Origin of the sequence: Pseudomonas bharatica CSV86 (assembly GCF_000319305.2) — a bacterium.
GTDB lineage: Bacteria > Pseudomonadota > Gammaproteobacteria > Pseudomonadales > Pseudomonadaceae > Aquipseudomonas > Aquipseudomonas bharatica.
Genome location: NZ_AMWJ02000002.1, coordinates 743,328 through 970,939 on the forward strand (window position 1 = coordinate 743,328; position 227,612 = coordinate 970,939).

The window sequence follows — 227,612 nt, forward strand, 5'->3', positions numbered from 1 at the left end:
CTTGCTGGTCTGCATCAGCATCTGCCGCGCCTTGTTCAGGCGCAGCTCCAGGTAGTACTGGCTCGGCACCCGGTTCAGGTACTGCTTGAAGATCCGCTCCAGCTGCCGGCGCGAGACGCAGACGTGCTGGGCGATCTCGTCGGTGGTCAGTGGCTCTTCGATATTGGCTTCCATCAACAGCACAGCCTGGGTCAGCTTCGGATGGCTGGAGCCCAGGCGGTTCTGCAGCGGAATGCGCTGGCGCTCGCCGCCTTCGCGGATGCGTTCGACCACCAGCTCCTCGGATACCGCCCCCGCCAGCTCGGCCCCGTGATCCCGGGCCAGCACCGCCAACAGCAGGTCCACCACCGACATGCCGCCGCAAGCGGTCAGGCGATCGCGATCCCAGTCGAACAAATGGCTGGTGGCAATCACCTTGGGGAAGCGCTCGGCGAAATCGTCCTGCCAGCGCCAGTGCACCGCGGCACGGTAGCCATCCAGCAAGCCCAGTTGCGCCAGAGGATAAACCCCGGCCGACAGGCCACCGACCACGCAACCGGAGCGCACCAGTTGCTTGAGCGCCGCCCCCAGTGCCGCGCCCACCGCCAGCGGCGGCTCGTCAGCGAGCAGGAACAGCTTCTGGCAGTTGTCCAGGCGCCCGTTCCACGGCTCGCCCGGCAAACGCCAATCGCCTTCGTTCGGTGCCTCGGCCTGAAGGAAAGCCAGATCGTAGACCACCTCCGGGTGGACCTTCTGCGCCACCCGCAACACCTCTTCAGCCAGCGCAAGGGTCAGGGCCTTGGTGCTGGGCCAGATGAGAAAACCGATTCGCTGGGTGGTCATGAGGTGAGGTCCGGAACTGGTGTCCGCAATGATAGGCGGACTTAAGCAAACGTGGCGCACGCTGCGCAAACAGCGCAGCATGACCTATTTTGGTGCAAAGAGGCAGCCTTAAGCCAACACCAGTTATTTCAGGCTGCCGGACAGGAACTGCTGCAGCCGCTCGGACTGCGGATTGACCAGCACCTCGCGCGGGTTGCCGCTCTCCTCCACCAGGCCTTTGTGCAGGAACACCAACTGGTTGGACACCTCGCGGGCAAAGCCCATTTCGTGGGTCACCACCACCATGGTCCGGCCTTCCTGCGCCAGGGCCTGCATGACTTTCAGCACGTCGCCCACCAGTTCCGGGTCCAGCGCCGAGGTCGGCTCGTCGAACAGCATGACTTCAGGCTCCATGGCCAGGGCCCGGGCGATCGCCACACGCTGCTGCTCGCCGCCGGACATATGGCCGGGATAGGCGTCCTTGCGGTGCGCCACGCCGACCTTGGCCAGGTAATGCTCGGCCTTTTCCAGCGCTTCCTTCTTGTTCACGCCGAGCACATGCACCGGCGCCTCGATGATGTTTTCCAGGGCAGTCATGTGCGACCACAGGTTGAAGTGCTGGAACACCATCGACAGCCGCGAGCGCATACGCTGCAGTTGCTTCGGGTCGGCAGCCTTGAGCGCGCCATCCTTGTTCGCCACCAGCTTCAGCTCTTCGTTGTTGAGCAGGATCTTGCCGGCATGGGGCTGTTCCAGCAGGTTGATGCAACGCAGGAACGTGCTCTTGCCCGAGCCGCTGGAGCCGATGATGCTGATCACGTCGCCGGCCTTGGCGGCCAGGGACACACCCTTGAGCACTTCATGGCTGCCGTAGCGCTTGTGCAGGTCCTGGATTTCGAGTTTGTACATTGCTGTCGGTCTCATAAGGCCCGGGGCGCGCCAGCACGCCCGGAGCGAATCAGTTAGCCGCGGGGCTCAACCCTTGCGCGGCGCCAGGTAGCCGAGCCAGCGGCGCTCGGCGAGCTTGAACAGGCGGACCAGGATGAAGGTCAGGCACAGGTAGAACGCGCCGGCGGTGATATAGGCCTCGAACGGCAGGTAGTACTGGGCGTTGACGGTCCGTGCGGCACCGGTGATGTCGATCAGGGTGACAATGGACGCGAGACTGGTGGTCTGCAGCATCATGATCACTTCGTTGCTGTACTGCGGCAGTGCCCGGCGCAAGGCCGAAGGCAGGAGGATGCGGCGGTACATCTTGTAGCGCGACATGCCCACGGCCTTGGCCGCCTCGATCTCGCCATGGGGCGTGGCCTTGAGGCTGCCGGCGATGATTTCCGCGGTGTAGGCGCTGGTGTTGATGGCAAAGGCCAGGCAGGCGCAGAAGGTCGCGCTGGACAGCCAGGGCCAGAGGAAACTCTCGCGCACCACGGCGAACTGGGCCAGGCCGTAGTAAATCAGGAACAACTGAACCAGCATCGGCGTGCCACGGATCACGTAGGTGTAGAGCCAGGCGGCGAAATTCACCAAGGGCTGTTTCGACACCCGCATCAGCCCCAGCGGAATCGCCGCGAGCAGGCCGAAGAACAGGGAAATCGCCAGCAGCTTGAGGGTGGTCAGCAGGCCGCCCCAATACAGCGGCAACGCTTCCCAGATGACGTTGTAGTCGAAAATCATAGTTCAGCCGCCTTTACGCCAACCGAGTAGCGCTTTTCCAGGTAACGCAGGGCCAGCAGCGAGACACTGGTGATCACCAGGTACATCGCGGCCACCGCCAGGAAGAAGGTGAAAGGCTCGCGGGTGGCATCGGCCGCCTGCTTGGCCTTGAACATCATGTCCTGCAGGCCCACCACCGAAATCAGCGCAGTAGCCTTGGTCAGCACCAGCCAGTTGTTGGTGAAGCCGGGAATCGCCAGGCGGATCATCTGCGGCACCAGCACGCGGAAGAACACCTGCACGTTGCTCATGCCGTAGGCCATGCCGGCCTCGGCCTGGCCTTTCGGGATTGCCATGAAGGCGCCACGGAAGGTTTCCGACAGATAGGCACCGAAAATGAAGCCCAGGGTGCCGATGCCGGCAATCAGGGGATTGAGGTCGATGTAATCGTCATAACCCACCAGCGGGGCGACGCGATTGAGGATGTCCTGGCCACCGTAGAAGATCAGCAGGATCAGGACCAGATCGGGAATGCCGCGAATGACCGTGGCATACAGATCGCCGAGCCAGGCCAGCCAGCGTACCGGCGACAGCCGCAACGCCACGCCGATCAGGCCAAGCACGATGGCCAGGGCCATGGACGACAAGGCGAGCTGTAGCGTCAGCCACGCTCCATCGAGGATGACTGCCCCGTAGCCTTTCAACATGATGAGGTCCTCGACCTTAGGGATGAAAAAATGGTGCAAGCCTCAGCGCTTCTGCTGCTTGCACCATTGCACAGGTGATACGGACAGCGGTTACTTGGGTTCCGGACCGTAGATATCGAAGTTGAAGTACTTGTCCTGGATTTCCTTGTACTTGCCGCTGGCGCGGATGCCGTCGATGGCAGCATTGATGCGTTCCAGGTTTTCCTTGTCGCCCTTGCGCACGGCGATGCCGATACCGTCGCCGAAATACTTGGCGTCGGTGAAGGCCGGGCCGGTGAAGGCGTAGCCCTTGCCAGCGTCGGTCTTCAGGAAGCCGTCTTCCAGCAGCGTAGCATCGGCCACGGTGCCATCCAGGCGGCCGGCGGTGATGTCCAGGTAGATTTCATTCTGGGTGCCATAAGGAACGATGGTGGCGCCCTTCGGAGCCAGCACTTCCTTGGCGAAGCGGTCATGGATCGAACCACGCTGCACGCCAATCTTCTTGCCTTGCAGCTCGCTCAGGCTGTCGCTGATGGTGGTGCCGTCCTTCATGACCAGGCGGGCCGGGGTGAGGTAGTAACGCTTGGTGAAATCGACCGATTTCTTGCGATCCTCGGTAATCGACATGGACGACAGGATGGCGTCGATCTTGCGCACCTTCAGCGCCGGGATCAGGCCGTCGAACTCCTGCTCGACCCAGGTGCACTTGACCTTCATCTGCTCGCAAAGGGCGTTGCCGATGTCGTAGTCGAAGCCGACGATGCTGCCATCCGGAGCTTTCGAGGCGAAGGGTGGGTAGGCGGCTTCGATGCCAATGCGCAGCGGTTTTTCGTCAGCCACGGACACCAGGGAAAACACGGACAGCGCCAGTGCGCCAAGCAATGCGAGTTTCTTCATCTGGGAACTCCAATCGGTAAAGGGCAATGCCAGGCAGTACAACTGCCCACTATGCGAATGAGTACAACGCAGAGCTGCGCGGGACCGGACCACGGGTCAGGCGTCACGAGCGAGTGATCGGCATTTTAACGACAGCTCGGAAGCCGATATTTCTTCAAAGCGACAAGTAGTTACAGAAGCCTTTGAAGAGCGGTCGGGAGATATTGACAGTTTCGGAGGAATATGCAAAAGCGAAAAACAAATAACCCATGACTGAAGCAATAACCGGGCCCATTATTGGCAAAGCCTTGTACCACGGCAAGTCCAGCCGTTTGGGTGTCGGAAATTTCATCTTTCCATGCACCATGACCGAGCAAAGCCGTTTCCTTCCGCCCCGTTTTTGTACGAAAGCCGTGTGGGAAAGGTTACCGATGAAAGTCGAAGTAACAAAAAAGCCCAAGGCCCGGAGGCTGGTTGCCTACGGGGCCTTGGGCTTTTTTCTCTCAATTTTTGTGTTGGGGCTGATGACCCTATCGCTGCGGTGCGGCGATCCGACAAGCCAGCTCCCACAGTGACCGCGCCGGCCACAGGTCTTGTGATCAACACAAACCCTGTGGGAGCTGGCTTGCCAGCGATGAGGCCATCAGCACCGGCTCAAAGCATCAAGCCACATTCATGGTCTTGTGCGTCTCCACCAGGTGCGCCACCACACCCGGGTCGGCCAGGGTCGAGATATCGCCCAGGGAGTCGTACTCGGCCGTGGCGATCTTGCGCAGGATGCGGCGCATGATCTTGCCCGAGCGGGTCTTCGGCAGCCCCGGCGCCCACTGGATGACGTCCGGCGAAGCGATCGGCCCGATCTCCTTGCGCACCCAGTTCTTCAGTTCGAGACGCAGCGCCTCGCTCGGCTCCTCGCCACCATTGAGGGTGACGTAGACATAGATGCCCTGCCCCTTGATGTCGTGCGGCACGCCGACCACCGCCGCCTCGGCGACCTTCGGGTGGGCGACCATGGCGCTTTCGATCTCGGCCGTACCCATGCGGTGCCCGGACACGTTGAGCACGTCGTCCACGCGCCCGGTGATCCAGTAGTAGCCATCCTCGTCGCGACGGGCACCGTCACCGGTGAAGTACATGCCACGGAAGGTCTTGAAGTAGGTGTCGACGAAGCGGTCGTGGTCGCCATACAGCGAACGCGCCTGACCCGGCCAGGAATCGAGGATCACCAGGTTGCCCTCGGCAGCGCCTTCGATCAGGTTGCCCAGGTTGTCCACCAGCGCCGGTACCACGCCGAAGAACGGACGGGTCGCGGAGCCCGGCTTCAGGGCAGTAGCGCCGGGCAGCGGGCTGATGAGGATGCCGCCGGTCTCGGTCTGCCACCAGGTATCGACGATAGGGCAACGCTCCTTGCCGACGGTCTGGTGGTACCAGTTCCAGGCTTCGGGGTTGATCGGCTCGCCCACCGAGCCCAGCAGGCGCAGGCTCGAACCGTCGGCGCCGGCAACGGCGGCCTGACCTTCGGCCATCATGGCGCGGATCGCGGTCGGCGCGGTGTAGAGGACGTTGACCTTGTGCTTGTCGATGATCTTCGACACACGGGTGATGTCCGGATAGTTCGGCACGCCTTCGAACAGCAGCGTGGTGGCGCCGTTGGCCAGCGGCCCGTAGACGATATAGCTGTGGCCGGTGACCCAGCCCACGTCGGCGGTGCACCAGTAGATCTCGCCCGGACGGTAGTCGAATACGCGCTCGTGGGTCATCGAGGCGTATACCAGGTAGCCGCCGGTGGTATGCAGCACGCCCTTGGGCTTGCCGGTGGACCCGGAGGTGTAAAGGATGAACAGTGCTTCCTCGGCACCCATCTCCTTCGGCGCGCAGACGCTGCCGGCCACTTTCATCAGGTCTTCGTACCAGATGTCGCGGTGCTGGTTCCACTTGATATCGGCCCCGGTGCGCTTGCACACGATGACCTTCTGGATGCTGCTGGTCTCGGGGTTGGTCAGGGCGTCATCGACGTTGGCCTTGAGCGCCGTGCGACGACCGCCGCGCAGGCCTTCGTCGGCGGTGATGACGACCTTGGACTTGCAGTCGATGATGCGACCGGCGAGGGCCTCCGGGGAGAAGCCACCGAAGACCACCGAGTGGATTGCGCCGATGCGGGCACAGGCCAGCATGGCGACCACGGCCTCGGGGATCATCGGCATGTAGATGGTGACCACGTCGCCACGGTGCACGTCCTGGCCACGCAAGGCGTTGGCGAACTTGCACACCTGCTCGTGCAGCTCGCGATAGGTGATGTTGCGGTGTTCGGAAGGGTCATCGCCTTCCCAGATGATTGCGACCTGGTCGCCACGTTCTTCCAGGTGCCGGTCGAGGCAGTTGTAGGATACGTTCAGGGTGCCGTCGGCGAACCACTTGATATCGACATGGTGGTCGTCGAAGGAGGTCTGCTTGACCTTGGTGAAGGGCTTGATCCAGTCGAGGCGCTGGGCCTGCTCACGCCAGAAGCCGTCCGGGTTGACCACTGACTTCTGGTACATGGCCTTGTAGGTAGCCTCGTCGGTCAGGGTATTCGCCGCAACCTCGGGACGAACGGGGTACAGGGAAGCCGCACTCATCTTTGTTACCTCGGTGTAATAGTTGTTTTTGTATGACCTCGTTTTAACTGTACCAGAGCCATCCAGACCATTCGACGTTGGTAGTAACGGCATGGTCTTTTCGCCACTTCTGACCGAAAAGCCGCTCTGGCACGGGCGTTCCGCTTTATCGACGAGACATTGCCAGGCTTTTCCCGGCGATTGTTACGGATTCTGCCAACAGTGTTTATCAAAACGCTGGCTGTTTCAGTTTGATGTCAGCCCCTAGAATTCACCTCGCCAGCAACGGCAACGAGATTAACGTTTGGTAACAGCCCCCACGAAGGCAGTTAATCCCGGAATAACATTCCGTTTTTACTTTGCAACAACGTAGCGCCACAAGCGCTACGCCCCCTTATTCGACCTTGAACAGGTAAATTTAAGATGAAAGCTTTACTGGTTTTGGTACTCGGCAGTGTTTGCGGCGCGGCCATGGCCGCCGAACAGGCAAATAACGGCGCCGAGCAGATTCCGGTTGAACAGTACAGTTACTCGCAACACCTGGATATCGCCAAAGTCCTGTCCATGAGCGAAATCCCGAACGTCTGCGAAGTCGTTCCGGCGCGTATGACCTATGAAGATTCCCAAGGCCGGAAACACATCCTCGAATACCGCGTCATGGGTAATGGCTGCTCCAACGGCTAACACTTGGTTCAGCGCTGGCGCGCCTCTTTTTCGATAAAGAGGCGCCATGCCAGAACTAATGAAACTTTAATAAACTCCGACTATTCAATCACTCGGCAGACTTGCCGACCGCATAATCACGCAACTTGTTGGCAATGGTCGTATGCGACACACCAAGACGTTTGCCCAATGCCCGGCTGGTTGGATATTCATGCTGCAAGGTTTCGAGCACCGCCTTTTCGAACCGCCCGACAATCTGCCCCAGGTCGCCCTCCAGGGAGAACTCGCCCAAGGGGTGCCTCGCACCATAGTCCGGCAGGCGGATATGCTCGGCCTTGACCACTCCCCCATCGCACAGCGATACCGCCTGGAACAGGACGTTTTCCAGTTGGCGCACATTGCCCGGCCAGTGATATTGGCCAAGGCGCTCCAGCGCCGCCGGGGCCAGGCGCGGTAGCGGGCAGCCGATCTGGCGACTGGCCTGGTCGAGGAAATGCTCCACTAGCGGCGAGAGGCCATCGAGGCATTCACGCAACGGCGGAATATGCAGAGACAGCACGTTGAGGCGGTGATACAGGTCCTGCCGGAACTCGCCACGGGCACACAATTCGGACAGATCCACTTGGGTCGCGCAGATAACCCTGACATCCAGATACACCTCCTCGTCGCTGCCGACACGCCGGAAGCAGCCGTCCTGCAGGAATCGCAGCAGCTTTACCTGCAAGCGTGGACTCATCTCGTCGACGCCATCGAGGAAGAGCGTGCCCCCGGCGGTCAGTTCAAGCAGGCCGAGCTTGCCCTCGGCGCGGGCGCCTTCGAAGGCGCCTGGGCCATAGCCGAACAGTTCGGTCTCGGCCATGGATTCAGGCAGCCCGGCGCAGTTCAGCGCCATCAGCGGCGCCTGTCCGCGCGGGCTGGCCAGGTGACAGGCACGGGCCAGCAACTCCTTGCCGGTCCCGGTTTCGCCTTCGATCAGCAACGGCGCATCCAGCGGCGCCATGCGCCGCGCCTCGCGCACCACTGCCGCCATTACCCGCGAACTCTGGAAGATGCTGTCGAAGCCACGCAGTTCCTGCTTGCGCACGTTGTAGATACGCTCGCCAATGCGGTCGGCGCGGTGCAGGGTGAGCACCGCACCGGCCAGGGCCTCGCTGTCGTCGTGTTCGGATTGCAGCGGGGCGATATCGGCGAGGAATACATCGTTCTTGATCTTCACCCGCAAGCCGTTGATCCGGGCCTTGTTGGCCCGCACCAGTTCCGGCAGATCGAAGTCCTCGGCGTAGCGTGACAGCGGGATGCCTGGCACCTCATCGACCCGGACGCCAAGCAACTGCGCAGCCGCACGGTTGGCCGCGACGATGGACCCGCCCATATCGATGGACAGCACCGGAAAGTCGAGGGCACCGAGCAGCGCGTTCAACTCCATGTGCCGCCGCTCGCTGGGCATCAGGCCGACGCGCTTGACCCCGAACACCCCGGTGATCGCCTCGAACTTGGGCCGCAGCGCCTGGAACTGCAGGTTGATCAGGTTCGGGCAGTGCAGATAGATGGCATTGCCATGTTCACCACCGACCTCGCCGCGAGCGACGTTTATGCCGTATTCCACCAGCAGGTTGAGGATGTCCCGCAAGATGCCGATGCGGTTCTGGCAGTGCACTTTGATACGCATGAAAAGTCCTGCAAGGGAGGTGGACGCGGCGATTTTTCTGCTGGACCGCCGGAAAATTTGTAAATAATACGTTACAAAACCCGGGATTCCCAGCGCTTAGCGAGCACGTGTTTCCGCGCCAGCGCGCTTTCCGTAAAGCCTGCGTTACAAAATTCGTTCGTTCACCCTGTCTGTACCCCTTCCCCACCGCTGCAATTCACGGAGCCAGGCGCTATCTCTAAAGGCATGGCGCAAGCCGCACACAACAATAAAGCCCTCAGCAGGAGAGCAGCATGAAACAGACGCAATACGTGGCCCGCGAGCCCGATGCGAACGGTTTTATCGATTACCCGCCGCACGAACATGCGGTGTGGAACACCCTGATCACCCGCCAGTTGAAAGTGATCGAGGGCCGCGCGTGTCAGGAATACCTGGACGGCATCGAACAGCTCGACCTGCCCCACGATCGCATTCCGCAGCTTTCGGAAATCAATGCGGTGCTCGGCGCCACCACCGGCTGGCAAGTCGCCCGGGTGCCGGCGCTGATCCCCTTCCAGACCTTTTTCGAACTGCTGGCCAGCAAGCGCTTTCCGGTCGCTACCTTCATTCGCACGGAAGAAGAGCTGGATTACCTGCAGGAACCGGACATCTTCCATGAAATCTTCGGCCACTGCCCGCTGCTGACCAACCCCTGGTTCGCCGAATTCACCCATACCTATGGCAAGCTCGGCCTGGCCGCAACCAAGGAGCAGCGCGTGTACCTGGCGCGCCTGTACTGGATGACCATCGAGTTCGGCCTGATCGATACCCCGCAAGGCCGGCGCATCTATGGTGGCGGCATCCTGTCTTCGCCAAAGGAGACGGTCTACAGTCTTTCCAGCGAGCCGGAACACCAGCCGTTCGATCCACTGGAAGCCATGCGCACCCCGTATCGCATCGATATCCTGCAGCCAGTGTATTTCACCCTGCCGAACCTCAAGCGCCTGTTCGACCTGGCCCACGAGGACATCATGGGCATGGTCGAGCACGCCATGCAGCTTGGCCTGCACGCACCCAGGTTTCCACCCAAGGCGGCCTGAGCCGCCCTGCACACCTATAACAATCCACGGAAAAGAGATCCTTATGAACGCCTTGTCCCAAGCCCACTGCGAAGCCTGCCGCGCCGATGCGCCGAAAGTCAGCGATGAAGAACTGCCGGAACTGATCCGCATGATTCCGGACTGGAACATCGAAGTCCGCGACTCGATCATGCAGCTGGAGAAAGTCTTCCTGTTCAAGAACTTCAAGCACGCCCTGGCCTTTACCAATGCGGTAGGCGAGATCTCCGAGGCCGAGGGCCATCACCCGGGCCTGCTGACCGAATGGGGCAAGGTCACCGTGACCTGGTGGAGCCACTCGATCAAGGGCCTGCATCGCAACGACTTCATCATGGCTGCGCGCACCGACGAGGTCGCCAAGACCGCCGAAGGGCGCAAGTGATGCATTTCCAGGCCATCACCCGGATTCCGGGTGATCCCATCCTCGGTTTGATGGAGGCCTACGCCAAGGATCCGAACCCGGCGAAATTCGACCTGGGCGTGGGCGTCTTCAAGGATGCCCAGGGCCTGACACCGGTGCCCCGGGCAGTGAAGATCGCGGAACAGCGCCTGGTGGATCGCCAGTCGAGCAAGAGTTACGTCGGCGGCCATGGCGATGCCGCCTTTGGACGCCTGCTCTGCCAACTGGTGCTGGGCAAGGACTCTGCGCTGGCCGGTGCCACCCAGACACCCGGCGGCACCGGCGCCCTGCGCCTGGCGGCAGAGTTCATCCAGCGCTGCCTGCCGGGGCGCGGGATCTGGCTGAGCGATCCGACCTGGCCGATCCACGAGACCATCTTCGCCGGAGCCGGGCTGAAGGTCGGGCATTATCCCTATGTCGGCGCGGACAATCGCCTCGATGTGTCGGGCATGCTCGCTGCGCTGGAAGCGGCGCCCGAGGGTGATATCGTCCTGCTCCATGCCTGCTGCCACAACCCGACCGGCTTCGACCTGTCGCGGGATGACTGGGGCCGGGTGCTGGAAGTAGTGAAGCGGCGTTCGTTGCTGCCGCTGATCGACTTTGCCTACCAAGGCTTTGGCGACGGGCTGGACGAGGATGCCTGGGCAGTGCGCTTGTTCGCCGCCGAGCTGCCCGAATTGCTGGTCACCAGTTCCTGCTCGAAGAACTTCGGCCTGTATCGCGAGCGTACCGGCGCCCTGCTGGCTTGCTGTGCCGATACTGAGAAGCTGCTGGATGTACGCAGCCAGCTGGCGTTCATAGCGCGCAACCTGTGGTCAACACCGCCGGATCATGGCGCGGCGGTGGTGGCGGAGATTCTTGCTGATCCCGAGCTGAAAAGCCTGTGGACCAGCGAGGTCGAGGCCATGCGCCAGCGCATCGCACGCTTGCGCAACGGGCTGGTCGAAGCCCTGGTGCCACACGGATTGAGCGAGCGCTTTGCGCATATTGCCGAACAGCGCGGGATGTTTTCCTACACCGGGCTGTCGCCAGACCAGGTCGCGGCGCTGCGCGAGCGGCACAGCGTGTATATGGTCGGGACCGGGCGGGCCAATGTGGCGGGTGCGGATGAAGCGCGGCTGGATGTGCTGGCTGCGGCTATTGCCGACGTCTGCAAATAAGCACGACGCGGATCACTGTGGGAGCGGGTTCACCCGCGATTACGTATATGAATTCACCATCGCAATCGCGGGTGAACCCGCTCCCACAGTGATCGTGCCCTGCCTCTAATGTTGTAAATTTCCTACCAATCAACAGGAAAACCTCAATCTGTCATCCAGACTGCGGTATCCTGCCCCCGGCTTCACCGGAGCCGACGCGCTTTTTTGGCGTGAACTTCCCACCTACGACCACCTTGCGAGGAACGACGAGATGCATGAAATCCCGAATCTTCCCTTCCCAAGCCTGAACCAAGTCGAGCAGAAGCCGGCCCCCATCAACGCTGAACCCGCGCAGTCGGCGGATCAGCAAGGCGACGAATCGCCGAGCGCCGACCAGGAATAACCGCGCACCACAGGACGTGTGGAAACCTCGGTCGATCGACCGGTTTTCACACGCTCAAGAACACCTCCCTCCTCTTCGCTGCATTCCCCTCAGTAATCGACCTTACCGCGCCCGGCCTTGATCGCGCCGCGTTTGCTCTTGCCGTCCAGACGACGGGTTTTCGAGCCGAGGGTGGGTTTGGTCGGGCGGCGTTTCTTTTCCACTTTCACCGCCGCCAGGATCAGTTCACGCAGACGCTCGAGGGCGTCGGCGCGGTTCTGTTCCTGGGTGCGGTATTGCTGGGCCTTGATGATGATCACGCCGTCGCGGGTGATGCGGCTGTCGCTGAGCTGGAGCAAGCGCTCCTTGTAGAACGGCGGCAGGGAGGAGGCCTGGCTGTCGAAGCGCAGGTGCACGGCGCTGGAAACCTTGTTGACGTTCTGCCCGCCGGCGCCCTGGGCGCGGATGGCGTTCAACTCGATTTCTTCGTCGGGGATGTGGACGCTGTTGGAGAGTTGGAGCATTCGGAGGGGACCGGGTGGGAGATGCAAGCAGGATACCCGGTGTTGTCTGGACAATCATCGCTGCGTTGCCGCGGTCCGACAAGCCAGCTCCCACAGGTTACTCGATCGCTGTGGGAGCTGGCTTGCCAGCGATTGCGGCCTACTTGGTAGCGGGAGCTGCAACAGCTTCAGCCGTCATCCGCTTGCTCTTGAGCATGTAGCAGACCCACATCACCCCGAGCCAGATCGGCATGGCATACACCGACACCTGGATCCCCGGAATCATCAGCATGATGCCAAGAATGAACACCACCCAGGCCAGGCAGAAGTAGTTGCCGAACGGATACCACAGTGCCTTGAACAGCGGTTTCTGGCCGGTACGGTCCAGGTGCTGGCGGAATTTCAGGTGCGAATAGCTGATCATCGCCCAGTTGATCACCAGGGTCGCGACCACCAGCGACATCAGCAGTTCCAGCGCATGCTGCGGGATGAAGTAGTTGAGCAGAACGGCCACCAGGGTCACCGCAGCCGACGCCAGGATCGAACGCACCGGCACGCCGCGCTTGTCGATCTTCGCCAGGCTGGCCGGTGCGTCGCCCTGCTCGGCCATGCCGTAGAGCATACGGGCGTTGCAGTAGGTGCCGCTGTTGTACACCGACAGCGCTGCGGTCAGTACCACGAAGTTGAGGATATGCGCCGCGACATTGCTGCCCAGCATCGAGAAGACCTGGACAAACGGGCTGCCGCTGTACGAACCGCCGGCCGCGTCGATATTGGCCACCAGGCTGTTCCACGGGGTCAGCGACAGCAGTACCACCAGCGCACCGATGTAGAAGATCAGGATGCGGTAGATGACCTGGTTGATGGCTTTCGGGATCACGGTCTTCGGCTTGTCCGCTTCGGCCGCAGTGAAACCGAGCATTTCCAGGCCGCCAAAGGAGAACATGATGATCGCCAGGGCCATCACCAGCCCGCTGACACCATTAGGGAAGAAGCCACCGTGTTCCCACAGGTTGCTGACCGAGGCGTCCGGACCGCCGCTGCCGCTTACCAGCAGGTAGCTGCCCAGGCCGATCATGCCGACGATGGCCAGTACCTTGATGATGGCGAACCAGAACTCGGCCTCGCCGAACACCTTGACGTTGGCCAGGTTGATCGCGTTGATCAGGATGAAGAACGCCGCCGCCGACGCCCAGGTCGGAATCTCGGGCCACCAGTAGTGGATGTACTTGCCGACCGCGGTCAGTTCCGACATCCCCACCAGGATGTACAGCATCCAGCAGTTCCAGCCCGACAGGAAACCGGCGAAACCGCCCCAGTACTTGTGGGCGAAATGGCTGAAGGAGCCGGCCACAGGCTCTTCGACGATCATCTCGCCGAGCTGGCGCATGATCATGAAGGCAATGAAGCCGCAAATGGCATAGCCGAGGATCATCGACGGCCCCGCCGACTTCATCACCCCGGCCGAACCGAGGAACAGGCCGGTACCGATGGCGCCACCGAGGGCTATCAGCTGGATATGGCGATTCTTCAGGCCGCGCTTGAGCTCACCTGAATGCGGAGTTGTTCCACTCATGAACGAAGTCACCTGTTGTTTTTATCTGTGACGGGATCGGACCCGCCTCGCTCGTGGCGCGGCGGAATTGGCAAGGTGGTTACCTTGGGCCGGACGCGGCGGTTTCCGCGGACGAGCCCGGAAGATCAGCCTGGCGTCAGCCAGAATGCGCGGTACGCAGAAGGGTCACAGGTAAAACGCGGCGCCCTGTATACCCTTGCATTGACGCAGGGGTCAACACGCCGCGTAACGTTTTGATAACGACACGTAGCGTTCCCGCGGGAGAGATGGAGCCTCGGGGAGTGAATGGCGTACATCGCGCCCTCCGTTTTTGTTCTGTTTCTGTCCCGCTCTGCGGCGGGTCAGGCACTTGGCTGTCGGCCACATCAAGCCCGGTTTTCGGGGGCTTGAGCAAGAGATTGACGTAAGCGTAAAGGGGATCGAGAGAGGCTTCCGGCAAGGAATGTTTACAGGCTTCGACGGAGGCGGGATTGGGTAAAGAAAGAGCCGATTGGCGTAAGGATTTTTTTACAAGGTGGTTCAAAATATTTCCAGGCACTGCCTGATGCAGTGCCTGCAAGGGCCCCATCGCTCGCAAGCCAGCTCCCACAACGATCCCTGTGGGAGCTGGCTTGCCAGCGATGGGGCCCTTATAGACACCACAAGACCTTTTGGCACAAAAAAGCCAACCCGAAGGTTGGCTCTTTGTACACCTGGGCCCCTTACTCGGACCGCGGCTTGCCGCGACCGGCCCCCGGCCCGGAACGCTTCGGCGCCCCCGCCGGCTTGCGCCGTACATCGCTCGGACGCTCGGCCACGGTGGTACGGCCCTTGCGCCCGCCCTCTTCACGCGGCTGTCGCGCCGGACGCTCACCCGCAGGCGCTCCATCCTTGGCCGGACGCAGGGTGCGCACGCGCTCGCCACGGCCCACCGGCTTGCTGGATTTACGCTGCATGCGCTCCAGCTTGTCCTTGGTCTTGGCATTCATCGCCGGCATCGCTACCGGGGTCAGGCCCACTTCCGCCGCCAGGATGTCGATCTCGCCCTGGCTCATTTCGCGCCAGCGGCCCATCGGCAGGTCGGAGTTGAGGAACACCGGGCCGAAACGCACGCGTTTCAGGCGGCTGACCACCAGGCCCTGGGATTCCCACAGGCGACGCACCTCACGGTTGCGGCCTTCCATTACCACGCAGTGATACCAGTGGTTGAAACCCTCACCGCCGGGCGCCACCTGGATGTCGGTGAAACGCGCCGGACCGTCCTCCAGCACCACGCCTTCTTTCAGGCGGGCGATCATGTCGTCGTCGACCTCACCCCGCACACGCACGGCGTATTCGCGGTCCATCTCGAAGGACGGGTGCATCAGGCGGTTGGCCAGCTCACCGTCGGTGGTGAACAGCAGCAGGCCGGTGGTGTTGATGTCGAGGCGGCCGACGTTGATCCAGCGGCCCTCTTTAGGGCGCGGCAGGCGGTCGAACACGGTAGGGCGGCCTTCCGGGTCGTCGCGGGTGCAGATCTCGCCGTCGGGCTTGTTGTACATAATCACGCGACGCACGGACTCCGCGCTTTCTTCGCGCTTGATCAGGCGGCCGTCAACGGAAATCGCGTCGTGCAGGTCGACACGCTGGCCGAGGGTCGCGACCACGCCGTTGACCTTGATCCGGCCCTCGCCGATCCAGGCCTCGACATCGCGGCGCGAGCCGACGCCAATGCGTGCGAGTACTTTTTGCAGTTTTTCCCCGGCCGGACGTGGCGGGCTGTCTTGCAGGTCTTGTTCACTCATCTGGGCACCTCCCGGTGTAAAAAGTCGAATCTGGGTTCCTGATGCTGCGAGCACCAAAAAGGCCGCGAATCATACGCTGATCGTGGCGCAAACGCATCAGAGAGTAGACCGATATCGCGTTGCACGCTGGGCTTTGCGCCCGGCGGCGGTTCAGTTCCTCGGTTCTTCAGGCTCGGCCTCGGCCGGCTGCTCTTCGTCGCCGGCTTGCGGGAGATCGCGCAGCAGGTCGTCGAAGTCGGTTTTCAACCCCTCTTCCATGGCGTCCAGCTCCACCAGCAGCGAGCGGAAACTGGTTTCCTCCGCCGGCGGCTGCTCGTCCGGGTCGGCGCTGGCGTCAGCGAGCGCCTGCAGATGGGCCGGAACCGGCAAATCGTCGAGGTCGACCGGCGGCATGGGCGACGGCTCCATCTCGCGCAGCTCGGCCAGCGGTGGCAGTTCGTCGAGGCTTTTCAGGTTGAAGTGGTCGAGGAAGGCCTTGGTGGTGGCGAACATCGCCGGGCGCCCGGGCACCTCGCGGTAGCCGACGATACGCACCCACTCGCGTTCGAGCAGGGTCTTGATGATATTGCTGTTGACCGCCACGCCGCGCACATCCTCGATCTCGCCACGGGTGATGGGCTGGCGGTAGGCGATCAGTGCCAGGGTTTCCAGCAAGGCGCGGGAATAGCGCTGCGGACGTTCTTCCCACAGGCGGCCGACCCAGGGCGCGTAGTCTTCGCGGATCTGCAGGCGATAACCGGAGGCCACTTCCTTGAGTTCGAAGGCCCGGCCTTCGCAGGACTCGCGCAGCAGCTCCAGGGCTTCCTTGAACACTTCGGGCTCGGGACGCTCGGCTTCTTCGAACAGCTCGAACAGGCGATCCAGGGATTGCGCCTTGCCGGAAGCCAGCAGGAAGGCTTCCAGCAACGGCGCCAGGTCGTGGGGGTCAGTCAGGTTCATTGGGATGCTCGTGGATTACTCTGCCCGGGCCCGGACATGGATCGGCGCAAAGGGCTCATTCTGCACCAGTTCGACCAATTGTTCCTTGACCAGCTCGAGAATCGCCATGAAGGTCACCACTACGCCAAGCTTGCCCTCCTCGGCCTTGAACAGCTCGCCGAAGGCAACGAAGCCGGCGCCGCGCAAGCGCTCCAGCACTTCGCTCATGCGCTCGCGGGTGGACAGCGCTTCGCGGCTGACCTGATGGCTTTCGAACAGGTCGCTGCGCCGCAGCACCTCGGCCATGGACATCAGCACTTCTTCGATGATCACATCCGGCAACAACTTGCGCGCCTTGGCCTGCGGAGCCTCCAGTTGCGGCACCAGCACATCGCGACCAACCCGCGCAAGCTGGTCGATATCCTCGGCAGCGGCCTTGAAACGCTCGTACTCCTGAAGGCGGCGGATCAGCTCGGCGCGAGGATCGTCCTCTTCCTCCTCGGCGGTCTCGGCCCGTGGCAGCAACATGCGGGACTTGATCTCGGCGAGCATGGCCGCCATCACCAGGTATTCGGCGGCCAGCTCAAGGCGCACGATCTTCATCAGCTCGACGTAGCCCATGTACTGGCGGGTGATTTCCGCCACCGGGATATCGAGGATATCCACGTTCTGCTTGCGTATCAGGTAGAGCAGCAGGTCCAGCGGGCCCTCGAAGGCTTCGAGGAAGACCTCCAGGGCATCCGGCGGGATGTACAGGTCCACCGGCATTTCGGTCAGGGCCTGGCCATAGACCATCACCAGCGGCAGTTCCTGCTGGGCACCGGCCTGGGGATCGAGCGGCGCCTCGACGGTTTCGACCGCGCTCACGCTTCGACCATGAACGGGGTCGGGTCGCCGCAGCCGACCCGCACCACTTCAGGCTCGCCGTCGGCCAGGTTGATCACCGTGGAAGCCTTGAGGTCGCCGTAGCCGCCGTCGATGATGAGGTCGACGTGATGTTCGAGGCGCTGACGCATCTCGTAGGGGTCGGTCATCACTTCCTCATCACCGGGCAGGATCAGGCTCACGCTCATCAGCGGCTCGCCCAGTTCCTCCAGCAACGCGAGGGTGATTGGATGCCTGGGTACGCGCAGACCGATGGTCCGGCGCTTCTCGTGCAGGAGCAGGCGCGGCACTTCGCGGGTGCCGTTGAGGATGAAGGTGTACGGGCCCGGCACATGGGCCTTGAGCAGGCGAAACAGCCCGGTATCGATTTTGGCGAACAGCCCCATTTGCGACAGGTCGCAGCAGATCAGGGTGAAGTTGTGGTTTTTGTCCAGCTGGCGCAGGCGGCGCACCCGGTCGATGGCGCCCTTGTCGCCGATCTGGCAACCCATGGCATAGGACGAGTCGGTGGGAAATACCACCACCCCGCCCTTGCGGATGATCTCCACCGCCTGCTTGATCAGGCGCGGCTGTGGATTCTCCGGGTGTATCTGGAAAAATTGACTCACGTTGTCTTCCTGTTCAGGCGTCCGCGGATGGCTGCTCATGTTTGAATCGACGCCACAGAGGTGGCAGATCCTCCGGCAAGGGCCGGTAGACACCGATTTCCGACCAGGTGCCCGGGCCATGGAAGTCGCTGCCGGCACTGGCCAGCAGACCGAACTCGCGGGTCAGGATGGACAAGGTGCCGACCTGTTCCGCCGGCTGCATACCGTTGACCACCTCCAGAGCCTGGCCCCCGCTTGAATATAGTCGGCAATCAGGCGGCGGCGCTTGCTGCGGGTAAGATCGTAATGCATCGGATGGGCCAGGCTGACCCAGGCTCCGGACTGGCGCAGGGTCTCGACGGTGTCGTCGAGGGTCGGCCAGTGCAGCTTGACGTCCCCCAGCTTGCCGGCACCGAGCCATTTGCGGAAGGCCTCGGCGCGGTCCTTGACATGCCCGGCGCTGACCAGGAAATCGGCGAAATGCGGACGGGCCGGCGCGTTGCCGCTGTCGCCCAACGCCTGCTGGAGCGCCCGCGCGCCTTCCAGCGCACCGGGCATGCCCTTGGCCGCCAGGCGCCGGGAGATCTCTTCGGCACGCAGCCAGCGACCGCGGTGCAACGACTCCACCGCCTCGAGCAAGGGCGGCGCGTCCAGCGGGAAGCCGTAGCCCAGCACATGGATGGTGATGCCCGACCAGGTGCACGACAACTCGACCCCGCTGACCCACTGCATGCCGCGCTCGTGCATGGCCTGGCGGGCTTCGGGCTGGCCTTCGAGGGTGTCATGGTCGGTGAGCGCCATCACCCGCACACCCTGCTCGTAAGCGCGTGCGACCAGTTCGGTGGGGGTCAGCGAGCCGTCCGACGCGGTGCTGTGGCAGTGCAGATCAACATTCATGGGGTGACGCTTTTCCTCTCATTGAGGTTTGTTATTATGCCGGGACATCCCGCTCCTGGCTGCCACTGTGAAACAATTCATCGATTTCATCCCGCTGTTGCTGTTTTTCATCGTCTACAAGACCGAACCGCGACTGGTCGAGTTCGCCGGCCAGCACTTCGAGCTGGGGGGTATCTACAGCGCCACGGCCGTGCTGATCATCAGCTCGCTGGTGGTCTACGGCGCCCTGTTCATTCGCCAGCGCCGCCTGGAAAAAGGCCAGTTGCTGACCCTGGTGGCCTGCCTGGTGTTCGGCGGCCTGACCCTGGCCTTCCATAGCGAGACCTTCCTCAAGTGGAAGGCGCCAGTGGTCAACTGGCTGTTCGCCCTGGCCTTCCTCGGCAGTCACTTCATCGGTGACAAGGTGCTGATCAAGCGCATCATGGGCCACGCCCTGACCCTGCCGGACGCCGTGTGGAACCGTCTCAACCTGGCCTGGATCGCCTTCTTCCTGTTCTGTGGCGCGGCCAACCTGTTCGTCGCCTTCACCTTCCAGGACTACTGGGTCGACTTCAAGGTCTTCGGCAGCCTGGGCATGACCGTGCTGTTCCTGGTCGCCCAGGGTATCTACCTGTCCCGACACCTGCACGACAGCGATCCCACCACTCCCAAACCCGAGGAATGACATGCTCTACGCCATCATCGCCACCGACGTCGCCAACTCCCTGGACGCCCGCCTGGCCGCGCGCCCGGCGCACCTTGAGCGCCTGCAGCAACTGAAGGCCGAGGGGCGTATCGTCCTCGCCGGCCCGCACCCGGCCATCGACAGCAACGACCCGGGCGCCGCCGGTTTCAGCGGCAGCCTGATCGTCGCCGAATTCACTTCCCTGGAAGCCGCCAAGGCCTGGGCCGAGGCCGATCCGTTCGTGGCCGCCGGCGTCTACGCCAACGTCATCGTCAAGCCGTTCAAGCAAGTCCTGCCGTGACGGGTGCGACGCGCCGCCCGGCGGCGGTGCGTCGTCGACGCTTTAAATCTTCCCTGTTGCTCATTATTCTCATCGCCCTGCCGACAACGTCCTGAACATTCGTCTTGAATTACAGGAGTCATGATGCGTCAAGGTCCGTTGTCCCTGCTGCTGTGCCTGTCATTGCTGAGCCCGCTCGCCCAGGCCGAAGAGTCCACGCCGTTGTCACTGAGTGCCGGCAGCCAGATCACCGAATTGCAGCAGCGCCTGCAGGACAGCGAACGCCAGCGCGAGGCCCTGGCCCAGCAACTGCACAGCGCCGACAACGAACGCGAAAGCGCCCAGCTGGCGCGCCTGCGCCAGGAAAACCAGCGCCTGAAGCTGGCGCTCAAGGAAGCCCAGGCCAGCATCGCCCCGCGCCTGCTGACCGAACAGCAGCAATGGTTCGTGACCGGCGGCGCAGTGGCCCTGATCGCCGTGCTTTGCGGTATCTTTGCCAGCGGCAGCCACAGACGGCGCAAGCAATGGTTGAACTGAGTAAGACATGAGCGAACTGCTACTGATTGACGATGACCAGGAACTCTGCGAACTGCTCGTCCACTGGCTGGGCCAGGAGGGCTTCCAGGTCCGCGCCTGCCACGACGGCCTGAGCGCACGCAAGGCCCTGGCCGAACAGGCCCCCGCTGCCGTCGTGCTGGACGTCATGCTGCCCGACGGCAGCGGCCTCGAATTGCTCAAGCAGTTGCGCAGCGAGCACGCCGAGCTGCCAGTCCTGATGCTGTCTGCCCGCGGCGAGCCGCTGGACCGCATCCTCGGCCTCGAACTCGGCGCCGATGACTACCTGGCCAAGCCCTGCGACCCACGGGAACTCACCGCCCGCCTGCGCGCCGTGCTGCGCCGCAGCCATGCCCCGGCGACGCCGACCCAGGTGGAACTCGGCGACCTGAGCTTCAGCCCCGCCCGTGGCGTGGTCGAGATCGACCAACGCGAGCAGACCCTGACCCTTTCCGAAAGCCGCATCCTCGAAGCCCTGCTGCGCCAGCCCGGCGAGCCGCTGGACAAGCAGGAACTGGCCCAGATCGCCCTGGGGCGCAAGCTGACCCTGTACGACCGCAGCCTGGACATGCATGTCAGCAACCTGCGCAAGAAGATCGGCCCGCATGCCGACGGACGCCCGCGCATCGTCGCCCTGCGCAGCCGGGGCTACTACTACAGCTTGTGATGGCTATGTCAGCAGCAAGGCTCGTCCTCTTTACCCAGGCTTTACCGTCACCTGACCGCCGCTGACCTTGATCTCCATAAACTGGCCACATCCGGTAACGACCGGCCTTCAGAAAGGAGATACACCATGCGCAAGACCCTTATCGCCCTGATGTTCGCTGCCGCCCTGCCGACCGTCGCCATGGCCATGCCGGACGCCGGCCCGGGTCCGGGCCCTGACCACGGCCCACGCTTCAGCGAACATCACCGCGGTGGCGACCCGCTTGCCAGGCTGGACCTGACCCACGAACAGCGCCAGCAGATCGGCAAGCTGATGGGCCAGGAAATGAAAGACCGCCGCGACGTCACCCGGAAATACCTGGACAAGCTGCCCGCTGCTGAGCAGAAAGCCATGAAAGACGAGCTCAAGGCCAAGCAGGACAAGACCCAGGCCGATATCCGCGCCCTGCTCAAGCCTGAACAGCAAAAGCAGTTCGACGAGATGAAGAAAAAACGTGAGGAACGCCGTGCCGAATGGCAGGAGTTCCAGGCCTGGAAAGCCGAACATGGCAAAAAGGCCCAATAATCCATGAACCCCGCCCGGCCTGCGCAAGCAGGCCGGGCTTTTCCTGTTCGAGGGACTGCCCTTGCGTTCATTGTTCTGGCGTATCCTGGCCAGCTTCTGGCTGGCCATCGCCCTGGTTGCCGGCCTGTCGATCCTGCTCGGGCACATCCTCAACCAGGACGCCTGGATCCTCAGCCGCCACCCCGGCCTCAATACCCTGGCGCAGAACTGGACCCAGCGCTACGAAACCCAGGGCCCGGAAGCGGCCCAGCAGTACCTGGAGCAACGCAAGCGGCGCTACCACATCGACACCCAGGTGCTCAACGAAGCCGGTGACTCGGTGGTGCCCGGCACCTTCCCGCGGCGGGCTGCGGTGTTCGAAGCGCGCCAGGGCAACGATCATCGTCCCCTGCCCTGGCGCCGCCTGACCGAGGAGTACACCAGCGCCAGCAGCGGCGAAACCTACCTGCTGATCTACCGCATACCGCATCCGGAGCTTGACGCCTGGCACCGCGACAGCCTGATCTGGCCGTTCAGCGCCCTTGGCATCGCACTGGTGGTCCTGACCCTGTTCAGCCTGCTGGTGACCCTGTCCATCACCCGCCCGCTCAGCCGCCTGCGCAGCGCGGTGCATGACCTGGGCCAGACCACCTACCAGCAGAACAGCCTGGCCCGCCTGGCCGCGCGCCGGGACGAATTCGGCGTGCTGGCCAACGACTTCAACCGCATGGGCTCGCGCTTGCAGAGCCTGATCGGTAGCCAGCGCCAGTTGTTGCGCGACGTTTCCCATGAACTGCGCTCGCCCCTGGCCCGCCTGCGTATCGCCCTGGCGCTGGCCGAACGTGCCGAGCCGCAGCAGCGTGATACCTACTGGCCGCGCCTGACCCGCGAATGCGACCGCCTGGAGGCCCTGATCAGCGAGATCCTTGTGCTGGCCCGGGTCGATGCCGAGCAGGCACACGCCGAACCGGTGGACATCAATGCGGTGGTCAATGGCGTATGCAAGGATGCGCAACTGAGTGCGCCGGAGCAGCTGATCGAACTGCGGGAGACCCCGGGCTTGAGCCTGCACGGCTGGCCGACCCTGGTGGAGCGGGCGCTGGACAACCTGCTGCGCAATGCACTGCGCTTCAATCCTGAAGGCCAACCGATCGAAGTGACGGCCGGGCGCGACGGTGACAGGATCATGCTCAGCGTGCGTGATCACGGGCCCGGGGTGGCGGCGGAGCACCTGGAGCAGTTGGGCGAGCCATTCTTCCGCGCGCCGGGGCAGACGGCGGCGGGGCATGGGCTAGGGCTGGCGATCGCGCGCAAGGCGGCGGAGCGGCATGGCGGGGTGTTGCAACTGGGCAATCATCCGCAGGGTGGGTTTGTGGCTACCCTGGTGCTCCCGGTCCACGGGAGTGTCAGTGCTTGATGGGTTGAGGCTGATGGCGCTATCGCTGGCAAGCCAGCTCCCACAGGGTTCTGAGCCAAACCTGTGGGAGCTGGCTTGCCAGCGATGAGGCCACCAGCCCCACTGGAGATCTCAGCCCCAGGCGCTGACGAAATCCTCGGTCTTGAGCACCGGCGCCGTGCGCGGCTCACCGATCGGCGTGCCCAGGTACAGGAAGCCGATCAGTTCCTCTCCCGCTTCCAGCCCCAGCCCCTTGGCGACATGCGCCGAATAGGCCAGCTCGCCGGTGCGCCATACTGCGCCGATACCCTGGGCATGGGCTGCCAGCAGGATCCCATGGGCCGCGCAGCCCGCCGCCAGTACCTGCTCCGACACCGGCACCTTGGGGTGTTCGCGGGTCCGGGCAATCACCAGCACCAGCAAGGGGGCGCGCAGCGGCATGGCCCGGGCCTTGTCCAGCGCGGCCTGTTCGGCATCGCCCTTCTGCGCTACCGCTTCGGCGAACAGCTCGCCCAGACGGTTGCGCCCTTCCCCTTCGACGGTGATGAAGCGCCATGGCCGCAATTGCCCGTGGTCCGGCGCACGCAAGGCCGCCTGGAACAGCCCCTCGCGCTGCGCCGCATTGGGCGCGGGTTCGGTCAGGCGCGGAACGGAAACACGGTTGAGCAAAGCGTCGAGAGCCTCCATCGGCTACCCTCCAGTGGAAAAATGAGCGGCCATTCTAGGGTGCTCTTAGGCAAAGCGCACAGCGCCGTTTACTTAAAAGGGGCCGCAGGTAGAATGGCGCCCTTCCGTTTCGAGTCAGGGCTGAGTACATGGTGGCGTTGCCGACCTTAAGGATCATCGGTTTCATTATCGGCATCTTCCTGATCACCCTGGCGATCAGCATGACGGTCCCCATGGCCACGCTGATCATCTTCGAGCGCACCGGCGACATGCCGTCGTTCCTGTGGTCGAGCCTGATCACCTTCGTCGCCGGCCTGGCCCTGGTCCTGCCGGGGCGCCCGGAGCACGTGCACCTGCGCCCGCGGGACATGTACCTGCTGACCGTCAGCAGCTGGCTGGTGGTGTGCATCTTCGCCGCCCTGCCGTTCCTGCTGACCCAGCACATCAGCTACACCGACGCCTTCTTCGAGAGCATGTCGGGGATCACCGCCACCGGCTCCACGGTGCTCAGCGGCCTGGACAATATGTCGCCCGGCATCCTCATGTGGCGCTCGCTACTGCACTGGCTCGGCGGCATCGGCTTCATCGGCATGGCGGTAGCGATCCTGCCGCTGCTGCGCATCGGTGGCATGCGCCTGTTCCAGACCGAATCCTCGGACCGCTCGGAAAAGGTCATGCCGCGCTCGCACATGGTGGCCAAGTACATCGTGCTGGTGTACGTCGGCATTACCATCTTCGGCAGCCTGGCCTTCTGGTGGGCGGGAATGAGCCCGTTCGATGCGATCAACCATGCCATGTCGGCGATCTCGACCGGCGGTTTCTCCACCTCGGACATGTCCCTGGCGAAATGGGACCAGCCGGCGGTGCACTGGGTCGCGGTGGTGGTGATGATCTCCGGCAGCGTGCCCTTCACCCTGTACGTCGCCACCCTGCGCGGCAACCGCAGGGCGCTGATCCGCGACCAGCAGGTCCAGGGCCTGCTGCTCCTGCTGGTAGTGACCTGGATCGTGCTCGGCACCTGGTACTGGGCGACCACCAAGCTGCACTGGCTGGATGCCTTCCGCCATGTCGCCCTGAACGTCACCTCGGTCGTCACCACCACCGGTTTCGCCTTGGGCGACTACAGCCTGTGGGGCAACTTCTCGCTGATGCTGTTCTTCTACCTGGGCTTCATCGGCGGCTGCTCGGGATCCACTGCCGGGGGCATCAAGATCTTCCGCTTCCAGGTCGCGTATATCCTGCTCAAGGCTTCGCTCAACCAGCTGATCCACCCGCGCGCGGTGATCAAGCAGAAATACAACGGTCACCGCCTCGATGAAGAAATCGTGCGCTCGATCCTGACCTTCTCGTTCTTCTTCGCCATCACCATCTGCGTGATCGCCCTGCTCCTGTCGCTGCTCGGCGTCGACTGGATGACTGCCTTGACCGGCGCGGCGAGCACCGTATCCGGCGTTGGCCCGGGGCTGGGCGAGACCATCGGCCCGGCGGGCAACTTCGCCACCTTGCCGGACGCGGCCAAGTGGATCCTGGCGGGCGGCATGCTGCTTGGCCGCCTGGAGATCATTACCGTATTTGTTCTCTGTATGCCGGCGTTCTGGCGGCACTGACAGCGTCCGCTTCCGCGTCGTCGTGGCTCAGGCCATGGCGACGGGCGCGATACTCGCCGGGAGTGAGGCCGAACCAGCGACGAAATGCGCGGAAGAAGTTGCTCGGGTCGGCGAAGCCCAGCAGATAGGCGGTTTCCAGCAAGGTCATGCCCGGCTGGGAGAGGTACTGCTCGGCCAGTTCGCGGCGGGTGTCGTCGAGCAGCGCCTGGAAGCTGGTGCCCTCTTCCTGCAAGCGTCGCTGCAAGGTGCGCTGGGACAGGTGCAGCGCCTGGGCCACCAGCTCGCGCTTGGGCTCGCCCTGGGGCAATACGCGACACAGCACCTGCCGCGCCTGGTGGGTCACCCGGCTTTCCGAGAAACGCGCCAGATACTCCCCGGCAAACCGGTCGTGCAACACCGCCATTGCCTCGTTGGCGGTAGGCAACGGGGATTGCAGGTCGGACGGCTCGAAGATCAGCGCATCGTAGGGTGCGTTGAACACCAGCGGCGAGTGGAAAGCGATACGATAGGGCTCGATATCCTCGGGCTGCGGGCCCTGGATCAGCACCCGGCGCGGCTGGATGGTACGCCCGCTGAGCCAGCTGCACAGGGCCAGCGCGCAGGCAAGGGATGCTTCGGAACTGTGCCGGGTCGGTGGCAGGTGATCACCATGCACGGTGAGAATCAGGGCATGCCCCTCCGGGCCGAGCTGCAGGCTCAGGTCGGAGCTCTCGGCGATGATCCGCTGGTAGCGCACCAGGCGCTCGAAGCCTTCGGCCAGGGTGCGGCTGGACATCAGCGCATAACCCACCACATGGAAGGATGCCGGACGCACCACCCTGGCCATGTTCAGGCCGATGGCGCGGTTGCCGGAAAGCTCCTCGGCGAGCAGCCAGAGGCGGGTCATGGAGTCCTGGGTGAAGCGCGCATCCGGGTCGCTCAGCGCGGCAAAGTCCAGGCCAAGCTTGTGGAACAGGGCCGGGCAGTCCAGCCCTTCGAGCTCGAGAGCCTTGACAATACCCGAGGCCCAGCTTGCTGAGGTGGTTCGCTCGTTCATTGGCTGGCTCTGGTTTGGGATAAGACGCAAGGATACTAAAGTGGCGCTTATTGTCACTTGCCGATACAGCAATTGACTCTAGACTGGGTTCAGGCTCCACGCCGTACCCGTTGAAAATCTACAAGAACAAGGAGGCATCAGCCCCGTGGAAAGCCCCCGCCGATTCGACAATTTCGCGCAGTTCTACCCTACTACCTGAACGAACACGCCAACCCCGCCTGCCGTCGCCTGCACTTCATCGGTACCACACTGGTCATCGCCCTGCTTGCCTACACGATCGGCAGCGGCACCTGGTTACTGCTGCTGGCAGTGCCGTTCGCCGGGTACGGCTTCGCCTGGATCGGGCACTTCTTCTTCGAAAAGAACCGGCCGGCGACCTTTCAGCATCCGTTCTATAGCCTGCTGGGGGATTTCGTGATGTATCGGGACATGTTGCGCGGGAAAGTGAGTTTTTGAGGCTGGTTCAGGAATTTGCTTTGCTCTTCAGGGCCTCATCGCTGGCAAGCCAGCTCCCACAGGGATCGCGTAACCTGTGGGAGCTGGCTTGCCAGCGATGAGGCCCTTCAGCCTTGCACGGATTCGGCCACCCTGGCGGCTTCTTCCTCTGCCATCCGTGCCTGATCCTCGGCCAGCCGATACAACTCGATGGTCCCGTCCCAGTGCTCGATCAGCGCCGTGCACGATTCCACCCAGTCCCCGCAATTGAGGTAGTCCACCTCCCCCACCTTACGGATCTCGGCATGGTGGATATGCCCGCAGACCACGCCGTGGAAGCCCTGCTTCACGCATTCATGGGCGATGGCTTCTTCGAAATCGCTGATGAAGTTCACCGCCGTCTTGACCTTGTGCTTCAGGTACGCCGACAGCGACCAATAGCCATAGCCGTAGCGCGCCCGCCAATGATTGAGCCAACGATTCAGGGTCAGGGTGAATTCGTAGGCCGAATCACCGAGGAACGCCAGCCAGCGGTGGTAGCGGGTGATCACGTCGAACTGGTCGCCATGGATCACCAACAGGCGGCGCCCATCGGCTGTCAGATGCTCGGCCTGGTCCACCAGGTGGATATTGCCGAGGATCAGCCTGGAGTAGCGACGCAGGAACTCGTCATGGTTGCCGGTGACATAGATCACCTCGGTGCCGCGCTTGCTCATGGTCAGCAACCGGCGGATCACATTGGTATGTGCCTGCGGCCAGTACATACCGCCGCGCAGTTTCCAGCCATCGATGATATCGCCGACCAGGTAGATGCGGTCGGCGTGGTAGCGCTTGAGAAACTGCGACAGGTGCTCGGCCTGGCAATCCCGCGTGCCCAGGTGCACGTCGGAAATCCACAGGGTGCGGACACGCCGCTTGCGCGTGGGCTTGAGAAACGCGGCACTGTTCATGGGCGAGGCTCCGGCTGACTTTGGTCGACCTTGCCAGCCAGCGGTTAATCCGACATGACAGCCATGCGGCAGTCCCATGACAGCTGCCGGGGCGTACAATGGCAGCTTTCGCCCAGCCGGACACCACGCCAGATGAGCAACGGCCCGATTCTTTCCCTGCGCCATTACCGCGACGACCTGATCGCCCACGCCCACGACCACCCGCAACTGGTGTTCGGCCTCGGCGGTCGCCTGGATTTCGAAGTGGACGGCCGTGGCGGACGGGTCGAGCGCCAGGACCTGATGGTGATTCCCGCAGGTGCCCACCACACCTGCGGCAGCCCTGTCGGCAGCCATTGCCTGGTGCTGGATGTACCGGCGGAAAACTGGCTGGCGCAGAGCCTCGGCGAGCGCAGCAGCGACTGCCTGCGCCTGCTGGACCGTCCTGGCCCGCTGCTGCTGGACAACCGCCAGCAACAGTTGGTGGACTGGCTGGCCCACGGTCCGATGGACGATCCACTGATCGCTCGCCAGGGCGCGGTACTGCTGCTGGCCAGCCTGAATCCGGGCAACAGCCCGCTGCCGCCGTCGCGGGAGCTGCCCTACGCGTCCTTCGACGCGCATATCGAGCAATACGCCGCCTATCCCCTGCAAGTCGCCGACCTGGCCCGTCTCGCCGGCCTGTCCAGCGCCCGCCTGCATGCGCGGCTCATGGCCGAACGCGGGATCACGCCGATGGAGTACATCCGCCAGCGCCGTTTGCTGCGCGGCCGCCAGTTGCTGCAAGGCAGCAGCCTGCCCATCGGCGAGATCGCCAGCCGGGTCGGCTACAGTTCCCAAAGCGCCTTCGCCGCCGCCATGCTCAAGGCCTTCGGTCGCAGCCCCGGCGCATTGCGCCGCGAGTCCGGCGACAACTGACGCGAGTCCGGCGACAGACAGCCCCGCTGTCGGCGCCGTAGACTGGCTGTGTCGATACCGGACCCCGCAAGGACTTCCATGAACCACCGCACTGCCCTCGGCGCCCTGCATATCGGCGCGCTGTTCTTTGGCCTGACCGGCGTTTTCGGCAAGCTGGCCAGCGCCTCGCCGTCGATCATCGTCTTCGGTCGCGCCGCCTTTGCGGTACTCGCCCTGGGCCTGTTCGCCCGCCTCGCCGGGCCGGGCTGGAAAGCGCTGCAAGCACAAGACTGGCGTCGCCTCGGGCTGGGCGGCGTGTTGCTGGCCGGACATTGGGTGAGCTTCTTCATTTCGGTGAAAGTCGGCGGCGTGGCCATCGCCACCCTCGGCTTCGCCAGCTTCCCGGCCTTTACCGTGATCCTCGAAGGGCTGCTGTTCCGCGAGCGGATCCGCGGCAACGAGTTGCTGCTAGTGGCGCTGGTGACCGTCGGCCTGATCCTGGTAACACCGGAGTTCAACCTGGCCAGCAAGGCCACCGGCGGCCTGCTCTGGTCGCTGCTGTCCGGCCTGCTGTTCTCACTGCTGTCGCTGACCAACCGTGCCGGCTCCGGGCGGATTCCTGCAGTGCAGGCGGCGATGTGCCAGAACCTGGTGGTTGCCCTGTGCCTGCTGCCTTTCGCCGCGCCGGGCCTGGGCGCGGTGCCGGCGCTGGACTGGCTGTGGATCGGCCTGCTCGGGGTGTTCTGCACCGGCGTCGCCCATAGCCTGTTCGTCGCTGCCCTCGGCGTGATCAAGGCGCGCACCGCCGCCGTGGTGTTCGCCATGGAGCCGATCTACGGCATCGCCGTGGCCTGGATGCTGTTCGCCGAAACGCCCACGCCGCGCATGCTGCTGGGCGGCGTGCTGATCATCTTCGCCATCGTCGTTTCCAGCCGACTGGCGGCCAGTGGCGGATCAACAAAGGTGGCTGCGGAGCATTAGCGATCGTTGTGGCCCAGGTCGCGTTGCGGGTCGATCCGGTCACGCACACGCTGCTTCAGCACCTTGGCCTCGGGGAAGCCGCCATCGGCCTTGCGCTCCCAGATCTGCACACCGTCGCAGGTAATGCGGAAAGTGCCGCCGGTGGCCGGCTCCAGGGCCACACGGGCCAGGTCGTCGCTGAAAGTGCTGAGCAGTTCCTGGGCCAACCAGGCGGAGCGCAGCAGCCATTGGCACTGGGTGCAGTAGGTGATGACGATCTCGGGCTTGGAGGTGCTCACGGTGGCGGTCTCAAAGGAAAGTAAGTGGCGCTTATACTAGCGGTTTGCCCTTGGCTTCGAGAATCGCGATGCGCTGCCTGCTGCTGTTTTTGCTTTTCCTGCTCCCGTCCCTGCATCTGGTCGCCGCCGAAACTGCCCGGCCCAAGGTCGGCCTGGTGCTGTCCGGTGGCGCAGCCCGCGGGCTGGCGCATATCGGCGTGCTCAAGGCCCTGGAGGAACAGGGGGTGAAGATCGATGCCATCGCCGGCACCAGCATGGGCGCGGTGATCGGCGGGTTGTATGCCTCCGGCTACAAGGTCGAGGAGCTGGAAAAGCTGGCGCGCAGCATCGACTGGCAGCAGGCACTGTCCGACGCCCCGCCGCGCAAGGACGTTCCGTTCCGGCGCAAGCAGGACGACCGCGACTTTCTGGTGAAACAGAAACTCAGCTTTCGCGACGACGGCAGCCTCGGCCTGCCGCTGGGCGTGATCCAGGGCCAGAACCTCGCCTTGCTGCTGGAAAGCCTGCTGGCCCATACCAGCGATACCCGTGACTTCGACAAGCTGCCGATTCCCTTCCGCGCCGTAGCCACCGATATCGCCAGCGGCGAAAAGGTAGTGTTCAGCCGCGGCCACCTGCCCCAGGTGATTCGCGCCAGCATGTCGATTCCGGCGGTGTTCGCCCCGGTGGAGCTGGATGGCCGGCTGCTGGTGGATGGCGGCATGGTCGACAACATCCCCCTGGATATCGTGCGGCAGATGGGGGTGGACGTGGCGATCGTCGTCGATATCGGCACCCCGCTGCGCAACCGCAAGCAATTGGGCACAGTGGTGGACGTGCTCAACCAGTCCATCACCCTGATGACCCGGCGCAACTCCGAGGAACAACTGGCGGCCCTGCACCGCGATGACATCCTGATCCAGCCGTCGCTGGCCAGCATCAGCGCCACCGACTTCGGCCGCGCCGAGGAAATGATGGACGCCGGCTACCGGGCCACACGGATCCTCGACAATCGCTTTGCCGCCCTGCGTCCACCCGAAGGCAGCGGTATCGAGCTGGCAGTAGCGCGCTCGCCGGACCAGCGCACGCCGATCATCACCGCGATCAAGGTGGAAAACGACTCCAAGGTCAGCGATGACGTGGTTCGCTACTACATCCGCCAGACCATCGGCCAGCCGCTGGACCTGGGGCGCCTGCAGACCGACATGGGCACCCTCTACGGCCTGGATTACTTCGACCGGGTGCAGTACCGGGTGGTGCACAAGGGCAAGGACAACACCCTGGTGATCACCGCCCGCGGACGGCGCGGCGGTACCGATTACCTGCGCCTGGGACTCAACCTGTCCGACGACATGCGCGGTGACAGTGCCTTCAACCTCGGCGCCAGCTATCGGGTCAACGGCATCAACCAGCTCGGCGCCGAATGGCTGACCCGGGCGCAGATAGGTGATGTGCAGGAGCTGTACAGCGAGTTCTACCAGCCGATGGACGTAGGTTCGCGGTACTTCGTCGCGCCGTTCCTGGAGCTGGGCTCGCAGAATATCGAGGCGACGCTGGACAACGATCCGATCGCCGAATACCGCCTGGAACGCTACGGATTCGGTCTCAATGTCGGTCGGCAGATCGGCACCAGCGGCGAGGTCCGCCTGGGGGTAGGCCAGGCCTGGGGCCAGGCGAAAGTGCGGGTCGGCGACCAGGACCTGCCGGAGATCAACTTCAACGAGGGCTACTACGACCTCAAGTACTCGTTCGACACCCTGGACAATGTCTACTTTCCCCACAGCGGGGAAGACATCCGCCTGACCCTGCGCCAGTTCGAGCCCGCACTGGGGTCGGACCAGCGCTATCGGCAGTGGGATCTGAAGCTGGACAAGGCCTTGAGCAGCGGACCGGATACCTGGGTACTGGGCGGTCGCTATGGCCGTACCCTGGATGATGCCGACGTAGTGGTGTCGAGCATGGTCATGGGCGGGGCGCGGCAGCTCTCGGGCTTCCGGCAGAATTCGCTGTCGGGGCAGAACCTCAGCCTGATGCGCATGGTGTACTACCGCCGGCTGACCCCGCGGGCCTATCTGCCGCTGGATTTCCCGTTGTACCTGGGCGGATCGCTCGAGCGCGGGCGGGTGTGGAACAACGACAACGAATTCGACAGCGGCTATATCAACGCGGCGAGCATCTTCCTCGGCTTCGACACACCGCTGGGGCCGCTGAGCTTCAGCTATGGGTTCAATACCGAGGATGAGAAGGCGGTGTACCTGAATCTTGGGCAGACGTTCTAGGGCCTCATCGCTGGCAAGCCAGCTCCCACAGGGTTCGGCGGTGCACGCGATTCCTGTGGGAGCTGGCTTGCCAGCGATGAGGCCAGTAATTTCGAAATCAAACCTTGGACTTGTCCAGGTTCGCCAGGATCCGCGTATGCACCCGCATGCACACCGCCAGGTCCTCTTCATCGACACCGGTGAACAATTCCACGCGCAGGGCATTGGCGATGGTTTCGATCTGGTCGATCAACGGCTTGGCCGGAGGACACAGGACGATCTTCTTGGCCCGCCGGTCTTCCAGCACCGCATGGCGTTTCACCAGCCCCTGTGCTTCCAGGCTGTCGAGCAATCGGGCCAAGGTCGGGCCTTCGACGCCCACGCTTTGGGCCAGTTCACGCTGGGTCGGGGCTTCGTCGAAACGGGCAAGGTGCAGCAGCACCAGCCAACGCGCCTGGGACAGGTTCAGGCCGGCCAGGCGGCGGTCCAGCTCGGCGCGCCAGCCTCGGGACATGTGGGCAAGCTGCATCCCGAAGCGGTGTTGATCGGTCAGTGGCATGGAAAACTCATGGTCAGAACTAATTATTAGTCAGCTAACCATGGCCTTTGCGCTTAGGCAAGGTTCATCTTGACGACGATCTTGACCAAACGTAAGAAATAGTGACAACCCTCGCTACATCTCGAATTCGGCCGCCAGGGCAGCACGCACGCAGTAGAGCACCCCGTCCGGCAACCGGGAACCGAACAGCGGCTGGATTTCGGACACCGGCGGCAGTTCGCCTTCACCATCGAGGAAGGCGTCCTGCACTTCCATCATCAGGTCTTCAGGCAGGTCAAGGGCCTGCTCCAGCGACAGCTCCTGACGGCCGATCGCCTCGGCCAGCAAGCTGTAGACGTTCTTCTCGCTGCATTTCAGTTGCCCGGCAATCTGCGCAGGCGTCATGCCAGCGCGGGCCAGGCTGACCAGCTCGTGGCGCAGGTCGGTGACCACAGGTGGCGTTTCGGCCTCGCCAGCAAGTACCTCGAGGAAGGCCTCGCCGTAGCGTTCCAGCTTGCGTGCCCCGACGCCACTGACCCGCGCCATCTCGGCCAGGGTGGTGGGCTGGCTGCGCAGCATCTCCAGCAGGGTCGAGTCGGGGAAGATGACGTAGGGCGGCACGCCGTGTTCCTCGGCCAGCTTGCGCCGTAGGGTACGCAGCGCTTCCCATTGCTCGCGCTCGTCACCGCGCACCAGTTGGCTGGCCGGACTGCCACCACTGCTGCTGCCCTTGCTGGTGGTCTGCGGCTTGAGGTCACGGCGCAGTTCCAGGGTCACTTCACCGCGCAACAGCGGACGGCAGGTATCGGACAGGCGCAGGCCGCCATAACCGTCCAGGTCTACATCCACCAGGCCGCGGGCCACCATCTGGCGGAACAGCGAGCGCCATTCGCCTTCGGCGCGGCCTTTGCCGACGCCATACACGGAGAGTTTTTCGTGACCGAAGTTGCGGACCTTCTCGTTGTCCTTGCCCAGCAGCACATCCACCAGATGACCAACGCCATAGCGCTGGCCGGTACGGTAGATCGCCGAGAGGGCCTGGCGTGCCGGCTCGGTGGCATCCCAGGTCTGCACGCCATCGACACAGTTGTCGCAGTGACCGCAGGGGTTGGGCAGTTCTTCATCGAAGTAGCGCAACAACGCCTGACGACGGCAACGGGTTTCCTCGCACAGCGCGAGCATGGCATCGAGCTTGTGCTGCTCCACGCGCTTGTGCCGCTCGTCGCCTTCGGAGTTCTGCAACATTTGCTTGAGCATGACCATGTCCTGCAGGCCGTAGGCCATCCAGGCGTCGGCAGGCAGGCCGTCGCGCCCGGCGCGCCCGGTTTCCTGGTAATAGGCTTCCAGCGACTTGGGCAGGTCGAGGTGGGCGACGAAGCGCACGTTGGGCTTGTCGATACCCATGCCGAAGGCGATGGTCGCGACCATGATCAGCCCTTCCTCGTTGAGGAAGCGACGCTGGTTGGCGGCACGGGTCTCGGCAGGCAGGCCGGCATGATAGGGCAGCGCCGGGAAGCCTTCGCCGCACAGGAACGCGGCGACTTCGTCGACCTTCTTGCGCGACAGGCAATAGACGATGCCGGCATTGCCGCGACGCTCGCCGAGGAACGCCAGCAACTGCTTGCGCGGCTGCTCCTTGGGCACGATGCGATAAAAGATGTTGGGTCGGTCGAAACTGGAAAGGAACCGCTCGGCATTCTGCAGATGCAGGCGGTTGACGATCTCTTCGCGGGTGCGCATGTCCGCGGTAGCCGTCAGGGCGATGCGCGGCACATGCGGGAAGAGCTCGGCCAGCTGGCCAAGTTGCAGGTACTCGGGACGGAAATCGTGACCCCATTGCGAAACGCAGTGGGCCTCGTCGATGGCGAACAGGGCGATGTCCAGGTCACGGAGGAAATCCAGCATGCGTGGCTGGACCAGGCGCTCCGGTGCGAGATACAGCATCTTCAGCTCGCCGCGACGAATGCGTCCGGCCAGCTCGCGCTGCTGTTCCGGGCTCATGGTCGAGTTCAGGGACGCGGCAGCGACCCCTAGCTCGTCGAGGGTCGCGACCTGGTCTTCCATCAGCGCGATCAGCGGCGACACCACCACCGCAAGGCCGTTGCGCAGCAGCGCCGGAACCTGGAAGCACAGGGACTTGCCGCCACCGGTAGGCATCAGCACCAGCGCATCGCCACCCTTGGCCACGCACTCGATGATCGCCCCCTGGCGACCGCGGAAGCTGTCGTAGCCGAAGATATCGCGCAGAACGCGCTGAGCCTGTTCGAGCATAACCACTCCAAAATCGTGAACCCATCCTGGCCATACAGGCTGGATCAAAACCCTTCGCCTCTCACGGAAAAAAACGCAAGCAGCTTTTACCGGGCAAATTCCGCACCAAGCGGAAAAAAGCCGAGAGTATACCCGAGCCCCTGCCTGCGCAGGGCGACCGCGCGATAGAGCGTCATCCTTTGCCTTGCGAGGCCCGCACAATGCTAGAATTCAACATTGTTCCATTTTCAAGGTAGCCCCTAATGTCCTTCGCTGAGCAATTGACCCGCCTGCAAGTCTTCCTCGACGCCGACGAGCTGCATGAAGAGGCGTTGGACTACGTTGCCGCCCACGGCTACCTGACCGCGCTATCGATCTGCGCCGAAGAAGTGCCCGAGCGGGAATGGATCGACGCCCTGTTCTCCGAGGAGCCCCACTACGCCAGCGACGCCCAGCGCGCCGAGATCGAAGCCACCCTGGTCCAGCTCAAGGGCCATATCGCCCGCCAATTGGCCAGCGACGAGGAATTCGAACTGCCATGCGACCTCGACCTTGGCGACGAGCCGGACGATTCCGACCTGCGCGGTTGGTGCATCGGTTTCATGGAAGGCGTGTTCCTGCGCGAGGAAGCCTGGTTCGAAAGCGCCGAAGAGGAAGTCAGCGAGATGCTCCTGCCAATCATGGTCGGTTCCGGCCTGTTCGACGAGCAGCCCGAGTTCGCCGACATTGCCAGTGATGCGAACCTGATGGACGACATGATCGTGCAGATCCCCGAAGCACTGACCGCCCTGTACCTGCTGTGCCACGCGCCAGACGAAAAACCGGCCCTGCTCAAACCGCGCCACCACTGATTCCGTGGTGGTGCGCTACCTGCTGCTGGCCACTGGCTGGCTCAGCGTCGCGTTGGGGGTGATTGGCATTTTCCTTCCGGTATTGCCAACCACCCCTTTTCTATTGCTCGCGGCAGCCTGTTTTGCCCGCAGTTCCCCGCGCTTTCATGACTGGCTGGTGTATCACCCGCGGCTCGGGCCGTGGATTCGTGATTATCTAAGTGGCGAGGGCATTCCGCTCAAGGGCAAGGTCTACGCCATCGGCCTGATGTGGGCGAGTATCGGCCTCTCCTGCTACCTGGTGCCATCACCCTGGGCCCGGGGCTTCATGCTGACCAGTGCGGTGCTGGTTTCGATCTATATCCTCAGGCAGAAGACCCTGCGTCGGCGGGACTAGGTTGTTGTCTTGAGGGCCTCATCGCTGGCAAGCCAGCTCCCACAGGGATCCAACCTGTGGGAGCTGGCTTGCCAGCGATGAGGCCCTGAAGCCTTACACGGTATCCACCTTCAACGACTGGTCATTCAGCATCCCGTTGATGACGGTCGCCGTATCCGCCCCCGCCGCGATCATCCCGCCCGAGCCTGCCGTCACCCCGTAATGCTGGGCCAGGTCCACTCCTGCCAGGTCTATGGTCTGGGTAGCCGCCGCCCCGGCTACCGAACTGACCTCGATGGTCGACACCACACTGGCACCACTGCCGGTCACCTTGAAGTGCAGGTAATCGTCCAGTGAAGCACTGGTGGCGTTCTCCCCCTGCAGCAGTTGGGAGAGATCCAGATGATCGGTGCCAGGGGTAAAGTCGCTCACAACATCATGCCCGTTGTCGCCCAGTTGCCACTGGAAGGTATCGGCCCCCGGGCCGCCGGTCAGGGTGTCATCCCCGCGCCCGCCGATCAGCAGGTCGTCGCCACCACCGCCACTGAGCACATCGTTGCCAAGGCCGCCGCGTGACACGTTGGCGTTGCCGTCACCGGTCAGGGTGTCGTTGTAGTCCGAACCCACCAGGTTCTCGATCGATACCAGGGTATCCAGCCCGGCACCGACGGTATTCTGCTGAGCGGCGATGGACAGGTTGACCGTGACCCCGGCGGTGGCGCTGGCATAGCTGGCCGTGTCGATACCGGCGCCGCCGTCCAGCAGGTCGTTGCCGGGACCGCCGATCAGCAGGTCATTGCCATTGCCGCCATAGAGTGCATCGTTGCCGTCACCGCCGATCAACACATCGTTGCCATCGTCACCATTGAGCGTGTCATTACCGCTGCCGCCAAGCAGGGTGTCGGCATTGACGGTACCGGTGAGGATCGAGCTGTCCTGGTAGTTGATATCCACAGCCCCGGTCGCCGTGCCACCATGACCGTCGCTGACGGTATAGGTGCCGTTGTACTGCGGCGTGTTGTTGGCGGCGCCGGAATAATCGATGGTCATGGTCAACTGATAGTTTTCCGCGTTGTTGGCATTGCCTCCGCCACCGCTGTTGGTGAGATTGACCACATGGATGCTATAGACCCCGTCGTGGCTGGCGATGAAGGTTCCGCCATCGGCAATGGTCTGGTAGCTGCCGGTGGCGTCCTTCCATTCCATCAGCACATTGCCAGCCGGCCGATCATGGTCAAGATTGAGAGATTCGCCCTGCTTGAGGGTAACGGTGATGGTGTCTTCGTCGTTGGCATTGGCCGTAGTCACCGCGCCCAGGTAGCCGCTGACAATGACCGCGGCGGTCATGGAAGAGGCTGTTCCGGTGAAGGTGCTGCGGGCGATGTCCTTCAACTGGTTCGCCGCACTGTTGTTGGTCCCGTTGAATACGACCGTAGGCGTTGTATTACCTACGGTGAAGTCCGCGCCGCGCGCCGTCCAGCCGGTATTGAAGGAAATCGGGGAAGCACTCAGTCGGTCGTTGTTGGCATCGGTGTCGTTGGCCACCAGCGCCTCGGACGGCACAGTGATAGTGGCCGACAGGATATTGGTGATGACATGGTCGGCCCCGGCCACCGGCGCGGCATTGGTGTAGACATTGACCAGCAGGGTGGCATTGCTCAGGTCACCATCGTTGTCGCTGACCACAAAGCCGATGTTTTCCACCTGGCTGCTGCCATTGTCTTTCGGCGGCGTGTAGGTGAATTCGCCGGTGTCCATGTTCACCACGATCGAACCGCCGAGTACCGTCTTCACCGTGATGCTGTTGCTCGCGGTATCGAACATGCCGCGATCGGTTCCCCCGCTGGCAGCATAGGATCCCTGGTTGGAATTACCCTTCGGATCGTAGGTATAGGTGGTGCCGTCGATCACCAGCGACTTGATGAAACCGCCGTCGGCCCCGAAGTAGCCGCCAGTCATAAGGCTGCCAGTGACCGGCGCGCCCTGCACCGTGCCGGAAAGTACCGAGTTGAGCTGGTTGAGATCGGTGACAACGGTGGAGTTGGTGTCGGTGTGGGTGCTGCCGTCATAGGCCAGTGGGTTGAGATTGCTGGTATTGACCCCACTGCCCAGGCCGATGGCGTAGGACTTGATCCCGTTGGCATCCAGGAAGTTGGTCCAGGTGGTTTCGCGGGTACCGGAGATGGCATGACCAGACGTAGGCTCGCCGTCGGAGAAGAAGTAGGTAATATTCTGCGCGCCTACGATTTTTCCTGCGGTGGCAAACGCCGCCTGGGCCGTGGTGGTGGCGGAGTCATAGTAGGTGTTGCCGCCAGCGCTCAGGCCATTGACGATGGTCTTGGCATCCGCCACCGAAACCCAGACGGAAGACGGCTGGGAGGCACCACTCGAGAAGGTGACGATCTGCACCTTCACATCACCCAGGTCGTCATATTTGTCCAGCAACTGCGCGATGGCCTGCTTGGCCAGCTGGATACGGGTCAGTCCCGGTACGCCGGAGGCATCGTTCATGCTGCCGGACACGTCGATCACCAGCAGCAGGTTGGAATCCACCTGCCCCGGAGTGACAGAACGGGTCGCGCCCACGGCCTTGGGTACGTCGTCGACGATGTTGATCTGGATGGTGCCGGTGGTGAAGTTGCCGAGCGCATCCGTCGCCTTGTAGGTGAAGGTCTCGCTCATCACATTGGCCCCATCGTTGGCACCACCCGGGGTCTTCGGCGCGGAGGTCAGGGTGTAGGTGTAGGAGCCGTTCGCCAGCAATTGGATCTGGCCGTAGGCACCCGTCGGACTGCCCAGCAGGCTGTAGGTAATGGCGCCGGAACCACCCGACACCGACCCCACCAGGGTCCCGCTTCCGGTTTCCGCGGTATTGCCGGGATCGCTGCCGATCACAGTCCCCGCCGCCAGGTCCTGGCCATCTTTCGCCAGGTCCAGTGCTTTTTCATACACCGTAATGTCCTGATCCTGGCCGGCGACCAAACCGCAGTCCTGCACATTGATGGTCAGCGTCGTGGTGCTTTCATCGCCATCGGAGTCGCGAATGGTGTAGGTGAATACATCCTGCGCCCCGGCCGGCGCCACGGAGTTCGGGTTGGCGTGATAAACCGCATTGCCTGCGGCATCCAGGGTCAAGGTCCCGTAGATGCCCGCAACGTTGGTGTTCAGCGAACCGATGGCGGCAGTCGCAGTGTTGGCGCCGGCGCGCACGCCCACCACCACATTGCTACCCGGATCGTCGGCGCCCCTGGTGTCATTCACCAGCACATTGCCATTGACCGTGCCACCCTCGATCACCGAGGCCGAGTCCGCTCGCGCCGTCGGAACGTCGTCGACGATGTTCACGTCCAGACTGCCACTGCTGGTACTGCCATCCGTATCGGTGGCAGTGACGGTGAAGCTTTCGGTCAGGTTGTTGATGCCTCCGCCCGTTGGATGGGCTTCGTTATCCAGCAAGGTGTAGCTGTAGGACACGACACCCGTACTGGCGTTGTACCCGGTGATCGTCAAGGTGTTGCCCAACAACGTCGTGGTGCTTTGCGGGAAGGTTGCTGCCACGCCACCGCTGATTACATTGATACCGCCCACACTCAGGGTTTGCAGGCCGTCCGGCGCGGTTACCGTGAAGGTGCCGGATTGCGTCAGCGCTGCTGCGTTGGGGCTGCTGCCGTCGCTCAGGTTTTTCTCGTAGACAGTTAGCTCACCACCAGACACGTCAAGACCGTTGAGGGTCACCGGATCGTTGAGGTTCTTGATGTTCAGCACCAGGTTGGCAGTGCTGGTGTCGCCATCGGCATCGCTCAGCGTGTAGGTAAAGGTCTCGGTACCCGTACCGCCGCCATGCAGGTTGTAGAAATCCGGATCCGAAGGATTCAACGTGTAGGTGTAGGAGCCATCTGCGGCCAGGACAAGAGTGCCGTAGGTTCCGGTGAAGGTACCTGCGGTGATCGGCCCGCTGACAGGGTCGGCGCCCTGGACATCGTTGGTCAGCACATTACCCGTCAGTACGGTTGCTGCCTCAGTAGCCACCGATGCATTGGTGTCAGCTACTGCCGTCGGCACATCATCGATGATGTTCACGTCCAGGCTGCCGCTGCTGGTGCTGCCGTCGGTGTCGGTAGCGGTGACCGTGAAGCTTTCTGTCAGGTTGTTGATGCCACCGCCAATTGGATGGGTTTCGTTGTCCAACAAGGTGTAGCTGTAGGAAACCACTCCGGTCGCCGGGTTGTAGCCCGTCACTGTCAGGGTATTGCCCAAAGGAGTCGTGGCTGTTTGCGGGAAAGTGGCCGCCACGCCGCCGCTGATCACGTTGATACCGCTTACGCTCAGGGTTTGTAGACCATCCGGCGCGGTTACCGTGAAGGTACTGGACTGGGTCAGGGCAGCAGCATTCGGGCTACTGCCATCACTGAGGTTCTTCTCGTAGACCGATAGCTCACCACCAGAAACGTCCAGCCCGTTGAGGGTGACTGGGTCGTTGAGGTTCTTGATGTCCAGCACCAGGTTGGCAGTGCTGGTGTCGCCATCGGCATCGCTCAGCGTGTAGGTAAAGGTCTCGGTACCCGTACCACCGCCATGCAGGTTGTAGAAATCCGGATCCGAAGGATTCAACGTGTAGGTGTAGGAGCCATCTGCGGCCAGGACAAGAGTGCCGTAGGTTCCGGTGAAGGTACCTGCGGTGATCGGCCCGCTGACACGGTCGGCGCCCTGGACATCGTTGGTCAGCACATTACCCGTCAGTACGGTTGCTGCCTCAGTAGCCACCGATGCATTGGTGTCAGCTACTGCCGTCGGCACATCATCGATGATGTTCACGTCCAGGCTGCCGCTGCTGGTGCTGCCGTCGGTGTCGGTAGCGGTGACCGTGAAGCTTTCTGTCAGGTTGTTGATGCCACCGCCAATTGGATGGGTTTCGTTGTCCAACAAGGTGTAGCTGTAGGAAACCACCCCGGTCGCCGGGTTGTAGCCCGTCACTGTCAGGGTATTGCCCAAAGGAGTCGTGGCTGTTTGCGGGAAAGTGGCCGCCACGCCGCCGCTGATCACGTTGATACCGCTTACGCTCAGGGTTTGTAGACCATCCGGCGCGGTTACCGTGAAGGTACCGGACTGGGTCAGGGCAGCAGCATTCGGGCTACTGCCGTCGCTGAGGTTTTTCTCGTAGACCGATAGCTCACCACCAGAAACGTCCAGCCCGTTGAGGGTGACTGGGTCGTTGAGGTTCTTGATGTCCAGCACCAGGTTGGCAGTGCTGGTGTCGCCATCGGCATCGCTCAGGGTGTAGGTAAAGGTCTCGGTACCCGTACCACCGCCATGCAGGTTGTAGAAATCCGGATCCGAAGGATTCAGCGTGTAGGTGTAGGAACCGTCCGCCGCCAGTACCAAGGTGCCGTAGGTTCCGGTGAAGGTACCCGCGGTGATCGGTCCGGTGACACGGTCGGCGCCTTGGACATCGTTGGTCAGCACGTTACCGGTCAACACGGTTGCCGCTTCCGTTGCCACGCTGGCGTTGGTATCCGCGACGGCTGTCGGCACGTCATCCACGACATTCACGTCCAGGCTGCCGCTACTGGTGCTGCCATCCGTATCGATGGCAGTGACGGTGAAGCTCTCGGTCAGGTTGTTGATGCCACCGCCCGCTGGATGGGCTTCGTTATCCAGCAAGGTGTAGCTGTAGGAGACAACGCCGGTACTGGCGTTGTACCCGGTGATCGTCAGAGTATTACCCAACAACGTCGTGGTGCTTTGCGGGAAGGTTGCCGCCACACCACCGCTGATTACATTGATACCGCCCACACTCAGGGTTTGCAGGCCGTCCGGCGCGGTTACTGTGAAGGTGCCGGATTGGGTCAGGGCCGCAGCATTCGGACTGCTGCCGTCGCTGAGGTTTTTCTCGTAGACCGACAGCTCACCACCAGAAACGTCCAGCCCGTTGAGGGTGACTGGGTCGTTGAGGTTCTTGATGTTCAGCACAAGGTTGGCAGTGCTGGTGTCGCCATCGGCATCGCTCAGCGTGTAGGTAAAGGTCTCGGTACCCGTCCCGCCACCGTGCAGGTTGTAGAAGTCGGGATCCGAAGGATTCAGTGTGTAGGTGTAGGAACCGTCCGCAGCCAGTACCAGGGTGCCGTAGGTTCCGGTGAAGGTACCTGCGGTGATCGGTCCGGTGACACGGTCGGCGCCCTGGACATCGTTGGTCAGCACATTACCCGTCAGTACAGTTGCTGCCTCGGTCGCCACCGATGCATTGGTGTCAGCTACTGCCGTCGGCACATCATCAATGATGTTCACATCCAGGCTGCCGCTGCTGGTGCTGCCGTCGGTGTCGGTAGCGGTGACCGTGAAGCTTTCGGTCAGGTTGTTGATGCCACCGCCCGTTGGATGGGCTTCGTTATCCACTAGGCTATAGCTGTAGGAAACCACCCCGGTCGACGGGTTGTAGCCCGTCACCGTCAGCGTATTGCCCAAAGGAGTCGTGGCTGTTTGCGGGAAAGTGGCCGCCACGCCGCCGCTGATTACGTTGATACCGCCCACGCTCAGGGTTTGTAGACCATCCGGTGCGGTTACCGTGAAGGTGCCGGATTGGGTCAGGGCAGCAGCATTCGGGCTACTGCCATCACTGAGGTTCTTCTCGTAGACCGATAGCTCGCCGCCCTCCGCATCAAGACCGTTGAGGGTCACCGGATCGTTGAGGTTCTTGATATCCAGCACCAGGTTGGCAGTGCTGGTATCCCGTCGGCATCGCTCAGCGTGTAGGTAAAGGTCTCGGTACCCGTACCACCGCCATGCAGGTTGTAGAAATCCAGATCTGAAGGATTCAGCGTGTAGGTGTAGGAGCCATCTGCGGCCAAGACAAGGGTGCCGTAGGTTCCGGTGAAGGTTCCTGCCGTGATCGGTCCGGTGACACGGTCAGCACCTTGGACATCATTGGTCAGCACATTACCGGTCAGCACCGTCGCAGCTTCCGTCGTCACCGATGCATTAGTGTCAGCCACCGCCGTCGGCACATCATCGACGATGTTCACGTCCAGGCTGCCACTGCTGGTGCTGCCATCCGTATCGGTGGCAGTGACGGTGAAGCTCTCGGCCAGGTTGTTGATGCCACCGCCCGTTGGATGGGCTTCGTTATCCAGCAAGGTGTAGCTGTAGGACACGACACCCGTACTTGCGTTGTACCCGGTGACCGTCAGGGTATTGCCTAAAGGAGTCGTGGCTGTTTGCGGGAAAGTGGCCGCCACGCCACCGCTGATCACGTTGATGCCGCCCACGCTCAGGGTTTGCAGGCCGTCCGGTGCCGTAACCGTGAAGGTGCCGGACTGGGTCAGGGCCGCAGCGTTCGGGCTGCTGCCATCACTCAGGTTCTTCTCGTAGACCGATAGCTCGCCGCCCTCCGCATCAAGACCGTCGAGGGTCACCGGATCGTTCAGGTTCTTGATATCCAGCACCAGGTTGGCAGTGCTGGTATCCCCATCGGCATCACTCAGCGTGTAGGTAAAGGTCTCGATACCCGTCCCGCCACCATGCAGGTTGTAGAAGTCCGGATCCGAAGGATTCAACGTGTAGGTGTAGGAGCCATCTGCGGCCAGGACAAGAGTGCCGTAGGTTCCGGTGAAGGTTCCTGCGGTGATCAGCCCGCTGACACGGTCGGCGCCCTGTACATCGTTGGTCAGCACATTACCGGTCAGTACGGTTGCTGCCTCAGTAGCCACGCCGGCATTGCTGTCAGCCACCGCTGTGGGCACATCATCGACGATCACCACGTTCAGGTCGACGCTGCCGGTGCTGCCATCGGTATCGGTAGCGACCACGGTGAAAGTCTCACCCAGGCTATTGGCACCGCCACCTGCCGGGTGGGCTTCATTGCCATTCAAGGTGTAGCTGTAGGTCACCAACCCGGTCGCCGGGTCATAACCGATCACAGTGAAGGTATTGCCCAGCGGCGTGACCACCGACTGTGTCCCGGTGTTCGCCACCCCACCGTTGACCACACTGATTCCACCCACGCTCAGGGTCTGCAGCCCGTCCGCCGCACTGACGGTGAAACTGCCACTCTGGGTCAGTGCCGTCATATCCGGGTTGCTGCCGGTGCCAAGGTTATTCTCGAAGACCGTGGTAATCCCGCCGTTGGCCCCGAGTCCGCCGATCGTCACCGGGTCGTCGAGGTTGGTGATGTTCAGCACCAGGTTGGCGGTGCTGGTGTCTCCGTCTGCGTCGGTGAGGGTGTAGGTGAAGGTCTCGGTGCCCTTGCCGCCGCCATGCAGATTGACGAAGTCGGGGTCCGACGGATTCAGGGTATAGGTGTAGGAGCCATCCGAAGCCAGGACCAAGGTGCCGTAGGTTCCGACGTAGGTCCCGGGAATGACCGGATTGGCCACCCGGTCGGCGCCCTGGATATCGTTGGGCAACACATTGCCTGTCAGCACGGTGGCGGCTTCGCTAGCGACTGACGGGTTACCGTCGTTCACCGCCTGCGGTACATCGTCGATAACGGTGACATCCAGGCTGCCGCTGGTAACGTCACCATTGCTGTCGCTGGCCGACACCGGGATGCTTTCGCCCTGGGCGCTGCCGGCAGTAGCGAGGGTGTAGCTGTAGCTGACCACACCGGTGGCCGCGTCGTAACCAGTAATGGTCAGGACATTCCCCAGGCTGGTGGTGAAGGACTGTCCCACACCCGTGACGGCACCATTGGTCAACACATTGATGCCGCCGACATTCAGGTTGAGCACCCCGTCGAGGGCCACCACACTGAAGGTGCCGGTCTGGGTGAGCGCGCCCGGATTGCTGGCAGAGCCCAGCGGCAGGTTGGCTTCATTGACCGAAATCTCACCGCCCTCGACCGCCAGACCTACAAGGGAGATGGGATTGTCGACGGCCGGGACCGACTCGTTGTGGTCGATGAAGCCGGTGTCCAGGTCAGCCATTTCAGCGGCGAACTGCAGGCCGACCGTAGGAAAGCCGATCACCGGATCGACATGTCCACCGACCTCGGTCAGCAGCACGAAGCTGTGCCCACCGCCCAATGCACCCGGAGCACCGTTCGTAGGGCCGGCCGCCGTGGCCTCGGCATCCTGGGTCGGGTCACCGCCGGCGGCAATGGCTTGCTGGAGTTTCTCGACTTCGGCGAGCTGCGCTTCGCTCGGTGGGACCGCTTCCGGCGCCAGCACGTGAGGTGCCTGGTGAGCCAACAGACCATTGGAAAGGCTCAGGCTGCTGTCACGCCCCAGGGTCAGCTCCCCGCCATTGGCCAGATGGACCGCCACTGCGCCTGTAGCACCGGTTTCCAGTCGCTCGCCGACGAACAGCCGATCGCCCTCGATCAACAACCGCCGGGTACCGTCGGCCTCGACCGCGAACACCTGACCGATCACCTTGCTGACCACACCAATTGACTTGGCCATCTAGCCACTCCTCCACTGTCGACGTTCTTTGCAGAAAAGCCTGTGGTGTCTCGTGGTTGAACACCCGGAAGGTGCCCGACTCGAAGTAGCTGCGACCGTCAAGACGGCGGGTTTTCAGCCAGACCCGGATGCCTTGCATGGATCGCTGCGATGGAGTGACAACCGATAGTGGCGATTGGCTTCATGCCAAATTTCTGTCGCAATTTCCAAGGTTGCCTGACTCCGCTCCACGCCTTTCTTGCCCATGGTCGAATGACGACCGAAGTTTTTCTGACGCCAGTAAAAAAGCGCTTTAGCGCGCTATTTACGTGGCCTGCGGGTTAAACAATGTGCCGCTTTCCTTAGACCGCATAAGTTTTTTTTCGCATAACACTCATGAAAATTTCTTCTTAGCTTTTCGCCCAGATGTTCTTAGCTCTGTTGTTACAAGCTTGAAACGGTTAAACCTCAATTTTTCGCCATTTTTTTGGCGATTACAGATCCAAAAAATGGACTCAGGGAGAAGTACCCCATGCGCGTTTTGAACCCCATCACCAGTGCAGTTCTACTGGCCATCGCCTGTGCCAATGCCCAGGCCATGTCAGTGCAGGAAGCCGTGCAAAGCGCTGTGGATTACCACCCGGAAATCAAGTCGGCAGCCAACAGCCGGCTGTCTGCCGATGAAGATGTGAAGCAGGCCCGCGGTGGCTACTTCCCCACTGTCGATCTGGTTGCCGGCTATGGTCGGGAACGTTCGGACAACCTCAACACCCGGGGCCTCAACCCTGACGGCACGCGTAATCACAACAAGGAAACGCTCAACTACACCCAGTCGGAACTGAGACTGCGGCAGATGCTCTTCGATGGCTTCAATACCTCCAACGAGGTGGCCCGCACCCAGGCCTACGCCACGTCCCGGGCCTATTACACCCAGGCCACCGCGCAAACCGTGGCGCTGCGGGCAGTGGAGGTCTATCTGGAAGTGCTCAAGCGTCGTGAGTTGCTGACCCTGGCCAAGAACAACCTGCAGGCGCACCTACGGGTCAACGACCAGATCGGCCTGCGCAGCGAGCGCGGCGTGGGCAGCACTGCCGACCTCGATCAGTCCGTGGCCCGCCGCGCCCTCGCCGAGAACAACCTGAATACCGCGGAGGTGGACCTGCAGGATGCCGAAGCCAACTTCTACAGCGTGGTAGGCCGTTTCCCCGATGAACTGGAAACGCCCGCCTCGATCAAGGGCCTGCTCCCTGCCAACCTTCAGGAAGCACGCACTGCCATGCTGCAGGACAACCCCTATCTGAAATCGGCCCAGGCCGATATCCAGGCCGCCGAACAGCAATACGAACAAGCCAAGTCGGTGTTTTATCCACGTCTTGACGCCATAGCGTCCACGGGAGCCAACAACAACATCGGTGGCGAGCCAGGCCATAGCAATACCGACTGGAGGGCCGGCGTGGAGATGACCTGGAACCTTTACCGCGGCGGCAGCGACAAGGCCCGCCTGCAATCGGATGCGCACAAGATCAACCAGGCCATGGACATTCGCAATAACGCCCTGCGCCAGCTCACCGAAGACCTGTCGCTGGCCTGGAACGCCTTCAACAACGCCCAGAAGCAGACCCCGGCGGCCAGGCAATACGCCGAGACCACCACCCGGGTACGTGCCGCCTACCAGGACCAGTTCGGCCTCGGCCAGCGCACCCTGCTCGACCTGCTCGACAGCGAGAACGAGCTGTACAACGCCAATCGGCGCTATGTCGAAGTCCGCTATATCGAGGAGTTCTCCGCTTACCGGCTGCTGGCCAACATGGGTGACCTGCTGACGAAGCAGAAAATCTCCCTGCCGCCGGAAGCCATCGCCCAGAGCGAAGTTCGCAACAACGTGCAGTTACCTGACATGCGTTGACCCTGTTCCGCCGCAGCGGCGGGAGGTAGGCCATTGTGACCAGCATGCAACCGGCAAGCTCGGCGGACCCGCGCCAGAGTTTCGATGATCCGTTGCTCGATGGGCTGTTGATTCTCTGCAAGCTCCACGGTTGCACGGCCAGCCGCGCCAGCCTGAGCAGCGGCCTGCCCTGCCGCAGCAGCGTCTCGATCTCGAACTGCTACCTCGCGCTGCGGCCCGTGGCGGCTTGCAGGCGAGGGTGCTGCGCCGCGAACTGGAGGCGATTTCCGCGCTCAACCTGCCAGTGCTGCTGTTGTTCAAGGACGGCCGCTGCGCCGTGCTGCGGCGCTGGAAGGACCCCGACCAGGCGCTGATCCTGCCCTGTGAAGCCGACGGCGGCGAGCAGTGGGTCAGCCGCCAGGAACTCGCCGACGCCTATGCCGGCCACGCCCTGTTCGCCCGCCCCCGCCATGAACTGGAACAGCAGCGCGACCCGCTGGTACCCAGGGTGCACGCCTGGTTCCGCGACACGCTGCGTCAATCCCGCTGGCTATACAGCGACGCCCTGCTGGCCAGCCTGCTGATCAACCTGCTGGGCCTGATGGTGCCGCTGTTCGTCATGCAGACCTACGATCGTGTGGTCCCCAACCAGGCCACCTCGACCCTGTGGGTACTGGTGATCGGCCTGCTGATCGGCACGCTGTTCGAACTGGTGTTGCGGGTGGTCCGCGCGCACCTGCTGGACCAGGCCGGTAAGAAAACCGACATGATCCTCTCGGCAACCCTGTTCGAACGCATCACCGGCATGTCGATGAAGGCCCGCCCGGCCACCATCGGCGGCTTCGCCCAGAGCATCCACGACTTCCAGGGCCTGCGCGAATTCCTCACTGCGGTGACCCTGACCAGCGTCATCGACCTGCCCTTCGTCGTGCTGATGCTGGCAGTCATCGGCCTGCTCGGCGGCTGGCTGGTGCTGATCCCGCTGATCGCCTTTCCCCTGACCGTGATCTTTGCCCTGCTGATCCAGATACGCCTGCGCGATACCGTGCAAAAAAGCCTGGCGCTCGGCTCGGTACGCCAGGCGCTGTTGATCGAAACCCTCGGCGGCCTGGAAACCCTCAAGGCCTGCGGCGCCGAAAGTGAACGCCAGTATCAGTGGGAAAGCACCCACGGCGCGCTGACCCAACTGGATGCCCATGCCCGCCAGCTCTCGGCGCTGGCCAGCAACGGCACCCTGTTCATCCAGCAGTTCTGCGGCATGGCCACCATCGTGGCCGGGGTCTATAGCATCATCGCCGGCAACCTCAGCGTCGGCGCGCTGGTCGCCTGCTACATGCTCGGCAGCCGGACCCTCGCCCCGCTGGGGCAGATCGCCGGGCTGATCACCCGCTACCAGCAGGCACAACTGACCATGCGCAGCACCGACGCGCTGATGGCCCTGCCCCAGGAGCGCCGCACCGACCAGCAACCGCTGGAGCACACCCGCCTGCACGGTGCGCTGGAGTTCAACCGGGTGACCTTCCGCTACCGCGGCCAGGCCAGCCCCGCACTGAACGGCGTCAGCTTCAGCGTCAAGCCGGGCGAGCGCATCGGCATCATCGGTCGCAGCGGTTCGGGCAAGAGCACCCTGGCGCGCCTGGTGATGAGTTTCTACGAGCCGGACGACGGCCAGGTACTGCTCGACAACCTGGACCTGCGCCAATTGGATATCGCCGACCTGCGTCAGCAACTGGGCTACGTCGCCCATGACCTGCCGCTGCTGGCCGGCAGCCTGCGCGACAACCTGACCCTCGGCGCACGCTATGTCAGCGATGCGCGGATGCTCGAAGTCGCTGAACTAACCGGTGTCAGTGAACTGGCCAGGCAGCACCCGCGCGGCTTCGACCGGCCCGTGGGCGAACGTGGGCAACTGCTTTCCGGCGGCCAGCGCCAAGCCGTGCTGCTGGCTCGGGCAATGTTGCTGGAACCGCCGCTGGTGGTCCTCGACGAGCCCACCAGCCACATGGATAACAGCAGCGAAGAGCAACTGCGCCAGCGCTTGCACGGCTGGGTCGAGGGCAGGACCCTGCTGCTGGTGACCCACCGAACCTCCATGCTCAGCCTGGTGGATCGCCTGCTGGTGCTGGACAACGGCAAGATCGTGGCGGACGGCGCCAAGGATGCGGTCATCGATGCGCTGCGCAAGGGACGGGTCGGACAGGCCCTGTAAAAACCAAGGCACACCGCAGACCCTGTGGGAGCTGGCTTGCCAGCGATTGCAATAGTGAATTCACCATGGCCGTCGCTGGCAAGCCAGCTCCCACAGGGTCCGCGCTGACCGTTGTTACGATGAGAGGCACGCACCATGTCCTCGCTGCGCAGCTACTTCCACAGCTTCAACAAGACCGCCGAACACGATTACCTGCCGGACCTGGCCCGGGCCACCCTGCAGGACTCGCCACGCCGCTCCCGGCTTACCGTGTGGCTGGCGGCGGCGCTGCTGCTGATAGCGCTGGTCTGGGCCAGGTTCGCGGTGCTCGACGAAGTGACCACCGGCGAGGGCAAGGCCATCCCGTCGAGCAAGGTCCAGGTGATCCAGAACCTCGAAGGCGGCATCGTCACCGAGATCCTTGTGCGCGAAGGGCAGATGGTGAACAAGGGCGATACCCTGCTGCGCCTGGACGACACGCGCTTTCGCTCGAACAAGGGCGAGAGCGAGGCCGACCGTTACGCCCTTACCGCCCAGGTCGATCGCCTGGCGGCGGAGGCCGAGGGCAAGCCCTTCCAGGCCTCCGAGGAAGTACGCAGCAAGGCGCCGCAGGTGGCCGAGGACGAGATGGCCCTGTACCAGTCACGCCAGCGCCGGCTGAGCAGCGAGAAGCAGACCCTCAACGAACAGCTGCGACAGAAGACCCAGGAGCTCGCCGAGTTCCGTTCCAAGGTCGAGCAGTATCGATCCGGGCTGGCCCTGCTGCAGCAGGAACTGGACATGTCCACTCCGCTGGTGAAGACCGGCGCCATCTCGCCCGTGGAGATCCTGCGCCTCAGGCGCAACGCGGTGGAGGCCCGTGGCTCGCTGAATGCCACCAGCCTGGCGATTCCCCGGGCCGAGGCAGCGGTAGCGGAGATCAAGAGCAAGATCGAGGAAACCGAAGCCAGCTTCCGCTCGGAGGCGGCCAAGGAGCTCAACGACAAACGCACCGACCTGTCGAAGATCACCGCCACCAGCGTCGCCATCGACGACCGGGTCAACCGCACAACTGTGGTCTCGCCGGTCCACGGCATCATCAAGATGCTCAAGGTCAACACCATAGGCGGCGTCGTGCAGCCGGGCAGCGACATGGTGGAAATCGTGCCGGTGGAAGACAACCTGCTGATCGAAGCCCGGGTGCGCCCCCAGGACGTGGCGTTCCTGCATCCGGGGCAGAGCGCGATGGTCAAGTTCAGTGCCTACGACTACTCCATCTATGGCGGGCTCACGGCGAAGCTGGAACTGATAGGCGCCGACACCATCACCGATGACAAGGGCAATGCCTTCTACATGATCCAGGTACGCACCGACCGGAACCACCTGGGCGGCGACAACAAGCCGCTGCTGATCATCCCGGGAATGGTGGCGACGGTGGATATCATCACCGGGGAAAAGAGTGTGCTGGATTACCTGCTCAAGCCGGTGCTTAAGGCACGGACCGAAGCCTTGAGGGAAAGGTAATGCCTGGGAATCTTCTGTGTTGCTGATGGCCTCATCGCTGGCAAGCCAGCTCCCACCCCCTGTGGGAGCTGGCTTGCCAGCGATGAGGCCATCAGAATCAGCGCAGATGATTGCGCTCGAACGTCTCCCTGCCCATCGCCGCAATCTGCCCCTCGATCAACACCTCGAACGGCCGCAGCAACTCATCGAAGCGCCCCGCGCCCTCCAGCACATTCAGCGCCTGGGCCACCGCCTCCACCGTCGACAACGCCCCTTGCTCCGGCGCCTTGCGCAAGCGGTAGCGGGACGGCTGCACCTCGGCCAGGGTGACCCGCGGCAACCCTTGCAGCAACGGATTGAGGTACAGCAGCTTGCGTGCCTTGCGCCAGGTTCCGTCCGGTACGATCAACAGCCACGGCCGTTCATCCGCCGCACCGGAATAAGCGGCCAACGCCTCGGCGCCATCTCCCGGAAACAGCAATCCGGGGCGGTACCCCGGCGTGGCGATCAGCTCTGCCAGATCTTCGAACACCTCCCCACCCGCAGCTGCGCATTGCGCAACCCCAGCGCCGCCAGACGCGCGGTATTGAGTGCGTGACGCACTTCATCGGGATGCTGCAACAGCACCACCCGGGTACGGCTGTCGAGGGACGGGATCGAAGGGCAGAGGCAATGGCTTCGTGGACGCAGGCAGCGTTCGCACTGGATTCTGGACATCGGGTTCTCCTGGGGCGGTGAATTTTGCCACAGCAGTCCCGGAAAGCACCCACATCCGTGTGGGCCGGTCGAAGGTCTAGCGGTTGAAACGTTCAGCAAGGTCGTGCAGATACCCCGCCATGCGCTCCAATTCGACACTTATTTCAGCGCCCTGGCGGGCCTGGCCGGCACTGCGGTCGCACAGCTGGGCGATGCGCACGATCTGCTGGTTGATATCTTCCACTACATGGCTCTGCTGCTCGGACGCCGTGGCAATCTGCTGGCTCATGCCGGTGATCCGGCTAACCGCCTCGCGGATTCCGCCCAGTGCCTGTTGCACCGCTTCAACGCTCTGCACGCTGTCGCGGGAGATCTGCTCGCCCTTGCTGGCACTGCTCACCGCCCGGTCGGCTCCCGCCCGCAGCGAAGCGATGATCTGGTGGATTTCCTCGGTCGAGGCACGGGTGCGCTGGGCCAGGGAGCGCACTTCGTCGGCCACCACGGCAAAGCCGCGGCCCTGCTCACCGGCCCGCGCCGCCTCGATGGCCGCGTTAAGCGCCAGCAGGTTGGTCTGCTCGGCAATCGACGTGATCACATCCACCACACTGCCGATGGATTGGGTCTGCTCGGCCAGGGCGTTGACCGCCGCACCAATCTCGTGAACCGCCTCGGTCATGCTGCCCATGGCCTTTAGACTCTGCTGGGCAAGGTCGCTGCCCTGGCGGGTCAGCTCATCGGCGTCGGAGGCTGCATGCGCGGTGCTCTGCACGTTATGCGTCACTTCCTGGATGGTCGCTGCCATCTGCGCCACGGCGGTGGCCGACTGGTCGGTTTCGCTGCGCTGGCGGTCGAGCATCTGCGCCTGGGAGTCGGAAAGTTCCGACGACTGCGAAGCCCGGCTCTTCACACTGACGCCGGCATCCACCAAACGTGTCAGCGCCGTCTGAAGACGCGCCTCCTCGCTGATCATCGCCAGGTCGAGTTGCCCCTGCGGGCCAAGGTTACGGCTGTAGGTCAGCGCCACCAGCGGGCTGGTGAACGCCTTCGGATGCTCGGCCAGGGTGCGGCGGATGACGCGGTTCTGGCGGTTTTCCAGAAGGAACCAGGCCCCCAGCAGGCTCGCCATCAGCAACCCAAGGGCCGCGTACTGCGGCAAGGCCAGATAGCCGACCACCGAGACCAGCCCGGCCAGCAGCAAGGGCCAGCCATGCTCCAGCACATCGCCGACCCGAGCCGCCAAAGGCGTGGGCGAACGCCCGGCTCGCAAGCGCGCATACAGCGCCGAGGCCCGTCCGACCTGATCACGGGTCGGCAACGAGCGCACCGACTCATAACCGCTGATCCGGCCGTTTTCGTAGATCGCCGTGACATAGGCGCTGACCCAGTAGTAATCACCGTTCTTCGCCCGGTTCTTGACCACGCCCATCCATGGCCTGCCCTCCTTGATCGTCTCCCACATATGGCCGAACACTGCTGGCGGCATATCCGGGTGGCGCACGATGTTATGGGGCTGGCCGATCAATTCTTCGCGGGTGAAGCCGCTGATGGCGACGAAGGCGTCGTTGCAGTAGGTGATCCGGCTGTTCAGGTCGGTGGTGGAGATGAGCCGCTGTTCCTGCGGAAAGGTTCTTTCATGCTCAGTGACGGGCAAGTTATTGCGCATCTTGGGCGATCCCTGCTGATGAGATGGATGGGAAATTCATCACAGCAAGAAAAGGAATAGCAGAGCATTCAACTGGATGTGGGCAATGGGCCAGTATTTTTTACCCTAGACACAAAGTATTAATGATCCCATGCCCGCATCACGCGGGCGTCAACTGTGCGCGGAGCAGGTCGCGGAAGGTCTGGATCAAGGGTTCTCGGCTGCGTCCTCGACGAATGATCATGGAAAAAGGCGCCTGATAGCCGAAGGTCGCCGGAGAAAGCACCCGCAGGTCGCCCTTGTCCACCCAGGCCTGGGCATAGTGTTCGGGTAGATAGCCAATGTAAGCGCCGGAAAGAACCAGAATCAGTTGCGCTTCCATGCTTTCTACGGTTGCCGCACTGTGCTTGAAGCCGTGCCGGGCCAGTTCCGCCTGGCTCCAGTAGCCACGTCCGACCATGCGCTGTTGGGTGATGACCTGCTCGGGAATGCGTCGCTCGTGATACAGCGGATGACGGTTGCTGCAATACAGCCAGTGCTGCTCGCGATACAGCGGCTGGTAGACCAGGCCACTCATTCGCGTGGAAAACGCACCGATGGCCAGGTCCAGGCGGTTATCCTGCACGCCCAGTTGCAACTCGTAGGGGCTGGACACCGAGAGGTGCAGATGCACCGCCGGGTGTTCCTGGCTATAGGCGCCGATGGCCTCGGCCAGGGGCAAGGCGCGGTCGCCGACGGTCGAATCGATCACTCCGAGATTGAGCGTGCCACGCAGTTCGCCCTTGAGCGCCGCCGCGTATTGCTCGAAGCCGTCCAGCTCGGCGAGCAGGCGCAGGGTCTCCTGATGGAACAGCTCGCCCTTGCTGGTCAGACTGAAGCCGCCACGACCGCGATGGCAAAGCACTATGCCCAACGCCCCTTCCAGTTGGCTCATGTAGGTGCTGATCGCCGAGGTGGACAGGTTGAGGTCGCGCTGGGCGTTGGCGAAGCCCTGGTGGCGCACCACGCTGGCAAAGATGCGCAGCAGCTTCAGGTCGGGCAGGTTCGAGGCCATGGCGAGGTATCCGCACGTCGGAAATCGCCACAGTCTAACCGCGCCCAGGCGAATAGTTCAGCGATAGTTCAGAAAAACCTGAACTAAGTATTTGCCGGTAGCGATTCTTCTGCCGCACTACCTTTTGCAGACTGCGCCGCACAGCAACTGTTCCAGGACTATTCCGGCTGGCTGACCGGTGTCGAGAACAGATATCAACAACTAGAACAATCGAATCGATGAGGCCCGAACCGTGGACAAGATTCTTCACCAACCACTGGGCGGCAACGAAATGCCGCGCTTCGGCGGCATCGCTACCATGCTCCGCCTTCCGCACCTGCAAAGCCCTGCCGGCCTGGACGCCGCCTTCATCGGCGTGCCGCTGGACATCGGCACCTCCCTGCGCTCCGGCACCCGCTTCGGCCCGCGGCAGATCCGCGCCGAATCGGTGATGATCCGTCCGTACAACATGGCCACCGGTGCGGCGCCCTTCGACTCGCTGTCGGTCGCCGACATCGGTGACGTGGCGATCAACACCTTCAACCTGCTCGACGCCGTGCGCATCATCGAAGAAGCCTACGACCAGATCGTCGAGCACAACGTGATCCCCCTGACCCTGGGCGGCGACCACACCATCACCCTGCCGATCCTGCGTGCCCTGCACAAGAAGCACGGCAAGATCGGCCTGGTGCATATCGATGCCCACGCCGACGTCAACGACCACATGTTCGGCGAGAAGATCGCCCACGGCACCACCTTCCGCCGCGCCGTGGAAGAAGGCCTGCTCGATTGCCAGCGCGTGGTGCAGATCGGCCTGCGCGCCCAGGGCTACACCGCCGAGGATTTCAACTGGAGCCGCAAGCAGGGCTTCCGCGTGGTCCAGGCCGAAGAGTGCTGGCACAAGTCGCTGGAGCCGCTGATGGCGGAAGTCCGCGAAAAGGTCGGCGGCGGTCCGGTGTACCTGTCCTTCGATATCGACGGTATCGACCCGGCCTGGGCGCCGGGCACCGGCACCCCGGAAATCGGCGGCCTGACCACCATCCAGGCCATGGAAATCATCCGTGGCTGCCAGGGCCTGGACCTGATCGGCTGCGACCTGGTGGAGGTTTCTCCACCCTACGACACGACCGGCAACACCTCGTTGCTGGGTGCCAACCTGCTCTACGAAATGCTCTGCGTGCTGCCCGGCGTAGCCCGTCGCTAACGGAGCTTCACCCGGCAGGAGCCATGACGGCGGCCCCTTGAGCAGGGGCCCCGCTGCTACGAAGAAGTGACTACGAAGAAAAGACCCGCCGCGCCTTGTCGCAGGCGGGATCGATCTCACATAAAAAAGATAACTGGAGACACCCCATGGCCCTGGACATATTCGTTGTACTGATATACGCCGCCGGCATGCTGTTGCTGGGCTGGTACGGCATGCGCCGCGCCAGGACCCACGAGGAATACCTGGTGGCCGGACGCAACCTCGGCCCCAGCCTGTACATGGGCACCATGGCCGCCACCGTGCTGGGCGGCGCTTCCACCGTCGGCACCGTGAAACTCGGCTACGTCCATGGCATTTCCGGCTTCTGGCTGTGCGCCGCGCTGGGCCTGGGCATCATCGCCCTCAACCTGTTCCTCGCCAAACCCCTGCTGCGCCTGCGCATCTTTACCGTGACCCAGGTCCTGGAGCGCCGCTACAACCCGATGGCGCGCCAGGCCAGTGCGGTGATCATGCTCGCCTATGCGCTGATGATCGGCGTGACCTCTACCCTGGCCATCGGCACCGTACTGCAAGTGTTGTTCGAACTGCCGTTCTGGGCAGCGATCCTGCTCGGTGGTGGCGTGGTGGTGGTGTACTCGACCATCGGTGGCATGTGGTCGCTGACCCTGACCGATATCGTCCAGTTCGTGATCAAGACCGTCGGCCTGATGTTCGTCCTGCTGCCGATCTGCCTGTACCGCGTCGGCGGTTGGGACCAACTGGTAGCCAAGCTGCCGGAAGCCAGCTTCAGCCTGACCACCATCGGCTGGGACACCATCATCACCTACTTCCTGATCTACTTCTTCGGCATCCTGATCGGCCAGGACATCTGGCAGCGGGTGTTCACCGCCCGTGACGAGAACGTCGCCAAGTACGCCGGCACCACCGCAGGCGTGTACTGCGTGATCTACGGTCTGGTCTGCGCGGTGATCGGCATGGCAGCCCATGTGCTGTTGCCGGACCTGGGCAACGCCAACAACGCCTTTGCCGCTATCGTCAAAACCGCGCTGCCGGATGGTATCCGTGGCCTGGTGATCGCTGCTGCCCTGGCGGCGATGATGTCCACCGCCAGCGCCGGCTTGCTGGCCGCCTCCACCGTACTGACCGAAGACCTGCTGCCGAAGCTGCGTGGCGGCAAGCAATCGAGCCTGGCGGTGAACCGCCTGTTCACCCTGCTGACCGGTATCGCCGTACTGGGTATCGCCCTGGTGGTGGAAGACGTGATCAGCGCCCTGACCCTGGCCTACAACCTGCTGGTGGGTGGCATGCTGGTGCCGCTGATCGGTGCCATCTACTGGAAGCGCGCGACCACTCGCGGCGCCATCGTCAGCATGAGCCTGGGCTTCGTCACCGCCCTGGCGTTCATGATCAAGGACGGCATGGATGCGAACTCGCCGATCTACTACAGCCTGGCGATCGGGCTGGTGAGCTTCGTGGTGGTGAGCCTGATGTCGCGGCCGGCGGTGAATGCGGCCAAACTGGCTTGAACTGAAACAGCTTGAAATGAAAAGGGCCTGCTTCAAGCAGGCCCTTTTTCTTTGTACTTGAGTGCCCTATCGCTGGCAAGCCAGCTCCCACAGGTTCCGCACTGATCTTGAGTCTTGTGCAGTACCCTGTGGGAGCTGGCTTATCGGACCGCCGCACCGCAGCGATAGGGCCCGAGGGCTCAACACACAATCAGCAGGTTCCCTCAGCGCCGCGGCTGCCGCCTGCGCTTTTCTTCATCGGCAGGAATCGGTACCGGCTGCATCGGCGGGATCAAACCCAGGGCCACAGCAAGGTCGTGGAGCCAGTTCATCATCAGGTTTTTCATGGAATCCCCCTTGAGGGTCATCGTGGCAATCCAATGGCTACGATGTTTCAAACACATCATAGGCCCAAATCCTACAAGCCGCTCGAAGAAATCAACAGTTTCCTGATCCGGATCAAGCGCTGAGCGCCTGGCCGACAGGCGGTCCCTGGCGGCTCTCTTCCTGAAGGTTCACCCAGGCATCCAGGTTCGCTCCGCGCATGCCGCGACGCCAGACCAGCCAGGTAGTCGCCTGGTCGAAAGGCGTCTGCAACCGATGCACCGCAACATTCTCCCGGCCCGGCAGGCTGTCGAGCATCGATTGCGACATCAAGGCCACCCCGGATCCGGCAACCACGCATGCCAGCATGCTCGGGTAGGACTCGATTTCCATGGCCCGGCCCATGGCAGCATGATCGTGGGCATACCAGGCCTCCAGGCGCATGCGATAGGAGCAACCCTTGCGGAAGGTGAACACTGCCCGCCCGGCCACGTCGCGGGCGCTGCGCACCGGCGGATGATCGGGTTCGGTGAGCAGGACCAGGGTTTCCTCGCATAGCGGCACGCCATCCAGGCCCGACAGCGACAGCGGCCCGTCCAGCAACGCGGCGTCGAGGCGGCCGGCCAGCAGGCCTTCCAGCAGCTCGCCGCTGGGCGCGGTCTGCACCTGCAGGTTCACTGCCGGATAGGCCTTGTGATAACGCGCGAGCAAGTCCGGCAGATGGATCGCCGCCGTGCTGTACATGCAGCCCAGCACGAACTCCCCCGCCGGCTGGCCACCCTGCACCGCAGCCAAGGCCTCGTCATGCAGGGTCAGCATGCGTCCGGCGTAATCCAGCAGCACCTTGCCGGCCGGCGATAGCTGCAAGCGCTGGCGCTCCCGGTGAAACAGCTCGACGCCAAGCTGCTCTTCAAGCTGGCGCAGGCGCGTCGAGAGGTTCGACGGCACCCGGTGCAACTGTTCGGCGGCGCGGGTCACCGAGCCGGTCTCGGCGACAGCCTGGAAAATGCGCAACTGGCTCAGCTCCACACCGATTCTCCAAAATTGAACAAGTAGCTCAGTATTATTCAATTTTTCAGAATGACAACCACCAGTAGTCTGACGGCATCGAACGATTCCTCTGACAGGAGCACCGGACATGTCGCCAACCCTGCGTTTGATCGCCAGCTTCGTGGCCTTGATGATGGCCATGGGCATTGGCCGTTTCGCACTTACTCCGCAACTGCCGCACCTGGTGAGCGAAGGCCAGTTGAGCCTGACCACCGCCGGGCTGGTGGCCGCCGCCAATTACCTCGGTTATCTGCTGGGTGCGCTGGACGCGATGTTCGCCCGGCGTCCAGACCAGGTACGCCTGCGCCTTAACCTTGGCCTGTGGTTATGCGTGATGCTGACCCTGGTGTCGTTCGAGGCCGATGGTTTCATCGTCCATGCCCTGCTGCGCTTTGGCACCGGCGTGGCCAGTGCCTGGGTGCTGGTGATGATCACCAGCCTCAGCCAGCCCCTTGCGGCACGCAGCAATCTGCCGCGACTCGGCGCGCTGGTATTCGCCGGGCCAGGCCTGGGGATCATGCTCACCGGCCTGCTGGCGCTGGTGTCCAACCTGTTTGGTTTGGGCTCGGCACCGCTTTGGCTGATCTACGCCGGCGCTGCACTGGTCATGCTGCTGGCGGTGCGGCCGATGCTGCCGCAACCCGAGGACACCCCGTTGCAACCTGCCAGCGGCCTGACCGTCCATCCCACCCGGGGCATCGCCCGCCTGGGCCTGATCTACGGTCTGTACGGCATCGGCTACATTATCCCGGCCACCTTCATGTCGCAGATGGCCAACGCGCGGTTTCATGGGCAGTGGATGGCCGACCTGTTCTGGCCCGGCTTCGGTCTCGCAGCAGCCGTTGGCGTGATGCTGCTGAGCCTGCGTCGCCCGACGACCAACGGCACACCGCGCTGGCTGATGCTGACCCTGTGGCTGCAGGCCGCCGGCGTATTCGCCTGCCTGATGGGTGATGGCCTGGGCCTGGCCCTGGGTGTGATCCTCTGCGGCACGCCATTCCTGGCCTGCATGCAATTGGTGATGCAACGTTCGCGGGAACTGGCACCGCACGCCACCCAGCGCAATGCCGGCTTGCTGACCGCCTGCTTCGCCCTCGGCCAGTTGGGCGGGCCGTTGCTGGCGGCGCTGAGCAACCAGCTTGCCGGCAGCCTGCAACCGGCACTGCTGGCGGCCGGCAGCGGCTTACTCGTGGCCGGCCTGCTGACCTTGCGCCCTACCGTTGTCCCAGCAGCGTGCGCAACCGCCTGCGCACCCACTGCTCGGCGCTGACCAGGACAATGCCCAGCAGCACGCACATAGCGCCGAGAACGAAGTTGGCGCTCAAGGGTTCGTCGAGCAGCAGCACACCGAACGTCACGCCGAAGATAGGCGTGACGAAGGAAAACACCGCCAGGTTCGAGGCCAGGTATTTGCGCAACAGCCAGAACCAGGTCAAGTAGCTGAAGAACGACACCACCAGGGCCTGGAACAGGACGCTGCCGATGGCGATGGGGGTCAGGGCCACATGGGTAATCTTGCCGCTGAACGCCGCAATCAACAGCAGGCCGACGAAGCCCACTGCCAACTGGTAGAACAGGGTCAGGGTCGCCGGCGCTTCCGACAGCCGCGAGCAACGCACCACCACGGTGGTAGCGCCCCAGGCTGCGCCGGCCAGCACGCCAAAGGCATCGCCCAGCAGCATCGGACCATTGAGGTCCTGCAACGACAGGCCACCGGCGAACGCCACGGCGATCCCGCAGAACGACAGCAGGATGCCCAGCCACTGCAAGGGCCGCAGGCGTTCGCTGGGCAGGCTGAAATGCAGGCCGAGGGCGGTGAATACCGGGGCGGTATAAAGGAATACCGACATATGCGCCGCCGAGGTCAGCAGCAAGCCTTCGGCGATGAACAGGAACTCCAGGCCGAACAACGCGCCGGCCAGCAATCCGGCCTTCCAGGTCGTACCGAGCTGCTCCCAGCCGCCGCGCCAGCACATCAGTAGGCCGACCAGCAATGCAGAAATACCGGAACGGGTTGCCGCCTGCATCACCGGTGCGATGTCGGCGGCAGCCATTTTCACTACGACCTGCTGGATACCCCAGATCAGGCACAAGCCCAGCATGACCTGGAAGGCGAAGGCATCGGGGTTGCGGCGGGCATCGCTCATCGCTCACCCCCGGACTCTGGCAACGGCATGACCACCTCTTGGCAGCGAAGAATTGGCGCCAATTATCAGTGAGGCTCGCCAGCCATTACCAGATATGTCTGCACCATTTTCAGGCGATCTGCGCTTTCGACGCGACCTCTTCGAACGTGGCCTCATCCAGGGCGTCCGCCTGTTCGTTAAGCACCTGGCGCGGATGGTCGTTACCGGGATGCTGCTGTCGATCAGGCTCAGCAGGCGCGAGCCGCGCTCGGTCAGCACGTAGTTCTCGCCGTTGCCGCCCTCGCTTTCCGGGCGATCGGCGATATAGCCACGTTCCAGCAGCAGGCGTTCGTAGTCGCAGGCGCGGGTTTTCAGGTGATCGACGTCCGGCACCGGCTCGCCGGCCGCCGCCAGTTGCGCGGCGTGCTGTTCGGCGTAAGGGCGCGGGGTGAAATGCTGGTCGGCGCTGTTCTGCACTTCGTGGAGCAGGCGTTCGATCAGGTCCCAGTCATACACAGTGCTCATGGCAAAAGGCCTCGCATGGTGACAGTCAAGGTTGTGACCGACCCGGTTCGCCGCGGTTCGACTGAACTTTCCAGACGGCACCGGCCTCAACCGGGAACCTGAACAAGGAGGCTCGACCATGAAAACCCTGATGACACTCACCGCCACCGCCAGCCTGCTATTCGCCCTGCCAGGCTGGGCCTGCACGCTGGAGGAGGCAACGGAGAAACGTGAGGAACTGGCCAAGGAAGTGACCCGGCTGACCGAGCAGAATCCGCAGAAGGCCAAGGAGATCAATGAGGAATTGCGGGGGATGAAGCTGGGAACCGAGTCGAAGGATCTGCCGGACAAGTGCCAGTTGATCGACAAGCGGTTGCAGGAGTTGCGCGAGGCCGAGAAAAAGACCTGATCTTGCAGTGGATTTGAGGGCCCTATCGCTGGCAAGCCAGCTCCCACAGTGTGGGAGCTGGCTTGCCAGCGATAGGGCCCTCAAGGGCAACAGATTACTCGGCTGCCGGAGCGCGCTTCTTCAGCGGCGCCAAGCCATCGGAACTGGCTAGCGGCGCATTCGGACGCGGCTTGGCGGTAGGCTTGCGCTTGGCCACGGCCTTCTTGTCACCCTTCTTGTCGGTCTTTTTCTTTTTCGCCCCTGCCGCCTTGCCCGAGGCCTTGACCTTCTTCGGCCCGCTGTAGGTGCCCTTGACTTCCTTGATCACCCGGCGCTCGAAGCTCTGCTTCAGGTAGCGCTCGATGCTCGACATCAGGTTCCAGTCGCCATGGCAGATCAGCGAAACCGCCAGGCCATCGGCGCCCGCGCGGCCAGTACGGCCGATACGGTGCACGTACTCGTCGCCACTGCGCGGCATGTCGAAGTTGATCACCAGGTCCAGGCCGTCGACATCCAGGCCACGGGCCGCCACGTCGGTGGCCACCAGCACTTTCGCATTGCCGGTCTTGAAGCGTTCGATGGCCAGCTTGCGGTCTTTCTGGTCCTTGTCGCCGTGCAGGACGAAAGCCTTCACGTCCTTGGCCACCAAGTGGCCGTAGATGCGGTCGGCCATGACCCGGGTGTTGGTGAAGATGATCGCCTTTTCATAGGTTTCGTTGGCCAGCAGCCACTGGGCGATCTGCTCCTTGTGCTGGTTGTGGTCGGCCGTGATGATCTGCTGGCGGGTGGTTTCGTTGAGCTGGCTGACGGCGTTGAGCATCAGGTGCTCGGGGTCCTTGAGCACCTTGCCGATCATGTCGCGCAGGCCGGCGCCGCCCGTGGTGGCGGAGAACAGCAGGGTCTGGGCACGGTTCGGGCACAGGCCGCAGAGACGTTCGACGTCCTCGGCGAAGCCCATGTCGAGCATGCGGTCGGCTTCGTCGAGAACCACCACCTGCACATGCTCCAGGTCGAGGTTGCCGGCGTTCAGGTGCTCCAGCATGCGCCCCGGAGTGCCGACCAGGATATCCGGGACCTTGCGCAGCATCGCCGCCTGTTCCTTGAAGTCCTCGCCGCCGGTGATGATCCCCGACTTGATGAAGGTGAACTGGGCGAAACGCTCGATCTCCTTGAGGGTCTGCTGCGCCAGCTCGCGGGTCGGCAGCAGGATCAGGGCGCGGATTTCGACACGCTTCTGGTTCAGGTCGACCAGGCGGTTGAGCACCGGCAGGACGAAGGCCGCGGTCTTGCCGCTCCCGGTTTTCGCCGTCACCCGCAGGTCACGTCCTTGCAGGGCCAGGGGAATGGCCGCGGCCTGCACCGGCGTCGGCTCGACAAAGTTGAGTGCGGCGACGGCTTTGAGCAGGCGTTCGTGCAGGGCGAAATCGGAGAACACGGATGTAACCTCGGGCATGTGCAGAAATTCAGCCACATAGGGTAACGTTTTCCACCGCCGGAGCCGAATTTCTTTTTGCCCCGAGGGTGCCTGCGCGGCTCTAATGGACGGCCTGTTTTTCCCGTTCGCGAGATTTTCCGTCCTCCATGGCTATCCAACAATTCTGGCAAGACGCCCTCGACCTCTGGGGCACCCTCGACCAGCACCCCTTGCTGCACGCCGGTCTCGGCCTGACGACGCTGCTCATCGTCGCCCTGCTGCTGGGCCGTTTGGCACGCTTCGTCATCCTCCATGCGGTCAAGCTGCTCAGCCGACAACCGGCACTGCACTGGCTCAAGGACCTGCTGCACAACAAGGTGTTCCACCGCCTGGCGCAGATCACCCCGTCGCTGGTGGTGCAGTTCGGCCTCAAGCTGGTGCCCGGGCTGAGCGCCACCAGCCAGCACTTCCTCGGCAACGTCGCGCTGGCCTTCACCATCCTGTTCCTGCTGTTCGCCGTCGCCGCCCTGCTCGACGCGCTGCTGGACATCTATGCCCGCACCGAACACGCGCGCACCCGCTCGATCAAGGGCTATGTGCAACTGGCGAAGATGGTCCTGTACGTGTTCGGCGCGATCGTCATCGTCGCCACCCTGATCGACCGCTCGCCACTGTTGCTGCTGTCCGGTCTCGGTGCGATGTCGGCGGTGATCCTGCTGGTGTACAAGGACACCCTGCTGTCCTTCGTCGCCAGCGTGCAACTGACCAGCAACGACATGCTGCGGGTCGGCGACTGGATCGAGATGCCCCAGGTCGGCGCCGACGGCGATGTGGTGGATATCACCCTGCATACGGTGAAGGTGCAGAACTTCGACAAGACCATCGTCTCCATCCCCACTTGGCGCCTGATGAGCGAGTCCTTCCGCAACTGGCGCGGCATGCAGCAATCCGGCGGGCGCCGGATCAAGCGCAGCCTGTTCATCGATGCCGGCGGGGTGCGCTTCCTGACTGCCGAGGAACAGCATCGCCTGGGCGACGTGCGCCTGCTCAAGGACTACCTGGCGCAAAAGCGCAACGAGCTGCACCGCTGGAACGAATCCCAGGGCCAGGTCGCGGAACTCGCAGCCAACCGCCGCCAGCTCACCAACATCGGCACCTTCCGCGCCTTTGCCCTCGCCTACCTGAAGAACCATCCCGACGTGCAGCAAGGCATGACCTGCATGGTCCGGCAGATGCAGACCACCGCCGAGGGCGTGCCGCTGGAAATCTACTGCTTTACCCGCACCACGGTGTGGGCCGAGTACGAGCGGATTCAGGGGATATCTTCGATTATCTGCTGGCGGTGTTGCCGGAATTCGGCCTGGCCTTGTACCAGCAGCCTAGTGGGAGTGACCTGCGGGCAGGGTTGCTGACAATTACTGAACAACGTCAGGCAGCTACCGACTCCGTTGCCTCCGAGTAAATCGTTGAAAACAGTCCGGATCAGGACTTTCCAGGGCAGATATATGTTAGAAAAACTGCTGGATTCGTTGAAAAAGGCTTTTGACCCTACAGAGACAGCGACATTGCCCGACCCCTTCGATACCTACTATGACGAGAAGGCGAAGCTTTTCTGCATTGGCGAGTTACCCCTGAACATCAAGAAAGAAGCGGCGCGAATGATCGAGACGAAACTGGACAGTAACGAAAGTTTTGATCGTGCCAGTCTCGACAGCCTTCAGTTGTCGGCCAAGGGCCGGGAAGTGTTCGACACGGCCCTGGCTCAATTGTGTTTCTGGATCGGGAAACTGGTGGGCACGAAAAAACGCCGGAAGGGAGACTCTCTATACCCTTGGAAATGTGCTGTGTGCCTAGTCCCGACCACGAGATTCAATGCTTGGGTAAGGCTCTCCTTTGATGAAAAAGAGAACACGGCCCTGATTTTCCTGAACATCGGCGTGCTGCTGGAGAACCTTGATCGACTCCATCGTATCCATGCAACCCCGGGCTATCTGGACTCAATCATCAACGGCAGCAAAGGCAAATTGGCACCGGAAGTGCCTACGGATCAATGTGATGGCTATCTCGCCAACTTTTCCGCCAACCCGCGTCTTCATGCCATCGCCACGGAGGTCGCTATCAAGGCCAGCATGCTCGTGGTGTTCCACGAGTATGCCCATTTCATCTGCGGTCATGTTTCATACCTCAAGGCGGAACTCGACCATTCGGAAGGAATTCATGAAGCCCCCGAGGAGCTTGATAAGGTGCTGGCCGAAGAGCTCAGACGCCACATGGAATTCGATGCCGACGAAACGGCAGGCACTATGGCCTCGATTTTCTGGAGAGAGTTCGACCACCCAGCTGTCGCCCCGGAAGACATGAAAAACGAGGCGTTTTCGATTGAGGTCATCCTCGCCGTGCTCTCGAACAACTTGATTCTCGGCCAGTATCTGCTCGACCAGCGCTACTACAGCCCGTTGTGGAGAGCTCAGCACCTCCTAGAACGTTTTTACGCGGACTTCTTTTACATCGACAAATCACTTCCCCGGCATGAGCAAGAAAATGCTAGGGAGTCCAACAGCAACGAAATGTTCCGTTTACAGATGAAGCTCGTTTCTGAACTCGAACGGGCCTACAAAATGTTGGGGCTGGGCGAAGGGCTTTCGTTCGAATACCTCACGAGGGAAATCAATACTCTGCTCAGTCACGACCAGCACGAGCTGGAGCGGTTCAGAACGGAGTTCCGCAAATACTCACCCGCGACGCACTTCATCCAGCGCGGTCAGGGCCAGACTCAGTACTAACACCTAGCCACGCCCTGAACAGCATGGACCGGGCCACTACCCAACCGACTCGCCTACAATGAGGCCAGGACGATGCTGTCGCCCAGGGCCAGGAGCCCCAACAACTCGTGCTGACTTCAGATCAGCAAGTTGGCCAATGGCCCACTGGAACATGCAGGTGGTTCATCAACGCGAGGGGACGCCGGAAACCAGGCAGGCGCCCTTATTCCACCAGTACAACCCAAGCGCGGTCGGCGCCAGGCCGAGGAGCAGCAGCACGCCCTACTGCGCGTCGCTGCTTGGCAGGCGGCATAGGTGAAGTTGGCCAGTTGCAGGAGCAGGAAGCCGATGTCGAAGTCCGGATCGATGGTTTCGAAGCGGATAACCGCCGTCCCGCCAGCGAGGTAGCTATCGACATGACCACCCAGGGAACACCCGTATTCAGCGTTGACACTTTGTACCGCCCCCTTAAGCAAGCACCGCCAGGTCAAGCTTGAAGTCCCTCTGGAACCTGAGTGCAGGGCAATAGAAAAGACAGGAGGACCTTTCTCCGAACAGGAAAAACGAGGCTGATATAGATCGAGAGATCTCCGCACTCAAATCAAGACTCGATGAATTGAAGTCAACCAAGGATATTAAGAGCGAGACCATCAACAGCTTTGATCATCTTATCGCCGACATGAGACGCCAACACCGGGACATGACTACCCAACAACTATCGCTCGAAGCAAAAATCAAAAGTTCTGCACAGATTAGACAGGAAATTGAAAGCGAAATTGAAACACTAGACTTGAATGAAGAGGCTCGGCGCGCGTTCATGTCATTCAGCGAAATTTGCACTACTCCATCGTGCGGAATGTTTTTGGTGAGTGCAGACTCATATGGGAAGAGCCTACTTTACCTACGCGACCAAATTAAGGATCTTGACACAGTCAGCACTGCAAACATACAGCAGGCTGAGAGTATTGCCACACAAAAATCCTGGATTGAGCGACAAATCTCTGACCTCTCGGAAAAGCGAGGCTTAGCGGAGCGGGAAGCTGGCATCGAAATGTTTATCGAAGCGATCAGCAAAATTGCGTCCGAGATCTTCGAGCTTGAACTGGAAAAGACCAAAATCAAGAAATACCAAGCACAAGAACAGTCACATCTTGAACTACAAAATCGTCGCAACAAGACGTTGACCGAACAGGAAGCACTAGGCCCAGAGCGAGAGCAATCCTTTGAGGTAGTTAAGTTCAAGCGAAACCTGGCCGAAAAAATGGCCGACTGGCTTGACACGCTAAATTCAAAGAATATCTCTAGAGATATACGTATCGACTCAGACCTCAAGCCAGTTCTCGGAACAGAAAAAATCGGGATAATAAAAGGTAGTTCGAAAGCCCGTACAGTTCTGGCTTTCCATGCTGCCCTTTGAAATCTGCACTTCCGATCCAAGCTCGCCGTTCCGTACACTGATCTTTGATACCCCACGCCAACAAGAAATCCACTCAGAAGACCTTGACGCTTACTTTAAACGCCTAAAATTAATCGCCACGCAAAATGACGCGCAGATTGTATTCTCAACAACCAGTTATCGATTTGACATTGATCCCGAACTGGATTCAGAGTGGCTTCCACGGTTCGGCGGATTCGAGCAACCAATGTATCTGGGAGACTTCCAGAACCTGATGGATTAAATGAGGTTGAGGACATACATGGCGGATGGAGTTGGCGGCCCATGGTGCTTCGGTGTTTCCTACGCAACTCCGAAACTACCCTGTCCTGCCGCCTCCTTACTTATGGCAAAGATCCCTTGGTCAAAGTTTCGGTTCGGGTGCCGACTCGCTAATTCAGCCTGGCCTTGTACCAGCAACCCAGCGGCAGTGACCTGCTCGCCGGGCTGGATGCCCTATCGGCCGGTCTCGCCGGCGAGCGCCGGGCGTTGCGTGCCGAGGCGACTGAGCCACAGTGAGGCAAGAATGATGCTCCCGCCGATGAACAACCGTCCCAGTGGCTCGTCCTGATTCCAGATCAGCAAATTGAGCAGCAGGCCCACCGGGACATGCAGGTTGTTCATCACCGCCAGGGTGCCGCCCGAGACCAGGCAGGCGCCCTTGTTCCACCAGTACAGGCCCAGCGCCGTCGGACACAGCCCGAGGAACAGCAACACGCCCCATTGCACGTCGGTGGTGGGCAGGTGCTGGGCGTTGCCGAAGGCGAGGAAAGCCGGCAGCACGACGATCAGCGCACCCAGGTAGAAGTAGCCGAAACGCCGGTAATGCGGGAGATCGCTGGGGTGGCGGGCAACCAAATGCTTGTACAGGACCTGGCCGGCAGCATAGGTAAAGTTGGCCAGTTGCAGGAGCAGGAAGCCGATGAAGAAGTCCGGGTTGATGCTGTCGAAGCGGATCACCGCCGCACCCGCCACCGCCACCAGCGCGGCGAGCAGGGCCCAGGGGTTGAAGCGGCGGTTGAGCGCGTCTTCGATCAGGGTCACGTGCAGCGGGGTGAGAATGGTGAAGAGCAGGACTTCCGGCACGGTGAGCACGCGGAAGCTGAGGTAGAGGCAGACGTAGGTGATGCCGAACTGCAAGGCACCGATTACCAGCATGGCGCGCATGAAGCGCGGCTCGACCTGGCGCCAGCGGGTCAGCGGCAGGAAGATCAGCAGGGCCAGGACGACCCTGGCCAGCACGGCGAAGTAGCTGTCGACATGGCCGGCGAGGTATTCGCCGATCAGGTTGAAGGAATACGCCTGGATCAGCGCGACGATCAGTAGGTAGCCCATGGTTGCCTCTCGGGGATCAAGGCGGCGACCTTAGCGGGTTGGGGTATCCCAGTGCAATTGTCGGGATTCTTTATTGCTCTTGAGGGCCTCATCGCTGGCAAGCCAGCTCCCACAGGGGGCCTGCAGCGACTCGGACTCTGTGGGAGCTGGCTTGCCAGCGATGAGGACCTTGGAGGCAATAAAAAAGCCCGGCCGAGCGCAAGGCTTCGACCGGGCAGCACACCCAAAGGAGCAAAAAGGGGTGTCAGTCAGGGAATGTTCTTTGGCCTCAGGCGACCGCGGCCAGTTTGGCCTTGGCCTGGTTCAGGCCCTTCTCGTGGAAGTCGCCGCCCATGTTCAGGCCTTCGGCATGGATGAAGGTCACGTCGTGGATGCCGATGAAGGCCAGCACCTGGCGCAGGTAGGGTTCCTGGTGATCGCTGGACGCACCGGCATGGATGCCGCCGCGAGCGGTCAGCACATAGGCGCGCTTGCCGGTCAGCAGGCCTTGCGGGCCGGTTTCGGTGTACTTGAAGGTCACGCCGGCACGCAGCACGTGGTCCAGCCAGGCCTTCAGGGTGCTCGGGATGGCGAAGTTGTACATCGGGGCGGCCAGCACCAGCACATCGGCGGCCAGCACCTCATCGGTGAGTTCGTTGGAACGGGCCAGGGCCTGGAGTTCCTCGGCGCTGCGCTGTTCCTGCGGTTTCATCCAGCCACCGAGCAGGTTGGCGTCCAGGTGTGGCACCGGATTTTGCGCCAGGTCGCGCAGGGTGATGCTGTCGGCGGGGTTGGCGGCCTGCCACTGGGCAACGAAATCACGGGTCAGTTGACGGGAGATCGAATCCTGCTGGCGGGCGCTGCTTTCGATGATCAGTACGCGGGACATTGAATTTTGCCTCCATCGGCAAGGTCGCTAAGTCGATGGAGGCAAGATTAATGGTTGACCTATCGATAAAAAAGCGTAAAAAATCGGTTAAATCTATCAGTTAATTTGTTTGTTGCGCTTTGCAGTCAACGAAGATGCGCATCTTGATGATCTGCTTGTTGAAGTTGGCCGTGACATCGACACTCTTTTTCGCCGGCACATCGACCCTGCGGTTACGCGGGGTTTCCGGGCCGTTATAGAACCTCACCCGGCACGAAGCGGCGGTGTCACCATAGTTGTTGAGCGTGATGGTGGCCATGTCGTGGGCGGTATCGTAGGCGGTGGTATCGAGCTTGATGCCCTCGGCCAGCTCCTTCTTCACCTCGATGGGGTAGGCGACCGCAGTCAGCGGCAGCATCGCCAGCAACGCAACAAAGTGTTTCTTCATTCGACGCTCTCCTTGAGAAGAGCGCCAGCTTAGGACAACAGGAGCCGAAGATGAAAGCGCCGCGCGTTACCCTGGATCAGTGGCGAACCCTGCAGGCAGTGGTCGATCATGGCGGCTTCGCCCAGGCCGCCGAAGCCCTGCACCGTTCGCAATCCTCGGTGAGCTACACCGTGGCGCGGATGCAGGATCAACTGGGCGTGCCGCTGCTGCGCATCGACGGGCGCAAGGCGGTGCTGACCGATGCCGGCAACGTCCTGCTGCGTCGCTCGCGGCAACTGGTCAAGCAGGCCAGCCAGCTGGAAGACCTCGCCCACCATATGGAACAGGGTTGGGAAGCCGAGGTGCGCCTGGTGGTGGACGCCGCCTACCCCAACGCGCGCCTGGTCCGCGCCCTGAGCGCCTTCATGCCGCAAAGCCGCGGCTGCCGGGTGCGCTTGCGCGAGGAAGTGCTGTCCGGGGTCGAGGAGGTGCTGCACGAAGGTATCGCCGACCTGGCCATCAGCAGCTTCAGCATCGCCGGCTACCTGGGCGCCGAATTGAGTGCGGTGGAGTTCGTCGCCGTGGCCCATCCGGAACATCCGCTGCATAGACTCGGCCGGGTGCTCAACTTCCAGGATCTGGAAAGCCAGTTGCAGGTGGTGATCCGCGACTCCGGTCGCTCCCAGCCGCGCGATGTCGGCTGGCTCGGCGCCGAACAGCGCTGGACCGTGGGCAGCCTGGCCACGGCCGCGACCTTCGTCAGCAGCGGCCTGGGCTTCGCCTGGCTGCCGCGCCATCTGATCGAACGCGAGCTGCGCGAAGGCGTGCTCAAGCCGCTGCCGCTGGACCAGGGTGGCAGTCGTCACCCGCTGTTCTACCTTTACTCGAACAAGGACAAACCCCTGGGCCCGGCCACGCAGATCCTCATCGAGTTGCTGCGCAACTTCGATACCGCGCCGCTGGACGTTCCCTTCGCCGCCCCGGCCCAAGCCTGACAGGTACCGCCCATGGCCCGCTTCGAACATGAAGGTTGCTCCCTGCACTACGAAGAATATGGCCAGGGCCAACCCCTGGTACTGCTGCACGGCCTGGGCTCCAGTTGCCAGGACTGGGAGCTGCAGATTCCCGAACTGGCCGCCCGTTATCGCCTGATCCTTCTCGACCTGCGCGGCCATGGCCGCTCCGACAAGCCCCGCGAGCGCTACAGCATCGCCGGCTTCAGTGCCGACCTGACCGCCCTGCTGGACCATCTCGACACAGGCCCGGTGCACTTCGTCGGCCTGTCCATGGGCGGCATGGTCGGCTTCCAGCTCGCCGTCGATCATCCTGAACGGCTGCGCAGCCTGACCATCGTCAACAGCGCCCCGGCGGTAAAGGTCCGGACCCGCGACGATTACTGGCAGTGGGCCAAGCGCTGGACCCTGGCCCGGGTCCTGCCCTTGCGGACCATCGGCAAGGGCCTGGCGGCTCGGCTGTTCCCCAAGCCTGAGCAGGCCGGGCTACGACAGAAGATGGCCGAACGCTGGGCTCGCAACGACAAGCGCGCCTACCTCGCCAGCTTCGACGCCATCGTCAACTGGGGCGTGGAGGAGCGCATCGGGCGGATTACCTGCCCGACCCTGATCATCAGCGCCGACCACGACTACACCCCGGTGGCGCTCAAGGAGCGATACACCGCACTGATTCCCGGCGCACGACTGGCGGTGATCGCCGATTCCCGGCACGCTACGCCGCTGGACCAGCCTCATGTCTTCAACCAGACCCTGCTGCAGTTCCTCGCTGCGGCTCCAACCACCTCTCAAGGATCATTGAGTACATGCTGAAGAAAATCCTCATGGCCGCCTGCTCGGTCGCCTTCGCTACCGGCGTCATGGCGTCGGACAAGACCCCGCACGTCGAACTGGTCACCAGCTTCGGCAAGATCGAGATCGAACTCAACGCCGAAAAGGCACCGCTGAGCACCAAGAACTTCCTGCAGTACGTGGACAGCGGCTTCTACAACAACACCATCTTCCATCGCGTGATCCCGGGCTTCATGGTCCAAGGCGGCGGCTTCACCGACCAGATGGTGCAGAAGGACACCAAGGACCCGATCCGCAACGAGGCCGGCAACGGCCTGATGAATACACGCGGCACCTTGTCCATGGCCCGCACCTCGAACCCGAACTCGGCCACCAGCCAGTTCTTCATCAACGTGGCCGACAATGATTTCCTCAACCCGGGCCGCGACGCCGGCTACGCGGTATTCGGCAAGGTGACCAAGGGCATGGAAGTGGTCGACCAGATCGTCAACTCACCAACCACCGTGAAGAAAGGCATGCGCGACGTGCCCGCCGATCCGGTCTATATCAAGTCGGCCAAGCGCATCGACTGACCGTGGTGTCACAGGGACGTGACCCCGCGGGCAAGGCGCCCGCCCCGACTACAGGAGTGCTGCATGCTGTTCCGTCGTTTCGAGCAGTTGATCGACATCTTCCGCGAGGCGCCCACCGCGGCGCCTCCTTCACGGGTCCTGCCCTTCTATCTCTACTACCTGCGCCAGGTCTGGCCGGCCTTCGTCGCCCTGATGGTGCTGGGCCTGATCGTCGCGCTGATCGAGGTGGCACTGTTCAGCTACCTGAGCCGGATCATCGACCTGGCCCAGGGCACTCCCAACGTCAACCTGTTCAGCGAGCACGCCGGCGAACTCATCTGGATGCTGGTGGTGGCGCTGATCCTCAGGCCGCTCTTCGTCGGCCTGCATGACCTGATGGTGCACCAGGCCATCAGCCCGGGCATGACCAGCATGATCCGCTGGCAGAACCACGCCTATGTGCTCAAGCAAAGCCTGAACTTCTTCCAGAGCGACTTCGCCGGGCGCATTGCCCAGCGCATCATGCAGACCGGCAATTCGCTGCGCGATTCGCTGGTGCAGGCCATGGACGCGCTGTGGCACGTGAGCATCTACGCCATCAGTTCCCTGGTGTTGTTCGCCGAAGCCGACTGGCGCCTGATGATCCCCCTGCTGACCTGGATCGCCTGCTACATCCTGGCGCTGCGCTACTTCGTGCCGCGGGTGAAGGAGCGCTCGGTGGTGTCGTCCGAGGCCCGCTCCAAGCTGATGGGACGCATCGTCGATGGCTACACCAATATCGCCACCCTCAAGCTGTTCGCCCACACCGATTTCGAACAGCAGTACGCGCGCGAGGCGATCCGCGAGCAGACCGAGAAGACCCAGCTCGCCAGCCGGGTCATCACCAGCATGGACGTGGTCATCACCAGCCTGAATGGCCTGCTGATCGTCACCACCACCGGCCTTGCCCTATGGCTGTGGACCCAGTCGCTGATCAGTACCGGCGCCATCGCCCTGGCCACCGGCCTGGTGATCCGTATCGTCAACATGAGCGGCTGGATCATGTGGGTGGTCAACGGCATCTTCGAGAATATCGGCACCGTGCAGGACGGCCTGGAAAGCATCGCCCAGCCGGTCAGCGTCAGCGACAGGCCGAACGCCCCGGCGCTGAAGGTCGAGCGCGGCGCGGTACGTTTCGAGAATGTCGACTTCCACTACGGCAAGAGCGGCAGCCGGATCATCAGCAACCTCGACCTGGATATCCGCCCGGGCGAAAAGATCGGCCTGATCGGCCCGTCCGGCGCGGGCAAATCGACCCTGGTCAACCTGCTGCTGCGCCTCTATGACCTGGAAGGCGGACGGATCCTCATCGACGGCCAGGACATCGCCGGGGTGACCCAGCAGAGCCTGCGCGGGCAGATCGGCATGATTACCCAGGACACCTCGCTGCTGCACCGGTCGATCCGCGATAACCTGCGCTACGGCAAGCCCGACGCCAGCGACGAGGAGTTATGGAACGCGGTGCGTGGTGCACGGGCCGACGAGTTCATCCCGCTGCTCAGCGACGCCCAGGGCCGCACCGGCTTCGACGCCCATGTCGGCGAGCGCGGGGTCAAGCTGTCCGGCGGCCAGCGCCAGCGCATCGCGATCGCCCGGGTACTGCTGAAGAACGCACCGATCCTGATCATGGACGAAGCCACCTCGGCACTGGACTCCGAGGTCGAGGCGGCGATCCAGGAAAGCCTGGAAACCCTGATGCAGGGCAAGACCGTGATTGCCATCGCCCACCGCCTTTCGACCATCGCCCGGATGGATCGCCTGGTAGTCCTGGAAAAAGGCCGGATCGCCGAGATGGGCAGCCATGCCGAACTGCTGGCCCAGCGCGGACTCTATGCCCGCCTGTGGCACCACCAGACCGGCGGTTTCGTCGGCGTCGATTGAACGGATCGTTCAGCCCTGTCGAAACGGCAGGGCCGAACGCGCCTCCTCTGCATAAGCCAGTACGCCGACACGCTCCTGACCCAGGAAATCCTCCACCGCCGTGCGCAGGCCCGGGTGCAGTAGGTAGTGCCAGGAGCGGGTGATCACCGGTTCGAAACCGCGGATCAGCTTGTGCTCGCCCTGGGCACCGGCATCGAAGCGCTGCAGACCTTCGGCGATGGCGTAGTCCATGCCCTGGTAGAAGCAGGTTTCGAAATGCAGGCGGTCGAACTCGGCCAGGCAGCCCCAATAGCGCCCGTAGAAGCTGTCACCAGCGACCAGGCTGAATGCCATCGCCACCTCGCGTCCGCCCTGCACGGCCATTACCACGCGGATCGCTTCGGGCATGCGCTCGGCCAGCAGGCTGAAGAAGTCACGGGTCAGATAGGGGGCGCGGCGACGTACCGCGTAGGTGTTGGCATAGCAGGCGTAGACGAAGTCCCACTGCGCCTCGCTCAGTTCGGCGCCGTGATACCAACGGAAGTCGAACCCCTGCCCCGCCACCTGCTCGCGTTCCTTGCGCATCTGCTTGCGCTTGCGCGACGCCAGGGCGTCGAGAAAATCCTGGAAATCCCGGTAGCCCTGGTTGCGCCAGTGGAACTGGCAGCCCAGGCGCTCCAGCCAGCCGTCGCGTCCCTGCAGGGTGGCGTCGGCGGCGGGGTCGGTGAAATTCACGTGCAGGCCGGACTGGCCCTGTTCCAGCAGTGATTCCTCGACCTTGTCCAGCAGCAGCGCCAGCGCCTGGGGCTCGCCGAGCAGGCGCGGCCCGCCGACCGGCGAGAACGGCACGGCGCACAGCAGTTTCGGGTAGTAGCCGATCCCGGCTCTGGCGCAGGCATCGGCCCAGCCATGGTCGAACACGTACTCGCCGAAGGAGTGGGTCTTGGCGTAGGCCGGCATGGCGGCCAGGACGTTGCCGCTGTCGTCGGCAAGCAGGCGGTGGGACGGGGTCCAGCCGGTGCGCGGGGTGACGCTGCCGCTGTCTTCCAGGCTGCGCAGAAACGCGTGGCGCAGGAACGGCTGGTCCGCCGGGACCAGGGCGTCCCAGGTAGCGGCATCGAGTTCGGCGAGGTGGTTCAGGATGAGCGTCGGCATTGCAGGAGTTTGCCGGGTTGTGTGCAGGAAAAGAAGATTTGTGTTGTAGCTGGTGGCCTCATCGCTGGCAAGCCAGCTCCCACAGGGTTCGCGTACCTGTGGGAGCTGGCTTGCCAGCGATGAGGCCCGGGAGAGCAACACAAGCCAAAAAAAAAACAGCCCCACCGAAGTGGGGCTGAACATTTAACGGATGAAGGAGCGTCGTTGCTTAGAACACGTACTGTGCGCGCAGTACGAAACCGTCGCCATCGTCGTCGCCATTGGCGTTCTGGGCGTTGTCGACCTTGGCCTTGATGTAGGTACCGCTCAGCTTGATCGACTCGTTGGCGTACCAGTTCAGGCCCAGGTTATGCACCTTGCCTTCGATGTCGCCAACACGGGCATAGGCGCCGTTGTCGTCCTCGGCTTCGATATGGTCGTAGCGGTAGAACACTTCCCAGGCACCGATCTGCTTGTTCTGCGGCTTGATCGCGTCGAACTTGCCGAGCTTGTAGCCACGGGCCTCGCCGGTAAGGGTGTAGGCCACCTGCGCGGTGTAACCGGTGGCCTTGATGTCCTGGTAGGCCGCGGCGTCAGCCTCGACCTTGCGCTTGAGGTATTCGCCCTGCACCGAGAACGGGCCGGTGGCGAAGGCAGCTTCCAGGCCCCAGGCGCGGTCGGTGTCGTAGGCGCCAGCCGGCGTGTTGTTGGCGCCAGCCAGGGTCAGGCGGTTGCCGTTGGTACCGGCATCCTGGCCGCCATCGGTGCTCACGCCACGCATGCCCAGGCGGCTGCGGATACGGCCGTCGAACGCGGTGTCGGACAGGTCGCGTTGCGCCACGTTCAGACCGAAGTGCAGGACGTTGCCGTCGCTGTGCAGTGGCGCAAAGACGCCACGGAAGTTGAACTGCTTGGTGCTGTCGCCATCCTTGTCGGCGTTGGTGGCGTCCTTGGCGAACACACCACCGGACAGGTAGACGGACTCACCGATGTTGCTCGAAGCCTGGATACCCAGGCCGCCGTTGTGGCTGTTGACCCAGTCGGCCAGGTCATAGGCTGCGGTGCGCTCCGGAGCGGTGACCCACTTGGAACTGGTGGCTTTTTCCAGGCCGAACTCGGGGTCGAAGCGACCGACCTTGATCGACACTGGCTTGAAGCCGTTGTAGGCCAGCGAGGCTTCGTCGAAGTAGCCGTCTTCGGAACGGTTGTCACCACCGGCGTTGTGGGAGAAGTCGTAGTTGACCTGGTAAGCCCAGTCGGTAGCCAGGACACCGCCGATCTCGAGGAAGGCGCGACGGAAGTAGCCAGCATCGGCGGTGTTGCCGTTGTTGGTGTAGAAGCCGTCGAAGCGGCTGTAGTCGGCCTGGAGACGACCACCGATCTTGAAGCTGTATTGCTTGTCAGTAGTAGCGACCTCGAGGCCACCTTTGGTCTTGACTACGATATCGGCGCCGTCGGTGGTCACGGTACCCGCGAAAGCCTGGGCGGTAACGGCCATGGCCAAGGCGCTGGCTACGAAACCTGCGAAGTGCTTACGGATCATCGATGAAGCTCCCCTAACGTTTTATGGTCTTGATTACGTTGAAAAAACACGCGGCCAGGGCCGCTTGTGCTGGGGAGGAATCTTGGCGGGGGTTATTTCAGATCAGTGGCTTTTATATAAATGTTTTGTGACAAGGGAACCTTTTTACTCCGAACAGGAATATGGCAAAACGCCTTGACGGGACGCCCGCCACCGTCCTGATCCCGCCCCGCCAACTGTCATGGTCCGGCGACCAGACAGTTCGGCGCGCAGCGCTCCGGCTGTACCGGTACATCCCTCCGCGCTCTTTCTAATCTGCACCCGTTCATCAGGCACGGACGCTTACAGGTAGCAACACCACCCCACCTAAAAGTGCAAGTTAGAAGGAGCACCAATTGAAAACTGATGAAACGGTCGTCGTCACCGGAGTGACGTCTGGCATCGGGCTGGCTTGCGCCAGAACGTTGCTAAGGCAGGGAAGCAAGGTTATCGGAATCGGCCGTCGTGAAGACCGCCTGAATGCATTGGCGGATGAATTCCACGGAAGTTTCCACCCTCTGCAGTGTGATGTTCGCGACAAACAGTCGTTGAATGAACGGATCAATGAATTACCCGAAGCATTTGCAACGATCAGCAAACTTGTAAATGCCGCCGGCCTGCTGCAAGGCCACGGCAAGTTACTGGATATCACGGACGAGCAGATTGCAACCATGCTCGATACCAATGTCCACGGCTTGATCAACGTGACCCGTGCGCTATTGCCGAGGCTGATCGCCAGCGGCCAGGGCCACGTGGTCAACCTGAGTTCGATCGGGGCCCATGTGCATTACCAGGGCGGCCATGTGTACGCCGCCTCCAAGGCCTTCGTCGACCATTTCGGCCGCTGCCTGCGCACCGAACTGGTGGGCAGCCGGGTACGCCTGACCACCATTGCGCCGGGCAAGACCCGCTCGGAGTTCGCCCTGGTGCAGAACGAAGGCGACCAGGCCCGCGCCGACCAGGTGTACAGCAGCCTGACCCCGCTGCAACCGGAAGATGTCGCCAACGCGGTGGTCTGGGCCCTGCGCCAGCCACCCCACGTGAATATCAACCTTATCGAACTAACGCCTGCTGACCAGGAACTTTCGTATCGGTGATGCCATGAGCCAATCTCTCGCGAAGTATTACGTCAGAAACAAACTTACCCATAAGTTGATCAGCAAGCGCGTGTTGTCGCCGATCTCGCTATCGCAACAACCACCGGCCGATCTGGTCAAGGCATTGTGCATTGAAGAAGAAGTGTCCCGGCTGTCCGCCGTCTATGCCAACTTCCAACGCGAAGATGATGAACAGACCGGACTTCCACGCTATATGCCGTTCTACCGTTTCATTCAGTCGAAGTTCCCGGGCTTTCAATGGCAAGTTCGCAATGACGAAGGCCGCAAGACCCTGATTCTGGATAAACCCTATATCAACCAAAGCCGTCCGTCGTTGCTCAACCTGCTGCTCTGCGCCGTCAACGACAACACGGTAACCACCCCGGCGCTGAAGGTTCGCTACCCGGCCATGACAGTGCTGCCGGACGCCCTGGTGATCGACCTGGAGAAAGCCTTCGAGCGCCTCTCCTTCACCACCTCGGCGCCGCACTTCATGGCCCGCTTCGCCGAAACGCTGGCCAAGGGCCTTGCCGGTGAACCCATCACCTTGGTCTCGCCGGTCTGCCCGGACTACGGCTACGAAAGCAAGAACGGTCGCCTGCGCTACACCTTCGAGCACCTGGGCGAGGGCATTGGCCTGGTCGCCGGGCGGGTGGTCAAGACCTTGCCGGTGCTGCAAGCGGTCCTGAAGAAGCACGGTATCGATGCGCGCATCGCGGTCGGCGCCGGCGACTTCGAAGGCTTCGACGCCTCGACCCTGAACCGCCTCAAGGAAACCCGCGAGGGCTTCGCCCGCAAGCTGCGCATCAGCCAGCAGAAGATCCTCGACATCCTCGGCCCGGACACCGAGTCGATCATGATCGCCGAGGCCGCCGGTGGCGAAGCGCAGTGGCGCGCCATGACCGCCGATGCCGAGCAGCGCCTGGCCAGGCGCGACAACGGCTGCATCGTCGACAGCGACCTGGACTACGGGGCGATCTTCAATGCCCGCCTGCCGCTGTACCAGGCCTGGCACCAGCAGCGCAGCAACGAGGAACTGATGCAGATCCTCTACGCCCAGGGCGCCGAATACGCGGCCATCGGCAAGGTGTTCGCCGCGCAATGGCAGAACCCGATCGTGATCGGTGCCGACCATAACCGCATGCAGCCGTTCTACTGGTTGTACAGCGACATCCCGGTCCTTTACCTGACGCGGGTGTACTGATGAACCAGCACGACAACGCCACCCATTACTGCCAGTACGGGCCGCAGGGCAACCTGCGCGCGGCCTACGCCCGGCTGCCGTTCCAGCCGCTGTGGACCTGGCTGACCGGCAAGGGCCAGGCGCAACCGGCCGACGTGCTGAAGCAACGGATGGAGCAGACCGGCGAGCGCTTCCTGCTGGCCCACCTGCTGTTCACCTGGGCCGTGATGATCGGCCTGGTGCTGCTCGGCAAGGCGGTGCTGGAAGGCGCTTTCCACCCGCTGCTCTCGGTGCTGCTGGTGCTTGCGGCCTGGGTGCTGATGGTCAACCGCCTGCGCAGCATGCAGGCGACCTTCCATTACCTGACCCACGGCGCGGTGCTCAAGGACAAGGCGCGGGCCCAGCGTTACGCGCGGCTGTTCCTGAGCACGCCGCTGCTGTACCAGGACTGGGACACCTACAACCAGAGCCATGTCCGTGAACACCACAATATCCATGTGCTGTGCACCGACATCGACCCGGACCAGCGTTTCATCCAGGCCCAGGGCTTCTACCCGGGCATGCCGGAGCTGGCCTACTGGTGGCGGGTGATCTGCACGCCGTTCCGTCCGGCCTACCTGCTGCGCCAATGGCGCGCGACGCTGCATGACTGCTTCGTGCGCCCGCCACGGGACGAAGTGCGCTTTCGCCTGGCGTTCTGGGCGGTGCTGCTGGTGCTGCTTTGGGCCACCGATAGCCTGATGGCCTTCGCCCTGATCTACGGGATCCCGCGGGCAGTGCTGTTCGAGCATTCGATGTGGTTGCAGCTGTTCACCGAACACCTGTGGTTCTACCAGCGCGAGGATGGCCGGGCCGACAAGCCGCATTACGGCCGCCTGACCTGGGGCCGCTTCCAGGGCCGCACGCCGCCGAGCGGTGGCGTCGTCGCCTGGAGCACGTGGCTGCTCAAGGCACTGCTGCTGGATGTACCGGTGCGCCTGTACGTGTATCCGCAGGACCTGCCCAACCACGACGCCCACCACCGTCGCCCGAACGTGCATTACCGGCATATCGCCAACTACCGCGCCAGCATCGAAGGCCAGCCTTCGAGCTACGGCCCCTTCCTCGAAGTCTGGGGCTTCATGGCCGGCCTGTACCTGATTCGCGACCACATGTGCCGCGGCGTGCGCGAGCCTTTCGGCCCGCTGCACACCGAGGCTACCCAACCCCAAGACACGCTGTACCCCACGCCCAGTTCTCAAGGAGCCTGATCATGCAAGAGACGATTCAAGCGGCAAGCCAGCAACTGAACAGCACCGCCTACGCAGCCCTCAACGCTGCCCAGCTGTTCTCCCGGGAAGACCTGGCCTACATGGAAGAAGCCTGCCAGGTGATCCCCAAGACCATCATCGAGATCGGTGACGTGGGCGAGCAGAACTTCCTCTCGGTCGGCCGTTTCATGGAAGACCAGAAAGGCCAGTTGCCGGTGTACCGCAACGATCCGTGGGGCAAGCGCGTGGTGGAGATCCTCTCCTCCGGCAAAAGCCGCGAGTTCTTCAACGGCATCATGGGCGAAGAGTGCTTCATCCGCCGTTGCCAGGCCAACCAGCTGGAAGCCGGCAACTTCATCGGCAAGCACATCGACACCTACAGCAACCTGGAGTACCGCTACTCGGTGGTGATCCAGTTCGGCAAGGACTACGGCGGTGGCGAGTTCTTCGTTGACTACGAAGGCAAGGAGCACCAGCTCAAGACCGGCTATGCCGATGTGCTGATCAACCGCTGCGAGATTCCCCACGGCGTGCGCAAGGTGGAAAGCGGGACGCGCACCTCCCTGGTGTTCTTCCTCAGCACCAGCCCGCTGGACAAACCGAACCTGAACAACAAACAGATCTGACCGGCGTGCGCATCCGCCCATGACGGGCGGATGCCTTACCGGTAAAGCCACAAGGAACCGCTGCAATGACGCAAAGTACAGTCGCCAGTTTTCAAGACACCAAGAACCAGGACCTGCAGGCCTACTTCCTCGGCCTGATTTCCGTCGCCGCCTTCGCCATGACCCTGCCGGCGGCGAAGATGCTCGCCGGCGACCTGAGCGCCCTGCAGGTCGGCTTTTTCCGCTCGGTACTGGCTGCGCTCGCGGCGATTCCGTTCCTGATCATCGGCCGGGCGAAACTGCCCAACGGCTCGCAGATCAAGCGCATGCTGCTGACCTCCACCGGCATCGTCTACGGTTTCCCGATCCTCACCGCACTGGGCATGCAGTACGTGCCGGTGAGCCACGGCGGCGTGGTGCTGGCAGCCTTGCCGCTGTCCACCGCGATCTTCGGCACCCTGATCACCGGCACCCGGCCATCGAAAATGTTCTGGCTGGTGTCGAGCCTGGGCTTCCTCACCGTGTTCGCCTACACCGTGATCAAGTCCGATGTGAAGGACATCTACATCGGCGACCTAGCCCTGCTCGGCGCCGTGGTCCTGGCCGGCTTCGGCTACGCCCAGGGCGGTGCGCTGTCCAAGGAACTGCCAGGCTGGCAGGTCATGTGCTGGACCCTGGTGGTCAGCCTGCCGGTGCTGCTGCCGGTCAGCCTGTACCTGTATGACGGCGAGACCATCGCCAACCTGCCCGGCCAAGGCATCGCCGCATTGCTGTTCCTGGCCCTGATCAATTCGCTGCTGGGCTTCTTCTCGTGGAACCGCGCCATGGCCCTGGGCGGCATCCAGCGCATCAGCCAACTGCAGCTGCTGCAACCCTTCTTCACCTTCGCCTTCTCCATCTGGCTGATGGGCGAAGCCTGGAACTGGCTGACCCCGGCGGTGTGCGCCATCGTCATCGTCCTGGTCTGGCTGTCCAAGCGACTCTGAACATTTGCGCGTGTCGGGCGACCGGCACGCGCCTTTTTATCCCGCAACAGACGGAAACATCGAGATGAGTGCTCCGAGTTTTTTCCGCCCCGGCAGCGAGCCGCCGGACACCCCCACGCACTGCATTGCCCGCTACGTCGATGGCGTACTGGGCCTGTTGGCACTCAAGGCCGACGAACAAGTGCTGGATATCGGCTGCGGCGACGGCTGCCTGAGTGCGCAACTGGCCAGCCAGGGCGCCGGGGTGGTGGGTTTCGACATCAGTCCGGAGCGGGTGGTGGCAGCTCGCGCCCGCGGTCTCGATGTGAAGCGTGGCAATGCCGAGGAGCTGTATTTCCATCAGGAGTTCGATGTGGTGTTCAGCCATGACGCCCTGCACGAGATGCACCAGGCCAATGAAGTGGCCATCGGCGCCTTCATGGCGCTCAAGCCGGGCGGACGCTTCGTCGGCGAGTTCCCGGGCAGCGGCCATGCCGCGCTGATCCGTCGCGCCCTGCACGGCGCACTGGAACGCCGCTCGATCGACGGCAGCGAACTGGAGCGCTGGTACCTGCCCGGCGCCCATGAGTACCAGCAGGTGCTGGAGCAGGCCGGATTCCATGTCAGCCATATCAGCTGGTTCGAGCAACCGCTGGTGCTGGATGTGCCGATCGCGCAGTGGATCAATGAATGCTGTGGTCACTTCCTGCAGGTGGTACCAGCGCCGATGCGCACGGCTTTCCTTGACGAGGTAACGGAAGACCTGGTCCGCGACCTGCAGGACAGCAGCGGACGCTGGACCGTGGATGCGACGCGCCTGCGGTTCAAGGCACACAGGAAGGCCTGAGCCATGGCCAACACTTCAATCAGTCGAAGCGGGATCAACGTTATGCCCATGCAAACCAATGGATTGGCGCTCAAGTCATTTTATGCCGACAGCCGGATCTGGTCGGGCAAGGATGGCAAGCCGCTGTACTGGATCGACGATCTGAGCCTGACCGTGAACGGCATGGAGATCCTCGAGGATTCCTTTATCCCGACCCTGGGCGACAACGACGTGGTGCAGATCCTCAACGGGGTGATCTATTCCTATGAGGACCTGGGACAGGTGAGTACCTTCGCCGATTACTTCAAGCGCTGGCAGTTTCGCTGCATAGATGGTCAGCGACAAATTGTCTGAAACGAATGTCGTTGCAATGACTGACATTCAAGCGGATGTACTGGTCGTACCCGCGGGTGTTGCTGAACAGTGAACCCGGGGCCAAGAAGATCCGCGCATCGTGCGCCTCTTCGATCAGGCGGCGAAGATCCACGTGCGCAGGGAAGCGCGCCCAGATAAACAAGCCCTCCACCACGCCCTCGTCGATTTCCACCCCCACTTTGGTCAGCCAGTCGCGCGCGCGGATGCGTTCGTGCATCACCCGCTGGCGCAAGGCATCCAGATGATGCTGGTAGCGCCCGGACTCCAGGGTATAGGCCACGATGGTCTCGTCCAGCGACGAGCCGCACAGCACGTTGTACATCTTCTGCTCCACCAGGCGCTCGACGAAGACCGGCGGGGCCACAACGTAGCCCAGGCGCAGCGCCGGGCTGAGCACCTTGCTGAAACCGCTCAGGTAGAAGGTCCGGTTCCATTCGTCGAGGCTGCTCAGGCGCAGCGTCTGCTTGGTGCACAGGGCGCCGAAGATATCGTCCTCGACGATATGGAAATCGTATTTCTGCGCCAGCGACAGGATGCGGAAGCCCTTGGCCGGCGAGGTGTTGCCGCCGGTCGGGTTATGGATCAGGGTCTGTGTCAGGAACAGCTTGGGCCGGTATCTGGCGACCATTTCCTCCATCACTTCCAGGTCCGGGCCATCGTGGGTGCGTGGCACGGTGATGATGTTGAAGTCGCGGTCCTTGATCAGCTTGAGCTGCAGCAGCAGGTAGCTGGGGTCCTCGACCAGCAGGTAATCCCCGGGCTCGAGCATCATGTTGCGGATCAGCGAGAACGCGTGGGTAGCGCCGATGGTCACCACGATCTGGGTGCTGGAGGCATTGATCTGCAGCTCGCGCAGCTTCTTGGCGATCACCGAGCGCAGCTCCTGACTGCCGGCGGCCGGGGCCGGGACGCTGCAGGACAGGGTATTGCGGATCAGCCGTCCTGTGACCGACGCCGGCACCGCATCGGCCAGCCACGAGGGCGGCAGGTAACCGGAGCTGACCGGGAAATCGTATTGCGAAGGGTCCAGCGCACGGTACAGGAACCCGGCATGCAGGCTGGAGGGCGGGATCATCCGCTCGGCGTCCTTGCCGGTGTCGGCGGGGCCGGAAGCGAGGATGTAGTAGCCGGCACCCGGGCGCGACTCGATGATCTGCCGGGCCACCAGGTCTTCATAGGCGCTGCTGACCGTGAAGATACTCACGCCCAGCTGTTTGGACAGAGCCCGGACCGATGGCAGGCGGCTGCCGCGGACCCACTGGAAGGCCTCGATGCGGCTGATGATTGCGTTGCGAATCTGGTCCACCAACAGCACTTTGCTGTTGCGATCTATCTCGAACATTTTGCTTAACCCTGCTGAAACCGATACCGCTTCGAAAGCTTATGGCTTTTTGCCGGCAGATTACACCAGTCCTCCTGGATTCCGGATCAATGACGCTTCATGCGTTGTCCACACGGCCCTCATCGCTGGCAAGCCAGCTCCCACAGGGATTGCATGCACCACAAACCCTGTGGGAGCTGGCTTGCCAGCGATGAGGCCGCCAGCAACAACATAGATGCCTGGGGAGATCAGCGCTTGCGCAGGATCACGCTGCCGATGGAATAACCGGCACCGAACGAACTGAGCACGCCCAGCGCGCCCCTGGGCAGGTCATCCTGGTGGCTGTGCAGGGAAATCACCGAACCCGCCGAGCTGGTGTTGGCATAACGGTCGAGAATCACCGGGGCTTCTTCCTCCAGCGCGTCACGGCCCAGCAGCTTCTTGACGATCAGCTGGTTCATGCTCAGGTTGGCCTGGTGCAGCCAGAACCGCTTCACGTCGCTGACGTTGAGGTTGTTTTCCGCCAGGTGCGTGCCGATCAGTTCGGCCACCATGGGGCAGACCTCACGGAACACCTTGCGGCCTTCCTGGACGAACAGCTTGTCCGGCGCGCCGATGCCCTCTTCCGCTGCACGGTTGAGGAAGCCGAAGTTGTTGCGGATATTGTTGGAGAACTGGGTCAGCAGCTTGGTGCTGACGATCTCGAACTGATGCGCCGAGGTGGCCAGGTCGGCGCGCTCGACCAGCACGGCGGTGGCGGCGTCACCGAAGATGAAGTGGCTGTCGCGGTCGCGGAAGTTGAGGTGGCCGGTACAGATTTCCGGGCTGACCACCAGCACCGAGCGGGCCTGGCCCAGTTGCACGCTGTTGCAGGCGACCTGGATGCCGAAGGTCGCCGAGGAACAGGCGACGTTCATGTCGAAGCCGAAGCCGTTGATGCCCAAGGCCTGTTGCACCTCGATGGCGATGGCCGGGTACGGACGCTGCAGGTTGGAGCAGGCGACGATGACCGCATCGACGTCGGCGGCAGTGCGCCCGGCGCGTTGCAGCGCCTGCTCGGCGGCGGCCACGGCCATCTGGCAGAGGATCGACGGCTCGTCGTTGCTGCGCTCGGGCAGGCGCGGCTTCATGCGCTGCGGGTCGAGGATGCCGTCCTTGTCCATGACGAAACGGCTCTTGATCCCCGAGGCCTTTTCGATGAAGGCCGCGCTGGACTCGGCCAGGGCCTGGACCTCACCGCGCGCGATAGCCTCGGCGTTGTCGGCGTTGAATCGGGCGACGAAGGTGTTGAAGGATTCCACCAGCTCTTCGTTGGAAATGCTGTTGGCCGGGGTGTACAGGCCAGTGCCGCTGATGACGACGTTATGCACGATCGATCCTCTGTTGGGTTCTTCGAGTTGGCACCAAGGTACCAGCTTGCAAATGCAACGACCCCTTGGGGCAGAGCCATTGCCGGCTGTTCGGGTGTCGGTTGCCGCGACCGGAACGGGCGTCCGGTCGCGGTAAATGCTGCCAAGTGTGCCACAACTGCGCCGGTCAGGCTTCCACCTGGCTCCATTGCTTGCCCAGGCGCTTGTCGGAAATCGGCACCTTGGTCCCCAGTTGCTGGGCGAACAGCGAGACCCGGTATTCCTCCAGCCACCAGCGGTACACCTGCAACTGCTCGTCGCGCTTGCCTTCCTGGGCATGCTTGTCGGCGCGGGCCTTGTATTGCGCCCAGAGGTTACCCAGCTCGCCACTCCAGACCCGGTCCTTCTGCACCTGCGCGCCAAGTTTTTCCAGGCGCAGTTCGATCGCCTTCAGGTAGCGCGGCAGTTCCTTGAGCCACAGGCCCGGCGTCTCGCGGACGAAGCCCGGATAGACCAGGTTGCCAAGCTGCTGCTTGATATCGTTGAGCGCTACCGCCTGGGCCAGGTCGATCTTGCCCTTGAAACGTTTCTGCAGGCCGTGCCACAGCTTGAGAATTTCCAGCACCAGCCGGGCCAGGCGCTCGGCATGCCCGGTCCAGTCGCCGCGCTTGCGTTCGGCCAGCGAGGCCAGCGCCGCACCGTCACGTGGCAAGGTGCTTTCGCCCTCCAGCACGCAACTGTCGAGGCTGGCCAGGAGGATGTCCTCGACCAGCGATTCGACGCGCCCCAGCTCGCGATAGAGAAGGCCCAGCTCGGTCAGGCCCGGCAGCTTGCCGCGCAGGAACTTCGCCGGTTCGGCCAGTTGTTGCAGCAGCAGGCGCTGCAAGGCGCGGCGATGCTGGAAGGTGGCCTCGGCCTGGGTCGAGAAGCGCCCTTCCTTGACCGTACCGCCCTCTTCCACCAGCGCCGGGTAGACCGTCATCGACAGCCCGGCGATCTTCTGCTGGGCGGTCTGCTCGACCTTGCCGAAGCCCTTGGCCTCCACTGGTTTCTGGGTTTTTTCCGACTGCGGCACGGCCAATGCGGCCTGGCTGGCCGCGGCAAAGCGGGCGGTCAGTTCGGCCAGGTCGCGGCCTTCGCCGAGGAACTTGCCCTGCCCGTCGACCACCTCGATGTTCATCTTCAGGTGGTTTTCCACCTGCTCTGCCGCCTCGGCCCAGGCTTCGTCGCTGACCCGCGCGCCGGTCATGCGCAGCAGCTCGCGACCGAGGGCCTGGGGCAGCGAGCCCTCGGCGAAGGTCATGCGCGCCAGCGCCGCCTTGACGAAGTCCGGCACCGGCACGAAGTTCTTGCGCAGGGCCTTGGGCAGGTTGCGCACCAGGGCAATGCACTTGGCTTCCAGCAAGCCCGGTACCAGCCATTCTAGGCGCTCGCCCGGCAGGCTTGGCAGCAAGGGCGCCGGCACCCTGACGGTCACGCCATCACGGGCATGGTTGGGCTCGAAGTGATAGCTCAGCGACAGCTTCAGGTCACCCAGGCGCAAGGTGTCGGGGTACTGCGCGGCGGTGACTTCGCTGGCCTCGCGGGCCAGCACGTCCTCGGCGCGCATGATCAGCAGCTGCGGGTCTTTCTGGCTGTTGACCCGGTACCAGCTGTCGAAGGTGGCGGTCTGGTGGATCTCCGCCGGCAGGCGCGCCTCGTAGAAGCCGTAGAGGGTTTCTTCGTCGGCGAGGATGTCGCGGCGCCGGGCCTTGGCTTCCAGTTCGTCGAGTTCCTCCAGCAGCTTTCTGTTGGCCGCCAGGCACTTGGCGCGGGAGTTGATTTCGCCGCCCACCAGGCCCTCGCGGATAAACAGCTCGCGGGAGGCATGCGGATCGATCGGCCCGTAATGCACCGGACGCCGGCCGACCACGATCAGGCCGTACAGGGTGACCTGCTCGAAGGCCACCACCTGGCCGCGCTTCTTCTCCCAGTGCGGCTCGAAGTGGTTTTTCTTCAGCAGATGGCCGGCCAGCGGCTCGATCCAGTCGGAATCGATCTTCGCCACCATGCGCGCGTAGAGCTTGGTGGTTTCTACCAGTTCGGCGGCCATGATCCATTGCGGGCGTTTCTTGCCGATGCCCGAAGACGGATGCACCCAGAAGCGCCGCTGGCGGGCGCCGAGGTAATCGCCTTCCTCGGTCTTCTGGCCAATCTGGCTGAGCAGGCCGGAGAGGATCGCCTTGTGCAGCCGCGGGAAGTCCGCCGGTTCCTTGTTGATGCCCAGTTGCAGGTCACGGCAGATCAGCCCGAGCTGGCGATGGGCATCGCGCCACTCGCGCAGGCGCAGGTAGTTGAGGAAATTCTTGCGGCACCAATTGCGCAGCGGGCTGGAGGTCAGTTCCTGGCGCTGCTCCTCGAAGCCGCGCCACAGGTTGACCAGCGCGGCGAAGTCGGAATCGGCGTCCTTCCACTGCGCGTGGGCCTGGTCGGCAGCCTGCTGGCGCTCCGGCGGACGCTCGCGCGGGTCCTGCACCGACAGGGCGCTGGCGACGATCAGCACTTCCTGCAGGCTGCCCTGTTTCGCGCCTTCGAGCAGCATGCGGCCCAGCCGCGGGTCTACCGGCAGGCGCGCCAGTTGGCGGCCCAGCGGGGTCAGCTGGTTCTCACGGTTGACCGCGGAGAGTTCCTGCAACAGGTTGAAGCCATCGCTGATGGCCTTGCCATCCGGCGGCTCGATGAAGGGGAAGGCGTCGATCTCGCCGAGGCGCAGATGGAGCATCTGCAGGATCACCGCGGCCAGGTTGGTGCGCAGGATTTCCGGGTCGGTGAAGGCCGGCCGCGCGTTGAAATCCTCTTCGCTGTACAGGCGCACGCAGATGCCGGGTTCGACCCGGCCGCAACGGCCCTTGCGCTGGTTGGCGCTGGCCTGGGACACCGCCTCGACCGGCAGGCGCTGGACCTTGGCGCGATAGCTGTAGCGGCTGATGCGCGCGGTACCGCTGTCGATCACGTAGCGGATCCCGGGCACGGTCAGCGAGGTTTCCGCGACGTTGGTCGCCAGTACCACCCTGCGCCCCGGATGGGACTGGAAGATGCGCTGCTGCTCGGCCGGCGACAGGCGCGCGTACAGCGGCAGGATCTCGGTATGGCGCAACTGCGCCTTGCGCAGCACCTCGGCGGCATCGCGGATCTCGCGTTCGCCGGGGAGGAACACCAGCACATCGCCCGGGCCCTTGCCGACGCTGCGCTCGTGGGCGGCGATCTCGTCGAGGGTGGCAAGGATCGCCTGGTCCACGGTGAGGTCGTCCTCGACCCGGTTGCCCTCCTCGTCCTGCTCGCTGGTCAGCGGGCGGTACCAGGTTTCCACCGGGAAGGTGCGGCCGGACACCTCGATGATCGGCGCATCGTCGAAGTGCTTGGAAAAGCGCTCCAGGTCGATGGTCGCCGAGGTGATGATCACCTTCAGGTCCGGGCGGCGGGGCAGCAGGGTCTTCAGATAGCCGAGGAGGAAATCGATGTTGAGGCTGCGCTCGTGGGCCTCGTCGACGATGATCGTGTCGTAGCGTTCGAGGAAACGGTCGTGCTGGGTTTCGGCCAGGAGGATACCGTCGGTCATCAGCTTGACCAGGGTATTGGCGTCGCTCTGGTCCTCGAAGCGCACCTGGTAGCCGACCAGCGCGCCCAGCGGCGTCCCCAGTTCTTCGGCAACCCGGCTGGCGACGCTGCGCGCAGCGATCCGCCGTGGCTGGGTATGGGCGATCAGGCCGAACTGGCCGCACCCCAGCTCCAGGCAGATCTTCGGCAACTGGGTGGTTTTCCCCGAGCCGGTCTCGCCGGCAATGATCACCACCTGGTTTTCCGCTACCAGCTTCTTGATCTCGTCGCGCTTGGCGGCGATGGGCAGGCTGTCGTCGTAGCGCACCGTGGGCACGCTGGCCTTGCGCGCCACGGCCTGGTCGCAGGACGCCTGGACCCGCTGCGCCCACTGGGCCAGCTTCGCATCGTCGGGACGCTTGCGCAGTTCGTGGAGTTGCCGGCGCAGGCGATGGCGCTCGGCGATCATGGCGTGATCGAGGTTTTTCAGCAGTTGCCCAATGGCGGCGTTCTGGTCAGTCATGAGGCCTTTGGCGGCGCAGGCGTGTCCTGCGGGAGATGATCGGCTTGGAATAGCGGGGGATTGTCGCAGATTTGCCGATTGTAGGCATCGCCGATAACCCTGTGGGAGCTGGCTTGCCAGCGATGAGGCCTGCCTAGGCAAAGATGTTGCCTGGTCAGGCCCTATCGCTGGCAAGCCAGCTCCCACAGGGGTTCTGTGTTGAGCACACTAAGTTTAGTGAGAGCTTGACTGAAGTTACACAAACACCAATTTAATGAACCATCGCCAGCATGGGAGTATCAAGGCATGACTTTGTCCACCAGCATGCCCCGCCCCCACCAGGCCCCTTCGTTCCCGAAGGTGCGGGCCCGTCGCGGGGAAAACCCGCTGGTGCATGTCATCCTCGCTTTCTGGGCCCTGTGGCATTGCCGTCACGCCCGCCCGCCAGATACCGCTCTCGCCTGACCGATAACCCTGGCCGTGCTCTTGCATCGGCCTCCTTGTCGATTCCCAGCGCGCCCTCATGGCGCAAGCGAGAACACCCATGCACTTTGCCCCCATCGAGCAGGCCCGCGCGTTCCTGGACGCCAATCCCGATATCGAAATGATCGAGCTGTTTATCCTCGACGCCAACGGCGTGCCACGCGGCAAGCTGTTGCACCGCGAGGAACTGCTGGCGGTCTACGAAAGCGGTCGCCCCCTGCCAAGCACCATCCTTGGCCTGACCCTGCACGGCGCAGACGTGGAAAACTCCGGGCTGGTGTGGGATGTCGGTGATATCGACTGCCGTGCCTACCCGCTGGAGGGCAGCCTGGTGCGCCTGCCGTGGCGACAGATCCCCACTGCCGCGCTGCAGGTCAGCATGCACCCGGAACAGGGCTTGCCCGCTGCCAATGCCGATCCACGCCATGTGCTGCTGCGGGTGATCGATGCGCTGAAGGCCGACGGCTATCACCCGGTGATGGCCTGCGAGCTGGAATTCTATCTGCTTGACCAGAAACGCGACGGCAATGGCCGCCCGCAACCCGCTCTCGACGCCGATGGCGGGCGCCCGCGCAGTACGCAGGTCTATGGCCTGCGCGAGCTGGAGCAGATCGAACCCTTCCTTGCCGACCTGTATGCCGCCTGCCAAAGCCAGGGCATTCCGGCGCGCACGGCGATTTCCGAGTATGCCCCCGGCCAGGTGGAAATCACCCTGGAGCACGGCGATGCCCTGCTGGCCATGGACCAGGCCGTGCGCTACAAGCGCATCGTCAAGGGCGTGGCGCACAAGCACGGCATGCAGGCCTGCTTCATGGCCAAGCCCTTCGCCGAGCTGGCCGGCACCGGCATGCACCTGCATGTGAGCCTGGCCGATGCCGAGGGCAACAACCTGTTCGCCAGCGAAGACCCGGCCGGCACGCCGCTGCTGCGCCAGGCAGTGGGAGGCATGCTCGCCGCGCTGCTCGATTCGTTGCTGCTGTTCTGCCCCAACGCCAACTCCTACCGGCGCTTCCAGGCCAACAGCTACGCGCCGCTGGCTCCAACCTGGGGCATCGACAACCGCACCGTAAGCCTGCGCGTGCCCGGGGGCCCGGCGCCGACCCGGCATATCGAACACCGCATCTGTGGCGCCGACGCCAACCCCTATCTCGCCGCCGCTGCGCTGCTCGGCGCGGTGCACCACGGCCTGCGCCAACAACTGGATCCGGGTGCGCCGGTGGAAGGCAACGGCTATGCCCAGGCCACCACCTTGCTGCCCACCGACTGGCTCAGCGCCCTCACCGCCCTGGAGCGCTCGAGCTGGGCCCGGGACACCCTGGGCCAGGAATTCCTCGGTGTGTACCTCGCGGTCAAGCGTGCCGAATACCGCCAGTTCATGGCCGAAGTCGGCGAACAGGACTGGCGCTGGTACCTGACCCAGGCCTGAACCCTTTCTCTTTTTTCGAAGGACCCGAAACATGAATGCAGCCCTGAACCACGGCAGCGCCCAGCGCGCCGCGTCCTATTACAGCGCCACCCTCAACGATGCCTCCCAGTACCCGACCCTGGAAGGCACGGTAGAGGTCGATGTGGCGATCATCGGTGGCGGCTTCACCGGTGTCGCCAGCGCCGTCGAGCTGGCCGAGCGCGGCCTGAAGGTCGCCATCGTCGAGACCAACCGCATTGGCTGGGGCGCCAGCGGACGCAATGGCGGGCAGGTCACCGGCAGCCTGTCGGGCGACGAAGCGATGCGCAAGCAGATGCGCGCCCGGCTGGGCGACGACGTCGACGATTTCATCTGGCACCTGCGCTTTCGCGGGCACCAGATCATCGAGCAGCGGGTCGAGCGCTATGGCATCGATTGCGACCTCAAGCGCGGTCACCTGCATGCGGCGATGAAGCCATCGCACATGAATGAACTCCAGGCCTTCGCCAGCGAAGCCCAGCTTCGGGGCATGGGCGACCAGGTGCAGTTGCTCGACCGTGAAGGCGTGCGCCGCCACCTGGATTCACCGCTCTACCTCGGCGCGCTGAAAAACCTGCGCAACCTGCACCTGCACCCGCTCAATCTATGCCTGGGCGAGGCCCGTGCGGCCCACAGCCTGGGCGCGCTGATCTTCGAGAACTCGCAAGTGCTGGAGATCGTCCATGGCCCGCGCCCGGCGGTGGTTACCGCCAAGGGCCGGATCGAAGCGAAACAGGTGATGCTCGCGGGCGATGTCTATCACAAGCTGGAAAAGCGCCAGCTCAAGGGCAAGATCTTCCCGGCCATGGGCGGCATCGTCACCACCGCGCCGCTGGGAGACCTGGCGCGCCAGCTCAACCCGCACGACCTGGCGGTGTACGACTGCCGCTTCGTGCTCGACTACTACCGCATGACTGCCGATGGCCGCCTGCTGTTCGGCGGTGGCGCCAACTATTCGGGACGGGATTCGCGGGATATCGCCGGGGAACTGCGGCCCTGCATCGAGCGCACCTTCCCGGTGCTGAAGGACGTGCCGATCGAGTTCCAGTGGAGCTGTGCGATGGGCATCGTGGTCAACCGCATCCCGCAACTGGGCAAGCTCTCGGAGAATGTCTGGTATTGCCAGGGCTACTCGGGGCACGGCATTGCCACCAGCCATATCATGGGCGAGATCATGGCCGAAGCGATCACCGGGACGCTGGAGAAGTTCGACACCTTCGCCGGCTGCAGCCACGTGCGGGTACCGATGGGGGATCTGCTGGGGAATCCGCTGTTGGCGGCGGGATGTGGTACTACCAGATGCTCGAGAAATTGCGTTGATCTTTCGGGCTTCATCGCTGGCAAGCCAGCTCCCACAGGGTCAGCACAGGCCCTCAGGACTTGTGCTGACCCTGTGGGAGCTGGCTTGCCAGCGATGAAGCCCGAGAGGACTCAGGCGATCTTCTTGAGACCCAGCTTCTTCAACTCTTCATCGCGCAACTCACGTCGCAGGATCTTGCCGACGTTGGTGGTCGGCAGGGCATCACGGAACTCGACGAAACGCGGCACCTTGTAGCCGGTGACATTGGCGCGCATATGCTCCATCACCTGCTCGCGGGTCAGGGTCACCCCCGGCTTGGCCACGATGAACACCTTGATCACCTCGCCCGACTTCTCGTCCGGCACGCCGATCGCGGCGCATTGCAGCACGCCCGGCAGGGTCGCCAGCACATCCTCGAGTTCGTTCGGGTACACGTTGAAACCGGACACCAGGATCATGTCCTTCTTGCGGTCGACGATGCGCATGTAGCCATCGGCCTGGATCACCGCGATGTCGCCGGTCTTCAGCCAGCCCTCGGCGTCGAGGATCTCGTCGGTGGCTTCCTGGCGCTGCCAGTAGCCTTTCATGACCTGCGGGCCCTTGATGCACAGCTCTCCGATCTCGCCGAACGGCAACTCGTTGCCGGCATCGTCGATCACCCTGCACAGGGTCGAAGGTACCGGGATGCCGATGGTGCCAACCTGGATGTTCTGCGCCGGATTCACCGAGGCCACCGGGCTGGTTTCGGTCATGCCGTAGCCTTCGCAGATGGCGCAGCCGGTCACTTCGCGCCAGCGCTCGGCAACCGAGAGTTGCAGGGCCATGCCACCGGACAGGGTGACCTTGAGCGCGGAGAAGTCCAGGCGACGGAAGTCCTCGTTGTTGCACAGGGCGACGAACAGGGTGTTGAGCCCGACGAAACCGCTGAACTTCCACTTCGACAGTTCCTTGACCATCGCCGGCAGGTCGCGCGGATTGCTGATCAGGATGTTGTGGTTGCCGATCAGCATCATCGCCATGCAATGGAAGGTGAAGGCATAGATGTGATAGAGCGGCAGCGGGGTGATCAGGATCTCGCAGCCCTCATTGAGGTTGGAGCCCATCAGCGCCTTGCACTGCAGCATGTTGGCGATCAGGTTGCGGTGGGTCAGCATGGCGCCCTTGGCCACGCCGGTGGTGCCGCCGGTGTATTGCAGCACCGCGACATCGTCGTGGGCCGGCGAGGCTTCCCTGACCGCCTTGCCCTGCCCTTTCGCCAGTGCGTCGTTGAACTTCACGGCGTTCGGCAGGCTGTAGGCCGGGACCATCTTCTTCACGTACTTGATGACGCTGTTGATCAGCAGGCGCTTGAGCGGCGGCAGCAGATCGGCGACTTCAGTGACGATGACGTGCTTGACCGACGTCTTGGGTACGACCTTTTCCGCCAGGTGCGCCATGTTGGCCAGGCACACCAGGGCCTTGGCGCCGGAGTCGTTGAACTGGTGTTCCATTTCCCGCGCCGTGTAGAGCGGGTTGGTGTTGACCACGATCAGCCCGGCGCGCATGGCACCGAAGACGGCGACGGGATATTGCAGAACGTTCGGCAGTTGAACGGCGATGCGGTCTCCGGGTTGCAGGTCGGTATGCTGCTGCAGGTAGGCAGCGAAGGCACCGGACAACTCGTACAGCTCGCCATAGGTCAGGGTCTTGCCCAGGTTGCTGAATGCCGGTTTATCGGCGAAACGCTGGCAGGACTGCTTCAATACCGCCTGGATATTCGGGTACTCGTCCGGGTTGATTTGCGAGGCGACCCCGGCCGGGTACTTATCCTTCCAAAAGTTTTCGATCATGGAAGCCCACTCCTCCAGCAACAGCGAATTCTTCACCGCGTCGATGCGATTATTATTGATATTTGATGTCGATTTATTGCAAACCGACCGATCCGAAGCGCGCCGAGAGTAACAGCTTTACCAGGGGTCGCCTAGAGCTAAAGCGGCCCGGCGAGTCACTAAAATGACTCTTGATAATTTATTGGTCACTTTTAGAGTAAATGGTCTAAACCGAACTGCTAGCTTTAAGTCAAAAGCTGCAAGAGAGCGTGCGCGACCGCTCTATCTTGCAGCTTTCGGCTTATAGCTTGTAGCTGCTCAAGCCGGTTCGCGCAACTCGCGACGCAGGATCTTTCCTACCGGCGTCATCGGCAACGAATCCCGCAGGACGATGTGCTTGGGCACTTTGTAGCCGGTGAAGTTGGCCTTGCAGTAAGCCTTGAGCTCTTCCAGGGTCACGCCGCCCTCCCTCGCCACCACGAACAGCTTGACCGCCTCGCCGGAACGTTCGTCCGGCACGCCGATGGCGGCACAGGCGGCGACTTTCGGGTGGGCCATGACCACATCCTCGATTTCGTTCGGGTACACGTTGAAGCCCGAGACGATGATCATGTCCTTCTTGCGGTCGACGATGCGGGTGAAGCCGTCCGGATCGATCACCGCGATATCGCCGGTCCGGAACCAGCCCTCGGCATCGAAAGCCTCGGCGGTGGCGTCCGGACGCTGCCAGTAGCCCTTCATCACCTGGGGGCCCTTGATGCAAAGCTCGCCGCGCTCGCCCAGGGGCATTTCGTTGCCCTGGTCATCGGTGACCTTGAACGCCGTGCCCGGTACCGGAATGCCCACGGTGCCCAGGCGCGCCAGCTGGCCATAGGGATTGGTGCTGGCCACCGGCGAGGTTTCGGTCAGGCCGTAGCCCTCGACGATGCGGCAACCGGTGAGACCTTCCCAGCGCTCGGCGGTGGCCTTGACCAGCGCGGTGCCGCCGGAGTTGGTGACCTTCAGCGCGGAGAAATCCAGGTCCTTGAAGGCAGGGTTGTCCATCAGCGCGACGAACAGCGTGTTGAGCCCGAGCAGCGCGGAGAAGCGCCACTTTTTCAGCTCCTTGACGAAGCCCGCAATGTCCCGCGGATTGGTGATCAGCACGTTGTGGTTGCCGGTCACCATCATGCACATGCAATTCGCGGTGAAGGCATAGATGTGGTACAGCGGCAGCGGCGCGATCATCACTTCCTGGCCGTCCTTGAGCAGTTTCTGCCCGTCAGGCCCCAGTTGCGAGAAACAGGCCAGCACCTGGAGCATGTTGGCGACCAGGTTGCCGTGGGTGAGCATCGCCCCCTTCGCTACCCCGGTGGTGCCGCCGGTGTATTGCAGCACGGCGATGTCGTCGTGGCCGGCCTGCACCGGCTTCAGGGCATGCCCCTTGCCCTGGCGCAGCACCTGCTTGAACGACAGCGCCTGGGGCAGGTGGTAGTCGGGAACCATCTTCTTGACCTTGGCGACGATGGTATTGACCAGCCAGCCCTTGGCGGTCGGCAGCATGTCGCCCATCTTCGCTTCGATCAGGTAGTCCAGGCCGGTATCGGGCAGCACTTCCTGCACCAGCTTGCCGAACATGTTCAGGTACACCAGGGCGCGGGCGCCGGAATCCTTGAACTGGTGGCGCATCTCCCGGGCGGTGTACAGCGGGTTGGTGTTGACCACGATCAGCCCGGCGCGCAAGGCACCGAACACGGCGATGGGGTATTGCAGGACGTTGGGCATCTGCACCGCGATGCGCTCGCCCGGCTTGAGGTCGGTGCATTGCTGCAGGTACGCGGCGAAGGCGGCGGAATAACGGTCCAGTTCGGCGTAGGTCAGGGTCACGCCCAGGTTGCTGAAGGCCGGTCGGTCGGCGAATGTCTTGCAGGAGCGTTCGAATACTTCGACTACCGACTTATAGGTGCTCATGTCGATCTGCGAAGGTACTCCCGGCGGGCGCTTGTCGTTCCAGAAATCGGCGTGCATTTATTATTGTCCTCGGTCCTGAGCCTGTGCGGTCCGGATTGCTGCTTGCAAAACGGCGTTCTGCCGACGTTAGCAGCTCTGCCACAGGTGGCAAATATGCCAAGGCTCGTCATAGATCCTGTGAATCTCCATCTACCGGGCTAGCCGATTTGGCAAGCGGCTATACACTCAGGGGCATCCATTGCCCTGGAAAACCACGATGCTCCATGACGCCTTCTGGCTGCCGGCCAGCAACCATTGCAGCCTGTACGTCCGCCACTGGCTACCCGCCACGCCGGTGCGCGCGGTGGTGCTGCTGGCCCACGGCATGGCCGAGCATGCCGGGCGCTACCAACGACTCGGCGAGGCCCTTAGCAGTGCCGGTTTCGCCCTGTATGCCCACGACCAGCGCGGCCACGGCCGTACCGCCGAGCAGGGCACGCTTGGCCTGTTCGCCACCGAGAACGGCTGGAATACCGTAGTCAACGACCTCGGCCTGCTCAACCAGCACATCGGCCAGCAGCATCCGGGCCTGCCGGTGTTTCTCTTCGGCCACAGCATGGGCAGCTACATTGCCCAGGCCTACCTGCTGCACCATAGCGGCAGCCTGCACGGGGCGATCCTCAGTGGCTCCAATTTCCAGGCGCCGGCGCTGTATCGCGCGGCGCGCCAGATCGCCCGCCTGGAAAGCTGGCGACAGGGCCCGCTGGGCCGCAGCGCGCTGATCGAATTCCTCTCCTTCGGCTCGTTCAACAAGGCCTTCAAGCCCAATCGCACGGCCTTCGACTGGCTCAGCCGCGATCCGGCGGAGGTCGACAAGTATGTCAACGACCCGCTGTGCGGCTTCCGCTGCTGCAATCGCCTGTGGATCGACCTGCTCGGCGGGCTGGAGCAGATCAGCCGCCCGCGCAACCTGGCGCAGATCGACCCGAACCTGCCGATCCTGGTGATCGGTGGCGAATGTGATCCGGTCAGTGCCGGCAAGCGTCTGAAAGATCTGACCGGCGCCCTGCGCCTGTCCGGGAACCAGCACGTGCACCTGCGGCTCTATCCGCAGGCTCGCCACGAGCTGCTCAACGAAACCAACCGTGACGAGGTCACCGCGCAGCTGATCGACTGGCTCGAAAGCACCCTGGCCCTTGGCCGGCCGGTGCGCAGCGAGTGATACTGCCGCCCCGTCGCGTATCGAAGGAATCCCCTGAATGACCCAGGTCACCAACACGCCTTACGAATCCCTCGAAGTCGGTCAGAAGGCCAGCTTCAGCAAGACCGTCGAAGAACGTGACATCCAGCTGTTCGCCGCGATGTCCGGTGACCACAACCCGGTCCACCTGGATGCCGAATTCGCCGCCAAGAGCATGTTCAAGGAGCGCATCGCCCACGGCATGTTCAGCGGTGCACTGATCAGCGCCGCCGTGGCCTGCGAGTTGCCCGGCCCGGGCACCATCTACCTCGGCCAGCAGATGAGCTTCCAGAAGCCGGTGAAGATCGGCGACACCCTGACCGTGCGCCTGGAAATCCTTGAAAAGCTGCCGAAGTTCCGCGTGCGCATCGCTACCCGCGTGTTCAACCAGAACGAAGAACTGGTGGTTGACGGCGAAGCCGAGATCCTCGCGCCACGCAAGCAGCAGACCGTCGAACTGGTCAGCCCGCCGCCGATCACCTTCGGCTGATCGCCTGCAGAACCTGAAGACGGCGCTCGATAAAGCGCCGCTCGGGCGCTTGCCGGGTCAGGCCGAGTGCGGTGCGATACGCTTCGCGGGCCTGATCCTGGCGTCCAAGCTGCCGGCACAGCTCGGCCCGCGCGCAATGCGCCGGCTGGTAGTCGCGAAGGTCTCCCCGCTGCAGAATCCCCTCGATCAACGCCAGCCCCGCCAGCGGGCCGTCCCTTTGCGCCACGGCGGCCGCGTGATTGAGCTCGATCACCGGCGAAGGCCAGCCACGCAGCAGCACCTCGTAGAGCCCGACGATCTGCGCCCAGTCGGTATCCTGCGCCGTGGCGGCTTCGGCATGCACTGCAGCGATCGCCGCCTGCAAGGTGTACGGGCCGAACCTTTGGGTGCACAGTGCCTGTTGCACCAGGGCACACCCTTCGGCAATCAGCACCTGGTCCCACAGGCTGCGATCCTGGGCGTCGAGCAGGACCAGCTCGCCTTCCCCCGCATTGCGCGCCCGGGTCCGGGAGGCCTGCAACAGCATCAGCGCGAGCAGGCCGAGCACCTCGGGGTCGGGCAGCAACTCACGTAGCAGCCGCCCAAGACGAATCGCCTCGGCACAGAGCTCATCGCGCACCACCGTCTCACCGGACGACGCCGAATAGCCTTCGTTGAACACCAGGTAGATCACCCGCAGGACACTGTCGAGGCGCTCCGGCAGTTCATCGCGCGCCGGCACCTGGTAGGGAATGCCGGCCTCACGGATCTTGGCCTTGGCGCGGACAATGCGCTGGGCGATGGTGGCCGGCGCCAGCAGGAAGGCCCGTCCGATTTCCTCGGTGGTCAGGTCGCAAACCTCGCGCAGGGTCAGGGGCACCTGGGCGTCGGCGGCCAGGGCCGGGTGACAGCAGGTGAAGATCAGGCGCAGGCGGTCGTCTTCCAGTTCCTCGACATTCATGTCATCCGCCTCCAGCCGCTCAAGGGCCTGGCGCAAGGCCTCGGGCGAGCGCTCGAAACGGGCACGCCGACGCAGGCCATCGATGGCCTTGAAGCGTCCGGTGGAGACCAGCCAGGCCCTGGGGCTGGCGGGAATGCCATCGCGCTGCCAGCGCTCGACGGCAGTGAAGAAGGCTTCATGCAACGCCTCCTCGGCCAGGTCGAAATCCCCCAGCAGACGAATCAAGGTGGCAAGGATCCGTCGCGATTCGTCCCGGTACACCTGATCGATGGCGGCACGCACCGCCTCGCTGCCGGGCATCATGCCTCCAGCGGACCGGTCACCAGTTCCACCAGGCGGTCGAGGCTCTCGCCCCAACCGCGGTGGAAACCCATTTCCTCGTGGGCCTGGCGGTCTTCGGCGCTCCAATGCCAGGCACGGGCGGTGTAGAGGGTCTTGCCGTGGATATCGTCGAGGGTGATCACCGCGGTCATGAACGCCCGCGCCGAGGGTACCCAGCCGGGACCGAAGGCGTCGGTGAAAACGATCCGCTCCGGCGCGACGATCTCCAGGAACACGCCCTGGTTCGGGTACTCGCTGCCGTCCGGGGCACGCAGTACGGTACGAAACAGACCGCCGACCCACAGCTGCATCTCGCACACCGGGGTGGTCATGCCGTGGGGCCCCACCAGCACCGAAGCAGTTGCGGATCGGTCCAGGCGCGGAACACCCGGGTGCGAGGTGCGTCGATCAGGCGGCTCAGGGACAGTTCATGCCGCGCTTCTCCCGCACCGGATTGCTGAGGATTCATGGGTGTTGTTCTCCTCGTTCAGGGTTGCAGCTCGCGCACCGGCCGGACCTCGACGCTGCCCACCCGCGCGGCCGGAATGCCGCGGGCGATGTTCAGCGCTTCGTTGAGGTCGCGGGCTTCCACCAAGTAGAAGCCGGCCAGTTGCTCCTTGGTTTCGGCGAAAGGGCCGTCGGTCAGGCTGGTCTGCCCGCCACGTACCCGCACCGTGGTAGCGGTCTGCACCGGCTTGAGTGCCTCGGCGGCGAGCATCCGGCCGCTGTCGTGGATGGCATTGGCGTAGGCCATGCACTCGGCATCCGCCGGGCTCTCGGGCAGACCGTGCAACAGGGTTTCATCACAGTAGACCAGGCACAGGTATTTCATGGCGTTCTCCGACGTGGGGTCAGGGCTTGAGATCGAACAGGGCCTTCTGGGTCTGCATGTCGAAGGGCGCGGACCAGTGTTCGTGGATCACCTGCCACTGCCCGCCGGTGCGCCGGTAGCCCACCGAAGCGCGCATGAAACCGCACTGGCTTTCGTCGTCTGCGGGCCCGCAGCGGTTGAGCCAGTGGGCCAGGGCCAGGTCACCACTGGCGTGCACGGTCAGTTGTGCCACCTCGAAGACCATCGGCCCGCTGCACATGCCCATGCACATCTCCCAATGCGCCTTGTAGTCGGCCTTGCCCTTGAATTGCAGGGCCTGGATAGCGTCGAAGGCGACGATATCGTCAGCGTAGACCGCGACGATGGCGGGCAGGTCGCGCTCGCGCACGGCCTGGATCCAGCGGTCGATGAGTTGACGGATTTCCTGTTCGGCTGCGCTGTTCATTGGTATGTCCTCATGGCAGTGATTGGCGACGGGAAAATCCGGCGCCTGCAGCATTGGTCGAACGGGAGCCCGAGGAATCGACAGCCCAAGGAAAAAAGCGAAAAAAATCTGTACGCACCGGCCGTAATCGTCGCTTGCGGTACTTGCCGCTTCCCGGCTAGTGTCGCCGCGTTGCGTGCTTCGGAGACCTCGGCAGATGGCATTGATCAGCCAACCTTTGCGGGCCTGTGGCCTGGTCGAATCGTCCTGGGTCCGGGCCACGGGCGCCGCCTGTTTCGAGCGCCATACCCACGACGAGTATGTGCTGGGCGCGAACCTGTGGGGACATGAGCGGATCTGGCTGGAGGGACGCACCCTGGAGGTGCCGGTTGGCGCTATCACGCTGTACAACCCGCTGGCGGTGCAGGCGTCGGAGTTCGCGGCCCCAGGGGTGGAATACATCAGCCTGCACCTGGCGCCGCAGGCACTGGAGCAGGTAGCGCGGGAGAACAACCTGAAGCCCTTTTGCGCAATGCCACGCTTCGAACAGGGCGTGTTCCAGGATGCCGGGCTGTACCGCGCCATCGTCGATTTCGCCCGGATCGACAATCAACAACCGGCTCATCGCGAAGAGGCTTTGCTGGCACTGCTCGGACAATTGCTCCAACGCCCCACCGGCCCCGCCGGAGAACAAAGCCACGCCCTGCGCCTGGCCATGCAGTGCATGCGCGACACCCCGCACGCGCGCCTGGCCCTTGAAGACCTGGCGGCGGTGGCAGGGCTGAGCAAATACCACTTCGTGCGCTGCTTCAAGAATGCGACCGGGCTGGCCCCGTTGCAGTACCACATGCAATTGCGCCTGAGCGAAGCGCGCCGGCGCTTGCGGGCCGGCGAGCATCCCGCCGAGGTGGCACTGGGCCTGGGCTTCTATGACCAGAGCCACTTCATCAATGCGTTCCGCCGGGTCATGGGCATGACCCCCAATCATTATTGGCAGGCGTTCAAAGCGCCGGCGCAAGGATGAATTCGCGGTAGCCGGACACGATCACATAGACCGCGAAGTAGCAGAAGATCCCTGCCGACGCCAGGTACGACCAGGTCAGCAGGCGGTCGCCGAGGAGCTTGCCGCCGTGGCTGGCGGCGCCGCACAGGGTCACGCACCAGAGCACCCCGGCGCAGAAGAACCCACCGAGGAACAGGCCCGCTTGCAGCGCCCCGCCGGCGCCCGAACGGGAGATCAGCACCCCGCCCACCGCCGCGAACCAGAGAATCGCGCTGGGCGAGGACATGGCCAGGAAGATGCCGCGCAGGAACTCGCGCCAGGGCGATTCGCGCACCACTTCCCGGGTGGTGTCCAGGTGGGCATTGCCGCGCAGTGCCGCCCACAGCATCTTCACCGCGAACCACACCAGCAGCAGCGAACCGCCGATCCACAGGACCCAGCGCACGCTCTCGAATTGCAGGAGCACGGTCATCCCGGCCAACGCGGCCAGGGCATAGAGCAAATCACCCACGCAGGTTCCCAATCCCAGCCACATGCCCTGCCAGAAGCCGCGCTGCATGGCCAGGGTGATCATGGCGATGTTGGCGATGCCGATGTCGAGACAAAGGGAAAGGGAGAGGAGAAAACCGTTGGAAAAGGGCATGAAGGAAGGGTCCGCTACCGGCTGATGATCGAGGCAGCCGGTATTTAAGCGGATTGGGGTGGGGGTGTATTGGAAGAAATTGCGGGGCGCGAACCAGAAGACCAAAAGGTGTGCCACTTGATCCCGATTCACTCCCCAGCCAGGTAGTCCTCAAGCGCCACTATAAATGCCTCGTGCAGAGCGCTGACCGAATCAGCATGAAAACTGATGATCGTCTGTACGCCCAAAATCCGCCCAACAAAAAGCTTGTCACGGGCATCGTATTGAACCCGGGCGGTATATCCCATGTAACTGATGCAACTCATGCTTTGAACTCTCCCTCAGGGAACGGGCAAAGAGCCTAGCAAAGCACGACAGCACTTCTTGCCGAAGTTTCATTCAAGACTTTTCAGCCCTCCCCAATACCCGCGCAAACCTCTCCCTGTCGATATTCGCCCCGCTCAACACCACCGCCACCTTGCGCCCCTGCTGTCGCCCGCGTTCCTGATACAGCGCGGCCAACCCCGCCGCGCCGGCACCTTCGGCGGTGTTGTGGGTGTCTTCGTGGTAGATGCGGATCGCCTGCCCGATCTCCTCGTCAGTGACCCGGACAATCCGCGCCGCGCCCTGGCGGATGATTTCGAACGCTTCCGGCTGCGGAATCCGGCAGGCCATGCCGTCGGCGAAGGTATCGGCGGTTTCGGTGGTGACGATCCGCCCCGCCTCGACACTGCGGGCAAAAGCATCGGCCGCACTGGAGACCACGCCGATGATCTGCGTATCCAGCCCGAGCAGGTCACGGGTGCGGATCAAGCCGCAGATCCCCGAGCCCATGCCGATCGGCACATACACCGCATCCAGCCCGGCCACCGCTTCGAACAATTCCAGGGCATAGGTGGCGACCCCGCGGATCAGGTCCGGATGAAACGGCGGCACGCTTTCGAAGCCCCGCTTCTGCGCCACCCGCGCCGCCTCGGCCCGGGCCTGGTCGAAGTCGGCGCCATGCTCGATCAATTCGGCGCCCAGGGCGCGCATCGCTGCGTTCTTTTCCGGGGAATTGCCTTGAGGGACGACAATCACGATAGGCACTCCGGCATTACGCGCCGCCAGGGCCATGCTCTGGCCGTGGTTGCCCCGCGTCGCCGTGACCAGGCCGCGGGTCTGCGGCGCCCGCGCCAGCAACGACTGCACGTAGAGCAAGCCGCCGCGTACCTTGAAGGCGCCGGTCGGTGCATGGTTTTCATGCTTGACCCAGACCTCGCAACCCAACCGTTCGGCCAGGCGTGGCCAGGCATATTGCGGAGTGGCGGGCACCTGGGCACGAACCAGACGGGACGCTTCGCGCAGGGCAGGCAGGTCGAACATGGAACACCTCGGATCGGGTTGACGTTGACCCGATCCTGGGTGCCGCGCATTGTATGGGTCAAACCTTATATTGCATGGCCAACAATAAAATCATGTGGACCCCAACCCTCCCCGACGACGCGCAACCCCGCTACCTGGCCCTGGTCGAGGCGATCGCCCGGGCCATCGAACAGGGTGAGCTCAAGGTGGGCGAACGCCTGCCACCGCAACGTCGCCTGGCCTGGGCCCTGGGCCTGAATCCGAGCACCACCCAGCAGGCGTATCGCGAGGCGGCGGCGCGACATCTGGTGTCCGGCGAGGTCGGCCGGGGCACCTACGTATTGGCGGGGAGCAAGGAAGCTACGCTGTTTCGGCTGAAACAACGCGATCATGAGAGCACCTGCATCGATCTATCGACAAACGTGCCGGTCGTAGACGAGCAAGGGCAGGATCTCGAACAAGCCCTGCGCCAGGTCCTTCACCAGGGCCCGGCCCACGGCCTGGAACATTACCTCGGCGCCGAACAGTTGCTGCTGGGCCGATTGCAAGGTGCGAGCTGGCTCAACCTGCGCGGCCTGCAACTGACGGCCAGCCAGATACTGCTCTGTGGCGGCGCGCAACAGGGCGTGTTCAGCGTCCTGCTGTCGCTCTGCCAGCCCGGCGAGGCGGTGATGGTCGAAGCCCTGACCGCCCCGGGGATCAAGGCGGCCTGCCGGCAACTGCGCCTGCCCTTGCACGGCATCGCGATGGACCACCAGGGCATTCTTCCCGACGATCTCGACCGCGTGGCCCGTGCCAGCGGCGCCCGGGTAGTGGTGCTGACCCCGGCGCTGCACAACCCCACCGGCGCCAGCATGGGCGAACGACGCCGGCGTGATATCGCCGCGGTGGTCGAGCGTCTCGACTTGCTGCTGGTGGAAGACGACGTCTATGGCGCCCTGAGTGACGAGCCACCGCTGCTGCCGCTGCTCGGCGCCCGTGGCCTGCTGGTCAGCAGCCTGTCGAAAACCGTCTGCGCCGGCATGCGCCTGGGCTGGATCGCCGGCGATGAGCACTTGCTGGCGCAGATCGATCCCCATGCCCAGGCTACCCACTGGCAGATCGCCCCGCTGATGCTGGGCATCGCCGGACGCTGGATCGACGACGGCACTGCCGCGCGCAAGCTGGCCTGGCAGCGCGAAGAGGTGAGCCAGCGCTGGCGCCTGGCCCAGCGTCTGCTCGGGGCCGGGATGCAACCGGCAACGCCATCGCCGCATATCTGGCTGAACGGGCCGCGCCCCGGTGATGTGCTGGCTGCCGCCTGCCGCGGCAAAGGCGTCGAGGTGGTGCCGGCCCAGGTGTTCGCGGTCAAGCAGGGGCAACTGCCAGCCGTGCGTGTCAGCCTCACCGCCGCGCGCAGCCGGGCCGAGCTGAAACAGGCGCTGGAACGCATCGCGACCGTGTTCGAGGAATTCACAGCGCAGGATCCGGAGTGACAACCATGCCTACCCGCCTACACTCCAGCGCCATGGACGAACGTGAAGCTTTCTACCAACAGGCCAGCGAGCACCTGCGCCAGCAGGGTCCCGCCTGGGCTGCACATATCGAGGCCGTCGGGCCTTGCCAGCATGTACCGCTGCCGACCCGTGACCCGTACCAGGCACTGGTGCGCGCCATCGCCTACCAGCAGTTGCATGCCAAGGCCGCAGAGGCGATCCTCGGGCGATTCCTGGCGCTGTTTCCCGGGCAGGCGTTTCCGTCTCCCGAACAGTTGCTGGCGACCACCCCGGAACACCTGCGCGCCTGCGGCTTCTCGGGGCGCAAGATCAGTACCGTGCAGGCCGTGGCCCAGGGCCGGCTGGACGGCCTGGTGCCGGATCACGACGAGGCCCGGCTATTGGAACATGAGGTGCTGGTCGAGCGCCTGACCCGGCTGCCCGGTGTTGGTCGCTGGACCGTGGAGATGCTGCTGATCTATACGCTGGAGCAGATGGATATCCTGCCGGTGGACGATTTCGGGGTGCGCGAGGGGTATCGGCGGCTGCATGGGCTGGAAGCGCAGCCGACGCGCAAGCAATTGCTGGAACTGGGTGCGGCGTGGAGTCCGTACCGGACGGTGGCGGCGTGGTACCTGTGGCGGGTGCCGGCTAGGGGAATTTGAAAGCAAGCGGCGGAGTTTTTGAAAAGTCCCGCCACTTTAGGCTTCAAGCCAGTACATCCCTTAAGCGCGACCACGCCCCCTGTGGGAGCTGGCTTGCCAGCGATGAGGATGGTGGATTCACTATTGCTATCGCTGGCAAGCCAGCTCCCACAGGGACGGTGGTGACCTGACTATTGGAGAGATGCCCATGCGCCGCGAAAAAACCGCCATCACGGAATCCGACCCCCGCTGGCAAGCCCTGCTCGCCCGCGACGCCTCCGCCGACGGCACCTTCGTCTATGGCGTGCGCACCACCGGCGTGTACTGCCCGCCGTCCAGCCCGGCGCGACGGCCCAATATCGAGAATGTGGAATTCTTCGACACGCCCGCCGCCGCCGAAGCCGCCGGCTACCGACCGAGCAAGCGCCGTGGCAGCGACCAGGGCGAGCTGGCACGCCAGCACGCCGCCCAGGTAACCCGGGCCTGCCAGTTGATCGAGAGCGCCGAGATCGAACCCAGCCTCGAGCAACTGGCCGGCCAGGTGAACCTGAGCCCGTACCACTTCCATCGTGTGTTCAAGCGCGCCACGGGCCTCACGCCCAAGGCCTACGCCAGCGCCCACCGCGCCCGCAAGCTGCGCAATCAGTTGCAGCATGCCGGCTCCATCACCGAAGCGGTGTACGAAGCGGGGTTCAACGCCAATAGCCGCTTCTACGAGTCGAGCAATGCCCGTCTCGGCATGACGCCGGGCACTTACCGCGCGGGGGCGTGCATACCGACATCCACTTCGCCATCGCGCAGTGCTCGCTGGGCGCGATCCTCATCGCGCAAAGCACCAAGGGTATCTGCGCGATACTCCTGGGCGATGATCCCCAGGCACTCTTGCAGGACCTTGAAGATAAGTTCCCGAAGGCCAACCTGATCGGCGCCGATCAAGGATTCGAGCAGTTGGTGGCGCAGGTGGTGGGCTTCGTCGAAGCGCCGGGCATCGGCCTCGACCTGCCCCTCGACCTGCAAGGCACGGCTTTCCAGGAGCGGGTCTGGCAGGCGCTGCGCGAGATCCCGGCGGGCAGTACCGCCAGCTACGCCGAGATCGCCGAGCGTATCGGCGCACCGAAGGCGGTACGCGCAGTGGCCAAGGCCTGTGGCGCCAACAGCATCGCGGTGGCGGTGCCCTGTCACCGGGTGGTACGCAGCGACGGCAATTTGTCTGGTTATCGCTGGGGTGTGGAACGCAAGCAGCAACTTCTGGAGCGGGAGCGGCGCTGAAACCTATTCATTACATTAATTACATCAATCTATTTATTCGAACTATAAAGGTCCACCCATTAAAAAGCCCCGCGACTGGCGGGGCTTTTAAACGACTTGAAAGGTTATCAACCCTGGCTGCAACCGTCGCCCATCACCCGGTATTCGATAGTGTGGCGCTTGCCTTGATGATCTTCATAGACCATGGTGGCCGGAACCACCTCGCAGACATTGGCGACTTTCGACAGGCTGATGACCTTGGCGATATCCAGCTTGGTGCCGTAGGTGTACTGCTCGACCTGGGGCTGTGCTGCCTGGTCGGCAAGGGCGAACGAAGAGACGGCGAGCAGGGCTGCTGCAATTAATGCTTTCATGATTGTGGGCCTTTAAAGCAATCGAACCAACAGATTGACTTCATATGCCTGAGTGGCCGGAGAAGTTGTCATTTCAACTAAGCAAACATGACACGAAGTACCGATCCCGTTGGAACTTCCGAGTGGGGATGCACTTAGTCTACTGATCTGCTAAGTTCCTTGAATCACCAAGACTGACATTCACTGTTACAGTATTCGCAATAATTGCGCCCAACCCTTGCCCGAGGGGATACGCTGCAAATCCCGCCCCGGAGCATTCGCCTGTGCCAGAACGTCATCCAGCCCGCTGCAGCCGTCTTACCGCCACCGAGCGACCGCTACTGAACAAGTTCTACAAGACCCAGGGGTCGGCCATGCGCGCCAGCGAAGGTGGCGAAGCCTGGGTCGTGCGGGCGGGAGAGATCGTTGCCGCGCTGAATCTCACACCGGTGCCGGGCGGACAATGGCTGACCGGCCTGCTGGTGGCTTTTTCCTGGCGGGGGACAGGGATGGCGAGCCGCTTGATCGAAACGGCCTGCGCCGAACAGTGCACCTGGCTGTTCTGCCATCCGGACCTGCAAGGCTTCTATGAACGCCTGGGCTTCGAGGTGACCGAAGCGCTGCCACAGGCGCTGGCCGATCGCCTGGCCCGCTACCGGCGCAGCAAGTCGCTGCTGGCGATGTACCGCAGTCAGTCGTCGCTGGCCGGGTCGAGCCCCGGAACAGCACCTCGGTGTAGCCGAAACGGCTGAAATCATGGATGCGCGAAGGGTACAGGCGGCCGATCAGGTGGTCGCACTCATGCTGTACCACCCGCGCGTGAAAACCCTCGGCGGTTCGCCGGATCGGTTGGCCGTGGGGATCGACGCCTTCATAGAAGATGCTCTTGTAGCGGCTCACCACGCCACGCAGCCCGGGTACCGACAGGCACCCTTCCCAGCCTTCCTCCAGCTCGGTGCCCATGGGCGTGATCAGCGGGTTGAGCAGGATGGTCTGCGGCACCGGCTCGGCATCCGGATAGCGCTCGCTGCGCTCGAAGCCAAAGATCACCAGTTGCAGGTCGACGCCGATCTGCGGCGCCGCCAGGCCCACGCCACCGACATGGCGCATGGTCTCGAACATGTCGTCGATCAGTTGCTGCAGCTCGGCACTGCCGAACAGGTGCTCGGGGACCGGTGGGGCGATGCGCAGCAGGCGCTCGTCGCCCATCTTGAGGATTTCACGAATCATGGGTGGTTCGGCTCGCAGGTTCTGTTTCGGCGGCCGGGGCGTGATCGCGGCCGAGTCCGGAAACCTGGTTTGTAGCACGTTCCGGGGCGCCGTCGCCGGGTTGTTTTTCCCCCGGGTCCTTGCCCTCCTGCGACATATGCTCGATCACCGCGTTCATCTCCGCGCCCAACAGCAGCACCGCCGCAGAAATGTAGAAGTACAACAGCAGGACGATGATCGCCCCGATGCTGCCGTACATGGCGTTGTAGTCAGCGAACGTCTTGACGTAGTAGCCGAAGCCCAGGGAGGCGATGATCCACACCACCACCGCCAGCACCGACCCCGGGTGATGAAGCGGAATTCCTGCTTTACATCGGGCATCACGTAGTAGATCAGCGCCACCGCCACCATCATCAGCACGACGATGGCCGGCCAGCGGGCCACGGTCCAGATGGTCACGATGATGTCTTCCATGCCCACCTGCGACGCCACCCAGCTCATCACCTGCGGGCCCAGGACCATCAGCGCGGCGGCGGCCAGGAGCATGCCGGCGATGCCCACGGTATAGAAGATCGACAGCGGGATGCGCTTCCACACCGGACGCCCTTCGATCACATCGTAGGCGGCATTCATCGCGCTCATCATCAGGCGCACGCCGGCGGAAGCGGTCCACAGGGCGATGACGATACCCACCGAGAGCAGGCCGCCCTTGGATTGCTGGAGCTGGTCGATCACCGGGTTGACCTGCTCCAGCGCCTGCGGTGGCAGGACCAGCTCCGATTGCAGACGCAGCCAGGAAAAGAAGTCCGGCAGGTGCAGGAAACCGATCAGGGCAATGAGGAACAGCAGGAAGGGGAACAGCGAAAACAGCATCTGGTAGGCCAGTGCCGATGCGTAGGTGGACATCTCGTCGTCGAGGAACTCCTTGACGGTTCGCACCAGTACGCGGTGGACCGGCAGACCGCGTAAATGGGTAAGTCTCATTGGCGTCTCCTTGCGCTGCCCCAGGCTCAGTTACAAAACAGTCTAATAGACCCTGTTCACAAGGTCGCGATTCCGTCTGCCGGGTAAAAAAAACGGCCATCCAGGGATGGCCGTCTCTTTATGGCCCGCAGGCCGGTCAAGGCTTTTTCACGGCATCCTTGACCTTGCCCACGGTTTGCTGGGCTTCGCCCTTGAGCTCCTGGGCCTTGCCTTCGGCGCGCAGGCGATCGTTATCGGTCGCCTTGCCCACGCCTTGCTTGATATTGCCGACCGCTTCGTTGGCCATGCCTTTGACTTTGTCTTTGGTGCCACTCATGGGATTTCTCCTTGAAGGTATGTCGGAATCGACAATGAGTGGAGTAGCAGGCGAAGCGGGGAGTTTCATTTATTTTCAGCAGGGTAGATCAAGAGCATTGCGCCCACTGTGGGAGCGGGTTCACCCGCGATTACAATGGTGAACTCACTACCGCAATCGCGGGTAAACCCGCTCCCACAGGGTCCGCGGTGTACCCAGCCATTGCGAACAGCAGCTTTATGTTTGTGCACATTCCCCGCAAAATACCCGACCTTTCCAAGCGTCACTCGCAGGACACCCGCATGAAACTCGACAAGACCACCGCCATCGCCCGCCGCAACGAGGCGCTGGGGACTCCTGTACTGAACAGCGACAACACTCTGTTCGCCGTCCTGGACAGCAAGCGCAGCCTGTGGTGGTTCGATATCCCGGTGGCCTGGCTGCGCAAGAACAGCGACTTCGTCAACCTGCTGCTGCACAGCCCCGAGACCGACAAGCTGCAGCACCTGAAGATTCCGGTGCGCGACCTGCGCACCCATCAGGAAAAGATGGAAGTACGCAATCCGGGCAAACGTCGCTCCACCATCAGCCTGGCCTTGTCGGCCGACCGTGACTCGCTGCTGCGCGACCTGCGGCCCGGTGGCGAGAACCTGGACTTCTCCGGCTATCGCCAGCGCTGAACCGGAGCTGCCGGATCAGGGCAGCTCGATGCGGTTGTCATGGATGACGATCTGGCCGCTCTTGTACAAGGCGCCGATGGCCTTCTTGAAGTTGCCCTTGCTGACCCCGAACAGGTCGCTGATCACCTGCGGGTCGCTCTTGTCGCTCACCGGCAGCACGCCATCGGCGGCCTTCAGCCGAGCGAGGATCTGCTCGTGCAGGCTGCTGGCCGCGCCCTCGCCCACCGGCTGCAGGCTCAGGGCGATCTTGCCGTCGTCACGGATTTCCTTGATGTAGCCCTTTTCCTGCTTGCCCGAACGAAGGAACTTGAACACCTCGTTCTTGTGGATCAGGCCCCAGTGCTGGTTGTTGATGATGGCCTTGAAGCCCATCGGGCTCTGTTCCACCACCAGCAGGTCCACTTGCTGGCCGACCCGGTAGTTGGCCGGGGTCTTGTCCAGGTAGCGATCGAGCTTGGCGGTCGCGGTGATGCGCCGGGTGCGGCGGTCGAGGTAGACGTGCACCACGCAGTACTCGCCGGCGCGCATCTGGCGCTTTTCCTCGGAGTACGGCATCAGCAGGTCCTTGGGCAGGCCCCAGTCGAGGAAGATACCGATGCTGTTGATCTCCACCACCTTGAGGCTGGCAAACTGGCCGACCTGGACCTTGACCTTGTCGGTGGTGGCGATCAGCTTGTCCTCGCTGTCCAGGTAAACGAAGACGTTCAGCCAGTCGTCCACCTCGCTCGGCGTGTCCTTGGGGATGTAGCGCTTGGGCAGAAGGATCTCGCCCTCCGGACCGCCATCCAGGTACAGACCGAAGTCCGTGTGCTTGACCACCTGCAAAGTGTTGTAACGCCCAACTGAAGCCATGTCGAAATCCTCGCTGCGAGGCGCGCATTCTACACGCGATCGCGGTCGATCACCCTGCGCTTCGGCACTTTCACCGCTGGAAACAGCCACGAGGGCATCGCCTTGAACCCCTCCGGTCAAAGCTGCTCTATAAACACTGAGTACGCCAACGCAAGGACGCCGACCATGTCCGCTCGTCTATCACGCTGCCTGCGCCCGTTCCTGCTGGTTTTCACCAGCCTCCTGCTGCTGTCCTGCACACGCCTGGACCTGGCCTACCGCAACCTGGACGTGCTGGTGCCCTGGTCACTCGGCGATTACCTGGACATGAACCGCCAGCAGAAGAACTGGCTGAACGAGCGGCTCAAGGAAGAACTGTCCTGGCACTGCAAGACCCAGTTGCCCGGCTACCTGGCCTGGCTCGACAACATCCGCCAGATGGTCACCAGCAACCAGGTCACCGACCAGCAGTTGCAGCAACGCACCGTCGAAGCCCGTGCGGCAATCGCCCGCGTCGCCGAGCAGATCACCCCGTCGGCGGCGCAATTGCTGCGTGGCATGGATGACCAGCAGGTGCGCGAGATGCGCGAGAACTTCGCCAAGGACATCGAGGAGCGCCAGGCCAAATACGTGAAGACACCGCTGTCGCAGCAGATCGCCGAGCGCGGCGAACGCATGGAGAAACGCCTGTCGCCCTGGTTCGGCGGGCTCAGTCCGCAGCAAAAGGCACGCGTGGCCTCATGGTCGGCGCAACTGGGCGAGCAGAACCGCGCCTGGATCGCCAACCGTGCCCACTGGCAGGCCCAGTTCAGCAACCTGATGGACCAGCGCCACAGCGACAACTTCGAACCGCGCCTGGGCGAACTGCTCAAGGACCGCGAGCGCTTCTGGACTCCGGAATACCGCGTCGCCTTCGCCAATACCGAGGAGCAACTGCGCAGCCTGCTGGTGGACCTGATGGCCCAGAGCAGCGAGCAGCAGCGCCAGCAGCTGGATCAGCGGCTGGGCAAGGTGCGCAAGGATTTCAGTGAGCTGAAGTGCCTTAAAAGCTAAAGGGTCCGATCCTTGCGCCGGTACGGGAACACATCGATCACCTTGCCGGCGCGGATCTTGTCCTGCAGCCCTTTCCAGTAATCGGCATCGTACAGCTCGCCATGCAACTGGCTGAACAGCCGGCGCTGGCCGATATCGGCGAACAGGAACGGCGGGAATTCTTCCGGGAACACATCATGCGGGCCAATGGAATACCACGGCTCGCTAGACATTTCGTCCTCGGGGAAACGTGGCGGCGGAATATGGCGGAAGTTGGCCTCGGTGAGGAAGGTGATCTCGTCGTAGTCGTAGAACACCACCCGGCCGTGACGGGTGACACCGAAGTTCTTCAGCAACATGTCGCCCGGAAAGATATTCGCCGCCGCCAATTGCTTGATCGCCAGGCCGTAGTCGTCCAGCGCCTCGCGGACCTGGGCGTCGTTGGCGTTTTCCAGATACAGGTTGAGCGGGGTCATGCGCCGCTCGGTCCAGCAATGGCGCACCAGCACGGTATCGCCTTCCAGTGCAACGGTGGACGGCGCCACTTCCAGCAATTCCGCCAGGCACTCTGGCTCGAACTTGCTCAGGGGGAAGCGGAAATCGGAGAACTCCTGGGTATCGGCCATGCGCCCGACCCGGTCGACGCTTTTAACCAGGCGGTATTTCTCGATCACCGTGGCGCGGTCGACGTTCTTCGATGGCGAGAAGCGGTCCTTGATGATTTTGAACACGGTATTGAAGCCCGGCAGGGTGAACACGCTCATGACCATGCCGCGCACGCCCGGGGCCATGATGAAGCGATCGTCGGTGCTTGCCAGGTGATTGATCAGCGCCCGGTAGAACTCCGACTTGCCGTGCTTGTAGAAACCGATCGAGGTGTACAGCTCGGCAATGTGCTTGCCCGGCAGGATGCGCTTGAGAAAACCGACGAACTCCGCCGGCACCGGCACATCCACCATGAAGTAGGAACGGGTGAAGGAGAAGATGATCGACACATCGGCTTCGTCGGTGATCAGCGCATCGATCTCGATACCCTGGCCCTCGCGGTGCAGCAGCGGGATCACCAGCGGCCATTGCTCGTCGCGGGTAAAGATACGCCCGACCAGGTAGGCGCCCTTGTTACGGTACAGCACCGGGGAAAACAGCTCGACCTGGAGTTCCGGGTCCTTGCATACCCAGTCCGGCAGGTGCTCGCGCAGTTGCGTCTCCAGCCGCGCCAGGTCGCCGGGCAGGTCGGCGTAGGGCACGTCGAACCGATAGTCTTCGAAAATCATCGCCAGCAGGCCGGACAACTGTCCGTCGGGCCGGTAGATGCGGGTCTGCGCCGCGCGCTCGTGAGCCCTTAGCGAAGGCCGGGTGGTGTGGATGAACATGCAGCCGTCGCTGATCAGGTCATGGCTGAACAGGCTGCAGAAGATCGAGTTGTACCAGGTTTCCGCCAGTTCATCGTCCAGGCGCGGGTCGATCAGCCTGATGTAGGCGCTTTTCACCAGCGGCCACAGCGAGACGTCCAGCAGCACCTCGTCCTCGAATGCCTCGCGCAGGCCCGCACTGATTTCGGCCACCTTCTCCTCGTAGAGGTTGATCCGCGCCGCCGCCGCGCTCTGGATCTGCTGCCAGAGGGCCTGTTCGAAACGCTCGCGGGCGCCGTCGGTGATCTGGCGGAAATGCTCGCGGTAATTGTCGAAACCTTCGAGGATCATCCGGGCGATATCGGCGGCCGGCCATTGCTGGGGCATATCAGGACCTCTGGCAGAAGGACGAAAACCTGAGAGTAACCGGGGCGCTTCGTGCTGCACAGGGGTACACTCCGTTCCCCGTTCGCCCCGGAGAATCCCGTGAGCCCCATTGCCCTGTCCCGCCTGCTGATCCTCGCCGCCGTCTGGGGTGCCAGCTTCCTGTTCATGCGCATCATCGCGCCGGTGCTGGGAACGGTGCCGACGGCGTTCTTCCGGGTGACCATCGCCTGCGCCGGCCTGCTGGTGATGCTCGCCCTAATGCGGGTGCGCTGGGACTTCCAGGGCAAGTTCAAGGTCGCCCTGGTGCTGGGCATGATCAACTCGGGGATTCCGGCGACCTTCTATTCGGTGGCCGCGCAGGTGCTGCCCGCCGGTTACTCGGCAATCTTCAACGCCACCACGCCACTGATGGGCGTGTTGATCGGCGCGCTGTTCTTCCATGAAGCGATGACCCTGCCCAAGCTGTCGGGGATCTTCCTCGGCCTGCTCGGCGTGGGGATTCTCAGTGGCGCGGGCCCGGTGGCCTTCGACCTGAAACTGCTACAGGGTGCCCTCGCCTGCCTCGGCGCAACCACCTGCTACGGCTTTTCCGGCTTTCTCGCCAGGCGCTGGCTGGACCAGCGCGGCGGCCTGGACAGCCGCCTGTCCGCGCTGGGCAGCATGATGGGCGCGAGCCTCCTGCTCACGCCCCTGTTCGCCTGGAGCGTCGCCACCCAGCCACCGGCCAGCTGGGGTGGCTGGCCGGTGTGGCTGTCGCTGCTCGGCCTGGGCCTGCTGTGCACCGCCTTCGCCTACATCCTGTACTTCCGCCTGATCAGCGAGATCGGCCCGGTGAAATCCTCCACAGTGACCTTCCTGATTCCCGCCTTCGGCGTGCTCTGGGGTGCCTGGCTGCTGGACGAACCGCTGTCCACCGCACACCTCTACGGCGGACTGCTGATCGGCCTGGCCCTGTGGCTGGTGCTCAAGCCTGCGCGGGCCGGCGGAACACGAACAGCAGGCCGATGACGATCAAGGCCATGCCCAGCAGGCTCAGGGCCGCGAGGCGGTTGCCGAAGATCAGGTAATCCATCACCGCGGTCACCGCTGGCACCAGGTAGAACAGGCTGGTGACATTCACCAGGTTGCCGCGGGCGATCAGCCGGTACAGCAACAGGGTCGCCAGCACCGAGACCACCAGCCCCATCCACGCCACCGACAGCAGGAACTGCGGGTTCAGCTTCACCTCGAGTGGCTGCAACGGCGCGAACAATACGCACATCAGCAGCCCCGCCAGGTACTGCAGCGGCAGGGTGCCGAGAGGCTCGCGGGTGATGCGCTTCTGCATGATCGAACCACCGGTCATGCTCACCAGCGCCAGCAAGGCGAAGAGCATCCCGGACCAGGACATACCGCCCAGGCCGATGCCCTGCCAGACCACCAGGACCAGCCCCGTCAGCCCCAGGCACAGGCCGAACAGACGCCCCAATGAACGCCGGCGCTCCATCAGGACCACGGTCAGGATGGGCTGGACACCCATAACCGTGGCCATGACCCCAGGAGTGACCTTCAGGTCCAGCGCCAGCAGATAGAAGATCTGGTAGGCACCGAGCAGAATCCCGCCGGTCACCAGGGCCTGGCGGATAGCCGCAGGCTCGCGGGGCCAGCGCAGCTTGAGCAGCGGCCCCAGGAGTACCAGGGCGCCAAGGGCGAGAAGGAAGCGAATCAGCAGAAAAGCGAAGGGCGTAGCCTGGGCCAGCCCCAGTTTCGAGACAATCGCGCCACTGCTCCAGAGCAGGACGAACAGGCTCGTGGTGGCCGCCGAGGCCACGGAAGTCTTGTGCAGGAAAGACATGGATTTGCCACCTGTATTCGGGCAAGAAAGCCGATCGGACGGACTGCGAGGGCGCAGCCGGCCGGATTCAGAAACGTTGCGTGTGCAGCGGGCGTCAGCCCACTACCACCACTGCCACGACGGTTCTGACAGGTGGGGACTGGCTGATGGCCGGCTGCTGGAACCCGCGCACGACAACCACCGCGTCGGGCGCGGTAGCGAGTACTGGGGCTACAGGGGAAGCTGGCATGAGCGAGTCTTCGGGTGAGATGTAGAGGCTCAGGACTATAGGCCTGGCACTTTGATAGTGCAAGCCTTGAGGGCCTCATCGCTGGCAAGCCAGCTCCCACAGGGTTGTGGGAGCTGGCTTGTCGGATCGCCGCACCGCAGCGATGAGGCCCTCGAGAGCGAATCAGAACAACCAGCGGTACAGCAAGTAAGCCACCACCACGGCCAACACCGGCCGCAGCACACGGTAAGCCTTCGGATTGGCACGCTTGAAGGCTTTCACCCGCGTGCTGATGACGTTGCTGAACTTCTTGCTCCAGGCATAGGCCTGGTTGATCCCGCCGACCCGCTCGTCATCGGTGTTCTGCGGAGCAGTGGCGCGGCCGAGGAAGGCGCTGACCTTGCGGTTGATCTTGGTCATGAGCGGGCTGCTCAGCGGCCGCTCGACGTCGCAGAAGAGGATCACCCGGGTCATGTCGGTTTCGTTCTTGACCCAGTGCACATAGGTTTCGTCGAACATCACGTCCTCGCCGTCGCGCCAGGCGTACGGCTGACCATCGACGTAGATGCGGCAGTTGTCCGAGTTCGGCGTGGTCAGGCCCAGGTGATAGCGCAGCGAACCGGCGAACGGGTCACGATGCGGGTTGAGGTGGCTGCCACCCGGCAGCAGGGCGAACATCGCCCCCTTGACGTTGGGAATGCTGTTGACCAGCTCGACGGTCTTCGGGCACAGCAGCTCGGCCGACGGTAGGGCCTTGTCGTACCACTTCAGGTAGAAGCGCTTCCAGCCCTTCTTGAAGAACGAACCGAAGCCGGCGTCGTTGTCCTTCTCGGCGGCGCGGATATAGCCCTCGTCGAACAGGTGCATGGCCTCTTCGCGGATGGTCTGCCAGTTGTTTTTCAGGGGTATACGGATTTAATGGTTGATGGGGCACCTTTACCCCACCAACCTGATACCATTATCAGATGGTTGATAGATCGACTCCGTAGTTGAGTTCCTCTGCGAAGTCCGGCAGTCCGTAACCGATGGTTTTCTTGTAGAAAGGAGAGACCTTCGCAGTCGGTGCCTTCTTCTTGTGCTTCGTGGTGTAGAGCATTCGTGCCCGCATCACCTCGAAGGAGTAACCGCGCCCTTCACGGTTCTTGTCCTTGGCCAGTCGGTTGATGGACTCCGTGTAAGCGTTGGTGACGGGCATGTCCGTCTCGAAGTAGGTCATGGTCTCTTCGCGCCAGTTTCCCACTGCCCTGACCAGATCGCTCCAGACTTCCTTTTGGCCCTTCGGGATGGTGGCTATCCACTCGTCCAGGGCGGCTTCTGCCTGGAGCCGTGTGGTGGCGTCCCAGATGCCGTAGAAGCGCTCCTTGTGCTCGTAGGCGGCCAGCAGTTGCGGGAACGCGCCTGTCCAGGTCTCCATGATGAGGCGCTCCCGGTCTGAGACTTCGTGAGCGCGTTTCAGCAGGATTTTCCGGTCTCCCTTGAGAGTCCGGCTCTGGGACGGTTTCAGCTCCTTTCTGAGGCCCTTGCGCACTCTCTCTAGGGCATCGTTGGCCATGCGCACCACATGGAACTTATCGACCACGATACGGGCCTGGGGCAGCACAGCCTTGACCGCTGCCCGGTAGGGGTTCCACATGTCCATGCTGACGATCTCGACCTTCTGCCGGTCTTTCAGCTTCATCAGGTAGTTGGTCACCACGTCCTGGCGGCGGGTGGCCAGCAGGTCGAGCAGGGTTCGCTCCTCAATGTTGGTCAGAATGCAGCGGTAGCGCTTGTTCAGGTATAGCTCGTCAATGCCCAGGATGCGGGGCGTCTCGAAGCGGTGCCAGCGCCCCAGGAACTCGGCGCGGGCGTTGAAGATGTCGCGCACCGTCTTCTCGTCCAGGCCGGTCTGTGCCGCCACAAAGGTGTAGGGGTGGTTGAAGGATTCCTTCTCCACGTACTCATGCAGCCGCAGTGTCATACGGAATCCGTCCACCATCTCCGGTAGCTGGGGCCTGAATGTTGTCTTGCAGGCCCGGCAGGTGTATCGGCGGCGGACCACCCAGAGAGTGACCCGCTTGCCGTGGATGGGCAGATCACGATAGGGAACGTCACGCTTGCCGAACCGCACGAACTCACCCTGCACGCCGCACCCCTCGCAGGCTACTGGTGTAGGTGCTTCAAGCCGAAAATGTATGTCTTCATTCTGCTCATCAGAATCCACCAACTGGTACCCAGGAAGGCTTAACGAATTAATCATCTCCCGCCTTGATCAGAAAAACAGGTAGGTGGCGTAACCGGCAATCATCGCCATAGCAAAAATGACTGCTAAAAACGCCGCTAAAAGCTTCAGCGTGAACAAAGAGCGCAACAGAATGAGCTCAGTCAGGCTGGCTCCGGCACTGCCGATGATCAACGCTAGCACCGTCCCGGCACCCACGCCTTTGGCCATCAGAGCCGCTGCCAGAGGTATGACGGCTTCAGCGCGAATATACAACGGCACGCCGATGACAGCGGCAACTGGAATGGCAAAGGGATTATCTGGGCCTGCATACTGCTCCAATAAGTCAGTGGGCATGAAACCATAGATCACGCTGCCAATCGCAATACCGATGAGCAGGTAAGGCAACACATCGATAAAGTCCGACCAAGCTTCCCGCCACACACCACTGTACTTCCCTTCTTTCTTAACCGTGACAGTGGGTTGACTGTCACAGCATTCGCTAGACGTAGAGACTGTTGTCTTCCTATCAGCCCCGCAAGAAGCCGTCTTCGGAGTGGTGTCGCAGCTGTTGGTGCCGCAACTCGATGCGGTCGATGTAGCACTGCACGGGCTTGCTGATGAACTACATCCACTGCTCTCTTGTGTCGCCGTCCGGCGCACATAACGCTCGAAGCCAAGCGTGTGAAGCAGCCATCCGGCACCTACCGCGACCACCAAAGCGGCGAGCACATAGATAGCAGTAAGTGTCCATCCAAACGTGGCAACCAGCAGGCCGACGACGATAGGATTCAGCAACGGAGATGAGAAAAGAAACACCATCATCGGCCCAAAACCGGCCCGTGCCCGAATCAACCCTTTCAACATGGGGATAGTCGAGCAACTACAGAAGGGCGTTATAGCTCCTAAACCAGCAGCAAGAAAATAGCCTCGCTTCCCACTGGAAGTCAGTAACGCTTCCACCTTGGATGGTGGGATGTGACGTTGAAGAACTCCGACCAGCAAGCTAATGCCAATGAATAAAACCGATAGCTCGATAGCGAGAAAGGCGAACATGCCTAGAGCGTCTTGGAGTTGAGATGACATTCAATATTACTCCTATATTTCTAGTATTGTCGAAATGATGTACGCAGCCTACTTGCGTTTATCCGACCTGTCAACTATAATTCTAGAAACATCGAATTATTGGGGCGTGCTATGGATCACGAAAAGGTTGCAGCCAGCTTAGCTGAGCTAGGGAATAGTCACCGACTGTCCGTGTTCCGCTTTCTGGTCAAAGCTGGCCATGATGGGGCTTCGGTCGGAGATATCCAGAAGGGGCTGGGTATTCCTGCTTCGACGCTATCACATCACCTTGCGCGCATGGCCAAGGTAGGGCTGATCCGGCAGGAGAAACATAGCCGCACGATTGTCTGTATACCCGAGTATGGGCACCTAGAGAATTTGATCGGTTTCTTACAAGAGGAATGTTGTGCAGGTGTCCGGATTGCGCATGAACCAGAACCGCTTTGACGCTTGCCCAGCTCTCGCTGTCCTCCCTAGTCAGCATCGCTATGAAGACTCAGGCGAAGGTGGAAACAGAAAATTGGCAGTAGAGTAGGCTGAAGAGGATCAATCAGATAATCCGCTGAGAAAGATTTTCTTCTTTACATCTTTGGCATTTTATCAACCAGAAATTCCGGATACCCTTTTTCAGTACATCCAGCTCAGGGAAGCGCTCGCGGTCCAGGTACGGCTTGGACGGCACCCCGGAGAACAGGTACATCAGCGAGTTATAGGGGGCGAACAGCGCCGAATGGTTGACGAACTGGCGCAGCACCGGCAGCCGGGCCTTGCCGCGCAGGTGCACGAACAGGACGCTGCCGAAGAACAGCAGCAGCACGCCTGCCTTGGCGACAAAGGAAAAAGTCATTCAATGCTCCTGGAAGTCTCGTTCAGGCTCAGGGCCGGAAATTGGCCATGATAAACCGAACAGGCCCCGGCAAGAACAACCGGCGCCTGATAGACAGTGTTGGGGATTTTGTAATAACCGTCGGGAGGGTGCATTGTCCCGGGTCAAGCTGTGAACTCACTGGCCCTATCGCTGGCAAGCCAGCTCCCACAGGTACTTGCACATCTCTCAAGACCTGTGCTGGCCCTGTGGGAGCTGGCTTGCCAGCGATGAGGCCATCAGCCACAACACAAAGGTTTGCTCTTACTGCTGGTTCTCCTGGTCGGTGAACAGGTCACTGAACAGCATGCTCGACAGGTAGCGCTCGCCCGAGTCCGGCAGGATCACCACGATGGTCTTGCCCTGCATTTCCGGCTTCTCGGCCAGGCGCACGGCGGCAGCCATGGCCGCGCCGCAGGAGATCCCGCAAAGAATCCCTTCTTCCTGCATCAGGCGCAGGGCCATGGCCTTGGCCTCGTCGTCGCTGACCTTTTCCACCTGGTCGACGATGGACAGATCGAGGTTCTTCGGCACGAAACCGGCGCCGATACCCTGGATCTTGTGCGGGCTGGGCTTGATTTCCTCGCCGGCCAGGGCCTGGGAGATGACCGGCGAAGCGATCGGTTCCACGGCAACGGAGAGGATGGCCTTGCCCTGGGTGTTCTTGATGTAGCGCGACACTCCGGTAATGGTGCCGCCGGTACCGACGCCCGCCACCAGCACATCCACCGCACCGTCGGTGTCGTTCCAGATTTCCGGACCGGTGGTCTTCTCGTGGATCGCCGGGTTGGCCGGGTTATCGAACTGCGCCGGCATGAAGTATTTCTCCGGATCGCTGGCGAGGATCTCGTTGGCCTTCTCGATGGCGCCCTTCATGCCCTTGGCCGGCTCGGTCAACACCAGTTCGGCGCCCAGCGCCTTGAGCACCTTGCGGCGCTCGATGCTCATCGACGCCGGCATGGTCAGCAGCAGCTTGTAGCCACGGGCGGCGGCGACGAAGGCCAGGCCGATGCCGGTGTTGCCCGAAGTCGGCTCGACGATGGTCATGCCCGGCTTGAGCCGGCCGCTGCTTTCGGCGTCCCAGACCATGTTCGCGCCGATCCGGCATTTGACCGAATAACCCGGGTTGCGCCCTTCGATCTTGGCCAGGATGGTCACCCCGCGCGGGGCGATGCGGTTGATCTGCACCAGCGGCGTATTACCGATGGAATGGGCGTTGTCAGCGAAGATACGGCTCATGGCAGGAGGTCCTTTTGGCACCGAGCTAAAAAAACAAGGGTAAGCCTGCCATGGGGGTGCGTCTACCCCGGTCGAACTCCATGCAAGCGAGCGCGGTCAACCTTTCATCCGGGATCTGGAGGCTCCGATGAAACGTCGCTATAGCTGGCCCTTGACCACGCTGGCCGGCCTTCTCGTGCTGTTGCTGGCTCTGCACCTGTCGCTGCCGTGGCTGGTGCGCGACTACCTGAACGGCAAGCTTGCCGACATGGGCGATTATCGCGGCCAGATCGCCGACGTTGACCTGGCCTGGTGGCGCGGAGCCTACAAGATCAACGGCCTGACCATCGTCAAGACCACAGGCAAGGTGCCGGTGCCGTTGCTCGATGCACCGGTGATCGACCTGTCGGTGAGCTGGCATTCGTTGTGGTACGACCATGCCGTGGTCGGCGAAGTGACCTTCCTCAACCCCGAACTCAATTTCGTCGACGGCGGCAGCAAGCAGGCCTCGCAGACCGGCCAGGGCACCAACTGGCGGCAACAGCTGGAAAAACTGCTGCCCATCACCCTCAACGAGGTGCTGATCCAGGACGGCACCCTGACCTTCCGCAACTACAACTCCAAACCGGCGGTGGACCTCAAGGCCACCCAGCTCAACGCCAGCATCCACAACCTGACCAATGTGGTGGACAAGCAAGGCCGGCGCGACGCCACCTTCGACGGCAAGGCCCTGCTGGTGGGCGATGCGCCGGTGGAGAGCCAGGCCACCTTCGATCCGCTGAGCAATTTCGAGGATTTCAAGTTCCGCCTGCGCGCCACCGACATCCAGTTGCGCCGCCTGAACGACTTCGCCAGCGCCTATGGCAAGTTCGACTTCAAGGCCGGCCACGGCGACGTGGTGATCGAGGCCGAGGCCGAAAAAGGCCGCCTGACCGGCTATATCAAGCCGCTGCTGCGCGATGTCGAGGTGTTCGACTGGCAACAGGACGTGGAGAACAAGGACAAGAACATTTTCCGCTCGGTCTGGGAAGCGCTGGTCGGCGCCACCGAGACGGTGCTGAAGAACCAGCCGAAAAACCAGTTCGCCACCCGGGTCGAACTGTCCGGCAGCGTGCACCAGAGCGATGTCAGCGCCTTCGAAGCCGTGCTGCAGATCCTGCGCAACGGCTTTATCCAGGCCTTCAACGCACGTTACGAGCGTTCCGCGCCCAAGTCTGACTGAGTCACCGAGTGACGGCCCATTCAGAGACTGAATGGGCCGTCTGCGTTCCCACTGTGTAGGGCGGCGGGTATAGTCGCGTATGACATTTTTCTGCCGGATGGATCATTCCCGGCATCCGTATTCATGAGGATGGACAGATGAAGTTCGAAGGCACCAGCGCATACGTCGCCACAGACGACCTGAAACTGGCGGTCAATGCGGCGATCACCCTGGAGCGGCCACTGCTGGTCAAGGGCGAGCCGGGCACCGGCAAGACCATGCTCGCCGAGCAACTGGCCGCCTCCTTCGGTGCCAAATTGATCACCTGGCATATCAAGTCCACCACCAAGGCCCACCAGGGCCTTTATGAGTACGATGCGGTCAGCCGCCTGCGCGACTCGCAACTGGGCGTGGACAAGGTCCACGACGTGCGCAACTACCTGAAGAAGGGCAAGTTGTGGGAAGCCTTCGAATCCGAGGAGCGGGTGATCCTGTTGATCGACGAAATCGACAAGGCCGATATCGAGTTCCCCAACGACCTCTTGCAGGAACTCGACAAGATGGAGTTCTACGTCTACGAGACCGACGAAACCATCAAGGCCAAGCAGCGTCCGATCATCATCATTACCTCGAACAACGAGAAAGAGCTGCCGGACGCCTTCCTGCGCCGCTGCTTCTTCCACTACATCGCCTTCCCCGACCGCGAGACGCTGCAGCAGATCGTCGATGTGCACTACCCGAACATCAAGAAGGACCTGGTCAGCGAAGCGCTGGACGTGTTCTTCGACGTGCGCAAGGTCCCGGGCCTGAAGAAAAAGCCGTCCACCTCCGAACTGGTCGACTGGCTGAAGCTGCTAATGGCCGACAACATCGGCGAGGCCGTGCTGCGCGAGCGCGATCCGACCAAGGCCATCCCGCCGCTGGCGGGTGCCCTGGTGAAGAACGAACAGGACGTGCAACTGCTCGAACGCCTGGCCTTCATGAGCCGCCGCGGCAACCGCTGAGGCCAGGGGGCGAACGCCATGCTGCTCAATCTGTTCAATGAAATGCGCGCCGCCAAGGTGCCGGTGTCGGTGCGCGAACTGCTCGACCTGATCAACGCTTTGCAAAAGCGCGTCACCTTCGCCGACATGGACGAGTTCTACTACTTGTCGCGGGCGATCCTGGTCAAGGACGAACGGCATTTCGACAAGTTCGACCGGGCCTTCTCCGCCTACTTCAAGGGCCTGGAGAACCTCGATCAGCACCTGGAGGCGCTGATTCCGGAGGATTGGCTGCGCAAGGAGTTCGAGCGCCAGCTGACCGATGAAGAACGCGCACAGATCCAGTCCCTGGGCGGGCTGGACAAGCTGATCGAAGAATTCAAGAAACGCCTGGAAGAACAGAAAGGACGCCATGCCGGCGGCAACAAGTGGATCGGCACCGGCGGCACCAGCCCGTTCGGCTCGGGCGGATTCAACCCCGAGGGGATCCGCGTCGGCGAGGCCGGCAAGCGCCAGGGCAAGGCGGTCAAGGTCTGGGACCAGCGCGAGTACAAGAACCTCGACGACCAGGTCGAGCTTGGCACGCGCAACATCAAGCTGGCCCTGCGCCGCTTGCGCAAGTTCGCTCGCCAGGGCGCGGCGGACGAGCTGGATATCGACGGCACCATCGACCACACCGCCCGCGACGCCGGGCTGCTAAACATCCAGATGCGCCCGGAGCGACGCAACAGCGTGAAACTGTTGCTGCTATTCGATATCGGCGGCTCGATGGATGCTCACGTGAAGATCTGCGAGGAACTGTTCTCGGCCTGCAAGACCGAGTTCAAGCACCTTGAGTATTACTACTTCCACAACTTCGTCTACGAATCGGTGTGGAAGAACAACCTGCGCCGCACCTCGGAGCGCACCTCGACCCTGGACCTGCTGCACAAGTACGGCGCCGACTACAAGGTGGTGTTCGTCGGTGACGCGGCCATGGCGCCGTACGAGATCACCCAGCCGGGTGGCAGCGTCGAGCACTGGAACGAAGAGGCCGGGTATGTGTGGATGCAGCGCTTCATGGAGAAATTCAAGAAGCTTATCTGGATCAACCCGTATCCGAAGGACACCTGGAACTACACGGCCTCGACCAATATCGTCCGCGAACTGATCGAGGACCGCATGTATCCGCTGACCTTGCGGGGGTTGGAGGAAGGTATGAGGTTCCTGTCCAAGTAGGAGGGTGTTCTTGAGGGCCTCATCGCTGGCAAGCCAGCTCCCACAGGGATCGCTGAACCTGTGGGAGCTGGCTTGTCGGACCGCCGCACCGCAGCGATGAGGCCCTATCAGCCAGCAAACCTCTTGAGCCATGCCTGCATTTCAGCCCAGGCCAATTCCTGCAGCACCGCCCTGAACCTCACCCGCTCCCCGGGCAAGCACTGCGCCAGCCGCGCCAGTGCCAACGGCGTCAACGCCCCCAACCGCGGATACCCGCCAATCGTCTGCCGGTCGTTGAGCAACACGATCGGCTGCCCGTCCGGCGGCACCTGCACCGCGCCCAGCGGGATGCCCTCGGAGATCATCGGGCTGCCCTGATAACGCAAGGCCGGCCCAAGCAAGCGAATGCCCATGCGATCGCCGCGACTGTCCAGTTGCCACGGGCTGTTGAACGCATCGAACAGGCTTTGCCCGCTGAATTCGCCCAACTGCGCGCCCATCACCAGGTCCAGGCACGCCTCGCCTTCCAGCCCCGGACGCAGCAACTCGGGCACGCTCCCCCGCCCCGCCGCTGCCCCTGCAAAGCGCAACTCATCGCCCTTGACCAAGGCACGACCTGCGCCATCCGGCCCGCCCAGTTGCTCGCGAACCACGGTTGCGCAACTGCCCAGCACCTGGGGCGCATCGAAACCACCCGGCGCCGCCAGGTAGGCCCGGGCACCGAGCAACGGCTGGCTGAACTGCAAGCGCTGCCCCTGGCGCAATACAAAGCTGCGCCACGGTTTCAGCGGCTCGCCGTCGATCCGCGCGTTCAGGTCCGCGCCGGCCAGGGCCAGAACACAATCCGCGTCGGCCTCCACGGCAAAACCGCCCAGGGTGATTTCCACCACTGCCGCTTGCGCCGGGTTATCCAGCAGCCAGTTGGCCCAGCGCGCCGACACCCAGTCCAATGCGCCACCCTGGGTCACGCCAAGATGACGTACACCGAAACGGCCCTGGTCCTGAAGCTGACACAGGGGCGTGCTGGCCTCGATCCGCAGGTGGTTCATGGTTGTTCCTCCAGCGGCGAGTCGTCACCTCCCAGCCTGGTGAATTCATCCCGCCCGATAGCCACGAAACGTACCCGGTCGCCCGGCTGCAACAGGCTGTAGCCATCACGGTCACGGTCGAACAGCGCAGCGGGCGTACGCCCGATCAGGTTCCAGCCACCCGGCGACAAGGCCGGATAGGCTGCCGTCTGCCGCTCGGCAATTCCCACGCTGCCCGCCGCCACGCGCTTGCGCGGCGTCGCCAGGCGGGGCGAGGCCAGGGATTCCTCTACCAACCCCATGAAGGCGAAACCGGGGGCGAAACCAAGGGCAAACACCTGGTATTCACGCCCGGTATGCCGCCGGACGATCTCGCTTTGCGCAACGCCACAACGCGCCGCCAGCACCTTGAGTTCCGGGCCGACACTGGCGTCGTACCACACCGGAATGTCCATGCGCCGCCCTGCCCTGCCACTGTCCGGCTGCAGATCGCGCAACGCTTCGCCGATCAGGCTGCGCGCCTCGCCAGGTGAGCAATCGAACTGGATCATCAGCGTGGTGTAGGACGGTACCAGTTCCACCAGTCGCGTGCCGAACACCTGCCGCAGGCGCCGGCTGGCCGCCAGCATCCAGGGCATGTGGGCTTCGTCGATGGACTCGAACAGGCGCAGCATCAGGCAGTCGATGGCGACCGCTTCGATCCTTGGCTTCATGGGGTCTTCAGGGCATCCAGGGCCTGGCGGATCTGGCGCACGGCGGCCAGCGAGCTTTGGTTGTCGCCATGCACGCAGAGGGTCTGGGCGTGCAGCGTCACGGCGCTGCCGTCGATGGCGGTAAGCGGTTCGCCACGAGCCAGGCGCAGGGCCTGCTCGACGATCAGTGCCGGGTCGTGATGCACCGCCCCCGGCAGGCGGCGGGAAACCAGGTGGCCGTCAGCGTCGTAGGCTCTGTCGGCGAAGGCCTCGAACCACAGCGGCACACCGATTTCAGCGCCCAGGGCCCGGGCAACGGTATCGTCGGCAGTGGCCATCAGCATCAGCGGCAACGGCGGGTCATAGGCGGCCACGGCTTCGAGCACGGCGCGCAGCTTGCGGTGGTCGGCCATCATGTCGTTGTACAGCGCACCATGGGGTTTGACGTAGGACAAGTGCGTGCGCTGGACCCGGCAGATGCCGTCCAGCGCGCCGATCTGGTAGTGCAGCAGGTCGCGGATTTCCTCGTTGCTACAGGCCATGGAGCGGCGGCCGAAGCCGGCCAGGTCCTGATAGGACGGGTGGGCGCCGATCCGCACCTGGTGCTGCACCGCCAGGGCGACGGTCTGGCGCATGATCCCGGGATCGCCGGCATGGAAGCCGCAGGCGATATTGGCGCAATCGACGAAGGGCATGACCTCGGCGTCCAGACCCATGGTCCAGTTGCCAAAGCTCTCGCCCATATCGCAGTTCAATAGCAGACGGCTCATGGCGGGCTCCGTTGAAGAGATGAAGTTAACGCCAGCTTGGCTGCACGGCCTTGCGCCGACCACCCATGATCACCCAGCCGATCAGCAGCAGAATGCTCTCCACCACCAGGGCGAAGATCAGCGCACAGCCCACGCCCCAGGCCGCGGCCTCGGGCGTGAGCAGAATCTGGTAGCTGTAGCCCTTGAAGGTTTCCTCGCGGATCGCCGGGTCGGGCTGGGTCAGCACATGCCAGGTGCGGCTGGCCCAGCCGGCCTGCAACGCCTGCCATTCGCTTTCCAGCATGCGGTTGCGGGCGACCAGGCTGTCGATGCTCTCGGCATCGCTCTGGAACACCGGGTCGTCGCTGGCGCGGTAATGCCGCACCAGGGCCTGGAGATCACCGTTGAAGAAACGCTGGGCGGTCTGCTGGAAGCCCTTCAGGCCCTCGCGGGACTCCAGCACGTGGGCTTGCACGCGCTGGCTGTAGTCATTGACCAGGCCGGGCACCTGGACGCCCAGCAACAGACCACAGGTGAACAGGATCAACCGCAGGTAGCTTCTCAGCATTTGGCTCGTCCTTAGCGGGTCTGGCCCTTGGCGATGCATTCGCCCTTGCGCCACAGGCCCCATTGGCCGGGCTCGTAGCGGTTCCAGGTTTCGTTTTCGGTCAGCGCTTCGGTGGTGATGACCGTGACCACATCGTTGGGCGTGGTTTCGGCATGGAAGTCGACGATCATGTCCACGTCCTTGAGCCGCGCCGGGCCGAATGGCGCACGCCGGGTGATGTGCACCAGCTTGGTCGAACAGAAGCAGAACAGCCAGTCGCCATCGCTCAGCAGGCAGTTGAACACGCCCTTGCCACGGTATTCGGCACAGGCCTGCTCCAGCACCGGCAGCAGTTGCTCGACGTCCACCGGCTCGGGAAAGGCTTCACGGATGCGGTTGAGCAGGTCGCAGAAGGCCGCTTCGCTGTCGGTGTCGCCGATCGGCCGGTAGAAGCTGGTCAGGCCATTGAAATCGGCGAGCTGGCCGTTGTGCGCGAAGCACCAGTTGCGCCCCCACAGTTCGCGGACGAAGGGGTGGGTGTTGGACAGGCAGACCTTGCCGACGTTGGCCTGGCGGATATGGCCGATCACCACTTCGCTCTTGATCGGATAGCGCTGCACCAGGCTGGCGACTTCCGATTCGCAGCTTGCCGCCGGGTCCTGGAATACCCGCAGGCCGCGGCCTTCATAGAAACCGATGCCCCAGCCGTCACGGTGGGGGCCGGTACGGCCACCACGCTGCATCAGGCCGGTGAAGCTGAAAACGATGTCGGTAGGGACGTTGGCGCTCATGCCCAGGAGTTCACACATGCTCGGGCCTCCAGTTACAGACGTGGTTCGAGACGCTGGCGCGCCCCGCCCGGCGGCGCCTCGGGTGGCTCGTCGCGATAGCGCGCACGGCTATCGGCGGGCTCGGCCTGGATTTCCTCGGCCTCGCGCTTCTTCGCAGCTTCAACGCGTTCGCGGCGCGCCCGGGCGCGAGCCTCCAGGGGCATGCGGATGGCAACGAAGATCAGGTACAGGGCGAAGGCGATCATGCCGTACATCGCCAGGTCGGCGGCAGCGCGCCAGACGTTGTTGCCGACCTTGAAGGCCAGGTCCAGGGCGCTGATGGCGATGGCCGGGGCGAAGATGTCCTTGGCCGGATCGACGATGGTCGGGGTGAACAGCAGCACGGCCAGCAACACCCGCAGCGGCTCGCGCAGCCAGCGCCACATCCAGCCGGTCAGGCGAAAGCCCACCCACAGGCAACCCAGGGCGGCCAGGGCATACAGGCCCCAGGCGAACAGATAGTCGTTTTCGGTCATGGCGTCCGTGGTAGGTAGGCAAACAGGCGCTTATGATAGCGATTTTTCCGCGCGCAGGCGCCCCCCAGCCAAGGAACCGCATATGTCCTCTTCCGCCCGAGCCCTGTCCGCCCCGATCGCCCGCCGGGGCGAAGGCGCGGATCCCTATGCCTGGCTGCAGGAACGCGACGCTCCCGAGGTGATGGCCTACCTGGAGGCCGAGAACGCTTTCCAGGAGGCGCAACTCGCCGGCCAGGCCGGCTTGCGCGAAACCCTGTTCGAGGAAATCAAGGGCCGCATCCTCGAAACCGACCTGTCCCTGCCCTCGCCCTGGGGCCCTTATCTGTACTACACCCGCACCACCGCCGGCGACGAATACGCCCGACACTATCGCTGCCCACGCCCGGCCGATGATTCCAACACGGTGGACGAAAGCCGCGAGGAACTGCTGCTCGACCCCAACGCACTGGCTGCCGGCGGCTTCCTCAGCCTGGGCGCCTTCAACGTCAGCCCGGACCACCAGCGCCTGGCCTACAGCCTGGATACCAGCGGCGACGAGATCTACACCCTGTACGTCAAGGAGCTGGCCAGCGGCGCGATCAGCGAACTCCCGTTCGACGATTGCGACGGCAGCATGACCTGGGCCAACGACAGCCAGACCCTGTTCTTCACCGAGCTGGACGACACCCACCGGCCGTTCCGCCTGCACCGCCACCGCCTCGGCAGCGCCGAGGCCGAGCCGGTCTTCGAGGAAAACGACGGGCGCTTCTTCCTCCACTGCTACCGCTCGAGCTCCGAGCGCCAGTTGGTGCTGTCGCTCAACAGCAAGACCACCAGCGAAGCCTGGGTACTGGATGCCGACACCCCGGGCGGCACGTTCGCCTGCCTGGCGCCACGGGTCGAAGGCCATGAATACGACGCCGACCACGGCAAGCTCGACGGCGAATGGCGCTGGTTCGTGCGCAGCAACCAGGACGGCATCAACTTCGCCCTCTATCACGCTCCCGGTGACCGCGTGCCCACCCGCGACCTATGGCAGGTACTGGTGCCCCACAGCGACACGGTGATGATCGAGGGCCTGACCCTCAATGCCGGCGCCCTGACCCTGAGCCTGCGCGAGGGCGGCCTGCCGATCATCGAAGTGCGCCCTTGCGGGCTGCCGGCCTACCGGGTGCAACTGCCGGACGCTGCCTACAGTCTGTACGTACAGGACAGCCTGGAGTTCACCAGCACGCGCATTCGCCTGCGCTACGAAGCCCTGAACCGCCCGGCCCAGGTGCGCCAGCTGGACCTCGCCACTGGCGAACAGGTGGTACTCAAGCAAACGCCGGTGCTTGGCGAGTTCGATGCCGACGCCTATGTCAGCCAGCGCCTCTGGGCACAGGCCAGCGACGGCACGCGGGTGCCGATCAGCCTGGTCCAGCGTCGCAGCGACCTTGGCCAGCCGGTGCCGCTCTACCTGTACGGCTACGGCGCCTACGGCGAAAGCCTCGATCCGTGGTTCTCCCATGCCCGCCTGAGCCTGCTGGACCGCGGCGTGGCCTTTGCCATCGCCCACGTGCGTGGCGGCGGCGAGCTGGGCGAAGCCTGGTACCGCGCCGGCAAGCAGGAACACAAGGCCAACACCTTCAGCGACTTCATCGCCTGTGCCGAACACCTGATCGCGTCCGGCATCACCCGCGCCAGCCAGCTGGCGATCAGCGGCGGCAGCGCCGGCGGCCTGTTGATCGGCGCGGTGCTCAACCAGCGTCCCGAGCTGTTCAAGGTGGCGATTGCCGAGGTGCCGTTCGTCGACGTGCTCAATACCATGCTCGATCCGGACCTGCCGCTGACCGTCACCGAATACGACGAATGGGGCAATCCCCAGGAGCCGGAGGTTTACCAACGGATCAAGGCCTACGCGCCTTACGAAAACCTGAAGGCCCAGGCCTATCCGTCCTTGCTGGTGATCGCCGGCTATAACGATAGCCGCGTGCAGTATTGGGAAGCGGCCAAGTGGGTGGCGAAGCTGCGGGTCACCAAGACCGACGGCAATCCGCTGCTGCTCAAGACCGAGCTGGGCGCCGGCCATGGCGGCATGAGCGGGCGCTACCAGGGCCTGCGCGACGTGGCGCTGGAGTACGCCTTCGTGCTGGACGAGCTGGGTGTGGCGAGCGTCTAGTCCTTGGTCTTGTCCATAGTCTTGTCCGGCGTCGGCATCAGCCCCGGCAGCGGTTGATCCTTGGGCGGCGATGGCAATGGCATGGGCGGCAGCAACGGGCCGCCCGGCCTGCCGTCGCCGGCCTTCGGTGGCATCGATGGGGTGATTTGCGGATAGGGCGTGGGCGTCGCGGTACCCGGCGCCCCGGGCACCGGCGCGATCACGCGCGGTTGCAGGTCGTCGGCCTGGGCGGTGGCCAGGCTGGCGACGCAATACAGCAGGATGCTCGTCAGACGCATGCGGGGCTCCTGGTCGAGGTCATGCCATACAGACTACTCCGCCATGTAGCGGATTGCCTGCCCAGGAAGCGGTACTGGCGCTAAACTGACGGCGAAACCGTGCCAACCCAAGCCTGAACAGGTAAGAACATGACTGACGCCTCCTCCGCCGCTGCCACCGCGCGGCTCGACCGCATCCTCGCCGACGCCAAGCGCGACGATGAACGGGGCTACCGGCAGAAAGCCCTGCGCATGTACCCGCATGTCTGCGGCCGCTGCGCCCGGGAGTTCTCCGGCAAGCGCTTGAGCGAACTGACCGTGCATCACCGCGACCATAACCACGACAACAATCCCCAGGACGGCTCCAACTGGGAACTGCTGTGCCTGTACTGCCACGACAACGAGCATTCGCGCTATACCGACCAGCAGTACTTCAGCGAAGGCTCGCTGAGCACGCCGTCCATCGCCAAGGCCACGCACAACCCCTTCGCCGCCCTCGCCGGAATGCTCAACAAGAAGGACTGAAGTCGCAGCACGCCGCGCCGAGCCCGTATAATCGCGTCTTTTTTGCGAAGGGCCCGGCACGTGGCGAACAAAAGGTACAGCTGCATCGGCCTGTACAACCCCAAATCCCCTGAAAACGTCGGTTCGGTGATGCGCGCCGCCGGCTGCTATGGCGTGAACTCGGTGTTCTACACCGGCAAGCGCTACGAACGCGCTCGCGACTTCGTCACCGACACCAAGCGGGTTCACTACGACATCCCGCTGATCGGCATCGACGACCTGCAGAAGATCATTCCCCTGGGCTGTACCCCGGTGGCCGTGGAACTGGTGGAAGGCGCTCGGCCCCTGCCGGAATACACCCATCCGGACCGTGCCATCTACATCTTCGGCCCCGAGGACGGCAGCCTGGACGACGACGTCCGCGCCTGGTGCGAGGAGACCATCTACATCCCGACCAACGGTTGCATGAACCTGGCCGCCACGGTCAACGTCGTGCTTTACGACCGCATGGCCAAAGGGCTGAACACCCGCTCCGGGCCGCGCTTCAAGTAAGCGATTGAACGCCGGGCGCAAGCCGGCGGTCTGCTGACTATCACGTCACTCAAGAGGAGAAGCGCTCATGCGCCAGAAGCCAGAGATTCCGGCAACGCCCTTTCAGAGCAAACCCGAGCACAACGTCCAGGGCTGGGAGCGAGCGGGCTCGGTATTCACCGGGGTAGTGATGCTGGGCAAGGGCCTGCGTCGTGGCGGTCTGTTCGGGCTGGTCCAGATGGCCATTGGCGGCGCCGTGCTGGCCCGCGGGGTCACCGGGCATTGTTCGGCGAAAAGCCTGCTGGAGAAAGGACGCCAGGACCTGGACGGGATCCGGGCGAAGATCGAACGCACCGGAAGCGAGCTGAAGTCGTTGAAGGATGCGGCGGAGGCGGCGACCAAGAGTGCCACCGTGACCGGGAACGATTCGCTGGTCAGTCCAAAACCCTGAGATTTGCTGTGCTCTTCAGGGCCTCATCGCTGGCAAGCCAGCTCCCACAGGTTGAGTGCAGATCTTGAGATCACTGCAGCCCTGTGGGAGCTGGCTTGCCAGCGATAGGGCCCTGAAGGTCGGTCACTGAAGCAGCGGAGTGCGCAAAACCTCCGACTCCCGCCCCATTACACTCTCGGCCAACTGCACGAACTCCGCCGTACTCACGCTGTTCATCCGCATCAATGCCCGCACCAGATCGTCCAGCGACTGCTTGTTGTGAGTATGAACACGGATTTCCCGATCCAGCGCCTGCAACAGCAACACCGCGCGGGCGATGGTCGCTCCGCTGGCCTGCTCGCCGCGCAGGCTGGTCACCGCCTTGCCTTCCTTGTTCAGGCGCTTCTGCAATGCCTGGTAGCGGTCATCACTGATGCCACCGGCCCGGCGCAGCAGCTCGGTAGCGTAGTACTCCGCCAGCCCCTCGCCGATCCAGTCGCTGCCTTCACGGTCGTTGATCCGCGCAAACACCCGCACCAGCTCGCGCAACAACGGGCTGCTGCCGTTTTCGCTGACCAGCGCGCTGGCACTGTTGAGGTAGATGGAGTCGTGCGCAGCCCGTGCGCCTCGCCATAGATGTTCACGGGCGCCGACCAGCAGCAGTTTCGCTGGATTGCGCGGGAACACCGCCTGGTACTGCGGCCAGACGAAGGTCAGCAAGGTCAATGCATCCATGCGGCGCTGCCCCTGCCCGACCGGACCGGCCACGCTGACCTCGGTCTCGCCCAGGCGGGCACGTCGCACACCTACCGTACCGGCGAGCATCCAGCCGGTCGGACGGTCGAACAGGCGCGAAACGTTGTCGATGCGAAAACGCTGCTTGCCAATCCGCGGCCATGCCGTCTCGATGCTGTTCCAGCCGGCAGGCAGATCGACGCTCAGGCGAGCCACCAGTTCGGTGCCATCCTGCTGGTCGAGACGCGCTGGCGGCACCAGGTCATCACCGCGGAACAGCGCCCAGTTCGCCGCGATACGGCTGTCGTAGCTGCCGTTCTTCAGCTTGTGATCAAGCCGTACCTTGTAGCTCAGGCTGGACTTGCCCGGTGCCGGCTGCCAGACCCCACGTTGGCGGTCCGCCGCCGGTAGCCACGGACCGTCGGCCTTGAAATCGCTATACAGGCCTTCCCTGCCCAGGTCGAAATCCAGGCTGCGCACCTGGGCGCCATCGGCCAGGGTCAGGCGCACTTCGGCCTGGCCGCTCTGGGGCAGCAGGCGCACGTGGTAATCCAGATCGACTTTCCTGGCCCAGGCGGCATCGCTCGCCAGCAGCAACAGGACCCACGCCAGAGGGTGACGCACAGGCATTGCCCGACTCCTTGCACGAACGCGAAACGCGCCAGCTTAGCTGGCGCGGAATATCAGATAGTCTTCCCAGTCATCTTCGGCGACGCTGTTCTCGCTGAGCATGCGCCCCGCCTGCGAAATGCGCTGCTTGTGCACCTGCTCGCGGTCGCCGCAGACCAGGTGGTGCCAGTCCGGCAGGTCCTTGCCCTCGCTGACCAGGCGATAACCGCAGGTGGGCGGCAGCCATTTGAACTGGTCGGCCTTGCCCGGGGTGAGCTGGATACAGTCGGGCACGTGCTCGAAGCGGTTCGGGTAGTCGCTGCAGCGGCAGGTGTTCAGGTCCAGCAATTTGCAGGCGATGCGCGTGTAGTAGACGCTGTTGTCGTCTTCGTCTTCGAGCTTTTGCAGGCAGCACAGGCCGCAACCGTCGCACAGCGACTCCCATTCGGCGGCGTCGAGCTGATCGAGGGTTTTGCGGGTCCAGAACGGCGCGGAGCTTGCCTGCATGTTGCGATGATCCTGTTTCAAAATTCTTCGGCCCTGCGGGGCGGCGCCAGTCTAGGACGTGCGTTGCGCCTTTGCCAGACCGCTTGTCAGGGTGTGGCCGACAGTTGTAGTTTTGCAAACCATTTCAGTTCTCGCCCCTGTCCAGGAATCCGTCATGAGCGCCAACCCTCGTATCGCTGACTATGCCATCCATGAACAGTTCATCCAGCGCTGGTCGCCCCGAGCCTTCACCGGCGAGCCGATTTCCGAAGAAACCCTGCTGAGTTTCCTCGAGGCCGCGCGCTGGGCGCCTTCGGCCTACAACTCGCAACCCTGGCGCTTCCTCTACGCCCGCCGCGATACGCCGAACTGGGAGCGTTACCTGGGCCTGCTCAACGAATTCAACCGCAGCTGGGCGCAGCATGCGTCGGCACTGGTGATCGTGATCTCCAAGACCACCTTCACCGCACCGGGCGCCAGCGAAGAGACGCCGGCCCTGTGGCACACCTTCGACACCGGTTCGGCCTGGGGGCACCTGGCGCTGCAAGCGAGCATCAGCGGCTGGCACACCCACGGCATGGCCGGCTTCGATCAGGAACTGACCCGCAAGGAGCTGAAGATTCCCGAAGGCTACGACCTGCACGCCGCAGTGGCGATCGGCAAGCTGGGTGACAAGGCGACCCTGGCCGAGTACCTGCAGGCTCGTGAAGTACCGAGCCCGCGCCGGCCGCTGAACGAGCTGGCGGCCGAGGGTGACTTCACCCTGTAAGCCTTATGGCCTAATCGCCGGCAACGCCGGCTCCCACAGGTATCGAGTACACCACCGAACCTTGTGGGAGCCGGCGTTGCCGGCGATAGCGGTCTCAATAGCCCCGCGAAAAATCGACCTTTCCGCGCAATCCGTCGCCCCGCTGATAAGCCCCCAGGTTCTCAACGAACAACCGCACCATCGCCGCCGGCGAGGTCGGCGCCGAGCTATGCCCGGTCAGCAGCAGCCCTAGCGCGGTCCAGAACGGATGATTGCGCGGCAACGGCTCCTGGCGGCACACATCGATCACCGCCCCGGCCAGATGGCCCTTGGTCAGCGCCTCTACCAGGTCGCCATCGACCACTGCCACACCGCGCCCGGCGTTAATGAACAACGCGTCCGGGTTGAAGCGCTGGAACAGCGCAGCGTCATAGATATCGCGGGTCGCCGGGGTATCCGGCAGCAGGTTGACCACATAGTCCACCTGCCCCACCAGCCGGCCGATCTCGTCCAGCCCGGCCACTTCGATGAAGGGCTCGAGCGGGCGGGGCGAACGGGCGATGCCATACAGCTTGCAGCCGAACGGCACGAGGAAACGCGCCACCTCGCAACCGATGTCACCGGTCCCGACGATCAGCACCCGACGCCCGTCCAGGCTGCGTCCCGGACGCCCGTCCCACTTGCGCTCGACCTGGCTCATCAGGCGGGTCAGCACTTCACGCTCGTGACCGAGCATGTAGGTCAGCACGTACTCGGCCATGACCTGGCCGAAGATACCCACGGCCCGGGTCAGCCGGTATTCGCGGGGCAGGCCCTCGGCCAGCAGCGGCGTGATGCCGGCCCAGGTCGACTGCACCCAGCCAGGGCGGTGCCCCTGGCGCAGCAGGGACGCCAGCAGGTCGGGCTGGCCCAGCCAGACCGGGCACTGCGCTGCCTGCGCCGACAATTCGGCGGAATCACCGCTGGTGAGCACTTCGAGTTCGGGCAATGCCTCGCGCAGCAGACGGGCATAGAGAGCGTGATCCTGTTCGGCGATCAGAACGCGCATATCGATTACAACCTTGCAGAACGGCGGGAGGGCCGGTCGGGACCGGCCCCGTCAGGGCGGGATCAGACCGGATCGTTGCGACGCAGCAATTCGTCCGGCAGGTGCTCGATGTATTCCTCTTCGGCAGGCGGCATCTGCAGGTGGAAGCCCTGGCTATCGAGGTTTTCCAGGACCTTGGCGATGTCCTCGCTGGCCAGGGTGCGCTCCGGGGTCAGCACGACGTCGAAGGCATGCTGCGGCGTGCCGAACAGCGGCAACAGGGCGTCCGGCACCCGGTTCAGGCCATCGGCCTTGAGCAGGTAAAGGTACATGCCCGGCTTGCGCGGGCTGCGGTAGATCGAACAGATACGTTTCAAGCGGATTCTCCGGCATCGGCCAGGCAGTCGAGGAGGGCCTGGCCCATCCGCTCGCGGCGCCAGCCGCGCAGCGAGTCGGGCAATTGGTACGGTCCGTCGGGGTAGCCGCTCTTGAGCAGCGCCTCGAGGGTTTTCTTGCGCAGCATCAGCTCGGGCGCGATGTTCAGGCGTTCACCCTCGGCCTGGCCGATGGCGCGCAGTTTCTTCAGCAGCGCGGCGGCTTCGATCGGCAGCGGCTCGGGCACTGCCGGCGGCCATTCTTCCGGCGGCAGGTTGCCCGTGCGCTTGATCAGGTCGAGCAGGAACTCGCCATCCTGGCGGATGGTGCGCGGGTGCATGTCTTCGATACGGGCCAGGGCTACCAGGTTGTCCGGCTGGGTCCGGGCGATCGGCCACATGGCATGCTCGCGCAGGATGCGGTTGCGCGGCACGTCGCGCTCGCGGGCTTCCAGTTCGCGCCAGGCGCACAGCTCGCGCAGCACGGCAAGCTGGGCCCGGGACAGCTTCCAGGCCAGCTTGGCGTCGCGGTACAGCTCGTAGGGGTCGATTTCCCGGCACAGTTGAATCACCAGCTCGGCGCCGTCCTCCAGCACCCAGGCATTCTTGTCGTCGCTCAGTTGCGGGCGCAGGCGCTCGTACAACTCGGCCAGGTGCACGGCGTCTTCCGCAGCGTAGCTGACCTGGGTTTGCGAAAGCGGGCGTTGCAGCCAGTCGGAACGGGTCTCGCCCTTCGGCAGTTCGATGCCCAGGACTTCCTGGACCAGGCGCGAGTAGCCCATAGAAAAGCCGAGGTTGAGATAGCCGGCCGCCAGTTGCGTGTCGAACAGCGGCACCGGCAGGCTGCCGGTCAGGCGGGCAAGGACTTCGAGGTCTTCGCTGCAGGCATGCAGGACCTTGGTCACGCCCTGGTCTTCGAGCAGGCCGGCCAGGGGCTGCCAGTCGTTGATCAGCAGCGGATCGATCAGGAAGGCACGCTGGCCATCGCCGACCTGGATCAAACCGGCTTTGGGATAGAAGGTGTCGACCCGCATGAACTCGGTGTCGAGGGCCACGAAGGGCAGTTGACGCCATTGCCGGCAATGTTCCGCCAGGGCGCTGTCGTCGGTAATCCAGTGAATTTCGATGGCCACAAGGCTCTCCCACATACAATGGCGCGCAGTATATACGGCACGGGCCACCGCCGGGAAACCGCTCGACGGTAGCCTTTCCAGAGTAGGCGGCGAGCCCGTGCCGCGCTTTTACAGTGATGCCTGGGCCGGACGGCAGCCGGCGAACAGGTCCAGCTGCGGGTTGTACAGCGACGTCCGCACCTGCAGCAGGCCGAGCATGGAGTGGAACAGGTTGTCCTGGCTCAGCGGCCGGTCGCGGCCCTGTTGCAGGCAGTCGGTATCGACGCCGAAGCTCTTGCGGTAGTTATCCGAGAACCAGGCCAGCATCGGCACGTGCTTTTGCTGCTCGGGGGCCAGCATGTAGGGCGTGCCGTGGAGGAACAGGTTGTACTCGCCCAGGGATTCGCCGTGGTCGGAGAGGTAGATCATCGCCGTATCGACCTGGTCCTGCTTGCTGCGCAGCACATCGATCAGCGAGGCCAGCACGTGGTCGGTGTACAGCAAGGTGTTGTCATAGCCGTTGACGATGCTCTGGCGGTCGCACTGGTTCAGGGCGTTGCTGCGGCAAACCGGGGTGAAGCGCTCGAACGACGCCGGGTAGCGCTTGTAGTAATCCGGACCGTGACTGCCCATCTGGTGCAGGACCAGCACGGTGTCCTGCTTGAGATCATCGATACGCGCGGCGAGGTCCTTGAGCAGGATTTCGTCGTGGCATTCGTTGTCAGCGCACAGGGCCGGGTCCTTCAGGTTGCTGACGTCCTCGACGTGCACGCGGTCGCAGGTGCCCTTGCAGCCCGACTGGTTGTCGCGCCATTCCACCACCAGGCCGGCACGCTGCAGCATGTCGAGCAGGCCTTCCTGGTTCTTCGCCCTGGCCGCGTCGTAGTCCTTGCGGGTCATGCCGGAGAACATGCAGGGCACGGAGACCGCGGTTTCGGTGCCGCAGGAGGTGACATTGCTGAAGCTCAGCAAGCCCTGCTCCTTGCTCAGTTGCGGCGTGGTATCGCGGTTGTAGCCCAGCAGTCCGAAGTTCTCGGCGCGGGCACTCTCGCCCACCACCAGTACCGTCAGGGATTTGCGCGGGTGGCCGGCCCAGGCCGGGGCCAGCGTGGCATCCTCGCCGATCTTGCGGAACGGCTGCGAGGCGACCCCGACCTTTTCCCGGGCATAGTTCACCGAGGCGCCGATGTAGTTGCTCGGCACGATCATCAGGCGCAGCTCATGGTGATTGCGAAACAGCGAGGCCAGCCCCTGGTAATTGACCATGGCCACGGCAGCCAGCAACGCCGCACTGGCCAGCACGACCAGGAGCTTCTGCAACAGCTCGCGCGGCAGGCTGCGGAAGCGGATCGGCGTCTTCAGCAGGATGAAGGTCGGTATTACCCCGAGCAGCAGGATATGAACGAACAACTTCAGCGACAGCAAGTCACGCACTTCCGTGACATTGGTTTCCACGGTATTGCGCAACATGCCGATATCGATCAGCACGCCGTACTGGCTCATGAAATAGGCGACGCCGGCACTGATGATGAACAACGCGGCCAATACCGGTTTAAGAACTTTGCGAAACGCCAGCAGGGTCAGCACGATATTGAAGGCGCACAGCAGCAGCACGCCGAAAGCCAGGCGCAGCAGCACGGCATGGGCGTCCCCCTGCAATACCGTGGAAATGTGCTCCCAGAGTACCGAGTTGAAGCCGATCAACAGGTAGGCGCTGGCCAGCAGCGTCACCCATTCGGGACGCAACGACTTGAGTTTCAGCATGACGATTCGCTTATAAAAAGATCCATCCGCTGATGTCTTTGCGACATCAGGTTGTTCGCGGGGTGGACTTTAAGCAGCCGTTCATCAATTTTCCGTGAAAAAAACGCCAACAAACGATGGCCGGGAATGAACTTTTATTAATCCGGAATAGGTGATCAAGCCGCCGCTGGCAAACGGCGGCCGGGAATGGCAGGGTCAGGCAGGGAAACGGACCTTGGCGTAGGAGTCGCGATCGATGTCCAGGATCTCCACGCACAGTTGCGTATCGATACCGGCCGGGACCGCCAGCACATCCTTCAGCGCCTCCAGCAGGCTGGCGGACAACTGGCGCTTGATCTCCGGCGAGCGACCGCTGAGCAGCGCCAGCTTCACATGGACGAAAGCACGCTCGACCGGCGCGATGCCGACGCGAAAGGTTTCATGGGCCACGGCGCGACTCTTGATATCCACCTCGTCGCCGAACTGACCGCTGGCGACCAGGGCGCTGTTCAGGCGCAGCAGGGCCTTGTCGGTATCTAGGTCACGCAGGTTGGCGCTGTATTCCAGATGAAGCTGGGGCATGGGGAACTACCGGTCGCGGAAAAAGATCCGACAGACTAACCCCGACTGTCCAACACGGCAAAGGCATCTACGCTGAAGGTTCATGCCCCGACCTGACTGAGGAGTTGAAGCTATGCCGGTCAAACACAATCTGTACGCCGACCTTGGAGTGACCGCGGAAGAATTCGAGGCGCTGAAGAAAGGCAGTGCCCACTTGGCGGAGCTGGAAACCCGCTACCTGCAAAAGGACAAGGAGGTCGTCGAAGCCGAACAGAGCGCCGCCGCAGATGACATCGTCACCCGGCTGCGCAAGGAGCGCCTGGAGATCAAGGACAAGATCGCCAGCCTGGTGAAATCCGCCTGACCCCGCCCCGCGCTGACGCCCCGGTGTCAGCGTACCACCTGGCGCTGCCGACGCAGCGCCGCCCGCACCTGGTCCGCCCCGAACACGAAGCCCTGAGCCTGGCCCAGTTCCAGAATGCGACTGATCAGCACCTCGCGATCCTGCAGCGGGTCGAGTGCTACGGCCTGCTGTGGATGCTGCTCCAGCCAGCGGCTGAACCCGGCATAGGCCCTGTTGAAACGGCCCTCGCCGGCGGCCGGTGTGGTCGCCAGCCCCGCGTCGATCGCCGCGTCCACCCAAGGGCCAGGACGGCAGTCGATAACCAAGTGGATACGCGGCCGGTCGCCGTGATTGTCGACGCTGTGCGGGCGATACAGGTCGAGAAACCAGCACTCCCCGGCACGCATCGGCACACGCTGGTCCTCCAGCATGAAATCCACCTCCTCCGGCGCCAGCAACGGCACATGCAGGCGCATGTCGGCCTCCGGGCCACCCAGATCGTAGTCGCGGTGTTCGCGAATATGGCTGTGGGGGCCGAGGCGCAGCAAACGGGCGTTGCGGATCTCCACCTCGAGCCCGGCCAGGCCCCTGGCCCAGCGTGGATCGTCCAGCCACGGCTGGCGCTTGATCGCCGGGCCTTCGCCGTGCACCAGCGCCACCTGGGACTCGGTGGTTATCAGCCCGACGCCACTCCAGTCACCCTGGTAGTAATCGCGGTTGAAATGGGGTTGCCAAAGGGCGTCGTCGAGGTCGGCCAAGGCAGCCAGCATCGGCGCCGGGTCGATGACCAGGGGCAATCGGGAAAAGCCGGGGCGGCTGCGTTGCACGGGTTGCATGGGCGACTCCGATTCCATTGGCTGTCACATACTGTCTTGGAGCAAAACGCCATCACCCTGCCAGTTGCAGGATTCCCCCGCAAGGATCATGTTTACACCCCATCGGCCGATACACTGGCCAGGCACTCTTTTCGAAGCGAACCCCATGCAGTCCATCTACCTGAACCTCGGTTGCCCCGATCACCCACGCCAGGGCTTCTTCAATATCGACCTGGAGGCCGCCCATGCCGACTACCAGCTCGATCCGGGTGCTGCCCTGCCCTGGGAGCGCGGCACGGTGCCGGGGATCTACAGCGCGCATCTGCTGGAGCGCCTGAATCGCAACCAGGGTATCCGCCTGCTGCTCGAATGCCGCCGTGTCCTGCAGCCGGGTGGCGTACTGCGCCTGGTGACCAGCGACCTGCAGGCCCTCGTGGATGACTACGTGGCTAATCGGGTTCACCCCGAAACACCCGGTATCGGCCGGGGCGAGCGCTTGAACCGTGCTCTGCGCCAGCACGCCTGGACCTGGGACCGTGACGACCTGACCCGTGTCTGCAAGATGGTCGGCCTGGTCCCGGTAGACGGCATCGCTGCGGGCCACAGCAGCGACGCCAACCTGGGCGGCCTGGAAAGCGCAGCGGCGGGCCAGCTGGTCCTGGAGTTGCGCAAGCCGCAACGCCAGCTCGCCGCCGATGCCGAGCCGCTGGTCAGCATCGTCATGCCGACCTACCGGACCGAGCATTTGCACCAGGCCCTGGAAAGCGCGCTGAACCAGACCTACCGGAATATCGAAGTCCTGGTCTGCGACGACTGCCCGAGCGACGCCATCGAGACCATCGTCGCCGACTATGCCCGCTTCGACCCGCGCCTGCGCTATGTGCGCAACCCCGACGCGGGCAAGGACATCGGCCGCCTCAACCATGTGCTGTGCATGCAGCAGGCCCGCGGCGAGTACATCAAGTTCCTCAACGACGACGACCTCCTGGATATCGAATGCGTCGAGCGCCTGCTCGGGACCTTCCGCGATTACCCGGACATCACCCTGGCAACCTCCAAGCGCCAGCGCATCGACGGGTTCGGCGCACCGCTGGCCGATATTCCCGCGACCCAGGCACCGGTGGCTGCCGACTCGATGATCGAGGGGCTGTCCATGGGCACCGCGTTGATGCTGTCGCAGCTCAACTTCATCGGCGAGCCGAGCACGGTGATGTTCCGCCGCGACGACATGATCGACGTCACCCCGGACTTCATGTCGGTGGACCAGCAGCCGATCGCCTGGGCGTCCGACGTGGCGATCTTCCTCAACCTCGCACTGCGCGGCAATACCGTGTATCTGGTGCGGCCACTGAGCAGCTTCCGCATCCATGGCGAACAGACCCAGGTAGTGTTCGGCGCTGCGGCACAAGGCGAGTCACGCCGCTGCTGGGGCATCATGAAGGACTTCTGGACCCGGCATGAATTCGACAAACCCTTGTGAGCATCAGGTGCAAAGGGGCCCCGATGAAGAGGACGTTCGGAGCGATAGACAGCCCATGAAAAAGCGCGATCCGATCTTCGTCACCCAACCCGCCCTGCCCGCGCTGGACGACTTCATCCCCTACCTTCGGGAAATCTGGGACAGTCGCATCCTGACCAACGGCGGCAGCATGCACCAGCGCCTGGAACGCGCGCTGTGCGAATACCTGGGTGTCGCGCATGTGTCGCTGTTCTGCAACGGCACCCAGGCGCTGATCACGGCGATCCAGGCGGCAGGCCTGGAAGGCGAAGTGATCACCACGCCCTATTCGTTCGTCGCCACGGCCCATTCGTTGCTGTGGAACAACCTGCGGCCGGTGTTCGTCGACATCGACCCCGATACCCTGAACCTGGACCCGGCCCGCATCGAAGCAGCGATCACCGCCCGCACCACGGCGATCATGCCGGTGCATTGCTATGGGCATCCCTGCGATGTGCGGGCGATCCAGCAGATCGCCGAGCGTCACCGACTGAAAGTGATCTATGACGCAGCCCATGCCTTCGGCGTGCGCGACGAGGCCGGCAGCCTGCTGCAGCATGGCGATATGGCAGTGCTGAGCTTCCATGCCACCAAGGTGTTCAGCACCTTCGAGGGCGGTGCCATCGTCTGTCGCGACGAGGCGACCAAGCGCCACATCGACCAGTTGAAGAACTTCGGCCTGTCCCGCGATGGCAGCACCGTGGAGTTCACCGGCAACAACGGCAAGCTCAGCGAAGTGCACGCCGCCTTCGGCCTGCTGCAACTGCAAGGGCTCGACCAGGCCCTGGCCAAGCGTCGCCTGATCGACCAGCGCTATCGCCGGGGCCTGGCCGGAGTCCGCGGCATCCGGTGCATCGACGGCGTCGGCGAAGCCCTCGGGAATCACGCCTATTTCCCGATCCTGGTCGGCGCGGACTATCCGCTGCAACGCGATCAATTGTTCGAGCATCTCGCCGCCCACGGCATCAACGGCCGCCGCTATTTCCAGCCGCTGATCAGCAGCCTGCCGATGTACCGCCAGGATCCATCGTCCAGCGCCGACAACCTGCCGGTGGCGCACCGGATGGTGGAGCAGGTGATCTGCCTGCCGATCTACCCCGACCTCGACCATGACAGCGTGGACTTCATCATCGAGCTGGTCGCCGGGGCGGCTGCATGACCGCATTGGCGATCATGCAGCCGTACCTGTTCCCCTACATCGGCTACTGGCAACTGCTGCAGGCTACGGACCGCTTCGTGGTCTACGACGATGTGAACTACATCAATCGCGGCTGGATCAATCGCAACCGCATCCTGATCAATGGCGAACCGGCGCTGTTTACCCTGCCGCTGCTGCAGGCCTCGCAGAACCGCAGGATCGATGAGATCGACATCGCCCCCGCCGCCCAGTGGCAACGGCGCCTGCTGCGCAGCCTGGAGATGGCCTATCGCAAGGCCCCCTGCTTCGAAGAAGTGTTTGCCCTGGTGGAGGGAATACTGCGTCATGAGGACCGCAACCTGGCCGGGTTCCTGAGCCACCAGGTGCAGGTACTGGCCCGCTTCATGGGTTTGCAGGCGCAGATCGTGCCGAGCAGCAGGTGCTACGGGAACGGCCATCTGGCGGCGCAGGAACGCATCCTCGATATCTGCCGCCAGGAAAACGCGAGCCGCTACATCAACGCCCAGGGCGGGCGCTCGCTGTACGAGGCGCAGGCTTTCGCAGAACGCGGAATCGAGCTGCGCTTCATCGCCATGCGCGCCCTGCCCTACCGCCAGCGCAGCGAAGGGTTCACACCTGGCCTGTCGATCATCGATGCGTTGATGGAAGTGGGCCCCGAGGGGATCGGGGCCCATTTGCGGTCGTTCGACTGCACGTGAGGATCAGGCTTCGCACACCACGTAGATGCTGGCGGTAAGGTCGGGGTACTTCATTCCCAACTGGTAGCAACCCTCGAAGAACGCCTGGTCGATGATGCCGGCGCGATGCGCTGCATCGAACTGGAAATTGGCCAGCGGCTTGAACAGGATGCCTCCCCGCTGCCCGATGCGGAAACCGGCCTGCCGCACCTCGTGCTCGAGGGTATCGAGGCTGTAGGTGCAGCGGTGGCCATGCTTGCGCTCGCCTTCGGTGACCGCCGCGTTGAAGTCGATCAGGCCCATGCCTACGGCAATCTGCCGGGATGCCGCATTGGCGTTGGGCACCACGACGAACAGGCGGCCGCCGGGCTTGAGCCATTCACGGACGCGTTTCAGCACCGGCTGCGGTTCGCTCAGGTGCTCCAGCGTGTGGACCAGGAAGATATTGTCGAAGCGCTGCCCGGGATCGGCCTCTTCGAACCGGCCCAGGATGAACGTCGCCCGCGCATCGTTTACGTTCCTGCGAGCGATTTCGATCAGGTCGGACGCGCCTTCGAGCACCGTCACCTCGTCGAAGACCTGCAACAGCTTCCTGGTGAACTCGCCGTGGTAGCAGCCCATCTCCAGGGCATTGCCGGGACGGAACTGCCCGGCCAGCGCGCGGATCATGTAGTCGCGGTGGATATAGTCGAAATCGTAGGCGTAGCGCCGGTCTTCGGTGTCCTGGTACTCGGTGTTGAGATCGCGTGACATGCTCAGCCCTGGTTGGAGTGGTACATGCGCTTGGCCGGCGGCTGGTACCACTCGTCCAGCGTGGCGGGAACCCGCGCGTTATAGCCGATGACCTGGCGCAGGCGCTCGTCGAACTCCGGGCCGCGGTCGTAACCCAGGGCCCTTGGATAATCGAACTGTTGCTTCATGAACGGCCTGGAGAACATCGGCGTTACCGAGCGACGCAAGTGATCGGTGATATTGCTGCCGCCCGCGTGCCAGACGTTGGAGTTGAACATCAGGATGCTGCCTGCCGGCGCAATGGCCTGCTCGGCGTGGGCCCGGAAGTAGTCGTCGGTCGGTTTGCCCGGCGCTTTGTGCGAGCCGGACAGCATCCAGGTGGCGCCATTGTCGGCGGTGAAATCATCGAGCATCACCAGGGTGTTGAGCAGCAGCGCGGTTTCCCCCGAATAGGAGCGGATATCCCGGTGCACCCGCTGCGCGTAGGACTGGCTGTCCCGCGTGTTGATCGCCCCACCGAACGAATTGAGGATGAACTGGCCGCCGAAATAGCGTTCGATGAACGGATAGATCGGATAGGCGCGCAGGCAGTCGAGAAAGCTGTCGAACTGCCCGACCAGGTGGTGCACGGTGAAACTGGTGTCCTGGTCGATGCCATTCCTCACCTGGTACTCGCGGCAGATCGCATAGGCCTTGTGGATGTCCTCGCGCATCTGCTCGACGATGGCCTGCGGGATGGCCCGTTCGAAGATGACCCAGCCCTGCCCGGCCATGCGCGCGTCGAATTCCTCGATGCTGATCATGGCGGCTCCTACTTGATGGTGACGATGCACTTGGAGGGGTACAGCTCGCACTTCTCCAGGCTGTACTCGTGGGGCTGGAATACCTCCTTGAACGCCAGCGCCTCGCCCGGCGATTCCGCCCAGGTCAGCTCGTCCATCAGCAGCACGCTGCCGCTGACCAGATGCGGCCTGACCGCCTTGAGCGCCGCCAGGGTCGGCTCGTACAGGCCCATGTCGAAGTAGGCGAACGCGACGATGGCCGAAGCGTTGGCCGTGAAATACTCGGGCGCGGTCTGGCAAACGTCACCCGCCACCAGTTGATGGATGCCGCGCTTGTGGCCAAGGACATTGTTGCCCTCGTGCACCTCCAGCAGTTCGGCAAGATGATCCTTGTAGCTGGCCTGGGTCGAATAGGAGTTCTCGACCCATACGCCGCTTTCCTGGCGATCCTTTTCGCCCGGCGCGGAATAGCCTTCGAAGGTATCGAAACCGACGATCCGCCGTTGCTTGTTGAACGGCTCGTACATGGCGCGCAGGTTCTCCAGCAGGACCAGGTTATGGCCATACCAGGTGCCGAATTCGCAGATGATTCCGGGAATGTGCTTGAAGCGCTTGTACAGGTCGCTGAGGACGATGAACTTCACCAGCACCGAGCTGCGGGTATACAGGCCGATATTGAACAGCAGGTCGTCATCCGACAGCGGGCTGTTCAGGTACAGGTCGCGCAACCTGTCGCGGAACGCGTATTGCAGGTCCGAGGCGGTGGACTCCAGCTTGTAGACATCATCCTGGATCTTTTCGTTACTCATCATCACTCCACTGGGCCAGGCCGAAGCCGCTGGTCCCGAACCGGTTGCCGTTGTACAGCATGTATTTTTGCCCGCCGCTCTCGAAGATGAACGGGTAGCAGGTCATCTGCGAGTCCCAGCCCTCGACGGATGGCGGGATGCCCTCGTCATCGAAGCGGGTCCAGGTCCGGCCGTCGACGGACTCGGCGTAGCGGATGCGGTAGGACCCGGCGCCGTCGCGATAGTCCTCGGAGGCGCGGGAGCAGAACCACATCTTGAACAGGCCATCCTCGCGGATCACGCACGGACGCGAGAACGCCTCGGTGGGGAAGCGCGATTCCAGGCACTGCTCGGGGAAGCGGGTGTATTGGTAGCCGTCCTCGGATTCGGCGTACTTGATCACGTAGAGCGGCTCGTACTTGCCGTTCACCTCCAGCCAGCGGGTGCCGGAGACGTACCACATTTTCCACAGGCCCTCGTCGAACAGCACCGTCGGGGTGACTGCCAGGTATGGCTCGGTGGCGGTGCGGTCCATGATCGGACCTTCGAAAAGCTTGCGGAAACTCAGGCCATCATCGTCCGAGACGGCCACGCCCATGGCGTTGTGGTAAGGCACGGTAAGCCGCTGGTTCCAGCCACTGTAGTAGAGGTAGGTGCGACCGTCGCGCTTCAGCGCATAGCTGGGCATCACGCCCTCGTCGTCGAAGGTGCCGGGCACCCCGAAGCCCAGACACGGCTCGCGATGGCGGGCGACCACCCGCAGCGGGTCGTGCCGGTCCAGGTCCACCGCATAGCAGAGGCTCTTGCCCTGGGCATTGCGGGTAGAGACGAACACCCGCACTACATCGTCGAGTACCAGGCTGGTGGGTACCTGAGCGTGGGAGCCGACCCAGTCGCTGTCCGGGTCGAAGATTCTGCCGAGTTTTTTCCAGGCCATGTTCTACCTAAAAATCCAGGTCCTGGCTGCTCTTCACGGCACGCGCGGGTGCGCCGATGTAGAGCTGCCAGGGTTGAGTGTTTTTCGAAATCAGCGCACCCATCGCCACGCAGGTGCCTTCGGCGATGGTGCAGTCGTTGGTGATGGTCGAATTGACCCCGAGCCAGGCGTAAGGCTCCACCACGCAATGACCGGACAGGACCACGTGGGAGGTAAAGAACACGTGGTCGCGAATCTCGCCATGATGACCGATATGGTTGCCGCTCCACAGCACCACGTTATTGCCGATGGTGGTGAAGGGCTGCAGGGTGTTGTCTTCGAGAATGAAGCAGTTCTCGCCGATCGGGTTGTCGTTCACCGTGGCATTCGGGCTGACATAGGAGATGAAGTCGTAGCCCTTGTCCTTGCCTTGCAGGTAGACGGACTCGCGCAGGCGATTCATCCGGCGCCCGGTCATCGGTGCGAACAGCTTGTACCCGCTGCTGGGAAAGTACTCGTGGAGCGATTCGAAAGGCACCACCGGCAGCCCTTCGAACCGTTTCGACTCGGGGATAAAGCGCTCATGCACGGTGAAGGCGACGACCTCCACGGTCGGGTCCTTCTTCAGGTAGTAATGCGCCAGTTGCGCAGTATCCAGAATTCCGAAAATGACAACTTTCTGCATCGTGACGTCCCGCGGGTACAAAAGTGAGTCAGGTCAAACCGACGTGAAAGAAGCGCTGTGTATACTGCCGGCCACGATAGCACTGTCGCTGGCACAACGAAAAAGGACACCGGGAAGATGGGCAGGATTCTTGATCACGATCAAATCCGTTTTTACCAGGACAACGGTTATCTGATCGTCGAGGATATTTTCGATGCGCGACACCTCGACGAAACCCTCGAGCATTTCAACCTGTCCTTCGCCCAGCAACTCCAGCGCCTCGGGCTGCCCGTCGCCACAGGGCCGCTGGTGGACGCCCTGCACGACAACATGGCCAGCCTGCTCGGCGCCAGCATCCCGCTCTATCTCGCCACGCTGCGCATGTGCTCCAAGCTCCATGGCGTGTATCGCCTGATGACCGAGGAGCGCCTGCGCCAGGCCTGCGCCGACCTGGGCATCGCCACCCCGCTGTTCCAGACCACCCCGGTGCTGCACCTGATGTCCAGGCGCCTGGTGATCCCGGGCGGTTATCAGGGCTTCGATGTGCATCAGGACTGGACTTCCGTCCAGGGCAGCCTCGACACCATCACCACCTGGATTCCCTTCATGGCGATCGACGAACGGTTGTTCACCATGGAAGTGGTACCCGGGAGTCATCTGCTCGGCCTGCTCGGCGGCAACCAGGAACAGCATGTGCTGCGCGTGGATCCCCGGCACTACAGCGAGGACAGCTTCGTTCCTGTCTGTGTCGGCAAGGGCGGCGTTTGCTTGATGTCGAACTTCACCATTCATCGATCTTCGCGCGAGGGCGACGAGCGCATGCGCCTCTCGATCAGCGGTCGCTACGAGAACGCCAGCGAACCGACCTTCATCGCGCGGGAATATCCATTCACCCAGCACAAGTCGATGCAGCGCGGCTTCATCACCGAAAACTTCCCCAGCGTCGAACAGGTACGCCGGACCTACGCCCGGAGCACCGAGCAATGAGTGATTCCAATCCTTTTCCGGCCCTGATCGAGTACTTCGCCGCCAAGCGCGCGATGTTGCAGCAGGACAGCCAGGTGCTGACCAGCATCGCCCTGGGCTCGTCCCATGGCGACTTTGCCTTCGATCCGCGCTACAGCCCGGGTTCGTTCAACCTGTGCAGCCGCTCCCAGGATTTCCGTCATGCCCTGGCGCTCTACCAGCACGCCGTGAACCAGGCGCCGCGACTGGATACGGTGATCGTGTTCTATTCGCTGTTCTCGCCTGGCAACCTGCTGGAGCAATCGCCCAGCGAGAAGATTCTGGCACCGCTGATGAACGAGATTTTCCAGTTGGGGCTGAGCTACGAGGATCCGCTGCTGATACAGATCGCCAGCCAGTTGCAGGGCCGCCTGGCAGCACCGGGCGATACCCTCGGCGGCGTCGCCGGCTTCCTGCCGGACCAGCAGAAGGCCTTCATGCCGGCCAGCCAGGGCGCAGCGCAGCGGGTCGCCGACCACATGCGCCTGAATGCCCGCGAAGACGGCAACCAGTACCTGGCGCAACTGCTGCTGTTGGCCGCCGAGCTGCGGCACAGGGTCATCGTGGTCATCCCGCCGATGCACGAGGCGTACCGCGCCGCTGCCGGTCACGACAGCGCCTTCCTGTTCCGCGGAGTCTTCGAACTCCAGCAGTTGCTCGGCACCCTCGCCCCCGGCCTGGACATGCAGATTATCGATCTCTATGCCGATCCCGCCTTCCATACCGGCCACTTCGGCGATTTCGACCATCTGCTGCCGCAAGGCGAAGGAGCGATGCTGCTATCGCGCCGGATAGGCCAGGCCCTCGGAGCGTCGTGATCGAAGTTTCGAGCGCCTGCGCCAGGCCGGCGCGCAAAGCCATATGATTTCGGCCGGGTCAGCGTTTCCATGGGAGTTGACCGCTCAGCACGGCATGGGCCAGCAATCCGATCACCAATCCCCAGAACGCCCCACCAATCCCGAACAGCGTGATATTCGCCGCTGCGGCAAGAAAGGTGATCAACGCCGCTTCCCGTGACTTCGCGTCGGCCATGGCGCTCGACAGGCTGCTGCCAATGGTGCCCAGCAAGGCCAGCCCGGCCAGGGTCGTGATGAAAGGTGCCGGAAAGGCCATGAACAGCGCTGCCAACGTCACCCCGAACACGCCGACCAGGATGTAGCAGACGCCGGCAGCGACACCGGCGATCCAGCGCTTGCCCGGGTCCTCGTGAGCTTCCTTGCCGGTGCAGATGGCGGCGGTGATCGCCGCGATATTGAAGGCGTGGGAGCCGAACGGTGCCATCAGCAACGAGCCCAGGCCGGTTACGGTAACGATGGGGTTGGCGCTGGTGGCGAAACCGTCGTTGCGCAATACCAGCATGCCGGGCATGTACTGGCCGGTGAGGGTAATCAGGAACAACGGCAGCGCAACACTGAGCGCGGCATTCAGGCTGAAGGCCGGAGCGGTGAACACCGGAGCGGCGAATTGCAGTTGCAGGCCTGCCAGTTCGACTTGCCGCATCGCAAGCAGATAAGCCAGGCCGAGAAGCAGGATACCGACCACCGCGTATCGCGCGCTGAAGCGCTTGAACAGTACATAGGCGCAGATCAGCAACCCGGCCAATGCGGGATCCAGCGAGAGGCTGGCGAAGGCACCGATCCCGAACTGCAGGAGGATGCCTGCCAGCAGACCGGCAGCCAGCCCCGCAGGGATAAGACGGATCAGCTTTTCGAAGCAGCCCGTGACCCCGAGGAGGACGAAGGCCATCGCAGACAACAGATAGGCACCGATCGCCTCGGCATGGGTGACGGTGGGCAGCGCGGTAACCAGGAACGCCGCCGCCGGTGTGGACCAGGCGGTGATGATTGGCGCGCGGCTGAACCACGACAGCAGCAATCCGCTGATGCCCACCCCGATCGATACGGCCCAGACCCATGAAGCGGTCAGCTCGGAGCTGAGCCCGGCCATCCGGGCCGCCTGGAACACCAGGATAAAGGTACCGCCATAGTTGACGATGACCGACACCACGCCGGCGACCACTGGATGAATCAGGTCCGCGGGGCGCACGGCGGACGAAGGGGTTTCAGCGGAAATGCTCAAGGCAGCCTCCGGAACAGGGTTGAAGGAAGCCACGTTTATAGCCGTAGAATGGCGGGTGACTTCCCGCCAATTCATGGATATCGAGCAGACCAATGTTCAAGAACGCCCAACTGGAATCGGTAAAGGCCTGGCTCAACGACCCGGCCAATGGCGCGCTGCCCCTGCATGTTCGTATCCAGCGCGGGATTCGCCAGTTGATCCTCGATGGGGCATTGGGGGTGAACAAGCCCTTGCCGGCCACCCGTCCGTTGGCGCTGTCGCTGGGTGTGTCGCGGGATACGGTGGAATCCGCGTACAGCCAACTGCATGCGGAAGGCTTCATCGAGCGCCGGGTTGGCAGCGGCAGTTTCGTTTCCGAACGCACCAGGCAACTACCACCACGAAAACGACAGCGTTCCGGGGCGAGCGTTGCACAGGCCGAGTTGAGCCAGCGCGGCGCCGCCATCTTTCGCGAAGGTGGCGTGCAAAACTTCCAATATCCCCACCCTTTCGCACCCGGTCTCGCAGAGACACGCAATTTCCCGTTACCGATCTGGGATCGGCTCGAGCGCCAGGTCATCAAGGAACATGGCACCCGCGCCCTGCTGCACAGTGCTCCCCAGGGCATGGAGGTGCTGCGCAGCAGCATCGCCGACTACCTCAACCTTGAGCGCGGGGCACGGGCCAGCACAGATCGGGTGTTGATCCTGACCAGTTCCCAGCAGGCCCTGAGCCTGTGCTCGACCGTGCTGATGGATAGCGGCGAGCGCGTGCTGGTGGAAGACCCCATGTACCACGGCGCGAAAAAAGCCATCGGTGCGGCCGGCCTGGAATGCATACCGGTGCCGGTCGACGGCGACGGCATGCAGGTCCCGGCCATGGCCGCGTTGGCCGGCGATGCACGGGCGCTGTTCCTTACCCCGTCCCACCAGTTTCCCACCGGTACCACCCTGTCCCTCGACCGCCGCCTGGCCGCCATCGAGTGGGCCGCCAGCAACGGGCGTGGATCATCGAGGACGACTATGACAGCGAGTTCCACTATGAAGGCCGCCCCACCACCTGCGTCCAGGGGCTGGATGCCCACGACCGGACCCTCTACATCGGCACCTTCACCAAATCCATGTTTCCCGGCCTGCGGATCGGCTACATGGTTCTGCCGCCGCAACTGGTCGGCCCGATGACTGCGGCGCGGACGCTGCAGGACGGCCATAACCCCTCGATTTCGCAGCTGACCCTGGCGCGCTTTATCGAAGGCGGGCATCTCGGTGCCCATGTCAGGACCATGCGCGCCCTCTACAAGGCTCGCCGGGACATCCTCGCGGAGCTGGTGGAGCGGCATCTGGCCGATTTCCTCGCTCCACGGGTGCCTGATGGAGGCATGCAGATGCCCTGCCTCTTTACCCGCCCCATGGACGAGCGCGCGGTGGTCGCTGCTGCCAGAACGGTGGATGTGGACCTGCTGGGGATGGGCAGCCTGTATGCGCGGCCACGCAACGACACGGGATTCCTGATGGGCTTCGCCGCACATACGCCAGCGGAACTGACGGCTGCGGTGGGTCGGCTGAAGAAGGTGCTGGAAAAAATGGTCTGACTGCCTATCTGCAATTGGCAGGCTACCCCAGGCCATTTCAGGACTATAAAACGCAACCGGGCAACACGCCCGTTTCGATCAGTCCGGATAGGAGTCTTCCCATGGCCGCAGTACAACAGTCGATAGCAATTCGTCCCCTGGCACAGGGCGACCTCGAGCAGTGGAGCGATTACTGGCGCAACTACCAGACCTTCTACAAGGTAGACTTGGGCGCAGAGATCACCCGGCTCACCTGGGAGCGCTTCTTCGACCCCAGCGAACCGGTGCATTGCGCCGTCGCCGCGGATGGCGAAGGCATCCATGGCTTCGTCACCTACGTATTCCACCGTTCCACCTGGGGCAGAAACGATTTCTGCTACCTCGAAGACCTCTACGTAAGTCCGGAAGTACGCGGGCAGATGATCGGCAAGCGCTTGATCGAATACGTGCAGGGACAGGCGCGGGAGAAAGCGTGCGACCGGCTGTACTGGCATACCCAGGAAAGCAATCGCACGGCGCAGCGCCTGTATGACTGGATCGCCGAAAGGCCGGGAGTGATCGAGTATCGGATGGGGCTCGACGACTGAGTGATTCGTTACGCCTGAGGCGTGGAATTCCTGTGGAGTCCGTCCAGCACTACAGTGCGGGCGTGCTCCACAGGGGCCGGGAGGTTGAGGGCACTCACGTTCCATCAGGCCTGGTGCAACTCCTGCATCATCAACGACATTTTCTCCGCGTCGGCCAGGTAGTCCCGGCGGATCATCCTGTCGAGAAAACCCGTGTGGTCGAACACCAGGTCGCGCAGTTTGGCCAACGGATAAGGCAGCCGGTGAAAGACATGACCCAGTTTCCTGGCCAGTTCTACATGGTGGTTAACGTAGGCGACACGCTGCGCTTCGAACTGGCGCAAGCTCGCACTGATCTGTCCGGCATCGACAAGGTCCGCTCCCGCCAGCGCCTTGCCAAGGAAATAGCCATCCTCGATGGCCATGCCCATACCGTAGGCGGCGTAGGGTGAAACCGGATGCACCGCATCGCCCAGGCAGACCACCCGGCCTTCGCTCCAGCGCTGTAGCGAGGGGCGATTGTAGATATCCCACTTGAAGATGCGGTTTTCCACATCGGTGGACCTGAGCAAGCGAGGCAGCGGATCCGGGAAGTCGCGCAGGATCCTGCCCAGGTGGCCGGCAACGTCGGACGGCGCCGGGGCGTTTTCCCGGCAGGGCTCCACGACCCACCACTCGTAGCCCGGCTTGCCGTCGTGGAGCATGGGAAAGAAACTGGCCTGGTATTTGTGAGAATGGATGATCCTCCCGGTCTGTGGCGCAATACCTTCGACAGGATCGCACCAGGCCAGCCAGACGCGCAGGCCCACGTGGAACAGTTGCGGATCGCCGAATAGTTGCCGCGACACACCCGAACGGACGCCATCGGCACCGACCAGGATATCGGCATCGATAGCCTTGCCATCCTTGAAGTTCACCGTCACGCCATCGGCCCTTTGCGTGTACTGGTCGAACTCCGAGTCCGGCACCAGCATCCCGTCGGGCATGAGCTCCAACATCCGGGCAAAGGCATTGGATCGCAGCATCCCGTAATGCCAGCCGTTGATTCCGAAGGATTCTTCCACCGAGCGATTGAACGGCAGGCGCGACCGCAAGCGATTCCTGTTATTGCGAAATTCGGTGACGGTAAACGAGCCGAAGTTGTTCAGATCGACACCATAATGGCGCAACACCGCCAGCACAGGCACGCTCAGCAGCACGGCACCTCCCAGCGGCTTCGGCGCTGGCTGCCTTTCATAGACCCGTACATCGAAGCCCTGACGATGCAAGGCCAGGGCGGCAGAAATACCCCCCGGCCCAGCGCCGATCACGGCGACACGTTTCCCCGCACGCCATTGCAAGTTCGAGTCATTGCGCATATCCAGCTACTCCCGTTGTTATTGTCGGGATAGTCTGATGGCCTGCAGCTGGACAAAAAACGCGTAAATCTCTAAATAACCGGATAAATCCTCTTGATTGCGTATCGCCCATGGACTTATTGAGCCACTTCCTGTCGATGCTCAGGATCGAATCGACCAGCCTCTCCAGTTGGCACCTCAGGGCTCCATGGGGTGTACAGGTCCGCGACTACCAGCCGGGCTTCTGCTTCATCGTCACCGAAGGCAGCTTCGTGGTGGAAACCGCCGACGGCCAGCGCCTGCATCTCGCCCAGGGGGACACACTGCTGGCTGCCAAAGGCGCCGAGTGTCGCCTGCTGTCGAAACCGGGGGTTGCCACGACAGATCTTCACCAACTGAGGTGGAGTGAATCGCGCTCACCCAGGCTCGACCGCAGCCTGCAGCCCGGGTCGGCGATTTCCGTCGTCCATGGCGGCGACGGCGAGTTGTGTCGTCTGCTCGGATTGGCCTTCAGCATCCAGGGCGGACAGGGCGCATTCATCCTGTCGGCACTGCCGGAGTTCATCGTCCTGCGCGATAACGACGCCAGCATTCTCAACCTGACCCGCCCGGCTATCGAGACCTTGCTGGTCGACGACAAGCCAGGCTATTACGCAGTCGCCAGGCATATGGCGGAATTGATCATCGTCGGCCTTTTGCGCCACTTCATCCTCACCGACTCCGGTTTCTCGCCAGGCTGGATGAAGGGCTTGCAGGACCCATACATCTGCAAGGCCATGCTGGCGATACACGAAAAGCCGGATCATAAGTGGAACGTTCAGCAACTGGCGGCAACCGCCAATCTATCGCGCTCGTCATTCGCCGCACGTTTCAGGCGGCTCGTTGGCCAGTCACCGATCGACTATCTGAATGCATGGCGCATTACCGTCGCAGCCGAGCTGTTGCGCGACAGCAAGGACTCGATAGGGCAAATCGCCGCGACGGTGGGGTATCAATCGGATCGCGTGTTTCGCCAGGCATTCCATGAGCGCATGGGCACGTCGCCCAGGCATTATCGTAATGAGCAGAAGGCTTGAGTGTTCTTTCGACAGGCATGGCGGATACGACTGCAAGTCGCTCAGTTCCTGCTTGAACGGGTCAAACCGAGGTAGCTGAAAAGGGGAATCCGTGAAGGTTTGCGCAGTCCGACCTTAGCTCGACAGTCGGCTCACCTTACGCCATGGTCAGCATGTCCTCTATGTCACGACTGGACAGGGCATTCCACCGGTATTGCCACGCGCGCATGACCAGACAAAACGACAAAGCCCCTGAAACTTCACAGTTTCAGGGGCTTTGACATGTATGGCGGAGAGATAGGGATTTGAACCCTAGGTACCCGCGAAGGTACAACGGATTTCGAATCCGTCCCGTTCGGCCACTCCGGCATCTCTCCAGTGGCGCGCATCATACCAGCACTTTCTGCAAAGGCGAAGCCTTTTGATGAAAAAAATCGCGTGCTTTCAGATGCTTGCGCGAACGTGCCGGATTACAGCGGCACGCCCAGGCGCTTGGCGACTTCTTCGTAGGCTTCGATGACATCACCGAGGCCCTGGCGGAAGCGGTCCTTGTCCATCTTCTTGCGGGTTTCCTTGTCCCACAGGCGGCAGCCGTCCGGGCTGAACTCGTCGCCGAGGACGATTTCGCCGTGGAACACGCCGAACTCCAGCTTGAAGTCGACCAGCAGCAGGCCGGCGTCGTCGAACAGCTTGGTCAGCACTTCGTTGACCTTCAGCGACAGCGCTTTCATCTTCGCCAGTTGCTCGGCAGTACCCCAGCCGAACGCCACGACGTGGGATTCGTTGATGAACGGATCGCCCTTTTCGTCGTTCTTCAGGAACAGCTCGAAGGTCGAGGGCTCCAGCTTGATGCCTTCCTCGACGCCAAGGCGCTTGACCAGGCTACCGGCGGCGTAGTTGCGCACCACGCATTCGACCGGGATCATGTCGAGCTTCTTGACCAGGCATTCGTTGTCGCCCAGCAGCTTGTCGAACTGGGTAGGGATGCCGGCTTCTTCCAGTTTCTGCATGATGAAGGCGTTGAACTTGTTGTTCACCATGCCCTTGCGGTCGAGCTGTTCGATACGCTTGCCGTCGAAGGCCGAGGTGTCGTTACGGAACAGCAGGATCAAACGGTCGGCGTCGTCGGTCTTGTAAACCGACTTGGCTTTGCCGCGGTAGAGTTCTTCACGTTTTTCCATGATGGGCTCCGCTTGCTAAATGAGAGGGGCTAGACGATTTCGCGCCAGTCGAGCCCACAATCCTGGTTGGCCACTTGCAGCCAGTCCGGGTCGCACCCGAGGGTATCGACGAAACATTGCCGGGCCAGCTGTGGCAGGTTGTTCTTGCTGCTGAGATGGGCCAGCACCAGGTGCTGCAGATTCTCCCATCCCAACTCCGCCACCAGGTTCGCGGCCTGGTGGTTGTTCAAATGTCCGTAGTCGCCACCCACCCGCTGCTTGAGAAACATCGGGTAATGCCCGCGGGCCAGCAGGTCGCGACAATGGTTGGATTCGATCATCAGGGCATCCAGGCCCCGGTAATGCTCCAGCAGCACAGAGTCGTAGCAGCCCAGGTCGGTCAGCACGCCAAGGCGCCTGCGGCCGTCACTGAACACGTACTGCAAAGGCTCCAGCGCGTCATGGGTCACACCCACCGCGCGGATGCTCAGGTCACCCACCACGAAGGTGTCGTTCGCCGCGAGCAGCCCGGTTGCCTCCAAGGGCTTGCGCAAGCCGCGCAAGGTGCCTCGACTCAGGTACACCGGAACATTGTAGCGCCGTGCCAGCAAGCCCACCCCATGCACGTGGTCGGCATGTTCATGGGTTACCAGCACGGCGCTCAGGCTGTCCGGGGCAACGCCGAGCCGCCCCAGGCGCCGCTCGGTTTCACGCAGGGAAAAGCCGCAATCGACCAGCACTCGCGTGTTGCCACTGCTGACCAGCGTGCCATTTCCCTGGCTGCCGCTTCCGAGAACCGCGAAGCGCACTTAACCCAGGTTGTCCTGGATGACGCTCAGCACACGACGGGCCACGTCAGCCGGGGCCACGGTATTGATGTTCTTCTCGACGGTGACCTGCACGCTGTCACCTACCTTGCTCAGGCGTACCTGATAGCGCTCGGCGCGGGCTTCGACCTCTTCCTTGCTCGGCTCGCTGCCGAACATGCGGCTGAAGAAACCAGGCTCGCTCTTGGGCTCGGCTTTTTCGGCAAGGTTGATGTAGTACAGGCCAAGGCTGCGGTTGATGTCTTCGACGCGCCATTCGCCGTGCTCCAGGGCACGACCGACGCTGGACCAGGCGCGATCGAGGTCGGCACCGAGGCTCAGCACCGGGTTGCCGCTGCCGTCCTCGCTCAGGCTGACACGGCTCGGCGCATCGAAATCGCGGGCCGCGAGCAGGGACACCGAACCACCCTTCTCGGCGCTGCGGGTCATGCTGGCGAGCATTTCGTCGACCAGCACCGCGTCGACGCCGGTATTGCTGGAGCGCGCCGGGAAGTCCTGCTCGGCGGTGCTGCCGGCAGGACGCTCGACGGTAACCACGTAGACCTCGCTGGTGTTGCGCTGCACGCCCGGCTCGATACGCACACGGGCACGGATTTCGCTGTCACGGCTGCTGGCGGCGCCGCCCAGGCGATCGGCCATGGACGCGGAAAGCTCGTCGAAACGCTGCCAGGTGGTGTTGAACTCGCCGGTCTGCGGACGCTCTTCGGCAATCCGGAAACCGTTGTCCTCGAAGAACTGCCGGGCCACCGGCCAGGTTTCCGCCGGCGAACGCTGGGCCAGGACCCAGCGCGCGGCGCCGCTCTTCTGCAGGCTGAAATCGCTGACATCGGCGGTAGCCGCCAGCGGCAGCGGACGGGGAACCTCGAATTCGCCCTTGACGGTGTCGTCGGCGACGTTGCGCGGAATCGGCAACAGTGGATCGAGACGCTTGACGTTGCTCGCATCCGGAGGCAACTGCATGGGCGGCTTCTGGGTCGCCTCCAGGTAGTCGCTGCCACGGTCGCGGAAATACCCGTCCTCGCCCCACAACCAGGCGCAACCGCTGGTGCTGGAAATGATCAGGGCAAGGGCGGAAAGACCAGCCAATCGCTTCATGCGGAGTACGTCCTCAATTAAACCAGTACGCCGCACTGGCGCATGGCCTGGCGCAGCGTGTCATGACAGGATGGGCTCAGCCAGGTCAGCGGCAGGCGAATGCCGTTGTCCATCAGCCCCATTTCATTCAGGGCCCACTTCACCGGAATCGGGTTGGCCTCGATGAACAGGTTCTTGTGCAGCGGCATGAGTTTTTCGTTGATGGCCCGTGCGGTTTCGGCATCGCCACGCAGGGCGGCTTCGCACAGGTCGGCCATTTCGCGCGGAGCGACGTTGGCGGTGACGGAGATGTTGCCCTTGCCACCGAGCAGGATCAGCTCGACGGCGGTCGGATCGTCGCCCGAGAGGACGATGAAGTCGTCGCCGACACCTTCGATGATCGCCTTGGCGCGGGCCAGGTCACCGGTGGCTTCCTTGATGCCGATGATGTTCGGCACGCTGGACAGGCGGATCACGGTCTCGGCCAGCATGTCGCAGGAGGTGCGGCCCGGCACGTTGTAGAGGATCTGCGGGATGTCCACGGCTTCGGCGATGTGCTTGAAGTGCTGGTACAGGCCTTCCTGGGTCGGCTTGTTGTAGTACGGCACCACCAGCAGGCAGGCATCGGCACCGGCTTTCTTGGCATTCTGGGTCAGGTGGACGGCTTCGCTGGTGGAGTTGGCGCCGGTGCCGGCAATGACCGGGATACGGCCGGCGACCTGCTTGACCACGAACTCGATGACCTGGATGTGCTCATCGACGCTGAGGGTCGCCGACTCGCCGGTGGTGCCGACGGCAACGATGGCATGGGTCCCGTTCTGCAGGTGGAAGTCCACGAGTTTGCTGAGGCTGTCCCAGTCCAGACGCCCATGTGCATCCATGGGTGTGACCAATGCCACCATACTGCCCGCAATCATGAAGCTGCTCCTGCCGGAAAAAGAGAGCGGTAATGGTACTGGCGCCATCGGCCTTGCACAAGCGACGCGGGCGCCTGGAGCATTCCCCTTCGCGGCCATTTTCGCTACCCTTCGTCCTTTGATCGGTACACAGCGGCCCGCCGGGCTGCCAACCATGCGTTCCGGCAGGGTCCGCCCCTCGATCCAGCACCCCTGGAGCATGCGAACCAGCCTTTTTCCGCGCGTCAGGTACCGACCGCTCATCGCTTTAGGAATGCTATGTCCACCCCCACCGTCCGCGAACAATTCCTTGTCGTCAGCGCCCTGGGCCCGAGCCCGATGGAGCTGACCAACATCCTCTGCCGCGCCAGCAACGACAGCCGCTGCGCGGTGGTCACCTCCCGCCTGACCCGCCACGGCGAATGCAGCGCGCTGATTCTGCAGATCAGCGGCAACTGGGACGCCCTCGCCCGCTTCGAAGGCGCCCTGCCGAGCCTGGCGAAGAAGCACGGTTTCATCGTCAACGTGGTGCGCAGCACCGAGCTGGAAGTGCGCCCGCTGTCGCTGCCGTACGTCGCCTACGTCAGCGCTGCGTACCGCCCGGACATCATCAACGAGCTGTGCCAGTTCTTCATCGACCACCGTGTCGAGCTCGAGAACCTGACCTGCGACACCTACCAGGCACCGCAGACCGGCGGCACCATGCTCAATGCCACCTTCACCGTCACGCTGCCCGCCGGCACCCAGATCAGCTGGTTGCGCGACCAGTTCCTGGACTTCGCCGATGCACTCAACCTGGATGCCCTGATCGAGCCGTGGCGTCCGCAGAACCCGATGTAAGGAGCCGCCTCATGGCCGTCGAACTCGATAAACCCGTTGCCGACTTCCAGGTCCAGGCCACCAGCGGCCAGCAGGTCAGCCTCGCCGATCTCAAGGGCCGCCAGGTCGTGCTGTACTTCTATCCGAAGGACAGCACTCCGGGCTGCACCACCGAAGGCCAGGATTTCCGCGACCAGCACGCCGCCTTCCAGGCCGCCGGCACCGAGGTGTTCGGCGTGTCCCGCGATGGCCTGAAGTCCCATGAGAACTTCAAGGCCAAGCAGGCCTTCCCCTTCGAGCTGATCAGCGACAAGGACGAAAGCCTTTGCCAGCTGTTCGACGTGATCAAGCTGAAGAAGCTGTACGGCAAGGAATACCTGGGCGTCGACCGCAGCACCTTCCTGATCGACAAGGACGGCGTGCTGCGCAAGGAATGGCGCGGCGTCAAGGTGCCGGGCCATGTGGCCGAGGTACTTGCCGCGGCCGAAGAGCTCAACAAGGCTTGAACAGAAACGGGGCATGATCGACATGCCCTGTTTTCATTTCACGCTGTTCATTTCGCGCTGTTCACTTCATAGCAGCGGCGCCACCGCCGGTTCCCGCCTCGGCCAGGCATCCAGCACGGCCTTGAACAGCGTCGCCAGCGGAATGGCGAAGAAGATTCCCCAGAAGCCCCACAGCCCGCCGAACAACAGCACCGCGCAGATGATCGCCACCGGGTGCAGGCTCACCGCCTCGGAGAACAGCAGCGGCACCAGCACGTTGCCATCCAGCGCCTGGATGATCGCGTACACCGCCATCAGGTAGATGAACTGGTCACCCCAGCCCCACTGGAACAGCGCGATCAGGGTCACCGGCACGGTGACCACCACCGCGCCGACATAGGGCACCACCACCGACAACCCCACCAGCAGCGCCAGCAGGGCCGCGTAATTCAGACCCAGGGCAACGAAGGCAATGTAGGTGGCCACGCCGCAGATCAGGATCTCGATGCCCTTGCCGCGGATGTAGTTGGCGATCTGCCGGTTCATTTCCTCGGCGACCCGGGTCATCAGTGCGCGCTCGCGCGGCAGGTAGCTGACGACCCAGCGGGCGATGGTCTCGCGGTCCTTGAGGAAGAAGAACACCAGGATCGGCACCAGCACCAGGTAGATCATGACGTTGACCAGCAGCGGCAGGCTGGACAAGGAGAAGGTCAGTGCCCACTGGCCGAACTTGCCGATTTCGCCGCGCATGGCCTCGATGGCCTGCAGCACCTGGTCGTCGGACACCAGATGCGGATAGCGCTCCGGCAGCAACAGCAGCAGCGACTGCCATTTGCCGAGCATGCCCGGCAGTTCGTTGAACAGGGTGATCAACTGGTGCCAGAGCAACGGCACCAGCACCAGCAGGAACACCGCCAGCGCGCCCATGAACAGGGTGAAGACCAGGCCGACCGCGACCTTGCTCGGCACCTTGAAACGCTCCAGCGCATTGACCAGCCCCTGCATCAGAAACGCCAGGACCATCCCCGCCAGCACCGGCGCGAGCATGCCGCCCAGGGTCAGGACCGCGGTGAAACCGAGAAACAGCAGAACCGCCAGCACCACCGCTTCCTCATCGGAGAAGTAACGGTGCAGCCAGCTGCGAAGCACTTTGAACATCGGAAAGGACTCAGGCCTTTTTCAGCCAGTAGGTGTAGGTCCCGCCTTCGGCGGTTTCGTGAAGCAGGGTATGACCGGCAAGCCTGGCGAAAGTGCGGAAGTCGCGCTGCGAGCCGCCATCGGTGGCGATGACCTTGAGCACTGCGCCCGAAGCCAGGCGATTGAGTTCCATCTTGGCCTTGAGCAACGGCAACGGACAGTTCAGGCCGCTGGCGTCCAGTTCGGCATCGGGATTGGGAATAGCGGTCATTGCAGCACTCCAGAAGAATCGGAACGGGCCGGGCGAGCCGGCAAGCCTCGCAGAATTGCGCCACTGGTCGCAACCGTGCCGGGCGGCTACAGTAAGGCTTTTTGTCGACCAGAGCTCCGTGCATGACTTTTCTGCGCCCTACCCTGCTGACACTGGCCTGCCTGCTGGCGCTTCCGAGCCACGCCGACGACCTGCCGTCACTCGGCGACGCCAGCTCGGCCATCGTCTCGCCGCAACAGGAACATCAGCTAGGCCGCGCCTGGCTGAGCCTGCTGCGCGGCAACGTCAGCCAGTTGTCCGACCCACAGCTCAAGGATTATGTCGAAACCAGCGTCTACAAGCTTGCCGAAACCAGCCAGCTGCAGGACCGCCGCCTCGAATTCATTCTGATCAACAGCCCGGAACTCAACGCCTTCGCCGCCCCTGGCGGAATCGTCGGGGTCAACGGCGGCCTGTTCCTCAATGCCCAGACCGAAGGTGAATACGCCTCGGTCCTGGCCCACGAACTTGCACACTTGTCGCAGCGCCACTTCGCTCGTGGCGTCGAGGCCCAGCAGCGCATGCAGTTGCCGATGATGGCGGCCTTGCTCGCCGGCATTGTGGTCGCGGCGTCCGGTGCCGGCGACGCCGGTATCGCCGCGATCGCCGGCACCCAGGCCGCAGCCATCCAGGAACAACGGCGCTTCTCCCGGCAGAATGAACAGGAAGCCGACCGCATCGGCATCCTCAACCTGGAGAAAGCCGGTTACGACCCGCGCAACATGCCGACCATGTTCGAGCGCCTGATGCGCCAATACCGCTTCGACGCCAAGCCGCCGGAATTCCTCCTGACCCACCCGGTTACCGAAAACCGTATCGCCGACACCCGCAACCGCGCGGAACAGGCGCCACCGGGCGGTATCGAGGACAGTGCGCGCTACCAATTGATGCGCGCCCGGGTGCAATTGTTCTATGAAGGCACGCCGGGCCTGGCAGCCAAGCGCTTCCGCGCGCAACTGGACGAAAACCCCAAGCTGGACGCAGCGCGCTACGGCCTGGCCCTGGCGCAGATCAAGGGTGGCCAGCTCAACGAGGCGCGGGAAAACCTCAAGCCGCTGCTGGCCAAGGCGCCCAACGACATCACCTACAACCTGACCCAGATCGACCTGGAGATAACCAACAATCGCCTGGCCGACGCGCAGCAGCGGGTCGATCGCATGCGCCAGTTGTATCCCGGCAACTACCCGCTGAAACAGGTGGCTGCCGACCTGCTGCTCAAGCAGAACAAGCCGGCCGAGGCAGAAAAGGCGCTGGAAGCCCTGGTGAAGGACCGTAGCGACGACCCGGATGTCTGGTATGACCTGGCCGAAGCCCGCGGGTTGTCTGGCAATACCATCGGCCTGCACCAGGCCCGGGCCGAGTTCTTTGCGTTGACCGGGGATTTCGACCAGGCGATCCAGCAACTGGACTACGCCAAGCGGCGTGCCGGTACCAACTTCCAGTTGGCCTCACGGATCGATGCCAGGCAGCGGGACATGCTGGAGCAGCAGCGGATGGTCAAGGATATGATGCGCTGATCTTCAGGGCCTCATCGCTGGCAAGCCAGCTCCCACAGGTATAGCAGTGCTCTCACGAGCGGCGCAGTCACTGTGGGAGCTGGCTTGTCGGACCGCCGCACCGCAGCGATTGGAGCAACCGAGGTTCAAGCGTTACCCGACAGTTTCAACCGCGCCGCCGCGGTGAAATCCAGCATCCGCTGCAACGGCCGGATCGCCTGCGGCACCAACGCCGGCTCGACGAAGATCTCGTTGCTGCCTTCGCGCAGGCATTGCAGGGTGCGCTCCAGGGTGTTCATCGCCATCCACGGGCAATGGGCACAACTGCGGCAGGTCGCGCCGTTGCCCGCCGTAGGCGCCTCGATGAATTCCTTGTCCGGACACAACTGCTGCATCTTGTAGAAGATGCCGCGGTCGGTAGCAACCACGAAACGCTTGTTCGGCATGCGCTGCGCTGCGGCAATCAGCTGGCTGGTGGAGCCTACCGCGTCGGCCAGCTCGATCACCGCCTCCGGCGATTCCGGGTGCACCAGGATCGCGGCGTCCGGGTACAGCGCCTTGATATCGGCCAGCTGCCGCGACTTGAATTCTTCGTGAACGATGCAGGCGCCATCCCACATCAGCATGTCGGCACCGGTCTGCTTCTGGATATAGCGCCCCAGGTGCTGGTCCGGCCCCCAGATGATGGTTTCGCCGTTGTCCATCAGGCTTTCGACGATCTCCAGCGCGCAACTTGAAGTCACCACCCAGTCGGCACGGGCTTTCACCGCCGCCGAGGTGTTGGCGTAGACCACCACGGTACGCTCGGGATGCTGGTCGCAGAAGGCCGAGAACTCGTCCACCGGGCAACCGAGGTCGAGGGAACAGGTGGCTTCCAGGGTCGGCATCAGGACGCGTTTTTCCGGGGTGAGGATCTTCGCGGTCTCGCCCATGAAGCGCACGCCGGCCACCAGTACGGTACTGGCCGGGTGGTTCTTGCCGAAGCGGGCCATCTCCAGGGAGTCGGCCACGCAGCCACCGGTTTCCTCAGCCAGGGCCTGGATCACCGGGTCGCAATAGTAGTGGGCGACCAGCACCGCATCCTGCGCCTTAAGTTCGGCGGCGATGGCGGCACGGTAGTCGGCCTCTTGTTCAGGGGTGAGGGGCTTGGGCTGCTTGGCATCCAGGTGGGCCTGGACCAGAAGGCGTTCGGAAATCTGCGTCATGTTCGCAAGACCTGCAGGCGCTGATGCGCGTAAGTCGAGAGTATCATCGGGCACGGACAAATCGGGTAACAGCTCGACTTTGCACGGGTGGCAAAGTCCGCTGCGACCTCGGTTTTATGAGTGGCCGAAGGCTACAGACAATCGGATGAATTCTAAAGGCTTTTTTAGCTTGCCAGGCGGGCGGGCGACGCTCGACACAGCGCCCGCCAGCCCGCGTGGTTACTGTGCGGCGCCAGTGAATCCGGCAGTACGCTGCTGGACCAGCGCAGCAAACTGATCGACGGTCATCTTCTGGCCGTTGAAGTCCACCTGGCCGTCGGCATAGCCCAGCTGCACGAGAATGTCATCTCCCTTGATCGCCGCCAGCTGGCTCTGCGCCGCGATCATCCCGACCATCTCGCCGGAAGCCGAGGCCTGGCGCACTTGCTCGGCGTCCAGCCCTTCGAGCCTGGCGCGCAAGGCCGCAAGGTCGCCGATCATCGGTTTGGAGATCTTCAAATTGGTCTGCAGCGACTTGACCGACTGGGCGAAGGCCTGCTCCAGCGGGACACCTTCCGGGCCCTTGGCGGACAGGTCGAGATCGAGATCGAAGCGGCTTTCGCCGTTGGCAGTCTTGAACGACAGCTCCTGCAGGGTGACCCGCGGACCGCCCGCCAGCAGTTTCAGCAACGGCGCCTGCAACTGCGGGTCATCCAGCATCAGTGCGCCGGTGTCCGGGGTCAGGCCCAACGCCATGCTTTGCAGTTGCGGCAGGTTCTGCTCGTACCATTGCACCAGGTTGCCGACCGCCTCCGGATTCAGGCGCGCGACATGCCAGGCTACCCGTGCGCTGCCGATGGGGTTCCCGGAAAAGGTGATATCCGCAAGGCTGGCCTGCTGCTGCAACGACAGACCGCTCTGCTCCAGGCGATAGACATCGCGCTGTTCGAACTTGCCGAAACGCAGTGATTGATTGTCGCCGAACGACAGCGAGCTCTCGGCCACGTCCAGGTTCATCGAGCCGACGAAATAGCCGTAGCTGCTCATGGTGAAGTCGGTGGACAGCGCGATGCCCTTGAGCGAGACACTGACCGGGGCTTCACCACCCGTCACCATTGCCACACGGCCCAGCTCACCGCGAAGACGCAACCCCTCGCCTTCGAGCGTCGAATCCATGTCCAGGGTCAGGCCGGAGAACGACAGGGAGGTATCGTCCTCGCCGACGGCTTCGAACGGCGCCAGGCGCAGCTCGTTGCGGATCGCACCGCCGTAACCGACGCTCATGCTGCCTTGCAGCGGTGCTTGCTCGCCGGTCACGGCAAACCAGGGCGCGCTGTCGTCGGTGTTTTCCAGTACGTAGTTGCTGGCAGCCATCACCGGCGCCAGTTGCAGGCGCTTGACCCGCGACCAGGGAAACGGGCCATGCTCCAGTTGGTCCTTGAATTCGAGCTGGAGGTGTTCGCCCTCGGCACCGTCGAGGGTCAGGCGATAACGCGCCTGGCTACTGAACGCCCCGGAGTCCAGGGACAACAACTCGACCTTGCCGCTGCCACTGCCGCTCAGGGCTGCGGCCAGTTGCCGGTTGGTCTGCGCCAGCGAGGCCTCGAGCACCTCGGGCAATTGCTTGCCGGTGTACCACGCGATCGAGGTACAGGCCGCTCCCGCGACCACCAGCCCGCCGATGACTAACAGTGCTTTCTTCATGAAGTGTTCCAGTTGCTTTCCCTGATTGATTGAGCGACTGCACGGGCGTTCCGCCCCGTATTGCCGGGCAGCGAGATTATCACCCCCGCGTAGCACGCTCATACAACTGTCATCGGACACTGCCATGTTCAGCGCATCAACCCGCCCTGCGCGGCGGCACGAACGGCATCGCACCGAAAAGGGAGCTTCTTATGAAAGTTGCAGTGTTCGGCACCGGTTACGTGGGCCTGACCCTCGCCGCCTGCCTCGCCGAGGTGGGCCATGCGGTGTGCTGCGTCGATGTGGATGCCCGGCGCGTGGCGAGCCTTTCCGAGGGGCACTGCCCGATTTTCGAACCCGGCCTTCCGGTGCTGCTGAAAAACGGCCGGGCCAGTGCCCGCCTGGCCTTCACCACCGACGCCGCCCGGGCCATCGACGCGGCGACAGTGATCTTCATTGCCGTCGGCACCCCTTCATTGCCCGACGGCAGCGCCGACCTGAGCCAGGTCTTTGCCGTGACCGACAGCATCGCCCGGCATGCCCGCGGCGATAAGATCGTGGTCAACAAATCCACTTCGCCAGTCGGTACCGTCGATGCGATCAAGGCCCGTCTGGCCCGGCACGACGCCAGCACCGCCACGCGCGTGGACGTGGTGAGCAACCCGGAATTCCTCAAGGAAGGCTCGGCGGTGCTCGACTGCATGCGTCCCGACCGCATCCTCATCGGCGGCGCCAGCCCGGCGACCCAGGCGCTGCTGCGCGAGCTGTTCGCCCCCTTCAGCCGCAACCATGACAAATTCATCTGCATGGACGCACGCAGCGCCGAGCTGGCCAAGTACGCGGCCAACTGCATGCTGGCAACCAGGATCTCGTTCATGAACGAGATGGCCAACCTGGCCGAGCACACCGGCGCGGACATTGAGGCGGTGCGCCGGGCAATCGGCTCCGACCCGCGTATCGGCTATGACTTCATCTATGCCGGTTGCGGTTTCGGCGGCTCGTGCTTCCCCAAGGACCTTTCCGCGCTGCAACGCATCGCCGAGCAATACGACTACCAGCCGCGCCTGCTCCAGGCCGTTGACGCGATCAACCAGCGGCAGAAGCATCGCTTGTTCGAAAAGATCCTCGACCACTACGACGGCGACCTGGCAGGCAAGACCTTCGCCGTCTGGGGCCTGGCGTTCAAGCCCAACACCGACGACATGCGCGAGGCCTCCAGCCAGGTGCTGCTGCGCTCGCTGTGGCAGGCTGGAGCCAATGTCCAGGCGTTCGACCCACAAGCCCACGCCGAAGCCCGCCGCCTGTTCGGTGAACGCGACGACCTGCGTTTGATGGACAGGAAGGAAGACACCCTGTCAGGCGCCCATGCCCTGGTGATAGTCACCGAATGGCAGGATTTCAGGGTTCTGGACAACGGCCTGGTCAGGCAGCGCCTGCTCGACGCCACGGTGTTCGATGGCCGCAACCTTTACGAACCGGCACAGATGGCCGAGGCAGGACTGGTGTACTACAGCATCGGTCGCCCCGACGCCGGGGCGCGCCAGGCGCCCCGGTGATCCCGGGATAAGGAAACGTCCTACTCGTTGACGTCCATGAACTCGCGGGCCCAGACGATGTAGTCATTTGGCTGGGTGTAGGTGTGAGTCAGCTCGGTGGCGCTCAGGTCCGAGGCGGCGCTGGTAATCCGGCGCTGCTCGCGAAGGCTGTCGTAGGTAGCCTTGATCGCAGCGAAATAGGCGCCATGGCCATCGACCGCGATGCGCACGCCCAGTTGCGCCAGGCGCGCATCGTCGTGCAGTTGCGGGTTGCCATAGGTCACCAGCATCAGCGGTACGCTGAGGTGGCGGGCGATTTCTTCCAAGTGCTCGAAATCGCGCACGCCAACCATGCACACACCGTCGGCGCCAGCGTTCTGGTAGGCCACCGCGCGGGCGATGACTTCCTCGGTCGGGATGGCCGCGGCGTTGGTCCGGGCGATGATCACCAGCTCCGGATCGACACGGGCTTCAAGGGCCGCACGGACCTTGCCGACGCCTTCCTCGATGCTGATGAGGTCGGTGGATTTGCGCCCGAACTGGGCCGGCAGCAGGGTGTCTTCGATGGTCAGTGCGGAAACCCCGGCGCGCTCCAGTTCGATCACCGTGCGCATCACGTTCAAGGCGTTACCGTAGCCATGGTCGGCGTCGGCAATGAACGGCAACTGGGCGACACGCCCGATGCGGGTGGCCTGCTCGGCGAACTCGCTCAGGGTGATCAGGGCAAAATCCGGTGCTGCAAGTACCTGTAGCGACGCCACCGAGCCCCCGAGGATACCCACCTCGAAACCGAGGTCGGCGGCGATACGCGCGGACATCGGATCGAACACCGAGGCGGTGTGGTAACAGCGGGGGGAAGCAAGGAGTTTACGAAACGCACGGCGCAGTTCTTGGTGGGACGCTTTGGGCATGATCAATCCACTTATTTCGACTTCATTCTGCCCCGCAACATACCACTGCTTGATGTCGCTCTGACAGCAGGAAAGGTCCTTGTCCGACAAATTGACGAAACGTTTCATCTCCCCGGGCTTGCAGGGCAACCGGATGACGAGTGACGCCCCGATGCCGACCGGCCAAGGCCGGGCCTGGGTGGATCGAGGCTGGCGAAACAGGAATTTTTTCAGCGTTTCATAAAAAAAGCGCCGAATGAGTATGAACTGTGCATGGGTTTTTCCCTCAACACTGACTCAGGCCAATCCTGAATCCACGATCAGGGATTACCGTAATGGATCCACTTGGGACATCAGAGATTCCCTGAGTCATTAAGCATAGAATTTGTATGGCTATGGCATAATGAAATCATTCCGCAACTCCAGATAACGAGCCGTGACTTGTGTCAGTAACTACCCTAACCGTATGTGACGACTCCACCGTTGCCCGCAAGCAGGTATTGCGGGCCCTGCCTTCCGACTGGCCGGTTTCGGTCACCGAAGCCGCCAATGGCCACCAGTGCATGGACGCTGTGCGCAAGGGCCTGGGCCAGGTCGTGGTGCTGGACCTGAACATGCCGGAGATGGATGGCTACCAGGTACTGCATGCATTGCGCGACGAAGGCTTGAAGGCCAACGTCATCGTTATTTCCGGGGACGTTCAGCAGGAGGCCCTGCGCCGCGTGCAGGAACTGGGCGCCCTCGCCTTCCTGAAGAAGCCCTTCGAACAGGACCAGTTGCGCGAAACCCTCGACCGCCTCGGCCTGCTGCGCCTGGCAGGCCAGGCGGCGCATAGCCATCGTCCGCAGACCCACGCTGCTGTCAGCTTCAACGAAGTCTTCCGCGAGACCGTCAACGTCGCCATGGGGCGGGCCGCAGCACTGATCGCCAAGGTGCTCGGCGTCTTCGTCCAGTTGCCGGTCCCTAACGTGAACGTCCTCGAGGTCGGCGAACTGCATATGGCCCTGGCCGACGCCGGGCGCAGCCAGCAACTGACTGCCGTATGCCAGGGTTTCATCGGCGGCGGTATCGCCGGCGAGGCGCTGCTGATGTTCCATGACGCCGAAATCGCCGATATGGCGCGCCTGATGAAGCACCAGAGCAGTCACGCCTCCGACCTGGAAATGCTCCTGGACCTGTCCAGCATCCTGATCGGCGCCTGCCTGAGCGGCATCGCCGAGCAGGTCGATGTGGTGTTCTCCCAGTGCCACCCGCAGATCCTCGGCCAGCACGCCAATATCGAGGAGCTTATCCGGGTCAACCAGGGGCGCTGGAAGAAGACGCTGGCGGTGGAGATCAGCTATCGGCTCGAAGGGCATGACATCAGCTTCGACCTGTTGCTGCTGTTCACCGAGGACTCCATCGAACGCCTCACCCATAAACTCGCGTACCTGATGAACTGAGCCATGAACAAACCTCTTGATCTGACCGAGTTCCACTGGCTGCTGGCGATCGTGCAGAGCATCGATGTCGGCGTCGTGGTGCTCGATCGCGACCACTGCGTGCAGGTCTGGAACACCTTCATGGAGAACCGCTCCGGGGTGCCGCCCAAGGATGCCATCAGCCAGTCGTTCTTCAGGCTGTTTCCCGAAGTCAACGAAGAGTGGTTCCGGCGCAAGCTCGACAGCGTCGCAACCCTGGGCACGGCAGCGTTCACCGTATGGGAACAACGCCCCTATCTGGTGCGGTTCAAGAACTACCAGCCGATCACCGGGCAGGAAGACTTCATGTACCAGAACACCACGCTGTTCCCGCTGCGCTCCACCGACAGCAGCATCAGCCACTTCTGCCTGGTGATCTATGACGTGACCGACGTCGCCACCAACCGGCACATGCTGCAGTCAGCCAATGCCCAGTTGCAGAAGCTGTCCAGCACCGATCGCCTGACCGGGCTATACAACCGTGGTCACTGGGAAGACAGCCTCAAGGTCGCGTATGCCCGCCATCAACGGCATGGCAACCCCACCAGCCTGGTGATGTTCGACATCGATCACTTCAAGCGCATCAACGACACCTACGGCCACCAGGCTGGCGACAAGGTGATCGAGCAAGTCGCCGCCCTGCTCCGCCAGTACGTGCGCGACACCGATGTGGCCGGACGCTACGGCGGCGAGGAATTCGCGGTGGTGCTGTCGGACACCGACAAGCTCGGCGCAACGGCCTTCGCCGAGCGCCTGCGCACAGCCGTGGAGGAACTGGAAGTCCAGCACGAGGGGCAGAGCATCCGCTTCACCATCAGCCTGGGTGTCGCCGATCTCGCCCGGCCCTCGGACAGCCATGCCGATCTGATCGCTTGGGCCGACCAGGCTCTGTATGCGTCGAAGAAGGGTGGGCGCAACCAGGTCTCGGTACACGCCTAGGCATCTGCCTCACCTGCGCTTTCCAGACTGACCTGTACCTGGCGCAGAAACCAGTCGAGCGCCGTGGACTGGGTGCTGCGCGAGTGCCAATGCAACGACACCTCGAAGGCTGGCACCTCGAATGGCAGCTCGAGTGTCTTGAGCTGCCGGGGCAGTGGCATTTCGCAGAAGCTTTCTGCGATCTGGCTGGGCAGGATGACCAGCATCTCGGTGCCCGGAATCAGTCGTGGAAGTACGGAAAAATGCGGCAAGCGCAACTTGATCCGGCGCTCCACGCCCAAGCGCTGCAACGCTTCCTCGGCCATGCCATGGCCCGATGTGCGGGTGACCAGGGCATGGGGCTCGGCAAGAAACTGCTGCATGTCGATGCTGTCGCCGATACGCGGATGGGCGGCATCGAGCAGGCACACGTAGCGCTCCTTCATCAGTACCCGCGAGACCACCCCGTTGTCGGTGAGCTTCCTGCTGCAGATCGCCGCGTCAATGTGGCCGTCGTTCAGCCAGATACCGACCTGGTCGATCTCCAGCGGTACCACTTCGAGTTCGATATTCGGGGCTTGGTGGCTCAGGTGCTCCATCAGCCTGGGCAGCAGTGCCATCTCCCCCAGGTCGGACAATGCCAGGCGAAACTGGCGCTGCGAGTGACGGGGGTCGAACTTGCGCGCCTCGCCCACTGCCCAGTCGATGCAGCGGGAGGCTTCCTTGAAACTGCCATACAACTGCGTGGCCAGGCGGGTCGGCTGCATGCCTTGGCGGTTGCGCACGAACAGGACGTCATCGAACTGCTCCCTCAGCTTCGCAAGCGCGTAGCTGACCGACGGCTGGGTAACGAAAAGCCGTTGGGCGGTTACCGTCACGCTCTGTGTTTCGTAGACGGTGATGAAGGTGGTGATCAGGTTGAGGTCGAAGCTGGCCATGTTCGCGGCTGTCCAAGGGCTGTTGGTCAAGAGGCACAACTATAGCTGGTGTTTATACAACACCGATAAAGCATTTATTTGATCGATCATGATGGGATTCTTAGAGTGGAGGCCTCACGACACACGCGGAATCACCCACGATGCAAACCATTCACTCCGCCGCTTACACCCTGCTGCGGCGCCACGGTATGACCACCATCTTCGGCAATCCCGGCTCCAATGAATTGCCGTTTCTCAAATCGTTCCCGCAAGACTTCCGCTACATCCTGGGGTTGCACGAAGGGGCTGTGGTAGGCATGGCGGATGGCTACGCGCTGGCAAGTGGCAAGCCGGCTTTCGTCAACCTGCATGCCGCGGCAGGCACCGGCAACGGCATGGGCGCGCTGACCAATTCCTGGTATTCCCATAGCCCGCTGGTCATCACCGCCGGCCAGCAAGTGCGCCCGATGATCGGCGTCGAAGCGATGCTGGCCAACGTCGATGCCGTGCAACTGCCCAAGCCGCTGGTCAAGTGGAGCTATGAGCCGGCCAACGCCCAGGACGTGCCGCGGGCGCTCAGCCAGGCTATCCATTACGCCAATACCACACCGAAAGCACCGGTCTACCTGTCGATTCCCTACGACGACTGGGATGCGCCCTGCCCGCCCGGTGTCGAGCATCTTTTCGAGCGCCAGGTGCAGGTCGCCGGCACTCCCGACGCTGCCCAGTTGCAAGCGCTGATAAAGCAGCTGGACCAGGCACGCAATCCCGTGCTGGTACTCGGGCCCGAGGTCGACGCCACCCTCGGCAATGCCCACGCCGCGGCCCTGGCCGACAAGTTGCGGTTGCCGGTGTGGATCGCGCCATCGGCGTCGCGTTGCCCGTTCCCGACCCGTCACCCGAGTTTTCGCGGCGTGCTGCCTGCGGCCATCGCCGGGATCAGCAAGACGCTCGCCGGGCATGACCTGATCCTGGTGGTCGGTGCTCCGGTGTTCCGTTATCACCAGTTCGCGCCCGGAGACTACCTGCCAGCCGGCGCACGCTTGCTGCACATCACTTCCGACCCGCAGGAAGCCGCGCGGGCGCCGATGGGGGATGCGCTGATCGGCGATATCGCGGCGACCTTGCGGGCCCTGGCCGAGGGTGTGGCGCAGCAGGCACGCAGCTATCCCGAAGCGCTGCCGGCACCGCAGCCAATGGCCGACGAGCCTCGGCACCTGCGTCCGGAAACCCTGTTCGATGTGCTGGACGCTGTGGCGCCGGAAGACGCCATCTACGTCAAGGAATCCACGTCCACCACCAGCGCCTTCTGGCAGCGCATGAACCTGCGCCACCCCGGCAGCTATTACTTCCCTGCGGCGGGCGGCCTGGGCTTCGGCCTGCCGGCAGCGGTCGGCGTGCAACTGGCCCAGCCGCAACGACGGGTGATTGCCCTGATCGGCGACGGCTCTGCCAACTACGGCATCACCGCCTTGTGGACCGCTGCCCAGTACCGCGTGCCGGTGGTGTTCGTGATCCTCAAGAACGGTACCTATGGCGCCCTGCGCTGGTTCGCTGGCGTGCTCAAGGCCGAGGACGCACCCGGCCTGGACGTGCCGGGCCTGGACTTCTGCGCAATCGCCGAGGGCTACGGGGTCAAGGCAGTGCACACCGACACCCGTGCCGGCTTCGAGGCGGCACTGCGCGCCGCGCTGGATGCCAACGAACCGACCGTCATCGAGGTACCTACCGTCACCATCGAGCCCCACTGAACTGCTGCTGGAGCCATCAAGGCTCCTTCAACCCACCGACATAACAACAAGAAGACAAAACCATGACCCAGAAACGTGCGCTGGACGTCGCAGGGGGCGCGCCCCTCGGAAAACTTCATTACACCCTGCTGTTCTGGTGTTCTTTCATCATGCTCTTCGATGGCTATGACCTGGTCATCTACGGCTCGGTCGTACCGCGCCTGATGGAAGAATGGGCACTGACGCCGGTGGTTGCCGGCTGGATGGGCAGCGCGGCGCTGTTCGGCATGATGTTCGGCGCAGTCGTGGTTGGCCCTCAGGCCGACCGGCTTGGGCGGCGCAAGGTGGTCATCGGCTCCGTCGCCCTCGCAAGCCTGTGCGCCTTGGGGACCGCCTTCACCTGGGATGCACCGAGCTTTGCCCTGCTGCGATTCATCACCGGCGTAGGCCTTGGGGGCGCGATTCCCAACATCGTTGCCTTGATGAACGACCTTGCGCCGACATCACGCCGCAGCTCCCTCACCACCATCATGCTCAGCTTCTACTCGATCGGCGCGATGATTTCCGCGCTGGTGGCGATGTGGATCATACCTCGCTACGGCTGGGAGGCGACTTTCATCATCGGTGGCGTACCGCTGCTTCTCCTGCCATGGCTGGCGCGGCAGCTGCCCGAATCGCTGCACTATCTGCTGGAGAAGGACCGCGCTGCGGCGGGCGATCTGCTCACCCGTATCGACCCGCAAGTCGATACGAGCAGCGTCAGCTTCGAAGCACCGCCCAGGACCTCCTCTGCGGCACCGCTTTCGCGTCTGTTTGCCGAAGGTCGCGGCGTGGGTACGGTGTTCCTCTGGCTAGGCTTCGGCATGTGCATGCTGATGGTCTACGGGCTCAACACCTGGCTGCCCAAGATCATGGTCGCCGGCGGTTTCGAACTGGGTTCGAGCCTGATGTTCCTGGTCACCCTGAACATCGGCGCTACCTTTGGCGCGCTGGGCGGCGGCTGGCTGGCCGACCGCTGGGGCTGCAAGCCTACGCTGATGCTGTTCTTCCTGCTTGCGGTGGTGTCGCTGTGCACCCTGGGCATCAAGCCCGGTCCGCTGTTGCTCAATGCCATGCTGCTGGTGGCAGGGGCCACGACCATCGGTACCCTGGCGGTGATCCATGCCTTTGCTGCCCAGCAGTACCCGAGCGAAATCCGCTCCACCGGCGTCAGCTGGTGCTCGGCCATCGGCCGCTTCGGCGGGGTGGCCGGGCCTGCCCTGGGCGGCCTGATGCTGAGCCTGAACCTGCCACTGCAGCTCAACTTCATCCTCTGCGCCGTGCCCGGTGTGGTGGCGATCCTCGCCATTGCCATGATCCGCCAGCGCAACGTCGCAGGCTCCGCTGCTCCGGGTCGGGCGCTGGAAGCCCGGCACTGAGCTGACTCGCAAGCCTCTTCCGCTTGAAAACCTTGCCAACAGTGGCCGCTCCTCCCCGAGCGGCCCGATGGATCGTGCCATTTCGACAACAATAATAGGTGCCTTCATGCGTCATTCTCCCGTTCCCCGCCACAGCGCCTGGCTGCTGGGCTGTGCCTGTCTGTCGCCGGCTTTTTACGCCCAGGCCGACTTCCTCGATGACAGCAGCGTCGTCCTCGGGCTGCGCAATGCCTACATCGATCGCGATTTCAAACAATCGGATGCGCCCAGGTCGCGGATCGGTAGCTGGACCCAAGGCTTCGATCTGCGCCTCTCCTCCGGGTACACCGAAGGCCCGCTCCAGTTCGGCCTGGAAACCAGCACCCAGTGGGCCTATCGCCTCGATGGCGGCGGCGGGCGTGGCCCCGACAGCGTGATCCCCTACGACGCCAGCAAGGGCGAGCAGGTACGGGACTATGGCCGTACCGGGGTGACCGGCAAGCTCAAGTATTCGCAGACCGAGCTGCGCGCCGGTGAACTGCGCCCGCGCTTGCCGGTGGCCTATATCGACGACTCGCGCCAGTTGGTCACCACCTACCAGGGCGCCATGCTGGAGTCACGGGAATGGGCCGGCCTGACCCTGACAGCGGGACGCATCGATAAGATCGCCACCCGTGAATCCTCCAACCGGGAGCGGATCTACCTGATGAACGGCGCCAACATCAGGCGCCCCAGCGACGGCCTTAACTTTGCCGGCGCTACCTACCAGTTCACCCCTGACCTGTCGGCGACCTACTTCTACGGTCAGCTCGAGGATATCTATCAGCAGCATTACCTGGGTCTGTCCAACCGCTGGGCGCTGTCAGCGGATTACACGCTGCAGACCGAGCTGCGCTATTACCAGAATCGTGAGGACGGCCAAGCGCTGTATGGCGAGATCGACAACAAGAGTTACGGTGCCATGACCACGCTGAAGACCGGCGGCCATGGCTTTGGTGTCGGTTATCAGCGGATGCTCGGCGACAGCGCTTTCCCGTTGTTCAACGGCTATGCACCGCAGCCCTGGCTGGTCAACTGGTCGACGGTCGGCTTCTTCAAAGCCAACGAAGGTTCCTGGCAACTGCGCTACGACTATGATTTCGCGGCTCTGGGCGTGCCGGGCCTGAAATTCATGACCCGCTATCTGCGAGGTAGCGGTATCGATCGAGGCAACAACGATCTGGACCAGAACGTTGAAAGCGAGCGCAATTTTGTCGTGAGTTATGTGCTGCAAAGCGGTGCGCTCAAGGGGCTCGGCTTCGAATGGCGCAACATTGACGTGAAGACGCGTTACGGCAGCGGCAGGGCGTCGGGAGTCGATTACGACGAAAATCGCCTTATCACCACCTACACCTGGAAGTTCTGATCGCTTAGCGATCGTTACCAACGGGTTGCTTGACTGAGCGTCGCATCATCGTTGCCTGAAGCGCTCGCGCGCTTTGGGCAACGAGGCCAGCCGTTACAGCGGACCATATCTTGCACGTTTTTCGTTATGTCATTCTCCAGGTAACCGCCATGACGATCTCCATCTCAACCACCTGTGTCCCGGCTTCAGAGCGCAGCGGTTTCTGGGACGACATCAGTAGCCGATTTTTCGTCAAGCTCGATTGCCAACTGGAGGGGTTCTCCAGTAACGCAGCGTCCGGTGGATTCGAGGCGCATCTCAAGCACAGCCGTTTTGGCAGCCTCGACCTGATCGACCTCCAGGCAAGTGCGCACAGCGTCGAGCGTCGAGTCAGCGCTGGCAACGACCCGCATTATTTCATCCTCAGCCTGATTACCCACGGCATGTGCGAACTTACCCAGGACGACCGGCGCTGCGCCGTAGGTGCAGGTGACATCGTGCTGTATGACACTCGCCGCCCCTACAAGGTCGTACTGCCCCGTGCGTTTCGCATGTGCTCGCTACGCATCCCTCAGGAAACCATGCGCCTTTACAACCCTGCCGCAGAGCGTGCCGTGTCGAAGCCTCTGACCACCGCCAGTACCATGGGGCGCATCATTGGCGGCCTGATGCTGACGCTGTTCGAAGAGCAGGAGCATGCCGCCGAATTTGGTGAAGATGCCATGGCCCGGCCGCTGCTGGAAATGCTCTCGCTGGGTCTGCAGTCATTGGGCAAGGGCGAGGCTGACCCGGCGTGCACCCGCCTCATGCAGTTCCACCTTGAGCGCATCAAGAGCCTGATCGACAACCATTTGGCCGAGCCATTGCTGAGTGTCGAATGGATCGCCGAGCAGCTGAAGATGTCTGTCAGTTCCGTGCACCGGGTGTTTTCCGGGCAACCGGTCTCGGTGAGCGAGTACATCTGGGGCAAGCGTCTGGAACTGTGCCGTATGGCGCTGGCCAACCCTTGCCTGCGTGACCGCAGCATCAGTGATATCGCCTACAGCTGGGGCTTCTCCAGCAATGCGCATTTCAGTCGGGTATTCAAGCGTCATCTGGGCCTATCTCCCCGTGAATATCGCACGCTCTCGCTAGCCGCCAGGTAAGGGCTTGCAGGCCCCGCTCACTGGCGAGAGCCATACGAGCGGGGCCAAGGCTTCACTACAGCGGTTCGGCATTCCCAATGACCGATGCGCTGGCCATGGCTCGCGGCGCCGTTTCAATGAACGCGAACGAGACGATGGCGATAGCGGCGAAGGCGATCCCCACAATCATCATCGGATATTGCAGCCCAAATGCATCAGCCAGTCCTCCCGCCACGATGGGCATGAGCACGCCACCGAGCATCTCCCCGACGCAGGTCGGAATACCCACGGCGCTGCCGGTCATGCGCGAGGGCACGGTCTCTGCGGGAATAATTGCCAGAAATATCGGCGCGATGCCGAAGCCGAACACACCTGCGATGAACAACAATGCGAACATTCCGGCCGGGGAAGCGGATAAAGCGCGAACATCAGCATCAGCGCGCTGTAGGCCGCCGCACAACCAATCATCATCGGGCGCCGGCCAAGACGGTCGGAGAGCGCCGGCATGATGATCATGCCGAAGAAACCGCCAAAGCCCCAGCCGGAAACGATCAGGCCGACCGTACTCAGCTCCAGGCCTATCACCTGGGTCAAGTAGAGCGCGACGAAGGTCGAGAAGACGAACAGCCCCGTCTGGAAGCAACAGCTGACCACGGTGGCCACCCAGATGTTGCGGTAACGCAGCGCCGCGAAGGCGCCATCGCTTGAAGCACTGTGAGCGCCTGGCGTGTCACGTGCAGGCTCACGCATGAACCTGGCCAGACACCAGGCTAGCAGCACGCCTGGAACGCCCACCACGATGAAGACCATCTCCCATGGCATGAAGTTATTGAGTTGGGTGGCGATGATCGGCCCCAGCCCGATCCCCAGCAGCGGGAAGAAGGCCTGGTGGATGCCTAGATTGAGGCCCTTTCTTTCAGGTGAGGAGGCACTGGCAATGGCCGCGACGCTGGTGCTGAACACTCCGCCTTCGCCGACACCCAGCAACCCTCGGATCACCAGCATGCTGGTGAAACTCTTGGCGATCGCGGTCATCCACGTCATTAGCGAGAAGAACAACGTCGAGTAGATCAGCACCCGTTTGCGCCCGTACTTGTCGGACATACTGCCCAGGACCCAGGTCGAGATGGCCCAGGTGAACGCCAGCACGGAAGCGATGGCGCCGGCCTGGATGTTGTTGAGCCCAAGCTCCGGGATGATGACGGGGAACAGATAAAGAACGACAAACCGGTCAAGGCCGACGATCCCGAACAGGACGGCCAGCAGGAATACCAGCTTCCACTCGTAAGAGAGTTTTTTCATGGTCAATGCTCACAAAGGAGTGGGGCGTCAGAAGGCGTGTGCGATGCGAAGGTTCACCCGGTATTTCTCCTGGGCGCCGTTGACGACATCGAGATCCTGGCCGAACTGGGTCTGTATCTGCAGGGTCGGTTGCAGGAAGTGTTGCCAGGTCAGCAGATAGCGCTGGGTACGGGTCGTATCGTTCTGGGCCACGCCGCCGACGTGGGTTTCGCCGCCTGTGGTGTGAAACCAGCTGACACCGAACTGATTCTGCTGGTTGAAGACATAGCGCAGGTGCGTTTGTACTTCGAAGACATCATCCTGGCGCAGCGTCTGGCCGAAGAAGTCATCGTTATTGCCGAACGTGTCATGCTCCAGGGTTAACTCTGCGTACAGCGTGTCAGGCAAAAGAGCCTGCACGTAGGCAAGATGAACCATGCCTTTCCAGCGGTTTTCACCTAGATTGACCGGGGCGTCGTGGTCATAGCTACCCAGTGGCATACCGACATAACCGGCGATGGCCAGGTAGCGCTCCTGCTTGGGATCGTTTACCAACCACAGCGCACTTCCGACCATGGGGTCTGCGGCGCCGCCGACGCTGTAGTCACGGCTGCCGCCCAAGTCGAGATGGCCGAAGGGCAGTATGACTTGCGGGGTCACGGTGAAACCGCCCAAGGTGGTCCAGTGCACGAAGCGAGCGATGCCAATGTCGCTGTCCAGGCCAAAATCACGGGTCACGGTATGGCCGTCAACCTTGATGCGGTTGCGTTCGGCGTGCTGGTAATACAGAAGACCCAGCTCGGTACCGGGTGGCAAGGCGACATAGTCACCAGGGTCGGTTGATAGCACGGCTGCCTCGACGGCGTTGCTGTTGGCCAGGGCCAACACTGTCAGGGCTGTACTCAAGGTGGTGAAGACGGTCATGCCTTTGCGGGCTTTCATGATGAATTGCTCCGGAGATTTATTATTGGCAGTGAGCAAAAGGACGGGCGGTGACGGCTGAATTCTTATGTGCTGTGCCGTCTCAGGCGTCTGGCTGAACCTCGTCGGGGTTCCTGGTGGGCGCGACTGCGTCGGATTGCGCGAAGGTGCCGAGCTGAACGGGCCGGCGAGGTGTGTTGTCGAGCAGCAGGCGGGTGACGTCCGGGCGTGAGTAATGGCCTACCGGGTCGGCGGCGAGCTTGGCCAGGCTCAGGACACCCAGGTCGATGTCCGCAAGCAACAGCCCCTCGCGGTGTTCATCCAGTGGCTCGGCCAGAGGCGAGCCATCGGGCCCGAAGATTCGGGCATGGCCACCTCCGGATGGCAGCAGTTGCCGAGCCTCTTCGTTGTGGCAGAGCAACTCGACCATCCTGTCGCTCACCACGGAACTGGGCGCCACCACGAAACACTGGCCTTCCACGGCGTAGGTCTGGGTCACGGCCGTGTTGACCTCAGGGCCAAGGGCGTAGGCGACCCCGCTATAGAGCGAGAAGCTCGGCCAGGCTGCGATGTGCACCTGCTCGTGCTGGGCGAACAGCGCGTATTTGCTCAACGGCTGCACATGTTCCCAGCAGCACAGCGAACCGACCTTACCCAGTGGCGTGTCGATCACGCTCAGGTCACTGCCATCGCCTTCGCCGAAAAGGCTGCGCTCTACCAGAGTCGGCTTCAACTTGCGTCGGGTGCTGAGGGTCTTGCCCTGATCGTCGATCAGCGCCTGGGCCATATACAGGCTGCCGTTGGATTTTTCGCTGAAGCCGATGGACAGGTAGATCCCCAGGCGCCTGGCTGCTTCGCACAGGCGTTGATAGTGCGGGCTGTCAATGACCAGCGAGTTGTCGTGGTAGCGCTGGATAAACTGCATGGCCCAGGCAGGCGAACCTAGCCAGAGAAAGAAGGGGTAGCCGGGAAAGAAGTTCTCGGGAAATGCAACCAGGCTTGCGCCTGCGCTAGCGGCCTGTTGCATCAGGCCGACAGCTTTCTCTACGGTAGCTTCGAGGTCAAGAAACTCAGGGGCCGCCTGAACAGCGGCAACGCGGTAGGTTGGATGATTGATGGGCATCGCAGGCTCCTTTGGGTAAGTGCAGCCTCATTCTATGGAGCGGGCTTGCCGCGCTTTTTCCCCTGCGTTGCGCAAAAGTTGCCTGGGCGTAGCAAATTCGGAGTCAAGACCTGGAACAGCGGATGGCCCTACCCCATAAATACCTTCTATGTTTTCACTCTCAATTATTTATTTGTGAGATATCCGGCGAGTTCTTACAGTGTGTTTTTATTCACTCGGAGGAACAGCGATGAAGATTGCGATTGTTGGTGCGGGCGCCATGGGCGGGTTGTTTGGGGCGCGTCTGGCATTGGCAGGGCAAGATGTTTCGTTCGTTGAAGCCTCCGATCACGCTATCGAAGTCATCAGTCGGCATGGGTTGCGCCTTGATACTCCCGATGTGCAAACGACCGTGCAGGTGCCGATTGCTCGGGCAGCACAATTGTCAGGCCACTTTGATTTGCTGGTGATCTTCACCAAAGGCTTTCATACCGCAGCGGCAATCGACTCGGTGCGCCATTTGGTCGGGCCCGACACCTGGGCGCTGTCAGTACAGAATGGCCTGGGCAACGCCGAACTGATTGCCGGCGTGGTGCCTGCCGAACGCGTGATCGTGGGCATGACCAATCTGCCTGCGGACCTGGTGGCGCCTGGCGTGGTTCATAGCCATGGCGAAGGCCACGTCAACCTCTGGTCCTACAGCGGCAAAGAGAGTCCGGTGGTCCAGAAAGTGGCCGCTGTATTCAGTCGAGCTGGCTTGCCTTGCGAGGCCGATCCACAGGTGCAGGTAGCGATCTGGGAAAAGGTTGCCTTTAACGCAGCCCTCAATTCGGTGTGTGCCGTTACCCGCCAGACTGTGGGTGCGGTTGGCAGCTCCGAGCAGGGGCGGCAAGTGTTGGCCAGCATCCTTGCGGAAACGGTGGCCGTTGCCCGGGCGAACGGGATTGCGGTCGATAGCGAGCGCGTCAACGCGGCGGTGGACCACGCCTTGCGCAATCACCAGCAACACAAGCCGTCGATGCTGCAGGATCTGGAGGCAGGGCGAAAAACCGAGATTGATTTCATCAATGGGGCAGTGGTGGCCCAGGGCAAGCGCCTTGGGGTAGCAACGCCCGTCCTGCAGGCCCTGTACAACCTGGTGAAAGTCAGCGAAGGCTGAATCCCTCGAGGCTGCTGACGGAATTCCCGACGACTCATCAAACGATGCGTCCCATTCAAATAAAAAGAGGTAACCCATGACTCATCTTGCCAAACAATTTCCAGCCTTCAATCAACAATTCATTGCCGGTCAGTGGCGAGACGGCCGTGACGGCAGCGTGCTGCGAGTCACCAACCCGTTCGATGGCAGCCAACTGGCGGAGATTGTCCAGGCGGATCGCGATGACCTTGACGAAGCCTATCGCAAGGCCGCCGAAGCGCAGGTGAAGTGGGCCGCCACAGGCCCTGCCGAGCGGGCAGCGGTGATGCACCGGGTGGTGCAGTTGTTCGACGAGCACCGCGAAGCGATCATCGACTGGATCATCCGCGAGTCTGGCAGCACCAGGATCAAGGCGCAGATCGAATGGGGCGCGGCCCGCAGCATTACCCTGGAGTCTGCTTCGTTTCCGGCCCGGGTGCATGGCCGGATACTGCCGTCCAACGTACCCGGCAAGGAAAACCGCGTGTACCGCGAGGCCCTAGGTGTAGTGGGTGTGATCAGCCCCTGGAATTTCCCCCTGCACCTGTCGCAGCGCTCCGTGGCGCCTGCCCTGGCGTTGGGCAACGCGGTGGTGATCAAGCCCGCCAGCGATACCCCGGTTACCGGCGGCCTGCTGCTGGCCAGTCTTTACGAAGCGGCGGGCTTGCCGGCCGGGCTGCTCAGCGTCGTGGTGGGTGCAGGATCGAAGATCGGCAATGAATTCGTCGAACACGAGGTGCCCAAGTTCATTTCCTTCACCGGCTCGACCCCGGTCGGCCTGAACATAGGCCGCCTGGCTTCAGGCGGGCAGCACCTCAAGCATGTGGCGCTCGAACTGGGTGGCAACAGCCCGTTCGTGGTCCTGGCCGATGCCGACCTTGAACAGGCTGCCAGCGCCGCGGTGATGGGCAAGTTCCTTCATCAGGGACAGATCTGCATGGCGATCAACCGGATCATCGTCGAAGACGCGATCCATGACGATTTTGTCCAGCGTTACGCCGAAAAAGTAAAAGCATTGAAGGTTGGCAACCCGAACGATGCCGATACCGTGGTCGGCCCGATCATCAATGCCAAACAGCTGCAAGGCCTGCTGGAAAAGATCGCACGCGCCAAGGAGGAAGGTGCCCGGACGGTGGTCGAAGGCGAGGTGCAAGGCCAATTGCTGCCGCCCCATGTGTTCGTTGATGTGACCAAGGATATGGAAATCGCCCGTGAAGAGATCTTCGGGCCCCTGGTCGGTATCCAGCGTGCCCGCAATGAAGCCCACGCACTGGAGCTGGCCAACGATAGCGAGTTCGGGCTGTCCAGCGCAGTCTTCAGCGGCGACCTGGAGCGTGGGGTGCGTTTCGCTCGCCGGGTCAAGGCAGGTATGACCCATGTCAACGACATCCCGGTGAATGACGAAGCCCACGCCCCGTTCGGCGGCGAAAAGAATTCCGGACTCGGCCGCTTCAACGGCGACTGGGCAATCGAGGAGTTCACCACCGATCACTGGATCAGCGTGCAAGGCAGCCCGCGCCGCTATCCCTTCTGAACAAACCTGGGTGCCCGACCTCGCGGGCACCTTTTACACCGCTAAGGAAACGAGCGCACCACATGCTCGGGAGACAATTCCGCTACTGATGCACAGCCCATGTTGGCCAGGGTTCGGCTTATCTCATCAGCGAAAATGCCCAGCACGTTGCTCACCCCCTCCTCGCCGGCCGCCGCCAGTCCATAAAGCAAGGGGCGCCCGACAAATACGCCGCTCGCTCCGAGCGCAAGCGCCTTCACCACATCGGACCCGCGCCGGAATCCACTGTCTATGAGTACCTTGCCAGGGTGCGCCAGTGCGATCCGCTCAAGGGTAGCCATCGGTGAACAACTTGAATCAAGCTGGCGGCCACCATGGTTCGACAGGATCACACCGTCTGCGCCGAGCTCGATGCAACGGGATGCGTCTGCAGGATGAAGAATGCCCTTGACCAGAAGACGATGGGGCCAGATCCGACGCAGTCTTTTCAACGATTCCCAATCGAAGCCAGCGTCCATCTTTCGCGACAGAAGCGCAGCCTGCAGCTCCACATCGCACGCCTCATCGCTTGCGAAGTTGGCCATCTGCGGGATCCCTCCTGCCAACAGACGCATGGACCAGCGGGGATGCAGCATGCCGTCGAGAATCACCCCGGGGGTATATCTGAACGGCAGGCCGAATCCGCTGCGCAGATCACGCTCACGCTTGCCGTTGACCGCCACATCGGTGGTCAGCACCAGGGTTCGGTAGCCTGCGTCAAGGGCACGGGCTACCAGGCGGTCTGCAAGGGTCGGGTGCACAACATATAACTGGAACCAAAGATCACCGCCGACCTTCTCGGCGACTTCCTCGATCGATGCATTGGCCGCGGTGGAGAGAATGAAAGGGATTCCAGCCCTCTTGGCTGCACGTGCAAGTTCAAGGTCGCCCTTCGGCCAGAAAACCCCGTTCAGCCCCATGGGTGCAACCATCAAGGGTAAAGATTGCGCTTGGCCAAAAACCTCGCAGCCAAGGTTCCTTTCAGCAACATTCACCAGGCGGCGAGGGAGGAACTCCAGTCGGTCAAAAGCACTCAGGTTACGTCCCATGCCCTTCTCGTCATCGGCACCACCCTCCAGGTAGTCGAATACCATCCGAGGCAGACGCCGGCGCGCAAGTTCACGATAACCCGCAACATTGAAAACTGGACTCATATCAACCTCAAAGTAGGCCAAGGCCAGAATGAGTCGATTCTAGAAACTGGAAAAAAGTAATCAAATCAATACTGAACGATTGGGATATAAATCAAGTCTATAAATCCATCCCCTTCCTTGCAGTCCGGGTCGAGCAGGAAAATCCTGGAGACCTGGACGACCCTATGCGAGGCTGGTCGACATTCCGAACCCGCGAGATTGGCTATATGCAAACCATCCCACTAAAACCGTTCAAGCCAATCGGATGTGCCGAGTGCCGCAATCCTGACGGCCTGGGATTCGACTTCACCATGGCGTTCCAACCCATCTTCAATGTCACCACCGCAAAGCCTTATGCCTACGAGGCTCTGGTTCGGGGCCTTGATGGGCAGTCCGCGGCCAGCATCCTGGCCAGGGTCAATGAAACCAACCGCTATCGATTCGACCAGGCGTGCCGGGTCAAGGCGATCGAGTTGGCGGCACAGCTCGGTATGCCGGCAATACCGGACTGCAAGCTGAGCATCAACTTTCTTCCCAACGCGGTCTACCGCGCCGAGACCTGTGTTCGCGCAACGCTGGAAGCCGCCAGTGAATGGGCATTCCCCATCGACCGGATCATGTTCGAAGTCACCGAAGGTGAGCAGGTCGAGGATCCAGACCATCTGAAATCCATCTTCCTCGAATACGAGCGCCAGGGATTCACCACGGCAATCGATGATTTCGGCTCGGGGTATTCAGGCCTCAACCTGCTGGCCATGTTCCAGCCCCAGGTGCTGAAAATCGACATGGCGCTGACCCGCGGCATCGGCCAGGACAGTGTGCGACGCGCCATTGTCGAAGGGATCGTCCTGGTTTCCAGGCGCCTGGGCATCACCGTCATCGCGGAGGGTATCGAAACACGCGAGGAACGAGACGCCCTTGCAGCACTGGGTATCGAGTTGATGCAGGGGTACCTGTTCGCGAAACCGAGCATCGGCGTATTGCAATCGATGCCAACGGAGCTGATCTGAACGCTGGCTGGCCTCTGGAAACCCCATGAACGAAAAAGCCCGCTGACCGTCACCGGCAGCGAGCCATTTCATCTTTCATTCACCTTGAAGCGCGCCCGGGTTTGCTGATCAAGCGAGCTGCCGGCGAGTCACTGCTGTCCCCAGCCGACGATGCCCTTGATCTCCAGGAAGTCATGGATACCCCACCCCGCATACTCGCGTCCGTTACCCGACTGCTTGTAGCCACCGAAGGGTGCGAAGGTGTCCCAGCTTGGGTAGTTCAGGTAGACCGAGCCGGCCCGCATGCGACCGGCGACGGCGCGGGCTTTTTCGAGATCCCGTGACTGCACGTAGGCCGCCAGGCCGTAGACCGTGTCGTTGGCCATCTCGATCGCCTGTTCCAGCGTGTCATAGGGCATGATCGACAGCACGGGACCGAAGATTTCCTCGCGGGCGATGGTCATGTGCGGCGTGACGTTGCCGAACACGGTCGGTCGCACGTAATAGCCTTTGTCCAGCCCGTCAGGCCGCCCGAGGCCGCCGGCGACCAGCGTGGCGCCCTCTTCGATGCCGCTGGCGATCAGCCCCTGGATCTTGTTGAACTGTGCCTCGCTGATGACCGGCCCCAGATTGGTTTTTTCGTCCAGCGGGCTGCCGGTGACCAATTGCCCGGCAGTCAGCCTGGCGATCTCCAGCGCGCGGGCATGCAGGCTGGCCGGCACCAGCATACGGGTCGGCGCGTCGCAGGATTGCCCGGAGTTGGAGAAACAGCCCTGCACGCCCTTGGCCACCGCCACGTCGAGGTCGGCGTCCTCGAGCAGGATATTGGCCGACTTGCCGCCCAGTTCCTGGGCCACGCGCTTGACGGTATCGGCCGCTGTCTTGGCGACGATGATGCCGGCGCGAGTGGAGCCGGTGAACGAGACCATGTCCACTTTCGGGTGGCTCGCCATGTGCTGGCCCACGTCGGGACCGGTGCCGTTGAGCAGGTTGAACACCCCCGCCGGCACGCCGGCCTCATGCAGGATCTCGGCAAAGATGATGCCGGTGAGCGGCGCGATTTCGCTGGGCTTGAGTACCACGGTGCAGCCGGCGGCGATGGCCGGCGCCACCTTGCAGACGATCTGGTTCAGCGGCCAGTTCCACGGCGTGATCAGGGCGCACACGCCAATGGCCTCGCGCACCACATGGGTGGCACCGTGCTGCTCGCTGAACCGGAAGTTTTCCAGGGCGCTGATGGTGGACTCCAGGTGCGCGCGACCGCTCCAGATCTGCGCATCACGGGCAAAATGCAGCGGTGCCCCCATCTCCTGGCTGACAGCCTTGACCAGGTCTTCGTAGCGCAGGTTGTACACCCGCAGGATTTCCTTGAGCAGGGCCAGGCGTTCAGCAACGGACGTATTCGAGAACGCCGGGAAGGCCCGGGCAGCGGCCTCGACCGCCTTGTCGACATCCCGGGCGTCGCCCACGGCGATCTGGATGAACGCCTGCTCGGTGGCAGGATCGATCACGTCCAGGGTGTTGCCGGCATGCGGGGCTACCCACTGGCCGTCGATGTAAAACTTCAATGCGTTGTTCATTTCTGTCTCCACGGTGAGCAGGACGCCGCGTTAGGCTCATCGCCCACGCGGCAGGATTGACCTGACCTTGGCCACTCAAGCGTTGCTGGGGAACGCGAACTGGGCGGCTTCATGGCTGGCACGGCGCGGCCAGCGCTGGGTAATGGCTTTCTTGCGCGTGTAGAAACGCACACCGTCGGGGCCGTAGGCATGCAGGTCGCCGAACAGCGAACGCTTCCAGCCACCGAAGCTGTGGTAGCTGACCGGCACCGGCAACGGCACGTTGACACCGACCATGCCCACCTCGATCTCGTCGCAGAACAACCGGGCCGCTTCGCCGTCGCGGGTGAAGATGCAGGTGCCGTTGCCGTATTCGTGCTCGTTGATCAACTGCATCGCCGCTTCCAGGCTCGGCACGCGGACGATGCACAGCACCGGGCCGAAAATCTCGTCGGTGTAGATGCTCATCTGCGCGGTCACCCGGTCGAACAGCGTGCCGCCGACGAAGAAACCCTGTTCATGGCCGGCCACCACCAGGTCGCGACCGTCCACCAGCAGCGTGGCGCCCTGGGCGACGCCGGCGTCGATGTAGCCCTTGACCTTGTCCCGTGCAGCGCCGGTCACCAAGGGGCCCATGTCCAGGCCGCACGAGGTGCCCGCGCCGATCTTCAAGGCGCGCACCTGCGGCACCAGTTTTTCCACCAGCGCATCGGCGATCGCATCGCCCACGCAGACCGCCACCGACAACGCCATGCAGCGTTCGCCACAAGAGCCATAGGCCGCGCCCATCAGCGCGCCGACGGCATTGTCGAGGTCGGCGTCGGGCATCAGCACCGCGTGGTTCTTCGCCCCGCCGAGGGCCTGCACGCGCTTGCCGCGCCTGGTGCCCTCGCTGTAGATGTATTCGGCGATGGGCGTGGAGCCGACAAAGCTCAGCGCCTTGACGTGCGGCGACTCGATCAGGCCATCGACCGCTTCCTTGTCGCCATGCACCACGCTCATGACGCCGGCGGGCAGCCCCGCCTGGATCAGCAGTTCGGCGATGTACAGGGTGGAGCTGGGGTCGCGCTCGGAAGGCTTGAGAATGAAACAGTTGCCGCAGACAATGGCCAGCGGGTACATCCACAGCGGCACCATGGCCGGGAAGTTGAACGGCGTGATGCCGGCGACCACACCCACCGGCTGCAGGTCGGTCCAGGCGTCGATGTGCGGGCCGACATTGCGGCTGTAGTCACCCTTGAGCAGCTCGGGTGCGCCGCAGGCGAACTCCACGTTCTCGATGCCACGCTTGAGCTCGCCTGCCGCGTCCTCGAGCGTCTTGCCGTGCTCTTCGCTGATCATCGCCGCGATGTCGGCTTCGTGTTGCTCCAGCAACTGCTTGAAGCGGTACATGATTTGCGCACGCTTGGCCGGCGGCGTATTACGCCATGCCGGGAAGGCAGCCGTGGCAGCCTCGATGGCCTGCTGCAGGGTGGCCGCATCGGCCAGCGCCACCTGTCTGACCACCGTGCCGGTGGACGGGTTGTAGACGTCAGCAGTGCGCCCGGTCCCCTGGACCCGCACACCGTTGATGAGATGAGGAACGATACTGCTCATGCATATTCTCCGATGCCGAAAGCCGGCTGTTCAGGGGCCGGTCAGGCCTTGACCGCTGCCTGCAGGGCGATTTCGACGAGGATGTTCTCCGCCGCCATGTTGGCCTCCACCGTGGCCCGTGCCGGCAGCGCGTCCTGCGGGATCCACTCGCGCCACACGGCGTTCATGGCGGCAAAGTCCTGCACGGCATGCTTGAGCCAGATCTGCGCGAACAGGATGTGCGACTTGTCGGAACCGGCTTCGGCCAGCAGTGCATCGATCCGCGCCAGGACCTGGGCAGTCTGCCCGGAGACATCCTGGGTGCGGTCGGCCGGCACCTGGCCGGTGATGTAGACGATGCCGTTGTGCACCAGCGCGTGGCTGAGCAGGCCGGGGTTGGGTTGCAGACGAGTGATGGTCATGAGGTGATTCCTGTTGGGTGGGTGAATGCTGTTGAAGGTGAATAGCTCAGGCAATTTTCAGCACCGTGCGGCCCACCAACTGGCCCTGGCGCATGCGTGCAAAGATGTCGTTGATGTCGTCCAGGCGCTCCAGGTTGACCTGGGCCTTGACCTGGCCGCGGGCGGCGAAGGCCACCGCCTCGTTGAGGTCCTGCCGGGTGCCGATGTTCGAGCCGGTGATGGACAGCTCCCAGCCGCTGATGCTGGAGATCGATGCGCGCACCGTATCGGCATCGCCACCGGGCAGGCCGATGAACACCGCCGTGCCGCCAGGGCGCAGCATCCTCACCGACTGCTCGAAGGCGGCATTGGCAGTGGCCGTCACCAGTACCGCGTGGACGCCACCCGGAATGTGCCGCTTGAGGGTTTCCACCGGGTTATCGAGGGCGTCGACCAGGCACTCGGCGCCGTAACTGCGTGCAAGCTCCAGCTTGTCGGCGGACACATCGATGGCCGCCACCCGCAAGCCCATAGCGACGGCGTACTGCACCGCCACATGGCCCAGGCCGCCGATGCCCATGACCGCCACCCACTGCCCCGCCCGGGCGCGGGAGCGCTTCAGGCCCCGGTACGTGGTCACTCCGGCGCAGAGGATGGGCGCCAGGGCGTAGAGATCGGCCCCAGGCTCGATGGTGGCGACAAAGCCTGCCGGCGCCACCATGTACTCGGCGTAGCCGCCCTGCTTGCTGTAGCCGGTGGATTCGCGCTGGGCGCAGATGGTTTCCATGCCGCCCAGGCAGAACTCGCAGGTGCCGCACGCGCTGTACATCCACGGCATGCCAACGGCTGCGCCGATCGGCGGTTCGCTGACCCCGGCACCATGGGCCGCCACATGCCCGGTGATTTCATGACCGGGGATCAGCGGCAAGGTCGGCAACGCGGACCAGTCGCCATCAATCGCATGCAGGTCGCTGTGGCACACGCCACAGGCCGCGATACGAATGAGGATTTCGCCGGGGCCGGGCTTCGGAATCGGCACTTGCTCGATACGCAGCGGCTCACCTACAGCGTGCAGGACCGCAGCCTTCATGGTCTGACTCATAACTCTCTCCTTCACGTACGCCTGGATTTCGGGCAATGGGGCACCTATACCGCCGGCCAGGGCCGGCAGCAGGGTGTTCGGGTGCAAGGGGTTCCCCGGGGCGTCAGCCCACGGGGCGTAAACTGCGCGTCGCGCTGGCTATGTTTCGGGCGGTGTTGATGACCTTGGGCGCCAGTTGGCTACGCGCGTCCTCGAGGGTCCAGCGGCTGAACGGCACGGAAATGTTGACCGCGCCCAACGGATAGCCATCGGCATTGACCACAGCGGCGGCAACGCTGATATCGCCGGCGAAGTACTCTTCCTGGGCATAGGCATACCCGGCGCTGCGGGCTTCGGCGACCAACGCACGCAGTTGGTCCAGTTCCGTCACCGTGCTGGCGGTATAGCCCTGACGCTCGGAGGCCATCAGGATCGCGTCGGACTCGTCCTCCGGCAGCGCTGCCAGGTAAGCACGGCCCGCCGATGTGCAGTACATGGGCAGGTGCCGGCCCAATGGCATGTGGATGGCGATCTGCTTGTGGCTTGGGAAACGTGCCACGTAGAGCATGTCCAACCCGCAGGGTTCAAGCAGGTTGCAGCTTTCCTCGACATTGCGGTTGAGCTCATGCAGGTACGGATTGGAGCGCTCGATCAATTCGCTGGTCTGCAGATAGCCGGTGCCCAGGTCCAGTGACTTGGGCGCCAGGCGAAGACGCTTGGTCACCGGCTCCTTGTACAGATAGCCCAGCGCTTCGAGGGTAAAGGCGGAACGCTGCACGGTGCTTTTGTTCAGCCCCGTGTGTTCGGCCAGCTCGACCAGGCTCATGCTCGGCCGCCCGGCTCGGAATGCCGTCAGGATCGAAAGCCCTTTCGACAGGGCAGTGATGAAAAGTGGTGAGTCTTCCAGGGAACTCATGGATTTATCCTTATTCTGCAGCATCGGCATACGCATCACGGTACGTTTCAGGTTATGCGGGTTCGAGGGCGTACGGTACCCGTTTGGCTCGCTCATTCGAAATGACTCAGTACGATGCCAGGTTCTACCACTGGCCGGTTCAGTTCGAATCGGTCCACGGCGAACGGGCGCATGCGCTCGTCCACCTGCCCGCTGACAATTGCCTTGGCCAACAACTCGCCGGCAGCCGGAGCGCCTGCGTGGCCGTAACACCAACCAGCGCTGACAAACAGCCCCGGCAACGCATGATGGGCGCCCAGCAGCGGCCCGAAATCCTTGGAGATGTGTACCAGCCCCGCCCATTGGCGCAGGATCCGGGCGTGGCCCAGTTGCGGAAACATCTCCACATACGCCCGCGCGGTGGCTGCCATCACGGGCACATCGGCATTCAGGGTGTGTTGCGGGCGCTCGGCCACCTCGGCCCCTCCCACCACTTCCCCACGCGCGGTCTGATGCATATAGCAAAGCCGATCCAGCAACGCCACGGCCGGACCGATCAGGGGCCGCGTGGGTTCCAGCGCCATGGCTTCCAGGCGCATCGGGTAGCCATCCAGCGGTACTCCGGCCATCTGCGCCAGGGCATTGCTCTGGGCACCACCGGCCAGTACCAGGGTGTCGCTGGCAATCCGCTGGTCGCCGACCCGCACCCCGGAAACCCGCCCGGCGCTCTGGTCGATGGCGGTGACGCAGGTCCGATAGTGAATGCTTACGCCCCGGGCCTCGCACGCCCGGCGATAGGCGTGCATGGCGGCATGATGAGGCGCCACGCCACTGTCAGGCAGGTGCAACGCCGCGCTCACCCGTTCATGGGCCAGGGCGGGTAGCACTTCACGCAACCGGCCCGGTGTCAGCAGGTGGGAATGGATCCCGCATTCCTTGTGCACGGCCAGCGTGCGGTCGAGCAATCCGGCCGTGGCACTGCGCTCGCCCACCATGGTGTAGCCGCGGCGGGAATACATGACGTTCTCGCCCAGGCGCCTGGACAGGCCTTGCCACAATTCGCAGGAATGGGCGAAGAAACGTGTCCATTCGGGAGAGCTGAAGGCACCGCGAATCAGCGTACCGTTGCGGCCCGAGGCTCCGCCCTGCCAGTAGCCGGCGTCGAGCACGAGTATGTCGCGCACACCCAGTTCCGCCAGGTTGAACGCCAGCGACAGGCCCTGGATCCCTGCGCCGACAATGATGATCGATGCCTTGGCAGGCAAAGGATTAGGCATACTCATTTCAAAGGCTCGACTACATCGGCCAGGCCCGCGGCCTGAGCGACGCTCAGGGCCCGGCGTGGCGGGCGCAGCGTCGGCCTGGCCAGCAGCTCCAGGGCGATACCGCTTCGGGCACTGACCCAGGCGCGCAGCGAATCCCAGCAGGGTTGTCCCTGGCAAGGGCCCATGCCGCACGAAGTCAGGCGTTTGATCACTTCCAGATCGGTGATGCCCTGCTCTACCAGCGCTTGTACCTCATGGCTGGACACGTCGAAGCACGGGCACAACAAGGTGTGACGGGACGCTGGCGCCGCCACGGGCACCGGCTGGTCCGGCTCGGCAGCGGCCCCCACCAGTTGCCAGTCGCAAGGGCGTTGCTCGTGCAACTGCAGCAAGCCTTCGGCGCGGCCCTGGAAGGTCAGGCTGGCCTCTGTCAGCCAAGGGCCGGAATGTACGAGCGCATCGCAGGCAATGCGCTCGGCAAAATACGCTGCCTTGACCCTGTTGCGCCCCGCTACCCGACGCAAATCGCCCAACGGACGCACCGCCACGACCTTCACGCCCAACTGGCGCAAGCGCCTAGCCAATGCCTCCTGATCACCGTTGCCCACCACGACCACCCGCTCGCCCGGCGCCACGGCCTGCTCACTGGCCATGATCAGGGCCGTGCGTGCCTCCATCACCCCCGGCAGCCACATACCGGGGACCACCGGCGGGCATGCGCGCCGTCCGGTGGCGAGGACAATCTCCTCGGCCTCGAGCGCCAGCGCACCCAGGCTTGGGTCATGGGGCGCGCCCAGTAGCAGCGCGCCCTCGCGGTAGGCACCAAACACCTCGACGCCCGTGACCAGCGTTACCCGCTCATCCAGGACTGGCCGAGCCAAGCCGGCGGCCCGCGCATACCGCGCCAGGTCATGACCACGGGTGACCAGCACCACATCCAGCCCTTGCGCAGCCGCCTCGTTGGCCGCCGCGCAGCCGGCGGGCCCGCCACCGATCACCAGGCGCCCGGCGCTCAAGCGACGGGCCGGCGGCACCGCGACCTCCCCGGTGTGGGTGGCCGGCCTGGCCGACCCGGCGAGAAACGCCAGGATCGCTTCCCAACGCTGGAACAACGCCGTGCCACTGGGCACCAGGTTGGTGTGCTCGAAACCGCCCTGGATCCAGCCCGACGGAATCAGCCGCGACAGGCGCAACACATCGAACGCCGGGCTCGGCCAGCAGTTCTGCATCTCCACCCGCACTCCGGCCGCCACCGGGAACAAGTCCAGACGCACGTTGGGCACGCCATCCACCCGCGCAAGCACACCGCTCAGGTAATTGCCCGAGTAGCCCAACGGCCGGTGGGATTTGCGCGTCCAGGCCAGCACCTTGATGCCGTTGGCCAACAAGGCCGTGGCCAGGCTTTCGCCCCGGCGTCCCTGAACCGGGCGATCGTTCCAGAAGAACCCGACCACCTCGCCGCTGGCGTGTTCGAGCCGCAGGTCGACTCTCCTCATGCCGCCGCCCTCCGGGCCTTGCGCTGGGCCATGATGCTGATGCACAGCATGCTGATCGACAGCAGCGTCATCAGTGTCGCTACCACCGCGATCAGCGGATCGATCTCCGAGCGCAGCGAACTGAACATGCGCTTGGTCAGGGTGGAACTGTCACCGCCACTGATGAACAGCGAGATCACCGCTTCGTCCAGGGAGATGGCAAAGGCGAACATGGCGGCGGCGATTACCGAAAAGCGGATCTGCGGCAAGGTCACGTCGAAGAACGCTCGCAGCCGGGTCGCCCCGAGAATGCATGCGGCCTGCTCCAGGGTCATGTCGTAGCTGCGCAGGCCGGCGCTGACGTTGATTACCACGTAAGGCAGCGCCAACAGCGTGTGCGCCAGCACCAGGCCGGGGATGGTGTTGTTCATGTCCATGCGGGCATAGACAAAGAACAGGCCGATGGCGATGAAGATCGTCGGCACGATCATCGGCGCCATCAGCAGGCCGCGCAGCACGCCCGTCAGCCGCGACTGGGTGACATGCAGCGAATAGGCGGCCGCCGTGCCCAGCGTGGTGGCCAGCAGCATGGTCAGCGTCGCGGTGATCAGCGACACCACCGTCGCGCTGCGCCACTCCAGGGAGGCGAAATAGCTGAAGAACGGCTCGATGCTCAGCGACTTGGGCGGAAAACTCAGGTAGCGCGCATCGGACAGCGACATGGGGATCACGATCAGGGTCGGCAGGACCAGGAACAGCATGGTCGCCAGGACCAGCACGTACAGCCAGCAACCACGCAGGGCAGCCATCAGGGTTTGCTTGAATCCGATCATGATCTCACTCGCTGCGCCGGCTGAGGCCGGCGCCCTTCTTGACGATGAACAACATGAGCAGGGTGGCCAGCAACAGCACCACGCCCAGCGAAGACGCTGCCCCCAGTTGGCGTACATCGAGACATCGCTCTCGATCCGCATGGAGATCATCTGCACCTTGCCACCACCCAGCAGCGCAGGCGTGACGTAGAAGCCCAGCGTGATCACGAATACCAGGGTGGCACCGGCCGCCAGCCCTGGCAGCGACAACGGTAGGAACACATCGCGAAAGGCCCGGGAAGGCGACGCGCCGAAGGTGGCAGCCGCCTGGTTGTAGATCGGGTCGATGCTCTTCATGGCGGCATACAGAGGCAGGATCATGAATGGCAACATGATGTGCACCATGCCGATCACCGTGCCGGTCAGGTTATGCACCAGTGCCAGCGGCGTGTCGGTCAGGCCCAGGCTCATCAGCAGGTCGTTGGCGATACCGCGACGCTGCAGGATGATCAGCCACGCGTAGGTACGCACCAGCAGCGAGGTCCATAGCGACACCAGCAGCAGCCCCATGGCCAGGTTGGCCAGCCAGCGCGCGCCCTTGACCATGAAGTAGGCGTAGGGGTAGCCGATCAGCACGCAGGCGATGGTGACAATGATGCTGATCTTGAAGGTCTGCACGAACGTCAGCACATAGATCGGCTCCAGCAGCCGGGTGTAGTTCTCCACCGTCAACTGGCCGTTGGCATCGAACAGCGACAGCCAGAACAACCAGCCGATCGGCAGGACGAAGGTCAGCAGCACCAGCAGCAACGCAGGCAATCCCGAGCCGAACAGATACCAGCGGTGACGCCGCTCGGCACTGCGCAAGCGACGGGCATTCAACGCGTCCAGATCGCCAATGCTCATGGTTCGTCTCCAACCACCAGGGTGTCCTGTGGGTGCAGGCCAAGCACCACGGCCTCGCCACGGGCTGGCAGGCGGCCGCTTTCGGAGCTGCGGGTCGGCCGGCGGATGGCGACCGACATGCCCTCGCCCAGGTCGATCTGCACCAGTTGGCTCTCACCCTGGAAAATCACATCGGTGACATGGCCGTAAAGTTGGTTGTACTCAGTGGCATCGGCCGAAACGAATTGCAGTTTTTCCGGACGAACCACCAGGCTAGGGTTCTTGAGCCCGGCCACCGCGCTGACAGTGGCCAGGGAACGTCCCTGGAATCGAGCGCCCCCTTCGTGCGGCACCACCGGCAGACAGGACGACTCGCCGACGAACTCTGCAACGAAGCGATTGGCCGGGCGCTCGTAGAGATTCACCGGCGTATCGATCTGGCGAATCCTGCCCTTGCTCATCACCGCAATGCGGTCGGACATGGTCAAGGCTTCGCGCTGGTCGTGGGTCACGTAGACCACGGTCATGCCCAGGCGCTCATGCAAGCGGCGCAGTTCCAACTGCATGGTTTCCCGCAGGCGTTTGTCGAGCGCCGACAGCGGCTCGTCCATCAACAGGATCTTCGGCTCGAAGACGATGGCCCGGGCCAGGGCAATCCGCTGGCGCTGACCACCCGACATCTCGGTGATATTTCGCTCGATCAAATGGTCGAGCTCTACCGTGGCCAACGCCTGCTCCACCCGCTGGCGAATGTCCGCCCGTGCGTAACCACGCAGCTTCAGCGGGTAGGCAACGTTCTGGAACACGTTCATGTGCGGGAACAGCGCGTAGCTCTGGAACATCATGCCGACATCGCGTTTGTGTGGCGGCTCGAAAATCATCTCCCGACCGCCAAAGCGAATACTGCCGGCGTCAGGGCGAACAAAACCGGCCAGCGCCATCAATAGCGTGGTCTTCCCGGACCCCGAGGAACCGAGCAGAGAAAGGAATTCGCCACTCTTGATCGAGAGTGAGACATCATCCAACGCAGCAAAGCTGTCGTAGGTCTTGGTAAGGTTCTCGATGTCGATCGACATCGAAAGTTTAGGATCTTCGGACATACACACACTCGGCACACGGGCAACTTCAGCCCTTTTTATTGAAGCAGGGACGCCGAGGCGCCCCTCCTCACTTCGCGTCTGGCAGCAACCGTCAATGCGCCAGGAACAAGGCGAAGCGCTGGCGAACGGCAGCTTGATTGCTTACCCACCACTCGGGAGACACCGAGACCACCTTGTCGATGTTCTGCGGCGAGGTTGGCAAGCGTGCCGCCAGCTCCTCGGTGATCACCGGCTCCTGGTATGCCTGGCTGTTGACCGGCGAGTAGGGAATGAGCGTCGCCAGGGCTGCCTGGCTCTGCGGCGTCATGATCTGGGCGATCAGCTTCATTGCCAGGTCCTTGTTGGCCGCCCCCTTGGGAACGATCAGGCAGTCATGGCTCAACAGGGCGCCGTCGAAGCTGTAGTTCACCTTCTCGCCGCTGGCCTTGACATCATTCACCCGTCCGTTCCAGATCGCCAGGAAGTCGACCTCGCGGCTACGCAACAGCTGCGCCGAGTCGGCACCGGCACTCCACCAGTTGACCACCTGTGGCTTGATCCGCTCGAGTACCTTGGTGGCGCGCTCGACATCCAGCGGATACAGGTCTTTCGGCGCAACGCCGTCACCCAGCAACGCCGCCTCCATGGTCAACCAGGGTTGCCGATACAGGGCACGGGCGCCCTTGACCTGCGGATCGAAAAACTGCTGCCAGTTCTTCGCCACGGGAGCACCGGTGTCGTCGGCCCAAGCCACGACGGTGGCGTAGGCATGACTGGCGATCCAGTGACTGCTGACCACGCTCTTGTCGACATGAGTCGCATCGATCACCGAGTAGTCGAGGGGTTCGACCAGGCCTTCCTGCTGGGCCTGGGCGCACTCCGTACTGCCCAACTCCACGACATCCCATTTCGGCTTGCCCGACATGACCTGGGCGCGCACCGCCGCCAGGCCATCCATGTTGTCTTCTTTGATCGTCACGCCCAGCGCCTTGGCCGCAGGCTCCAAGTAGGCCTTGCGCTCGGCATCCTGCAATGCCCCACCCCAGCCCGAAAACGTCAGGCTGTCCGCCAGCGCGGTACAGCTTGCGGCGAGGGCCAATGCGGCCACGACGGCCGTATGCAAAGTTTTCCTCTTGAAACCGGACATACCCGAGCCTCCCATCAATTCTGGATGAACAAGTCAAAACGACGCTGGACTTCCGCCTGGTGCGCCTGCCACCAGACCGGGTCGAAGAACACCACCTTGTCGACGTTCGCAGGTGCGGTTGGCAAGGTCGCGGCCATGGCGGGCGGGATGATGTCGGTGTCGTAGGCCTTGACGTTGATGGGCGGGTTTGGAATCAGGGTGACCAGTGTCGCCTGGCTTTCCGGCTTCATGATCTGCGCTATCAGCTTCATGGCCAGTTCCTTGTTCGGCGCGCCCTTGGGCACGACCACACAGTCGTAGTCGAGCAGCGCGTGGTCATAGGTGTAGTCGACGTTCTCACCGGACTTCTTCAGGTCCTCGACCCGCGAGGCCCAGATCGCCAGGGCGTCCACTTCGCGGCTGCGCAGCAATTGCGCCGAGTCGGTACCGCTGCGCCACCAGTTGACCACTTGCGGCTTGATACGCTCCAGCACCTTGAAGGCACGGTCGACATCCAATGGATAAAGGGCCTTGGGCGACACGCCGTCAGCGATCAGTGCCAGTTCCAGCGTGGTATAGGGCTGGCGATACATGGCGCGGGAGGCCTTGACCTGGGGATCGAAGAATTCTGTCCAGGTTTTTGGCGCATTGCCGTTGGCATCGTTGGCCCAGGCCAGCACGGTGGAGTAGGCATTGCTGGCGATCCAGTTCTTGCCGTAGAAGTTGGCTGCCACGCCTTCGGTGCTGATCACCGAGTAATCGAGGGGTTCGGTCAGGCCCTGTTCCTGGGCGAGCACGCAATCATTGGAGGCCAGCTCGACCACGTCCCACTTCGGCTTGCCCGACATCACCTGAGCACGCACTGCAGCCAGACCGTCCATGTTGTCTTCCTGGATCCTGATCCCCAGGGCCGCCTCTGCCGGTTTGAGATAGGCCTTGCGTTCAGCGTCCTGCAACGCCCCGCCCCAACCAGCGAATGTAACGGTACCCGCAGCCTGCACAGGGGCCACGGAACACACGGACAAGGCCAGCGCCACGCCAGCCAAGCGCTTATTGATCGAATGCATTTTCAACTCCTGAGTTATTTTAGTTAGACAGTTGAATCGAACGCGGGGCGATATCACCCGAACCACTCTTTTTATAATGACGGAGGCAGCACGGGTGCCTCTCTAATTCCGGCCTCTACCGCAAACATACGGGATGCGAAAAGCCTATTGGGAATCCTTGAAGCGATACCAGGCGTAAGTCATGCGTTGCCCCAACCGCAGGAACGGCTGGAAGGGAAAACGCTTGGGAACCTGGTGCAGGAAATCGATCGAGGTGGGCTGCGTTGTCCCCGTCAGCATCTGCGCCAGGCGCTTGCCGGTCTGCACCGAGAACGACACACCGCTACCGGCATAACCCCCACCGGCATACACGTTGTCGAGCCCCGGCACCCGGCAGATGAAGGGCAGCGAGTTTTCGCTGACCGCGACCCAGCCGCCCCAGTTGTAATCCACTTCAATACCGGCCAGTACCGGAAACTTGCGGCACAGCGCGTCGTGCAGGTTCTGCCTGTGACGAGGATCGTCCGCCTCCCGACCGGTAATGGCGCTGCGTCCACCGAACAAAATGCGGTCGTCCGGCAGGCGTCGGTAATACGAGAGCAGGTTGCGGGTATCGAACATGCATTCGCTGCCTGGAAGGCTGAGCCGCTTCTCTTCCGAAGTCAGGGGGCGGGTCACGATGATTTGCGAATGAACCGGCAGCACACGTCCGGCAGTGGCCCTGTTCAGTGCTGGCGAGGTGTAGCCATTGGTCGCCACCACGACCTTGCGGGCCGTAACCACACCACCAGGCGTGACCAAACGATGAACACCGTTGCTGCTGTGCCACTCCATCACCGGTGACGAGGTGTGTACCCTGGCACCGGCCGTGCGCGCCATGCGGTGAAGCCCCCAGGCCAGCTTGAGTGGGTGCATGGAAAACCCGTCCGGCATATACAAGGCACCGAATGCCTCGGCGCCGCTGTGCACCGAATGCACCTGGCTGCCACTGACAAACTCGGCGCGGTAGTTCAATACATCGTTGTACAGGCCCACCTCGTGCTTGAGTGCCTCGACGTGTGACGCATGGCTCGCCACCTTGTAAACGCCATCGGGCTGTGGATCGCATGCGATCGCTCCGTCGCGGATCAGTCCGCGAACGGTGTTGAGCCCGTCGGACATCTCCTCGAAATAGGCCTTGGCCCTGGTTGCGCCGTAGCGCTTGATCAACTGTGCCAGCGGCACACGACCACCGGAAATACGCGCAAAACTGCCATTACGACCGCTGCACCCCCAGGCCACCTGATTCGCCTCCAGCACCACGGCATTGATCCCATGATCACGAGCCAGATGCAGCGCGCAACTGAGCCCCGTGTAGCCGGCCCCGATGATGGCAACCTCTACATCGACAGCCCCCGAGACCGGGCCATCGTCATCCGGGGCCTCACCCGCTGTATCAACCCAATAGGAGGGCGAATGTGGCATTCCTGCGCCTGGGGTAGCACTGACAAGAGGATCGTACAATTTAGACTCCGTATCGCTGTGCGATTCGACAAAATCACTTAACAAAAATAATCCGTCACATATCGATCCATGTCAATCGAATTGATGGAATGCAGGGCATTTTTTGATTTACTAAGGGGAACCTTCAGAAACAAGCCGTGCTGTTCGAGCAACCGCTTGCGGGGTGTAGCAGGTGCTGCCTGTGCTGCTCGTTGTAGCCACTAGGCGATGCTGCTGGGATGCAGTAATGACTATGCGTAGCTGAAATCGCCGGCTGGGACGCTGGCGGCGCTATATGGGGGCCGGGAGGCGACGAAATCCTCTGCTAGGCTTTTATAACTCCCAGTGGAACGCGGAGCAGTCCGGGAGCTTATTTGCCATATTGGCAGAAATCCGTAGGAATCACGGGCGCAGGACCTGCAAGGTATTGTGTTGAGCGAGTCCGGTTTACAAATACAGATGTAGCCCGAATTTCTTAACTTGATGCAACACCAGGGATAAAGCAGATGAGCGACAACGATTACGAACTTCGCATGCTCAAGGTCATGGAATCAATCACTAACTTTTTCGGGCCGGGCCATTCAAAGCCGCAGGAGAAAGTTTACGAGCACCAAAAAAGCTGTGTTAAGTCGATCACGCTTCATATCGGGAACCACAGCTGGTATTTACTGAAGCTCGATTCGAAATCCGTGATAGGAAAAGTTTTTTCTGACGCCGGACCAGACATCACTCCCACGGGGCTGAAATACGACGTCGTTTGGGCTGCGGGCGCCCACTCTATGAACGAGGAGGTTCGTCTGCAATTGAACTACGAGCTCAAGAAAGGGAACTCGTCCCCCGAGGTCGACAGCCCCATCCGCATCGCCATCGAAATCGCGGACGGTCCGGACGGGATGCCCTTCAACGTGACTTGGTCGGGGCCCGATACGAACGCCTTATACGAGCGCGGACTGGAGCTGACGCACACTACGCTGGTCGAGGGTAGCCATTGGGTGGTCGGCGTCAATCTCACTCAAGAAGGGTTTCCAGAGCATAGCGCGAAGCCTGTCGGCGCCCGGCCCGCAGCGATAGTAGATTGGGTGCCGGGCGGTGTCACCACGTTGACCGACGATAACTTGCCTGAGGCAATCAAGAGTTCGACGCCGGTCCTGATCGATTTTTGGACGGAGTGGTGCGGCCCATGCAAGGCGCTGGAAAAGACACTGCGTGAGCTATCGCCACAGTACGGGGGGAATCTGCGGGTCGCGAGAGTGAACACTGATGAAAACTCTGCTTCCGGGAGCAAGTTTCACATCACCAGTGTTCCGGTCATGAAGCTGTTCAAGAACGGGGAGGAACTCGAAACTATTCCGGGAAACCAGCCCGAGAGTCGGATCAAGGAAATATTGTCTCGGCATATGTAGTGCGTGCGGAACAATGTGCTGGTGGACCTGACGCCGGTTATTACAAAGCACGCCCGCATCCTATTTGGAGTTATGACTGCTAATGAGGCGTGGTATCGCTGGCGGGACCAAAGAAAAAGCCCGCGAACCTGTACAGGCCGCGGGCTATTTCATATTTACATCACATCGAAGCGACTCTAGGGCTCACTTCATACGGCATCATGACTGGGCTGGCTCTTACAGGCCTTCCCTTCCTAGTACATACGAACCGCTGTGAAAATGGTGGGTCGTGTAGGATTCGAACCTACGACCAATTGGTTAAAAGACAATTGGATCTGGGCCGGAATGTCCACCTAGGGAGGGGTTTTACGCCTAGACACGCAGCCTCTAATGAAATCCACATTAGAGGCATGGCAATGACACACCCGAAGAAAGCAAAACGAGCAGGCCAGGTTTCCACCAAAGGCGGCACCGGAAAATCCACCGGGTCCACCAACCTGGGCGCATTCATCGCTGACGCAGGCCTGCGTACCCTCCTCATTGATCTGGACCCAGTCCAGCCCTCAGCATCCTCCTACTATCCTCTCGAATACACCGCCCCGGGCGGAATTTTCGAGTTGCTGTCCTACAACGAGACGGGCAGGGATAAGATCATCTCCCGCACCTCGATCAAGAACCTGGACGTCATCATCTCGAACGACGCCAACAACCAACTGAACAACCTCATACTGCAGGCCCCCGACGGGAGACTGCGACTAGCGAACCTGATGTCGGCTTTCGATGCCGATTACGACCTCATCCTCTTCGATACCCAGGGCGCCCGCTCGGCCATGCTGGAAATGGTCGTTCTTGCATCCGATATCATCCTCTCCCCCCTCCCCCGAACATGTTGGCCGCGCGCGAATTCAGCCGTGGGACCATCCACATGATGGATGGCCTGCGCAGTTACGCACGCCTTGGCCTCACCATTCCCCACATCAACATCATCATCAACGGCCTGGATGAAACCGCAGACGCGCGCGAGATCCATCGCACCGTCCGCGAGATTTTCGACGGGAACCCCGACTACACCGTCCTGCAATCGATCATTCCTGACGCCGTCATCTTCAAGAAAGCCGCAAGCCAAGGTGTACCGGCGCACCGGCTGGAATACCGCCAACCTTCGAACCGTAAGTCACCGGCGGCGCTGAACATTATCCGCAGCTTGGCGATCGAGGCCTTTCCAGAGTGGACGGACCGCTTCGAAGCAATGACCGAAGAGCGAGTAGCCGAAATCGTCAAGGAGGCACGTCGTGACTAAGCCTCAAATGTCTCAAGCAGTTGGTTTTACCCCTGACGAGGTTGCCCGGCTCGGGAACATGTTCAGTTCCCAAAACCTGCGCAGCGTTCAGACAAAGCTCACCGCGACAGCGACTGAGTTGCGGAACCTTGCAAACGGACGCCAGCGCGGCGGAGGTCTCATAGCAAATTTGGGCGCACTTCTAACTCCAGAACAGTGCCAACTGCTGTGGGATGCCTCCCGACTTGTAGAGTCGGTCGGCCAGAGCGTGACCCATGCAAAAGAAAAGCGCGTTCGGAGCGAGAAAAATACGAAGCGCCGACAAGATGCGCGGGACGCACTGGCGAAGCAGTTGGTTGCCCGTACATTCCCATTGCCCACCGACGCCCATAACGAGCTGCTGGACACCATTAAAGCTGCACTCATCCTGAATCGTGCACGGCAGTTCTACACCACCTACAACCCTTCTGAATTCAACGTTTACCTCAGAAACGAGCTGAAAACACCTGATCGGCTCTTCGGACAATCGGCTGAGCAACACCGTGTTGGCAATATCAGATCACTCCGTTACTTCATGATCAGCGACCTGACCAGCCACCTTGCTTATGACGATGGTTCATCGGTTGAGGAACGCCTGCGACTTCTTCAGGAAGAGGTGGCCGAAGCTGTTGCCGTGACTGCCTTGACGGCAGACGAACGCGAGACACTGCGCCAGTGGAAAGCGGCCTTGCTCCAAAGTAGTGGACAAGGGGAAGCGCCATGAAGGTATCCCTCCCTAAAACACTCACGCTGGGAATGCTCCAGGATCGCCTAGCAACGATCAGGCAGGAGCACCAAGAACCCGCCTGGGCGCCTGTAAAAGTGGAGCTGAATGGAATGCCATTCCAGCTCAACACCGGCAATTTCACGGTGGGCGACGATGGCACTTTTGCGTTTGATCTGTGCCTTCCCAATGCAGCTGTGGCGGCTATCCAGTATGTCCTAGAACATCCATGTGAGTCCCCCATGGAGTTCCTGCGCTGCTGGAACGAGGGCAATTTTGCAGCTCTCCGCGCTGAGTGGCCAGCTGTGCCTGCGGAGGTTTTCATCGGTGCGGACCCTCTCTACAAGAATGCAGGAGGCGATGAATGAACATCGTCCCCATTCGCCTATGTGAGCTGATTGACTTCGGTTCGCTGAAAACCCTAGCCGCGTTCACATCTTCCTTGATCAGTCGGCCTCTTCGCTTCAGGGAGGGTTCCTGATGGACAAGGAAAAGATCCTCGACAAAGTCACCAAGCTGATGGCCTTGGCCTACAACCCAGGGGCAAACACCAACGAGGCAGCAACCGCATTGCGCCAGGCCCGCTCTCTCATGGCCCGGTACAACATCGAGTCCGACGAGCTTCGTGCCAGTCTCGTTCTTGAAGCAAGCATTCCAACGGGGACTCGTCGCTCGCCAGCAGACTGGCTGCACTCTCTAGCCGCTACGTGCGCGACCGCGTTCGACTGCAGCCACCTTTCCTACTACCACCCATCGAAGGGGTACTGCTTCAAATTTCTGGGCAAGGGGATAGGTGCGGAGCTGGCTGCCTATGCCTACAGCAGTTTGATCGTGCAGTTGCAAAAAGCCCGTCGCGAGCATGTCTCGCAGCAGAAACGATGCCAGCTGAAAACCAAACGTCGTCGTGGGCAACTATTTGCCGAAGGATGGATCGCTGCGGTGGCATTCAAAGTTCGAGAGTTTGCCGGTGACCTAGATCCAGAGACCCAGGCTGATATCACTGCGTACTTAAACCTGCATCACCCACAGTTGGAACGTTCCACAATCACGCCGAGCGAAGCCAAAGGCCATGACAGTAGCTCACTGCAAGCTGGAATTCAGCAGGGCCAGCGGGCACAGCTCCACCGTGGAGTCGGTCGCGATACACAGCCAGCCATTGCCCTCGGAGGTTCCAGATGATCGATCTGAACCTCTCACCACCTCACTCGATCGAGGCCGAGCAGGGGGTCTTGGGCGGGCTGATGCTAGATAACGATGCCTGGGACCTGGTTGGTGATCGGCTACAAGCTGACGATTTCTTCCGGGGCGAGCACAAAAAAATCTTCGCGGCGATCCAGAGTTTGTCCGAGAAGAACAGCCCATTCGATGTGGTGACCATTTCCGAAGTCTTGCCGGCGCCTGAAGAAGTCGGTGGCTTGGGGTACCTCGGCGAACTCGCGAAGAACACGCCCTCCGTTGCAAACATCGTTCACTACGCGGAGATAGTTCGAAACCGCTCGCACCTTCGCCGCCTCATGTCGTTGTGCTTCCAAGGCTCCCGCGAGGCGGCCGATCAGCAAGCAGAAGCGACGGCGGTCCAGGAATTGCTCGAGCAGAAGCTCTATGCCTTGGGCGAAGGCCGCGCTGTCGGCGAATTTGCTGATTTGAACAGCGCTCTTCTAGCGGTCGTTGAAAAGATCGACGCTCACTTCAATGGCAATGTAACCGTCACGGGCGTCCCAACCGGGATCACTGATCTCGATGAAATGACAGGGGGTCTCCAACCCGCAGATCTGATCATCGTAGGTGCACGCCCCTCCATGGGTAAGACCTCCTTCTGCCTAAGCGTAGTAGACGCCGCTCTCACTAGTTCGCCAGACAAAATCGTCGTGATCTACAGCATGGAGATGCCAACTGAGGCGCTGATTTATCGGATGTTGGCCATCCTGGGACACATCGACTTGAGCAGACTGTTGAAAGGCAAACTGCTGGATGAGGACTGGCCAAAACTGACTGCTGCGGTCCACAGGATGAATAGCTACGGCAACCGCCTGGTCATCGACGACAGCGCGAATCTCACCCCTGCAGCAATGCGTGCGAAAACACGGCGTGCGAGCCGGCGGTTTGGAAAGCCATGCCTGATCATGGCCGATTACCTGCAGCTAATGCACTGTCCTGGGCAAGAAAACCGGGCAAATGAGATCGGGAAGATTTCAAACGGTCTCAAGGCAATTGCGAAAGAGTTCCACTGCCCCTTGATCGCCCTATCACAGCTCAACCGCGAGCTGGAGCGACGGCCAAACAAGCGTCCAATCAATGCCGATCTCCGCGATGGCGGCGCCATTGAACAAGACGCCGACGTGATCATCTTCGTCTACCGGGATGAGGTCTACAACAAGGACTCCGAGCACAAGGGCATCGCCGAGCTGATCCTCGGCAAGCAGCGCCAAGGGCCGACTGGATATGTCCGTGCAGCCTTCATTGCCAATCAAACCCGCTTCGCAAACCTCACTGCCGATCACTGGCAAGGAGCCTCAGCATGACGCGCGTTCAATCACCAGCGCTCACCCACATGTGCCGCAACTGCGGCCGGCATTTTTCCCTGCACCAGGTGCGCGAAGTTCATGCTGCAGAGCACACGCCAGAAGGTGAAGCAGAGGTCCTAGTATGCCCGGTCTGCGGCAGCTACGACCTCGATCCTCTTTCGGAGGTGCCCAATGCAGGCTGAGCAGATCTACCCTTCGATCTCTGCGATCGCAAACACCGACCAATCGGCTTTGGCCTTTGCGCACCGGTCAGGTGTAAACGCGGTTTGGCTGGAGGCTCTCGGCCAGGTTGTCTCACGACTCACCCAGTTCGGTGAGGCCACGGTGCCTGTTGAGTTGAATGAGGCTCTGCAAGAGCTTGCACGGCTGAAGTACATCGAGCTGGAGAGCGATTGTGCTGGAACGCTGGCAGCCACCCTTCTTGGCCAACCAGCCTTGCTGACCAATTACTTCTGGTCCGTATGGGTACCAAGGCACCTCCTGAGCTGCGGTCTGAAGGTCGCAGTAACCCCCCATCTGACCGACTCCGTGGACGAGGCCAATCACTGCACCGTGGTCTTCCGCATTCCTGGATCGCGCGAAACAGCACGTGAGTTCCTCACCGACCTGGCGACCCAATACCCCGGCTGCACCCCGGAGATCGTGGCCATCCAAGCCGGTGATGCACTTTGCCAGAAGGAGGTCGGATCCAATGCGTAACCTACTTCGCGGCGCGCACGACAGTGTCCGTCGGCTTGCCGAATTCGCCCTCTCCGAAGGCTGGACTCTCTCCCGCTCCAGCAGCGGGCATCTGAAATTCAGCAAGTCAGGCTTTACACCGATCTTCACGTCTTGCACGCCCAGCGATCGCCGTACCGAGCGTAATACTCGGGCGCTGCTCCGCCGGGCCGAGACCCAAAACACCACCTCCCGGGGGATTCAATAATGCCGATTCGACATGCAATCTTTCACCAGCTCGATAAGCAGCCCGACGGCAACCCGGCCATCCTTCACGCGCGTGACTCAGAGCTCCCGGCCACGGATGCCGTCGAGGCTCTCCAGGCTGACCTGAACGACAGCTACAACGCCAAGCAAGGCAAGGTGTGGGGCTTCTTCCACGGGGAGTCGGGAGCGTACCCATTCAGCGGCTGGCTGAAACAGTACCTGGATGAGAAGCAAGACTTCACCGGCTTCACCCGTGTGTCTGTCGAGCACCTGCAGAAACTGATTGAAGAGATCAACCTGTCCACCGGTGGCCACGTGCTCTTCAGCCATTACCAGCAAGGCCTGACTGAATACCTGATGATCGCAGTCCTCCAGCAGGTCCAGACCGTTGGCCTGGATGATGATCTCAACGTTGTCGTCTCCCGCTACCTGGACACCAATAATTTCTCCTGCGCAGCCCGGATAAACCTGAGCGAGTGGCGGAACAATCCAAACTCGAAGCAGTACATCTCAATCGTCAAAGGGAAGACTGGCAGGAAGAGCTCGGACTACTTCCGCGACTTCATCGGCTGTCAGGAAGGCGTCGACGGACCAGGTGAAACCCGCACGCTCCTCAAGGCGTTCACCGAGTACGTCGAGAAAGAGGACCTGCCTGAAGAAAGCGCGCGTGAAAAAACCCATGCGCTCCTTGATTACGCCACGACTCAAACGAAGCTCGGCCAGCCCCTCCATCTGCAGGAACTGTCAGAAGTCCTCGATGAAGATCGACCCCAGGCGTTCTACGACCACATCCGCAACAGGGATTACGGCTTGTCACCCGAGATCCCGGCTGACAAGCGGGTGCTCAACCAGTTCCGCCGTTTCACCGGCCGAGCCGAGGGTCTGTCCATCAGCTTTGAAGCGCATCTGCTCGGATCCAACGTCACCTACGACGCCGGCACCGGTTCCCTGACGATCAAGAACTTGCCCACTCAGCTCAAGGACCAGCTGAAACGTCGTGTCACGGAATCGGGAGAGCTTCAATGAAAGAAGTTCAGCGCCCGATACTGAGGTATCACGGGGGGAAGTGGAGACTTGCTGAGTGGATCATCCAGCACTTAGCTCCCCACCACACGTACGTAGAGCCGTTTGGTGGTGCAGCATCTGTTCTGCTGCGCAAGCCTCGAAGCTCTGCGGAGATCTATAACGACCTGGACAGTGAAGTAGTCAACCTGTTCCGTATGGCCCGGGACCGTGGTGATGAACTTCGCAACGTCCTCGCACTGACCCCCTTCGCCCGGGAAGAGTTTGCTGCAAGCTACAGCGAGACGGCAGATCCTCTTGAGCGTGCCCGGCGGATGGTACTCCGCTCCTTCCAAGGGTTTGGTAGTGCAGCTGCCAGCGGGGAGCGCACGGGGTTTCGCTCAACATCAGTTCGATCAGGCACCTCACCTGCGGTGGACTGGCGTAACTACCCCGATGCTTTAGCCACGATCATCGAGCGCTTACAGGGAGTCGTGATCGAGCATCGCGACGCTCTGGCGATCATGGAGCACCACGATCGGCCGAGCACTCTGCATTACGTGGATCCACCCTATGTGCACTCCACTCGTAGCACGAAAGTTCGCCACACATCCACGGGCAAATCCTATCGGTACGAATTGAGTGACGAAGAACACCTGCAACTCGCCACCTTCTTGCAGAGCAGACAAGGGATGGTGGTGCTCTCAGGTTATCCCTGCGCTCTTTACGACGATCTCTACAAAGACTGGTACCGGGTAAGTAGGCAGGCATACGCCGACGGTGCGCGAGGGCGGACCGAATGCCTCTGGCTGAACCCCTCAGCCTTTCAAGGCCTGTCTCAGTTCGATTTTTTCGCTGCTGTTCCAGACCACAGCTACCGCCCCCTCATTGCCCGGCGCTGAGCGCTCCCGCATTTTTTGGAGAACATCATGAATGCAACCAACTCCCGTACCGCCGACAAATTCGTAGTTCGCCTGCCGAATGGCATGCGTGAGCAAGTCGCGGAAGTGGCCCGCAAGAACCATCGGTCCATGAATAGCGAGATTATCGACCGCCTCGAACAGTCACTGAACACCCAGTTCGAGCCGGCTCAGCCGATTCTGGACGGTTCCCTCAATGCCGAAGAACTGAAAGCCGAGCTGACCCGCGCATACCGGGTCATCGATCGCCTGCTGCAAAACGCCGCTCCTACCCAGGACGATATCCAAGAGGTGCTGCACCTGGTCCGCAAGCAAACTCCACTGGGCCAGTCTCACGTCGCGACGGTAGGAGCTTGATATGGCCGTTACAGACCTGAAATCCAAGCTCCTAGCTCCAGGCTTCAGCCCCACAGCCTCCAGCGCTGCCATGACCGACCCTATCGCTGATACGCCTATGGTGCTGAGCGTCGACGTTGTTCTCCCTTGGGAGGACAACCCTCGGACCACACGCAATCCCCGGTACGACGAGCTCAAGGAATCGATTCGCAACCGGGGCCTCGACACCCCCCGCCGATTACACGCCGTCCAGGTGAGGAGAAGTTCCGGATCCGCAACGGTGGCAATACTCGACTCACGATTCTAAAGGAGTTGTTTCAGGAGACTGGTGATCCCAAGTTCCAGACGATCAATTTCTTGTTCCGCCCTTGGGACCAAGCCCGCGGCGAGATCATCATGCTTACCGGGCACCTGGCTGAGGATCTCAAGGGTGAACTCAAGTTCATCGAACGCGCCGTGGGTGTAGGGAACGCAAAAGCGCTGTATGAATCCGAGAGTGGGGAGGTGATTGGGATTCGAGAGCTCTCTCGCCGCCTGACGAAGGACGGATACCCAATCTCCCCTTCTCATATCAGCAGGATGCTGGACACCCTGCAATATGTGTTGCCAGCCGTCCCTGGCTTGCTCTATTCAGGCCTCGGTATCGACCGTATCACTAAGATAATTGCGCTGAGAAAATCTGCGTTGGCATGCTGGGAAAAGCATTACAGCAATGAAGGCGTCGACTTCGAAATGCTGTTCCAGGACGTCCTTGCTCAGTTCGAAGGTGAAGCAGAAGAGTTTCTGTTCCAGCGTTTCCAGGACGAGCTCATCGGCACGATGAAGAAATCGCTCCCACTGGGATATGAGGACATTCTGCTAGAGATCACTCAACAGCAGGACAGACTTCGTCGCTCAACGCCGGTGGTTGAGCTGCCTGCAGCAGCCCCTGCTCCTGCCACTACTCCCCCTCCTCCAGCTGCTGGTGGAGACTCGGCACCTCCCCTCCACGCCAGGCGTCTGGAAATACCGGAGGTTCTCAGAACCCCGCATCTGCACCACTTCCTCCACCTGGTCCGGCGCCGGGCACCTCGCTCACTTCTGAGGAGCAGCAGGCAAGGATTGCAGGGCATATTGTTTCCCCTGCGAACCTCAGCCAGCGGGTGATAGAGACAAAAGCGAAGCTGGCCGCACTCAGTGGCGAGACACTACCCGACTTCAACTCGAACTGCTTGGTCGCGATCCCTGTCCAGGCCGGTGGACTGCACCCCATCACAGACCTTTGGTACATCGAACGGCAGACTGACCACCCTGCAGAGTTACGCAAGCAGGTAGCCCAGCTGGCGGTGGAGATTCTCGAGTCCGTGAACGGCCCTGGCGATATCCAGGCAATCGATGGCGGGATCGGTTTCAAGTACAAACGGCCGGACACCGAAGTTGAAGTCACTGCAACAGCTCAACATACGCTGACACTGCTTCAGTCATTGAGCGGGGCCATGGCCATCGCTCTGAAGATGCTGAACGAGCAACCAGATCCTGCCAGCGCATTAGCTGAGTTTGAGTTTGCAGCCGGCCTAGGCCAACTGCTGCTGGGCCAGCCCTTGAGTGCTGAACAGTCCCCAGGAGACGACGGCCGTTTGAGCGACGGAGCGCTGGTCAAGTTGTTCCGCATCATTCGGCTAGCTCGCAGGTTGATCGACTTGGAAATCGAAGAGTTCAAACGGTCCTCGGAAGCCCAGGGCAACTGAACACTCGATGAGATGAATGGGAGGGAGTCTCAATGTCCAAGTCAACACTTAACGAAGCAGTTCTGTCGCAGCTTCTTGACCTGATGCGCAATGGTCAACTTCAGCGCTGTGTGGAGATGGGGGTGGAACCTGAGGTGCTGGGCCAGATCCAGCATCCCACAGTTCTCAGCTTGCTCCGCAACACACCGGTCAGTTGGGTCAACGTGTCTATCAACAGTTCGATGATCCTCAAGCTTCTGACCGGGGCTGCGCGCTCAGAAGAGGAAACACGTCTTATTGATCGAGCGATCCGCCTGGGGCCACTACCAGCTTGCTCAACAAGTTCTTCGGGCTCACACCTCAAGAGATCGCACTGCAGCGTACCGTTATTGGGGTTCGAGCCCCGCGCGGACGGTGGCCCGAGCTTTCCGAGGATCAAGACCATCATATTTGGCATCGCTGGACCAAGTTGATGGATGAAAACCAAGTGGAGCTCGAGGACAGCCTGGCCATGCTTGACGTTGCCATGCTGGTTGCTGAAGAGCTGAGCACAGATGGCTTAACACTTGCGCAGATCTGGTCTCGTATCACTCAGTGGATCGAACAAGGCCTGTATCCAGGCAGCAAGGAAAAGTCCCGAATATCTGAGCGTCGACAACTCACTCTGCTGGACGAGGGTGGCATACGCCGTGTCGAAGAAAGCTGCCCCGCCTCTGCCCACTTTGGAGAAGGCGAACATAGAAAATGAAGCTCTCCCGGTTCCCGATTTCCACGCTCCTAGATTCGGCCTCGGGGCAACTCGAGGCCCATGTACAGAAGAAGAGAGCTGAGGACACCGCCCCTACTGCAACACCTGCTACACCTTACTCCGGGATCATCTTCAGCGGTAATCCGCATGAAACGGTCCCGCGTAAGCTCCTGCTCGACAATCGGCTGACCCCCTTGGAACGCAATTGTTGGCAAGTTTTCCGACTACTTGTCAATGAGGATGGAATCACTGCCTTCCCCACCTATGACCAGCTACGGCCGTACCTGGGCATGATCCCAGGGAAACATGCTTCTAGAGAAACCGTGGCAAAGGCATTGACCGTGCTCCGTCTAACCCGGTGGTTAAGCTTGGGCAGGACAGTCCGCAATGAGATCAACGGACAGGTCCAGGGGAATGTCTATCTGCTCCACGACGAGCCTGTAACACCGGCGGAAGCGCTGGAGTTCGACAAGGACTACATGACCTTGCTGATGGATTCCATGGAGCATCAGAACAAAGCGATCAAGGACATCGCGGCCATCACCTGGCGCGAATTCACCAGCGATCCCGACGTGGGCCGACGACTCCCCTCACGCATTGACACGATTAGCGATCGGCTGAATGCCCAGACTTGGGCTGTAGAGACCAAGCAAAAAGCGCTGACCGCCCCTGAGTTCGGAATCCGAACTCAGCAAGATTTAGCCCCGGAAACACTGGGTTCGGATTCCGAACTCAGCGCGAACTCAGCGAAACAGGGTGACCTGCCCCTCAGTTCGGAATCCGAACCCAGCCTAAAACCACTGAGTACGCCCTCAGTTCGGAATCCGAACTCTGACAGTACGTATACAAATACAGACCAGTCTGTATCTAAAAGCTTTGTACAACCGCGCGAGAGTGCAGGTGTGAATTGGTTGCTTGCCCTGGATCTACTCAGGCCAGAGGACCGTGTGAAGGCACGAGAGATCATGGGGCCAGTACCGGAGCATGTCCGAGAGGCGGTGATCAACCAGTGGAAACATCGATGCACAACTGGGAGCGTGGCCAAGCCGCTTGCATACCTGACGTCCCTTGCTGGCAAGGCCATCCGGGGCGACTTCAATGCCGAGTGGACCCCTTCAGCGCCCGCTGCAACTCCGACGCCAACGCCTCCAGCGGCACGGACGGTTGCACGCCCTGCCCAGCCCCCCGCCCAGAAGCCGGCACCGACAGCGACCGCGATGCAGACGGCGAACTCCGCGCTGAGTTCGCTCCAAGCCCTGCTTGATCCACGTCGCCGCGCGGAGCCCACCGATGAGTGATTGGATAAGTTCTGAGATCGGACTGGGACTTGGCTCCATCCCGTTGGGCATGCTGGTGGGTCGCCTGTGTGCCTGGGTCGCCCGCTGGCTGCCGGCCCTCCTCGAGCACCAATGGCAGCGTGATGCCCGTGAGGTACTGCGATTGGATCCCGAGAAACCTTCCGACCTTCAAGCGGCCAGAGCCCCATCGCTCAGAACCTGGACCGCGCAGATCAGCTGCGCCGCCTTGTCCCTCGTGGTGACAATGCATTGTGGGCCAACTATGCAGGCCTTCTGTGCCCTGCTGTTCTCCTGGCTGCTTCTGACTTTGAGCTTGATCGACTTTGAGCACCAATTGCTGCCAGATGCGCTGGTAATGCCAGGACTATGGGCTGGCTTAGTCCTCAACTCCTTCGGATTGTTCATAGCACTGCAGGACGCACTTTGGGGATGTGTTGTTGGCTTTGGGAGCCTCTGGTCTGTCAGTCAAATAACCGGACTAATTACTGGACGAGAGAGCATCGGAAGAGGAGACATCAAGCTATTCGCCTTGATGGGCGCGTGGGGCGGCCTACAGCTTCTTGGTTGGACACTGGTTTGCTCTCTGCTAGGTGCGGCTCTCGCCTCCTTGTTTCTCATGCTCCTCGGAAAACTATCTACCGACACAAAAATTCCATTTGGGCCGTTCATCTCCGCCGCAGGCTGGAGCGGATTTCTTATTCTCATTCATTAATTAGCAACCCTGGGAACACCACTTGGATGAGTAGTGCAAGCGGCACTACCTGGCAGTGTTGCGGCCCGCAACACCCAACGACCTGGCCACCGGCGCAGACGGGATAGGTGAGTGGTGCTACTAGCACCACCTGCCAGTGTTGCGGCCCGCAACACCACCGACCTGGCCAGCGGCGTCGACGGGACAGGTGAGCGCTGCTACTGGCACCACCTGCCAGTGTTGCGGCCCGCAACACCCAACGACCTGGGCACCGGCACCGACGGGAAAGGTGAGCGCTGCTACTGGCACCACCTGCCAGTGTTGCGGCCCGCAACACCCAACGACCTGGCCACCGGCGCCGACGGGACAGGTGAGTGGTGCTACTAGCACCACCTGCCAGTGTTGCGGCCCGCAACACCCAACGACCTGGGCACCGGCACCGACGGGAAAGGTGAGCGCTGCTACTGGCACCACCTGCCAGTGTTGCGGCCCGCAACACCCAACGACCTGGCCACCGGCGCCGACGGGAAAGGTGAGTGGTGCTACTAGCACCACCTGCCAGTGTTGCGGCCCGCAACACCAGGACAGTGTGCACCGACTAGGACAAATCCAGCACCCCGGGTTCTTCATTTATTACTGCGCCACAAACGGCCCGACAGCAGCATGGACATCGTTCACCCACCTTATATAAGGAAACCATGTCCATGGCTGACAACTATCAGCTCAACATCGGCTCCCTCAGGAGCCAGGTCCAGCTGACTCTCCACACTCACCATGCCGCCCGAATCTGGCTGGGTCGCCAGAAGACCGACGACAAACACAGCATTCTTGGGCTGGCTGGCTTCTGCCTCAAGATCAACCAGATCGATCGCGCCGCCGCACAAGACGACCCGTACTCCGACTGGTGGATGATCAGGATCGAGGAGAAAATCCAGGAGGTAGATGATGCCCTCAAGGCCATCGACAGCCGCCTTGATGGAGTGATGGCCCAACTCCCCAAAGCACTCGAAATCGGCGAGAACCTCTCCATCCAGCCGCTGAAGCTGCCGCTCTTCATCTCCAACCCGCTGGGCTTCAAGGGCGTCCATCTGCTGACTCAGTACGACGAAGTCGTCCGTCGCATCCTGCTGGCTCAGCACGTCGCCATGATCGGTCGCCGCGATGGCGAGATCTGGATCGATGAAGGTGCTCACCTGCTTCGCAGTCTTTTTGGGCTGGCCCAGCTCCATCGCTTCTCCGGCGCATCGCGCGACGACTTCGCCGCCAACAATGCCCGAGCTGAAAACGCGCGCGAAATGTACAAGCGCCACGGCGATATCCCCCAGGACATCCTGGAAGGCACCCGCCGCTCGAACTTCGCCCCGCCCATCCGCCGTGGCTCCGCAGGCCCGGTCGAGGATGTGGATGACGAATTCGAAGGCGAGGCATGACGCTCATGCGATCGGACACCCGACCAACGGAGGCACTGCAACAGGGTGCCTTCAAACCGCTGCAACAGGGTGCCTATCAGGGACTGCAACAGAGTGCCTCACTAAAAGGCCTTTTAAAGCCCTTTAAAGGTAAGGGGGAGCTGGTCCAGTTGGCGGAGCAGTGCGCATCGCTGGAGGCGGGGCTGCGCACCCTTACCCAAGAAGTGCTGGCCCAGGTTCGCCAACATCCATTTGCTCTGCTGCCCGTTAGGCTCATCGAGCAAAACACAGCCGCTGGCACAACCTTTCTTCGCTGGCAAAGCGTGCAAGAGCGGCGCATGGGTGTCGGCGTATGGGCTCAGATGGTTCACGCCCCCAAAACACCAATCCACTTGCTGCAGGACCTGTTTGCCCTGGAGCAACACCGAATCACCCTGAACATGCAGATCAGCCTCATCCACTCCATCGGCAAACAGGCCGCCGAGTGCGCAGAAAAGATGGGGCAGGCCGAGGCCGAATATCAGGCTCGACTGCAGCAGGTCATGAAGGCCGACACGGCTCACCGACCGCAACCTTGAGGAGTGTACACAGCGCAATTTTGAGGAGTGTCGAGTGCACAGCGCAATTTTGCGGCGGTAGCCCGAAAGCACCAAGCCACCATAGACCTAGACGGAGCAATACCCATGACCACAAATCAACTGAACACCAACCAGGCCTCTACTGAGGTCAGCGTCGAAATCATCGATGGCAAGCCGACCACCACCAGCCTGGATGTGGCTAAGCATTTTCGTAAGCGCCATGACAATGTGATGCGAGATATCAAAGGACTAGATTGCTCCTCTGAATTTGCACTCCTCAATTTTGAGGAGTGTTCACGTATCGGCTCCAATAACAAACCCGAACCCTATTACCGCATGACCCGCGACGGCTTCGTGTTCCTCTGCATGGGCTTCACCGGCAAGGAGGCCGCACAGTGGAAAGAGGCCTACATCGGGGCCTTCAACAAAATGGAACAGGTGATCATCGATCAACCCGAGATCCTCAGCCACAAGCACCTGCTCAACTTTGCGTTGAAAACCCTCGAGCTCATGCGTGAGCGTGAGGTCAACCAATCACCTCGCCCGACTACCGAGCATGTGGTGTTGAACTACCTCAACATCGATTCGCTGGACCAAGCGACGCCAGAGCAGCTCGAGCAAGCCATCACCTTTGTTCAAGGACAGATGATCGGCGAAGGAACCGCAGCCAAATCTCTTCCAGGTGTCGCGGGTACCTCCATTGCCAAAGACCTTCTCTACGGCCTGCTGCGTTCGTCACACGATGCCGAACTGCTCTTCAACTCGCTGTACGACAAAGGCGTCGAGAAGCTGACCAGCGAGGTCTTCAAAGCCCATATGTCTGACAAGTTGGCCGAGACCTCGCAGCAAGCGCGGGATCTCCTCGGCTACATCACCCGCAATGCTCTCCGTACTCCCTACACCCCCAAGTCCACTCACTGAGGAAAAAATCATGGGTACACCAGTAGTTTGGGAAGGCAACGTCGGCAACGCTGCTGAGCACCGGTCGTTCCCCAACGGCAACAAAGATCCGCGGCACATGCTGCGACTCAACGTGATGTTCGACAACTCGATTCCTGACGGCCAGGGTGGCTACAAGGATCGTGGTGGCTTCTGGGCAAACGTCGAATGGTGGCACCAGGATGCCGAGCGGTTTGCGGCTCTATTCCAGAAGGGCATGCGCGTGGTGGTGATTGGCCGCGCGATCATGGACAGTTGGACGGACAAGCAGAGCGGCCAGGAAGTGTCCGCCCTCAAGGTCGAAGCCAGCAGGGTCGCGATTCTTCCTCATCGGATCGAACACGTGTCTCTGTCTGGTGGCGGTCAGCGCCCCACCAATCAACCGCAGGGTCAGGCGCGAGGTCAGACCAACGGCGGCCAGGCTCAAAACGCTCCTCAGCCGAGCCCCGAAGAAATGCGCCACTACGGCGAAGGCTTTGACGACGACATCCCCCTGTAGCCCCCTCTTAATTTGGCGCGCTACATCGTGAAGCTCCTGGTGACAAGGACGTCTCTTCGAGCTTCTCCTCCCTTCGATGCAGCTCAGCCAAGCATGAAGTCACCAGCCCAAGCACCGGCCTGGTGGGGGCCGGTAGGCCCAGTCTTGCACTGGGCTTCCAAATCCAGCGGTCAAATCTGATGGCTGTAGAACAAAGCAAACGACTCAATGCCATCATTGGGTTGTTTGAGTCCGGCGTTGGAGTAGTGGATAGCTCGGATGCCGACCCGCTGCGACTCGCCGAACTTCAAACCAGCCCCAATCCTGTCCTCAAAGTTGAAGGCTGATCCGAGGTCCTGATCACCGGCTGTGGAACCTGAAAACACAGCGACACCAACACCGGCCTCAATGAAGGGCTTGATATCTCCGCCGGCAAACTCATACACAAACACTGGTGAGAACGATAGGGAATGCCTCCCTCCAGCGGCATCACCAGACTCCCAGTAGGTGTAACCTACGTCCCAATACCCGGTGAGCCGACCGGTTTCACTTTGGAACCAACTCTTGTCCCAATCGAAACCAACCCCTGCTCGCGCGGTTAGGCCGCCCTGGCCTGTCGCGCCAATCGATCCTGAGAGCTCTGCAGCGTGGGAGGTACAGGCTATGAGCGAGAGTACAGCTGCAGCGAAGGTGGTCTTCATGATCACGGTTATCCATATTTCACTGAGTTATTTTGATAGCTCACTATCAGAATCATTGTGCTATCAAATCGTTCCGGGGTACGAGAAATTTTCTTGCACGGAAGTTCCAATAACTTGAGGATCGATCGGCCCCCCCTGAAAATCAGCTCGCCTCTTCGTAAAGTACCTGGGAGCAAGGACGACAATCCGGGCTGCATTTCCTCAGCCTGAACCTACTCCTCAGTCAGCGTGCCAGAACTTATTAGGCGTTTTTAAAGCGCCTTCCGTGGAGTCAACGGTGGCAAGGACCGTATTACTTCGCTACCTCACTCCTCGGCGCCACTCCCCTGCCGGACCAGTTTCCGGAGAGGAATCCACCCATTGATCCGCCCGTACCACCAACAGCAGAAAGAACGACAAGTCACAGCGCTAGGGGCGCTGCAAGCAGCGCTTGCCCAGGTCAAGGCCTGGTAGGAAATCGTCGCTTTGGCAATTTTCCATTTCCTGAAGGCATCTCCGCCCTACAGCTGCTAACTTGTAGCTAACTCAGCTACTGAGCCCGTAAAAATCGCCTGGTCGTGAGATTGCCGGTATCAAGGTCGTTTGAGGCGTGACTTGCTCGGCAGGAACAGGGGCGCTGGTGAGGAGCATTCGATGCAGAACGAAGTTGCCCAGGAGCGAAAAGCTGATAGACGCCAGTTCAATAACCCCCACCCTACGGTGGAGGCCGCAGGGGTAGAGGCCGCCGAAAAAGGGCTTCCCGTGTATGCCTGCCCGTACAAGCACCCCGCCATGTTGGCCTCCTGGCTGAAAGGGTACAGGCGCGCCCAGCAGCTCACCCTTAATTTTTGACCCCTGCTCCATAACCGTGGCCCTCCCGAATTCCCTCCCTGCCAGTTGACCATTTCGCGTTGTGGCCTCCCCGCTGGGCGGCAAGAGTGCCCCTGATTTAACTGTTCAGGGGCACCTTATGAAACTCATGATCATCGAGGCACCGGGCAAGCTGAAGAAGCTTGGGCCCATGATGAAGAAAATCCGCCCTGGCGAGCACTGGGTGGTGGTGGCTTCTGGCGGCCACATCCGTGACCTCCCCCAGTCTGGCCAGGACGACACGATGATCACAACCGGCGTGTTGAAGACCCTCCGTCCGGTCTACGAGATCCTGCCCAAGAGTGCCCGCAACGTCAGCACCATGCGTAAAGCGCTCAAGGACGCCACGGAGGTGTACATCGCCACCGACCCGGACCGGGAGGGGGAAAGTATCGCGTGGCACATCCAGCAGACATTGGGCATCCGCGAGTACAAGCGAGTCACGTTCAACGAGATTACCCAAGCCAGGGTGCGTGAGGGCCTGGCCAACGCCCGAAGAATCAACGGGCAGCTCGTTGCCTCACAAGAGTGCCGCCGGGTGCTGGACCGCCTGGTGGGCTATCTGGTCACGCAGGAGCTTCGCCGAGTCCTGGGCCAACCTACCTCCGCTGGTCGAGTCCAGTCGCCTGCCCTCTACCTGGTGGTGCTGCGCGAGCGCGAGATCAGGAACTTCAAGGTGGTCCACCACTTCGGGGTAGAGTTGACCTTCAAGGACGGCACCACCGGTATGGACTGGACCGCTGTATGGCAGCCGATCCCCGACTTCGCCAGTAAGGAGACCCCCTACATTCAGGACGGCACGCTCGCGGCAAGGGTTGCCGCGACACGAGCGGTAATTGTCGAGTCGTGTGAAGACGGCAAGAAGCGGCGCCCGCCACCGCCACCTTTCATTTCATCCACCCTGCAGCAGGCAGCCAGCGTAGCGCTGAAGTGGGACCCGGATAAGACCATGCAGGTCGCGCAGCGCCTGTACGAGCAGGGCGTGATCACCTATCACCGGACGGATAACCCCAACTTGGCCGATGAGGCCATGCCGGATATCCAGGCTGTGGCTCGCAGACAAGGCCTCGACGTGGTGGGCGAGCGCCGGACGTTCAAGGCTGCGGATAGCGCCCAGGAAGGCCACCCCGCGATTGCGCCAACGGCGTGGGAGGATGAAGTCGCAGGCGAGTCAGCTGAAGAACAAGCGCTGTACAAGCTCATCCGGATCAGGGCGCTGGCCAGCCAGCTCGCAGACGCCATCTACGACGTGCGCACCGCGAAACTGCTGGCCAGGGGGCCGGATCAGCGGCCTCTGCGCTTCGCCGCGACTGGCAGCACAGTAGCCTATCTGGGCTGGATGAAGCTTCTGCAGCAGGACGACACGGATGAGGAGTCGACCGACATTCCCAAGAACCCGGTACCGGTACTCGAACCCAAGCAGATCCTCAGCGTCATCCAGGGCGAGGTGCTGAACCAGAAGACGAAGGCGCCGCCACGCTTCACCAAGGCCAGCCTGATCAAAGAGCTCGAGCGGCTGGGGATCGGACGACCCAGCACGTTCTCATCGATCGTCAAGAACATCACCGGCAAGGGCCTGGTGGTCGAGGAGAAACGCAAGTTGGTCCCTGGCCCCTTGGGGGTGAGCACCATCGACCAGTTGGAGGGCCGCTTCAGCTTCGTCAAGCTGGCGTTCACCAGCACGCTGGAAAAGGATCTAGACCGAATTGCCCGGGGAGAGGAACAGTACGGCTCAGTGGTCGCTAAGTTCTATCAGCACCTGCAGACGGAGCTCGCAGCCCTCCGCCAGGCGCCCACAGTGGCGGTGCAAACGCGATCGCCTCAAGCCCCTTCGGGCTCCGAGGGCGGACATTCCTGTGGCAAGTGCGGGATGCCGTTGGCGCGCCGGCAGAAGCGCGGTGAAGGCGGGTATGACTTCTGGGGGTGCACCGGGTACAAGGTGAACAACTGCCGTGTGAGCTACCCCTCAGTGAAAGGCAAACCGGATATGTCCAAGCCCAGGGGGATGTAACCGAAATGCTTCGAGGGCGGTAATCCATTTCTCCTATAGCCGTTCTCCTCCTGCTGACATTCTGCTCGCTCTCACGGGTGCGGGCAGGCGCACCTTGAATGATGACGTGTTGCCTACTCTTTCCCCGGAGGTGCTTGTGGCTCGTTCCCAAAAAGTCCTTGATCGTCTGAAAGCCGAGCAAGCGGACAATCCGAAGATCCCACATTATGAATCCCGGCCAGGCGAGTCCTGCTGGCCGTTACAACCTGACGACATCAAGACCGCCGGGTACTGGAAGCAGGAACGCAGACGTGTGCTGAAGGACGCAGAACCAGCTGCCTATGTAATCAGTGGCCAGGGTGGATCGCTTCACGGCTCAGTGCTCTTAACTCGCTGGGTGCCTGCTTACCATCTCGACCAAACGGTGCCAATGAAGTCCAAGAGCGCGGACAATTGAAGCGGCCACGCCTCCTCAATAGCCAGCCAGTGCTGCTCGAAGCCGCCGTGTTTGACGGCTACGACATGGGCATCCTCATGCCCTACATCGAAGGCGCTAACAAGGTCATGTTTGCGCGTAGCGGTTTCTTCATCCGCCGCGGCGACCACCCGCTCTGCCGATATTGGCGCGTGCCCAAGGCCAAGCTCATCGACGAGCTTGACCTGGTGTACCACCAGCTAGTCGAGCTGGCCGGTGACAAGGTCACGGAATCATGGCAGGCGTTCCGCCAGAAGATCGAGACCGCGTTGAGTGCTCCCCGCCGCGACGCTTTCACCTGGGGGATGCTGCTGCGCATCGCGCCGCTAGCCGACGGCGGTGTGCTGCTGTCCGGAGATTATCATCCTGGAGTCGTTGCAGTGGCCCGCCGGATGCGGGGAGTGTTCCTGGGAAAATCCAGCTCGTGGCGAGTCAACGCCACCGCCGAGATCCTGCGCAGCAACCTGGTCCTGGAGCTCGGTCTTGTAGAGGACCAGTTCGAGATCCTGGACGTTGTACAGGAGCTCCTGGGTGATGGCTCTGTTACTCCAGCAGCAGACATCCCGCGCATCAGCCTGGGCGGTACTCCTCAGGAACCCTCGACAGCCACCAGCGGTGAGGAGAGCTCCAACGACATCTACCTCGCTGCCGTCTCGCCGATCGAACGCACCGAGTTCTCAGATGCCACGATCGCCCAGGCCCTGGTCGGCTATTCCCTGCTCGATCACCAGCCTGCTGGCATCGCTCACCTGCTCCAGCGCACCAGCGCACTGCTGGCTGACGATATGGGCCTCGGCAAGACACGCCAGGCCGTCATCGCGGCGCATATCAGTGCAGCCGGTCGCCCGATCCTGGTGGTGACCCTTTCCTCGTTGCTGATCAACTGGCAGCGTGAAATCCTGGCGGTCTACCCCGACGCGACAGTCGCTGTGCAGAAACACGACCCGCTGGTCCAATGGATGCTGATCAACTACGAGCGTCTCGGCGACTACGTGCTGCTGGCTGAGCATTACCACGTTCTAGTGGTCGACGAGGCGCACCAGTTGAAGGAGCCGACTGCCGAGCGTACACGCCATGGCTTCGACATCGCAGCCAAGGTGCCGAATCGCTATCTGCTGACAGGCACGCCTGTCCTCAATCGCGAGACGGAGCTGCACACCCTGCTACGTCTATCGGGGCACCCGGTCGGCCAGTTGCCCCTCAGCGATTTCTGCGAACGCTTCGCCGGCAGCCCAGAGTTCCGGCAAAACCTCCGGGCAGAACTGGGCGACTGGATGCTTCGCCGGCGCAAAGACGTTCTGCCCGGGCTCAAGGGTAAGCACCGGCAGTTGCTGCCCGTGGCGATGGGGGTGGAGGAGCGGAAGAAGTACGACAGCATTCGCTTCGAGGACAGGCCCATCTTTGCCAGGCTCGGCGCGCTTCGCCATTACCTGGAACAGGTGAAGGTCAGAGTCGCTATGGACCTGCTGGGCGAGCTGGACCCCGAAGACAAGGTCATCCTGTTCTGCGAGTTCAAACCCACCGTCGCCCGCCTCAAGGAGCTGTGCGATGCAGCCGGTATCGGGAACATCACCCTGGTCGGCAGTGACTCACTCACCAAGCGCCAGAAGGCGATCGACAAGTTCCAGGGCGACCCCGACTGCAGGGCTTTCATCTGCACCACCCAAGCCGCCGGTACAGGCAACAACCTCACGGCGGCCAACTATGTCTTCTTCCTGGGCCTGCCCTGGACACCCGGACAACAGGATCAGGCCGAGGACCGGGCGTACCGGAATGGTCAGCTCAGGACGGTGATCGTGAAGATCCCCTCGTGGAGAACAGCATCGATCAGCAACTCTGGCAGATGCTCTTAGCGAAGCGCCAAGTCAGCTTGGAGCTCATTGAGCCGGAAGAGCAGCAGGACGCCTTGGCCAAAGCTATGCTCGCCGCGACCATCAGCCAGTAGATCCGCGTGGGAGGTCGACCAGCAAGCGTGCGATCTCCCAGGCCCATCCAAACTCAACGTAGATTGGTGAACCATATTTGTCGCCGGTCTTCCGACAGACCCAGCATTCGCCATCAAAACGCACTCCCCTGATGATCTCGGTAACGTCATAAACATCATCAGGTACGAGCACCCCTTCCCCGCCCAGAATGCCTTGGGCGATCGAATGGTTACCGCCGTTGACCCAAGCTATGTTCAACGGCTGCATCAGGGTCACGCTATGGTTTGGATCCTGCACGAACGCGCCGAGTTCTCGCCCCTCGCCGATCATGCCGAGGCTGTTGAGTATGCTGCTTTCCGACCACAAAGTTGGGATTACCATGTCACTGGCCAACCGGATGCTTGAGCTCTGATCAACTGGCCGGCGGCAATTCTTCAGCAGAAATGCGGCCCAAGTGCCGTTATCGGCGTAACCATCCCACAGCCCACCAAGTGAGCTCATCCAGTGCAGCGACTGAGGGCCCGCATGCCGAGGTCGAAGCAGTGCGTCTCGTAAGTGAACGGCCTGAACGGGCCTGAGCACAATTTTTATGAGGTCTTCCAGGCCGCGCCGATTGTGCTCAGCGCTGAGGCTGTTCGCCCAGTCCATCAGGTGTTCGAAAGCGGCGATCCGACTGTCGAGCATTATCACCTCCGTTGATCATTTCCATTTCTAGGTCAGGCCAACCTCGGCACCCTAAGCGGCAACCTGCTTGCGTTCCATCAAGCGCGCCGGAAATTCTAACTCTGTGTGATATTGATTTCCTGCTGCATGAGAATTTGCTGGCTGTCACCGTGCCCTCAATGACTACAGGGGGCCTCATGATCAGGCATTTGACCACTCTCTCGCTCGTCGCACTCGTTGCGGGTTGTGCGATTCAGAAGGCTGAGCAGCCGTCGAAGCCGGCGTTCGATAGCAGCCGCAATCCCGAATGGCTGTCTCCGGACATCTACCCGAACGGGGCGACCCCGGAAAAAGAGCCGGTCGTTCGGTATGGCCGCTACACCTTGGTGAGCACACAACCCGACGCAAGCCAGCGCGACCTGATGGCACAGATCATCGACGTGACCATCCCGTCCAGCATGAACCCGAGTGTTCGGGACGCCATGCTCTACGTGGTCGACCGGTCAGGCTATGTCCTCTGCCCACCCAGCTCCCAGCACGTCGACATCCTGTACACCCGTCCTCTGCCGGCGGCTCAGTACAAGCTCGGCCCGATGACGCTGCGGAACACCCTGCAGGTCCTCGCGGGCCCGGCCTGGCAGGTTAAAGTCGATGAAGTGAACCGCCAGGTGTGCTTCGTGCTTCGCCCTGGATACCAGTTGCCAACCCCATCGGCGCCGACGGGCCAGCTCTACGCCGATAAAGTGCGGGCACCTTCCACCAGTTCCGCCACGCCGGCCACGGCGTCAGGCGTTGTAGTCGCCGCTGTAACTGCTCCTACCCCAATCACCGCTACTCCCCCGCTGTCGCAGTCCCAGCGCCAGTGGGCCCCGCGCTCCCCCAGTGGCACCTGCCAAGGATGGCTCTATCCCAGCTGCGACTTTAACCGCCGTGGCAAAACCTTCAACAACTGCGCCCATAGCACCAACAGCGCCCAACCACCTCGCAGATGCCAAGTCGGCGTCGGCCGTAACCACTCCCGCAATAGCGGCCCCGGCCATCGAGGTCAAGCCCGCCCCGCCACCCCGGCCGCTGCCTCAGGTATGGACGGCCGAAGTTGGCTCAACACTGCGCGACAGCGTTGAGGAATGGGCCAAGAAAGCCAGGTGGCGAGTTATCTGGGCCCAGGAAGACCTCAACTATCCGATCGAGGCACCGCTGCACTTCGAGGGCTCGTTCCAGGAGGCCATCAAGCAGTTATTCCCGCTCTACGACAATGCGCCGCGATCTTTCGTAGTTGACGGAAGCGAAGGCTCCCAGAGCGTGTTGTACGTCGCAGAGAGGAAAAAGAAATGATCAAGTCACCTCGGGCGCACTGGGCACTTGCCCCTGTTGCAGTGGCGCTCTTAAGCAGTTGCGCAGTCCAACGAGTCAATGAGTCCTTTGACCGTGCTGAACAGCAAGGGCATACCACGGGGCAATACGCAAAATTCCTGCAGAACCAGCAACCGGAGCAAAACCGGGAGACCGTCGTCTTCAGCCATAAACCCTGGGTTTCCACTCAGCCCCTGGAGATGAAACGCGGCCTACCTTTCGCCTTAGACCGCGACATTGCCTATCGACCGGCTTTCGCAGTCAGCATCACAGAACTGGCCCAGTACATCACGAAGCAAACCGGACTCCCGGTTGTGGTCGCCCCGGATGCTGTCAACCCGTCGATCTTGTCCACAAATACATCAACTGGCTCAGTCACGAACGCCCCTGCTCCATTGCCAGTCAACAACCCAGACAGCTTGGCCGGATTAATGCCTGCCGGTGTGACAGGAAGTGTTCCTTCCGGATCTCGAGGCGTTGACTCCTTGCTCACCGGTGCAGGGCTCATTAATGAAATCAAATACTCCGGTCCAGTATCCGGGCTCTTGAATCAGGCTACGTCCCGACTCGGTCTTTCC

At 62.4% G+C, this 227,612-nt stretch carries 203 protein-coding genes, 1 tRNA gene and 20 pseudogenes (2 of these 224 cut by a window edge); 111 read left to right on the forward strand and 113 right to left on the reverse strand.

The genetic code is table 11. The annotated features are described in order from the left end of the window. The 5 genes from argR to aotJ form a co-directional block, all read right to left on the reverse strand. Positions 1-822, reverse strand: the 5' portion of a protein-coding gene (argR, locus tag CSV86_RS17095) for a transcriptional regulator ArgR (protein WP_009399047.1). Its footprint begins 159 nt before the window's first position; only the first 822 of its 981 coding nucleotides appear in the window; its start codon is at positions 820-822; its stop codon lies off the left edge, out of view. Positions 823-945: 123 nt separating this feature from the next. Next, the gene (locus CSV86_RS17100; protein WP_009399049.1) at positions 946-1,710 is read right to left on the reverse strand and encodes an ABC transporter ATP-binding protein; all 765 of its coding nucleotides are present in this window, start codon (positions 1,708-1,710) and stop codon (positions 946-948) included. A 66-nt stretch (positions 1,711-1,776) separates the two neighbouring features. After that, positions 1,777-2,475, reverse strand: coding sequence for an ABC transporter permease (locus CSV86_RS17105; protein WP_009399050.1), 699 nt, complete (start codon positions 2,473-2,475; stop codon positions 1,777-1,779). After that, positions 2,472-3,161: an ABC transporter permease gene (locus CSV86_RS17110; protein WP_009399056.1), complete on the reverse strand. Its 690-nt coding sequence runs from the start codon at positions 3,159-3,161 to the stop codon at positions 2,472-2,474. The genes CSV86_RS17105 and CSV86_RS17110 overlap by 4 nt, the downstream gene beginning before the upstream one ends. A gap of 90 nt (positions 3,162-3,251) precedes the next feature. Then, the gene (aotJ, locus tag CSV86_RS17115) at positions 3,252-4,037 is read right to left on the reverse strand and encodes an L-arginine-binding protein AotJ (protein ID WP_009399059.1); all 786 of its coding nucleotides are present in this window, start codon (positions 4,035-4,037) and stop codon (positions 3,252-3,254) included. A gap of 248 nt (positions 4,038-4,285) precedes the next feature. On the opposite strand from aotJ, the gene CSV86_RS17120 reads away from it, so the two are divergent. Beyond that, entirely contained in the window at positions 4,286-4,591 is a 306-nt protein-coding gene (locus tag CSV86_RS17120) for a hypothetical protein (RefSeq protein WP_170394915.1), read from the forward strand. An 87-nt stretch (positions 4,592-4,678) separates the two neighbouring features. Here CSV86_RS17120 and acs read toward each other — a convergent pair whose 3' ends face one another. Then, positions 4,679-6,634, reverse strand: coding sequence for an acetate--CoA ligase (acs, locus tag CSV86_RS17125; RefSeq protein WP_009404949.1), 1,956 nt, complete (start codon positions 6,632-6,634; stop codon positions 4,679-4,681). A 402-nt stretch (positions 6,635-7,036) separates the two neighbouring features. On the opposite strand from acs, the gene CSV86_RS17130 reads away from it, so the two are divergent. After that, positions 7,037-7,297: a DUF2790 domain-containing protein gene (locus CSV86_RS17130; protein WP_009404950.1), complete on the forward strand. Its 261-nt coding sequence runs from the start codon at positions 7,037-7,039 to the stop codon at positions 7,295-7,297. 88 nt (positions 7,298-7,385) lie between these two features. Here the strand turns inward: CSV86_RS17130 and CSV86_RS17135 are convergent, their stop codons facing one another. Further along, on the reverse strand, positions 7,386-8,945 hold the full coding sequence (locus CSV86_RS17135) for a sigma-54-dependent phenylalanine hydroxylase transcriptional regulator PhhR (protein ID WP_009404951.1): 1,560 nt from the start codon (positions 8,943-8,945) through the stop codon (positions 7,386-7,388). Positions 8,946-9,217: 272 nt separating this feature from the next. Between CSV86_RS17135 and phhA the strand changes: the two genes are divergently transcribed. The 4 genes from phhA to CSV86_RS32780 all read left to right on the forward strand — a co-directional run bounded on the left by phhA (position 9,218) and on the right by CSV86_RS32780 (position 11,963). Further along, the gene (gene phhA / locus CSV86_RS17140) at positions 9,218-10,003 is read left to right on the forward strand and encodes a phenylalanine 4-monooxygenase (RefSeq protein WP_009405103.1); all 786 of its coding nucleotides are present in this window, start codon (positions 9,218-9,220) and stop codon (positions 10,001-10,003) included. Positions 10,004-10,046: 43 nt separating this feature from the next. After that, the gene (locus CSV86_RS17145; RefSeq protein ID WP_009405104.1) at positions 10,047-10,403 is read left to right on the forward strand and encodes a 4a-hydroxytetrahydrobiopterin dehydratase; all 357 of its coding nucleotides are present in this window, start codon (positions 10,047-10,049) and stop codon (positions 10,401-10,403) included. Further along, positions 10,403-11,581 (forward strand): amino acid aminotransferase, encoded by a 1,179-nt coding sequence (locus tag CSV86_RS17150; protein ID WP_009405106.1) that lies wholly within the window; start codon positions 10,403-10,405, stop codon positions 11,579-11,581. Before CSV86_RS17145 ends, CSV86_RS17150 begins: the two co-directional genes overlap by 1 nt. Positions 11,582-11,831: 250 nt before the next feature. Then, complete coding sequence (locus CSV86_RS32780; protein ID WP_009405108.1) at positions 11,832-11,963, forward strand: hypothetical protein; 132 nt, start codon at positions 11,832-11,834, stop codon at positions 11,961-11,963. A gap of 89 nt (positions 11,964-12,052) precedes the next feature. Here the strand turns inward: CSV86_RS32780 and arfB are convergent, their stop codons facing one another. The 7 genes and pseudogenes from arfB to CSV86_RS17185 all read right to left on the reverse strand — a co-directional run bounded on the left by arfB (position 12,053) and on the right by CSV86_RS17185 (position 19,071). After that, positions 12,053-12,466, reverse strand: coding sequence for an alternative ribosome rescue aminoacyl-tRNA hydrolase ArfB (gene arfB / locus CSV86_RS17155; RefSeq protein WP_009405109.1), 414 nt, complete (start codon positions 12,464-12,466; stop codon positions 12,053-12,055). Between the two features lie 139 nt (positions 12,467-12,605). Continuing rightward, positions 12,606-14,021, reverse strand: coding sequence for an amino acid permease (locus CSV86_RS17160; RefSeq protein WP_009405110.1), 1,416 nt, complete (start codon positions 14,019-14,021; stop codon positions 12,606-12,608). A 701-nt stretch (positions 14,022-14,722) separates the two neighbouring features. Further along, positions 14,723-15,784, reverse strand: coding sequence for a 23S rRNA pseudouridine(2605) synthase RluB (rluB, locus tag CSV86_RS17165; RefSeq protein ID WP_009405111.1), 1,062 nt, complete (start codon positions 15,782-15,784; stop codon positions 14,723-14,725). 150 nt (positions 15,785-15,934) lie between these two features. Beyond that, positions 15,935-16,723 carry an SMC-Scp complex subunit ScpB gene (gene scpB / locus CSV86_RS17170; RefSeq protein ID WP_009405112.1) on the reverse strand — a complete coding sequence of 263 codons (789 nt, stop codon included), beginning with the start codon at positions 16,721-16,723 and terminating at the stop codon, positions 15,935-15,937. A gap of 15 nt (positions 16,724-16,738) precedes the next feature. Then, on the reverse strand, positions 16,739-17,569 hold the full coding sequence (locus CSV86_RS17175; RefSeq protein WP_009405113.1) for a segregation/condensation protein A: 831 nt from the start codon (positions 17,567-17,569) through the stop codon (positions 16,739-16,741). Next, entirely contained in the window at positions 17,566-18,195 is a 630-nt protein-coding gene (locus tag CSV86_RS17180) for an L-threonylcarbamoyladenylate synthase (protein ID WP_009405114.1), read from the reverse strand. The genes CSV86_RS17175 and CSV86_RS17180 overlap by 4 nt, the downstream gene beginning before the upstream one ends. Before the next feature lie 13 nt (positions 18,196-18,208). Beyond that, positions 18,209-19,071 (reverse strand): annotated as a pseudogene (locus CSV86_RS17185) (PHP domain-containing protein). Between the two features lie 67 nt (positions 19,072-19,138). Between CSV86_RS17185 and CSV86_RS17190 the strand changes: the two are divergent. From CSV86_RS17190 to CSV86_RS17215, 6 genes are all read left to right on the forward strand, one after another. After that, positions 19,139-19,735, forward strand: coding sequence for a septation protein A (locus tag CSV86_RS17190; RefSeq protein WP_009405116.1), 597 nt, complete (start codon positions 19,139-19,141; stop codon positions 19,733-19,735). Position 19,736: 1 nt separating this feature from the next. Beyond that, positions 19,737-20,036 carry a YciI family protein gene (locus tag CSV86_RS17195; protein ID WP_009405117.1) on the forward strand — a complete coding sequence of 100 codons (300 nt, stop codon included), beginning with the start codon at positions 19,737-19,739 and terminating at the stop codon, positions 20,034-20,036. A 123-nt stretch (positions 20,037-20,159) separates the two neighbouring features. Continuing rightward, complete coding sequence (locus CSV86_RS17200; protein WP_037061779.1) at positions 20,160-20,552, forward strand: SH3 domain-containing protein; 393 nt, start codon at positions 20,160-20,162, stop codon at positions 20,550-20,552. Positions 20,553-20,559: 7 nt separating this feature from the next. Beyond that, positions 20,560-21,237, forward strand: a complete 678-nt coding sequence (locus tag CSV86_RS17205; protein ID WP_009405119.1) for a response regulator transcription factor — start codon at positions 20,560-20,562, stop codon at positions 21,235-21,237. Positions 21,238-21,363: 126 nt separating this feature from the next. Further along, positions 21,364-21,801, forward strand: coding sequence for a hypothetical protein (locus CSV86_RS17210; protein WP_009405120.1), 438 nt, complete (start codon positions 21,364-21,366; stop codon positions 21,799-21,801). 61 nt (positions 21,802-21,862) lie between these two features. Beyond that, positions 21,863-23,197 carry a sensor histidine kinase gene (locus CSV86_RS17215; RefSeq protein WP_037061781.1) on the forward strand — a complete coding sequence of 445 codons (1,335 nt, stop codon included), beginning with the start codon at positions 21,863-21,865 and terminating at the stop codon, positions 23,195-23,197. A gap of 111 nt (positions 23,198-23,308) precedes the next feature. On the opposite strand, the gene CSV86_RS17220 is transcribed toward CSV86_RS17215, so the two are convergent. Then, a complete protein-coding gene (locus tag CSV86_RS17220; RefSeq protein WP_009405122.1) occupies positions 23,309-23,863 on the reverse strand; it encodes an NAD(P)H nitroreductase in 555 nt (184 codons plus the stop codon). Positions 23,864-23,994: 131 nt separating this feature from the next. Here CSV86_RS17220 and CSV86_RS17225 point away from each other — a divergent pair, with 131 nt between their 5' ends. Beyond that, positions 23,995-25,449 carry a TrkH family potassium uptake protein gene (locus CSV86_RS17225; protein WP_009405123.1) on the forward strand — a complete coding sequence of 485 codons (1,455 nt, stop codon included), beginning with the start codon at positions 23,995-23,997 and terminating at the stop codon, positions 25,447-25,449. On the opposite strand, the gene CSV86_RS17230 is transcribed toward CSV86_RS17225, so the two are convergent. Next, complete coding sequence (locus tag CSV86_RS17230) at positions 25,406-26,485, reverse strand: AraC family transcriptional regulator (protein ID WP_009405124.1); 1,080 nt, start codon at positions 26,483-26,485, stop codon at positions 25,406-25,408. The genes CSV86_RS17225 and CSV86_RS17230 overlap by 44 nt on opposite strands. Before the next feature lie 195 nt (positions 26,486-26,680). Here CSV86_RS17230 and CSV86_RS17235 point away from each other — a divergent pair, with 195 nt between their 5' ends. Continuing rightward, the gene (locus CSV86_RS17235) at positions 26,681-26,941 is read left to right on the forward strand and encodes a DUF962 domain-containing protein (protein ID WP_205346399.1); all 261 of its coding nucleotides are present in this window, start codon (positions 26,681-26,683) and stop codon (positions 26,939-26,941) included. Between the two features lie 107 nt (positions 26,942-27,048). Here the strand turns inward: CSV86_RS17235 and CSV86_RS17240 are convergent, their stop codons facing one another. Then, positions 27,049-27,870, reverse strand: a complete 822-nt coding sequence (locus tag CSV86_RS17240; RefSeq protein ID WP_009405126.1) for a UDP-2,3-diacylglucosamine diphosphatase — start codon at positions 27,868-27,870, stop codon at positions 27,049-27,051. A 132-nt stretch (positions 27,871-28,002) separates the two neighbouring features. Between CSV86_RS17240 and CSV86_RS17245 the strand changes: the two genes are divergently transcribed. Next, entirely contained in the window at positions 28,003-28,767 is a 765-nt protein-coding gene (locus CSV86_RS17245; RefSeq protein WP_009405128.1) for an AraC family transcriptional regulator, read from the forward strand. 78 nt (positions 28,768-28,845) lie between these two features. After that, complete coding sequence (locus CSV86_RS17250) at positions 28,846-29,727, forward strand: DMT family transporter (protein ID WP_009405130.1); 882 nt, start codon at positions 28,846-28,848, stop codon at positions 29,725-29,727. Here the strand turns inward: CSV86_RS17250 and CSV86_RS17255 are convergent. Continuing rightward, positions 29,724-30,005: an Rdx family protein gene (locus CSV86_RS17255; protein WP_009405132.1), complete on the reverse strand. Its 282-nt coding sequence runs from the start codon at positions 30,003-30,005 to the stop codon at positions 29,724-29,726. The genes CSV86_RS17250 and CSV86_RS17255 overlap by 4 nt on opposite strands. A gap of 68 nt (positions 30,006-30,073) precedes the next feature. Between CSV86_RS17255 and CSV86_RS17260 the strand changes: the two genes are divergently transcribed. Continuing rightward, a complete protein-coding gene (locus tag CSV86_RS17260; RefSeq protein ID WP_009405133.1) occupies positions 30,074-32,263 on the forward strand; it encodes a patatin-like phospholipase family protein in 2,190 nt (729 codons plus the stop codon). A gap of 97 nt (positions 32,264-32,360) precedes the next feature. Here CSV86_RS17260 and CSV86_RS17265 read toward each other — a convergent pair whose 3' ends face one another. Both CSV86_RS17265 and recQ read right to left on the reverse strand, forming a co-directional pair. Beyond that, positions 32,361-32,801, reverse strand: a complete 441-nt coding sequence (locus CSV86_RS17265) for a MarR family transcriptional regulator (protein WP_009405134.1) — start codon at positions 32,799-32,801, stop codon at positions 32,361-32,363. A 114-nt stretch (positions 32,802-32,915) separates the two neighbouring features. Beyond that, positions 32,916-35,051 (reverse strand): DNA helicase RecQ, encoded by a 2,136-nt coding sequence (gene recQ / locus CSV86_RS17270; RefSeq protein WP_009405135.1) that lies wholly within the window; start codon positions 35,049-35,051, stop codon positions 32,916-32,918. A 242-nt stretch (positions 35,052-35,293) separates the two neighbouring features. On the opposite strand from recQ, the gene CSV86_RS17275 reads away from it, so the two are divergent. Further along, on the forward strand, positions 35,294-35,881 hold the full coding sequence (locus tag CSV86_RS17275; RefSeq protein ID WP_009405136.1) for a YecA/YgfB family protein: 588 nt from the start codon (positions 35,294-35,296) through the stop codon (positions 35,879-35,881). A gap of 4 nt (positions 35,882-35,885) precedes the next feature. Further along, positions 35,886-36,257: a YbaN family protein gene (locus CSV86_RS17280; protein WP_170394918.1), complete on the forward strand. Its 372-nt coding sequence runs from the start codon at positions 35,886-35,888 to the stop codon at positions 36,255-36,257. Between the two features lie 93 nt (positions 36,258-36,350). Here the strand turns inward: CSV86_RS17280 and CSV86_RS17285 are convergent, their stop codons facing one another. After that, positions 36,351-42,941: a cadherin-like domain-containing protein gene (locus CSV86_RS17285; RefSeq protein ID WP_311985847.1), complete on the reverse strand. Its 6,591-nt coding sequence runs from the start codon at positions 42,939-42,941 to the stop codon at positions 36,351-36,353. Next, complete coding sequence (locus CSV86_RS32035) at positions 42,908-45,631, reverse strand: retention module-containing protein (RefSeq protein ID WP_446532475.1); 2,724 nt, start codon at positions 45,629-45,631, stop codon at positions 42,908-42,910. The genes CSV86_RS17285 and CSV86_RS32035 overlap by 34 nt, the downstream gene beginning before the upstream one ends. A 511-nt stretch (positions 45,632-46,142) precedes the next feature. Here CSV86_RS32035 and CSV86_RS17290 point away from each other — a divergent pair. The 3 genes and pseudogenes from CSV86_RS17290 to CSV86_RS17300 all read left to right on the forward strand — a co-directional run bounded on the left by CSV86_RS17290 (position 46,143) and on the right by CSV86_RS17300 (position 51,186). Further along, complete coding sequence (locus CSV86_RS17290) at positions 46,143-47,516, forward strand: TolC family outer membrane protein (protein ID WP_009405139.1); 1,374 nt, start codon at positions 46,143-46,145, stop codon at positions 47,514-47,516. A 35-nt stretch (positions 47,517-47,551) separates the two neighbouring features. After that, positions 47,552-49,704, forward strand: a pseudogene (locus tag CSV86_RS17295) (type I secretion system permease/ATPase). A 135-nt stretch (positions 49,705-49,839) separates the two neighbouring features. Then, complete coding sequence (locus tag CSV86_RS17300) at positions 49,840-51,186, forward strand: HlyD family type I secretion periplasmic adaptor subunit (RefSeq protein WP_009405141.1); 1,347 nt, start codon at positions 49,840-49,842, stop codon at positions 51,184-51,186. A gap of 97 nt (positions 51,187-51,283) precedes the next feature. On the opposite strand, the pseudogene CSV86_RS17305 reads toward CSV86_RS17300, so the two are convergent. The 4 genes and pseudogenes from CSV86_RS17305 to CSV86_RS17315 form a co-directional block, all read right to left on the reverse strand. Next, positions 51,284-51,882, reverse strand: a pseudogene (locus CSV86_RS17305) (tRNA-uridine aminocarboxypropyltransferase). A gap of 76 nt (positions 51,883-51,958) precedes the next feature. Beyond that, a complete protein-coding gene (locus tag CSV86_RS17310) occupies positions 51,959-52,987 on the reverse strand; it encodes a methyl-accepting chemotaxis protein (protein ID WP_376699768.1) in 1,029 nt (342 codons plus the stop codon). Between the two features lie 255 nt (positions 52,988-53,242). Next, positions 53,243-53,524: pseudogene (locus tag CSV86_RS33465) on the reverse strand (PAS domain-containing protein); the annotation flags it as partial. A gap of 139 nt (positions 53,525-53,663) precedes the next feature. After that, positions 53,664-54,557 carry a LysR family transcriptional regulator gene (locus CSV86_RS17315; protein WP_009405144.1) on the reverse strand — a complete coding sequence of 298 codons (894 nt, stop codon included), beginning with the start codon at positions 54,555-54,557 and terminating at the stop codon, positions 53,664-53,666. 232 nt (positions 54,558-54,789) lie between these two features. Between CSV86_RS17315 and speB the strand changes: the two genes are divergently transcribed. Continuing rightward, a complete protein-coding gene (speB, locus tag CSV86_RS17320) occupies positions 54,790-55,740 on the forward strand; it encodes an agmatinase (RefSeq protein ID WP_009405145.1) in 951 nt (316 codons plus the stop codon). 146 nt (positions 55,741-55,886) lie between these two features. Beyond that, entirely contained in the window at positions 55,887-57,266 is a 1,380-nt protein-coding gene (locus tag CSV86_RS17325; protein WP_009405146.1) for a sodium:solute symporter family protein, read from the forward strand. A gap of 203 nt (positions 57,267-57,469) precedes the next feature. Here the strand turns inward: CSV86_RS17325 and CSV86_RS32785 are convergent, their stop codons facing one another. Next, on the reverse strand, positions 57,470-57,592 hold the full coding sequence (locus CSV86_RS32785) for a PA1414 family protein (RefSeq protein WP_256721154.1): 123 nt from the start codon (positions 57,590-57,592) through the stop codon (positions 57,470-57,472). Positions 57,593-57,704: 112 nt separating this feature from the next. Then, positions 57,705-58,598 (reverse strand): putrescine utilization regulator PtrR, encoded by an 894-nt coding sequence (gene ptrR / locus CSV86_RS17330; RefSeq protein ID WP_009405148.1) that lies wholly within the window; start codon positions 58,596-58,598, stop codon positions 57,705-57,707. A 109-nt stretch (positions 58,599-58,707) separates the two neighbouring features. On the opposite strand from ptrR, the gene CSV86_RS17335 reads away from it, so the two are divergent. Next, positions 58,708-59,889, forward strand: coding sequence for an MFS transporter (locus CSV86_RS17335; protein ID WP_009405149.1), 1,182 nt, complete (start codon positions 58,708-58,710; stop codon positions 59,887-59,889). On the opposite strand, the gene CSV86_RS17340 is transcribed toward CSV86_RS17335, so the two are convergent. Both CSV86_RS17340 and CSV86_RS17345 read right to left on the reverse strand, forming a co-directional pair. After that, positions 59,834-60,766, reverse strand: coding sequence for a DMT family transporter (locus tag CSV86_RS17340; RefSeq protein ID WP_009405151.1), 933 nt, complete (start codon positions 60,764-60,766; stop codon positions 59,834-59,836). The genes CSV86_RS17335 and CSV86_RS17340 overlap by 56 nt on opposite strands. Positions 60,767-60,875: 109 nt before the next feature. Beyond that, positions 60,876-61,270, reverse strand: a pseudogene (locus CSV86_RS17345) (transcriptional regulator). Between the two features lie 118 nt (positions 61,271-61,388). On the opposite strand from CSV86_RS17345, the gene CSV86_RS17350 reads away from it, so the two are divergent. After that, positions 61,389-61,658: a hypothetical protein gene (locus CSV86_RS17350; RefSeq protein WP_009405155.1), complete on the forward strand. Its 270-nt coding sequence runs from the start codon at positions 61,389-61,391 to the stop codon at positions 61,656-61,658. Between the two features lie 94 nt (positions 61,659-61,752). On the opposite strand, the gene CSV86_RS17355 is transcribed toward CSV86_RS17350, so the two are convergent. Next, positions 61,753-63,090 carry a DEAD/DEAH box helicase gene (locus CSV86_RS17355; protein WP_037061786.1) on the reverse strand — a complete coding sequence of 446 codons (1,338 nt, stop codon included), beginning with the start codon at positions 63,088-63,090 and terminating at the stop codon, positions 61,753-61,755. A 128-nt stretch (positions 63,091-63,218) separates the two neighbouring features. Here CSV86_RS17355 and CSV86_RS17360 point away from each other — a divergent pair. Together CSV86_RS17360 and CSV86_RS17365 are read left to right on the forward strand one after the other, a co-directional pair. After that, a pseudogene (locus CSV86_RS17360) lies at positions 63,219-64,513 on the forward strand (mechanosensitive ion channel family protein). 43 nt (positions 64,514-64,556) lie between these two features. Continuing rightward, positions 64,557-65,834: a hypothetical protein gene (locus tag CSV86_RS17365; protein WP_009405161.1), complete on the forward strand. Its 1,278-nt coding sequence runs from the start codon at positions 64,557-64,559 to the stop codon at positions 65,832-65,834. Positions 65,835-65,887: 53 nt separating this feature from the next. Here CSV86_RS17365 and CSV86_RS32040 read toward each other — a convergent pair. Further along, positions 65,888-66,208 (reverse strand): annotated as a pseudogene (locus tag CSV86_RS32040) (hypothetical protein); the annotation flags it as partial. A gap of 221 nt (positions 66,209-66,429) precedes the next feature. Here CSV86_RS32040 and CSV86_RS17370 point away from each other — a divergent pair. Beyond that, the gene (locus tag CSV86_RS17370; protein ID WP_009405162.1) at positions 66,430-67,230 is read left to right on the forward strand and encodes a hypothetical protein; all 801 of its coding nucleotides are present in this window, start codon (positions 66,430-66,432) and stop codon (positions 67,228-67,230) included. Next, on the forward strand, positions 67,217-67,492 hold the full coding sequence (locus tag CSV86_RS17375; RefSeq protein ID WP_037061790.1) for a hypothetical protein: 276 nt from the start codon (positions 67,217-67,219) through the stop codon (positions 67,490-67,492). The genes CSV86_RS17370 and CSV86_RS17375 overlap by 14 nt, the downstream gene beginning before the upstream one ends. Before the next feature lie 212 nt (positions 67,493-67,704). Here CSV86_RS17375 and CSV86_RS17380 read toward each other — a convergent pair whose 3' ends face one another. From CSV86_RS17380 to CSV86_RS17390, 3 genes are all read right to left on the reverse strand, one after another. Continuing rightward, positions 67,705-68,583 (reverse strand): carboxylate/amino acid/amine transporter, encoded by an 879-nt coding sequence (locus tag CSV86_RS17380; RefSeq protein ID WP_009405164.1) that lies wholly within the window; start codon positions 68,581-68,583, stop codon positions 67,705-67,707. 268 nt (positions 68,584-68,851) lie between these two features. After that, positions 68,852-69,451 (reverse strand): FMN-dependent NADH-azoreductase, encoded by a 600-nt coding sequence (locus CSV86_RS17385; RefSeq protein ID WP_009405166.1) that lies wholly within the window; start codon positions 69,449-69,451, stop codon positions 68,852-68,854. A 100-nt stretch (positions 69,452-69,551) separates the two neighbouring features. Continuing rightward, entirely contained in the window at positions 69,552-69,878 is a 327-nt protein-coding gene (locus CSV86_RS17390; RefSeq protein ID WP_009405167.1) for a hypothetical protein, read from the reverse strand. Between the two features lie 50 nt (positions 69,879-69,928). Here CSV86_RS17390 and CSV86_RS17395 point away from each other — a divergent pair, with 50 nt between their 5' ends. From CSV86_RS17395 to CSV86_RS17410, 4 genes are all read left to right on the forward strand, one after another. Next, entirely contained in the window at positions 69,929-70,852 is a 924-nt protein-coding gene (locus tag CSV86_RS17395) for a PA3225 family LysR-type transcriptional regulator (RefSeq protein ID WP_009405168.1), read from the forward strand. A gap of 12 nt (positions 70,853-70,864) precedes the next feature. After that, positions 70,865-71,680 (forward strand): alpha/beta fold hydrolase, encoded by an 816-nt coding sequence (locus tag CSV86_RS17400; RefSeq protein WP_009405169.1) that lies wholly within the window; start codon positions 70,865-70,867, stop codon positions 71,678-71,680. Then, complete coding sequence (locus CSV86_RS17405) at positions 71,674-72,231, forward strand: peptidylprolyl isomerase A (protein ID WP_009405170.1); 558 nt, start codon at positions 71,674-71,676, stop codon at positions 72,229-72,231. The genes CSV86_RS17400 and CSV86_RS17405 overlap by 7 nt, the downstream gene beginning before the upstream one ends. Positions 72,232-72,294: 63 nt before the next feature. Next, positions 72,295-74,130: an ABC transporter ATP-binding protein gene (locus CSV86_RS17410; protein WP_009405171.1), complete on the forward strand. Its 1,836-nt coding sequence runs from the start codon at positions 72,295-72,297 to the stop codon at positions 74,128-74,130. Between the two features lie 9 nt (positions 74,131-74,139). Here CSV86_RS17410 and CSV86_RS17415 read toward each other — a convergent pair whose 3' ends face one another. Together CSV86_RS17415 and CSV86_RS17420 are read right to left on the reverse strand one after the other, a co-directional pair. Then, a complete protein-coding gene (locus CSV86_RS17415) occupies positions 74,140-75,264 on the reverse strand; it encodes a GNAT family N-acetyltransferase (protein WP_009405172.1) in 1,125 nt (374 codons plus the stop codon). Positions 75,265-75,472: 208 nt separating this feature from the next. Continuing rightward, positions 75,473-76,786 (reverse strand): OprO/OprP family phosphate-selective porin, encoded by a 1,314-nt coding sequence (locus CSV86_RS17420; protein WP_009405173.1) that lies wholly within the window; start codon positions 76,784-76,786, stop codon positions 75,473-75,475. A gap of 374 nt (positions 76,787-77,160) precedes the next feature. Here CSV86_RS17420 and CSV86_RS17425 point away from each other — a divergent pair, with 374 nt between their 5' ends. From CSV86_RS17425 to CSV86_RS17455, 7 genes are all read left to right on the forward strand, one after another. Further along, positions 77,161-77,901, forward strand: coding sequence for an SDR family NAD(P)-dependent oxidoreductase (locus CSV86_RS17425; protein WP_037061793.1), 741 nt, complete (start codon positions 77,161-77,163; stop codon positions 77,899-77,901). A 4-nt stretch (positions 77,902-77,905) separates the two neighbouring features. Next, on the forward strand, positions 77,906-79,105 hold the full coding sequence (locus CSV86_RS17430) for a hypothetical protein (protein WP_009405175.1): 1,200 nt from the start codon (positions 77,906-77,908) through the stop codon (positions 79,103-79,105). Then, positions 79,105-80,334: a hypothetical protein gene (locus tag CSV86_RS17435; protein WP_009405176.1), complete on the forward strand. Its 1,230-nt coding sequence runs from the start codon at positions 79,105-79,107 to the stop codon at positions 80,332-80,334. The genes CSV86_RS17430 and CSV86_RS17435 overlap by 1 nt, the downstream gene beginning before the upstream one ends. 2 nt (positions 80,335-80,336) lie before the next feature. Then, complete coding sequence (locus tag CSV86_RS17440) at positions 80,337-80,960, forward strand: 2OG-Fe(II) oxygenase (RefSeq protein WP_009405177.1); 624 nt, start codon at positions 80,337-80,339, stop codon at positions 80,958-80,960. Between the two features lie 65 nt (positions 80,961-81,025). Beyond that, positions 81,026-81,925: a DMT family transporter gene (locus CSV86_RS17445; RefSeq protein ID WP_009405178.1), complete on the forward strand. Its 900-nt coding sequence runs from the start codon at positions 81,026-81,028 to the stop codon at positions 81,923-81,925. A 64-nt stretch (positions 81,926-81,989) separates the two neighbouring features. Beyond that, positions 81,990-82,751 (forward strand): class I SAM-dependent methyltransferase, encoded by a 762-nt coding sequence (locus CSV86_RS17450; RefSeq protein WP_009405180.1) that lies wholly within the window; start codon positions 81,990-81,992, stop codon positions 82,749-82,751. 42 nt (positions 82,752-82,793) lie between these two features. Further along, positions 82,794-83,084, forward strand: a complete 291-nt coding sequence (locus CSV86_RS17455; protein ID WP_158467721.1) for a hypothetical protein — start codon at positions 82,794-82,796, stop codon at positions 83,082-83,084. On the opposite strand, the gene CSV86_RS17460 is transcribed toward CSV86_RS17455, so the two are convergent. The 3 genes from CSV86_RS17460 to hrpA all read right to left on the reverse strand — a co-directional run bounded on the left by CSV86_RS17460 (position 83,035) and on the right by hrpA (position 89,874). Further along, positions 83,035-84,447, reverse strand: coding sequence for an aminotransferase-like domain-containing protein (locus CSV86_RS17460; RefSeq protein ID WP_009405184.1), 1,413 nt, complete (start codon positions 84,445-84,447; stop codon positions 83,035-83,037). The genes CSV86_RS17455 and CSV86_RS17460 overlap by 50 nt on opposite strands. A 227-nt stretch (positions 84,448-84,674) precedes the next feature. Continuing rightward, complete coding sequence (locus tag CSV86_RS17465; RefSeq protein WP_009405186.1) at positions 84,675-85,796, reverse strand: beta-ketoacyl-ACP synthase III; 1,122 nt, start codon at positions 85,794-85,796, stop codon at positions 84,675-84,677. A gap of 166 nt (positions 85,797-85,962) precedes the next feature. Further along, on the reverse strand, positions 85,963-89,874 hold the full coding sequence (hrpA, locus tag CSV86_RS17470) for an ATP-dependent RNA helicase HrpA (RefSeq protein ID WP_009405188.1): 3,912 nt from the start codon (positions 89,872-89,874) through the stop codon (positions 85,963-85,965). 285 nt (positions 89,875-90,159) lie between these two features. Here hrpA and CSV86_RS17475 point away from each other — a divergent pair, with 285 nt between their 5' ends. From CSV86_RS17475 to CSV86_RS17485, 3 genes and pseudogenes are all read left to right on the forward strand, one after another. Beyond that, entirely contained in the window at positions 90,160-90,318 is a 159-nt protein-coding gene (locus CSV86_RS17475) for a hypothetical protein (RefSeq protein ID WP_170394921.1), read from the forward strand. Between the two features lie 79 nt (positions 90,319-90,397). Next, on the forward strand, positions 90,398-91,762 hold the full coding sequence (locus tag CSV86_RS17480; protein WP_009405192.1) for a glutamine synthetase family protein: 1,365 nt from the start codon (positions 90,398-90,400) through the stop codon (positions 91,760-91,762). Between the two features lie 31 nt (positions 91,763-91,793). Continuing rightward, positions 91,794-93,100, forward strand: a pseudogene (locus tag CSV86_RS17485) (NAD(P)/FAD-dependent oxidoreductase). 111 nt (positions 93,101-93,211) lie between these two features. Here the strand turns inward: CSV86_RS17485 and fadD1 are convergent. Together fadD1 and fadD2 are read right to left on the reverse strand one after the other, a co-directional pair. Next, positions 93,212-94,909, reverse strand: coding sequence for a long-chain-fatty-acid--CoA ligase FadD1 (gene fadD1, locus CSV86_RS17490; protein ID WP_009405194.1), 1,698 nt, complete (start codon positions 94,907-94,909; stop codon positions 93,212-93,214). A gap of 297 nt (positions 94,910-95,206) precedes the next feature. Next, positions 95,207-96,895, reverse strand: a complete 1,689-nt coding sequence (fadD2, locus tag CSV86_RS17495) for a long-chain-fatty-acid--CoA ligase FadD2 (protein ID WP_009405195.1) — start codon at positions 96,893-96,895, stop codon at positions 95,207-95,209. A 199-nt stretch (positions 96,896-97,094) separates the two neighbouring features. Between fadD2 and CSV86_RS17500 the strand changes: the two genes are divergently transcribed. Both CSV86_RS17500 and CSV86_RS17505 read left to right on the forward strand, forming a co-directional pair. Continuing rightward, positions 97,095-98,039, forward strand: coding sequence for an alpha/beta hydrolase (locus CSV86_RS17500; protein WP_009405196.1), 945 nt, complete (start codon positions 97,095-97,097; stop codon positions 98,037-98,039). A 37-nt stretch (positions 98,040-98,076) separates the two neighbouring features. Next, entirely contained in the window at positions 98,077-98,547 is a 471-nt protein-coding gene (locus CSV86_RS17505; RefSeq protein WP_009405197.1) for a MaoC family dehydratase, read from the forward strand. Here CSV86_RS17505 and CSV86_RS17510 read toward each other — a convergent pair. The 4 genes and pseudogenes from CSV86_RS17510 to CSV86_RS17525 all read right to left on the reverse strand — a co-directional run bounded on the left by CSV86_RS17510 (position 98,534) and on the right by CSV86_RS17525 (position 101,085). Continuing rightward, positions 98,534-99,787 carry an RNA polymerase sigma factor gene (locus CSV86_RS17510; protein WP_037061795.1) on the reverse strand — a complete coding sequence of 418 codons (1,254 nt, stop codon included), beginning with the start codon at positions 99,785-99,787 and terminating at the stop codon, positions 98,534-98,536. The genes CSV86_RS17505 and CSV86_RS17510 overlap by 14 nt on opposite strands. Further along, positions 99,787-100,277: pseudogene (locus CSV86_RS17515) on the reverse strand (SRPBCC family protein). The gene CSV86_RS17510 and the pseudogene CSV86_RS17515 overlap by 1 nt, the downstream one beginning before the upstream one ends. Before the next feature lie 18 nt (positions 100,278-100,295). Beyond that, complete coding sequence (locus CSV86_RS17520; protein WP_009405200.1) at positions 100,296-100,640, reverse strand: YciI family protein; 345 nt, start codon at positions 100,638-100,640, stop codon at positions 100,296-100,298. A gap of 19 nt (positions 100,641-100,659) precedes the next feature. Next, positions 100,660-101,085, reverse strand: coding sequence for a YybH family protein (locus tag CSV86_RS17525; protein WP_009405201.1), 426 nt, complete (start codon positions 101,083-101,085; stop codon positions 100,660-100,662). A 196-nt stretch (positions 101,086-101,281) separates the two neighbouring features. Here CSV86_RS17525 and CSV86_RS17530 point away from each other — a divergent pair, with 196 nt between their 5' ends. After that, entirely contained in the window at positions 101,282-102,088 is an 807-nt protein-coding gene (locus CSV86_RS17530) for a helix-turn-helix transcriptional regulator (protein WP_009405202.1), read from the forward strand. On the opposite strand, the gene CSV86_RS17535 is transcribed toward CSV86_RS17530, so the two are convergent. The 3 genes from CSV86_RS17535 to CSV86_RS17545 all read right to left on the reverse strand — a co-directional run bounded on the left by CSV86_RS17535 (position 102,066) and on the right by CSV86_RS17545 (position 104,054). Continuing rightward, the gene (locus CSV86_RS17535) at positions 102,066-102,710 is read right to left on the reverse strand and encodes a LysE family translocator (protein ID WP_009405203.1); all 645 of its coding nucleotides are present in this window, start codon (positions 102,708-102,710) and stop codon (positions 102,066-102,068) included. The genes CSV86_RS17530 and CSV86_RS17535 overlap by 23 nt on opposite strands. Positions 102,711-102,838: 128 nt before the next feature. Then, positions 102,839-103,015, reverse strand: a complete 177-nt coding sequence (locus CSV86_RS17540; protein WP_009405204.1) for a hypothetical protein — start codon at positions 103,013-103,015, stop codon at positions 102,839-102,841. 73 nt (positions 103,016-103,088) lie between these two features. Then, the gene (locus CSV86_RS17545; RefSeq protein ID WP_170394924.1) at positions 103,089-104,054 is read right to left on the reverse strand and encodes a threonine dehydratase; all 966 of its coding nucleotides are present in this window, start codon (positions 104,052-104,054) and stop codon (positions 103,089-103,091) included. 92 nt (positions 104,055-104,146) lie between these two features. Between CSV86_RS17545 and CSV86_RS17550 the strand changes: the two genes are divergently transcribed. The 3 genes and pseudogenes from CSV86_RS17550 to ada all read left to right on the forward strand — a co-directional run bounded on the left by CSV86_RS17550 (position 104,147) and on the right by ada (position 107,421). After that, complete coding sequence (locus CSV86_RS17550; protein WP_037061796.1) at positions 104,147-105,508, forward strand: aminotransferase-like domain-containing protein; 1,362 nt, start codon at positions 104,147-104,149, stop codon at positions 105,506-105,508. A 5-nt stretch (positions 105,509-105,513) separates the two neighbouring features. Beyond that, positions 105,514-106,173 (forward strand): DNA-3-methyladenine glycosylase family protein, encoded by a 660-nt coding sequence (locus tag CSV86_RS17555; RefSeq protein WP_009405207.1) that lies wholly within the window; start codon positions 105,514-105,516, stop codon positions 106,171-106,173. A gap of 187 nt (positions 106,174-106,360) precedes the next feature. Beyond that, a pseudogene (gene ada / locus CSV86_RS17560) lies at positions 106,361-107,421 on the forward strand (bifunctional DNA-binding transcriptional regulator/O6-methylguanine-DNA methyltransferase Ada). Positions 107,422-107,528: 107 nt separating this feature from the next. Here ada and CSV86_RS17565 read toward each other — a convergent pair. Next, on the reverse strand, positions 107,529-107,774 hold the full coding sequence (locus CSV86_RS17565; RefSeq protein ID WP_009405210.1) for a DUF2790 domain-containing protein: 246 nt from the start codon (positions 107,772-107,774) through the stop codon (positions 107,529-107,531). 263 nt (positions 107,775-108,037) lie between these two features. On the opposite strand from CSV86_RS17565, the gene CSV86_RS17570 reads away from it, so the two are divergent. Next, positions 108,038-108,505 carry a GNAT family N-acetyltransferase gene (locus CSV86_RS17570; protein ID WP_311985850.1) on the forward strand — a complete coding sequence of 156 codons (468 nt, stop codon included), beginning with the start codon at positions 108,038-108,040 and terminating at the stop codon, positions 108,503-108,505. On the opposite strand, the pseudogene def reads toward CSV86_RS17570, so the two are convergent. From def to CSV86_RS17585, 3 genes and pseudogenes are all read right to left on the reverse strand, one after another. Continuing rightward, positions 108,468-108,983: pseudogene (gene def, locus CSV86_RS17575) on the reverse strand (peptide deformylase); the annotation flags it as partial. The gene CSV86_RS17570 and the pseudogene def overlap by 38 nt on opposite strands. Further along, a pseudogene (locus CSV86_RS17580) lies at positions 108,973-109,946 on the reverse strand (YihY/virulence factor BrkB family protein). The pseudogenes CSV86_RS17580 and def, both read right to left, overlap by 11 nt. 136 nt (positions 109,947-110,082) lie before the next feature. Continuing rightward, positions 110,083-110,262: a CsbD family protein gene (locus CSV86_RS17585; RefSeq protein WP_009405214.1), complete on the reverse strand. Its 180-nt coding sequence runs from the start codon at positions 110,260-110,262 to the stop codon at positions 110,083-110,085. Between the two features lie 281 nt (positions 110,263-110,543). On the opposite strand from CSV86_RS17585, the gene CSV86_RS17590 reads away from it, so the two are divergent. Further along, the gene (locus tag CSV86_RS17590; RefSeq protein WP_009405215.1) at positions 110,544-110,921 is read left to right on the forward strand and encodes a hypothetical protein; all 378 of its coding nucleotides are present in this window, start codon (positions 110,544-110,546) and stop codon (positions 110,919-110,921) included. 15 nt (positions 110,922-110,936) lie between these two features. On the opposite strand, the gene CSV86_RS17595 is transcribed toward CSV86_RS17590, so the two are convergent. Next, positions 110,937-111,773: a CvfB family protein gene (locus CSV86_RS17595; RefSeq protein WP_009405216.1), complete on the reverse strand. Its 837-nt coding sequence runs from the start codon at positions 111,771-111,773 to the stop codon at positions 110,937-110,939. Positions 111,774-111,938: 165 nt separating this feature from the next. Here CSV86_RS17595 and CSV86_RS17600 point away from each other — a divergent pair, with 165 nt between their 5' ends. Next, a complete protein-coding gene (locus tag CSV86_RS17600; protein WP_009405217.1) occupies positions 111,939-112,805 on the forward strand; it encodes a DUF6279 family lipoprotein in 867 nt (288 codons plus the stop codon). On the opposite strand, the gene aceK is transcribed toward CSV86_RS17600, so the two are convergent. Next, positions 112,802-114,523, reverse strand: coding sequence for a bifunctional isocitrate dehydrogenase kinase/phosphatase (aceK, locus tag CSV86_RS17605; RefSeq protein WP_009405218.1), 1,722 nt, complete (start codon positions 114,521-114,523; stop codon positions 112,802-112,804). The genes CSV86_RS17600 and aceK overlap by 4 nt on opposite strands. A 99-nt stretch (positions 114,524-114,622) precedes the next feature. Between aceK and CSV86_RS17610 the strand changes: the two genes are divergently transcribed. Continuing rightward, positions 114,623-115,531, forward strand: a complete 909-nt coding sequence (locus CSV86_RS17610; protein WP_009405219.1) for a DMT family transporter — start codon at positions 114,623-114,625, stop codon at positions 115,529-115,531. On the opposite strand, the gene CSV86_RS17615 is transcribed toward CSV86_RS17610, so the two are convergent. The 4 genes and pseudogenes from CSV86_RS17615 to CSV86_RS17630 form a co-directional block, all read right to left on the reverse strand. After that, entirely contained in the window at positions 115,488-116,357 is an 870-nt protein-coding gene (locus CSV86_RS17615) for a DMT family transporter (RefSeq protein ID WP_009405220.1), read from the reverse strand. The genes CSV86_RS17610 and CSV86_RS17615 overlap by 44 nt on opposite strands. Before the next feature lie 391 nt (positions 116,358-116,748). After that, positions 116,749-117,468 (reverse strand): annotated as a pseudogene (locus CSV86_RS17620) (aspartyl/asparaginyl beta-hydroxylase domain-containing protein); the annotation flags it as partial. 58 nt (positions 117,469-117,526) lie between these two features. Then, positions 117,527-118,804: an ISL3 family transposase gene (locus CSV86_RS17625; RefSeq protein WP_000610830.1), complete on the reverse strand. Its 1,278-nt coding sequence runs from the start codon at positions 118,802-118,804 to the stop codon at positions 117,527-117,529. A 12-nt stretch (positions 118,805-118,816) separates the two neighbouring features. Then, positions 118,817-119,821 carry a permease gene (locus CSV86_RS17630; protein ID WP_040363373.1) on the reverse strand — a complete coding sequence of 335 codons (1,005 nt, stop codon included), beginning with the start codon at positions 119,819-119,821 and terminating at the stop codon, positions 118,817-118,819. Positions 119,822-119,962: 141 nt separating this feature from the next. Between CSV86_RS17630 and CSV86_RS17635 the strand changes: the two genes are divergently transcribed. Beyond that, positions 119,963-120,277, forward strand: coding sequence for an ArsR/SmtB family transcription factor (locus CSV86_RS17635; RefSeq protein WP_000349485.1), 315 nt, complete (start codon positions 119,963-119,965; stop codon positions 120,275-120,277). A gap of 178 nt (positions 120,278-120,455) precedes the next feature. Here the strand turns inward: CSV86_RS17635 and CSV86_RS17640 are convergent. Both CSV86_RS17640 and cysK read right to left on the reverse strand, forming a co-directional pair. Continuing rightward, positions 120,456-120,677 (reverse strand): annotated as a pseudogene (locus CSV86_RS17640) (aspartyl beta-hydroxylase); the annotation flags it as partial. A gap of 282 nt (positions 120,678-120,959) precedes the next feature. Further along, complete coding sequence (gene cysK / locus CSV86_RS17645) at positions 120,960-121,934, reverse strand: cysteine synthase A (RefSeq protein WP_009399559.1); 975 nt, start codon at positions 121,932-121,934, stop codon at positions 120,960-120,962. Positions 121,935-122,061: 127 nt separating this feature from the next. Between cysK and CSV86_RS17650 the strand changes: the two genes are divergently transcribed. From CSV86_RS17650 to CSV86_RS17660, 3 genes are all read left to right on the forward strand, one after another. After that, entirely contained in the window at positions 122,062-123,135 is a 1,074-nt protein-coding gene (locus CSV86_RS17650; RefSeq protein ID WP_009399560.1) for a DUF748 domain-containing protein, read from the forward strand. A 137-nt stretch (positions 123,136-123,272) separates the two neighbouring features. After that, a complete protein-coding gene (locus CSV86_RS17655; protein WP_009399561.1) occupies positions 123,273-124,118 on the forward strand; it encodes an AAA family ATPase in 846 nt (281 codons plus the stop codon). Positions 124,119-124,136: 18 nt separating this feature from the next. Next, complete coding sequence (locus CSV86_RS17660; RefSeq protein WP_009399562.1) at positions 124,137-125,315, forward strand: vWA domain-containing protein; 1,179 nt, start codon at positions 124,137-124,139, stop codon at positions 125,313-125,315. A gap of 107 nt (positions 125,316-125,422) precedes the next feature. On the opposite strand, the gene CSV86_RS17665 is transcribed toward CSV86_RS17660, so the two are convergent. From CSV86_RS17665 to CSV86_RS17690, 6 genes are read right to left on the reverse strand one after another with little or no spacing between them, the layout of a single operon-like run. Then, complete coding sequence (locus tag CSV86_RS17665; protein WP_009399563.1) at positions 125,423-126,343, reverse strand: 5-oxoprolinase subunit C family protein; 921 nt, start codon at positions 126,341-126,343, stop codon at positions 125,423-125,425. Then, positions 126,340-127,035, reverse strand: a complete 696-nt coding sequence (gene pxpB / locus CSV86_RS17670; protein ID WP_009399564.1) for a 5-oxoprolinase subunit PxpB — start codon at positions 127,033-127,035, stop codon at positions 126,340-126,342. Before pxpB ends, CSV86_RS17665 begins: the two co-directional genes overlap by 4 nt. Next, positions 127,032-127,784: a 5-oxoprolinase subunit PxpA gene (locus CSV86_RS17675; RefSeq protein WP_009399565.1), complete on the reverse strand. Its 753-nt coding sequence runs from the start codon at positions 127,782-127,784 to the stop codon at positions 127,032-127,034. Before CSV86_RS17675 ends, pxpB begins: the two co-directional genes overlap by 4 nt. Before the next feature lie 25 nt (positions 127,785-127,809). Further along, a complete protein-coding gene (locus CSV86_RS17680) occupies positions 127,810-128,331 on the reverse strand; it encodes a DUF2937 family protein (RefSeq protein WP_009399566.1) in 522 nt (173 codons plus the stop codon). 11 nt (positions 128,332-128,342) lie between these two features. After that, positions 128,343-129,119 carry a class II glutamine amidotransferase gene (locus tag CSV86_RS17685; RefSeq protein ID WP_009399567.1) on the reverse strand — a complete coding sequence of 259 codons (777 nt, stop codon included), beginning with the start codon at positions 129,117-129,119 and terminating at the stop codon, positions 128,343-128,345. A gap of 14 nt (positions 129,120-129,133) precedes the next feature. Further along, on the reverse strand, positions 129,134-129,616 hold the full coding sequence (locus CSV86_RS17690) for a hypothetical protein (protein ID WP_009399568.1): 483 nt from the start codon (positions 129,614-129,616) through the stop codon (positions 129,134-129,136). 82 nt (positions 129,617-129,698) lie between these two features. On the opposite strand from CSV86_RS17690, the gene CSV86_RS17695 reads away from it, so the two are divergent. Beyond that, complete coding sequence (locus tag CSV86_RS17695; protein WP_009399569.1) at positions 129,699-131,756, forward strand: S9 family peptidase; 2,058 nt, start codon at positions 129,699-129,701, stop codon at positions 131,754-131,756. On the opposite strand, the gene CSV86_RS17700 is transcribed toward CSV86_RS17695, so the two are convergent. After that, the gene (locus CSV86_RS17700) at positions 131,753-132,034 is read right to left on the reverse strand and encodes a hypothetical protein (RefSeq protein WP_009399570.1); all 282 of its coding nucleotides are present in this window, start codon (positions 132,032-132,034) and stop codon (positions 131,753-131,755) included. The two genes, CSV86_RS17695 and CSV86_RS17700, sit on opposite strands and share 4 nt — an antisense overlap. 129 nt (positions 132,035-132,163) lie before the next feature. Here CSV86_RS17700 and CSV86_RS17705 point away from each other — a divergent pair, with 129 nt between their 5' ends. The 3 genes from CSV86_RS17705 (at position 132,164) to CSV86_RS17715 (ending at position 133,499) form a co-directional block, all read left to right on the forward strand. Beyond that, positions 132,164-132,538 (forward strand): YajD family HNH nuclease, encoded by a 375-nt coding sequence (locus CSV86_RS17705; protein ID WP_009399571.1) that lies wholly within the window; start codon positions 132,164-132,166, stop codon positions 132,536-132,538. Positions 132,539-132,598: 60 nt separating this feature from the next. Beyond that, a complete protein-coding gene (locus CSV86_RS17710) occupies positions 132,599-133,069 on the forward strand; it encodes an RNA methyltransferase (RefSeq protein WP_009399572.1) in 471 nt (156 codons plus the stop codon). Positions 133,070-133,136: 67 nt separating this feature from the next. After that, positions 133,137-133,499 (forward strand): YgaP family membrane protein, encoded by a 363-nt coding sequence (locus tag CSV86_RS17715; RefSeq protein WP_009399573.1) that lies wholly within the window; start codon positions 133,137-133,139, stop codon positions 133,497-133,499. Positions 133,500-133,622: 123 nt separating this feature from the next. Here the strand turns inward: CSV86_RS17715 and CSV86_RS17720 are convergent, their stop codons facing one another. Together CSV86_RS17720 and CSV86_RS17725 are read right to left on the reverse strand one after the other, a co-directional pair. Continuing rightward, positions 133,623-134,843 (reverse strand): hypothetical protein, encoded by a 1,221-nt coding sequence (locus tag CSV86_RS17720; protein WP_009399574.1) that lies wholly within the window; start codon positions 134,841-134,843, stop codon positions 133,623-133,625. A 36-nt stretch (positions 134,844-134,879) separates the two neighbouring features. Further along, positions 134,880-135,329 (reverse strand): YcgN family cysteine cluster protein, encoded by a 450-nt coding sequence (locus tag CSV86_RS17725; protein ID WP_009399575.1) that lies wholly within the window; start codon positions 135,327-135,329, stop codon positions 134,880-134,882. 154 nt (positions 135,330-135,483) lie between these two features. Here CSV86_RS17725 and CSV86_RS17730 point away from each other — a divergent pair, with 154 nt between their 5' ends. Further along, on the forward strand, positions 135,484-136,077 hold the full coding sequence (locus CSV86_RS17730) for a nitroreductase family protein (RefSeq protein WP_009399576.1): 594 nt from the start codon (positions 135,484-135,486) through the stop codon (positions 136,075-136,077). Positions 136,078-136,171: 94 nt separating this feature from the next. Here the strand turns inward: CSV86_RS17730 and CSV86_RS17735 are convergent, their stop codons facing one another. From CSV86_RS17735 to CSV86_RS17755, 5 genes are all read right to left on the reverse strand, one after another. Continuing rightward, positions 136,172-137,104, reverse strand: coding sequence for a D-2-hydroxyacid dehydrogenase (locus CSV86_RS17735; RefSeq protein ID WP_009399577.1), 933 nt, complete (start codon positions 137,102-137,104; stop codon positions 136,172-136,174). Positions 137,105-137,166: 62 nt separating this feature from the next. Then, on the reverse strand, positions 137,167-137,460 hold the full coding sequence (locus tag CSV86_RS17740; protein ID WP_009399578.1) for a YcgL domain-containing protein: 294 nt from the start codon (positions 137,458-137,460) through the stop codon (positions 137,167-137,169). After that, entirely contained in the window at positions 137,457-138,590 is a 1,134-nt protein-coding gene (gene rnd, locus CSV86_RS17745) for a ribonuclease D (protein ID WP_009399579.1), read from the reverse strand. Before rnd ends, CSV86_RS17740 begins: the two co-directional genes overlap by 4 nt. Positions 138,591-138,698: 108 nt before the next feature. Further along, positions 138,699-140,333, reverse strand: coding sequence for a phosphoethanolamine transferase (locus tag CSV86_RS17750; RefSeq protein WP_009399580.1), 1,635 nt, complete (start codon positions 140,331-140,333; stop codon positions 138,699-138,701). Between the two features lie 195 nt (positions 140,334-140,528). Then, positions 140,529-140,894 (reverse strand): 5-carboxymethyl-2-hydroxymuconate Delta-isomerase, encoded by a 366-nt coding sequence (locus CSV86_RS17755; RefSeq protein ID WP_009399581.1) that lies wholly within the window; start codon positions 140,892-140,894, stop codon positions 140,529-140,531. Between the two features lie 112 nt (positions 140,895-141,006). Here CSV86_RS17755 and CSV86_RS17760 point away from each other — a divergent pair, with 112 nt between their 5' ends. After that, positions 141,007-141,237, forward strand: coding sequence for an HP1242/YdcH family protein (locus CSV86_RS17760; protein WP_009399582.1), 231 nt, complete (start codon positions 141,007-141,009; stop codon positions 141,235-141,237). Between the two features lie 26 nt (positions 141,238-141,263). On the opposite strand, the gene CSV86_RS17765 is transcribed toward CSV86_RS17760, so the two are convergent. Then, on the reverse strand, positions 141,264-142,052 hold the full coding sequence (locus CSV86_RS17765; RefSeq protein WP_009399583.1) for an aspartyl/asparaginyl beta-hydroxylase domain-containing protein: 789 nt from the start codon (positions 142,050-142,052) through the stop codon (positions 141,264-141,266). Positions 142,053-142,197: 145 nt separating this feature from the next. Here CSV86_RS17765 and CSV86_RS17770 point away from each other — a divergent pair, with 145 nt between their 5' ends. From CSV86_RS17770 to CSV86_RS17780, 3 genes are read left to right on the forward strand one after another with little or no spacing between them, the layout of a single operon-like run. After that, positions 142,198-143,511 (forward strand): glycosyltransferase, encoded by a 1,314-nt coding sequence (locus CSV86_RS17770; RefSeq protein ID WP_009399584.1) that lies wholly within the window; start codon positions 142,198-142,200, stop codon positions 143,509-143,511. Positions 143,512-143,566: 55 nt separating this feature from the next. Then, complete coding sequence (locus CSV86_RS17775) at positions 143,567-144,688, forward strand: DegT/DnrJ/EryC1/StrS family aminotransferase (RefSeq protein ID WP_009399585.1); 1,122 nt, start codon at positions 143,567-143,569, stop codon at positions 144,686-144,688. Beyond that, positions 144,685-145,386: a WbqC family protein gene (locus tag CSV86_RS17780; protein ID WP_009399586.1), complete on the forward strand. Its 702-nt coding sequence runs from the start codon at positions 144,685-144,687 to the stop codon at positions 145,384-145,386. Before CSV86_RS17775 ends, CSV86_RS17780 begins: the two co-directional genes overlap by 4 nt. Positions 145,387-145,389: 3 nt before the next feature. Here CSV86_RS17780 and CSV86_RS17785 read toward each other — a convergent pair whose 3' ends face one another. The 5 genes from CSV86_RS17785 to CSV86_RS17805 are packed head-to-tail and all read right to left on the reverse strand — an operon-like array spanning position 145,390 to position 149,268. Further along, a complete protein-coding gene (locus CSV86_RS17785; RefSeq protein ID WP_009399587.1) occupies positions 145,390-146,118 on the reverse strand; it encodes a class I SAM-dependent methyltransferase in 729 nt (242 codons plus the stop codon). A gap of 2 nt (positions 146,119-146,120) precedes the next feature. Further along, positions 146,121-146,900, reverse strand: a complete 780-nt coding sequence (locus CSV86_RS17790; RefSeq protein WP_009399588.1) for a phytanoyl-CoA dioxygenase family protein — start codon at positions 146,898-146,900, stop codon at positions 146,121-146,123. Positions 146,901-146,908: 8 nt separating this feature from the next. After that, positions 146,909-147,688 carry a class I SAM-dependent methyltransferase gene (locus tag CSV86_RS17795; RefSeq protein WP_009399589.1) on the reverse strand — a complete coding sequence of 260 codons (780 nt, stop codon included), beginning with the start codon at positions 147,686-147,688 and terminating at the stop codon, positions 146,909-146,911. Further along, the gene (locus CSV86_RS17800; protein ID WP_009399590.1) at positions 147,681-148,604 is read right to left on the reverse strand and encodes a glycoside hydrolase family protein; all 924 of its coding nucleotides are present in this window, start codon (positions 148,602-148,604) and stop codon (positions 147,681-147,683) included. Before CSV86_RS17800 ends, CSV86_RS17795 begins: the two co-directional genes overlap by 8 nt. Before the next feature lie 7 nt (positions 148,605-148,611). Next, positions 148,612-149,268 (reverse strand): acetyltransferase, encoded by a 657-nt coding sequence (locus CSV86_RS17805; protein ID WP_009399591.1) that lies wholly within the window; start codon positions 149,266-149,268, stop codon positions 148,612-148,614. 117 nt (positions 149,269-149,385) lie between these two features. Here CSV86_RS17805 and CSV86_RS17810 point away from each other — a divergent pair, with 117 nt between their 5' ends. Together CSV86_RS17810 and CSV86_RS17815 are read left to right on the forward strand one after the other, a co-directional pair. After that, on the forward strand, positions 149,386-150,234 hold the full coding sequence (locus CSV86_RS17810) for a phytanoyl-CoA dioxygenase family protein (RefSeq protein ID WP_009399592.1): 849 nt from the start codon (positions 149,386-149,388) through the stop codon (positions 150,232-150,234). Continuing rightward, complete coding sequence (locus CSV86_RS17815; RefSeq protein ID WP_009399593.1) at positions 150,231-151,070, forward strand: hypothetical protein; 840 nt, start codon at positions 150,231-150,233, stop codon at positions 151,068-151,070. The genes CSV86_RS17810 and CSV86_RS17815 overlap by 4 nt, the downstream gene beginning before the upstream one ends. 58 nt (positions 151,071-151,128) lie before the next feature. On the opposite strand, the gene CSV86_RS17820 is transcribed toward CSV86_RS17815, so the two are convergent. Beyond that, on the reverse strand, positions 151,129-152,331 hold the full coding sequence (locus tag CSV86_RS17820; RefSeq protein WP_009399594.1) for a benzoate/H(+) symporter BenE family transporter: 1,203 nt from the start codon (positions 152,329-152,331) through the stop codon (positions 151,129-151,131). A gap of 92 nt (positions 152,332-152,423) precedes the next feature. Here CSV86_RS17820 and pdxR point away from each other — a divergent pair. Further along, positions 152,424-153,901: pseudogene (pdxR, locus tag CSV86_RS17825) on the forward strand (MocR-like pyridoxine biosynthesis transcription factor PdxR). Positions 153,902-154,002: 101 nt separating this feature from the next. Continuing rightward, the gene (locus tag CSV86_RS17830; RefSeq protein ID WP_009399596.1) at positions 154,003-154,467 is read left to right on the forward strand and encodes a GNAT family N-acetyltransferase; all 465 of its coding nucleotides are present in this window, start codon (positions 154,003-154,005) and stop codon (positions 154,465-154,467) included. Positions 154,468-154,571: 104 nt separating this feature from the next. Here the strand turns inward: CSV86_RS17830 and CSV86_RS17835 are convergent, their stop codons facing one another. After that, positions 154,572-155,804: an FAD-dependent oxidoreductase gene (locus CSV86_RS17835; protein WP_009399597.1), complete on the reverse strand. Its 1,233-nt coding sequence runs from the start codon at positions 155,802-155,804 to the stop codon at positions 154,572-154,574. 110 nt (positions 155,805-155,914) lie between these two features. On the opposite strand from CSV86_RS17835, the gene CSV86_RS17840 reads away from it, so the two are divergent. Beyond that, complete coding sequence (locus tag CSV86_RS17840; protein WP_009399598.1) at positions 155,915-156,859, forward strand: AraC family transcriptional regulator; 945 nt, start codon at positions 155,915-155,917, stop codon at positions 156,857-156,859. A 266-nt stretch (positions 156,860-157,125) separates the two neighbouring features. On the opposite strand, the gene CSV86_RS17845 is transcribed toward CSV86_RS17840, so the two are convergent. From CSV86_RS17845 to dapA, 5 genes are all read right to left on the reverse strand, one after another. After that, positions 157,126-157,215: transfer RNA gene (locus CSV86_RS17845), tRNA-Ser, on the reverse strand. Positions 157,216-157,308: 93 nt separating this feature from the next. Then, positions 157,309-158,019 carry a phosphoribosylaminoimidazolesuccinocarboxamide synthase gene (gene purC, locus CSV86_RS17850; protein ID WP_009399599.1) on the reverse strand — a complete coding sequence of 237 codons (711 nt, stop codon included), beginning with the start codon at positions 158,017-158,019 and terminating at the stop codon, positions 157,309-157,311. Between the two features lie 29 nt (positions 158,020-158,048). Beyond that, positions 158,049-158,807, reverse strand: coding sequence for an MBL fold metallo-hydrolase (locus CSV86_RS17855; RefSeq protein ID WP_009399600.1), 759 nt, complete (start codon positions 158,805-158,807; stop codon positions 158,049-158,051). Beyond that, the gene (gene bamC / locus CSV86_RS17860) at positions 158,808-159,920 is read right to left on the reverse strand and encodes an NlpB/DapX family lipoprotein (RefSeq protein ID WP_009399601.1); all 1,113 of its coding nucleotides are present in this window, start codon (positions 159,918-159,920) and stop codon (positions 158,808-158,810) included. A gap of 17 nt (positions 159,921-159,937) precedes the next feature. Beyond that, positions 159,938-160,816, reverse strand: coding sequence for a 4-hydroxy-tetrahydrodipicolinate synthase (dapA, locus tag CSV86_RS17865; protein ID WP_009399602.1), 879 nt, complete (start codon positions 160,814-160,816; stop codon positions 159,938-159,940). 258 nt (positions 160,817-161,074) lie between these two features. On the opposite strand from dapA, the gene CSV86_RS17870 reads away from it, so the two are divergent. Together CSV86_RS17870 and CSV86_RS17875 are read left to right on the forward strand one after the other, a co-directional pair. Then, a complete protein-coding gene (locus CSV86_RS17870) occupies positions 161,075-161,635 on the forward strand; it encodes a glycine cleavage system transcriptional repressor (RefSeq protein WP_009399603.1) in 561 nt (186 codons plus the stop codon). Positions 161,636-161,646: 11 nt separating this feature from the next. Next, entirely contained in the window at positions 161,647-162,120 is a 474-nt protein-coding gene (locus CSV86_RS17875; protein ID WP_009399604.1) for a peroxiredoxin, read from the forward strand. Positions 162,121-162,186: 66 nt separating this feature from the next. Here the strand turns inward: CSV86_RS17875 and CSV86_RS17880 are convergent, their stop codons facing one another. Together CSV86_RS17880 and CSV86_RS17885 are read right to left on the reverse strand one after the other, a co-directional pair. Next, positions 162,187-163,257: an AI-2E family transporter gene (locus CSV86_RS17880; protein ID WP_009399605.1), complete on the reverse strand. Its 1,071-nt coding sequence runs from the start codon at positions 163,255-163,257 to the stop codon at positions 162,187-162,189. 10 nt (positions 163,258-163,267) lie between these two features. Next, a complete protein-coding gene (locus tag CSV86_RS17885; protein WP_009399606.1) occupies positions 163,268-163,507 on the reverse strand; it encodes a sulfurtransferase TusA family protein in 240 nt (79 codons plus the stop codon). A 122-nt stretch (positions 163,508-163,629) separates the two neighbouring features. Here CSV86_RS17885 and CSV86_RS17890 point away from each other — a divergent pair, with 122 nt between their 5' ends. Next, on the forward strand, positions 163,630-165,063 hold the full coding sequence (locus CSV86_RS17890) for a M48 family metalloprotease (protein ID WP_009399607.1): 1,434 nt from the start codon (positions 163,630-163,632) through the stop codon (positions 165,061-165,063). A gap of 125 nt (positions 165,064-165,188) precedes the next feature. Here CSV86_RS17890 and nadA read toward each other — a convergent pair whose 3' ends face one another. Both nadA and CSV86_RS17900 read right to left on the reverse strand, forming a co-directional pair. Beyond that, a complete protein-coding gene (gene nadA / locus CSV86_RS17895) occupies positions 165,189-166,247 on the reverse strand; it encodes a quinolinate synthase NadA (RefSeq protein WP_009399608.1) in 1,059 nt (352 codons plus the stop codon). Positions 166,248-166,466: 219 nt separating this feature from the next. Further along, complete coding sequence (locus CSV86_RS17900) at positions 166,467-167,930, reverse strand: YdgA family protein (protein WP_009399609.1); 1,464 nt, start codon at positions 167,928-167,930, stop codon at positions 166,467-166,469. Between the two features lie 191 nt (positions 167,931-168,121). Here CSV86_RS17900 and CSV86_RS17905 point away from each other — a divergent pair, with 191 nt between their 5' ends. After that, positions 168,122-169,465: a UDP-glucose dehydrogenase family protein gene (locus tag CSV86_RS17905; protein ID WP_009399610.1), complete on the forward strand. Its 1,344-nt coding sequence runs from the start codon at positions 168,122-168,124 to the stop codon at positions 169,463-169,465. A gap of 20 nt (positions 169,466-169,485) precedes the next feature. On the opposite strand, the gene CSV86_RS17910 is transcribed toward CSV86_RS17905, so the two are convergent. Then, positions 169,486-170,355: an oxaloacetate decarboxylase gene (locus CSV86_RS17910; RefSeq protein ID WP_009399611.1), complete on the reverse strand. Its 870-nt coding sequence runs from the start codon at positions 170,353-170,355 to the stop codon at positions 169,486-169,488. A gap of 422 nt (positions 170,356-170,777) precedes the next feature. Here CSV86_RS17910 and CSV86_RS17915 point away from each other — a divergent pair, with 422 nt between their 5' ends. Next, positions 170,778-171,776 (forward strand): response regulator, encoded by a 999-nt coding sequence (locus CSV86_RS17915; protein ID WP_037060347.1) that lies wholly within the window; start codon positions 170,778-170,780, stop codon positions 171,774-171,776. A gap of 3 nt (positions 171,777-171,779) precedes the next feature. Next, entirely contained in the window at positions 171,780-172,733 is a 954-nt protein-coding gene (locus CSV86_RS17920; protein WP_009399613.1) for a GGDEF domain-containing protein, read from the forward strand. On the opposite strand, the gene CSV86_RS17925 is transcribed toward CSV86_RS17920, so the two are convergent. Beyond that, on the reverse strand, positions 172,730-173,650 hold the full coding sequence (locus tag CSV86_RS17925; RefSeq protein WP_009399614.1) for a LysR family transcriptional regulator: 921 nt from the start codon (positions 173,648-173,650) through the stop codon (positions 172,730-172,732). The genes CSV86_RS17920 and CSV86_RS17925 overlap by 4 nt on opposite strands. Positions 173,651-173,790: 140 nt before the next feature. Here CSV86_RS17925 and mdlC point away from each other — a divergent pair, with 140 nt between their 5' ends. The 4 genes from mdlC to CSV86_RS17945 all read left to right on the forward strand — a co-directional run bounded on the left by mdlC (position 173,791) and on the right by CSV86_RS17945 (position 179,285). Then, on the forward strand, positions 173,791-175,380 hold the full coding sequence (mdlC, locus tag CSV86_RS17930) for a benzoylformate decarboxylase (protein ID WP_009399615.1): 1,590 nt from the start codon (positions 173,791-173,793) through the stop codon (positions 175,378-175,380). 62 nt (positions 175,381-175,442) lie between these two features. Beyond that, positions 175,443-176,777 (forward strand): MFS transporter, encoded by a 1,335-nt coding sequence (locus tag CSV86_RS17935; RefSeq protein WP_009399616.1) that lies wholly within the window; start codon positions 175,443-175,445, stop codon positions 176,775-176,777. A 106-nt stretch (positions 176,778-176,883) separates the two neighbouring features. Further along, positions 176,884-178,161, forward strand: a complete 1,278-nt coding sequence (locus CSV86_RS17940) for an OprD family porin (protein WP_009399617.1) — start codon at positions 176,884-176,886, stop codon at positions 178,159-178,161. A gap of 149 nt (positions 178,162-178,310) precedes the next feature. Next, positions 178,311-179,285: an AraC-like ligand-binding domain-containing protein gene (locus CSV86_RS17945; protein WP_009399618.1), complete on the forward strand. Its 975-nt coding sequence runs from the start codon at positions 178,311-178,313 to the stop codon at positions 179,283-179,285. A gap of 55 nt (positions 179,286-179,340) precedes the next feature. On the opposite strand, the gene CSV86_RS32045 is transcribed toward CSV86_RS17945, so the two are convergent. From CSV86_RS32045 to CSV86_RS17960, 4 genes are all read right to left on the reverse strand, one after another. Continuing rightward, complete coding sequence (locus CSV86_RS32045; RefSeq protein ID WP_240160526.1) at positions 179,341-179,568, reverse strand: hypothetical protein; 228 nt, start codon at positions 179,566-179,568, stop codon at positions 179,341-179,343. Next, the gene (locus CSV86_RS17950; protein WP_240160527.1) at positions 179,565-180,566 is read right to left on the reverse strand and encodes an MFS transporter; all 1,002 of its coding nucleotides are present in this window, start codon (positions 180,564-180,566) and stop codon (positions 179,565-179,567) included. Before CSV86_RS17950 ends, CSV86_RS32045 begins: the two co-directional genes overlap by 4 nt. Before the next feature lie 27 nt (positions 180,567-180,593). Beyond that, complete coding sequence (locus CSV86_RS17955; protein ID WP_009399620.1) at positions 180,594-181,487, reverse strand: transporter; 894 nt, start codon at positions 181,485-181,487, stop codon at positions 180,594-180,596. A gap of 82 nt (positions 181,488-181,569) precedes the next feature. Continuing rightward, positions 181,570-182,589, reverse strand: coding sequence for a carbon-nitrogen hydrolase family protein (locus CSV86_RS17960; protein WP_009399621.1), 1,020 nt, complete (start codon positions 182,587-182,589; stop codon positions 181,570-181,572). 229 nt (positions 182,590-182,818) lie between these two features. On the opposite strand from CSV86_RS17960, the gene CSV86_RS17965 reads away from it, so the two are divergent. Both CSV86_RS17965 and CSV86_RS17970 read left to right on the forward strand, forming a co-directional pair. Next, positions 182,819-183,727 (forward strand): ketopantoate reductase family protein, encoded by a 909-nt coding sequence (locus CSV86_RS17965; RefSeq protein WP_009399622.1) that lies wholly within the window; start codon positions 182,819-182,821, stop codon positions 183,725-183,727. Between the two features lie 76 nt (positions 183,728-183,803). Further along, entirely contained in the window at positions 183,804-185,279 is a 1,476-nt protein-coding gene (locus CSV86_RS17970; protein ID WP_009399624.1) for an aldehyde dehydrogenase family protein, read from the forward strand. Between the two features lie 41 nt (positions 185,280-185,320). On the opposite strand, the gene CSV86_RS17975 is transcribed toward CSV86_RS17970, so the two are convergent. Continuing rightward, positions 185,321-186,451 carry an alpha-hydroxy-acid oxidizing protein gene (locus CSV86_RS17975; RefSeq protein ID WP_037060355.1) on the reverse strand — a complete coding sequence of 377 codons (1,131 nt, stop codon included), beginning with the start codon at positions 186,449-186,451 and terminating at the stop codon, positions 185,321-185,323. 206 nt (positions 186,452-186,657) lie between these two features. On the opposite strand from CSV86_RS17975, the gene CSV86_RS17980 reads away from it, so the two are divergent. Then, complete coding sequence (locus CSV86_RS17980) at positions 186,658-187,440, forward strand: EAL domain-containing protein (RefSeq protein WP_009399631.1); 783 nt, start codon at positions 186,658-186,660, stop codon at positions 187,438-187,440. A 128-nt stretch (positions 187,441-187,568) separates the two neighbouring features. On the opposite strand, the gene CSV86_RS17985 is transcribed toward CSV86_RS17980, so the two are convergent. The 12 genes from CSV86_RS17985 to CSV86_RS18045 all read right to left on the reverse strand — a co-directional run bounded on the left by CSV86_RS17985 (position 187,569) and on the right by CSV86_RS18045 (position 202,082). Then, on the reverse strand, positions 187,569-188,999 hold the full coding sequence (locus tag CSV86_RS17985) for an aldehyde dehydrogenase family protein (protein ID WP_009399632.1): 1,431 nt from the start codon (positions 188,997-188,999) through the stop codon (positions 187,569-187,571). 75 nt (positions 189,000-189,074) lie between these two features. After that, positions 189,075-190,574 (reverse strand): CoA-acylating methylmalonate-semialdehyde dehydrogenase, encoded by a 1,500-nt coding sequence (locus CSV86_RS17990; protein ID WP_009399633.1) that lies wholly within the window; start codon positions 190,572-190,574, stop codon positions 189,075-189,077. Positions 190,575-190,615: 41 nt separating this feature from the next. After that, entirely contained in the window at positions 190,616-190,975 is a 360-nt protein-coding gene (locus CSV86_RS17995; RefSeq protein ID WP_009399638.1) for a RidA family protein, read from the reverse strand. A gap of 46 nt (positions 190,976-191,021) precedes the next feature. Next, the gene (locus CSV86_RS18000) at positions 191,022-192,056 is read right to left on the reverse strand and encodes a zinc-dependent alcohol dehydrogenase (RefSeq protein ID WP_009399640.1); all 1,035 of its coding nucleotides are present in this window, start codon (positions 192,054-192,056) and stop codon (positions 191,022-191,024) included. A gap of 103 nt (positions 192,057-192,159) precedes the next feature. Next, positions 192,160-192,951 carry an IclR family transcriptional regulator gene (locus CSV86_RS18005; RefSeq protein WP_009399642.1) on the reverse strand — a complete coding sequence of 264 codons (792 nt, stop codon included), beginning with the start codon at positions 192,949-192,951 and terminating at the stop codon, positions 192,160-192,162. 92 nt (positions 192,952-193,043) lie between these two features. Beyond that, complete coding sequence (locus CSV86_RS18010) at positions 193,044-194,213, reverse strand: NAD(P)/FAD-dependent oxidoreductase (RefSeq protein WP_037060358.1); 1,170 nt, start codon at positions 194,211-194,213, stop codon at positions 193,044-193,046. Further along, positions 194,210-195,691, reverse strand: a complete 1,482-nt coding sequence (locus tag CSV86_RS18015) for a 2Fe-2S iron-sulfur cluster-binding protein (protein WP_009399646.1) — start codon at positions 195,689-195,691, stop codon at positions 194,210-194,212. The genes CSV86_RS18010 and CSV86_RS18015 overlap by 4 nt, the downstream gene beginning before the upstream one ends. Beyond that, a complete protein-coding gene (locus tag CSV86_RS32050) occupies positions 195,688-197,388 on the reverse strand; it encodes an ABC transporter permease subunit (RefSeq protein ID WP_240160528.1) in 1,701 nt (566 codons plus the stop codon). The genes CSV86_RS18015 and CSV86_RS32050 overlap by 4 nt, the downstream gene beginning before the upstream one ends. Then, positions 197,385-198,467 (reverse strand): ABC transporter ATP-binding protein, encoded by a 1,083-nt coding sequence (locus CSV86_RS18030; RefSeq protein ID WP_037060361.1) that lies wholly within the window; start codon positions 198,465-198,467, stop codon positions 197,385-197,387. The genes CSV86_RS32050 and CSV86_RS18030 overlap by 4 nt, the downstream gene beginning before the upstream one ends. Before the next feature lie 91 nt (positions 198,468-198,558). Then, positions 198,559-199,569 carry an ABC transporter substrate-binding protein gene (locus CSV86_RS18035; protein WP_009399653.1) on the reverse strand — a complete coding sequence of 337 codons (1,011 nt, stop codon included), beginning with the start codon at positions 199,567-199,569 and terminating at the stop codon, positions 198,559-198,561. 38 nt (positions 199,570-199,607) lie between these two features. Beyond that, on the reverse strand, positions 199,608-200,639 hold the full coding sequence (locus CSV86_RS18040; RefSeq protein ID WP_009399654.1) for a polyamine ABC transporter substrate-binding protein: 1,032 nt from the start codon (positions 200,637-200,639) through the stop codon (positions 199,608-199,610). A gap of 144 nt (positions 200,640-200,783) precedes the next feature. Beyond that, on the reverse strand, positions 200,784-202,082 hold the full coding sequence (locus tag CSV86_RS18045; protein ID WP_009399656.1) for an NAD(P)/FAD-dependent oxidoreductase: 1,299 nt from the start codon (positions 202,080-202,082) through the stop codon (positions 200,784-200,786). 524 nt (positions 202,083-202,606) lie between these two features. Between CSV86_RS18045 and CSV86_RS31435 the strand changes: the two genes are divergently transcribed. The 20 genes and pseudogenes from CSV86_RS31435 to CSV86_RS18145 all read left to right on the forward strand — a co-directional run bounded on the left by CSV86_RS31435 (position 202,607) and on the right by CSV86_RS18145 (position 219,099). Next, positions 202,607-203,503: a thioredoxin family protein gene (locus CSV86_RS31435; RefSeq protein ID WP_009399661.1), complete on the forward strand. Its 897-nt coding sequence runs from the start codon at positions 202,607-202,609 to the stop codon at positions 203,501-203,503. A 395-nt stretch (positions 203,504-203,898) separates the two neighbouring features. Then, positions 203,899-204,782 (forward strand): annotated as a pseudogene (locus CSV86_RS18055) (ParA family protein). Further along, positions 204,775-205,524 carry a hypothetical protein gene (locus CSV86_RS18060; RefSeq protein ID WP_009399665.1) on the forward strand — a complete coding sequence of 250 codons (750 nt, stop codon included), beginning with the start codon at positions 204,775-204,777 and terminating at the stop codon, positions 205,522-205,524. Before CSV86_RS18055 ends, CSV86_RS18060 begins: the two are co-directional and overlap by 8 nt. Next, the gene (locus CSV86_RS18065; RefSeq protein ID WP_009399667.1) at positions 205,521-205,892 is read left to right on the forward strand and encodes a hypothetical protein; all 372 of its coding nucleotides are present in this window, start codon (positions 205,521-205,523) and stop codon (positions 205,890-205,892) included. Before CSV86_RS18060 ends, CSV86_RS18065 begins: the two co-directional genes overlap by 4 nt. Before the next feature lie 112 nt (positions 205,893-206,004). Beyond that, complete coding sequence (locus tag CSV86_RS18070; protein WP_009399670.1) at positions 206,005-206,703, forward strand: DUF2786 domain-containing protein; 699 nt, start codon at positions 206,005-206,007, stop codon at positions 206,701-206,703. Beyond that, complete coding sequence (dnaB, locus tag CSV86_RS18075) at positions 206,700-208,046, forward strand: replicative DNA helicase (RefSeq protein WP_009399672.1); 1,347 nt, start codon at positions 206,700-206,702, stop codon at positions 208,044-208,046. Before CSV86_RS18070 ends, dnaB begins: the two co-directional genes overlap by 4 nt. Then, a complete protein-coding gene (locus CSV86_RS18080; RefSeq protein WP_080604760.1) occupies positions 208,043-208,231 on the forward strand; it encodes a hypothetical protein in 189 nt (62 codons plus the stop codon). Before dnaB ends, CSV86_RS18080 begins: the two co-directional genes overlap by 4 nt. Further along, entirely contained in the window at positions 208,221-208,748 is a 528-nt protein-coding gene (locus CSV86_RS18085; RefSeq protein WP_009399674.1) for a protein kinase family protein, read from the forward strand. The genes CSV86_RS18080 and CSV86_RS18085 overlap by 11 nt, the downstream gene beginning before the upstream one ends. Before the next feature lie 225 nt (positions 208,749-208,973). Next, positions 208,974-209,999 carry a nucleoid-associated protein YejK gene (gene yejK, locus CSV86_RS18090; RefSeq protein ID WP_009399677.1) on the forward strand — a complete coding sequence of 342 codons (1,026 nt, stop codon included), beginning with the start codon at positions 208,974-208,976 and terminating at the stop codon, positions 209,997-209,999. Next, positions 209,996-210,877, forward strand: coding sequence for a DNA adenine methylase (locus CSV86_RS18095; protein ID WP_009399679.1), 882 nt, complete (start codon positions 209,996-209,998; stop codon positions 210,875-210,877). Before yejK ends, CSV86_RS18095 begins: the two co-directional genes overlap by 4 nt. 27 nt (positions 210,878-210,904) lie before the next feature. Then, complete coding sequence (locus CSV86_RS18100; protein ID WP_009399681.1) at positions 210,905-211,252, forward strand: Arc family DNA-binding protein; 348 nt, start codon at positions 210,905-210,907, stop codon at positions 211,250-211,252. 1 nt (position 211,253) lies between these two features. Next, positions 211,254-212,958: pseudogene (locus CSV86_RS18105) on the forward strand (ParB family protein). Between the two features lie 83 nt (positions 212,959-213,041). Beyond that, positions 213,042-213,685: pseudogene (locus CSV86_RS18110) on the forward strand (DUF2857 domain-containing protein). Next, positions 213,682-214,983 (forward strand): STY4528 family pathogenicity island replication protein, encoded by a 1,302-nt coding sequence (locus CSV86_RS18115; protein ID WP_009399687.1) that lies wholly within the window; start codon positions 213,682-213,684, stop codon positions 214,981-214,983. The pseudogene CSV86_RS18110 and the gene CSV86_RS18115 overlap by 4 nt, the downstream one beginning before the upstream one ends. Next, positions 214,976-215,695, forward strand: a complete 720-nt coding sequence (locus CSV86_RS18120) for a prepilin peptidase (RefSeq protein ID WP_009399689.1) — start codon at positions 214,976-214,978, stop codon at positions 215,693-215,695. The genes CSV86_RS18115 and CSV86_RS18120 overlap by 8 nt, the downstream gene beginning before the upstream one ends. 111 nt (positions 215,696-215,806) lie before the next feature. Further along, complete coding sequence (locus CSV86_RS18125) at positions 215,807-216,061, forward strand: hypothetical protein (RefSeq protein WP_170394927.1); 255 nt, start codon at positions 215,807-215,809, stop codon at positions 216,059-216,061. 317 nt (positions 216,062-216,378) lie between these two features. Further along, positions 216,379-217,104 carry a PFL_4669 family integrating conjugative element protein gene (locus CSV86_RS18130; protein WP_009399156.1) on the forward strand — a complete coding sequence of 242 codons (726 nt, stop codon included), beginning with the start codon at positions 216,379-216,381 and terminating at the stop codon, positions 217,102-217,104. Beyond that, on the forward strand, positions 217,101-217,661 hold the full coding sequence (locus tag CSV86_RS18135) for a DUF3158 family protein (RefSeq protein WP_009399155.1): 561 nt from the start codon (positions 217,101-217,103) through the stop codon (positions 217,659-217,661). The genes CSV86_RS18130 and CSV86_RS18135 overlap by 4 nt, the downstream gene beginning before the upstream one ends. A gap of 105 nt (positions 217,662-217,766) precedes the next feature. Continuing rightward, the gene (locus tag CSV86_RS18140; protein WP_009399154.1) at positions 217,767-218,582 is read left to right on the forward strand and encodes a Rha family transcriptional regulator; all 816 of its coding nucleotides are present in this window, start codon (positions 217,767-217,769) and stop codon (positions 218,580-218,582) included. 10 nt (positions 218,583-218,592) lie between these two features. Continuing rightward, on the forward strand, positions 218,593-219,099 hold the full coding sequence (locus CSV86_RS18145) for a single-stranded DNA-binding protein (protein WP_009399153.1): 507 nt from the start codon (positions 218,593-218,595) through the stop codon (positions 219,097-219,099). A 170-nt stretch (positions 219,100-219,269) separates the two neighbouring features. Here the strand turns inward: CSV86_RS18145 and CSV86_RS18150 are convergent, their stop codons facing one another. After that, entirely contained in the window at positions 219,270-219,779 is a 510-nt protein-coding gene (locus tag CSV86_RS18150; protein ID WP_009399152.1) for an acyloxyacyl hydrolase, read from the reverse strand. A 633-nt stretch (positions 219,780-220,412) separates the two neighbouring features. Here CSV86_RS18150 and CSV86_RS18155 point away from each other — a divergent pair. The 4 genes and pseudogenes from CSV86_RS18155 (at position 220,413) to CSV86_RS18170 (ending at position 225,038) form a co-directional block, all read left to right on the forward strand. Continuing rightward, positions 220,413-220,610: a CrpP family ICE-associated protein gene (locus CSV86_RS18155; RefSeq protein ID WP_009399151.1), complete on the forward strand. Its 198-nt coding sequence runs from the start codon at positions 220,413-220,415 to the stop codon at positions 220,608-220,610. Between the two features lie 118 nt (positions 220,611-220,728). Next, positions 220,729-222,639 (forward strand): DNA topoisomerase, encoded by a 1,911-nt coding sequence (locus CSV86_RS18160; protein WP_009399149.1) that lies wholly within the window; start codon positions 220,729-220,731, stop codon positions 222,637-222,639. 94 nt (positions 222,640-222,733) lie between these two features. After that, complete coding sequence (locus CSV86_RS18165) at positions 222,734-223,075, forward strand: hypothetical protein (RefSeq protein WP_240160529.1); 342 nt, start codon at positions 222,734-222,736, stop codon at positions 223,073-223,075. Beyond that, positions 223,072-225,038 (forward strand): annotated as a pseudogene (locus CSV86_RS18170) (DEAD/DEAH box helicase). The gene CSV86_RS18165 and the pseudogene CSV86_RS18170 overlap by 4 nt, the downstream one beginning before the upstream one ends. Here the strand turns inward: CSV86_RS18170 and CSV86_RS18175 are convergent. Continuing rightward, entirely contained in the window at positions 225,028-225,702 is a 675-nt protein-coding gene (locus CSV86_RS18175) for a DUF6710 family protein (RefSeq protein ID WP_009399145.1), read from the reverse strand. The pseudogene CSV86_RS18170 and the gene CSV86_RS18175 sit on opposite strands and share 11 nt — an antisense overlap. Before the next feature lie 176 nt (positions 225,703-225,878). Here CSV86_RS18175 and pilL2 point away from each other — a divergent pair. Then, positions 225,879-227,016 (forward strand): annotated as a pseudogene (pilL2, locus tag CSV86_RS18180) (PFGI-1 class ICE element type IV pilus protein PilL2). Continuing rightward, positions 227,013-227,612: the beginning of a PilN family type IVB pilus formation outer membrane protein gene (gene pilN / locus CSV86_RS18185; RefSeq protein WP_009399141.1), read on the forward strand. 1,233 nt of this gene lie beyond the right edge of the window; 600 of the gene's 1,833 nt are visible here — the first part of the coding sequence; its start codon is at positions 227,013-227,015; its stop codon lies off the right edge, out of view. Before pilL2 ends, pilN begins: the two are co-directional and overlap by 4 nt.

Excerpts from the sequence above, each read along its gene's own strand:
- CSV86_RS17615 (WP_009405220.1), bottom strand. The coding sequence starts at position 116,357 with ATGTCTTTCCTGCACAAGACTTCCGTGGCCTCGGCGGCCACCACGAGC.
- CSV86_RS17105 (WP_009399050.1), bottom strand. The coding sequence starts at position 2,475 with ATGATTTTCGACTACAACGTCATCTGGGAAGCGTTGCCGCTGTATTGG.
- CSV86_RS32785 (WP_256721154.1), bottom strand. The coding sequence starts at position 57,592 with ATGAAAAACCTGATGATGAACTGGCTCCACGACCTTGCTGTGGCCCTG.
- CSV86_RS17340 (WP_009405151.1), bottom strand. The coding sequence starts at position 60,766 with ATGAGCGATGCCCGCCGCAACCCCGATGCCTTCGCCTTCCAGGTCATG.
- recQ (WP_009405135.1), bottom strand. The coding sequence starts at position 35,051 with ATGCTCGAACAGGCTCAGCGCGTTCTGCGCGATATCTTCGGCTACGAC.
- CSV86_RS17410 (WP_009405171.1), top strand. The coding sequence starts at position 72,295 with ATGCTGTTCCGTCGTTTCGAGCAGTTGATCGACATCTTCCGCGAGGCG.
- CSV86_RS32050 (WP_240160528.1), bottom strand. The coding sequence starts at position 197,388 with ATGAGCATTGGCGATCTGGACGCGTTGAATGCCCGTCGCTTGCGCAGT.
- CSV86_RS17810 (WP_009399592.1), top strand. The coding sequence starts at position 149,386 with ATGGGCAGGATTCTTGATCACGATCAAATCCGTTTTTACCAGGACAAC.
- CSV86_RS18115 (WP_009399687.1), top strand. The coding sequence starts at position 213,682 with ATGAAGCTCTCCCGGTTCCCGATTTCCACGCTCCTAGATTCGGCCTCG.
- CSV86_RS17505 (WP_009405197.1), top strand. The coding sequence starts at position 98,077 with ATGACCCAGGTCACCAACACGCCTTACGAATCCCTCGAAGTCGGTCAG.
- CSV86_RS17970 (WP_009399624.1), top strand. The coding sequence starts at position 183,804 with ATGACTCATCTTGCCAAACAATTTCCAGCCTTCAATCAACAATTCATT.
- CSV86_RS17870 (WP_009399603.1), top strand. The coding sequence starts at position 161,075 with ATGTCCACCCCCACCGTCCGCGAACAATTCCTTGTCGTCAGCGCCCTG.
- pxpB (WP_009399564.1), bottom strand. The coding sequence starts at position 127,035 with ATGAAGCCAAGGATCGAAGCGGTCGCCATCGACTGCCTGATGCTGCGC.
- CSV86_RS17975 (WP_037060355.1), bottom strand. The coding sequence starts at position 186,451 with ATGAGTCCAGTTTTCAATGTTGCGGGTTATCGTGAACTTGCGCGCCGG.
- CSV86_RS32035 (WP_446532475.1), bottom strand. The coding sequence starts at position 45,631 with ATGGCCAAGTCAATTGGTGTGGTCAGCAAGGTGATCGGTCAGGTGTTC.
- CSV86_RS18000 (WP_009399640.1), bottom strand. The coding sequence starts at position 192,056 with ATGAGTCAGACCATGAAGGCTGCGGTCCTGCACGCTGTAGGTGAGCCG.
- CSV86_RS18150 (WP_009399152.1), bottom strand. The coding sequence starts at position 219,779 with ATGAAGACCACCTTCGCTGCAGCTGTACTCTCGCTCATAGCCTGTACC.
- CSV86_RS17625 (WP_000610830.1), bottom strand. The coding sequence starts at position 118,804 with ATGATTAATTCGTTAAGCCTTCCTGGGTACCAGTTGGTGGATTCTGAT.
- CSV86_RS17885 (WP_009399606.1), bottom strand. The coding sequence starts at position 163,507 with ATGACCGCTATTCCCAATCCCGATGCCGAACTGGACGCCAGCGGCCTG.
- CSV86_RS17260 (WP_009405133.1), top strand. The coding sequence starts at position 30,074 with ATGCGCTGCCTGCTGCTGTTTTTGCTTTTCCTGCTCCCGTCCCTGCAT.
- CSV86_RS17665 (WP_009399563.1), bottom strand. The coding sequence starts at position 126,343 with ATGAACCACCTGCGGATCGAGGCCAGCACGCCCCTGTGTCAGCTTCAG.
- CSV86_RS17230 (WP_009405124.1), bottom strand. The coding sequence starts at position 26,485 with ATGAACGAGCGAACCACCTCAGCAAGCTGGGCCTCGGGTATTGTCAAG.
- CSV86_RS17480 (WP_009405192.1), top strand. The coding sequence starts at position 90,398 with ATGCACTTTGCCCCCATCGAGCAGGCCCGCGCGTTCCTGGACGCCAAT.
- fadD2 (WP_009405195.1), bottom strand. The coding sequence starts at position 96,895 with ATGCACGCCGATTTCTGGAACGACAAGCGCCCGCCGGGAGTACCTTCG.
- CSV86_RS17430 (WP_009405175.1), top strand. The coding sequence starts at position 77,906 with ATGAGCCAATCTCTCGCGAAGTATTACGTCAGAAACAAACTTACCCAT.
- CSV86_RS18175 (WP_009399145.1), bottom strand. The coding sequence starts at position 225,702 with ATGCTCGACAGTCGGATCGCCGCTTTCGAACACCTGATGGACTGGGCG.
- purC (WP_009399599.1), bottom strand. The coding sequence starts at position 158,019 with ATGGAAAAACGTGAAGAACTCTACCGCGGCAAAGCCAAGTCGGTTTAC.
- CSV86_RS17730 (WP_009399576.1), top strand. The coding sequence starts at position 135,484 with ATGAGCGCCAACCCTCGTATCGCTGACTATGCCATCCATGAACAGTTC.
- CSV86_RS17980 (WP_009399631.1), top strand. The coding sequence starts at position 186,658 with ATGCAAACCATCCCACTAAAACCGTTCAAGCCAATCGGATGTGCCGAG.
- scpB (WP_009405112.1), bottom strand. The coding sequence starts at position 16,723 with ATGAACCTGACTGACCCCCACGACCTGGCGCCGTTGCTGGAAGCCTTC.
- phhA (WP_009405103.1), top strand. The coding sequence starts at position 9,218 with ATGAAACAGACGCAATACGTGGCCCGCGAGCCCGATGCGAACGGTTTT.
- CSV86_RS17795 (WP_009399589.1), bottom strand. The coding sequence starts at position 147,688 with ATGAGTAACGAAAAGATCCAGGATGATGTCTACAAGCTGGAGTCCACC.
- CSV86_RS17940 (WP_009399617.1), top strand. The coding sequence starts at position 176,884 with ATGCGTCATTCTCCCGTTCCCCGCCACAGCGCCTGGCTGCTGGGCTGT.
- CSV86_RS17635 (WP_000349485.1), top strand. The coding sequence starts at position 119,963 with ATGGATCACGAAAAGGTTGCAGCCAGCTTAGCTGAGCTAGGGAATAGT.
- dnaB (WP_009399672.1), top strand. The coding sequence starts at position 206,700 with ATGATCGATCTGAACCTCTCACCACCTCACTCGATCGAGGCCGAGCAG.
- CSV86_RS17210 (WP_009405120.1), top strand. The coding sequence starts at position 21,364 with ATGCGCAAGACCCTTATCGCCCTGATGTTCGCTGCCGCCCTGCCGACC.
- bamC (WP_009399601.1), bottom strand. The coding sequence starts at position 159,920 with ATGAAGCGATTGGCTGGTCTTTCCGCCCTTGCCCTGATCATTTCCAGC.
- CSV86_RS17655 (WP_009399561.1), top strand. The coding sequence starts at position 123,273 with ATGAAGTTCGAAGGCACCAGCGCATACGTCGCCACAGACGACCTGAAA.
- CSV86_RS18130 (WP_009399156.1), top strand. The coding sequence starts at position 216,379 with ATGGCTGACAACTATCAGCTCAACATCGGCTCCCTCAGGAGCCAGGTC.
- CSV86_RS17365 (WP_009405161.1), top strand. The coding sequence starts at position 64,557 with ATGTTAGAAAAACTGCTGGATTCGTTGAAAAAGGCTTTTGACCCTACA.
- CSV86_RS17985 (WP_009399632.1), bottom strand. The coding sequence starts at position 188,999 with ATGAACAACGCATTGAAGTTTTACATCGACGGCCAGTGGGTAGCCCCG.
- CSV86_RS17475 (WP_170394921.1), top strand. The coding sequence starts at position 90,160 with ATGACTTTGTCCACCAGCATGCCCCGCCCCCACCAGGCCCCTTCGTTC.
- CSV86_RS17535 (WP_009405203.1), bottom strand. The coding sequence starts at position 102,710 with ATGCCCTTTTCCAACGGTTTTCTCCTCTCCCTTTCCCTTTGTCTCGAC.
- CSV86_RS18095 (WP_009399679.1), top strand. The coding sequence starts at position 209,996 with ATGAAAGAAGTTCAGCGCCCGATACTGAGGTATCACGGGGGGAAGTGG.
- CSV86_RS17675 (WP_009399565.1), bottom strand. The coding sequence starts at position 127,784 with ATGAGCCGTCTGCTATTGAACTGCGATATGGGCGAGAGCTTTGGCAAC.
- CSV86_RS17420 (WP_009405173.1), bottom strand. The coding sequence starts at position 76,786 with ATGATCCGTAAGCACTTCGCAGGTTTCGTAGCCAGCGCCTTGGCCATG.
- CSV86_RS18045 (WP_009399656.1), bottom strand. The coding sequence starts at position 202,082 with ATGCCACATTCGCCCTCCTATTGGGTTGATACAGCGGGTGAGGCCCCG.
- CSV86_RS17900 (WP_009399609.1), bottom strand. The coding sequence starts at position 167,930 with ATGAAGAAAGCACTGTTAGTCATCGGCGGGCTGGTGGTCGCGGGAGCG.
- CSV86_RS17325 (WP_009405146.1), top strand. The coding sequence starts at position 55,887 with ATGGCCCTGGACATATTCGTTGTACTGATATACGCCGCCGGCATGCTG.
- nadA (WP_009399608.1), bottom strand. The coding sequence starts at position 166,247 with ATGACGCAGATTTCCGAACGCCTTCTGGTCCAGGCCCACCTGGATGCC.
- CSV86_RS18120 (WP_009399689.1), top strand. The coding sequence starts at position 214,976 with ATGAGTGATTGGATAAGTTCTGAGATCGGACTGGGACTTGGCTCCATC.
- CSV86_RS18080 (WP_080604760.1), top strand. The coding sequence starts at position 208,043 with ATGACGCGCGTTCAATCACCAGCGCTCACCCACATGTGCCGCAACTGC.
- rluB (WP_009405111.1), bottom strand. The coding sequence starts at position 15,784 with ATGAGTGAACAAGACCTGCAAGACAGCCCGCCACGTCCGGCCGGGGAA.
- CSV86_RS17110 (WP_009399056.1), bottom strand. The coding sequence starts at position 3,161 with ATGTTGAAAGGCTACGGGGCAGTCATCCTCGATGGAGCGTGGCTGACG.
- CSV86_RS17700 (WP_009399570.1), bottom strand. The coding sequence starts at position 132,034 with ATGCGTCTGACGAGCATCCTGCTGTATTGCGTCGCCAGCCTGGCCACC.
- cysK (WP_009399559.1), bottom strand. The coding sequence starts at position 121,934 with ATGAGCCGTATCTTCGCTGACAACGCCCATTCCATCGGTAATACGCCG.
- CSV86_RS17310 (WP_376699768.1), bottom strand. The coding sequence starts at position 52,987 with ATGGCGAGCCTGCTGGGGGCCTGGTTCCTTCTGGAAAACCGCCAGAAC.
- CSV86_RS17695 (WP_009399569.1), top strand. The coding sequence starts at position 129,699 with ATGTCCTCTTCCGCCCGAGCCCTGTCCGCCCCGATCGCCCGCCGGGGC.
- CSV86_RS17445 (WP_009405178.1), top strand. The coding sequence starts at position 81,026 with ATGACGCAAAGTACAGTCGCCAGTTTTCAAGACACCAAGAACCAGGAC.
- CSV86_RS17450 (WP_009405180.1), top strand. The coding sequence starts at position 81,990 with ATGAGTGCTCCGAGTTTTTTCCGCCCCGGCAGCGAGCCGCCGGACACC.
- CSV86_RS17455 (WP_158467721.1), top strand. The coding sequence starts at position 82,794 with ATGCCCATGCAAACCAATGGATTGGCGCTCAAGTCATTTTATGCCGAC.
- CSV86_RS17945 (WP_009399618.1), top strand. The coding sequence starts at position 178,311 with ATGACGATCTCCATCTCAACCACCTGTGTCCCGGCTTCAGAGCGCAGC.
- CSV86_RS17135 (WP_009404951.1), bottom strand. The coding sequence starts at position 8,945 with ATGCGTATCAAAGTGCACTGCCAGAACCGCATCGGCATCTTGCGGGAC.
- CSV86_RS17220 (WP_009405122.1), bottom strand. The coding sequence starts at position 23,863 with ATGGAGGCTCTCGACGCTTTGCTCAACCGTGTTTCCGTTCCGCGCCTG.
- CSV86_RS17460 (WP_009405184.1), bottom strand. The coding sequence starts at position 84,447 with ATGTTCGAGATAGATCGCAACAGCAAAGTGCTGTTGGTGGACCAGATT.
- CSV86_RS17275 (WP_009405136.1), top strand. The coding sequence starts at position 35,294 with ATGTCCTTCGCTGAGCAATTGACCCGCCTGCAAGTCTTCCTCGACGCC.
- CSV86_RS17805 (WP_009399591.1), bottom strand. The coding sequence starts at position 149,268 with ATGCAGAAAGTTGTCATTTTCGGAATTCTGGATACTGCGCAACTGGCG.
- CSV86_RS17375 (WP_037061790.1), top strand. The coding sequence starts at position 67,217 with ATGCTGCCCTTTGAAATCTGCACTTCCGATCCAAGCTCGCCGTTCCGT.
- CSV86_RS17565 (WP_009405210.1), bottom strand. The coding sequence starts at position 107,774 with ATGAAAGCATTAATTGCAGCAGCCCTGCTCGCCGTCTCTTCGTTCGCC.
- CSV86_RS17395 (WP_009405168.1), top strand. The coding sequence starts at position 69,929 with ATGAAAGCGCCGCGCGTTACCCTGGATCAGTGGCGAACCCTGCAGGCA.
- CSV86_RS17520 (WP_009405200.1), bottom strand. The coding sequence starts at position 100,640 with ATGAAATACCTGTGCCTGGTCTACTGTGATGAAACCCTGTTGCACGGT.
- CSV86_RS17300 (WP_009405141.1), top strand. The coding sequence starts at position 49,840 with ATGTCCTCGCTGCGCAGCTACTTCCACAGCTTCAACAAGACCGCCGAA.
- CSV86_RS17415 (WP_009405172.1), bottom strand. The coding sequence starts at position 75,264 with ATGCCGACGCTCATCCTGAACCACCTCGCCGAACTCGATGCCGCTACC.
- CSV86_RS18140 (WP_009399154.1), top strand. The coding sequence starts at position 217,767 with ATGACCACAAATCAACTGAACACCAACCAGGCCTCTACTGAGGTCAGC.
- CSV86_RS17600 (WP_009405217.1), top strand. The coding sequence starts at position 111,939 with ATGTCCGCTCGTCTATCACGCTGCCTGCGCCCGTTCCTGCTGGTTTTC.
- CSV86_RS17590 (WP_009405215.1), top strand. The coding sequence starts at position 110,544 with ATGAAACTCGACAAGACCACCGCCATCGCCCGCCGCAACGAGGCGCTG.
- CSV86_RS17650 (WP_009399560.1), top strand. The coding sequence starts at position 122,062 with ATGAAACGTCGCTATAGCTGGCCCTTGACCACGCTGGCCGGCCTTCTC.
- mdlC (WP_009399615.1), top strand. The coding sequence starts at position 173,791 with ATGCAAACCATTCACTCCGCCGCTTACACCCTGCTGCGGCGCCACGGT.
- CSV86_RS18030 (WP_037060361.1), bottom strand. The coding sequence starts at position 198,467 with ATGTCCGAAGATCCTAAACTTTCGATGTCGATCGACATCGAGAACCTT.
- CSV86_RS18085 (WP_009399674.1), top strand. The coding sequence starts at position 208,221 with ATGCAGGCTGAGCAGATCTACCCTTCGATCTCTGCGATCGCAAACACC.
- hrpA (WP_009405188.1), bottom strand. The coding sequence starts at position 89,874 with ATGACTGACCAGAACGCCGCCATTGGGCAACTGCTGAAAAACCTCGAT.
- CSV86_RS17960 (WP_009399621.1), bottom strand. The coding sequence starts at position 182,589 with ATGCCCATCAATCATCCAACCTACCGCGTTGCCGCTGTTCAGGCGGCC.
- CSV86_RS17715 (WP_009399573.1), top strand. The coding sequence starts at position 133,137 with ATGCGCCAGAAGCCAGAGATTCCGGCAACGCCCTTTCAGAGCAAACCC.
- CSV86_RS17160 (WP_009405110.1), bottom strand. The coding sequence starts at position 14,021 with ATGAGTGGAACAACTCCGCATTCAGGTGAGCTCAAGCGCGGCCTGAAG.
- CSV86_RS17830 (WP_009399596.1), top strand. The coding sequence starts at position 154,003 with ATGGCCGCAGTACAACAGTCGATAGCAATTCGTCCCCTGGCACAGGGC.
- CSV86_RS18155 (WP_009399151.1), top strand. The coding sequence starts at position 220,413 with ATGCAGAACGAAGTTGCCCAGGAGCGAAAAGCTGATAGACGCCAGTTC.
- CSV86_RS17890 (WP_009399607.1), top strand. The coding sequence starts at position 163,630 with ATGACTTTTCTGCGCCCTACCCTGCTGACACTGGCCTGCCTGCTGGCG.
- CSV86_RS17680 (WP_009399566.1), bottom strand. The coding sequence starts at position 128,331 with ATGCTGAGAAGCTACCTGCGGTTGATCCTGTTCACCTGTGGTCTGTTG.
- CSV86_RS17150 (WP_009405106.1), top strand. The coding sequence starts at position 10,403 with ATGCATTTCCAGGCCATCACCCGGATTCCGGGTGATCCCATCCTCGGT.
- CSV86_RS18040 (WP_009399654.1), bottom strand. The coding sequence starts at position 200,639 with ATGCATTCGATCAATAAGCGCTTGGCTGGCGTGGCGCTGGCCTTGTCC.
- CSV86_RS18145 (WP_009399153.1), top strand. The coding sequence starts at position 218,593 with ATGGGTACACCAGTAGTTTGGGAAGGCAACGTCGGCAACGCTGCTGAG.
- CSV86_RS17335 (WP_009405149.1), top strand. The coding sequence starts at position 58,708 with ATGTCGCCAACCCTGCGTTTGATCGCCAGCTTCGTGGCCTTGATGATG.
- acs (WP_009404949.1), bottom strand. The coding sequence starts at position 6,634 with ATGAGTGCGGCTTCCCTGTACCCCGTTCGTCCCGAGGTTGCGGCGAAT.
- CSV86_RS17920 (WP_009399613.1), top strand. The coding sequence starts at position 171,780 with ATGAACAAACCTCTTGATCTGACCGAGTTCCACTGGCTGCTGGCGATC.
- CSV86_RS17250 (WP_009405130.1), top strand. The coding sequence starts at position 28,846 with ATGAACCACCGCACTGCCCTCGGCGCCCTGCATATCGGCGCGCTGTTC.
- CSV86_RS17815 (WP_009399593.1), top strand. The coding sequence starts at position 150,231 with ATGAGTGATTCCAATCCTTTTCCGGCCCTGATCGAGTACTTCGCCGCC.
- CSV86_RS17840 (WP_009399598.1), top strand. The coding sequence starts at position 155,915 with ATGGACTTATTGAGCCACTTCCTGTCGATGCTCAGGATCGAATCGACC.
- CSV86_RS17750 (WP_009399580.1), bottom strand. The coding sequence starts at position 140,333 with ATGCTGAAACTCAAGTCGTTGCGTCCCGAATGGGTGACGCTGCTGGCC.
- CSV86_RS17910 (WP_009399611.1), bottom strand. The coding sequence starts at position 170,355 with ATGCCCAAAGCGTCCCACCAAGAACTGCGCCGTGCGTTTCGTAAACTC.
- CSV86_RS18010 (WP_037060358.1), bottom strand. The coding sequence starts at position 194,213 with ATGAGTATGCCTAATCCTTTGCCTGCCAAGGCATCGATCATCATTGTC.
- CSV86_RS17550 (WP_037061796.1), top strand. The coding sequence starts at position 104,147 with ATGTGGACCCCAACCCTCCCCGACGACGCGCAACCCCGCTACCTGGCC.
- CSV86_RS17435 (WP_009405176.1), top strand. The coding sequence starts at position 79,105 with ATGAACCAGCACGACAACGCCACCCATTACTGCCAGTACGGGCCGCAG.
- CSV86_RS17790 (WP_009399588.1), bottom strand. The coding sequence starts at position 146,900 with ATGATCAGCATCGAGGAATTCGACGCGCGCATGGCCGGGCAGGGCTGG.
- CSV86_RS17905 (WP_009399610.1), top strand. The coding sequence starts at position 168,122 with ATGAAAGTTGCAGTGTTCGGCACCGGTTACGTGGGCCTGACCCTCGCC.
- CSV86_RS17400 (WP_009405169.1), top strand. The coding sequence starts at position 70,865 with ATGGCCCGCTTCGAACATGAAGGTTGCTCCCTGCACTACGAAGAATAT.
- arfB (WP_009405109.1), bottom strand. The coding sequence starts at position 12,466 with ATGCTCCAACTCTCCAACAGCGTCCACATCCCCGACGAAGAAATCGAG.
- CSV86_RS18005 (WP_009399642.1), bottom strand. The coding sequence starts at position 192,951 with ATGAGTTCCCTGGAAGACTCACCACTTTTCATCACTGCCCTGTCGAAA.
- CSV86_RS18100 (WP_009399681.1), top strand. The coding sequence starts at position 210,905 with ATGAATGCAACCAACTCCCGTACCGCCGACAAATTCGTAGTTCGCCTG.
- CSV86_RS17880 (WP_009399605.1), bottom strand. The coding sequence starts at position 163,257 with ATGTTCAAAGTGCTTCGCAGCTGGCTGCACCGTTACTTCTCCGATGAG.
- CSV86_RS17630 (WP_040363373.1), bottom strand. The coding sequence starts at position 119,821 with ATGTTCGCCTTTCTCGCTATCGAGCTATCGGTTTTATTCATTGGCATT.
- CSV86_RS17355 (WP_037061786.1), bottom strand. The coding sequence starts at position 63,090 with ATGCCCGAGGTTACATCCGTGTTCTCCGATTTCGCCCTGCACGAACGC.
- CSV86_RS17835 (WP_009399597.1), bottom strand. The coding sequence starts at position 155,804 with ATGCGCAATGACTCGAACTTGCAATGGCGTGCGGGGAAACGTGTCGCC.
- CSV86_RS17785 (WP_009399587.1), bottom strand. The coding sequence starts at position 146,118 with ATGTCACGCGATCTCAACACCGAGTACCAGGACACCGAAGACCGGCGC.
- CSV86_RS17765 (WP_009399583.1), bottom strand. The coding sequence starts at position 142,052 with ATGCAACCCGTGCAACGCAGCCGCCCCGGCTTTTCCCGATTGCCCCTG.
- CSV86_RS17195 (WP_009405117.1), top strand. The coding sequence starts at position 19,737 with ATGCTCTACGCCATCATCGCCACCGACGTCGCCAACTCCCTGGACGCC.
- CSV86_RS32780 (WP_009405108.1), top strand. The coding sequence starts at position 11,832 with ATGCATGAAATCCCGAATCTTCCCTTCCCAAGCCTGAACCAAGTCGAG.
- yejK (WP_009399677.1), top strand. The coding sequence starts at position 208,974 with ATGCCGATTCGACATGCAATCTTTCACCAGCTCGATAAGCAGCCCGAC.
- CSV86_RS32045 (WP_240160526.1), bottom strand. The coding sequence starts at position 179,568 with ATGACCGGCAGCGCCGTGGGTATTCCGACCTGCGTCGGGGAGATGCTC.
- CSV86_RS17755 (WP_009399581.1), bottom strand. The coding sequence starts at position 140,894 with ATGCCCCAGCTTCATCTGGAATACAGCGCCAACCTGCGTGACCTAGAT.
- CSV86_RS17935 (WP_009399616.1), top strand. The coding sequence starts at position 175,443 with ATGACCCAGAAACGTGCGCTGGACGTCGCAGGGGGCGCGCCCCTCGGA.
- aotJ (WP_009399059.1), bottom strand. The coding sequence starts at position 4,037 with ATGAAGAAACTCGCATTGCTTGGCGCACTGGCGCTGTCCGTGTTTTCC.
- CSV86_RS17690 (WP_009399568.1), bottom strand. The coding sequence starts at position 129,616 with ATGACCGAAAACGACTATCTGTTCGCCTGGGGCCTGTATGCCCTGGCC.
- CSV86_RS17925 (WP_009399614.1), bottom strand. The coding sequence starts at position 173,650 with ATGGCCAGCTTCGACCTCAACCTGATCACCACCTTCATCACCGTCTAC.
- CSV86_RS17130 (WP_009404950.1), top strand. The coding sequence starts at position 7,037 with ATGAAAGCTTTACTGGTTTTGGTACTCGGCAGTGTTTGCGGCGCGGCC.
- CSV86_RS17545 (WP_170394924.1), bottom strand. The coding sequence starts at position 104,054 with ATGTTCGACCTGCCTGCCCTGCGCGAAGCGTCCCGTCTGGTTCGTGCC.
- CSV86_RS17725 (WP_009399575.1), bottom strand. The coding sequence starts at position 135,329 with ATGCAGGCAAGCTCCGCGCCGTTCTGGACCCGCAAAACCCTCGATCAG.
- CSV86_RS18160 (WP_009399149.1), top strand. The coding sequence starts at position 220,729 with ATGAAACTCATGATCATCGAGGCACCGGGCAAGCTGAAGAAGCTTGGG.
- CSV86_RS17525 (WP_009405201.1), bottom strand. The coding sequence starts at position 101,085 with ATGAACAGCGCAGCCGAACAGGAAATCCGTCAACTCATCGACCGCTGG.
- CSV86_RS17685 (WP_009399567.1), bottom strand. The coding sequence starts at position 129,119 with ATGTGTGAACTCCTGGGCATGAGCGCCAACGTCCCTACCGACATCGTT.
- CSV86_RS17585 (WP_009405214.1), bottom strand. The coding sequence starts at position 110,262 with ATGAGTGGCACCAAAGACAAAGTCAAAGGCATGGCCAACGAAGCGGTC.
- CSV86_RS17775 (WP_009399585.1), top strand. The coding sequence starts at position 143,567 with ATGAAAAAGCGCGATCCGATCTTCGTCACCCAACCCGCCCTGCCCGCG.
- CSV86_RS17245 (WP_009405128.1), top strand. The coding sequence starts at position 28,003 with ATGAGCAACGGCCCGATTCTTTCCCTGCGCCATTACCGCGACGACCTG.
- CSV86_RS17540 (WP_009405204.1), bottom strand. The coding sequence starts at position 103,015 with ATGAGTTGCATCAGTTACATGGGATATACCGCCCGGGTTCAATACGAT.
- CSV86_RS17120 (WP_170394915.1), top strand. The coding sequence starts at position 4,286 with ATGACTGAAGCAATAACCGGGCCCATTATTGGCAAAGCCTTGTACCAC.
- CSV86_RS17145 (WP_009405104.1), top strand. The coding sequence starts at position 10,047 with ATGAACGCCTTGTCCCAAGCCCACTGCGAAGCCTGCCGCGCCGATGCG.
- CSV86_RS17205 (WP_009405119.1), top strand. The coding sequence starts at position 20,560 with ATGAGCGAACTGCTACTGATTGACGATGACCAGGAACTCTGCGAACTG.
- aceK (WP_009405218.1), bottom strand. The coding sequence starts at position 114,523 with ATGCCCCAGCAATGGCCGGCCGCCGATATCGCCCGGATGATCCTCGAA.
- CSV86_RS17705 (WP_009399571.1), top strand. The coding sequence starts at position 132,164 with ATGACTGACGCCTCCTCCGCCGCTGCCACCGCGCGGCTCGACCGCATC.
- CSV86_RS17595 (WP_009405216.1), bottom strand. The coding sequence starts at position 111,773 with ATGGCTTCAGTTGGGCGTTACAACACTTTGCAGGTGGTCAAGCACACG.
- CSV86_RS17800 (WP_009399590.1), bottom strand. The coding sequence starts at position 148,604 with ATGGCCTGGAAAAAACTCGGCAGAATCTTCGACCCGGACAGCGACTGG.
- CSV86_RS17990 (WP_009399633.1), bottom strand. The coding sequence starts at position 190,574 with ATGAGCAGTATCGTTCCTCATCTCATCAACGGTGTGCGGGTCCAGGGG.
- CSV86_RS17735 (WP_009399577.1), bottom strand. The coding sequence starts at position 137,104 with ATGCGCGTTCTGATCGCCGAACAGGATCACGCTCTCTATGCCCGTCTG.
- CSV86_RS17100 (WP_009399049.1), bottom strand. The coding sequence starts at position 1,710 with ATGTACAAACTCGAAATCCAGGACCTGCACAAGCGCTACGGCAGCCAT.
- CSV86_RS17530 (WP_009405202.1), top strand. The coding sequence starts at position 101,282 with ATGGCATTGATCAGCCAACCTTTGCGGGCCTGTGGCCTGGTCGAATCG.
- CSV86_RS17965 (WP_009399622.1), top strand. The coding sequence starts at position 182,819 with ATGAAGATTGCGATTGTTGGTGCGGGCGCCATGGGCGGGTTGTTTGGG.
- CSV86_RS17200 (WP_037061779.1), top strand. The coding sequence starts at position 20,160 with ATGCGTCAAGGTCCGTTGTCCCTGCTGCTGTGCCTGTCATTGCTGAGC.
- CSV86_RS17995 (WP_009399638.1), bottom strand. The coding sequence starts at position 190,975 with ATGACCATCACTCGTCTGCAACCCAACCCCGGCCTGCTCAGCCACGCG.
- CSV86_RS31435 (WP_009399661.1), top strand. The coding sequence starts at position 202,607 with ATGAGCGACAACGATTACGAACTTCGCATGCTCAAGGTCATGGAATCA.
- CSV86_RS17510 (WP_037061795.1), bottom strand. The coding sequence starts at position 99,787 with ATGCCCGGCAGCGAGGCGGTGCGTGCCGCCATCGATCAGGTGTACCGG.
- fadD1 (WP_009405194.1), bottom strand. The coding sequence starts at position 94,909 with ATGATCGAAAACTTTTGGAAGGATAAGTACCCGGCCGGGGTCGCCTCG.
- CSV86_RS17720 (WP_009399574.1), bottom strand. The coding sequence starts at position 134,843 with ATGCCTGTGCGTCACCCTCTGGCGTGGGTCCTGTTGCTGCTGGCGAGC.
- CSV86_RS17315 (WP_009405144.1), bottom strand. The coding sequence starts at position 54,557 with ATGGCCTCGAACCTGCCCGACCTGAAGCTGCTGCGCATCTTTGCCAGC.
- CSV86_RS17955 (WP_009399620.1), bottom strand. The coding sequence starts at position 181,487 with ATGAAAGCCCGCAAAGGCATGACCGTCTTCACCACCTTGAGTACAGCC.
- CSV86_RS17385 (WP_009405166.1), bottom strand. The coding sequence starts at position 69,451 with ATGTCCCGCGTACTGATCATCGAAAGCAGCGCCCGCCAGCAGGATTCG.
- CSV86_RS17240 (WP_009405126.1), bottom strand. The coding sequence starts at position 27,870 with ATGAACAGTGCCGCGTTTCTCAAGCCCACGCGCAAGCGGCGTGTCCGC.
- CSV86_RS17405 (WP_009405170.1), top strand. The coding sequence starts at position 71,674 with ATGCTGAAGAAAATCCTCATGGCCGCCTGCTCGGTCGCCTTCGCTACC.
- CSV86_RS17760 (WP_009399582.1), top strand. The coding sequence starts at position 141,007 with ATGCCGGTCAAACACAATCTGTACGCCGACCTTGGAGTGACCGCGGAA.
- CSV86_RS17875 (WP_009399604.1), top strand. The coding sequence starts at position 161,647 with ATGGCCGTCGAACTCGATAAACCCGTTGCCGACTTCCAGGTCCAGGCC.
- CSV86_RS17440 (WP_009405177.1), top strand. The coding sequence starts at position 80,337 with ATGCAAGAGACGATTCAAGCGGCAAGCCAGCAACTGAACAGCACCGCC.
- CSV86_RS18015 (WP_009399646.1), bottom strand. The coding sequence starts at position 195,691 with ATGAGGAGAGTCGACCTGCGGCTCGAACACGCCAGCGGCGAGGTGGTC.
- CSV86_RS18135 (WP_009399155.1), top strand. The coding sequence starts at position 217,101 with ATGACGCTCATGCGATCGGACACCCGACCAACGGAGGCACTGCAACAG.
- CSV86_RS17950 (WP_240160527.1), bottom strand. The coding sequence starts at position 180,566 with ATGAAAAAACTCTCTTACGAGTGGAAGCTGGTATTCCTGCTGGCCGTC.
- CSV86_RS17390 (WP_009405167.1), bottom strand. The coding sequence starts at position 69,878 with ATGAAGAAACACTTTGTTGCGTTGCTGGCGATGCTGCCGCTGACTGCG.
- CSV86_RS17780 (WP_009399586.1), top strand. The coding sequence starts at position 144,685 with ATGACCGCATTGGCGATCATGCAGCCGTACCTGTTCCCCTACATCGGC.
- CSV86_RS17770 (WP_009399584.1), top strand. The coding sequence starts at position 142,198 with ATGCAGTCCATCTACCTGAACCTCGGTTGCCCCGATCACCCACGCCAG.
- CSV86_RS17660 (WP_009399562.1), top strand. The coding sequence starts at position 124,137 with ATGCTGCTCAATCTGTTCAATGAAATGCGCGCCGCCAAGGTGCCGGTG.
- CSV86_RS17265 (WP_009405134.1), bottom strand. The coding sequence starts at position 32,801 with ATGCCACTGACCGATCAACACCGCTTCGGGATGCAGCTTGCCCACATG.
- CSV86_RS17500 (WP_009405196.1), top strand. The coding sequence starts at position 97,095 with ATGCTCCATGACGCCTTCTGGCTGCCGGCCAGCAACCATTGCAGCCTG.
- CSV86_RS17350 (WP_009405155.1), top strand. The coding sequence starts at position 61,389 with ATGAAAACCCTGATGACACTCACCGCCACCGCCAGCCTGCTATTCGCC.
- CSV86_RS17290 (WP_009405139.1), top strand. The coding sequence starts at position 46,143 with ATGCGCGTTTTGAACCCCATCACCAGTGCAGTTCTACTGGCCATCGCC.
- CSV86_RS17555 (WP_009405207.1), top strand. The coding sequence starts at position 105,514 with ATGCCTACCCGCCTACACTCCAGCGCCATGGACGAACGTGAAGCTTTC.
- CSV86_RS18065 (WP_009399667.1), top strand. The coding sequence starts at position 205,521 with ATGAAGGTATCCCTCCCTAAAACACTCACGCTGGGAATGCTCCAGGAT.
- CSV86_RS17380 (WP_009405164.1), bottom strand. The coding sequence starts at position 68,583 with ATGGGCTACCTACTGATCGTCGCGCTGATCCAGGCGTATTCCTTCAAC.
- dapA (WP_009399602.1), bottom strand. The coding sequence starts at position 160,816 with ATGATTGCGGGCAGTATGGTGGCATTGGTCACACCCATGGATGCACAT.
- CSV86_RS18070 (WP_009399670.1), top strand. The coding sequence starts at position 206,005 with ATGGACAAGGAAAAGATCCTCGACAAAGTCACCAAGCTGATGGCCTTG.